At 72.3% G+C, this 226,414-nt stretch carries 200 protein-coding genes and 14 pseudogenes (1 of these 214 only partly in view); 108 read left to right on the top strand and 106 right to left on the bottom strand.

Annotated elements, in window-relative coordinates; translation table 11 throughout:
• Positions 1 to 270: 270 nt before the first annotated feature.
• The 3 genes and pseudogenes from RM609_RS04425 to RM609_RS04435 form a co-directional block, all read right to left on the bottom strand.
• On the bottom strand, positions 271 to 819 hold the full coding sequence (locus RM609_RS04425) for a hypothetical protein (protein ID WP_311608066.1): 549 nt from the start codon (positions 817 to 819) through the stop codon (positions 271 to 273).
• 341 nt (positions 820 to 1,160) lie between these two features.
• Positions 1,161 to 1,265, bottom strand: a pseudogene (locus RM609_RS04430) (DUF4287 domain-containing protein); the annotation flags it as partial.
• A gap of 79 nt (positions 1,266 to 1,344) precedes the next feature.
• Positions 1,345 to 1,881 (bottom strand): hypothetical protein, encoded by a 537-nt coding sequence (locus RM609_RS04435; RefSeq protein WP_311608067.1) that lies wholly within the window; start codon positions 1,879 to 1,881, stop codon positions 1,345 to 1,347.
• Positions 1,882 to 2,033: 152 nt separating this feature from the next.
• Here RM609_RS04435 and RM609_RS04440 point away from each other — a divergent pair.
• A pseudogene (locus RM609_RS04440) lies at positions 2,034 to 2,538 on the top strand (hypothetical protein); the annotation flags it as partial.
• Positions 2,539 to 2,611: 73 nt separating this feature from the next.
• Here the strand turns inward: RM609_RS04440 and RM609_RS34700 are convergent.
• Both RM609_RS34700 and RM609_RS34705 read right to left on the bottom strand, forming a co-directional pair.
• Positions 2,612 to 2,851, bottom strand: a pseudogene (locus RM609_RS34700) (hypothetical protein); the annotation flags it as partial.
• Positions 2,852 to 2,916: 65 nt separating this feature from the next.
• A pseudogene (locus RM609_RS34705) lies at positions 2,917 to 3,063 on the bottom strand (hypothetical protein); the annotation flags it as partial.
• Positions 3,064 to 3,275: 212 nt separating this feature from the next.
• Here RM609_RS34705 and RM609_RS04445 point away from each other — a divergent pair.
• Both RM609_RS04445 and RM609_RS04450 read left to right on the top strand, forming a co-directional pair.
• Positions 3,276 to 3,498: pseudogene (locus RM609_RS04445) on the top strand (SDR family NAD(P)-dependent oxidoreductase); the annotation flags it as partial.
• Between the two features lie 201 nt (positions 3,499 to 3,699).
• Positions 3,700 to 5,385 carry a mycolysin gene (locus tag RM609_RS04450; protein WP_311608069.1) on the top strand — a complete coding sequence of 562 codons (1,686 nt, stop codon included), beginning with the start codon at positions 3,700 to 3,702 and terminating at the stop codon, positions 5,383 to 5,385.
• Between the two features lie 1,326 nt (positions 5,386 to 6,711).
• Here RM609_RS04450 and RM609_RS04460 read toward each other — a convergent pair.
• Positions 6,712 to 7,038, bottom strand: a complete 327-nt coding sequence (locus RM609_RS04460; RefSeq protein ID WP_311608071.1) for a TfoX/Sxy family protein — start codon at positions 7,036 to 7,038, stop codon at positions 6,712 to 6,714.
• Between the two features lie 148 nt (positions 7,039 to 7,186).
• Between RM609_RS04460 and RM609_RS04465 the strand changes: the two genes are divergently transcribed.
• The 3 genes from RM609_RS04465 (at position 7,187) to RM609_RS04475 (ending at position 8,558) form a co-directional block, all read left to right on the top strand.
• Positions 7,187 to 7,588, top strand: coding sequence for a VOC family protein (locus tag RM609_RS04465; protein ID WP_311608072.1), 402 nt, complete (start codon positions 7,187 to 7,189; stop codon positions 7,586 to 7,588).
• A gap of 155 nt (positions 7,589 to 7,743) precedes the next feature.
• On the top strand, positions 7,744 to 8,151 hold the full coding sequence (locus tag RM609_RS04470; RefSeq protein ID WP_311608074.1) for a VOC family protein: 408 nt from the start codon (positions 7,744 to 7,746) through the stop codon (positions 8,149 to 8,151).
• Between the two features lie 32 nt (positions 8,152 to 8,183).
• Positions 8,184 to 8,558 carry an ester cyclase gene (locus tag RM609_RS04475; protein ID WP_311608076.1) on the top strand — a complete coding sequence of 125 codons (375 nt, stop codon included), beginning with the start codon at positions 8,184 to 8,186 and terminating at the stop codon, positions 8,556 to 8,558.
• Between the two features lie 241 nt (positions 8,559 to 8,799).
• Here the strand turns inward: RM609_RS04475 and RM609_RS04480 are convergent, their stop codons facing one another.
• Together RM609_RS04480 and RM609_RS04485 are read right to left on the bottom strand one after the other, a co-directional pair.
• Positions 8,800 to 9,189 (bottom strand): MmcQ/YjbR family DNA-binding protein, encoded by a 390-nt coding sequence (locus tag RM609_RS04480; protein ID WP_311608077.1) that lies wholly within the window; start codon positions 9,187 to 9,189, stop codon positions 8,800 to 8,802.
• 65 nt (positions 9,190 to 9,254) lie between these two features.
• On the bottom strand, positions 9,255 to 10,199 hold the full coding sequence (locus RM609_RS04485) for an SDR family oxidoreductase (protein ID WP_311608078.1): 945 nt from the start codon (positions 10,197 to 10,199) through the stop codon (positions 9,255 to 9,257).
• A gap of 470 nt (positions 10,200 to 10,669) precedes the next feature.
• Between RM609_RS04485 and RM609_RS04490 the strand changes: the two are divergent.
• Positions 10,670 to 11,086: pseudogene (locus RM609_RS04490) on the top strand (helix-turn-helix domain-containing protein); the annotation flags it as partial.
• Here the strand turns inward: RM609_RS04490 and RM609_RS04495 are convergent.
• Positions 11,065 to 11,697 carry a transposase gene (locus tag RM609_RS04495; protein WP_311608504.1) on the bottom strand — a complete coding sequence of 211 codons (633 nt, stop codon included), beginning with the start codon at positions 11,695 to 11,697 and terminating at the stop codon, positions 11,065 to 11,067. The pseudogene RM609_RS04490 and the gene RM609_RS04495 overlap by 22 nt on opposite strands.
• Before the next feature lie 386 nt (positions 11,698 to 12,083).
• Complete coding sequence (locus RM609_RS04500; RefSeq protein WP_311608079.1) at positions 12,084 to 13,100, bottom strand: helix-turn-helix transcriptional regulator; 1,017 nt, start codon at positions 13,098 to 13,100, stop codon at positions 12,084 to 12,086.
• A gap of 221 nt (positions 13,101 to 13,321) precedes the next feature.
• Here RM609_RS04500 and RM609_RS04505 point away from each other — a divergent pair, with 221 nt between their 5' ends.
• Positions 13,322 to 13,756, top strand: a complete 435-nt coding sequence (locus RM609_RS04505; RefSeq protein WP_311608081.1) for a VOC family protein — start codon at positions 13,322 to 13,324, stop codon at positions 13,754 to 13,756.
• Positions 13,757 to 13,897: 141 nt separating this feature from the next.
• Here RM609_RS04505 and RM609_RS04510 read toward each other — a convergent pair.
• A pseudogene (locus RM609_RS04510) lies at positions 13,898 to 15,536 on the bottom strand (alkaline phosphatase D family protein).
• A 310-nt stretch (positions 15,537 to 15,846) separates the two neighbouring features.
• Positions 15,847 to 16,047, bottom strand: a pseudogene (locus RM609_RS04515) (NF041680 family putative transposase); the annotation flags it as partial.
• A 166-nt stretch (positions 16,048 to 16,213) separates the two neighbouring features.
• On the opposite strand from RM609_RS04515, the gene RM609_RS04520 reads away from it, so the two are divergent.
• Positions 16,214 to 16,384 carry a nuclear transport factor 2 family protein gene (locus RM609_RS04520; protein WP_311608083.1) on the top strand — a complete coding sequence of 57 codons (171 nt, stop codon included), beginning with the start codon at positions 16,214 to 16,216 and terminating at the stop codon, positions 16,382 to 16,384.
• Between the two features lie 124 nt (positions 16,385 to 16,508).
• Here RM609_RS04520 and RM609_RS04525 read toward each other — a convergent pair.
• Positions 16,509 to 16,763, bottom strand: a pseudogene (locus RM609_RS04525) (phospholipase A2); the annotation flags it as partial.
• 503 nt (positions 16,764 to 17,266) lie between these two features.
• Between RM609_RS04525 and RM609_RS04530 the strand changes: the two are divergent.
• Both RM609_RS04530 and RM609_RS04535 read left to right on the top strand, forming a co-directional pair.
• Positions 17,267 to 17,398 (top strand): hypothetical protein, encoded by a 132-nt coding sequence (locus RM609_RS04530; protein ID WP_311608084.1) that lies wholly within the window; start codon positions 17,267 to 17,269, stop codon positions 17,396 to 17,398.
• 132 nt (positions 17,399 to 17,530) lie between these two features.
• Positions 17,531 to 18,058 (top strand): ferredoxin, encoded by a 528-nt coding sequence (locus tag RM609_RS04535; protein WP_311608085.1) that lies wholly within the window; start codon positions 17,531 to 17,533, stop codon positions 18,056 to 18,058.
• 155 nt (positions 18,059 to 18,213) lie between these two features.
• Here the strand turns inward: RM609_RS04535 and RM609_RS04540 are convergent, their stop codons facing one another.
• Positions 18,214 to 18,879 (bottom strand): transposase, encoded by a 666-nt coding sequence (locus RM609_RS04540; RefSeq protein ID WP_311608086.1) that lies wholly within the window; start codon positions 18,877 to 18,879, stop codon positions 18,214 to 18,216.
• Between the two features lie 166 nt (positions 18,880 to 19,045).
• On the opposite strand from RM609_RS04540, the gene RM609_RS04545 reads away from it, so the two are divergent.
• Complete coding sequence (locus RM609_RS04545) at positions 19,046 to 19,228, top strand: hypothetical protein (RefSeq protein ID WP_311608088.1); 183 nt, start codon at positions 19,046 to 19,048, stop codon at positions 19,226 to 19,228.
• Between the two features lie 164 nt (positions 19,229 to 19,392).
• Positions 19,393 to 20,979 (top strand): SDR family oxidoreductase, encoded by a 1,587-nt coding sequence (locus RM609_RS04550; protein WP_311608090.1) that lies wholly within the window; start codon positions 19,393 to 19,395, stop codon positions 20,977 to 20,979.
• Positions 20,980 to 21,038: 59 nt separating this feature from the next.
• On the opposite strand, the gene RM609_RS04555 is transcribed toward RM609_RS04550, so the two are convergent.
• A complete protein-coding gene (locus tag RM609_RS04555; protein WP_311608092.1) occupies positions 21,039 to 21,335 on the bottom strand; it encodes a Tn3 family transposase in 297 nt (98 codons plus the stop codon).
• 81 nt (positions 21,336 to 21,416) lie between these two features.
• On the opposite strand from RM609_RS04555, the gene RM609_RS04560 reads away from it, so the two are divergent.
• Positions 21,417 to 21,758 carry a hypothetical protein gene (locus RM609_RS04560; protein WP_311608093.1) on the top strand — a complete coding sequence of 114 codons (342 nt, stop codon included), beginning with the start codon at positions 21,417 to 21,419 and terminating at the stop codon, positions 21,756 to 21,758.
• Between the two features lie 319 nt (positions 21,759 to 22,077).
• On the opposite strand, the gene RM609_RS04565 is transcribed toward RM609_RS04560, so the two are convergent.
• Complete coding sequence (locus RM609_RS04565; protein ID WP_311608095.1) at positions 22,078 to 22,500, bottom strand: hypothetical protein; 423 nt, start codon at positions 22,498 to 22,500, stop codon at positions 22,078 to 22,080.
• A 175-nt stretch (positions 22,501 to 22,675) separates the two neighbouring features.
• Here RM609_RS04565 and RM609_RS04570 point away from each other — a divergent pair, with 175 nt between their 5' ends.
• From RM609_RS04570 to RM609_RS04585, 4 genes are all read left to right on the top strand, one after another.
• Positions 22,676 to 23,242: a TetR/AcrR family transcriptional regulator gene (locus RM609_RS04570; protein WP_311608096.1), complete on the top strand. Its 567-nt coding sequence runs from the start codon at positions 22,676 to 22,678 to the stop codon at positions 23,240 to 23,242.
• Between the two features lie 197 nt (positions 23,243 to 23,439).
• On the top strand, positions 23,440 to 24,189 hold the full coding sequence (locus RM609_RS04575) for a hypothetical protein (RefSeq protein ID WP_311608097.1): 750 nt from the start codon (positions 23,440 to 23,442) through the stop codon (positions 24,187 to 24,189).
• A gap of 100 nt (positions 24,190 to 24,289) precedes the next feature.
• Positions 24,290 to 24,622, top strand: coding sequence for an AMP-binding protein (locus RM609_RS04580; RefSeq protein ID WP_311608099.1), 333 nt, complete (start codon positions 24,290 to 24,292; stop codon positions 24,620 to 24,622).
• Positions 24,622 to 24,936: an endo alpha-1,4 polygalactosaminidase gene (locus RM609_RS04585; protein ID WP_311608100.1), complete on the top strand. Its 315-nt coding sequence runs from the start codon at positions 24,622 to 24,624 to the stop codon at positions 24,934 to 24,936. Before RM609_RS04580 ends, RM609_RS04585 begins: the two co-directional genes overlap by 1 nt.
• Here RM609_RS04585 and RM609_RS04590 read toward each other — a convergent pair.
• Positions 24,921 to 25,358 (bottom strand): tautomerase family protein, encoded by a 438-nt coding sequence (locus tag RM609_RS04590; protein WP_311608102.1) that lies wholly within the window; start codon positions 25,356 to 25,358, stop codon positions 24,921 to 24,923. The genes RM609_RS04585 and RM609_RS04590 overlap by 16 nt on opposite strands.
• A 166-nt stretch (positions 25,359 to 25,524) precedes the next feature.
• A complete protein-coding gene (locus tag RM609_RS04595; RefSeq protein ID WP_311608104.1) occupies positions 25,525 to 25,755 on the bottom strand; it encodes a hypothetical protein in 231 nt (76 codons plus the stop codon).
• Positions 25,756 to 26,119: 364 nt separating this feature from the next.
• Between RM609_RS04595 and RM609_RS04600 the strand changes: the two genes are divergently transcribed.
• Positions 26,120 to 26,806 carry an SMI1/KNR4 family protein gene (locus tag RM609_RS04600; protein ID WP_311608105.1) on the top strand — a complete coding sequence of 229 codons (687 nt, stop codon included), beginning with the start codon at positions 26,120 to 26,122 and terminating at the stop codon, positions 26,804 to 26,806.
• Positions 26,807 to 27,043: 237 nt separating this feature from the next.
• Here RM609_RS04600 and RM609_RS04605 read toward each other — a convergent pair whose 3' ends face one another.
• A complete protein-coding gene (locus tag RM609_RS04605) occupies positions 27,044 to 27,388 on the bottom strand; it encodes a hypothetical protein (protein WP_311608107.1) in 345 nt (114 codons plus the stop codon).
• A gap of 89 nt (positions 27,389 to 27,477) precedes the next feature.
• Here RM609_RS04605 and RM609_RS04610 point away from each other — a divergent pair.
• A pseudogene (locus RM609_RS04610) lies at positions 27,478 to 27,707 on the top strand (transposase); the annotation flags it as partial.
• A gap of 89 nt (positions 27,708 to 27,796) precedes the next feature.
• Here the strand turns inward: RM609_RS04610 and RM609_RS04615 are convergent.
• On the bottom strand, positions 27,797 to 28,603 hold the full coding sequence (locus RM609_RS04615) for a serine protease (RefSeq protein WP_311608506.1): 807 nt from the start codon (positions 28,601 to 28,603) through the stop codon (positions 27,797 to 27,799).
• A 203-nt stretch (positions 28,604 to 28,806) separates the two neighbouring features.
• On the opposite strand from RM609_RS04615, the gene RM609_RS04620 reads away from it, so the two are divergent.
• Positions 28,807 to 29,259: a hypothetical protein gene (locus tag RM609_RS04620; protein WP_311608109.1), complete on the top strand. Its 453-nt coding sequence runs from the start codon at positions 28,807 to 28,809 to the stop codon at positions 29,257 to 29,259.
• Here the strand turns inward: RM609_RS04620 and RM609_RS04625 are convergent.
• Positions 29,256 to 30,155 (bottom strand): helix-turn-helix domain-containing protein, encoded by a 900-nt coding sequence (locus RM609_RS04625; RefSeq protein ID WP_311608111.1) that lies wholly within the window; start codon positions 30,153 to 30,155, stop codon positions 29,256 to 29,258. The two genes, RM609_RS04620 and RM609_RS04625, sit on opposite strands and share 4 nt — an antisense overlap.
• Before the next feature lie 463 nt (positions 30,156 to 30,618).
• Between RM609_RS04625 and RM609_RS04630 the strand changes: the two genes are divergently transcribed.
• Positions 30,619 to 31,029 carry a hypothetical protein gene (locus tag RM609_RS04630; protein ID WP_311608113.1) on the top strand — a complete coding sequence of 137 codons (411 nt, stop codon included), beginning with the start codon at positions 30,619 to 30,621 and terminating at the stop codon, positions 31,027 to 31,029.
• Between the two features lie 118 nt (positions 31,030 to 31,147).
• On the opposite strand, the gene RM609_RS04635 is transcribed toward RM609_RS04630, so the two are convergent.
• The gene (locus RM609_RS04635; RefSeq protein ID WP_311608114.1) at positions 31,148 to 31,381 is read right to left on the bottom strand and encodes a hypothetical protein; all 234 of its coding nucleotides are present in this window, start codon (positions 31,379 to 31,381) and stop codon (positions 31,148 to 31,150) included.
• A 91-nt stretch (positions 31,382 to 31,472) separates the two neighbouring features.
• On the opposite strand from RM609_RS04635, the gene RM609_RS04640 reads away from it, so the two are divergent.
• The 6 genes and pseudogenes from RM609_RS04640 to RM609_RS04665 all read left to right on the top strand — a co-directional run.
• Positions 31,473 to 31,739 (top strand): hypothetical protein, encoded by a 267-nt coding sequence (locus tag RM609_RS04640; protein ID WP_311608115.1) that lies wholly within the window; start codon positions 31,473 to 31,475, stop codon positions 31,737 to 31,739.
• Positions 31,740 to 32,818: 1,079 nt separating this feature from the next.
• The gene (locus RM609_RS04645) at positions 32,819 to 32,968 is read left to right on the top strand and encodes a hypothetical protein (protein WP_311608116.1); all 150 of its coding nucleotides are present in this window, start codon (positions 32,819 to 32,821) and stop codon (positions 32,966 to 32,968) included.
• A gap of 403 nt (positions 32,969 to 33,371) precedes the next feature.
• Positions 33,372 to 33,842 (top strand): NUDIX hydrolase, encoded by a 471-nt coding sequence (locus RM609_RS04650; protein ID WP_311608118.1) that lies wholly within the window; start codon positions 33,372 to 33,374, stop codon positions 33,840 to 33,842.
• Entirely contained in the window at positions 33,839 to 35,857 is a 2,019-nt protein-coding gene (locus RM609_RS04655; RefSeq protein ID WP_311608120.1) for an ABC transporter ATP-binding protein, read from the top strand. Before RM609_RS04650 ends, RM609_RS04655 begins: the two co-directional genes overlap by 4 nt.
• Positions 35,854 to 37,146, top strand: a complete 1,293-nt coding sequence (locus RM609_RS04660) for an MFS transporter (protein WP_311608121.1) — start codon at positions 35,854 to 35,856, stop codon at positions 37,144 to 37,146. The genes RM609_RS04655 and RM609_RS04660 overlap by 4 nt, the downstream gene beginning before the upstream one ends.
• Positions 37,147 to 37,601: 455 nt before the next feature.
• Positions 37,602 to 38,072: pseudogene (locus RM609_RS04665) on the top strand (SAM-dependent methyltransferase); the annotation flags it as partial.
• A 347-nt stretch (positions 38,073 to 38,419) separates the two neighbouring features.
• On the opposite strand, the pseudogene RM609_RS34600 reads toward RM609_RS04665, so the two are convergent.
• The 5 genes and pseudogenes from RM609_RS34600 to RM609_RS04690 form a co-directional block, all read right to left on the bottom strand.
• Positions 38,420 to 38,925, bottom strand: a pseudogene (locus RM609_RS34600) (hypothetical protein).
• A 442-nt stretch (positions 38,926 to 39,367) separates the two neighbouring features.
• Positions 39,368 to 40,090 (bottom strand): toxin-antitoxin system YwqK family antitoxin, encoded by a 723-nt coding sequence (locus RM609_RS04675; RefSeq protein ID WP_311608124.1) that lies wholly within the window; start codon positions 40,088 to 40,090, stop codon positions 39,368 to 39,370.
• A gap of 108 nt (positions 40,091 to 40,198) precedes the next feature.
• On the bottom strand, positions 40,199 to 40,801 hold the full coding sequence (locus RM609_RS04680; RefSeq protein ID WP_311608508.1) for a phosphotransferase: 603 nt from the start codon (positions 40,799 to 40,801) through the stop codon (positions 40,199 to 40,201).
• Positions 40,802 to 41,493: 692 nt separating this feature from the next.
• Positions 41,494 to 42,015, bottom strand: coding sequence for a hypothetical protein (locus RM609_RS04685; RefSeq protein ID WP_311608125.1), 522 nt, complete (start codon positions 42,013 to 42,015; stop codon positions 41,494 to 41,496).
• Between the two features lie 118 nt (positions 42,016 to 42,133).
• On the bottom strand, positions 42,134 to 42,622 hold the full coding sequence (locus RM609_RS04690; protein WP_311608126.1) for a helix-turn-helix domain-containing protein: 489 nt from the start codon (positions 42,620 to 42,622) through the stop codon (positions 42,134 to 42,136).
• Positions 42,623 to 42,840: 218 nt separating this feature from the next.
• On the opposite strand from RM609_RS04690, the gene RM609_RS04695 reads away from it, so the two are divergent.
• Positions 42,841 to 43,623, top strand: a complete 783-nt coding sequence (locus RM609_RS04695; protein ID WP_311608128.1) for an AfsR/SARP family transcriptional regulator — start codon at positions 42,841 to 42,843, stop codon at positions 43,621 to 43,623.
• Between the two features lie 138 nt (positions 43,624 to 43,761).
• Here the strand turns inward: RM609_RS04695 and RM609_RS04700 are convergent.
• Positions 43,762 to 44,232: pseudogene (locus tag RM609_RS04700) on the bottom strand (DedA family protein); the annotation flags it as partial.
• Positions 44,232 to 44,960: a class I SAM-dependent methyltransferase gene (locus tag RM609_RS04705; RefSeq protein WP_311608129.1), complete on the bottom strand. Its 729-nt coding sequence runs from the start codon at positions 44,958 to 44,960 to the stop codon at positions 44,232 to 44,234. The pseudogene RM609_RS04700 and the gene RM609_RS04705, both read right to left, overlap by 1 nt.
• Positions 44,961 to 45,091: 131 nt before the next feature.
• Here RM609_RS04705 and RM609_RS04710 point away from each other — a divergent pair, with 131 nt between their 5' ends.
• From RM609_RS04710 to RM609_RS04750, 9 genes are all read left to right on the top strand, one after another.
• On the top strand, positions 45,092 to 46,231 hold the full coding sequence (locus tag RM609_RS04710) for a sensor histidine kinase (protein WP_311608130.1): 1,140 nt from the start codon (positions 45,092 to 45,094) through the stop codon (positions 46,229 to 46,231).
• Entirely contained in the window at positions 46,228 to 46,917 is a 690-nt protein-coding gene (locus RM609_RS04715) for a response regulator (protein ID WP_311608131.1), read from the top strand. The genes RM609_RS04710 and RM609_RS04715 overlap by 4 nt, the downstream gene beginning before the upstream one ends.
• Before the next feature lie 91 nt (positions 46,918 to 47,008).
• The gene (locus RM609_RS04720; RefSeq protein WP_311608132.1) at positions 47,009 to 47,374 is read left to right on the top strand and encodes a DurN family substrate-assisted peptide maturase; all 366 of its coding nucleotides are present in this window, start codon (positions 47,009 to 47,011) and stop codon (positions 47,372 to 47,374) included.
• Between the two features lie 18 nt (positions 47,375 to 47,392).
• Positions 47,393 to 47,629, top strand: a complete 237-nt coding sequence (locus RM609_RS04725) for a cinnamycin family lantibiotic (protein WP_311608134.1) — start codon at positions 47,393 to 47,395, stop codon at positions 47,627 to 47,629.
• Positions 47,630 to 47,773: 144 nt separating this feature from the next.
• Entirely contained in the window at positions 47,774 to 50,986 is a 3,213-nt protein-coding gene (locus tag RM609_RS04730) for a type 2 lanthipeptide synthetase LanM family protein (protein WP_311608136.1), read from the top strand.
• A gap of 15 nt (positions 50,987 to 51,001) precedes the next feature.
• Positions 51,002 to 51,907 carry a Nif11-like leader peptide family natural product precursor gene (locus RM609_RS04735; protein ID WP_311608138.1) on the top strand — a complete coding sequence of 302 codons (906 nt, stop codon included), beginning with the start codon at positions 51,002 to 51,004 and terminating at the stop codon, positions 51,905 to 51,907.
• Between the two features lie 35 nt (positions 51,908 to 51,942).
• Positions 51,943 to 52,974, top strand: coding sequence for an ABC transporter ATP-binding protein (locus tag RM609_RS04740; RefSeq protein ID WP_311608139.1), 1,032 nt, complete (start codon positions 51,943 to 51,945; stop codon positions 52,972 to 52,974).
• Entirely contained in the window at positions 52,971 to 53,831 is an 861-nt protein-coding gene (locus RM609_RS04745; RefSeq protein ID WP_311608141.1) for an ABC transporter permease, read from the top strand. Before RM609_RS04740 ends, RM609_RS04745 begins: the two co-directional genes overlap by 4 nt.
• A 59-nt stretch (positions 53,832 to 53,890) precedes the next feature.
• A complete protein-coding gene (locus RM609_RS04750) occupies positions 53,891 to 54,904 on the top strand; it encodes a CinY protein (protein ID WP_311608143.1) in 1,014 nt (337 codons plus the stop codon).
• Positions 54,905 to 54,911: 7 nt separating this feature from the next.
• Here the strand turns inward: RM609_RS04750 and RM609_RS04755 are convergent, their stop codons facing one another.
• Complete coding sequence (locus RM609_RS04755) at positions 54,912 to 56,075, bottom strand: MAB_1171c family putative transporter (protein WP_311608144.1); 1,164 nt, start codon at positions 56,073 to 56,075, stop codon at positions 54,912 to 54,914.
• A 141-nt stretch (positions 56,076 to 56,216) separates the two neighbouring features.
• On the opposite strand from RM609_RS04755, the gene RM609_RS04760 reads away from it, so the two are divergent.
• A complete protein-coding gene (locus tag RM609_RS04760; RefSeq protein WP_311608145.1) occupies positions 56,217 to 56,354 on the top strand; it encodes a hypothetical protein in 138 nt (45 codons plus the stop codon).
• Between the two features lie 406 nt (positions 56,355 to 56,760).
• On the opposite strand, the gene RM609_RS04765 is transcribed toward RM609_RS04760, so the two are convergent.
• Positions 56,761 to 57,270, bottom strand: a complete 510-nt coding sequence (locus RM609_RS04765; RefSeq protein WP_311608146.1) for an O-acetyl-ADP-ribose deacetylase — start codon at positions 57,268 to 57,270, stop codon at positions 56,761 to 56,763.
• Between the two features lie 283 nt (positions 57,271 to 57,553).
• Between RM609_RS04765 and RM609_RS04770 the strand changes: the two genes are divergently transcribed.
• Together RM609_RS04770 and RM609_RS04775 are read left to right on the top strand one after the other, a co-directional pair.
• Positions 57,554 to 58,888, top strand: coding sequence for an FtsW/RodA/SpoVE family cell cycle protein (locus RM609_RS04770; RefSeq protein WP_438828389.1), 1,335 nt, complete (start codon positions 57,554 to 57,556; stop codon positions 58,886 to 58,888).
• Positions 58,889 to 59,226: 338 nt separating this feature from the next.
• Entirely contained in the window at positions 59,227 to 59,607 is a 381-nt protein-coding gene (locus RM609_RS04775; protein ID WP_311608147.1) for a hypothetical protein, read from the top strand.
• Between the two features lie 90 nt (positions 59,608 to 59,697).
• On the opposite strand, the gene RM609_RS04780 is transcribed toward RM609_RS04775, so the two are convergent.
• Complete coding sequence (locus RM609_RS04780) at positions 59,698 to 60,096, bottom strand: VOC family protein (RefSeq protein WP_311608148.1); 399 nt, start codon at positions 60,094 to 60,096, stop codon at positions 59,698 to 59,700.
• 93 nt (positions 60,097 to 60,189) lie between these two features.
• Between RM609_RS04780 and RM609_RS04785 the strand changes: the two genes are divergently transcribed.
• Complete coding sequence (locus RM609_RS04785) at positions 60,190 to 61,206, top strand: helix-turn-helix transcriptional regulator (RefSeq protein ID WP_311608149.1); 1,017 nt, start codon at positions 60,190 to 60,192, stop codon at positions 61,204 to 61,206.
• Between the two features lie 42 nt (positions 61,207 to 61,248).
• On the opposite strand, the gene RM609_RS04790 is transcribed toward RM609_RS04785, so the two are convergent.
• The 8 genes from RM609_RS04790 to RM609_RS04825 all read right to left on the bottom strand — a co-directional run bounded on the left by RM609_RS04790 (position 61,249) and on the right by RM609_RS04825 (position 69,838).
• Positions 61,249 to 61,926 carry a GntR family transcriptional regulator gene (locus tag RM609_RS04790; RefSeq protein WP_311608150.1) on the bottom strand — a complete coding sequence of 226 codons (678 nt, stop codon included), beginning with the start codon at positions 61,924 to 61,926 and terminating at the stop codon, positions 61,249 to 61,251.
• A 61-nt stretch (positions 61,927 to 61,987) separates the two neighbouring features.
• Positions 61,988 to 63,346, bottom strand: a complete 1,359-nt coding sequence (locus tag RM609_RS04795) for an aldehyde dehydrogenase family protein (protein WP_311608151.1) — start codon at positions 63,344 to 63,346, stop codon at positions 61,988 to 61,990.
• Complete coding sequence (locus RM609_RS04800) at positions 63,343 to 64,347, bottom strand: proline racemase family protein (RefSeq protein WP_311608152.1); 1,005 nt, start codon at positions 64,345 to 64,347, stop codon at positions 63,343 to 63,345. The genes RM609_RS04795 and RM609_RS04800 overlap by 4 nt, the downstream gene beginning before the upstream one ends.
• A 32-nt stretch (positions 64,348 to 64,379) precedes the next feature.
• Positions 64,380 to 65,288 (bottom strand): dihydrodipicolinate synthase family protein, encoded by a 909-nt coding sequence (locus RM609_RS04805; RefSeq protein WP_311608153.1) that lies wholly within the window; start codon positions 65,286 to 65,288, stop codon positions 64,380 to 64,382.
• Positions 65,285 to 66,805 (bottom strand): FAD/NAD(P)-dependent oxidoreductase, encoded by a 1,521-nt coding sequence (locus RM609_RS04810; protein WP_311608512.1) that lies wholly within the window; start codon positions 66,803 to 66,805, stop codon positions 65,285 to 65,287. Before RM609_RS04810 ends, RM609_RS04805 begins: the two co-directional genes overlap by 4 nt.
• Positions 66,806 to 66,830: 25 nt before the next feature.
• Positions 66,831 to 67,145, bottom strand: a complete 315-nt coding sequence (locus tag RM609_RS04815) for a (2Fe-2S)-binding protein (protein ID WP_311608154.1) — start codon at positions 67,143 to 67,145, stop codon at positions 66,831 to 66,833.
• Positions 67,146 to 67,234: 89 nt separating this feature from the next.
• Positions 67,235 to 68,377, bottom strand: a complete 1,143-nt coding sequence (locus tag RM609_RS04820; RefSeq protein WP_438828377.1) for an NAD(P)/FAD-dependent oxidoreductase — start codon at positions 68,375 to 68,377, stop codon at positions 67,235 to 67,237.
• Positions 68,378 to 68,467: 90 nt separating this feature from the next.
• Positions 68,468 to 69,838, bottom strand: coding sequence for an aminopeptidase P family protein (locus tag RM609_RS04825; protein ID WP_311608157.1), 1,371 nt, complete (start codon positions 69,836 to 69,838; stop codon positions 68,468 to 68,470).
• A 223-nt stretch (positions 69,839 to 70,061) separates the two neighbouring features.
• Between RM609_RS04825 and RM609_RS04830 the strand changes: the two genes are divergently transcribed.
• From RM609_RS04830 to RM609_RS04840, 3 genes are all read left to right on the top strand, one after another.
• Positions 70,062 to 72,440: a collagenase gene (locus RM609_RS04830; protein ID WP_311608158.1), complete on the top strand. Its 2,379-nt coding sequence runs from the start codon at positions 70,062 to 70,064 to the stop codon at positions 72,438 to 72,440.
• Positions 72,441 to 72,596: 156 nt separating this feature from the next.
• Positions 72,597 to 73,043 (top strand): nitroreductase family deazaflavin-dependent oxidoreductase, encoded by a 447-nt coding sequence (locus RM609_RS04835; RefSeq protein ID WP_311608160.1) that lies wholly within the window; start codon positions 72,597 to 72,599, stop codon positions 73,041 to 73,043.
• 109 nt (positions 73,044 to 73,152) lie between these two features.
• Positions 73,153 to 73,368: a DUF5133 domain-containing protein gene (locus RM609_RS04840; protein ID WP_311608162.1), complete on the top strand. Its 216-nt coding sequence runs from the start codon at positions 73,153 to 73,155 to the stop codon at positions 73,366 to 73,368.
• Between the two features lie 23 nt (positions 73,369 to 73,391).
• Here RM609_RS04840 and RM609_RS04845 read toward each other — a convergent pair whose 3' ends face one another.
• The 7 genes from RM609_RS04845 to RM609_RS04875 form a co-directional block, all read right to left on the bottom strand.
• A complete protein-coding gene (locus RM609_RS04845; RefSeq protein WP_311608163.1) occupies positions 73,392 to 73,982 on the bottom strand; it encodes a hypothetical protein in 591 nt (196 codons plus the stop codon).
• Between the two features lie 193 nt (positions 73,983 to 74,175).
• On the bottom strand, positions 74,176 to 75,138 hold the full coding sequence (locus tag RM609_RS04850; RefSeq protein ID WP_311608164.1) for an NAD-dependent epimerase/dehydratase family protein: 963 nt from the start codon (positions 75,136 to 75,138) through the stop codon (positions 74,176 to 74,178).
• On the bottom strand, positions 75,135 to 76,697 hold the full coding sequence (locus tag RM609_RS04855; RefSeq protein ID WP_311608166.1) for a cytochrome P450: 1,563 nt from the start codon (positions 76,695 to 76,697) through the stop codon (positions 75,135 to 75,137). The genes RM609_RS04850 and RM609_RS04855 overlap by 4 nt, the downstream gene beginning before the upstream one ends.
• Before the next feature lie 144 nt (positions 76,698 to 76,841).
• Complete coding sequence (locus RM609_RS04860) at positions 76,842 to 78,332, bottom strand: class I adenylate-forming enzyme family protein (protein ID WP_311608167.1); 1,491 nt, start codon at positions 78,330 to 78,332, stop codon at positions 76,842 to 76,844.
• The gene (locus tag RM609_RS04865) at positions 78,332 to 79,081 is read right to left on the bottom strand and encodes a glycosyltransferase family A protein (RefSeq protein WP_311608168.1); all 750 of its coding nucleotides are present in this window, start codon (positions 79,079 to 79,081) and stop codon (positions 78,332 to 78,334) included. The genes RM609_RS04860 and RM609_RS04865 overlap by 1 nt, the downstream gene beginning before the upstream one ends.
• Positions 79,078 to 80,121: a 3-oxoacyl-ACP synthase III family protein gene (locus RM609_RS04870; protein WP_311608169.1), complete on the bottom strand. Its 1,044-nt coding sequence runs from the start codon at positions 80,119 to 80,121 to the stop codon at positions 79,078 to 79,080. The genes RM609_RS04865 and RM609_RS04870 overlap by 4 nt, the downstream gene beginning before the upstream one ends.
• Positions 80,122 to 80,271: 150 nt before the next feature.
• Entirely contained in the window at positions 80,272 to 81,093 is an 822-nt protein-coding gene (locus tag RM609_RS04875; RefSeq protein WP_311608170.1) for a PLL family lectin, read from the bottom strand.
• 220 nt (positions 81,094 to 81,313) lie between these two features.
• Here RM609_RS04875 and RM609_RS04880 point away from each other — a divergent pair, with 220 nt between their 5' ends.
• The gene (locus tag RM609_RS04880; protein WP_311608171.1) at positions 81,314 to 82,456 is read left to right on the top strand and encodes a ricin-type beta-trefoil lectin domain protein; all 1,143 of its coding nucleotides are present in this window, start codon (positions 81,314 to 81,316) and stop codon (positions 82,454 to 82,456) included.
• A gap of 96 nt (positions 82,457 to 82,552) precedes the next feature.
• On the opposite strand, the gene RM609_RS04885 is transcribed toward RM609_RS04880, so the two are convergent.
• Together RM609_RS04885 and RM609_RS04890 are read right to left on the bottom strand one after the other, a co-directional pair.
• Positions 82,553 to 83,509, bottom strand: a complete 957-nt coding sequence (locus tag RM609_RS04885) for a M48 family metalloprotease (RefSeq protein WP_311608172.1) — start codon at positions 83,507 to 83,509, stop codon at positions 82,553 to 82,555.
• Entirely contained in the window at positions 83,506 to 83,889 is a 384-nt protein-coding gene (locus RM609_RS04890; RefSeq protein ID WP_311608173.1) for a BlaI/MecI/CopY family transcriptional regulator, read from the bottom strand. The genes RM609_RS04885 and RM609_RS04890 overlap by 4 nt, the downstream gene beginning before the upstream one ends.
• Positions 83,890 to 84,007: 118 nt before the next feature.
• On the opposite strand from RM609_RS04890, the gene RM609_RS04895 reads away from it, so the two are divergent.
• Positions 84,008 to 84,676 (top strand): phosphatase PAP2 family protein, encoded by a 669-nt coding sequence (locus tag RM609_RS04895; RefSeq protein WP_311608174.1) that lies wholly within the window; start codon positions 84,008 to 84,010, stop codon positions 84,674 to 84,676.
• A gap of 41 nt (positions 84,677 to 84,717) precedes the next feature.
• Here RM609_RS04895 and RM609_RS04900 read toward each other — a convergent pair whose 3' ends face one another.
• Together RM609_RS04900 and RM609_RS04905 are read right to left on the bottom strand one after the other, a co-directional pair.
• On the bottom strand, positions 84,718 to 85,902 hold the full coding sequence (locus tag RM609_RS04900; protein WP_311608175.1) for a damage-control phosphatase ARMT1 family protein: 1,185 nt from the start codon (positions 85,900 to 85,902) through the stop codon (positions 84,718 to 84,720).
• Between the two features lie 107 nt (positions 85,903 to 86,009).
• A complete protein-coding gene (locus RM609_RS04905; RefSeq protein ID WP_311608176.1) occupies positions 86,010 to 87,188 on the bottom strand; it encodes a L,D-transpeptidase in 1,179 nt (392 codons plus the stop codon).
• Positions 87,189 to 87,511: 323 nt separating this feature from the next.
• Between RM609_RS04905 and RM609_RS04910 the strand changes: the two genes are divergently transcribed.
• Positions 87,512 to 89,344: a hydroxysqualene dehydroxylase gene (locus tag RM609_RS04910; RefSeq protein WP_311608177.1), complete on the top strand. Its 1,833-nt coding sequence runs from the start codon at positions 87,512 to 87,514 to the stop codon at positions 89,342 to 89,344.
• A gap of 48 nt (positions 89,345 to 89,392) precedes the next feature.
• On the opposite strand, the gene RM609_RS04915 is transcribed toward RM609_RS04910, so the two are convergent.
• From RM609_RS04915 to RM609_RS04930, 4 genes are all read right to left on the bottom strand, one after another.
• Positions 89,393 to 90,496: an aminotransferase-like domain-containing protein gene (locus RM609_RS04915; protein WP_311608178.1), complete on the bottom strand. Its 1,104-nt coding sequence runs from the start codon at positions 90,494 to 90,496 to the stop codon at positions 89,393 to 89,395.
• Between the two features lie 106 nt (positions 90,497 to 90,602).
• Entirely contained in the window at positions 90,603 to 91,688 is a 1,086-nt protein-coding gene (locus RM609_RS04920; RefSeq protein ID WP_311608180.1) for an alpha-hydroxy acid oxidase, read from the bottom strand.
• A gap of 34 nt (positions 91,689 to 91,722) precedes the next feature.
• Positions 91,723 to 92,490 (bottom strand): sulfite exporter TauE/SafE family protein, encoded by a 768-nt coding sequence (locus RM609_RS04925; RefSeq protein WP_311608181.1) that lies wholly within the window; start codon positions 92,488 to 92,490, stop codon positions 91,723 to 91,725.
• Between the two features lie 66 nt (positions 92,491 to 92,556).
• The gene (locus RM609_RS04930; protein WP_311608183.1) at positions 92,557 to 93,435 is read right to left on the bottom strand and encodes a TauD/TfdA family dioxygenase; all 879 of its coding nucleotides are present in this window, start codon (positions 93,433 to 93,435) and stop codon (positions 92,557 to 92,559) included.
• Positions 93,436 to 94,059: 624 nt separating this feature from the next.
• Between RM609_RS04930 and RM609_RS04935 the strand changes: the two genes are divergently transcribed.
• On the top strand, positions 94,060 to 95,106 hold the full coding sequence (locus RM609_RS04935; protein ID WP_311608184.1) for a type III polyketide synthase: 1,047 nt from the start codon (positions 94,060 to 94,062) through the stop codon (positions 95,104 to 95,106).
• A 60-nt stretch (positions 95,107 to 95,166) separates the two neighbouring features.
• Here RM609_RS04935 and RM609_RS04940 read toward each other — a convergent pair whose 3' ends face one another.
• From RM609_RS04940 to RM609_RS04950, 3 genes are all read right to left on the bottom strand, one after another.
• Positions 95,167 to 97,224 (bottom strand): phosphocholine-specific phospholipase C, encoded by a 2,058-nt coding sequence (locus RM609_RS04940; protein ID WP_311608185.1) that lies wholly within the window; start codon positions 97,222 to 97,224, stop codon positions 95,167 to 95,169.
• Between the two features lie 201 nt (positions 97,225 to 97,425).
• Positions 97,426 to 98,907 (bottom strand): amino acid permease, encoded by a 1,482-nt coding sequence (locus tag RM609_RS04945; RefSeq protein WP_311608186.1) that lies wholly within the window; start codon positions 98,905 to 98,907, stop codon positions 97,426 to 97,428.
• 513 nt (positions 98,908 to 99,420) lie between these two features.
• Positions 99,421 to 99,825 carry a rodlin gene (locus RM609_RS04950; RefSeq protein ID WP_311608188.1) on the bottom strand — a complete coding sequence of 135 codons (405 nt, stop codon included), beginning with the start codon at positions 99,823 to 99,825 and terminating at the stop codon, positions 99,421 to 99,423.
• Positions 99,826 to 100,081: 256 nt separating this feature from the next.
• On the opposite strand from RM609_RS04950, the gene RM609_RS04955 reads away from it, so the two are divergent.
• From RM609_RS04955 to phsA, 3 genes are all read left to right on the top strand, one after another.
• Entirely contained in the window at positions 100,082 to 102,475 is a 2,394-nt protein-coding gene (locus RM609_RS04955) for an MMPL family transporter (protein ID WP_311608514.1), read from the top strand.
• 112 nt (positions 102,476 to 102,587) lie between these two features.
• Positions 102,588 to 104,024, top strand: a complete 1,437-nt coding sequence (locus RM609_RS04960) for a glycoside hydrolase family 47 protein (protein WP_311608189.1) — start codon at positions 102,588 to 102,590, stop codon at positions 104,022 to 104,024.
• Positions 104,025 to 104,149: 125 nt separating this feature from the next.
• Complete coding sequence (gene phsA / locus RM609_RS04965) at positions 104,150 to 105,997, top strand: O-aminophenol oxidase PhsA (protein ID WP_311608191.1); 1,848 nt, start codon at positions 104,150 to 104,152, stop codon at positions 105,995 to 105,997.
• A 66-nt stretch (positions 105,998 to 106,063) separates the two neighbouring features.
• Here phsA and RM609_RS04970 read toward each other — a convergent pair whose 3' ends face one another.
• From RM609_RS04970 to RM609_RS04980, 3 genes are all read right to left on the bottom strand, one after another.
• Positions 106,064 to 107,053, bottom strand: a complete 990-nt coding sequence (locus RM609_RS04970) for an alpha/beta fold hydrolase (RefSeq protein ID WP_311608193.1) — start codon at positions 107,051 to 107,053, stop codon at positions 106,064 to 106,066.
• A 150-nt stretch (positions 107,054 to 107,203) separates the two neighbouring features.
• The gene (locus tag RM609_RS04975) at positions 107,204 to 107,491 is read right to left on the bottom strand and encodes a hypothetical protein (RefSeq protein ID WP_311608194.1); all 288 of its coding nucleotides are present in this window, start codon (positions 107,489 to 107,491) and stop codon (positions 107,204 to 107,206) included.
• A gap of 168 nt (positions 107,492 to 107,659) precedes the next feature.
• Positions 107,660 to 108,196, bottom strand: coding sequence for a hypothetical protein (locus RM609_RS04980; RefSeq protein ID WP_311608195.1), 537 nt, complete (start codon positions 108,194 to 108,196; stop codon positions 107,660 to 107,662).
• 286 nt (positions 108,197 to 108,482) lie between these two features.
• Here RM609_RS04980 and RM609_RS04985 point away from each other — a divergent pair, with 286 nt between their 5' ends.
• Both RM609_RS04985 and RM609_RS04990 read left to right on the top strand, forming a co-directional pair.
• Positions 108,483 to 114,431, top strand: a complete 5,949-nt coding sequence (locus RM609_RS04985) for an SDR family NAD(P)-dependent oxidoreductase (protein ID WP_311608196.1) — start codon at positions 108,483 to 108,485, stop codon at positions 114,429 to 114,431.
• A 10-nt stretch (positions 114,432 to 114,441) separates the two neighbouring features.
• Positions 114,442 to 116,817 (top strand): 3-hydroxyacyl-ACP dehydratase, encoded by a 2,376-nt coding sequence (locus tag RM609_RS04990; RefSeq protein WP_311608197.1) that lies wholly within the window; start codon positions 114,442 to 114,444, stop codon positions 116,815 to 116,817.
• Between the two features lie 54 nt (positions 116,818 to 116,871).
• Here RM609_RS04990 and RM609_RS04995 read toward each other — a convergent pair whose 3' ends face one another.
• Positions 116,872 to 117,276: a hypothetical protein gene (locus tag RM609_RS04995; RefSeq protein WP_311608199.1), complete on the bottom strand. Its 405-nt coding sequence runs from the start codon at positions 117,274 to 117,276 to the stop codon at positions 116,872 to 116,874.
• 236 nt (positions 117,277 to 117,512) lie between these two features.
• Here RM609_RS04995 and RM609_RS05000 point away from each other — a divergent pair, with 236 nt between their 5' ends.
• Positions 117,513 to 118,724: a DUF5005 domain-containing protein gene (locus tag RM609_RS05000; protein WP_311608200.1), complete on the top strand. Its 1,212-nt coding sequence runs from the start codon at positions 117,513 to 117,515 to the stop codon at positions 118,722 to 118,724.
• A gap of 7 nt (positions 118,725 to 118,731) precedes the next feature.
• On the opposite strand, the gene RM609_RS05005 is transcribed toward RM609_RS05000, so the two are convergent.
• Positions 118,732 to 124,710 (bottom strand): TIR domain-containing protein, encoded by a 5,979-nt coding sequence (locus tag RM609_RS05005; protein ID WP_311608202.1) that lies wholly within the window; start codon positions 124,708 to 124,710, stop codon positions 118,732 to 118,734.
• Between the two features lie 70 nt (positions 124,711 to 124,780).
• On the opposite strand from RM609_RS05005, the gene RM609_RS05010 reads away from it, so the two are divergent.
• Complete coding sequence (locus RM609_RS05010; protein ID WP_311608203.1) at positions 124,781 to 125,983, top strand: SLC13 family permease; 1,203 nt, start codon at positions 124,781 to 124,783, stop codon at positions 125,981 to 125,983.
• Positions 125,984 to 125,996: 13 nt separating this feature from the next.
• Here RM609_RS05010 and RM609_RS05015 read toward each other — a convergent pair whose 3' ends face one another.
• From RM609_RS05015 to RM609_RS05030, 4 genes are all read right to left on the bottom strand, one after another.
• Positions 125,997 to 126,896, bottom strand: coding sequence for an inositol monophosphatase family protein (locus RM609_RS05015; RefSeq protein ID WP_311608205.1), 900 nt, complete (start codon positions 126,894 to 126,896; stop codon positions 125,997 to 125,999).
• Positions 126,880 to 127,608, bottom strand: coding sequence for a hypothetical protein (locus tag RM609_RS05020; RefSeq protein WP_311608206.1), 729 nt, complete (start codon positions 127,606 to 127,608; stop codon positions 126,880 to 126,882). Before RM609_RS05020 ends, RM609_RS05015 begins: the two co-directional genes overlap by 17 nt.
• A gap of 7 nt (positions 127,609 to 127,615) precedes the next feature.
• Complete coding sequence (locus tag RM609_RS05025) at positions 127,616 to 128,578, bottom strand: hypothetical protein (protein ID WP_311608208.1); 963 nt, start codon at positions 128,576 to 128,578, stop codon at positions 127,616 to 127,618.
• 149 nt (positions 128,579 to 128,727) lie between these two features.
• Positions 128,728 to 129,285 carry a L,D-transpeptidase family protein gene (locus tag RM609_RS05030; protein WP_311608209.1) on the bottom strand — a complete coding sequence of 186 codons (558 nt, stop codon included), beginning with the start codon at positions 129,283 to 129,285 and terminating at the stop codon, positions 128,728 to 128,730.
• 255 nt (positions 129,286 to 129,540) lie between these two features.
• On the opposite strand from RM609_RS05030, the gene RM609_RS05035 reads away from it, so the two are divergent.
• The gene (locus tag RM609_RS05035; protein ID WP_311608211.1) at positions 129,541 to 130,281 is read left to right on the top strand and encodes an acyltransferase; all 741 of its coding nucleotides are present in this window, start codon (positions 129,541 to 129,543) and stop codon (positions 130,279 to 130,281) included.
• A 35-nt stretch (positions 130,282 to 130,316) separates the two neighbouring features.
• On the opposite strand, the gene RM609_RS05040 is transcribed toward RM609_RS05035, so the two are convergent.
• On the bottom strand, positions 130,317 to 131,567 hold the full coding sequence (locus RM609_RS05040) for a cytochrome P450 (RefSeq protein ID WP_311608216.1): 1,251 nt from the start codon (positions 131,565 to 131,567) through the stop codon (positions 130,317 to 130,319).
• Positions 131,568 to 131,786: 219 nt separating this feature from the next.
• Between RM609_RS05040 and RM609_RS05045 the strand changes: the two genes are divergently transcribed.
• From RM609_RS05045 to RM609_RS05055, 3 genes are all read left to right on the top strand, one after another.
• Positions 131,787 to 132,836: a questin oxidase family protein gene (locus tag RM609_RS05045; RefSeq protein WP_311608218.1), complete on the top strand. Its 1,050-nt coding sequence runs from the start codon at positions 131,787 to 131,789 to the stop codon at positions 132,834 to 132,836.
• Positions 132,837 to 133,044: 208 nt separating this feature from the next.
• Positions 133,045 to 134,220: an acyl-CoA dehydrogenase family protein gene (locus RM609_RS05050; protein ID WP_311608219.1), complete on the top strand. Its 1,176-nt coding sequence runs from the start codon at positions 133,045 to 133,047 to the stop codon at positions 134,218 to 134,220.
• Positions 134,221 to 134,372: 152 nt separating this feature from the next.
• Positions 134,373 to 135,800, top strand: coding sequence for a flavin monoamine oxidase family protein (locus tag RM609_RS05055; protein WP_311608221.1), 1,428 nt, complete (start codon positions 134,373 to 134,375; stop codon positions 135,798 to 135,800).
• A 73-nt stretch (positions 135,801 to 135,873) separates the two neighbouring features.
• On the opposite strand, the gene RM609_RS05060 is transcribed toward RM609_RS05055, so the two are convergent.
• Positions 135,874 to 136,746, bottom strand: coding sequence for an NAD(P)-dependent oxidoreductase (locus tag RM609_RS05060; protein ID WP_311608222.1), 873 nt, complete (start codon positions 136,744 to 136,746; stop codon positions 135,874 to 135,876).
• 173 nt (positions 136,747 to 136,919) lie between these two features.
• On the opposite strand from RM609_RS05060, the gene RM609_RS05065 reads away from it, so the two are divergent.
• Together RM609_RS05065 and iscX are read left to right on the top strand one after the other, a co-directional pair.
• Positions 136,920 to 137,534 (top strand): TetR/AcrR family transcriptional regulator, encoded by a 615-nt coding sequence (locus tag RM609_RS05065; RefSeq protein ID WP_311608223.1) that lies wholly within the window; start codon positions 136,920 to 136,922, stop codon positions 137,532 to 137,534.
• A gap of 295 nt (positions 137,535 to 137,829) precedes the next feature.
• Complete coding sequence (iscX, locus tag RM609_RS05070; RefSeq protein WP_311608225.1) at positions 137,830 to 138,045, top strand: Fe-S cluster assembly protein IscX; 216 nt, start codon at positions 137,830 to 137,832, stop codon at positions 138,043 to 138,045.
• A gap of 33 nt (positions 138,046 to 138,078) precedes the next feature.
• On the opposite strand, the gene RM609_RS05075 is transcribed toward iscX, so the two are convergent.
• The gene (locus RM609_RS05075) at positions 138,079 to 139,428 is read right to left on the bottom strand and encodes a flavin monoamine oxidase family protein (RefSeq protein ID WP_311608227.1); all 1,350 of its coding nucleotides are present in this window, start codon (positions 139,426 to 139,428) and stop codon (positions 138,079 to 138,081) included.
• A 259-nt stretch (positions 139,429 to 139,687) separates the two neighbouring features.
• Here RM609_RS05075 and RM609_RS05080 point away from each other — a divergent pair, with 259 nt between their 5' ends.
• A complete protein-coding gene (locus tag RM609_RS05080) occupies positions 139,688 to 140,710 on the top strand; it encodes a trypsin-like serine peptidase (protein WP_311608229.1) in 1,023 nt (340 codons plus the stop codon).
• 62 nt (positions 140,711 to 140,772) lie between these two features.
• Here the strand turns inward: RM609_RS05080 and RM609_RS05085 are convergent, their stop codons facing one another.
• Both RM609_RS05085 and RM609_RS05090 read right to left on the bottom strand, forming a co-directional pair.
• A complete protein-coding gene (locus RM609_RS05085) occupies positions 140,773 to 141,918 on the bottom strand; it encodes a methyltransferase (RefSeq protein ID WP_311608230.1) in 1,146 nt (381 codons plus the stop codon).
• Positions 141,919 to 142,021: 103 nt separating this feature from the next.
• On the bottom strand, positions 142,022 to 143,170 hold the full coding sequence (locus tag RM609_RS05090; RefSeq protein ID WP_438828378.1) for a hypothetical protein: 1,149 nt from the start codon (positions 143,168 to 143,170) through the stop codon (positions 142,022 to 142,024).
• A 326-nt stretch (positions 143,171 to 143,496) separates the two neighbouring features.
• Here RM609_RS05090 and RM609_RS05095 point away from each other — a divergent pair, with 326 nt between their 5' ends.
• Positions 143,497 to 144,018 (top strand): TerD family protein, encoded by a 522-nt coding sequence (locus RM609_RS05095; protein WP_311608232.1) that lies wholly within the window; start codon positions 143,497 to 143,499, stop codon positions 144,016 to 144,018.
• A gap of 233 nt (positions 144,019 to 144,251) precedes the next feature.
• Positions 144,252 to 145,778, top strand: coding sequence for an AMP-binding protein (locus tag RM609_RS05100; protein WP_311608234.1), 1,527 nt, complete (start codon positions 144,252 to 144,254; stop codon positions 145,776 to 145,778).
• A 90-nt stretch (positions 145,779 to 145,868) separates the two neighbouring features.
• Here the strand turns inward: RM609_RS05100 and RM609_RS05105 are convergent, their stop codons facing one another.
• From RM609_RS05105 to RM609_RS05125, 5 genes are all read right to left on the bottom strand, one after another.
• Entirely contained in the window at positions 145,869 to 146,639 is a 771-nt protein-coding gene (locus RM609_RS05105; protein ID WP_311608236.1) for an alpha-ketoglutarate-dependent dioxygenase AlkB, read from the bottom strand.
• Positions 146,623 to 147,852, bottom strand: coding sequence for a hypothetical protein (locus RM609_RS05110; RefSeq protein WP_311608238.1), 1,230 nt, complete (start codon positions 147,850 to 147,852; stop codon positions 146,623 to 146,625). Before RM609_RS05110 ends, RM609_RS05105 begins: the two co-directional genes overlap by 17 nt.
• Before the next feature lie 131 nt (positions 147,853 to 147,983).
• Entirely contained in the window at positions 147,984 to 149,660 is a 1,677-nt protein-coding gene (locus tag RM609_RS05115; protein WP_311608240.1) for a bifunctional 3'-5' exonuclease/DNA polymerase, read from the bottom strand.
• Positions 149,661 to 149,756: 96 nt separating this feature from the next.
• Positions 149,757 to 150,128, bottom strand: coding sequence for a VOC family protein (locus RM609_RS05120; protein WP_311608242.1), 372 nt, complete (start codon positions 150,126 to 150,128; stop codon positions 149,757 to 149,759).
• Between the two features lie 71 nt (positions 150,129 to 150,199).
• On the bottom strand, positions 150,200 to 151,126 hold the full coding sequence (locus tag RM609_RS05125) for a DMT family transporter (protein ID WP_311608244.1): 927 nt from the start codon (positions 151,124 to 151,126) through the stop codon (positions 150,200 to 150,202).
• A 288-nt stretch (positions 151,127 to 151,414) separates the two neighbouring features.
• Here RM609_RS05125 and RM609_RS05130 point away from each other — a divergent pair, with 288 nt between their 5' ends.
• Both RM609_RS05130 and RM609_RS05135 read left to right on the top strand, forming a co-directional pair.
• Positions 151,415 to 151,798: a hypothetical protein gene (locus tag RM609_RS05130; protein WP_311608246.1), complete on the top strand. Its 384-nt coding sequence runs from the start codon at positions 151,415 to 151,417 to the stop codon at positions 151,796 to 151,798.
• A 90-nt stretch (positions 151,799 to 151,888) separates the two neighbouring features.
• Positions 151,889 to 153,736, top strand: a complete 1,848-nt coding sequence (locus tag RM609_RS05135; protein ID WP_311608248.1) for a glycoside hydrolase family 15 protein — start codon at positions 151,889 to 151,891, stop codon at positions 153,734 to 153,736.
• 30 nt (positions 153,737 to 153,766) lie between these two features.
• Here RM609_RS05135 and RM609_RS05140 read toward each other — a convergent pair whose 3' ends face one another.
• The gene (locus RM609_RS05140) at positions 153,767 to 154,423 is read right to left on the bottom strand and encodes a PhzF family phenazine biosynthesis protein (RefSeq protein WP_311608250.1); all 657 of its coding nucleotides are present in this window, start codon (positions 154,421 to 154,423) and stop codon (positions 153,767 to 153,769) included.
• Positions 154,424 to 154,461: 38 nt separating this feature from the next.
• On the opposite strand from RM609_RS05140, the gene RM609_RS05145 reads away from it, so the two are divergent.
• The 3 genes from RM609_RS05145 (at position 154,462) to RM609_RS05155 (ending at position 157,777) form a co-directional block, all read left to right on the top strand.
• Positions 154,462 to 155,022, top strand: a complete 561-nt coding sequence (locus tag RM609_RS05145) for a sugar O-acetyltransferase (RefSeq protein WP_311608252.1) — start codon at positions 154,462 to 154,464, stop codon at positions 155,020 to 155,022.
• Between the two features lie 75 nt (positions 155,023 to 155,097).
• Complete coding sequence (locus tag RM609_RS05150; protein WP_311608518.1) at positions 155,098 to 156,342, top strand: FUSC family protein; 1,245 nt, start codon at positions 155,098 to 155,100, stop codon at positions 156,340 to 156,342.
• A 103-nt stretch (positions 156,343 to 156,445) separates the two neighbouring features.
• Positions 156,446 to 157,777 (top strand): ricin-type beta-trefoil lectin domain protein, encoded by a 1,332-nt coding sequence (locus RM609_RS05155; protein ID WP_311608254.1) that lies wholly within the window; start codon positions 156,446 to 156,448, stop codon positions 157,775 to 157,777.
• A 23-nt stretch (positions 157,778 to 157,800) separates the two neighbouring features.
• On the opposite strand, the gene RM609_RS05160 is transcribed toward RM609_RS05155, so the two are convergent.
• The 6 genes from RM609_RS05160 to RM609_RS05185 all read right to left on the bottom strand — a co-directional run bounded on the left by RM609_RS05160 (position 157,801) and on the right by RM609_RS05185 (position 166,346).
• Positions 157,801 to 160,179: a glycoside hydrolase family 65 protein gene (locus tag RM609_RS05160; RefSeq protein WP_311608256.1), complete on the bottom strand. Its 2,379-nt coding sequence runs from the start codon at positions 160,177 to 160,179 to the stop codon at positions 157,801 to 157,803.
• Positions 160,176 to 160,916, bottom strand: a complete 741-nt coding sequence (locus RM609_RS05165) for an HAD family hydrolase (RefSeq protein ID WP_311608258.1) — start codon at positions 160,914 to 160,916, stop codon at positions 160,176 to 160,178. The genes RM609_RS05160 and RM609_RS05165 overlap by 4 nt, the downstream gene beginning before the upstream one ends.
• Positions 160,913 to 162,418, bottom strand: coding sequence for a glucose-6-phosphate dehydrogenase (zwf, locus tag RM609_RS05170; protein WP_438828379.1), 1,506 nt, complete (start codon positions 162,416 to 162,418; stop codon positions 160,913 to 160,915). Before zwf ends, RM609_RS05165 begins: the two co-directional genes overlap by 4 nt.
• Before the next feature lie 81 nt (positions 162,419 to 162,499).
• Entirely contained in the window at positions 162,500 to 163,966 is a 1,467-nt protein-coding gene (locus tag RM609_RS05175; protein WP_311608261.1) for a CocE/NonD family hydrolase, read from the bottom strand.
• A gap of 213 nt (positions 163,967 to 164,179) precedes the next feature.
• Complete coding sequence (locus RM609_RS05180) at positions 164,180 to 165,475, bottom strand: cytochrome P450 family protein (protein WP_311608263.1); 1,296 nt, start codon at positions 165,473 to 165,475, stop codon at positions 164,180 to 164,182.
• A gap of 106 nt (positions 165,476 to 165,581) precedes the next feature.
• Positions 165,582 to 166,346 carry a DUF72 domain-containing protein gene (locus RM609_RS05185; RefSeq protein WP_311608265.1) on the bottom strand — a complete coding sequence of 255 codons (765 nt, stop codon included), beginning with the start codon at positions 166,344 to 166,346 and terminating at the stop codon, positions 165,582 to 165,584.
• A gap of 45 nt (positions 166,347 to 166,391) precedes the next feature.
• Between RM609_RS05185 and RM609_RS05190 the strand changes: the two genes are divergently transcribed.
• From RM609_RS05190 to RM609_RS05205, 4 genes are all read left to right on the top strand, one after another.
• Complete coding sequence (locus tag RM609_RS05190) at positions 166,392 to 166,805, top strand: HIT family protein (protein ID WP_311608267.1); 414 nt, start codon at positions 166,392 to 166,394, stop codon at positions 166,803 to 166,805.
• Between the two features lie 129 nt (positions 166,806 to 166,934).
• The gene (locus RM609_RS05195; RefSeq protein WP_311608269.1) at positions 166,935 to 168,302 is read left to right on the top strand and encodes an alpha/beta family hydrolase; all 1,368 of its coding nucleotides are present in this window, start codon (positions 166,935 to 166,937) and stop codon (positions 168,300 to 168,302) included.
• A 40-nt stretch (positions 168,303 to 168,342) separates the two neighbouring features.
• Complete coding sequence (locus RM609_RS05200; protein WP_311608522.1) at positions 168,343 to 168,612, top strand: dsRBD fold-containing protein; 270 nt, start codon at positions 168,343 to 168,345, stop codon at positions 168,610 to 168,612.
• A gap of 15 nt (positions 168,613 to 168,627) precedes the next feature.
• A complete protein-coding gene (locus tag RM609_RS05205) occupies positions 168,628 to 168,915 on the top strand; it encodes a DUF1876 domain-containing protein (RefSeq protein ID WP_311608271.1) in 288 nt (95 codons plus the stop codon).
• A gap of 138 nt (positions 168,916 to 169,053) precedes the next feature.
• Here the strand turns inward: RM609_RS05205 and RM609_RS05210 are convergent, their stop codons facing one another.
• Both RM609_RS05210 and RM609_RS05215 read right to left on the bottom strand, forming a co-directional pair.
• On the bottom strand, positions 169,054 to 171,612 hold the full coding sequence (locus tag RM609_RS05210; RefSeq protein ID WP_311608273.1) for a DUF6185 family protein: 2,559 nt from the start codon (positions 171,610 to 171,612) through the stop codon (positions 169,054 to 169,056).
• A 67-nt stretch (positions 171,613 to 171,679) separates the two neighbouring features.
• Positions 171,680 to 172,069: a hypothetical protein gene (locus RM609_RS05215; protein ID WP_311608274.1), complete on the bottom strand. Its 390-nt coding sequence runs from the start codon at positions 172,067 to 172,069 to the stop codon at positions 171,680 to 171,682.
• A 220-nt stretch (positions 172,070 to 172,289) separates the two neighbouring features.
• Between RM609_RS05215 and RM609_RS05220 the strand changes: the two genes are divergently transcribed.
• From RM609_RS05220 to RM609_RS05230, 3 genes are all read left to right on the top strand, one after another.
• Positions 172,290 to 172,838 (top strand): hypothetical protein, encoded by a 549-nt coding sequence (locus tag RM609_RS05220; protein ID WP_311608276.1) that lies wholly within the window; start codon positions 172,290 to 172,292, stop codon positions 172,836 to 172,838.
• 179 nt (positions 172,839 to 173,017) lie between these two features.
• Complete coding sequence (gene glsA / locus RM609_RS05225; RefSeq protein WP_311608278.1) at positions 173,018 to 174,658, top strand: glutaminase A; 1,641 nt, start codon at positions 173,018 to 173,020, stop codon at positions 174,656 to 174,658.
• Positions 174,659 to 174,764: 106 nt separating this feature from the next.
• Positions 174,765 to 175,100, top strand: coding sequence for a thioredoxin family protein (locus RM609_RS05230; protein WP_311608280.1), 336 nt, complete (start codon positions 174,765 to 174,767; stop codon positions 175,098 to 175,100).
• Between the two features lie 23 nt (positions 175,101 to 175,123).
• Here the strand turns inward: RM609_RS05230 and RM609_RS05235 are convergent, their stop codons facing one another.
• Positions 175,124 to 175,660, bottom strand: coding sequence for a hydrogenase maturation protease (locus RM609_RS05235; protein ID WP_311608282.1), 537 nt, complete (start codon positions 175,658 to 175,660; stop codon positions 175,124 to 175,126).
• Positions 175,657 to 177,390, bottom strand: a complete 1,734-nt coding sequence (locus RM609_RS05240) for an enoyl-CoA hydratase-related protein (RefSeq protein ID WP_311608285.1) — start codon at positions 177,388 to 177,390, stop codon at positions 175,657 to 175,659. The genes RM609_RS05235 and RM609_RS05240 overlap by 4 nt, the downstream gene beginning before the upstream one ends.
• A 259-nt stretch (positions 177,391 to 177,649) precedes the next feature.
• Here RM609_RS05240 and hypA point away from each other — a divergent pair, with 259 nt between their 5' ends.
• From hypA to RM609_RS05305, 13 genes are all read left to right on the top strand, one after another.
• Entirely contained in the window at positions 177,650 to 178,006 is a 357-nt protein-coding gene (gene hypA, locus RM609_RS05245; RefSeq protein WP_311608287.1) for a hydrogenase maturation nickel metallochaperone HypA, read from the top strand.
• Positions 178,006 to 178,791 (top strand): hydrogenase nickel incorporation protein HypB, encoded by a 786-nt coding sequence (hypB, locus tag RM609_RS05250; RefSeq protein WP_311608289.1) that lies wholly within the window; start codon positions 178,006 to 178,008, stop codon positions 178,789 to 178,791. Before hypA ends, hypB begins: the two co-directional genes overlap by 1 nt.
• A complete protein-coding gene (hypF, locus tag RM609_RS05255) occupies positions 178,788 to 181,193 on the top strand; it encodes a carbamoyltransferase HypF (RefSeq protein ID WP_438828380.1) in 2,406 nt (801 codons plus the stop codon). Before hypB ends, hypF begins: the two co-directional genes overlap by 4 nt.
• Positions 181,156 to 181,449 (top strand): HypC/HybG/HupF family hydrogenase formation chaperone, encoded by a 294-nt coding sequence (locus RM609_RS05260; protein WP_311608293.1) that lies wholly within the window; start codon positions 181,156 to 181,158, stop codon positions 181,447 to 181,449. The genes hypF and RM609_RS05260 overlap by 38 nt, the downstream gene beginning before the upstream one ends.
• The gene (gene hypD, locus RM609_RS05265; protein ID WP_311608295.1) at positions 181,446 to 182,579 is read left to right on the top strand and encodes a hydrogenase formation protein HypD; all 1,134 of its coding nucleotides are present in this window, start codon (positions 181,446 to 181,448) and stop codon (positions 182,577 to 182,579) included. Before RM609_RS05260 ends, hypD begins: the two co-directional genes overlap by 4 nt.
• The gene (gene hypE, locus RM609_RS05270; protein ID WP_311608297.1) at positions 182,572 to 183,663 is read left to right on the top strand and encodes a hydrogenase expression/formation protein HypE; all 1,092 of its coding nucleotides are present in this window, start codon (positions 182,572 to 182,574) and stop codon (positions 183,661 to 183,663) included. The genes hypD and hypE overlap by 8 nt, the downstream gene beginning before the upstream one ends.
• A gap of 120 nt (positions 183,664 to 183,783) precedes the next feature.
• Complete coding sequence (locus tag RM609_RS05275) at positions 183,784 to 185,271, top strand: hypothetical protein (protein WP_311608299.1); 1,488 nt, start codon at positions 183,784 to 183,786, stop codon at positions 185,269 to 185,271.
• A complete protein-coding gene (locus tag RM609_RS05280; RefSeq protein WP_311608300.1) occupies positions 185,268 to 186,389 on the top strand; it encodes an NADH-quinone oxidoreductase subunit B family protein in 1,122 nt (373 codons plus the stop codon). The genes RM609_RS05275 and RM609_RS05280 overlap by 4 nt, the downstream gene beginning before the upstream one ends.
• Positions 186,386 to 188,182 carry a nickel-dependent hydrogenase large subunit gene (locus tag RM609_RS05285; protein WP_311608301.1) on the top strand — a complete coding sequence of 599 codons (1,797 nt, stop codon included), beginning with the start codon at positions 186,386 to 186,388 and terminating at the stop codon, positions 188,180 to 188,182. The genes RM609_RS05280 and RM609_RS05285 overlap by 4 nt, the downstream gene beginning before the upstream one ends.
• Positions 188,175 to 188,729 carry a NifU-related iron-sulfur-binding protein gene (locus tag RM609_RS05290; protein WP_311608303.1) on the top strand — a complete coding sequence of 185 codons (555 nt, stop codon included), beginning with the start codon at positions 188,175 to 188,177 and terminating at the stop codon, positions 188,727 to 188,729. Before RM609_RS05285 ends, RM609_RS05290 begins: the two co-directional genes overlap by 8 nt.
• A complete protein-coding gene (locus RM609_RS05295) occupies positions 188,726 to 189,331 on the top strand; it encodes a DUF5947 family protein (RefSeq protein ID WP_311608305.1) in 606 nt (201 codons plus the stop codon). Before RM609_RS05290 ends, RM609_RS05295 begins: the two co-directional genes overlap by 4 nt.
• A gap of 11 nt (positions 189,332 to 189,342) precedes the next feature.
• Positions 189,343 to 189,549, top strand: a complete 207-nt coding sequence (locus RM609_RS05300; protein WP_311608307.1) for a hypothetical protein — start codon at positions 189,343 to 189,345, stop codon at positions 189,547 to 189,549.
• Between the two features lie 32 nt (positions 189,550 to 189,581).
• Positions 189,582 to 189,725: a hypothetical protein gene (locus tag RM609_RS05305; RefSeq protein WP_311608308.1), complete on the top strand. Its 144-nt coding sequence runs from the start codon at positions 189,582 to 189,584 to the stop codon at positions 189,723 to 189,725.
• Positions 189,726 to 189,776: 51 nt separating this feature from the next.
• Here RM609_RS05305 and RM609_RS05310 read toward each other — a convergent pair whose 3' ends face one another.
• The gene (locus RM609_RS05310) at positions 189,777 to 190,355 is read right to left on the bottom strand and encodes a hemerythrin domain-containing protein (protein WP_311608309.1); all 579 of its coding nucleotides are present in this window, start codon (positions 190,353 to 190,355) and stop codon (positions 189,777 to 189,779) included.
• Positions 190,356 to 190,576: 221 nt separating this feature from the next.
• Here RM609_RS05310 and qcrB point away from each other — a divergent pair, with 221 nt between their 5' ends.
• Positions 190,577 to 192,211 carry a cytochrome bc1 complex cytochrome b subunit gene (gene qcrB / locus RM609_RS05315; RefSeq protein WP_311608523.1) on the top strand — a complete coding sequence of 545 codons (1,635 nt, stop codon included), beginning with the start codon at positions 190,577 to 190,579 and terminating at the stop codon, positions 192,209 to 192,211.
• Positions 192,212 to 192,248: 37 nt separating this feature from the next.
• Here qcrB and ctaF read toward each other — a convergent pair whose 3' ends face one another.
• Together ctaF and ctaD are read right to left on the bottom strand one after the other, a co-directional pair.
• Entirely contained in the window at positions 192,249 to 192,638 is a 390-nt protein-coding gene (gene ctaF / locus RM609_RS05320; protein WP_311608311.1) for an aa3-type cytochrome oxidase subunit IV, read from the bottom strand.
• On the bottom strand, positions 192,635 to 194,317 hold the full coding sequence (ctaD, locus tag RM609_RS05325) for an aa3-type cytochrome oxidase subunit I (protein ID WP_438828381.1): 1,683 nt from the start codon (positions 194,315 to 194,317) through the stop codon (positions 192,635 to 192,637). The genes ctaF and ctaD overlap by 4 nt, the downstream gene beginning before the upstream one ends.
• A gap of 153 nt (positions 194,318 to 194,470) precedes the next feature.
• Here ctaD and RM609_RS05330 point away from each other — a divergent pair, with 153 nt between their 5' ends.
• The 3 genes from RM609_RS05330 to RM609_RS05340 all read left to right on the top strand — a co-directional run bounded on the left by RM609_RS05330 (position 194,471) and on the right by RM609_RS05340 (position 195,252).
• A complete protein-coding gene (locus RM609_RS05330; RefSeq protein ID WP_311608314.1) occupies positions 194,471 to 194,632 on the top strand; it encodes a CsbD family protein in 162 nt (53 codons plus the stop codon).
• 135 nt (positions 194,633 to 194,767) lie between these two features.
• On the top strand, positions 194,768 to 194,923 hold the full coding sequence (locus RM609_RS05335) for a DUF6131 family protein (protein WP_311608316.1): 156 nt from the start codon (positions 194,768 to 194,770) through the stop codon (positions 194,921 to 194,923).
• A 104-nt stretch (positions 194,924 to 195,027) separates the two neighbouring features.
• Complete coding sequence (locus tag RM609_RS05340; RefSeq protein ID WP_311608317.1) at positions 195,028 to 195,252, top strand: DUF6458 family protein; 225 nt, start codon at positions 195,028 to 195,030, stop codon at positions 195,250 to 195,252.
• Here RM609_RS05340 and RM609_RS05345 read toward each other — a convergent pair.
• From RM609_RS05345 to RM609_RS05360, 4 genes are all read right to left on the bottom strand, one after another.
• Complete coding sequence (locus tag RM609_RS05345) at positions 195,234 to 195,776, bottom strand: type 1 glutamine amidotransferase domain-containing protein (protein ID WP_311608318.1); 543 nt, start codon at positions 195,774 to 195,776, stop codon at positions 195,234 to 195,236. The genes RM609_RS05340 and RM609_RS05345 overlap by 19 nt on opposite strands.
• A 54-nt stretch (positions 195,777 to 195,830) precedes the next feature.
• Positions 195,831 to 196,361: a DUF6328 family protein gene (locus RM609_RS05350; protein WP_311608320.1), complete on the bottom strand. Its 531-nt coding sequence runs from the start codon at positions 196,359 to 196,361 to the stop codon at positions 195,831 to 195,833.
• 19 nt (positions 196,362 to 196,380) lie between these two features.
• Positions 196,381 to 196,707 carry a plasmid stabilization protein gene (locus RM609_RS05355; protein WP_311608322.1) on the bottom strand — a complete coding sequence of 109 codons (327 nt, stop codon included), beginning with the start codon at positions 196,705 to 196,707 and terminating at the stop codon, positions 196,381 to 196,383.
• 180 nt (positions 196,708 to 196,887) lie between these two features.
• Positions 196,888 to 197,640 (bottom strand): TIGR03557 family F420-dependent LLM class oxidoreductase, encoded by a 753-nt coding sequence (locus RM609_RS05360; protein WP_311608323.1) that lies wholly within the window; start codon positions 197,638 to 197,640, stop codon positions 196,888 to 196,890.
• A gap of 146 nt (positions 197,641 to 197,786) precedes the next feature.
• Between RM609_RS05360 and RM609_RS05365 the strand changes: the two genes are divergently transcribed.
• The 3 genes from RM609_RS05365 to RM609_RS05375 all read left to right on the top strand — a co-directional run bounded on the left by RM609_RS05365 (position 197,787) and on the right by RM609_RS05375 (position 199,106).
• Positions 197,787 to 197,999, top strand: a complete 213-nt coding sequence (locus tag RM609_RS05365) for a DUF6480 family protein (protein WP_311608324.1) — start codon at positions 197,787 to 197,789, stop codon at positions 197,997 to 197,999.
• A 132-nt stretch (positions 198,000 to 198,131) separates the two neighbouring features.
• On the top strand, positions 198,132 to 198,323 hold the full coding sequence (locus tag RM609_RS05370; RefSeq protein ID WP_311608326.1) for a hypothetical protein: 192 nt from the start codon (positions 198,132 to 198,134) through the stop codon (positions 198,321 to 198,323).
• Between the two features lie 276 nt (positions 198,324 to 198,599).
• Positions 198,600 to 199,106: a CAP domain-containing protein gene (locus tag RM609_RS05375; RefSeq protein WP_311608328.1), complete on the top strand. Its 507-nt coding sequence runs from the start codon at positions 198,600 to 198,602 to the stop codon at positions 199,104 to 199,106.
• Between the two features lie 4 nt (positions 199,107 to 199,110).
• Here the strand turns inward: RM609_RS05375 and RM609_RS05380 are convergent, their stop codons facing one another.
• The 7 genes from RM609_RS05380 to RM609_RS05410 form a co-directional block, all read right to left on the bottom strand.
• Entirely contained in the window at positions 199,111 to 201,741 is a 2,631-nt protein-coding gene (locus RM609_RS05380; RefSeq protein WP_311608330.1) for an amino acid permease, read from the bottom strand.
• A 64-nt stretch (positions 201,742 to 201,805) separates the two neighbouring features.
• Entirely contained in the window at positions 201,806 to 202,924 is a 1,119-nt protein-coding gene (locus RM609_RS05385) for an enolase C-terminal domain-like protein (protein WP_311608332.1), read from the bottom strand.
• Positions 202,921 to 205,341 (bottom strand): GMC family oxidoreductase, encoded by a 2,421-nt coding sequence (locus tag RM609_RS05390; protein WP_311608334.1) that lies wholly within the window; start codon positions 205,339 to 205,341, stop codon positions 202,921 to 202,923. Before RM609_RS05390 ends, RM609_RS05385 begins: the two co-directional genes overlap by 4 nt.
• 3 nt (positions 205,342 to 205,344) lie before the next feature.
• Positions 205,345 to 205,800 (bottom strand): hypothetical protein, encoded by a 456-nt coding sequence (locus RM609_RS05395; RefSeq protein WP_311608336.1) that lies wholly within the window; start codon positions 205,798 to 205,800, stop codon positions 205,345 to 205,347.
• Positions 205,800 to 207,614 (bottom strand): thiamine pyrophosphate-requiring protein, encoded by a 1,815-nt coding sequence (locus RM609_RS05400; protein WP_311608338.1) that lies wholly within the window; start codon positions 207,612 to 207,614, stop codon positions 205,800 to 205,802. The genes RM609_RS05395 and RM609_RS05400 overlap by 1 nt, the downstream gene beginning before the upstream one ends.
• Before the next feature lie 199 nt (positions 207,615 to 207,813).
• Positions 207,814 to 209,229 carry a condensation domain-containing protein gene (locus RM609_RS05405; RefSeq protein ID WP_311608525.1) on the bottom strand — a complete coding sequence of 472 codons (1,416 nt, stop codon included), beginning with the start codon at positions 209,227 to 209,229 and terminating at the stop codon, positions 207,814 to 207,816.
• Between the two features lie 37 nt (positions 209,230 to 209,266).
• Positions 209,267 to 210,628 (bottom strand): condensation domain-containing protein, encoded by a 1,362-nt coding sequence (locus tag RM609_RS05410; protein ID WP_311608339.1) that lies wholly within the window; start codon positions 210,626 to 210,628, stop codon positions 209,267 to 209,269.
• Between the two features lie 217 nt (positions 210,629 to 210,845).
• Between RM609_RS05410 and RM609_RS05415 the strand changes: the two genes are divergently transcribed.
• From RM609_RS05415 to RM609_RS05425, 3 genes are read left to right on the top strand one after another with little or no spacing between them, the layout of a single operon-like run.
• Positions 210,846 to 211,685: a class I SAM-dependent methyltransferase gene (locus RM609_RS05415; protein WP_311608340.1), complete on the top strand. Its 840-nt coding sequence runs from the start codon at positions 210,846 to 210,848 to the stop codon at positions 211,683 to 211,685.
• A 24-nt stretch (positions 211,686 to 211,709) separates the two neighbouring features.
• Positions 211,710 to 211,979, top strand: coding sequence for an acyl carrier protein (locus tag RM609_RS05420; RefSeq protein ID WP_311608342.1), 270 nt, complete (start codon positions 211,710 to 211,712; stop codon positions 211,977 to 211,979).
• 32 nt (positions 211,980 to 212,011) lie between these two features.
• Positions 212,012 to 213,211: a beta-ketoacyl-[acyl-carrier-protein] synthase family protein gene (locus RM609_RS05425; RefSeq protein WP_311608527.1), complete on the top strand. Its 1,200-nt coding sequence runs from the start codon at positions 212,012 to 212,014 to the stop codon at positions 213,209 to 213,211.
• 27 nt (positions 213,212 to 213,238) lie between these two features.
• On the opposite strand, the gene RM609_RS05430 is transcribed toward RM609_RS05425, so the two are convergent.
• Positions 213,239 to 215,443 carry an NACHT domain-containing protein gene (locus RM609_RS05430; protein WP_311608530.1) on the bottom strand — a complete coding sequence of 735 codons (2,205 nt, stop codon included), beginning with the start codon at positions 215,441 to 215,443 and terminating at the stop codon, positions 213,239 to 213,241.
• Between the two features lie 588 nt (positions 215,444 to 216,031).
• A pseudogene (locus RM609_RS05435) lies at positions 216,032 to 216,220 on the bottom strand (helix-turn-helix transcriptional regulator); the annotation flags it as partial.
• 180 nt (positions 216,221 to 216,400) lie between these two features.
• Between RM609_RS05435 and RM609_RS05440 the strand changes: the two are divergent.
• From RM609_RS05440 to RM609_RS05450, 3 genes are all read left to right on the top strand, one after another.
• Positions 216,401 to 217,474: an AfsR/SARP family transcriptional regulator gene (locus tag RM609_RS05440; RefSeq protein WP_311608344.1), complete on the top strand. Its 1,074-nt coding sequence runs from the start codon at positions 216,401 to 216,403 to the stop codon at positions 217,472 to 217,474.
• Positions 217,471 to 218,205 (top strand): hypothetical protein, encoded by a 735-nt coding sequence (locus RM609_RS05445; RefSeq protein WP_311608345.1) that lies wholly within the window; start codon positions 217,471 to 217,473, stop codon positions 218,203 to 218,205. Before RM609_RS05440 ends, RM609_RS05445 begins: the two co-directional genes overlap by 4 nt.
• 128 nt (positions 218,206 to 218,333) lie before the next feature.
• Positions 218,334 to 219,089: a cutinase family protein gene (locus tag RM609_RS05450; protein WP_311608347.1), complete on the top strand. Its 756-nt coding sequence runs from the start codon at positions 218,334 to 218,336 to the stop codon at positions 219,087 to 219,089.
• A 52-nt stretch (positions 219,090 to 219,141) separates the two neighbouring features.
• On the opposite strand, the gene RM609_RS05455 is transcribed toward RM609_RS05450, so the two are convergent.
• Entirely contained in the window at positions 219,142 to 220,503 is a 1,362-nt protein-coding gene (locus RM609_RS05455; RefSeq protein WP_311608349.1) for an MFS transporter, read from the bottom strand.
• A 216-nt stretch (positions 220,504 to 220,719) separates the two neighbouring features.
• Between RM609_RS05455 and RM609_RS05460 the strand changes: the two genes are divergently transcribed.
• The 5 genes from RM609_RS05460 (at position 220,720) to RM609_RS05480 (ending at position 225,869) form a co-directional block, all read left to right on the top strand.
• Positions 220,720 to 221,523, top strand: coding sequence for a DeoR/GlpR family DNA-binding transcription regulator (locus RM609_RS05460; protein WP_311608350.1), 804 nt, complete (start codon positions 220,720 to 220,722; stop codon positions 221,521 to 221,523).
• A 66-nt stretch (positions 221,524 to 221,589) separates the two neighbouring features.
• Positions 221,590 to 222,588, top strand: a complete 999-nt coding sequence (locus tag RM609_RS05465) for a zinc-dependent alcohol dehydrogenase family protein (protein ID WP_311608352.1) — start codon at positions 221,590 to 221,592, stop codon at positions 222,586 to 222,588.
• A gap of 32 nt (positions 222,589 to 222,620) precedes the next feature.
• On the top strand, positions 222,621 to 224,051 hold the full coding sequence (gene xylB, locus RM609_RS05470; RefSeq protein ID WP_311608354.1) for a xylulokinase: 1,431 nt from the start codon (positions 222,621 to 222,623) through the stop codon (positions 224,049 to 224,051).
• A 119-nt stretch (positions 224,052 to 224,170) separates the two neighbouring features.
• Positions 224,171 to 224,869 (top strand): hypothetical protein, encoded by a 699-nt coding sequence (locus RM609_RS05475; protein WP_311608356.1) that lies wholly within the window; start codon positions 224,171 to 224,173, stop codon positions 224,867 to 224,869.
• Between the two features lie 34 nt (positions 224,870 to 224,903).
• On the top strand, positions 224,904 to 225,869 hold the full coding sequence (locus RM609_RS05480) for a hypothetical protein (protein WP_311608358.1): 966 nt from the start codon (positions 224,904 to 224,906) through the stop codon (positions 225,867 to 225,869).
• 108 nt (positions 225,870 to 225,977) lie between these two features.
• On the opposite strand, the gene RM609_RS05485 is transcribed toward RM609_RS05480, so the two are convergent.
• Positions 225,978 to 226,414 carry the 3' end of a VOC family protein gene (locus tag RM609_RS05485; protein ID WP_311608360.1) on the bottom strand. 589 nt of this gene lie beyond the right edge of the window, so the window shows 437 of its 1,026 coding nt (coding positions 590-1,026); the start codon falls outside the window, past its right edge — the gene reads right to left on this strand; its stop codon occupies positions 225,978 to 225,980.

The raw sequence follows: 226,414 nt of genomic DNA on the forward strand, positions 1-226,414 counted from the left end.
CGAGCAGGCCGACGACGACATCGATGCCACCTGCCGCATGCTGCGGCTGTGCGCCGAATCGAGCCCAGGCCGGGGAGCATCGACGAGTACTTCGCCGTCGAACAGCCGCTGTTCCGGGTGTTCACCCCCAGGGTCGACCGCTACAGCGGTCTCGATGATCGTGCCGTTGAAGGTCAGACGGTCGACGATCGCCGCGCAGAGTCAAGGATCGGGAAAGGTCTTCGTCCAGCCGCCGAACCACATGCGGCGGGTCGCACGGCTCAACCGGAGTCAGCGGTCGAGGGCACGCAGGTCGTCATCGCACAGGCCGGTCCGGCAGCACGCGGGCAGCCAGTCGGCTGCGATCTCCCGGACTCGTTGCAGGCGAGCCCTGTCGGGCTCCACCACCGTGAGGATCTCGAAGGCGATGCCGGCCCCACCGGACCGATTCGACATCACCTCCTCATAGAGCAGCCACAGACCTTGCACAGCAATGTCCCGGCACAACTCCGGAAGATCGAGTCCTCGTCGAGCGGAGTCCCTGTCCGTGCCCCCACCTGCCACCATGCACTGCAGGAGGTCGAGGAACCACTCGCGCCCCGCCGGTGCGACGTCGTCCGCGAGAGCCGCCAGAACAACCGATGTCACCGCAGGGGCCGGCTCCCACAGGACCGCCGAAGACCAGACATGCTCCTCAAGGCTGACATGGCTCGGTTCCCTCAAGGCTCCCCTGCCCGCAAGCGACAGCAGATCCCGGCCCAGATGCTCTGCCGAGTCGCCGCACCCGCACAGCATGCCCTTCCAGTTCCACTGGGCTATCTCCGTCTCGACCAGTCGCATGGCCACACCCTAAACAGCGCTCGCGAAGCCCAACGACACGTCCATTGCCGTCAAAACTTACGTACGACTCGGAGCTGGTGGCTCGGCGACTGCCATCCGAACTCGCTGACCCTCGCTGTCCCTAGAAGTGAACGGAGCCCCTCGCCCCGCGAACGCGGAGTGGAGCGTCCGTCGGAGTGGTGGGGTTCCCCTGGCCCAGGGGTTGGTAGTGCTGGATACTGTTGAGCCGACCGGTGAGTCCGGCAGTCGGCGGCGAAGAGCGCGTAGCCGCCACCAGCCCACCGCCGACTCCGGCGTAGCGGCTGTTCGCGAGGGGCTGGGACGGCTGCCGGGCAGTCAGGTTACTTACCGCTGTCTTCGGCGAGGGTGTGGGCGACCAGTGCGTTGGCGTGGCCGTGCTCGGTCTTGAGCCAGGAGACGAGCTCCATGTGCTTGGTCAGGGGCGAGCGGGCTCGCGGCCGGTGGCGATGGCTTCGCCATACGCGGCAAGGGTGCGGTATGGGTGGATCGGCCGTCGTCGAGGTGTCATGGGGACTCGTCGGCTTTTGCGTCCCAGCACTCGCCGGCGTGGTGGATGAGTGCGTTGGTGAGATCGAAGCGCTGCTGCTCTGTCATCGGGCCCAGGACGCACAGGGGGACGTTTCCTTTTTTCCCGCGGGGAGCTGGCTCGAGGTCGTACCATCCCGCCGGGCGGGCCATGGGGACCACGGTGTCGGCCGTGAAGCGGACGTGGAGTCCGGTATAGCGGTGCCGCGTCCGGGCCTGGATATTCGTGAGTGATACTTCCCCGACCTGTTCCCAGGCGACGGTGCGGCGGAACGCGTCGGTGGTGGTGATCCCGTCGGGGCCGACGCTCAGCGACCAGCCGGACCGCTTGCGATGGACGCGAAAGTCCTTCACCGCATGCCACGTGTGGACCAGCACGAAGGGGAAGCACAGCAGCGCGCAGATACCCGCAACGACTCCCAGGACTAATGCCAGAACCCAGGGGCTGTTGCTTTTGTCGACCCCTTCCGACACCAGCGGCGCGCTTGTCCTGCGGCAGGCCCGCCCGAGGCGCACACCGTCACCCCGCGCCTCGACGTCCTCGCCTCGCGCCAGGGTCGACGCCGTCCCCCGCCGCTCGTGAGCGGCTTGCCGAGAACGGCTTGGTCCCGGGTAGTACGGCTCAAGAGCCGCCCGTGAGCCGTCGCCCATGGCCACGGTGATTCGCCGTGGAACCGGAGCCCTCGGGTCCGCCGTGGCGGAGGTGGGAGGAGATCGATCCGGACGAGGCAGCGGCCCGCGGCATCTACGCGCCGGTCCCTGGCCTGTCCGACGGCGCGCCCGGTGCGGTCGTCATCGCGCCCGGGGACACCCGCAGCATGCTGCTGATCCCGGAGAAAGGCGGCGGCTACTACTGCGGCCTCAACGGGGCGGACTGCCCCAACATGGCCTGCGAGGCATGCGGCCTCCCCGTGGCGAGCAGGATCGACGGCTGCTCGCTCTGGCAGGCGGTGCGGCTCGCCCCGACCGCCGTGCGCTGCCTCCCCGCCGACGACACCGGTCCCCCACCGCTGTCCTGGGCGGAACTGATGGCGCAGGGGAAGGGCACGCCCCCGTTCGAGCCGATCGCCACCTGGGGATCGCGGCTGGGGTCGAGCCACTGGTGGTCCTGGAGCCCCCCGGTGGGAGGCGGCGGCCGGACGGGCGCTTGCCCACCTGCCAGCGGCATCCGAGGTGGACGCCGCGGCTGGCGGCGGACTTCGTCGGTGCGGAAACGGGCCGGGCACAGCGGGGCGACGTCGTCGCGGAGGTAGGTGACCAGGGCGCTGCGGCCGTGCTGTCCGCCGTGGCGTTCGTCCATCTCGGAGAACGCGGTGATCATGTCGCGGACGGCGGCGACTTCGGCCATGCCGACGGTGTGGCCGGTGCGGACGGCGGCGGTGCGGGCGGCGATGTCCTGGACGTGCGTCAGGGGCAGGGCTGCGGCGGCCAAGGAACAGGCCGAGGCCGTCAGGAAGCGGCGGCGGTCCAACTCGTACCTGCACATCAGCAGCAGTGCGTCCAGGGGGCAGCCCCGATGGACAGCCCGATGGTGTCACTTTCAGCCCCGGCTCAGGAGAGGAACCCGAGATCGGCAGGGGTCAGGAGCCGGCTCAGGAGCCGGGAGAGCGCGACGGCGGGGTAGCGGGAGGTGTCCCCACGGGGCACGGAGCCGGAGATCCAATGCTCCACGTTGGACTTGTTCGTGCGTAAGCGCGTGCCGCATTCGGCGACGACGCCTCAGACGGCCTTCGTCAGGGCCTCATAGGTAAGGCCGGACTCAGCGACAAGGGCGCTGAGCCGGGGGTTTGGCGTGCGCGTGGTCATGAGCACCTACCCGGATATACACGATATGCCGCTTGGCCCGCCCGCCACCGTACCGCTGTGCGCGGCCTCCCGGTTGACTGTTTATCAGGCCCGATAGCCCGGTCGGTCGGCGTTTGGGCGCCCAGACAGCACTGGGCAAGGACGCCGGAGCATGGCTCGTCGTCCGTGCCGTCCTCGACCCGGAGGTGCGGGGAGGGCAGCTATGGGGCCCGGGTCTTCGGCCTACGTGGCATGCCGCGGCGCGAGCCCATCCCCTCTCGCATGGCCGATCCCGCAGTCTGGCCAACAGCAGCCTTGTTGAGCCAGGCCCTGGGTGCCGGGGAGTGACGAGCGCCCACTGGTTCGCGCCTTCCCCGGAAAGCGGTGACATGTTCAAGCCATAGGTATATGGTTTCGCCCGTTGTTACTCGCGGTCAACCCATGGCCAGCGATTGTTTGTTGCTCTACTCATCGGCGAAGCACTCAACCCCCCTCAGCCCTGCCGACGTGCGCCGAACCCGGTTGTGCACGTCGCAGAAAGGCATGCCCATGTCCCGAATACGGTTCCGGAGACCCACCGTTCTGGCCGCGCTGGCAGGTATCGGCACCTGTCTGGCGACGATCGCCGCGCCGTCCGCCTCCGCCGGCACGCCACCTCAGGCCGGCGCCTGCACGATCGCCTCTGCGGACAAGGAGTCCGAGGCACCGCTCAGTTGTCTCGGCGTCACCGCTTCCCTCGACCGCCTGCCCGCCGTCGGCGAGCAGGCCACCCTCACTGTGGACGTCGCAGCGCGGACCAGCGTCAAGCACGCCGGTCTCTCGGTCCAGCTGCCGCCCGCGCTCCGGATGAACGGCAACGACTCCGGCCTGGCCGCGGGCACGACGGACACCTTCGGCCAGCGCACCAGCCGGGTGCTCGACCTCACCCCCGGCACCCGCACCATCAAGCTCAAGGTGAAGGCCGTCGCCGCCGGACCGGCCCAGATCCAGGCGGACGTCAGCGACATCGACCGGCCCGACCCGCGCCGCGCGGGGCACGACTCGGTGGAGCTCACCATCGGCAGGGCCAACGGTTCCTCCACCAAGGGCATGTCGGTCACCAAGGCCGACACGGCCCCGGTCCAAGGCCCCGGGCCCGGCACCCGGCCGCCGCGCCTCGCCGCCCCCAAGACTCCCGCCCCGGGGCCGGCCGCCACCGCCCCGGCAGCCCCCTCCGCGCAGGTCTGCGTCAGTGGCTCCTACCGCAACCGCTTCCAGTCCGCCGAAGGCGGCAGCTGGAACGGCAAGGCCAACCGGGACGAGCCAGTCAGCAACGCCAACATCACCCTGTGGGGCCAGCCGACCGCTAACAGCGGTACACAGAAGCTCGCCACGGGAATGACCGGCAACGGCGACGGTAGGTTCAACCTCTGCTACACCCCGAGCACCTCCGTCACCTCCAAGCTCTGGGTGGAGTTCCAGACCCAGGCCGGCGGGATGTGGTCGGTGGTCGACGGCAACGGCCGCCTCTACTCCACCGCCACGTACTCGCAGGACAACGTCTCGCGCAGCATCAGTCTGGGCGATGTGTACGCCAACGGCGGCCAGAGCCGTGCGTGGCACGCATTCGACACCCTCAACAAGCTGTGGTGGAACCGTGGTTCCACGACCGGCTGCTGGGCCGGCAGCCAGAGCGACGGCCGCTGCACCCCGATCACGGTGCAGTGGTACCCCGGCTCCACCGACGGCACGTACTGGACCACCAGCGAGGACAAGATCCACCTCGCGGACAATGACCCCGACTCCGAGCACACCACCGTCCACGAAGCCGGCCACGCCCTCATGGGCAAGCTTTACAAAGGCTGGTGGCCGAACGTGACCAACTGCTCGCCCCACTACGTCAACCGCGCTTCCTCCACCAGCTGCGGCTGGACCGAGGGCTTCGCCAACGCGGTGTCGTTCCACACCTTCAACGACACCACCTACTACTGGGGCAACGGCAGTTCCCTGAACCTCGCCAATGACCGCACCACCACCGGCATCGACCAGGGCGACGCCTGCGAGGCCCGCGTCGCCACCGCGCTGCTCGACCTGTGGTCCCAGGTCGACGGCGGCTGGACCAGGAGCAACACCATGATGTCCAAGACCTGGCAGTCCAGCTTCCGCGAGTACTTCCTCACCGACCGGCCCGCTTACGGCCTGGACACCGGCGCCAAGGCCCGGAACATCCTCTACAACCACACCATCCAGTACTGATCCGCGCCGTCGTCCGACACATGGCCCGGGCCGCTCGACGGCCCGGGCCATGGATGCTTGTGCCGCATACCGACGGCGACGGCAAGGAGCCGTGGCTCGGACCGTGCGGGAGGTGCTGGTGGCAGCCCTGGACGGGCCTCCCACAGCCTGTGCCGCGGCCTCAACCCCGTCCTCCAAGACGGCGAAAAGGGCCTTGACGGCTCGAAGGGTACGGAGCCTACGGGGAAGAAAGGGCAGCGCACACCTGGCCAGGGCGGCCAGGGTGGTGGTCGTGGTATCGGCTCATCGCCTTGCGCCTGGCCGCCTGGTTCAGGTGCAGATCCTGGCAGTGGCGGCGTAGGTGGGAAGGGCGGCACCGGTGTTCCTGGCGATTCTAACGACGGGCTACCTGGGGAAGAGGGGTACGCCGGTTGCATTCTCCTGACCTACACCGCCGGCAGCGCCTGACGCCCGCTGGTCGTAGCCGCCGCACAGACGCTGCCGGACAGAGCTGATTCAAAGCCTGAAGGCTGCACCAGCGTGCCGGTCACCACAGCGCGAAGCGTTCTCTACGGGGCCATTGGGCCGGACCGGGGGCGGAATCGGCCGAGCAGCCCCGGCCGCCCACAGGGATCTCTAGCCGACCAGTTGAGCCATGAGATCTCTCGCGGGCCTTGTCGTCGTCGGACAGGCCGACGAGACCGAAGTCGCCGATGCAGAGCGCGGCCCAGCCCTAGCCTGGACACGTCCACGGACAGTCCAGTGGGTCACGAGCGAAGCCAGAAGCGGACGACAGCGAGGGTCACGGTGTCGTTGCGACGCTTGTAGGTCTCCTTGTCGGGCCGGTGGGCCGGCCCGACTGCGCTGCCGCAGCGCGTGCGGTCGGCCCGCTGGTTCTCACGCTCGCCACTGATGCGCTTGATCTGCCGACGCCGCAGGTATCGGCAGTTCCGGTGGGACGAGTACGCGTTGCCGCCGCCCAGGTGATCGGGGCGAGTGCGCGGATGCCCGCCGACCGGGCGCGGGGCACAGAGGCATTCCAGGACCGGAGATCAGGTGTGGGGCATCGCCCCACGGGCCCGGTGTGATGAACACGAGCGGACGCCTATCGCCCTCCCCGCCAGGTGAATCCTGCAGGCAAGACCGCCACGGGAACGTCCCAGGGCCTCATCCGAACGATACTGAGCGGGCCGGCTGCGTCATCCAGAGATACGCGGCGTGTCAGTGCACGCGCCGGCGTCGTGTCCACACTGACTATGCACCAGTCGGTCCGGCCTTCCGTATCGACATCGGCCTGGATACCCCACGTCCGCTACCTCCGCCCTGGTGCGGCGGTCACGCAGGGGGTTACTTCGGCGGAAGCGCGGCAGCGGCTTCCCGGCCCAGGTGCAGCCAGTCGTCCAGGACGTCGTCGTCGAGGACCTCCCCCGCCACCAGCACCCATCCTTTCGAGACCCGGCCGCGGAACTCGTACGGCCGCGCGCCGGGCTGGGCGAGGGCCTGCGGAGTGTCCTCCGGGGCGACGCGCACCAGCAGGTCGTCGCCGACCACACCGACCGCCGTGTTCCCCCGCACCATGAAGACGAGCCCACCGAACATCTTCTTCGCGACAACCGCGTCGGTCTCCTCCAGCAGTTCCCGCACCCGTTCCGCGAGCACCTCGTCATAGGCCATGGCCCTCACGTTACCCACGCGTCACGGCACCCGCTCGTGCAACCCCCACCACAAGCCATATAGGACATTCCTCGCCCTACATCCTCGTTACGGTCGTCTCCAGAAGGCGGAACCCCGCCCAGCCGACCCGCAGCAAGAGGAGAAGACCATGGCCGACACACACGCCGGCAACAGTGCCCTGACCGGCAAGGTCCTGTCGCACGCGATCTGGGCCGAGGACGGAGGCAAGCTCGCGGAGTTCTACGCCGCCGCCCTCGGTGCGCAGGTCTCCGAGCCGTACCGGGACGAGGACGGCAACCCGGCGGCCTTCCCCGTGTGGGTCGGCGACATGATGTACGTCTTCTGGTCCGCGACGTCGTTCAAGGCCCCCACCTGGCCCCAGGACGAACTTCCCTTCCACATGGACATCAGGTTCGACGACGTCGAGGCGGCGGAGAAGCGGCTCCTGGAACTGGGTGCCACCAAGCCCGCCCACCAGCCGGGCGGGGACCACTGGACCGTTCTGCTCGACCCCTCCGGCCAGCCCTTCTGCATCAGCAGCACCCACTGACGACCTCAGCCCCGGCCCCAGCCGCTCACAGCGGCTGCTCTCACCAGGACGGCCGCCCCCGGAGTGCACCCCCGCCCCCACCGGCGGAGAAAGGAACCGCGAGGTGCCCCCGCTCGCACCCTGGTGAAGGCCACACCCCCGGCCATGGAGGATTCATGCCGTTCGCTCCCTGCCTGAGTGTCAAGGACACCGCGGCCAGCATCGCGTTCTACAAACAGCTCGGTTTCGACGCCGATTCCAGCACCGCCCGCCCCGGCGACGACATCCACATGCTGCTCTACCAGGGCGGATTCTGCGCCATGCTCTACAGCAACGCCGACCTGAAGAACTGGCTGCCCGTCCTGGCCGACACCCCCATCGGATTCGCCGGCATGTTCTACCTCGGCGTGGACGACTTCGACGGCGCCCACGACCGCATCTCCCGGCACGCCGAGATCGTCAAGGACATCGACACCGACCACACCGGCCAGCGCATGTTCTACTTCCGCGACCCGGACGGCTACGTCGTCGGCATCAACGACCAGGCCGCCTTCCAGGCCAGCGACCTCGGCAAATACGCCTGAGCCGGGTTCCGGACAACCGAGAGACAACAACCATGAACAGCGACACGTTCGTCCACGCGTGGGCGAACGCCTATAACGACCAGGACTTCCACCGGTTCGGCGAGCTGTACACCGACGACACCACCTACGAGTGCGGGCCCTTCGGGCTCGCCTTCACCGGCCGGGACGCCTTCGTGCGCCACCTACGGGAGTACGCCGGCGCCGTTCCCGACCGCAAGTTCACCATCCGGCGCATCATCGCCGACGGGGACGCCATCGCCGTCGAGTACGGCTTCGCGGGAACCAGCTCCGGGGCACACCCGGGCCTACCTCCGGCGGGAGAGCCGGTCACCGCCGGCTTCTGCTCGGTCCTGCGACTGCGCGGGGACCGGATCGCCTCACAGACCGACTACCTCGGCGGACAATGACCTCCCCCTGAAAGTGCAGACGGAGCTTCGGGTGCCCGCCGGCCCGCAGCCCGGTCGTCCATCACCGCGGCCGCTGGCCGGAAAACCGGCCATGACCAGGCATCTTCAACCACACACACGCTGTCACCAGGACGATGACCGGGCAGCTCGCCCCCGCGGGAGCGCCCCGCGGTCAGCTACGTGACGTAAGGACGCAGGCCAGTCCCCATTCGGTCATATCGATGCTGATGAGACTCGACGATTACCCAGCCTTTCGAGACCGGGCTGCGGAATTCCGGTGCAGCCGGTCGCGCGTGGCGGGCGGCAGCCCGGCCACCACGCACTCCCAGGCGTGAGCGACCATGTCGGTGAGCTCCTCGGCGGGCACCGTGCCGTCGAGGGGGACGGTGATCCAGTGCCAGCGGCGTCCCTCGTACCAGGAGCGGACCCCCTCGTACTGCTCGCGCAGGTGCAGGGCGAGACCGGGTTCGCACTTGAGGGTCACCTGCTCGGGGTGGTCCTTGGTCGCCTCCGCGAGCATGGCGAAGATACTGCCGCCGACTTTGAACACCGGCCGACGAGGGCCGTACGGCTCCTCCTCCACCGCCTCCGGCAACGCGAGCGCGAGCACCGCGACTTCTTCAAGGGGCATGGTTCCGTCCTTCGTGCAGGTGGTGACCGGGGGGGCGGCTCATAGCGGGGGTGTGCGGCTTGCGTTCAGCGGTAGTCGTCGGCGTTCGGGGCGTGCCCGGTGCGCATGAATTCCTGGAAGTAGCGGACGGAGTCGGGGGCCGAGCCGTCGGCGTCGGCGAAGCCGTACTCCTTGGCGAGGGTGCCGACGGACAGTGAGGCGCCGTTGTGGCGGGCGACGTCCGGGTCGGTGGCGAGCGCGGTGACGGCACGGGCGGTGAAGACGGGGGTCTCGGAGATCGCGAACGTAGGGTCCATCTTGCGGCCCTCGCGCCAGTTCTCCTCGGTGATGCGGAACGCGTCGAGCATCGCCTCGGTGCGCATCCAGCCCGGGGCGAGGTTGAGTGCTGTACAGCCGTACTCCTTCATTTCCTCGGCCAGTGCCCACGTCATCCGGAAGGGCGCGAACTTGGCGAGATCGAAGAAGAAGGGGGCACGATAGTTGGCGCGGTTGAACTCCTCGGTCCCGTCCGTGAGCTCCACGACCAGCCCGCCCGGGCGGCGGATCAGCAGGGGCAGGAGGCAGTGACTGGTGACGTAGTACGTCTCGATACCGAGCCGCAGCATGCGCCGACCCTGGTCCAGGTCGCATTCCCACATCTTCTTGCCGCGCTCGACGAGGTGCTCCCCGCCCCAGATGGCGTTCACGAGAATGTCCAGCCGCCCCTGCTCCCGGTCGATGCGCTCGGCCAGCGCCCGCACCTGTTCGGCCTCAAGGTGATCGACCACCGCGGCGATCCCCTCGCCGCCGGCAGCGGTCACCAGCTCGGCGGTCTGCTCCACGGTCTCCGCCGGCCGGCCCGTCTCACTGGCCTTACCCCGACCGGTACGGCCGGTCACGTAGACGGTGGCACCGGCCCGGCCGAGCTCGACCGCGATCGCCCGCGCCCCGCCCCGGCTCGCTCCCGTGACCAGCGCCACCTTCCCGGCCAGCGCCTTCTCCCCACCCACGGCGCTTCCAGTCCTGTTCATGGCGATAACTCCTTTTCATGCAGAAAAGCTGCACGGAAAGCATGGAGGGGATATAGGACGGTAGATGTCCTATATCCCCTCTAGTCTTCGCGTCGGCGACCGGACGACGGAGGTGCGCCTGATATCGCAGTAGTACGCACGTACTGATGTTTCGGAGCAGAGAAAGCCGCATCCGCGCAGTGGCTCTCCCCGCCTACGCCACCCCTCCGGCCCGCCTGGCCCCGGTCAGGGTGTGGTTTCGCTCGCCTGCTGTGGACGGTCGCCGTCCGGCCCAGCCTTCGCAGCTGGCCCACATGGACACAAGCGTAAAGCCCCCTTCGGTCCACCACGACCGGGCCGGCCAGGGGGCGAGCGCCATCAGGACGCCCGGGACGTGCCCGGGACGCGCGGCTGCGCACCCTGCGCCATCACCGAATGAGGAGAACGTCCCGTTCTAGTGGTCGTCGCAACACCCCAGCTCAAGGGGTGCGATGGACTTCAAAATTCGGGAGATCCGGACGGCTCAGGGTCGGAAGACGCTCTCTGCTGAGCGAGCTGAATACTTCCAGCTCGTGAAGCAGGGGTTCAGCAATAGTGCGGCGTGCCGGATCGTCGGTATCAATCCGAAGGCTGGGCGCCGATGGCGTAACGGTCGTAGTGGCGATCGACGACAGAACGCGGCACCACGGGTTCGAACAGCTCGAGCGGTGGTGCCGCCTTCTGGCCCGTCCCGGTACCTGTGTCAGAGCGATCGGATCCACATCGCCGACCGCCTGCTGGAGCGAGCCACCGTCCGTGCGATAGCTGCTGAGCTGAGACGCAGCCCGTCCGCCATCAGCCGGGAGATACGCCGCAACGGCAGGGTCGACCCTCGCGGTGGCCGGCACTACTGCCCCCACTCCGCCCAGGGCGCCAGCTGGTTCTTGGCGTAGGCGGAGTCGGCCCAGACGATGGAGATCTCCGGGCGCAGGAGTGCGAGGCGGAACAGGAGCTCCCGTGCCACGAGTGAGTCCTGGGCTCCGGCATCGGTGACCATGACCAGCAGTACGAGGCTGCGGTGGTCGCAGATGAGGTGCCGCTTCCGGACGTTATCTTGAGCCCGCGCGACGGGCGACCTCCTGACCTGGTGCGATGTGTGGTGGATGGTGTCCTCGACGCTCGCGTCAGCACGGCCCGATGACGGCGGAAGATTTCCTCTTCGGCGTGTCGCCTGGATGTCCTGGCAGGTCGGCGGTGCGTCGTTCCCCGAGCGCCAGAGCGAGGGCTTCGCGCAACTCCCTGTTCTCGGTCTCCAGTTGTTGGTTGCGCCTGGTGGCTGCCTCCGGACGCCGCAGCAGTGAGGTCTCGGACGCCCGTTGCCGGTCGGGAACGGGTCGGGGCGCCGGGATGTGAGGCCGGGCCCGGAGGCGCCCAGGGCGCCCAGGTCGGCATCCGCGCGGGCTGCCTGCCGGTACGCGACACAGGACAGCTCCCCGCTGCTTGCAGGAGGGCCAGCGGCGACGGGCCGCTGGCCCCGGATTCTCGGGTCGGATGGGCCCTCTTGTCCTGGCCGCGCGGCGGGAGGGCCGGATCGTCGGCGGCCGGGCCCAGCTCACGTACTGCACTCTGGACCTCGCGACTCCCCGCCGATCCCGGCCGACAAGCCCGTGCGGCCGCCAGGACCGGGGCGTAGGGGACGATGGCTGTCCCCGGGAGCGCGTTTCACTCTTGCCTCCCCCACCCCACGGGAGCGTGAACTCTCCCCTCAGAGGCGGTGGATGTGCGGCCGGAAAGAGGCCCCTAACCGTCGACTTCAGTGTTCTGGAAGACGACCAGCCCACGAGAGGCTCGCACGGGCTGCAGGTGGCCTTGGACGCGACGGCCGAGCTGCCGCCCAAGTGAGCCGGGCGGTTGGAGGCGGGGCCCTCAGCGATCCTTTGTGGTGGGGGCGTGGGTCTCGTCGGGCTCGCCGGCGGTGAGCGCGCGGGCCACTTCCTGCAGGAGCTGCGCGAACCCCTCCAGGTGCTGGGCGAGTTCGGGGCTTCCTTGGAAGGTGCTGCCGGGTCCGGGGGCGAGGTCGAAGAGCTGGAGGGCGATGCGGCGGGGGGTGTCGGCGGCCAGCTCGATGGTGCTGGTGTGCGCGTCGGCGCTCCGTACGCGCTCGGGCAGGACCTGGGTGCGCTCGAGGACGGTGGCTGCGTCGGTGGGGACGGTGACGCTCAGGGTGTAGCGGGTGGGGGCGGCGGCGACGCGTGCGGCGAGGAAGGCGAGGGGGTCGGTGGCGGGCAACTCGCGGGGGGTGACGCGGTGGCCGGTGGGGGCGGGTTCGGTGAGCCGGTCCACGCGGAAGGTGCGCCAGCCGGTGTGGGTGGTGTCGTAGGCGATCAGGTACCAGCGGTGGCCCGCGACGACCAGGCTGTGCGGCTCGACGCGTCGCGGTGTCGTACCGCCGCTTTTGGACGCGTAGGTGAAGGTGACGATCTCCTGGTCGCGGCAGGCCGCGGCCAGGACGGCCAGCGCGGAGGGGTCGGCCCCGGGTCCTGTGTCCCAGGGGACGGTGGTGGTGGCGGCATGGATCGCGGCGACCTGGTGGCGCAGCCGGACCGGAAGCACCTGCTCCAGCTTGGCCAGGGCGCACACCGCGCTTTCGGCGGCGCCGCTCACGCCACTGGTGGCGGTGCGCAGGGCGGTGGCGATGGCGACGGCTTCCTCGTCGTCCAGGAGCAGCGGCGGCAGGTCGGCCCCGGCGGCCAGGCGGTAGCCGCCGGCGGTGCCGGTGGTGCCCTCGACCGGGTAGCCCAGCGTGCGCAGCCGGTCGATGTCACGCCGGACGGTGCGCAGGGTGACGTCCAGGCGGTCGGCGAGCTCGGCGCCGGTCCAGGTGCGGCGCATCTGGAGCAGGGAGAGCAGGCGAAGCATGCGGGCGGGCAGGTCCTGGGTCATGCCGTCCAGGTTCCCAGGGATTGGTGACGCCAGCTGTCCTAAAGCCGCTCTACGGTCGAAGACGTCCGAGCGGCAAGGAGCCACCTCGGCGGGCGGCAACAGTCCTCTCCCCACGGGAGAAGGCAGCGGCTCTGCCCGGGCAGCCTGTGGCCTCGCCGACGAAGTAAGCCCGTCCGCACCCCGTGGGTGATCGGATGTGCCTCAGATAAGCAGGAGAAGTCATGATTACCGCAGTGAACACGGTTGTGGTCTGGGTGCTGGACCAGGACGCGGCCAAGGCCTTCTTCACCGAGAAGCTCGGCCTGCAAGTGCGCATGGATGTGCCGTCCGGCGATGACCCGCGCTGGCTCACCGTGGGCCCCGAGGACCAGCCAGAGTTGCAGCTCAGCCTCATGGTCCCGGGAGCACCGCGGCAGGATGCCCGGTCCGCCGAGCAGCTGAAGGCGCTGCTTGCCGAGGGTGCGCTCTTCGGCTGCACGTTCACCGTCGAGGACTGCCACGCGGCCGTCAAGGAACTGTCGGCGCGAGGGGTGACCGTTCTCCAGGAGCCGCAACAGAAGCCGTGGGGCATCTCCGCGATCTTCCGCGACGACTTTGGGACCTGCCACGAACTCCTGCAGCCCCAGCACGGCATGCCGGCAGACAGCAGCTCCTGACCATCCCCCCCCCCGGGGGGTACCCTCCAGTCGCAGACGGTCGGCAGGCCCGTGGTCTGTGGGTGCCGTCCGGCCACCTCTGTTCGCCAGGCCGTCCCCCGGTACTTGTCTGTACTGGCGGTACCGGTCAGTGCCGGGCACTCAGGCAGGGTGGAGGCCGGGGTGTCCGGCTTGGGTGATGAGGCTGGCTCCGGTGGCCAGGGGGGGCGCCGGGGCGGGTGACGTAGGCCAGGGTGCGGTAGTCGGCGCGGGCGTAGTCGGGTGTGAGGGTCAGGACGACGTATCCGCGGCGTTTGGCGTAGTAGGACATGTGGGGGTTGGCGGCCAGGAGTTGTGTCAAGTCTTCGGGCTGTTCCATGCCGTCGCCGCCGCTGGAGATGGAGGTGCCCAGGATTTCGACGCCCAGGGTGGGGGATCGGGGGTCGTCGAAGTCTTTTTTGATGTCCATGGCGAGGTGGATGTGGGAGTCGCCGGAGAGGACGATCAGGTTGCTGATGCCCGCGGCCTGGGCGCCGTCGAGGATGCGGGTGCGGGAGGCGGGGTAGCCGTCCCAGGCGTCCATGGACAGGGGCGAGGGGCCGGTGGGGGTGAGTCTGCGCTGGCAGAAGGCCACCTGCTGCGGTACGACGTTCCACACGTTGCCCATGGCCGTCGAGGTGCGGAAGCCGTCCAGCAGCCAGTGTTCCTGCCCCTTGCCGGTCATCGTGCGCGAGGGGTCCTGTGAGGCGGGCCCGGGGTACTGCCAGCCGTCGCCGTAGGCCTGGTCCGAGCGGTACTGGCGGGTGTCCAGCACGTCGAACTGTGCCAGGCGCCCGAAGTGCAGGCGCCGGTAGAGGCGCATGGACGCCTGGTGCGGCCGCTGGGCCTGGCGCAGTGGCATGTTCTCCCAGTACGCCTGGTAGGCGGCTGCTCTGCGTTGCAGGAACCGGCCGCTGTCGTCGCCGTCCTGGGGGATGTCGGCCGCGTAGTTGTTGGAGACTTCGTGATCGTCCCAGGTGACGCACCAGGGGTGGGCGGCATGGGCGGCCTGTAGGTCGGGGTCGGTCTTGGCCAGGGCGTACCGCAGCCGGTAGTCGTCCAGGGATTGCAGCTCGTGGCCGAACACCTCGGGCAGCCGGCTGCCGATGGGGAGCCGGCGCTCTCCGGCCTGCGGGTCGATGGCGTTTTCGTAGATGTAGTCGCCGACGAAGAACACGGCGTCGAGTTCTTCCCGGGCGAGGTGGGCATGGGCGGTGTAATAGCCGCCGTCGTACTGCTGGCACGAGGCCAGCCCCAGCCTCAGCCGGGGAACCTCCGCGCCCGGGGGCGGTGCGGTGCGGGTGCGCCCAACGGGGCTGGACCACGCGCCGGTGTGGAACCGGTACCAGTACTCCCGCCTGGGCTGCAGGCCGCGGACGTCCACATGCACGCTGTGTCCCCACCCGGCCTCGGCCACCGTCACACCGCTGCGCTCGACGTGCCGGAACTGCTCGTCGCGGCCGATCTCCCAGGACACTTCCGTCCTCTGGCCCGGCGGGAGCCCGCCACCGGCTTCGTAGGGACGGGGAGCCAGCCGCGTCCACAGCACCACGGAGTCCGGCAGCGGATCACCCGACGCCACCCCCAGCGTGAAGGGATAGTCGCCCACCTCTCCCCCGCGCCGGCGTGCAGCGCGAGCATGCGGCATCCCGGCGAAAGCCGCTGCCGAGGCTCCCGCCGCCAGCGTCAGGAACCGCCGCCGTGCATGCACCCCGCCCCCGCCCGCCTCACCACGTCCTTGTTCTCGCACCAACGCGCTCATCCCCTCCAGGCTCCGTTCCGACACTGGCCGGGAACTACCCATCTCCGTACTACACGCCCCGGCTGCACATGAGCGCATCAGTGCGCACCCCGGCGCACAGCTGTGGCGGTGCTCCCAGGTCACCCGGCTGTGGGGGCGCCACTGTCATCACCCGCACCAGCCACAGGCCACTAACTGCACCGAATCCCCTGACCTGTGACAGTCGGTGGTGGTTGACAGAACCGTTCAGGAGAGCGCCGGGACTGGACTCGTGTGGGGACGGGGCAGAACCTTCTCGCCGAAGCAGCGTGCCGTCTCCTGAGCTTGGCATTTATGGTCTGAGTAGGTTTCGTTCGGTGATGCTTTCTGGTCGTTTTACGGTCTTGCCCACGTCGTAGCGGATGGCGCGCCGGTTCCCCGAGCCGGGTGGCCGTCCTGGCCCGGGTTTTGAGGGTTTGGGTGCGCGGGCCGGACAGACGAGGTGCGGGCGGAGGTTCCTGAACCCCCGGCGGACCCGGGCCAGGGTGAGCCGGCCCGAGCCCGGCCGAGACCGACCACACGGGCCAGCGCATGTTCTACTTCCGCGACCCGGACGGCTACGTCGTCGGCATCAACGACCAGGCCGCCTTCCAGGCCAGCGACCTCGGCAAATACGCCTGAGCCGGGTTCCGGACAACCGAAAGACAAAGACAACAGCCGTGAACAGCGACACGTTCGTCCACGAGTGGGCGAACGCCTACAACGACCAGGACTTCCACCGGTTCGGTGAGCTGTACACCGACGACACCACCTACGAGTGCGGGCCCTTCGGGCTCGCCTTCATCGGCCGGGCCCCCTTCGCTCGGCAGACAATGATCTCCACCAAGTGAGAGGCTTACGGCCCGGGGCATTTTCCCGCTCCTGCGCAAGCGCGTGCTCCGCACCTGAGGCAGGCATACGGCGTCTCTGCCCATACGACGCGGACCGGCTCCTGATCCCGTCACCGTCCTGGCACTACTGCATATTGCCCAAGGCAGGCCCGTGGAAGGCAGGGCCGCCGAACAGGCGCACCGCTTGATACATGGTCTGTGCGGCTCCCTGGCAGTCGGGCAGTGGCCCCGGCTGGTCGTCGCAGATGCGCTCCATCTCTTCGAGGAAGCGGTTGTCGATGGCCAGACGGCGGTTCTCGGTGGGGTCCAGGGGGCGCAGGCCTTTCGGGCCGGGGCTGCCGTAGTTGTGGTAGCCGAAGTCGTGCATGACGCAGGCGCCCCGGAAGAACGCGGCCCAGGCGGTGGGGGTGGGGGGGAGAGCAGCCGTCGGTGGACCAGTCGAAGGGGGCCTCGTGTTTCCGGGCGGAGACGGCGAATTCCCGGTAGGTCTGGGACATCAAGGCGTCCGCCCGCTCGAGGACCGTGTAGTCGGGTGCCTGTGCCGGTGAGGGCACCAAGTAGGACGCCGGCACGGCCGGCGCTGCCGCCGCCTGGGCCAGTGACGCTCCGGTCAGCAGAGTTGCGGTCAGAGCGAGAGTGGCTGCGAGGCGCGAGGCTGCGGTCCGGTGGGCACGGTGCATGGACTTCCGTTCCACGGGGCTGCGCGGGGCCGGTGCGTGGACGGCGCGCCGTGTGAACGCGGAGCCCCCGCAGGCCGGAGTGACACACGCTTCACCCTGCCCGCCGGCCTCTCATCGGAACCGGCGCGTGGAAGCAAGCACAGGAGTCCGCTGTGGTACAGCCGCCCCTCCTGAGCACGAGGGCCCCCGGTACTGGCTCACCGTGCACAGGAACGGCACGGCCCGGGACGAGGGCCTCACCGGATTGATCAGCTACTCCTGGCAGGGCGTGGTGGACGGCCTGCCGCGCAGCACCCCGACCGGCTGCACAGGCTCCACCGCGGTCTCAAGCTGAACACATAGACTTGACAGACATCCCATGAGCTGGAGAGTCAAACGGCGAGCGCTTGAGCCCAGGAGGACCACGCAGTCCCCTTCCCAGCGGCAGCCCGTCGTTCAGCTCGAACGGATGCCCTAGTCTCGACGGATGACGCTCTACTTCGACCCGGTGGCCATCCTCGGCAACGACCGCGATGCATTTCGGGGCCGTTGGGAAGACCGGCTGTGGCTCAATGTCCCCGGGCCCTTCTACGGCGGGGAGACCGACACCTGCTGGACGGGACGGCTCTCGGCGCCCGCCCATGTCCTCTATGGAGGCAAGTACCTCAGCGAGTACGTCTATCGCCAGCCCAGTACGCCTGCGGACACGGCTCTGCTGGTCGAGGCGGCAGACAATGACCCGTTCCTCGGGTACGGCTGTGATGGCGACTCGCGATGGACACCGGAAGCGGTCCGGGAGTGGTGGCGTAACCGCAGCCAGGTCGTGCAGTACCTCTCCGAGCAGCAGAGCAAATGGGATGAGAGCGATGCGCGGGCAGGCCAGGGCATCGCCGCTGCCGTCCGCGACTTCGAGCTCTACATCGCCGGTGACCTGGCAACTGACCTGCGGATCTACCTCTACTGGCTGGAAGAGCGGCGGTCCCCCACACCCGTTGACCGGTTGCCCGAGCTGTAGCGTCAGGCGGCGAGTGTGTGGGCTCGCTGGGACCAAGCTGTCGTCTCGTCGTACGGTGTACCGGTTTTGAGACAGCCGTGCAGGATACCGACGAGCCGGTTGGCGAGTTGGCGCAGAGCGGCATTGAATTCGATGCCGCGAGCTCGTTGCTTCTCCTAGTAGGCCCTGGCTCCGGCGGAGACCCGCAGCGCGGAGAATGCCTGGGCGATCAGGGCGTCGATGAGCCGGTCGTTGCGAACGTACCGCGCGGTCACGACCTTCATTCTGCCGGAGGCTCGCGTGATCGGGCTGGTACCTGCATAGTTCTTACGGGCCTTCGCACTGGCGTAGCGGTGCGGGTCGTCACCGAATTCTGCGAGGACCCGGGCGCTGAGTATCGGGCCCAGTCCGGGCTGGGAGCGGATGATCTCAGCGTCGGAGTGTCGGCCGAAGTAGTCCTCGACCTGCCCGTACAGAAAGCTGACCTGCTCGTTCAAGGTGACCAGCAGCGCGACAAGAGCGCGCACCGAGTCGGCGTAGGCCGCGGTCACAGCGGCGGGCTGTCCCAGATGTTCGGCACGCAGTACGGCCTGGATCTTGGTGGCCTTGTCGGCGATGTTGCGCCGGCGGGCGCGCTTGAGGGCCGCACTGATCTGCGTGGTCGTCAGCTTCGCCGCGGCAACGGGATCAGGCGCCTTGGCCAGCAGTTCCAAGACGTCGGGGGCGTCCAGACCCTCGAACGCCTCCAGGGCGGCGGGGAAGTAGTCGAGCAGGGCGTGCCGAAGCCGCTGCATGGTGCGGGTCCGCTCCCAGATCAGGGTCTTGTGGATGCGCGTCACCACCTTGACCGCTTCCGCGTCGGCAGTGTCCCCGGAAACCGGGCGCGAGGAAGACCTGGCCAACCGGGACTCCGCCACCAACGCGTTCGAGACGTGGTGTGCGGCGCAGAAACCGCACCGCCCGCCACGGCGTCCGCACGGCCTGCGGCACAGGAGCCCTCCGCGGCCATTGGTATCCGCAGCTTCCCCCGTCAAGTGCGGCCGGGTCGTCTTCGACCTGGGAGGGGATTCGGCCACCCTCGTCTCGGCGACACCCGACGGGGGCCGGCGGATGCGGGTGTGGTCGCAGGACGTCTGGATCCGCGTCGACTTCGTCGTGGGCACGGCGACGACATCGGTGTTCGTCACCTGAAACGGACACCCCCGCAGGTGCAGACCGCGCAGAACCGACACGGCCGGCCCCCCGCCGCGACACGATCGCGCCTGCCCCGCCGCGCCCCGCGCCTGCGGGATGCTGGAAGCCCGCCGCCGGAAAGCCCCGGCAGGCGGCCCGGCACCAGGAAGGCACGCACTGCCATGAACAACGGCCCCAGCGAACCGGCGGCCACCGGCGCACGGGGCGTGGCCCCCGGCTCTGGGCGGCTGTGCCTGGTCACCGGCGCGACCGGGTACATCGGCGGCCGCCTCGTCCCCGAACTCCTCGCCGCCGGATACCGCGTGCGCTGCCTGGCCCGCACGCCCGACAAGCTCCGCGACCATCCCTGGGTCGGCGAGGCCGAGGTGGTGCAGGGAGACGTCACCGACCCCGGATCGGTCGCCGCCGCCCTGGAGGGGGTCGACATCGCCTACTACCTCGTCCACGCCCTCGGCACCGGCCGCCACTTCGAGGCCACCGACCGCCGAGCCGCCCAGAACTTCGCCGAGCGCGCCGAGACCGCCGGGGTACGCCGCCTGGTCTACCTCGGCGGCCTGCTCCCGGCCGGGGTGCCCGAGCGGGAACTGTCGCCCCACCTGCGCTCGCGAGCGGAGGTCGGCCGCATCCTGCTGGCCAGTCGCGTGCCTACCGCCGTCCTGCGCGCCGCGGTCGTCATCGGCTCCGGCTCGGCCTCCTTCGAGATGCTGCGCTACTTGACCGAACGCCTGCCGGTCATGGTCACCCCCAGCTGGATCCGCACCCGCATCCAGCCGATCGCCGTCCGCGACGTGCTGCGCTACCTCGTGGGCGCCGCCGGGCTGCCACCCGCCATCGACCGCGCCTTCGACATCGGCGGCCCCGACGTCGTCACCTACCGCGACATGATGCGCACGTACGCGCAGGTGGCCGGGCTGCCCCGGCGCCTGATCCTCACACTGCCCGTGCTCACCCCGCGGCTGTCCAGCTACTGGGTCGGTCTGGTCACCCCTGTCCCCGCCGGCATCGCCCGGCCGCTGACGGAGTCCCTGCGCCACGAGGTGGTCTGCCGCGACCACGACATCGCCCGGTACGTCCCCGATCCGCCCGGCCATCCCTACGGTCTGGCCAAGGCGATCGAACTGGCCCTGCGCCGGGTCCAGCAGGCCCAGGTCACCACGCGCTGGTCGTCCGCCGCCGTACCCGGCGCCCCCAGCGATCCGCTGCCCACCGACCCGAGGTGGGCGGGCGGCAGCCTCTACACGGACGAGCGGCAAATCGCCGTCCCGGCCTCGCGCGCGGCGCTGTGGCAGGTCATCGAGGGCATCGGCGGCGTCAACGGCTGGTACTCCATGCCGCTCGCCTGGGCAGCGCGCGGCTGGCTGGACCGCTTCGCCGGCGGCGTCGGGCTCGGCCGCGGCCGCCGCGACAACCGCTACCTGCGGATCGGCGACTCCCTCGACTTCTGGCGCGTCGAGGCCCTGGACCGCGGCAGCCTGCTGCGGCTTCGCGCGGAGATGCGCATGCCCGGCCTGGGCTGGCTGGAAATGTACGCCGAGGACGCCCCGGACAGTGCGGAAGGTGAACCCGGGGCCCGCTCCCGCTACCGCCAGCGTGCCGTGTACCACCCCCACGGCCTGCTCGGTCACCTCTACTGGTGGGCCGTGAGCCCCTTCCACGCCGCCGTCTTCGGCGGCATGGCCCGCAACATCGCCCGCGCCGCCGCCCGACAGCCCGATCCCGGCCCCGGCGCCGGGTCCCGTCCGCGGTGACCAGGACCGGGTGGATGACGGGCCCTGGCCGGCCCGCGCACCCTCGCGGGGTAGCCGGATCATCGGCCGCAAAAAAGCAACGGATATCGCTGGCCTGCACCGATTCCGGGGGCCCGGGCAGTGGTCGACTTGCCCTTGACCGGGAACCGCTGCCCGTCGGAGGAGGACAGCGTGCCGCCGCCGAAGGCGCGGGTGAGCGGGAGGCGGTGGTGGTAGTTGACCACCGCGACGTTCGCTGCAGCCAGGGTCTCCTCGCGCAGGTACCACTCCTGGGTCCAGGCCAGGATGTCGTAGGAGATCGAGCACGCCTCCGCCATCCGCACCAGGCCCAGGTTCGTCGCGTTCGCGATCAGCACGGCTGTGCTGGGTGCCCAGCGCGGCCTCGGCAGTAGCGAGCCGATCGTACGCGGCGGCCTGGGACCAGCGGAAACTGTGGTGTGTCAACCGGCAGTAGCCTGTTCGCCCAGTCCCCGGACCGTTCCAGCGTCTTCCAATGGACCGGCAACGGCAGCAGCTGGATCAAGGTCGGTGGACCGGCAGGCAGGCTGTACGCGGGCGGCGCCGGTGTATTCGTCACCAACCCCGACAACGGGGACCTGTTCAAAATGAACGGGCCCAACAACTGGAGCAAGGTCGGTGGCGCGGGCCGGGACTTCGCCGTCGCCGGAGACGCACTGTACGGCCTGTCGCCCAACAGCGACGCGGTGTTCCGGTGGACCGGTAACGGGACGGTGTGGCACAAGGTCGGCGGACCCGCGTACTCCATCGCGGGCCGGTAGCTGACGTCACCCCAAGCGGCCCACCGGAGTCTCCTCTGACACGAGGGTTTCGGTGGGCCGCTCCGGGACTGCGTCAGCGACGTCCAAGCCCCGGTCAAGGAGTTCGCTCTGATCGAGGACGCCGGTGGACGAGGGAGGCGAGGCCGCCGATGACGATCAGTCCGGGCTGGATCAGGAGCAGCATGACGAGCAGAGCGAGCGTGGACAACGAGAAGTCCCCTTCGGGACGGGCATTCGCCAGATTCCAGGGACTTGCCGGTCGTCGGCCCCTGCGCGCACCAGTCCGGCCGTGGCCGTGGCTGGTGCGCTGCCGGTCACGTCACCAGCGGTCGATGCCCATGGTCCGTGCCGCGTCGTGAACGGCCACGTAGTGATAGGGCGTCATACCCGACCTCTTGATCGGGGCGTTCTTGTCCTTGGCCCGGAACTCGTCACGCGAACAGGCGAGCAGGTTGGTGCCATAGCCGGCCGGCACGTCGCCCGTGCCGTGTATGGGGTGCGACTTCGCGGCAGTGTCGCTGCCGGCCTTGGCGAGGATGCTTCGGGCCTGATTGTACGCGGCGGCCTTGATCCTGGTCGGGTTCGCCAGAGTGCTGGTATCCGTCGCGACGGAGCGCACCCTGCAATGCACGGTGGCGGCCTGGTCGCTCCGGTCGCCGGTCGCGCCGGCGGTCGGTGAGGCAGTGGCGAGGGTCGCGGCCGCTGCTGCCACGGCCAGTCCGGTGCGCATGGCCAACTTCATGACTGGAGGTCCTTTCCGGTCGATCGAGGGGGCACGAGTTCCTGACGATCGCGCGTTGGTCCCGTCACGGGGACGCCCGAGAGGAACTCCCGCATCTCTGAGGCAAGTTGATGCCAGTTACTGCCATCGAAGCTACACCTGATGTCATTCACTGTCATCACGTAGAATTCCAGACATGGGGAGATGGGAGCCGAACGCGCGCGGGCGCCTGGCCAATGCCGCGCTGGAGCTCTACCACGAGCACGGCTTCGAGCAGACCACCGTGATGGAGATCGCCAAACGGGCCGGCCTGACGGAGCGGACCTTCTTCCGGCACTACGCCGACAAGCGCGAAGTGCTGTTCGCCGGCGCCCCCGCGATGAGAGAACTGTTCGTGGCGGCGGTCACCGACGCGCCGCCGTCCGCGCCACCGGTCGACGCGCTGGCGGCGGGGCTCGACGCGGTCTGCGAAATGTTCGTCGGCCGCCGGGAGTACGCGCGGAAGCGACAAGCCGTGATCATGGCGAACGCGGAACTCCACGAGCGGGAGCTGGTCAAGCTCGCCACGCTGTCGGCCGCGGTCGCCGAGGCCCTGCGTCGGCGCGGCGTCACGGAGCCGACCGCGAGCCTTACCGCCGAAGCGGGGATCGCCGTCTTCAAGATCGGCTTCGAACGCTGGGTCGCGGAAGCAGAGGAACGCGAGATGACGCAAGTGATGCGGGAAACGCTGGACCAGCTCAAAAATCTCACCACAAGTGACTAGATTCCGCCCCTGGGACACCGACGGCCCGGGCGCCCCGGCCGCCGAGAACCGACGGGCGGACCGGACCCCGCGGAGCAGGTGGATCCGTCAGGGACGGAGCCGCGTTCGCGAGATGTGCTCGCTTCATTGCCCGGTGGCTCACGAACCGGCACGCTGAGGACACACCGCCGCTTGCCATGTCGAGGGAGCCGATCCCGGTGGACCCGTATGTCCGGACGGCCGGTCTCGACGAAGCCGATCTCGCCCTGATCAACGATGCCCTGTCCCTCGTCCGGTCGGCCGACGTACGTGCGGTCGTACGGGACTTGCTGCCCCGGGTCACGAAGGAGGAACAGGAATCCGTGGCCACGCGCTGCGACGTGGCCCACGCCGCCGCGCTGGTCTTTCCGCCGTCGCTAGACGGGCTGATAGCGAGGCTTCGGGCCGACGGCTTCACGGTGGGCGAAGTCGTCCCCAGCGTGGTGGTACGGGAACGGCTGAGCCGGCGATACGGCATGCCGGCCGTCGCCTTGGAGGTCACGATCCTGCACGTACGGGTGCCTGCCGGCGGTCAAGGCCCATGTGAGATCGAGCTCTTCGTCCTGGAGGCGCCGCCGGGCACGGAGCTGCGCGGGATAGCCGTCAGGGAACGGAAGGAACGCAACGAGTCCCATCTCGCACTGGAGGTGAGGGCGGCGCCCGACGACGTAATCATGGCGCGGTTGCACACGCTCCTGACCGGTCACGGCGGACTGGCCGCTGACGGCGGCGGGTACAACTCACAGGAGGCCTGCACCGTGTTGTACTTCCTCAGCACCGCAATCGACGGCCGTGACGTGCGCTCCACGAGCGGCCGGGGGCATCCTGGGCGTCTGGAGCTACGGGCCCTCGGCCACCATCCCGCGATCCTGGCCGCTCATCGGGGCGACGGCCGGACGAATCGGCGAAACGCCGACCGGAGCCGATGACTGGGACCCACCGCCCGACGGCAATCCGCCCAACGCCCTGCGACGGGGCTGACGAGCAGTACCGGCAGAGGGCAGGATCCCCACATGGCGGTCACGGTCCATGACTATCTCGTCGCCCCCTCGTGCCCCACCACGGGGGGGACGCGTCCGTACGACACTGCCGGAGGTCTTCGCCGCGGCCGTCGCCGCGCGCGGTGACGCTCCGGCCGTCGTGGGCCACGGCACACCCCGGTCCTGGGCGCGGGGGCAGTCCGAATCGCGAGCCCTGACCGCGGGTTTGCAGGCCCGTGGCATCGGGGTGGGCGACGTCGTCGCCGTTCACCCGCTGAACGGCTGGGAATTCCTGGTCGCCCACACCGCGGTGGCCGAGGCCGGTGCGGTGCTGCTGCCGCTCCATCTCGCCTACGGCGAGGCGGGACCTGCTGACGACTGATGCGCCGGGCATCGGCCCGCGCACTCGTCCTGCCCGCCGGATACCGGCAGGTGGACGGTAGGGAACTGGGCGAGCGGCTGCTGCCCCAGCACGCCCTCATCAGTTTCGACTTCGCCGTCGTCGAAGAATGCGGCCGCTACAAGGAGTGCCCCGAATTCAGCCGCGCCTACAACGCCCGGGTCTTCGACATCGAGTACGAAAAGAAGGACTTCACCGCTGCCTGCCAGGCATGGGGAAAGGAGCTGTCCATCACCCTCCATGACCGGGAGGTCAGCCCCGCCGGTAAGCGCGGCTACGTCTACGAGTCCTGCTGAGAACCCGCTCCTGCCGCGGAAGCGCGGGGTGCGCCGCCTCCGGCCATGTACTGAGCCGCCCCATGTCCAAACGACCAGTCGGCCGAGGTGTTCTCGGCCAGGGTGATCAGTACGTTCCGGGGCTCGGTCCCCGCGTACTCGTGGGCGAGCTCGGCGATGCGCCGGTACAGCGCTTGCTTCCGCGCCGCCGTGCGTCCGGAGCGCAGCGTGATCGCGACGTACACGATTCCGTCGTCGCGGTCGGCGCCGAGGTAATGGCCGTAGCGCAGGACGCTGGTGGTGCCGTCGTGCCCGGTCAGGATCTGGAACAGGTCCTCCGGCGGGATGCCCAGCGTCTCCTGGAGGGCTTGGTGCACGGCGCGGCCGAGTGCGTCGAGGCGGGGACGGTCGGCGCCTATCGCGTCGATGCGAACGAAGGGCATGTCGGCTGTCTCCTCCGGATCGGTGAGGGAATGTCGGATCGGCGGCGGCAGGGCGGGGGCCCCGTTGCGATCACTGCGCAGTGTACATACCAGTAGGTACAGGAGCGCGCCCGCACCCGCTTCTCCCGGGCAGCCCGCTGATCCCGACGGGCAGCGGCTCCCGGACTCAGGCGGACAGCGCGGCGGCCGCCGCCGACAGGTCATCGTTGTGGCCGGTGACGTCCCGCTCGGTCAACAGGCGCAACCGGTCCGCCTGCACGCCGAGGTCGTCCAGAGGGGCGTCCACATTGCCCCGTGCCCGTGTGGCGCGCCACAGCGCCACCCGGAAGCCGACGCCGCGCGGCAGCTCGCCGAACAGCTCCGGCAGCCAAACGCGCAGCAGGCCGTGAGTCCACACGTTGTCGCCCCCGGCGCCGGTCCGCCACGCGGTCCCGAGGACGGGCCCGAGGCCGTTGTCCTGGATGCCGACGGCGAAGATGTCGGCGGCCGATTAGGACAGCTCATCGGGATCAGGACCTTCGAGCCCGTATAGCGCGGCAGTCCGGTGGTGATCGCTTCGGGGTCGGTGAGCGGGAATCCCTGCGAGTAAGTACACCTCGCCGGTCTCCACCGCGGCGCGGATCGAGCTCGCCCGGCGGCACCTCGCTGGTTCGAGTGGTCAGGTTCGTTCCCGGTCCGGGAACGGAGGAGTCGCCCACGCCGTGACGGCGGCGTTGAGGAAGAGCCCGGTCGGTGTCAGTGGCAGCACGTACGGTCTGTGCATGGTTGATCAATGGGCAGGGATCCGCGAACGCGTCGCGGCGTTGAGCGTTCAGTCGGCCGGTAATGAAGTGTTCGGGGCGCTCGGGCACGGCTGGGTCCTGGAGGAGCCGCTCGCTGAGGATGGTCTCGCTGAGCTGGAAGAGCAGATAGGCGTGAGGCTGCCGGAGGAGTACCGCACCTTCCTTCTCCACGTAGCCGCCGGCGGCGCCGGCCCCGCTTACGGCCTGTTTCCCGTGCGGCGTACGCAAGGCCGGTGGCGATGGGAAGGCGACGGCGTCGACCTGGCCGATCTCTCCCTGCTCGCCGAGCCATTCCCTGAACAGGGCCCGGACCCCAAAGCCCTCGAAGAACTCCTCGCCCAGCGCCCGGAGGAAGAGGACTTCGACGAGATCGAGGACTTCGACGACGCCGTCGAAGCCTGGGATGAGCAGTGGGACGCCGTCATGTTCGCGCCCGAACGCACCGCCGGCGCCATCGTGATCTGCCACCTCGGCTGCGCCCTGCGAGAGTGGCTGATCATCAGCGGCAGCCACCGAGGGACGGTCTGGGCCGACAGCCGGGTGGATGACGTCGACCTCAAGCCGCTCCTTGACGATGATGGCAAGCCGGTCACCTTCGCCCGCTGGTACACCGACTGGCTGGAGCGGGCCGAACGCACGGTAATGGCGACATCGCCGGACGTGTAACGCAGTCCCCGGCCCCACAGTGCTGCACGGGGCCCCGCCCTGAGCGCGCTCCTTGGCCACTGAGTGCCGGACCTGGACATGTGAGCGCCTGGCACCGATGGGCCGGAAGGCGACTCCGTTGGCAGTGCGCCACCTGCCAAGCCCCGGCCCGTCACGCTCGGCGAATGACCCTGCCCGGTATCAGGCCGTTCCGTCCGAGTGCTGCTGGCGATCACCCGAGCACCCGGCTCGGCACGCTCAGGCCGGCCAGCTCAAACGCCCAGTGACACGGGCGCGGGCGTGTAGCTGCTTGGCCCATGCGTGCAAGGGCTCGGCCAGCTCTGCGTTGTCGCCGCGGGCGACGGTCTGGAGGAGCTCGGCGGCGATCGTGGCCTCGCCCGTCCAAGTGGCCGGTGTGCCGAGTTCGGGGAAGGCGGTGCGGACGCGGCGGGCGAGGTCGGGCTGGTGGAGGCCGTAGGCGTAGAGGGTGGCCTGGTCGTAGCCGTAGGGGGCGCGGCCCCAGCTTTCCCTGCCCTCACCGGGGGGAGAGGGCGGCGGCCACGACGGCCCGATGCCCTCCAGATCGGTGAGGTCGTCGAGCACGACCAGCCACGAGTGGGAGGTGACCGCCAGCTGTCTGGCTCTCCTTCTCGGCCGAGAAGCGGGGGCCTTTTGGCGTCGTCCGGTAGTAGGTGGTCGAGTATCTCGGTGACCCGGAGGCGGTGCTGATCGTGGACGACACCGGCTTCCTGAAGAAAGGCAGTGCCTCGGCCGGGGTACAGCGGCAGTAGTCCGGCGCCGCAGGCCAGACGGAGAACTGCCAGGTCGGGAGGTTTCTCGCCTATGCCGCCCATCGTGGCGGGACATCGACCGGCGCCAGTGTCTACCCGCTGCCTGGACCGACGACCGCGACAGCTGCCGCCTCTTGAGGATCTCGGGAGTGCGAGATCCTCAAGAGGGAGGGATCTTACGTCGGCCCGCTGACACCCCGGCGCCGACTGCCGGAGGTGCTCACCGCGACGGCTGAGGCGCAGCGGTGATAGCCGTCGCCTCGTGCTGTGGAAGGCCGGTGATCTGCCGGATCCAGTCGACCAGGCCGGACACGCGGGCGAAGTAGTCCTCGTGTCCTTCTGTATCGCACTCGGACGTGCCGACGCTTCCGCTGGTGAGTCCGACGAGTTCAAGTCGGCCGTGGTTCTTGTGCATCAGAGGGCCGCCGGAGTCTCCATAGCAGGTGGCCTTGTGGTTCCGTATCAGGGTGCAGACATGAATGCCGCGATTGATACCGGGGCTTCGGTAGCAGTGGGTGCCCTCCCGCTGCGTGATCTGTTGCAGCGTCTCGGGGAGGGTTTTTCCCTGTTCGTTCGTGAGGCCCCATCCGGTGGTGATCAGGCGTCCGGGGTAGCGCACCAGCCGGTTGCTCGGCAGGGCGATGGGCCGGATGGCCCGGGTGAGGGTGACGGGCTGTTCGAGTCGCAACAGCGCCGCGTCGTACTGAATGGGGTCCGACTCGCGGAAGTCGGGGTGGCGGATGGTCTGGGCGACGCCGATGCTGCCCGAGGTGCTGGTCTTGCGAGTGATGGTGCCCAGCTGGACGCGGATGGTGGTCTTCTTTCCGATGCAGTGCCCGGCGGTGATCACCCATTGTCGGTCCAGCAAGGATCCCGCGCACGCCCCTCTGAACCGTCCGTCGGGCCCGACGAGTTGGACCTGGGCCATCCACGGGTAAGCGGCGGCATCCGTCACCGGGGAGCCCCCGATGATCGGGTTGGGCGCCGTGGCGGCCGCCGACGCGGTCGACACCGTGCCGGACATCATTGCCAACACCGCTCCGAGCAGGGCGAGAACCTCTGTCCACCGCCCGTGCGCGGTGCCCGGCCACAATCGGTTCAACTGTTACCCCCGGTTGGTCGACGAGCTGTGAGGTGATCTTCCCCCACGTCAACGGTGATCCTTCCCCCACGGCAGGGGCGTCGAACAAAAATCGCGCAATCGACCAGCGGGCGTGACACCATGCGCCGATGCCCTTCCCGCACCCCGACGGCGTCTACGCGATCGCCACCATGTACTCCGTGCCCGATGACGCCTGGCACCTGGAACTGGACCGCGTCGCCGAGCAGCGAAACCTCCTGACCGCGATCGTGCCCGCCGAGGACCCGGCCCGGGAACCCATCGTGTGTTTCAACCCCCACGCGCGGCACTTGGACGTCCCGAACGAGGTCATGCGCTGGTTCATGGACCAGGTCGAGGAGGAGATCCGCGCGTCCCGCGACTGGATGCGGCTGCGGCCCGAGCTCGTCGAGGTCATATACCGGCTCCGCCAGGAGTACCTGGGCGTCATTGATGACGACTCCTTCTCCCACGTCCTGGCGAAGGCGCGCGCCACAGTTCCCGAGGCGGACCTTCCCGCCGTTCTCAAGGCCGCCTTCGGTCGGAGGCCGCACGGTACGACCGTCCAAGGGGATAGAACCTAGAGATAGCCGCCTCGCTCGCCAGGACACGACTCGGCAGGAGTCGGGTCCTGGCTGGGGAAGAAGCCCGCTGGGTCGCGGTCTTCCGCTGGCGCAAGGAACTCGGCTTCTGGCCAAGAGTGCCCTTCCGGCTGGAACAGCCATACGTGCAGGAGCGCGCCCGAGGTGTCTCGCAGTTCACTGACAAGTTCAGTAAGTGTGCCCGCACCACGCACAGAGTGACGGACCGGCATCCCCTCGACTGCTGGTGTGGCATAGGGGGCGACGCCCTCTTCGTAAATTCCTCTGAGAAACGGATCTGCTTGGCAGAGTTCAGCCATCGAGACGAGTGTGCGGTTTTCCCTGTGCAGGGAAAGGGCTACGCGTAGACCCCCGACCAGGAAGGGCGCCCACCGATCCTCCCAGTTGACGAGCGTTTCACTCCTCGCTTCCTCATTGAAGAGCATCCATTGCGGAGTGTTGTGCGGCATTTGCCCACGCGGGAAAAATTGGGCCATATTCCAATTGTAGGCCAGGACATTATAGGCCACATCCGTGATGCATGCCATGAGAGGCAAGGCGTCGAGAACCTGTTTCCAGCTTCCCGCCACCGAAGGCAACTGAAGCATCTCGGGCGGTTGCTCGCTTCGCGCGAAGGCGTAGAATATCTTCCATTCGCGCGCCGTCAATCCCAGAATTTTGGCGACTTCCCTCAGGTATTCATGTGATGGGTTAACCAAAACCCCACGCTCCAGCTTCCCATACGTTCCGGCGGTCCGCATGAGAAGTTTATCCATGTGCTCCTGGGAAATCCCGGGCGTTTTCCTTCCTCTCGGATCTCTCCGCTTGAACCCCAGACTCTCCGGGTTGATCATTTCCCGCCGGGAGATCAGGAGTCGGCGCAGGGCCTCGGCATCCATCGAACCAGCACCCTTCTTCTAGTGGCCGGACTTTTTCAGGTTCAGGAATTACCCGAAAAAGCCTAACCCTGGAAAACCGTCGAAGGACAGACCAGGATCGGGCATCGAAGCCACTCCTCGAGCACAGAAGTGGCGCACAGCAGACGTTGTGGCAGGCGCGGGGGACCTGCCCTAGCGCCGCACAGAGACCCTCCGACCCTCCCGAACGGCTCACGTACGACTGCCCAGATTCGGTCACGCCTGCCCCGAACGCTCTGGCCACCCAGAGTCCGTCGGCTTGAAACCGGAGCTGCGGGAACGGAAGAAGCAGCACCACAACTCAAAGACATCGCGGAAGGAAACCTCCAAGACATTCCGGCTCCTCGGCGACCCCCTTGAGCCGCCGCACTCGAAACGATCGAGCCGGATCATCGCACGGAATCGACGAACACCTACCGCGCCAAAAACTGGATGGGAGATCCCGATGCTGAAGAACTCCAGGTTCCTTTCGGGAATCAGTGGACTGGCACTGGCGGCCGCAAGCCTGATGGGGAGCGCCTCCGTCGCCAGCGCCGCCGACGCAAGTCCACAGAAGTCAGAACAGATCAAGTCCTGCTTCGACCATTCGCACACCTACTACAAGGAAACCGGCGAGTACCTCTCCGGAATGGGCACGACCACAAGCAATTGCGCGAACATAAACATCAAGCCCAAGACCACCCGCGACGTGATGGTCTGCTTCTACCCGAAGAACAGGGATCCTTTTTGCCAGGATCACTACACGACCGCTAAAGCGAATGAGTGGACTTCGATCGCCTTCGATGTCCTGGATGGCAGTGACTTCAGATTTCTGTTCAACTCCTCCGCTCAATCCGATGGATGGTGGGCCGCGTGATGCCCACCCGCTGCGCGTCTGACAGCCAGAGAGCCTGAAGTCCAGTCGCCGGCAGGAAAAGCGAATGCGGCCCGCGCGATCCGCGCGGGCCCTTTCTCTTGCCTTCACCGCCGGCGCTTCACGAGGCGCCGGGCCGACGCCGGCCGCGCGCCGCGACGGCCAGGAGCCGACCGGGTTCGCCGCCGTGTTCGAGAGCCTGATGTCCGGCCGCGCCCAGAACCTCCCGGCCGCTGACGGCGACGTCCTGGACCAGTGGCCGGGCCATCGCGACCACCGTCTCCCCGAACCTGCCCGCACCCGTCCAGGCGGGGACTGTGCCGCGCCGCGCGGCCATCACCCACCGCTTCCGCACGCGCGCTTACGATTCCGCTCCCCGTGGGCATTCGATCGGACGGATACGCAATACCCGTGACCAGCCTGCTCGGTGCCGCGTTTACCCGAGCATGGGCACCCTCCACCGCCGGGCCGTCACCGGCGTCGTCCTCGCCGCAGTCCTTGGCGCGCCGCTCGCCTTCGCCGCCCCCGCTGCCGCGCTCCCCACCCCGCACTTTCGGTGCCCGAACGGCACTGTCCTCGGTGAGGCGAACCGCGGCACATGGACCGCGCACGCCTGCCACGACCGGCACGGCCACGAGGTCGCCCCGATCCCCATCAGCGCCGAGGAGTACAAGGCCGCGATCGCGGCCGGCAACCGCAACGTCTTCATCTGACCCGTCCCGCGCCGAGGACGCCCCGCCCGGATTGGATCACTGGGAGCGCGTGGCCCTGGGCCCGGAGCCCTTCCCTGAGCATCCCGCCAGGACGCCCCTGGAAGGGTGGTCTAGCCGCAGGAATGGGGGCTGCGGTCAGCTACACACGCTGTAGAGCATGGGCTCTTACACGTCCTCGGTATTGAACACGAAGATTGCGCCCGAGGTGGGGACACGGATCGCGCACGGGCCATCATCAGTCAGTGGCTCGTAGCTCTCCCACGGGCATCCGGCTTCGCTCAGCGCCCGTAGGACCTCGCTGTACGTGGGACGACCGGGAAACGTCTCTGCCCGGCCCGGCTCCCGCGACGGCCATTCCATCGTGGGTCAGTCCGTCTGGACGACGACCGAATAGATCAACTGGCAGTGGGCTTGACAGGTGCCGAGCTCCAGGCAGCCGTACGCATACAGGTATGGCAGCCGTCGGGTCCGGTCGAGGAGCCCCGCGCCCAGGGAGGGCCCAACACCTCGGTGACTTCCTTGAGGTGGGCGCCTACGCGCGCCGCGCCAATGCGGCCGGTCTGGGCGAAGGGCATAAGAATGTCCAGAACATGCACACGGTGCAGACTTTCATGACGATATCCGCCTGGTCCAATTGCAGTGATGACACGGCGCCGAACCGTCGGAGGCTCTGGGCGCGCACCGGCAGCTCATCCCGGGCCGCGTCGCCGGCCGCGGTCGGCAAGTCCTCGATGTCCTCGTCGCCGAGCCGAGTGCCCAGGATGGTGTGCCAGGCCTGGAGGGTACCCCCCCACCGTGCTCGCCAGCGGGCTCCTCTACCTGGGCTCGGATTACGGCGGCCGCTGCGTCACCTACGGCGAGCGCTGCTCGCAGGTGCCCGACGAATGGACGTACGCGACCCGACCGTCGCCGTGTCGGCCGGCTGCGGGCCCCTGGCCGCCGGCGCGCCGGGACACCGGCGATGGATACGTAGACCTTCCCGCGCCCCGCGACCGGCACCGGAATCCCGAACAGAAAATCAGCTGTCTTCCCCGGCCTGTGGTTCGCGAGGAACTCGTAGAAGCCGCGAGCCTCACCCAATGAGCCCGGAGAAGTCGAAGCTCAGGACTGGCAGGTCCGTTTCGGGCAGGGCCGCACTGGCCCCGATGGACCTTGGCACGGCCGTCGCCTTCGAGCTGCTCTCCAGCAGACTCCACCACCTCATCGCCGCCCGCGAAGCCCAGCCCTGACCACCCCCTTGCTCGTCTGCAAACCCCGGCCGTCGGCCCGGCCGGAGATACCGCAGAACCGGCTACCGCTTGATCGTTTCCGGCCGCAACGCAAGCTCTCGATCGGGTGACGGGACACGACAGGGTGAATCGCACAGCGACCCACAGGCGCCCATCCCAGCAACGCCGGGCCCGTTGACCCGTCATCGAATTTCCGCACGACAAAGCGCCCTCGGAAGGCCGTGACCACACCCGTCCGAGGGCCGTTTTCCCGATCACTCGTCCGACCCGCTCGTCAACGAGGAGGCGAAGTGCATCACCACCAGAACCGGTCCACAAATGCCACGGGGGTGCGGTTGCGAATCGAACATGACCAGACAGGACCCGCCTGCCGCCACGCCGGGACGGCCCCGGGGAGGCGAGCGTGAGGAAGTCGCCCCGCTACCGGCTCGTGGTCGACGTGATGGTGCTCATGGTCCGCGATGACGGACGGGTCCTGCTGCTCCGCCGGGCCGGGAACGTCTACGCCTCCGGGCTGCTCTGCCCGCCCAGCGGCCACCTGGAACACGGCGAACCAATCACCGCCGGCGCCCTGCGCGAGGTCGCCGAGGAGGTCGGGGTCACGATCGCGCCCCGGGATCTGGAGTTCTGTCACGCCATCCACCACCGCAGCCCCGAAGGCGAGGGCCGCATGGGGATGGTGTTCACCGCGCAGCGGTGGACGGGCGAGCCGACCAACCGAGAACCGGAGAAGTGCTCCGGCCTGGTGTGGGCGGACCCCGCACGACCACCCGCGGACTGCGTGCCCTACACCGCCGCCGTCCTGACGCGCTTCTGCGCCGGGGACCTGCTGTCCGAGCACGGCTGGCACACCACGGCAGGAGGCACGGCATGAAGCTGAGGACGACAACAGCTCCCGCCGAGCCGGCAGGCTCGGAGTCGGAGGAACTGCTGTTCGGCGGCCCCCTTCTCTACAACGCCCGGTGGGCCGACCACGACAAGGCGTTCTTCGAGATGTCGCTGTGGACCATGGCGGTGCAGATGCCCCGCCTGGTCGCCTTCACCGTCCGCCTGGCCTGGCGCGCAGACCGCCGCTCCCTGTGGACCGTCGGCACCGGAGAACTCGCCCGCGGGGTCAGCCAGGCCATCAGCCTCATCGCCGTCAACGCCGTCCTGGCCACCGTCCTCGCAGCCGGCACCATCGGCCACCGCGTCCAGGCCGCGATCCCCGCCATGATCGGCGTCGCGATCACCGGAATCCTCGGCGCCCTCGCCACCGCCGCCTCCACCACCGGCACCGGCCGCCTGGAGCCCAAGGTCGAACGCGTCGCCACCGAGATGTACCTCGCCCACGTCGCCCGAGTCGAACTCGCCGCCATCGAGGACGCCGACTTCAACCGGCTCATGGACTCCGCCCAGTACGGAGCCGGAGCGGCCCGCCGCATGGTCAACGTCTGCACCGGCGTCGTCGGCAGCCTCGTGAGCTTCGTCGCCGCCGCCGGCGTCCTCACCATCCTGCACCCCGCCCTGCTGCCCCTGCTGATCCTCATGACGGTGCCGCGCTCGTGGGCCTCCCTGCGCAACGCCCGGGCCCGCTACGCCAGCTACCTCAAGTGGATGCAGCACTCCCGCGCCGGACGCCTGCTGAGCCAGACCCTCACGCGCACCGGCCCAGCGCCGGAAATCCGCGTCCACGACGTCGGCCCGTTCCTGCTGCACCACTTCCGCGGCATGTCCGAGGCATCCGAAGCCGAACAGTCCCGCCTCTCCGCCGACCGCGCCCGCATCCGCCTGATCGCCTCCGCGATGACCGGCATCGCCGCCGCCCTCACCTACGCCGCCCTCGGCGGGCTGCTCGCCACCGGCGTGATGTCCCTGTCCGTCGCCGGCACCGCCGTCCTGGCCATCCGCAGCGGCGGACAGAGCCTGACCACCCTCGTCCTCCAGGTCAACAACCTCTACGAAGAGGCCTGCTACGTCCAGGACCTCGAACGGCTCTTCGCCGAGGCGACGAAATACGCCATCCCGACCGGCGGCACCCCCGTACCGGACGACCTGTCGCTGATCCGCTTCGAGAACGTCACCTTCCACTACCCCGAAGACGCCGACGACCCGAAGGAAGCGGATCCCAGGGAGCGGCGGCCGGCACTGAGCGAGGTCACCCTCGACATCCCCATCGGCAAGATCGTCGCCCTGGTCGGGGAGAACGGCTCCGGGAAGACGACCGTGTCCAAACTGCTGGCGGGCCTGTACCAGCCGGATGACGGCAGCATCCAGTGGGACGGCGTCGACGCCCGCGCCCTGGACCGCAAGCAATTGTGGTCCAGGATCGGCATGGTCAGCCAGGACTTCCACCGCTGGCCCTTCACCTGCCGCATGAACATCGCCATCGGACGTCCCGGACGTCCCATCGGCCAGCCGGCTGTGGAAGAAGCCGCCGCATACGCGGGCGCCGACAAGGTCGTAGAGGACCTGCCGCGGGGCTGGGACACACTGCTGTCCAAGGGCTACAAGGGCGGGCACCAGATCTCCGGCGGGCAATGGCAGCGCCTGGGGATCGCACGAGCACGCTACCGCGATGCGCAGATCCTGATCGTCGACGAGCCGACCTCGGCGCTCGACGCGAAGGCGGAGCTGGAGGTCTTCGAGCAGATCCGCAAACTCGCCGACGGCGGACAGACCGTCATCCTGATCACCCACCGCCTCGCCTCCGTCCGCCACGCCGACCTCATCCACGTCCTCGATCAAGGCGAACTGGCCGAGTCCGGCACCTTCGAGGAGCTCCTGCACAAGCCGGCCGCCGGCGTCTTCCGCGAGCTGTACGAAATGCAGCGCGCCCAGTTCCAGGACACCGCGCTGCCAGGCCAGCGCCAGCCGGCCGACGCTGCGGAAAGGAGCGATGCCCGGTGAGCAACGCCCCGGCGGAGAAGAGCCTGTGGCGGCACCCGGATTTCGTGCGCTACTGGTCGGCGTGCGCGGTCGACATCGCGGGCAGCGGCGTCACGGCGGTGGCGCTCCCGCTGATCGCCGTCGTCTCCCTGCACGCCACCGTGTGGCAGGTGTCGCTGCTGTCGTTCGCCGAGCGGCTGCCGCCGCTGCTCGTGGCCCTTCCCGCCGGGGCCCTTGCCGACCGGCACCGCAAACGGCCCCTGATGATTGGCGCGGTACTCGCGTGCGGCACCGCATTCGCCGCCGTCCCGATCGCCGACGCCGCCGACTGCCTGACGCTTGAGCTGCTGTACGCGGTGGCGCTGGTGACCTCGGCCGCCAGCCTCATCGGATCCACACCACGCATCAGCTACCTGCCCTCCCTACTCCCTCGCGAGCAGCTGCTGGAGGCGAACGCGAAGGTCGGCGCCGTCGCCTCCCTCGCCGACAGTGCCGGAGCCCAGCTCGGCGGAGCGATCGTCGCCGCCCTCGGAGCCGCCCGCGCCGTCTATGCCGACGTCGCCTCCTACCTGGCCTGCGCGCTCCTCCTCGGCAGCATCCGCACCCCCGAACCGGCACCCGACCCGTCCACGCGGAAGGGCTCGTTGCGCGCCGAGATCGTGGAGGGAGTCCGGTACGTGGTACGCCATCCGACGATCAGGCCGCTGCTGCTGACCGGCACCGCCTTCACCGCGGTCTTCGCCTTCCTCACCACCTTGTGGACCGTATACCTGCTGCGCGAACTCCACTACGCCGCCACCACCTTGGGCACCCTGCTCAGCGTGGCCGCCCTCGGCGGAGTCGTCGGCGCCCTCGCCGTCCGCCGACTCGTCGAGCGGTACGGACCCATCCGCGTCATGCTCACTGCCCTCGCCATCATCCCGTTCACCGAATTACCCCTGCTGCTCGCCACCCCAGGCCTCACCGGCCAGGCCACCATCGCCGCGGGCATGTTCGTCCAGCTGGCGTGCTCCACCGTGCAGGGCTCCACCCAGCGCAGCATCCGCCAAACCGTGTGCGCCCCCGGTATGCAGGGACGCATGCTCGCCACCGGCCAGTGGATCACCTACGGCACCCGCCCCCTCGCCGCCCTCCTCGCCGGGGCCACCGGCACCTGGCTCGGACTGTGGAACACCCTCGCCCTCGGCACCGCCGCCCTGACCCTCCCCTTCCTGGTGCTCCACACCTCCTCGACCCGCACCCTGCACCACGCTCCCGCCACCCCGACGTCCACCCCCGGACCACCGCACGCTGAAGGAGAACCGGCTTGATAATCGAAGATCCAGACGCCGCCTCCAGCGGACGAGCGCCTGCTCAGCGCGACGGCGACTTCCTCGCGCACCGCCGTACCTGTTGTGTACGCCGGGGTGGTACGTTCCGCACCCGACGCGTCGGTGCAGGAAGTCCGTTTCCCTTGCGCAGTACGACGCTCCCGTCGGGAAAATCACGCGCCTGCCGCGCGACAGTCAGTGCCACGCGTCGCATCTTCCGCGACGGATTGCTCTCCTGGCCTGTGGCGAAATCGTGTGCACCACCTCGGCCAGGCTCAATCGGATCCCCCGGCCGGATCTCCGCACGCCGACGTCGTGCCGGTGCGACGAACGGTGTGCGGAGAGGATTATTTCGCGTCCTGTGGCAGTCAGCCTTGACAGATTGTCGCCGAAGTTTGACCGTCTTCTAGGCTGGCGCAGTGACTGATGAGCAGGAGCGGGTGCTGCCGTCGGGAGTGTGGGCCACGGCGGTGGGGGTGGCCAGGGTGCGGGCGCTGGAGACCGAGCGTGGGAACGCGCTGTTCCGTGACCCACTGGCACAGGCCTTCGCCACCGCCGGCGGCCTGTGGCCCTCCTCGCCGCCGCCCGATGACGAGGCCGCGCGACGCCGTCGACTGGCCGTGTCGTTCTCCATCGTCATCAGGACGAAGTTCCTCGACGACCTCTTGCGGCAGGCCTCCGCGTCCGGGGTCCGGCAGGTCGTGCTGCTCGGCGCCGGCATGGACAGCCGGGCCTTCCGGATGGACTGGCCCGAGGGCACCCGGCTGTTCGAGGTCGACACCGCCGCGCCACTGGACTTCAAGGCTTCGGTGCTGCGCCAGGAGCGGGCGGTCGCACGCTGCGAGCGGATTCCCGTCGCGGTGAATCTGCTGGAGGACCGGCCAGGCGCCCTGGCCGCCGCTGGGCACGACCCGGCCGTGCCCACCGTGTTGAGCGTTTACCCACTGTTCACGCAGCGAGCGTCAGCGCCCGAGCCCCCAACGGGAGAGGGAGTGCGGTCACCTGTCCGTCGTCGAGCATGAGCTCGGCGGTGTTCGTTGCCGGGTCCACGACCACCGACACTGTGCCGTGGCCCGGACGTGAGTGAGAGCCGTCGAAGTGCAGCTCGGCCAAGCGGACCCGGGCGGGAAAGCCCTTTCCGTACTCGAACCGCACGCCCCTCTTGCCGACGAACACCCTGACACCCCAGGTGATCAGCTTCTCGCGGCGCTCCACCGGGGACACCGAGTCCCCCACGGGGCTGGGCTTGCGAGGGTCAGTGCCCCAGCGCCGCCTAGGCCGCCACGATGACGAGGCCGAGCAACAGGTTGACGACCCCCTCCGCGACTGCCATCCGCCGGGACGCGCCCGCCCGGATCGCGCCGAGAGTCGCCCAGACGACCTGCTGGGCCACCGCCACGGCCAGAGCCAGCCAGGCCGTGCCGGACCGGTCCACCCCGAGCAGCGGGCCGATCGCCACCGCCACCGCGGGCAGCACCGCGGCCTCCACGATCGACCACTCGTGTCCCGCGACCCGCCGCGCCTCCCGGTGGTCAAGGGGTCTGCCGATGACCGCTCGCCGGCGACCTGCGCGTACACGTGCGCCGCCCAGAACACCACGCCCGTGACCAGCAGCAGCACGATCAGCTGAAGCCGCGGGAAACCACCGACGCTACCGGCCGTGGCCACCACGGACGCCGCGAGCAACGAGCCGTACACCGCGCCCGTGTAGTCCGTCCGAGCGGAAGGGCGCCGCTCCTCGTGCGAGGGTTGCCCGCTCGGGGCCGAAGAACTGCTCACCGACCCACCATGATGGACCGAATCGCAATGTGCCGGTCAGCGGCGCCGGGCGTACAGGTGACCCCGGGCCGGCATGGCATACAAAGGGTTCGCTCGACGACGGACGCGGCACGCCGTCACCAGTCGATGTGCGCTTCCATCCAGTCGGCCAGCCGTCCTCGTCGTACGCGGAGGGCAATTCGGGGCCGCAGGAGAGGGGGTGGGGATCTCTGCAGGTGGGTGAGGTATCCGTAGGGGCCGTTGTCGGCTGCCGGGGCGAGGGTCGGGGTGATTTTGTCGGGTCATGTGAGGGTCTGGCCCAGGTTGTGTGACGTGGTCACGGAGCGTCAGGCCAGAAGGACTCGGAGACGGCCAACTGGCCCGCGCCCCGGCAGATGGGAGATACACCGCCGGCCTGCCCCTCCTGGTGGGGCGCGAGCGCTTCGGTGCTCCTGTTTCAGGATCAGGCCCGGCGAGTCACATGATCCATGATCACCTCGCCCGCGGCATTCCAGCGCTTTCTCGTCATCTCCCGGCCGTTCTCGTCGAGAACGACCAACTCCGACAGCCGGCCGTTGGCGTGCCAGTACCGCCACTCACCTACCGCGGCACCCATGGCGGTCACGCCCTCGGCCCGCTTGGTCCCGTCCGGCCACCACTCCTGCTGCCGCCCGTGCTCGATGCCCAAGAAGTAGGTGCCGAGCAGCAAGGTGTGCCCGTTGTCCACGAGTTCCTCGACTTCGCCGGTGAAGAGTTCCCCTTCGTAGCAGGTGCGCCCGTACTCGTCCAAGTAGGTCTGATCGCATTTGATGCGTACCGCCCGCACTGAGGTCGACGTCGCCCTGAGCGGTTTCACCGGCGGCTCGGCACCACCGCGAGCCTCGGTGGCCCTGGGCCCTGACTCGCGCGCGGCGGCGCGCTGCTGGCGGGCTTCGATCTTGCGCGTGAGCTCTGCGTGCCAGCGCGCGGCGTTGCTCCCGTCCAGTTGTCCGGCGAAGGCGGCACGGGCGGCGTCAACGAGTTCGGGAGGGGCCCCCGGACCATACTTGGCGATCTCCCACAGTGCGTCATCCGTTTCCATGTCGAGCCCGGTGTGGGTCCGCAAACCCTGGCCGCTCAGCACCTCTTCCAGCACAGTGACGAAAATCCTCGTCAACTGGTCGTCGGTCGGCCGATCACGGCGCATGGATCCACCCCTCCCTGGGGCGAACGAACCGCCCCATCCCTGTACGACGCCCGGCGCGATCCGGCGGGTTCCCGCCGCCGGGCAACCGCAGCGCAGCGCCTGATGGGTTCACCAGCCGGTGGTTGGGTCCAGCCATTCGATTGCTTTGCCGACTTGGTATGCCAGGTGCTCTTCAGGCTTGTGGTCGAGGATCGCGCGAGCCAGCGGCTCCAGACCCAGGGTACGCGGCCAGATCCGGGTCCGACGCATCTGCTCCCGGTCGGCGCCGGCCCGCCTCGGGTCCCACTGCTGCGCGAACAGCCATGCCGTGTCGAGCGCGGGGTCGAAGATCGGGGCCCGGTCCCAGCCCAGCACACTGACCAGCCCCCTCCGCCCGTCCCACAGGAGGTTGTCGGCGTCGAGCCTGCCGTGCACCAGGCAGGGCTCCGGCACGAGCAGGCGCGCCACGCGAACCGCGGCGGTCCCGGGCAACAGCAGCACGTCGTGCGAGGGGCGACGCCGGACACGCGCCCCGTGCCACCGCGCAGGGTGACGCGCGCTGGACGTTGGCGGGGTTTGGAGAGCGTCTGAAACTGGTCGGTCGGGCCACCCGGGCGGCTGACAGTCGGCGGCCGTGTCGCAATCGTGGTCGTGGCTCGGCGAGTTGCTGTTCCCGTCGCTGCCCCAGGTGGAGGTCCTCGGTGTCGAAGCGTCCGATGCGGTGGTGCGGATCGCGGCGCGCGTGGCTGCTCCGGGCGCGTCCTGCCCGACTGCGGGGCGTGGTCAGAGCGGGTCCAGAGCTCCTACCTGTGCTATCCGTCGGACCTGCCCAGCTGCGGGCGGCCGGTGACCGTTGTCTTGCGGGTGCGCCGCTTCGTTTGCCCGGCCGCCGAGTGCCGGCGGCGGACGTTCGTCGAACAGGCCGACGGCCTGACGCGCCGCCACCGGCAGGTCACCGAGCGGCAGCGTTCATCGGTCGCCGGACTGGGTCTGGCACTGGCCGGGCGAGCCGGTGCTCGGATGGCCGCGCTGCTGGGCATCCGGGACAGCCGGAGCACGCTGCTGCGGCGGGTGATGGAGCTGCCCGATCCGCCTGTCGGGGCCCCGGTGGCGGTCGGGGTCGACGACTTCGCGCTGCGCAAGGGCCAGACCTACGGCACGGTGATCACGAACGCGGTCGCCCACGAGATCCTGGTCGCCCGGGACCGCGCCAGCACCGCGCCTGCCTGCGCGTTCCCGAGTCCGGGTCAGAGCCCGAACCCCAGTGGGAGACCCCTGCCCGCCGAGCGGTCCAACCACGCCCTCGCCCACGAGCTCCTGAACGGTGGCATGAGCCAACGGGCCGTCGCGAAGCACCTGGGCTGGAGTCGCAAAGCCGGGAACGCGGGCCCCGCTGAGCCAGGCCCCACTCAGCCGGGTCCCGCTCAGCCGGACGCCGCGGCCAGTCCGAGGGCGGCCTGGAGCCGTCCCAGCATCCCGGGCGCGGGCGGGCGGTCCGCCTCCTTGGTGTGTTCGCGGGTGCGCATCAGGCTGGCCAGCATCTCCGCCACCTGCTCCTCGTGGGTGGAGTAGTTCGCGCGGGCGAGCAGGCGGTGGATGAGTTGTGGGTCCAAGTCGCTCAGGAGCCGATGGAGCTGGCCGTCGTGCTCGGTCACCGAGTGGTGGTTGAAGAGGATGTGGCTGATCTCGTGGAGCACGATGTGCTCTTGGTGCAGGCGGGTGGTGTGCTCCTCGTAGAAGATGTGGTCGTCGGTCGCGGTGGCGAGCCACAGACCGAAAGCACCCGCGCGGACGGCCTGCATCGGCATCGGGTGGAGGTGCAAGGGGCGTCCACGCAGGGCGCGGACATGACGGCAGAGGGCTTCGACGGAGAACGGGCGGGGCGGGCCGACCCGGTCCAGTACGTCCTGACAACATCGGCGCAGATCGACGATGGGCTGAGACATGGCTGCTTCCCGTCCCCCGAGTCCTGGGCAGCGGTGGTAGAGGGCGTGCGCGCGCGGAGGCATCGGTTCTCCCGGCCTGTGGGAGCGAACGCGGTGCGCGGGACGGAGCCGACTGGGCTCACCTGCCGCCCGGCGGTGCCTTCGTCCCGGTGTCGTCGTCATCGATGGGCGAGAGATTCTGGACCTTGCGCGCCTCGTTGACCATGACGATGAGCGCGTCGAGGCTCGCCGGGGAGAGCCCCTCGGCGCGCAGCGCGAGGTTGCGCACCTTGGCGTCGCGCAGCGCGACGGCCAGGGCCAGCTGGGCGTCGATCCGTTCGGCCGCCTCGTCGTTGAGGAAGTACTCCGGGGGCACCCCGAAGAACTCGGCCAGGACGTCCAGTTGTTCCAGGGTGACGTTGCGCTTCTTCCCGGTGGCCAGTTCCCACAGGTACGTGCCGGAGATGGTGCCGCCGGTCTTCTCGGATATCTCCTTGGCGAGCCGGCTGTACCCGGGGCGTCGGCGCTCGTCCGGGTAGATCGTGGCGATCAGCTTGTTGAGCCGCTGGTCGAACTTGCGCACAAGGGGCCGTCCGGGCCGGTCCGGTGCCGTTTCGCTGCCGCCCATGCTCTGTTCTCCGTCTTCGCTGGTGGCCGGCCGACCGCTCCGGCCCGCTGCCGCAGGTGTCCGTTGTCCGGAAAACCATCCACCCATCCGCCACTGTTGACAATCGCGTCTTTGGACAGCGTACGCTCAAGCTCCGCATCATCCGCTGAAGTGGACAGTGAACGTGGAGGCTTCCGGCCGTGCCCAGTGGGCCGCGGGTGGGACGAAGGGGAGTGTTCATGGGCCGCGATATGTCCTTCCGTGTACTCGGGCCACTCGAAGTGGCGGTCGGCGGCAGAAAGGTCCCGATACCCGGCGGCAGGCCGCGCAGCCTGCTCGCCGCTCTCCTGGTGAACGCGGGGGACACTCTCACCCCCGAGGACCTCGTCCACTCGGTGTGGGGCGACTCCCTTCCCCGGCAGCCGCGTCCGGCGCTGCACACGGCGATGACCCGGTTGCGGCAGGGGCTGGACGGCGGTGGCGCGGACCTGTCACGGCTGCTGCACACCTCGGCCGGCGGATACCGCCTCGACGTGCCGCCGGATTCCCTCGACCTCCACCGCTTCCGGCGGTTGACACGGCGGGCGCGCGCCGCCGGCCGCGTCGGGGACCTGGAGAGCGAGCGGACCCTGCTGGCCGACGCCCTGCCGCTGTGGCGCGGACGGCCCCTCGCCGACGTGCGGTCCGAGGAGTTGTACCGCGACGTGGTGCAGGGGCTCACGGAGGAATGGATCAGGGCGCGGGAGCGGTACCACGACGTGTGCCTGGCGCTGGGCCGCCATGACGAGATCGTCGCCGACCTGCGCACGCTCACCGCCAAGTACCCCTTCCACGAACGGCTCTGGCACCAGCTGATGCTCGCCCTCTACCGCTGCGGGCGCCGGGGCGAGGCCCTGGAGGTGTACGCCCAGGTGCGGGGCTTCTTCCGGGACGAGCTCGGCGTCGACCCCGGCGCGGAGCTCCACCGGCTCCACCTCGCCATGCTCCGCACCGACGGCAGCCTCCTGGCGTGCGGCGCCTGACCGCCGCCTCCGCCGGCGCACCACCAGGACGGTGACCGTGCCGAGCAGCAGCACACCGGCGGTCACGCCGAGTGCCCCGGCCCCGCCGAGCCGGGCCGCGAGGCGCCCGTACGACGCCCCGGCCGCGTACCCCGCGCCCGCCTCGGCGCTCGCCCAGAGAGTCGCCGCCACCAGGCTGTACGGGGCGAGCCGCCGGTAGCGCAGCCCGGCCGCGCCGGCCAGGTACGGCGCGAACGTGCGCACCACCGGTACGAACCGGCAGACGAGCAGAGCCGGTCCGCCGCGGCGCCGGATCAGGCCGGTCACCCGTTCCCGGGCCGCGGCCGGCGCCCGGCGCCCCAGCCGGCCGTGCAGCAGCCCGTCCGAGAGCCGCCGCCCCGTGCGCTGGGCCGCCAGGTCGCCGGTCACCACGCCGGCGACGGCCGTCGCGATCACCAGGGGCAGGTGCAGCACCCCCGCTCGGGCCAGCGCGCCCGCGCACACCAGCAGGCTGAGCGTGGGCACGAACGAGCCGAGGAACAGGACCGATTCGAGGAGCACCAGGCCGGCCAGGGTGGCGTACGCCGCCGACGGCGGTACGCCCGTGAGGAGTTCGGTGGGCAGCCGCATCAGACCGCGTCCGCGGGCCGGCCCGGCCGCTCGGGGGTCCGCAGGTGCCACACCCGGGCCGGCGGCAGGTTGCGCCACACCACGCTCTGCCGCCCGCCGTGCTGCCGGGCGAACGCGTCGAGGACGGCGCCCACCTCACGGTGCCGGGCGGACTCGGCGCGACTGCTGAAGGCGGAGCGCAGGGCGTGGGTGCCGAGGTAGGCGAAGAAGGTGAGGTGCCCCCCGGGGACCAGCACGGACAGGTAGCGGTCCAGGATCGAACACACGACGGCCGGGTCGAAGTTGGTGAACGGCAGGCACGAGACGATGACGTCGTAGTCGCGGTCCAGCGGCATCTCGGTGATCGATCCGGGCAGGATCCTGATCCGGTCCGCCGCCGGCGCGAGCACCGGATCGGTACGCAGCGATCCGGACAGGATCTCCACGAAGCGCGGGTTGATCTCGACGGCGTCCAGCCGGTCGGCCGGGCCGGTGAGCGCGGCCAGCGCCCGTGTCACCGGGCCCGTCCCGGCGCCCACCTCCAGCACCGCCGCGGGGCGCCGCACCATCGACGAGGGCCACATGGGGGCGGCCAGCCGGTCGGCGAGGTGCCTGCTGCTGGGCGCGACGGCTCCGGTGGTGCGGAAGGTGCGGGCGGCCTCGCGCAGGAAGAGGGGCCTCGGGACGGCCGGGGCGAAGAGGGTGGAAGGGGCGGCAGGGGGCTGCGGGCTCACGTGCTTCAGATCCATGCCCCCGACGCTAGGGAGCGGCGCGAACCGTGCCATCGGCTGTCGGTCGGCGTGCACACCGTACGAAAGTAGGGGGTCGTGATCGCCCGTTGACGGATAGGGGAACACCCGTGGACGCCTACGCTTTACCCGTGCTGAGCGCGGACGTTCGGAGATGGCCCTGGTGGGCCGAGGCCCTGTTGGTCGCCCTGGTGGGCGAGTTGTCGGTGCAGACGGCGGTGGTCGGGGCCGACGGCGATCCGCTCGATCCGCGGGTCGCGGTCGCGGCCGTCGCCAGCCTGTCGCTGCTCCTTCGGTACCGGTTGCCCGTCGTCACGGCGGTCGTCGCCACCGCCGCGGCCGCCTGGCTGGGCGACCCGATGCCGCTGCTGATCGCCGTCTTCTACTTCGCCTCCCGTGGCTGGATCGCGGCCGGCGCGCTGTGCGCGGTGGCGGCGCTGGTCGGCAACCACTTCCTCCAGTCCGACGAACTCCTGTGGAGCGTGCGCTCCTACGGCCCGGTCATGCCGTTCGGTCTCGCCCTGGTCCTCGGGATGTGGGCCAGCAGCAGGCGCCGGCTCGTCGCGAGTCTCACCGCGCAGGTGGAGCAGCTCCGCGTGGAGCGCGAACTGCGCGCGGAACAGGCCAGACTGAACGAAAGGGCCCGCATCGCGGCCGAGATGCACGACATCCTCGCCCACCGCCTGAGCCTGATCGCCCTCTACACGGGTGCGCTGCGCCGGCGCGCCCACGAGCTCCCCGAGCCGGTCGCCGAACGCATCGCCCAGTTGCGCACCACCTCCACGGAGGCGCTCGGCGATCTGCGCGACGTCCTGGGGGCGCTCCGCGACCACGAGGGCGAGGGCCCGCGGACGCCGGGCCTGCAGAAGCTGACCGAGCTGATCGACGAGGCCCGGGCGGCGGGCCAGCGGATCGAGGCCGACGTCCGCGGCAGCGCCGACGGCCTTCCGGCCAGCCACCGGCTCGCCGTGCACCGGCTCGTCCAGGAATCCCTCACCAATGCCCGCAAGCACGCGCCGGGGGCCCCCGTGCGGGTCAGTGTGCGGTACGGCCCGCCCCTGTCCACCGTCGAGGTCGGCAACGGCCCGGGGACGGTCCCCCAGGAGACCGTCGTCACCAGCGGATACGGTCTGATCGGACTGGCCGAGCGGGTCGCCGCCCTGAACGGCGGCCTGCGCTACGGGCCGTCCGGCTCCGGCGGCTGGAGCGTCGCCGCGGAGCTCCCCGTGGAACAGGGCGCCGACGCCCGTCCCGCGCGGGGGACGGCATGATACGTACCCTGATCGTCGACGACGACCGTCTGGTCCGCGTCGCCCTCACCGACATCCTCGACGACGACCCGGGCATCACGGTCGTCGCCCAGGCCGGCGACGGGCTGGAAGCCCTGGAGGTGGCCGCCGCGCAGGGCGTCGACGTGGCGCTGATGGACGTGCGGATGCCCCGCCTGGACGGCATCGCCGCCACGCAGCGGCTGCGGGCACTGCCCCGGCCGCCGCAGGTCGTCCTTCTCACCACCTTCGACCTGGACCAGTACGTGTACGACGGGCTCGCCGCGGGCGCCTCGGGTTTCCTCCTCAAGGACGCCGACCCGTCCGACATCGTCCGGGCCGTCCACGTCGTCGCCGAGGGCCAGGCCATGCTCCACCCGGTGGCCGCCCGCCGTCTCGTCGACCGCTACCACCGCTCGGCCGGCGGCCGGACGCAGGCCGCCAGGGCCCGGATCGAGCGGCTGACCCCGCGCGAGCGGGATGTGCTGGAGCTGCTGGCCGACGGGGCGTCGAATGCGGAGATCGCCGCCGTCCTGGGCATGCGGGAGAGCACGGTGAAGGCCCATGTGAGCCGCATCCTGGCCGCACTCGAAGTGGGCAACCGGGTGCAGGCCGCGCTGTGCGTGCGGGACGCGGGAATGCACGGGGGCGACGGCCGGGAATACGGGGGCAACTCCCGGGAATATTGATCGGATCGCCGTGAAAGCGGTCTGAAACCGATGTGTAAGAGGCCGTCCCTAGGGTGGGTTCCACCGGGATCCGAATGGATGGGGATGGTCCATGAAAAGCGCGAAGGAACCGACGGTCTACCAGGACGTGGACGTTATTCGCCGCATTCAGGAGCTCATGGTTCTGTGTTCCTTGCTGCCGCCCGACGGCAAGCTGCGTGAGGTGCTGGAGATGGCTCTGGCAGTTCACGAGGAGCCGCTGCTCGCCCGGATCACCCCCGTCACCAACCTCCACCCCTTCGCCACCAAGTCGTGGCTCGAGAACCTGTGGGACCCGGCCTCGACGACCGAGGCGGAGAAGGAGCTGGTGTCCTGGCAGAACACGAGCGAGAACATGGGGCCGGCCATTCAAGAGCTCAAGAATGCCGAGCAGCAGATGGGCATTCGGCTGGCCGCCGAGAAAGTGTCGTCACAGTAATCCCTATCGGAGGAAATCGTGACCACCAGCCTTCTTCAGCAGGCCGTCGTGGACGCCGAGTTCCGTGCGGCGCTCCGTGCGAACCCGGCCGAGTTCGGTCTGACCGAGGCCGTCCTGCCCGCCTCGGTGGAGCAGCACGACCAGGCGTCCCTGGACTTCTGGACCAAGGACATCGCCGCCACGGAGGCCTACGCCTGCGCCAACAGCTGCAGCTACGGCCCCCTGACCTGGTCGTGCGACGGCAACACCAAGTAAGTGAACGCCGCCGCTAGGCGGCAGTGATCACCTGCTCGACGAACACCGGCTCGATGACGCGGTGGGCCGCCCTCCGGCCGCCCACCGCGTCGTGGTGCCCCGGCCCGGCCACGACGGCTCCTTCCAGATCAGGAGAGAATGAGCATGGGACGCACGGATCCGCTGGACCTCGCGGCACGGGCGAGCAACCTGGCCGAACGGCGGCACGCCGTGGCCGCGCTCGGCGGGCCCGGGGCCGTCCCGGGGGCCGGGGGCACCCTGGACGCGTTCGACCGCTGGAAGATCCGGAACCTGGCGGGCAAGCTCGCCGACAAGTTCCACCAGGAGTCCCTCCACCGGGCGGAACCTCCCCAGCACACCCAGGACGAACTGGTCACCTTGCTCACCGCGTTCCGCCTGCTCGAACGGAACCTGGACAAGGCCGACGACGCCGCGCGCGAGACGCTCCTCGGCCTCCACGAGGCCTGGCTGCCCACCTACGAGGCGGCGCTCGACCACTTCGCGCGGCACCCGGAGGAGACGGCCCTGCGCGGCTCCGACGAGCACTACGGCCGGCTCGCCAAGGCCTGCGAGCCCTTCCTGCTCCACCTGGAGCACACTCTGCGCACGGTGTGCGCCGGCCACCCGGTGCTCCGGACACGGCTGGTGGAGGACCTGCGGGCCTACTTCCTCGACCGGTTCGAGCTCGCCCTGGCCTGGGCCGTGGAGGCGGACGCCAAGGCGCACTGCGCCGAGGCGGGCATCGACGCGGACAGCGCCACCACCGAGGACTACCTGCGCTACCTGGACGAGACGTTCGCCGACCGCGCCGCCTACCACCGCTTCTATCTGAAGTTCCCCGTGCTGGGCCGCTGGCTCGCGCACTCCACCGCACTGCTCGTCGCCCACGGCCGTGAGCTGTTCCAGAGCCTCGCCGAGGACGCCGACGCGATCGCGGACGAGTTCTTCGGGCAGAGGATCGTCGCGTTCACCTCGCTGCGGCTCGGCGACTCGGATCCGCACGCGGGCGGACGCACCGTGGCCCGCGTCACGGCCGAGCTGGCCGACGGCAGCGCACGGGAGTTCTTCCACAAGCCCCGCTCCGTGCGGTCCGAAGCCGCGCTCCAGGACCTGCTCGGCCGCCTGGCCGACGACGGTGTGCTCGGCTTCGCGACCCGCCCGGTGCTGCTGAGGGACGGCTACGGGTACGAGGCGCTGATACCCCCCGGGCGCAACCACGTCGACACACCGGAGGAGGCCGCGCGGATCTACGAGGAACTGGGCGGCTACCTCGCCGTGTTCTACGTCCTGGGCGGCAGCGACCTCCACTTCGAGAACGTCATCATCGCCGACGGGCACGCGTACGTGTGCGACGCCGAGACCCTCCTCGGGGTCCGGCCGCGGGGCCGGGCGCACTCCGAGGGCACCTTGCTGGACTCGGTGTTCAAGACCGGGCTGCTGGAGTGGCCGCGCGCCGACAGGCCGGCCGGGGAAGCCGCCGGCGAGATGAGGATCAGCGGCTACACCGGCGGCGAGGGATACGACATCCCCATGCCGGTGCCCCGCATCAACGAACACCGGCTGACCTTCCGGGCGGCGGTGGAACACCGCACCGGCATCCGCGTCGAGGCCACCGCCTCCAACCGGGTCTTCCTCGACGGCGAGCTCGTCCGGCCCGAGGACCACAGCGAATCGATCAAGAGCGGCTTCAACCGGGTGTACGAGTGGTTCCGGCGCGACCCGGACGCCGCCACCGGCTTCCTCATGACGGTCTTCAGCGCCGTAACGGCCCGCTTCGTCAACTGGGGCACCCAGATCTACGTCCAGCTCCTGAGCGCCGCCCGGCACCCGCGCTGCCTGGCCGAGCCCCTCGAAGTGGACCTCCTGGCCAACACCGTACGGACCTTCCCGCGCACCTGGGATGCCCAAGGGGTGCTCGCCGAACGCGAGGTCGCCTCCCTGTGGCAGCTGGACGTGCCGATCTTCACCGCGACCGCCCACGCCCGGCGGCTGGTGCACGCCCATCGCGAACAGCTCGCCTCGCCCCTGGAGACCTCGCCGATCGAGCTCGCCGCCGACCGCATCGCCAAGCTGTCCGAGCGCAACCGCGAGCAGCAGAACCAGTACATCTCCGCCGGGCTCTCCTCGGCGGAGATCAACAGCCCCTCCTTCGTCGCCACCTCCCTGGAGTACGCGGAACGGATCGGCCGCCGCCTGTGCCGCGAGCTCAAGGACACCGGCGCGCCGTGGACCTCGTACGAACTGTCGGGCGGCCGGCTGGTGGAGGCCGACATCGAGGCCGACCTGTACCAGGGGTCGGCCGGCATCGCCTTCTTCCTGGCCCACCTGGACCGGCTCGCGCCATGCCCCGAGTACCGGACCGCCGCCCGCAGGGCACTCGACCACGCCCTCGCCCACTTGGACACCAAACGCATCGGCGCGTACACCGGGGCCGGCGGCATCGTCTACCTCCTCACCCACCTCGCCGGACTGTGGCAGGAGCCGGCACTCCTCGACCGGGCCGTCCAGCTGAGCGATGAGATCGCCGAGCGCGTCGAGGAGGACCGGCACTTCGATGTCCTCCACGGCGCGGCCGGGCTCATCCCCGTCCTGCTCGGCCTCGCCCGGCAGACCGACGGCCACGGCATCGCGCACGCCCACCGGTGCGCCGAACACCTCCTGCGCCACGCCGTCGACGACGGGACGACGCTGAGCTGGCCGCCCTTCTCGCCCGACGAGGCGTACGCCAACCTCACCGGCTTCTCGCACGGCTCCGGCGGCATCGGCTGGGCCCTCGTCCAGCTGGGCGTGGAGACCGGGCACCCGGAGTACGTGGCCGCCGCCCGCAAGGCCTTCGCCTACGAGAACCGGCACTTCGACACCGCCGAACACGACTGGTACGACCTGCGCACCGACAACGGCGCGGCCGTCAAGGGAGCCCGGCACTTCTCCAACGCCTGGTGCAACGGCGCCGCCGGCATCGGCCTCGCCCGCGTCACCAGCTGGGCCGCGCTCGGGAAGTCCGACGACGAGCTGCTGCTCGACGCCCATCGCGCGCTCAGCGCGACGCTGCGCAACTTCCCCCGGCTGAAGAACCACACCCTGTGCCACGGCACCTCCGGCAACGCGGAACTCCTCCTCCGCTTCGCCGCGCTGCGTGCGGAGCCCGCCTTCCAGCTGGAGGCGAACGTCCAGGTCCAGGCGCTCTGGAGGAGCTTCGAGGACGCCGAGAGCGGCACCGCGGAGCACAGCGCCGACTTCTTCCCCGGGCTGATGCTCGGCATCTCCGGATTCGGCACGCACTTCCTGCGCCTCGCCGCACCCGATCGGATGCCCTCCGCCCTGCTCCTCGAACCGCTGCCGCACCCCGAACCGTGAAGGAGCCGAACCGGCATGCCGCTCAAGTCCTGTGAGGAATTCCTGCACGACGTCCACGACCCCGGCCTGTTCCGGGACGAGTTCAAGGCCGTCACAGCGATCGAGGAAGTCGTCGTCCTCGGACGCCGGCACGGCTACGGCTTCACCGTCGCCGAGTTCCTGGAGAAGGCCCGGGCCTTCGGCGCCCCCGGCGGCGCCCGGCCCCCGGCCGCCCCGGCCGGGACGGGGCCGACGACCGTCGCCCACTACGAGTACGAGCTCGCCAACCTGCCCGGCTTCGCACCCGTGCTGGCCGAGCTGCCCCGTCTGAAGACCATGCCGCCCACCGTCGACCCGGCCCGGTTCGCCGGTGACTTCCGCGCCGAGGACCTGGACTCCACCTCCCGCAACCCCACTGACCCCGGCTACCGAGCCTGGCACCGCAGGCTCGCCGCGGACGGCTGGCGCGACCCCGGCACGCCCGATGCGCCCCGCCGCGACTTCCATCTGGTCAACCTCGACGAGCACGTCGAACACGACGGCTACGAGGAGTACTTCGCGGCCAAGGGCCGGGTGGTGTCCGCCCTGGAGAACGTCTTCGACGGCGAGGTCCGCTGCTCCGGATCCCTGTGGTACCCGCCGAACAGCTACCGGCTGTGGCACACCAACGAGGACGACCCGGGCTGGCGCATGTACGTGGTCGACTTCGACCGACCCTTCGACGACGGCGGGCGGACGTCCTTCTTCCGCTACCTCCACCCGCGTACCCAGGAGCTCGTCACCCTGACCGAACGCCCCAGGACCGTGCGGTTCTTCAAGGTCTCCCAGGACCCGGAACAACTGCTCTGGCACTGCATCGTCAACCCGACCGACCGGCACCGCTGGAGCTTCGGCTTCGTCGTCCCGGAGAACTGGATGGACGGAGTCCGCCGCAGCGGCTGACCGGCACCGGGAACGGCGCCGGGAACGGAGGAACGATGTTCGGAGCAGGACAGCGGGCGGTGCGCCGGCCCCAACCGGCCGGCGCACCGCCGGACGCGCCGGTGGTCCCCCCGGCCGTGCGCGCGCGGGGCGTGGTCAAGTCGTACGGCGGGCGGGAGGCCGTGCGAGGCATCGACCTGACCGTGGCCCAGGGGGAGACCTTCGCCTTCCTCGGACCGAACGGGGCGGGCAAGACCACCACCATCCGGATGCTGTGCACCCTCGCGGCACCGTCCGCGGGCAGCATCGAGATCGCCGGCCACGACACCCGCACCGCGCCCCGCCAGGTGCGGCGCAGCCTCGGCCTGGTCTTCCAGGAGACCACCCTGGACCCGGAGCTGACGGCCGAGGAGAACCTGCGCTTCCACGCCGACCTGTACGCCCTGCCGGCGGCCGGTCTCGGCGAGCGGATCGACGCCATGCTGGGCCTGCTAGGGCTGCGCGAACGCCGCAGTTCCCTGGTGCGCACGTTCTCCGGCGGCATGCAGCGCCGCCTGGAGATAGCCCGCGGCCTCATGCACCGGCCCCGTCTGCTCTTCCTCGACGAGCCGACCATCGGTCTCGACCCGCAGACCCGGGCCCAGGTGTGGACGCACCTGGCCGAGGTCCGCCGCCGCGAGGGCACCACGGTCTTCCTCACCACGCACTACCTGGACGAGGCCGAACAGTGCGACCGGATAGCCATCATCGACGAGGGCCGGATCGTCGCCGAGGGCAGTCCGGACGCCCTGAAGGCCGTCATCGGCTCCGACCGGGTGCTGCTGCGCACGGACGACGACGAGGCCGCGGCCGCGCTGCTGCGCGGACGGTTCGGGCTGGAACCGGCGGTGGCTGACGACGGGATCACCGTACGGGTCCCCGACGGCGCCCGGCTCGTACCGATGGTGTGCGCCGGACTCGACGTCGCCGTCTACGAGGTCGTGGTCAGCCGGCCCAGCCTCGACGACGTCTTCCTCCACTTCACGGGGCGGGGCATCCGTGACGACCGGCCGGCGGGCGGCACCAGCGAGGCGGGAGGCGGATCGTGACGGCGACGTCGGCGGGCGCGGCACCGGGCGCGGGGCGGGAACCTGGCCGGTTCGCCGCCGAATGGCGCGCGGGCGTCATGGTGTGGCGCCGCGAGATGATCCACTTCCTGCGGAACCGGACGGGGATGGCCGTCTCCCTCCTCCAGCCTCTGCTCTTCCTCTACATCCTCGGCATCGGCCTGTCCCGGATGTTCTCCGGGCCCGGCTCGTCCTCCGACTACATGGTGTTCCTCTTCCCCGGCGTGCTGGTGATGGCGGCCCAGGCGCCCGCGATCTCCGTCGGCGCCTCGATCGTGTGGGACCGGGAGAGCGGATTCCTGCGGGAGATGCTGGTGGCGCCGGTCCACCGGAGCACCCTGCTCGTCGGCAAGTGCCTGGGCGGCGCCACCGTGGCGGCCTGCCAAGGAGGGGTGGTGCTGGCCAGCGCGGGGCTGACGGGGATCCCCTACCGGCTCGGGATGTTCGCGGAGCTGCTCGCCGAACTCGTCCTCGCGTCCCTGGCGATGACGGTGATGGGCGCGGTGGTCGCGGTGCGGACTCGCCGGGTACGGACCTTCCACACCGTGCTCACGGTGCTGACGGCGCCCCTGGTCTTCCTCTCCGGGCTGATGTTCCCGGTGAGCGCGATGCCCGGGTGGATGGCGGCCGTCACCGTCTTCAACCCGCTGACGTACGCCGTCGACGCGATGCGCCGCACGGTGCTCTCCCACTACGACGCGCCCGCGGACAGCCGCCTGTTCGACCCGGTCACCTGGGGCGGCCACGCGGTCCCGCCCTTGCTGTCCGTGGCGCTGGTGGCGGCGTTCTGCGCGGTCATGCTGGCGGCGGCCAGCCGCGCCTTCTCACGGACGGAATAGCGGCCTCCGCACACGACCGGACCACAAGGACCACGAGGACCCACGAGAGGAGTCGGAGCATGCGGAAGAACGGAAGAGGTGTCCGCCGGGGCATGCTGTCGCTGGGGGCGGTTCCCCTGGCGGCGGCCATGCTGCTCGGCGGGCAGGCACACCCCGCGGCGGCCTTCGGCACGATCAATGCACTGGGGCAGCACGCCGAACACGAGCGCATCACCCGCGCCGCCTTGGCCTGCCAGTCGGGACAGGGATCCGACGGGTCCTGTTTCGAGCCGCGGTCCCTGGACCAGGTCGCGGGCCACACCGGCACGTTCGGGGCGGTGGGTTCCCCCGACTCTGACGAGATCACCGTCACCGCCGCGCACTGCGACAACGCCGACCACCTGGCCCGGCCCGGCTATCCCATCAGCCGGGAGCAGGCGTCGAGCCAGCTCATATCCTGCGTGACACACCTTCAGTGGCGCTTCGGGAAGGGGACGGACGCCGCCTCCGGCGTGCTCGGCGGCGACGGCGCCGTGGCACCCGCCGAGGTCGACCTCGGCAAGGACTGCGTCTTCATGCTCGGCATCCCCGGGCGCGGCAAGTGCAACGCCATCGAGGGCTTCGGCCGCGCGCTGCACGGGGTGCAGGACTTCTACTCGCACAGCAACTGGACCGACCGGGCCGACCCGGCCCGACCCATCGGCAAGGACAACCCGCCAGGACTGCAACTGGCGGCCCCCTCACCGCTGTTGCAGCTCTCGCGGGGGAAGGCACCGTCACCCGGCGCGATCCCCGAGGAACTCACCACCGGCTGCTTCTCCCTCCTGGGCGGCTGCTCCAGCCGGGTCGACCACGCCGACGTGAACAAGGACACCGGGCTGATCGACCCGGTGACCGGCGCCACCAGCGGCCCGACCACGCCCCGCGGCAAGACGGCCGGCAACTTCGACCGGGCCGTCCAGGGTGCCATCGCGGACACCCGGCGCCAGTGGGCGGACTTCCGCGCCCTCCTGCGGGAGCGCTACGGCAAGGAGCGGGGCGACCGGATCGGCTGCGCCCTGACCCACGACAGCCCGGTCCGCGACTGCCGCTGACGCCCCATCACTTCACTGTCGGTGACGGGCTCGCGGTCCGCTCGGCGAAGGTCCGGGCGATGCCCGGCCAGGCGGCGGCCATGTCGATGAGGAAGACCTTCTCGGCGTCGAGCCCGCCGCCCGCCAGCCCGTGGTGACCGAAACCCGCCTCCTGCTCCGGGCGGCCGGCGAGCCTGGCCGCCCGGGCCGCGGCGATCACACAGGCGAGCTCGGCGGCCGCCGCCCGGGCCCTCGGCACACCCCGGACGGCGACGTACCGCCGGGCGAGCCCGAGGGACCCGGGCGGCACATGCCCCTGGAGGGCGATGATGGCGTCCCGGGTCTCGATGACCTTCCGGTACACGAGCAGGTCCCGGGGCACGAGCGGCCGCAGGAGCTCGGCGACCCTGCCCCGCGGCTCGGTCAGGGCCACTTGCGGCACGGCCACCATCAGGTCGTACCACAGCGGCCACAGCCTCCAGGCCGTACGGGCGTCGGACGCCAGGCGGCGGGCGGCCTCGAAGACCGGCACCAGGATCGCCGCGGCCCGCAGCAACGCGTGCAGCGTCAAGGCGACCGAAAGGTGCGGCAGGGCCGTGTCGTCGCCGACGGCGAGACGGACGCACTGCCCCGCCCAGTACACCCACGCGAACGCGGTCCCGAGCCCGAAGAGCCGGAGCCCGGCGGCGAGGGAGCGGCTCTCCGTACGCCGTCCGTAGTGCCAGCACACGAGCACGCACAGCGTGTTCACCACGAGGTGCACGCCGATGACGATCAGCCAGTAGGCGACGGAGGGCGACGGCCCGCCGGCGACGCGATGTTCGTCATGCGGTCCGGGGTGGCGGTCGAGGAACAGCAGCAGGGCGATGGTGAGGCAGCCGGCCGGGACGAGCACGCGCGGCACGCGGCGGACTCCCGCCGTGGCCAGGAGGAAGTGCAGCACGGCACCGGCCGAGGCGACACCGGTCAGATTCCTGACCTCGGCCAACTCGGCGCTCCGCCCGAACGTCCCGGCCGCCGACCGGGTCACGACGGGCAGATTCAGCGTCATGGCGAGCGCCGCCGTCGCGACCGCGAGCCACAGCGCCCGCTGCGCCGGACACCGCACGGCCCCGCGGGCCCGCAGCAGAACGGCGACCCATAACAGGATCACGCCGGCGGTCTGTGCGTGAGCCTCGATGTCAGCGGACATACAAGGCAGTCCGGTCGAGGAAGCCATGGGCACACATATGACCACACCCTGGCAAACGAACACCCGCACGACAAGGGGTTGCGTGAACGAACAGGCGGAACCTGACACTTGGGCGGGAGCGGGGACCGTCAGGGAGTCGTCATGGAGATCACGTACGCACGGGGGCGGTTGGGTTTGCCCGAGTTGACGACGATCTCGAAGTTCGGCTTGGGCTTGTCGATGGTGACCTTGCCGGGCCGGAGTTCGGCGGAGGAGGTGCCGAGTTGCTCCAGCCAGTGACTGCCATCCTTTCCACCTGCAGATCACCAGTACACCGCTGCCCCGCGCCGAGGGGTTCCCTGCTGAAGCCCAGCAGCGTTCACGCGTCGCCTCGGCCGCCGCCTCGCCCCTCCCGTCGCGTAGAGAACGGTAAGTCGGAGCACAACAAGATCACGTCGAGCACCGCGAAGCAGACAGTCCCCGAACGCAAGCCCCCGGCCGGAACCTGCCCGGCGGGGTCTCAGTGACCATCACCTGTCACATCGATGTCACCAACACCGTTGACGCACCTCGACCCCAAAGGCCCCACCTGCGTGAACGGAAGCGATGTAGACCACGTGGACGTCAGAAGACGGTTTCACCTACCTGTGCCAGGTGGGCTGTAGGGGCTCGGGCCGACAAACACTCTCGGCGGACAAGCGGTCAGTCACGTCACCTGGCGGGCGAACGCCTCGTACGCACGCTCGTCGAAGAGGACGAAGCGGACCTCCTCCACCGACGTCTCCGCCTGCCGCACCGTCCCCACCGCGATGCGCGCCGCGTCCTCCATGGGCCAGCGGTAGACGCCCGTGGAGATGGCCGGGAAGGCGACCGAGCGAGCGCCCAGCTCGTCCGCGACCCGCAGGGACTCCCGGTAACAGGAGGCGAGCAGCGACTCGTCGCCGCCGGAAACCTGGAACACCGGGCCCACCGTGTGGATCACCCACCGCGCGGGCAGCCGGCCCGCCGGGGTGGCCACCGCCTGGCCCGTGGGGAGGCCCTTGCCGTAGTGGGCGGCGCGCAGGGCGCGGCAGGCGGCGAGGATGTCGGGGCCGCCCGCTCGGTGGATGGCGCCGTCGACGCCGCCGCCTCCGAGCAGGGAGGAGTTCGCCGCGTTGACGATGGCGTCGACGTGCTGCACGGTGATGTCGCCCTGGACACAGGTGATGGTGGTCATGGCACCGTATTCAGCCACATTCCACCGGTAAGGGGTACTCCTGCCTGCGGTTTCCCCGGGAGATCGCCGAGATCCGCCCGTTCGAGAAGCGGAAACCGGGCAACCTGTCAGCGGGCCCGTGCCTCCTTCTGTTGTGTGCGGCCGCACCGCCACGCACGACGAGGCGGCGGGCCTCATCGACTTCATCGCGTACGGCACGCGGGAAAACGAGGGATACATGGGCGTGGGAGGAAGGGCGGCACTCCGGGCGGGGGTGGGGCGGGGGCGTGGTGCCGAGCTGATGATGCTGGGCTTCGCGGTGCTGCTCACCGTGTTCGGTTATGCCTCCGTGGGGCTGGCCGTCGACGGCCATGTGCCCGAGGCGCTGCCGGGGTACGCTCTCGGGCTGTCGGCGGCCGCCGCGGTCGCGCACGCCGTGGTGCGGGTGTTCGCGCCGTACGCGGACCCGCTGATCCTGCCGATCGCGATCGGGCTGAGCGGGCTGGGGCTGGTGCTGATCCACCGGCTGGACATCTCGTACGCCCTGCGCTGGCACTCCGAGCCGTTCGAGGGGAACCAGCTGCTGTGGAGCGGCGTCGGTCTCGCCGTCTGCCTGGGCGTCGTGGCGCTGCTGAAGGACCACCGGCTGCTCCAGCGGTACACCTACATCATGGTGTTCGCGGCGCTGGTGCTGCTGATGGCGCCGGCGTTCTTCGGCGCGGACGCCTACGGCGCCAAGCGGTGGATCAAGCTGGGCGCGCTGTCGTTCCAGCCGGGCGAGTTCGTCAAGATCGCCATCGCGGTGTTCTTCGCGGGGTACCTGACCGTGCACAAGGACGCGCTGGCGCTGGCGGGCCGACGGGTGATGGGGTTCCAGCTGCCGAGCGGGCGGCAGTTCGGGCCGATCGCCGGGGTATGGGTGCTGAGCCTGCTGGTCCTGATCTTCGAGCGGGACCTCGGTACGTCGCTCATCTTCTTCGGGCTCTTCGTGATCATGCTCTATGTGGCCACCGAACGCACCAGCTGGGTGCTGACGGGGCTGCTGATGTTCGCTGTCGGAGCGGTCGTGGTGGCGTCCTTCGAGCCGCATGTGCACGGCCGTGTCGCCGCCTGGCTCCATCCGATGGACTACTACAAGGTGCCCCGGCCGCCCGGGATCGTCTCGGACCAGGCCGCACAGGCCCTGTTCAGCTTCGGCAGTGGCGGCGTCCTGGGCACCGGGCTGGGGCGGGGGCACTCCGACCTCATCAAGTTCGCCGGGCGCAGCGACTTCATCCTCACCACGGTCGGCGAGGAGCTCGGGCTCGTCGGCATGATGGCCCTGTTCCTGCTGTTCGCGCTGCTGATCGAGCGGGGTCTGCGGACCGCGCTCGACTCCCGCGACCCGTTCGGGAAGCTGCTGGCCACGGGGCTTTCGGGGGCGCTGGCCCTTCAGGTGTTCGTGGTCTCCGGAGGCGTGATGGGCCTCATTCCGCTGACCGGCAAGGCGCTGCCCTTCCTCGCCTCCGGCGGTTCCTCGCAGGTGGCCACGTGGATACTCATCGCGCTGCTGCTCAGGATCAGCGATTCCGCGCGCAGGCCCGACCCCGGAGCTGCGGCCGGGGCGGACGATCAGGCCACCCAGTTGATCCGGCGTTAGCAGGGCTTGGTCAGGTTCGGTTGCCGGTGGCGGGTCCTGATGATCGGTTGTTCCGTTGATCGGTTGTGACACCTGAGGAGCCGGCCCTTGCGCTCGAAGTGCCTATTCGCTGATCGAATGGCCGGGAACGGCTCTGGGTCGGACGCAAGCCCGGTGGGACCATGAGCATGCCAATGAGTGGGCATCGATCACCTCGATGACTTACAGGGGGAACTATGCGGATACGTACCCGTATACGCACGACCTCGGCTGCGCTCGCCGTTGCCGCAGCCGGCCTCACGTTCACCACAGTCGGAACCGGATCCGCCAATGCGGCAAGCTGCCCCTCAGGTGGCCAGGTGCTCGGGGATATTCAGAGCATCAAGGTGGGCACACAGACCATCGGCCAGTTCTACCTCGGGTGGAACTGCAGCGGTGCCTACACCGAGGTCAACCTGTGGAACACCAACTACGTCAACAACTGGAAGTTCGGCCAGGTCGACGTGAAGTCCAGCTCGAACAGCTCCACGAACCAGAACAGGCCGGTGCTGAACAACGGCACGTACTGGTTTGACGCCGGGTACATTCCTGTGACTGGCGTGACGAACAACCGCGAGTACACCGGCAACTGGAACTTCACCGCCAATGGGCACTCATGCTCCGGCCAGACCTCGACGTGGAACTTCTCCTACGGCGGCATAAGCACCACCAACAACCACGAGTCCTCGAACTGCAACTGACGCTCCCAGCATGTTGCCGCCGGATGTCCGCGAGTGGTTCACCGGGGCCCTGGGATCTCAGGGCCCCGGTGTGAACGGCTGCGTGTGGCGTCAGCGTGCGAACTTTTCGATGGCCGCTGGGGTGACGGGGGTGAAGAAGTTGACAAGGTTACCGTCGGGGTCGCGGAACAGCAGCGACCGGTTGCCCCAGGGCATCGTGGTGGGCTCGGTGACGAAGTCGGTGACGAAGCCGGTCAGGTTCCGGTGAACGCGGTCCACGTCGTCGACGAGGAACTCGGTGATCACGCTGTGGTTGTCCGCCGGGCGGGCAGAGCCCGGGGCGAACAGCGGGACGGTGCGGACGCTCGCGATCGCGAGGGTGGCGCCCGCGCTCTTGAGTTCGGCGAAGTCCTCGGTGGCCCACGTCGCCCGCGCCCCTGTGGCTCGCTCATAGAACTCGACGAGGCGCGCCACGTCGCCGGTGATGATGCGGATCGAGACGAAGTCCATGGGAATCTCCTTGGCTGTGCTGGAGGCGTGCACCGCGCAGGCTAGGAGAAATAGTGGACAGAATCGGTCCTCTATTCGCCTTAGGGTGCGAACATGCCTCGACCAACCGCCCGCGTGCTGACACTTCTGGAGCTGCTGCAGTCGGGCGGCACCCGGACCGTGGCCGAACTCGCCGACCGGCTCGGCGTCGAAGGGCGCACCGTGCGACGGTATGTGGATCAGCTGATCGACCTGGACGTGCCCGTGGAATCGGTGCGCGGCCGCTACGGCGGGTACCGGCTCGCCCCCGGGTACCGTTTGCCTCCGCTCATGCTCAGCGACGACGAGGCGCTGGCCGTGCTGCTCGGCCTGGTCGCCGGCCGCCGGGCAGGGCTGACGACGACGCAGCACACGGCAAGCGAGACGGCATCGGCCAAGATCCGGCGGGTGCTGCCCAAGCACATCGCCCGCCGGCTCGACACACTCCTGGAAGCTCTCGCCTTCACGGATCGGCCCGGCGATTACGACACCCCGGACAGTGGGATCCTGCTCACCATCGCCGATGCGGTGCGCCACCGCCGGCCGGTCTCGATCCGCTACACCGACCGCGACGGACGGCGCAGCGAACGCACGCTGCACACGTACGGGATCGTCGCCCATGCGGGCCGGTGGTACGTCACGGGCAAGGACGCCCAAATCGGCGAGGACCGAACCTTCCGGCTCGATCGCATCGCAGACGCGCGGCCCCTGCCCGGATCGTTCGAAGCGCCCGTGGCTCCGGATCCGGCACAGCGCGTGTTGTCAGGGTTCGCCACGGCTGAGTACCGGCATGAGGTGATCTTGCGGATCCACGGGACAGTTGAGCAGATCCGCGCCCACCTTCCCGCCAGTGTTGCGAGCCTGGAGGAGTACGCGCCCGTGGCAGGCGAGGACCGGGCGACCGAGCGCTGGCTGCGCGTCGAACTGCGGGCCGAGCGGCTTGAGTGGTTGCCTCCGGTACTCGCCTCACTCGACCGGCCGTTCGTCATCGAGCGCCCCGATGAACTGCGCGACCTCGTCACCGCGCTCGCCGATCGCCTCGCGTCCTACGCCCATCAAGCCCGTCAAACCCATCAAACCCGTCAAGCCTGACAGCGAGAAACCGATGTCATGAGACGGCACAGCCGGCCCGGATCAGGCCTCCTCGCCGCCGTCCTTCGCCCACAGGGAACGGACGTGCCCGAGGTGACGCGTCATGCACGCCTCGGCGCCCTCGGCGTCCCCGGCCAGCATCACGTCGAGGAGCTCCAGGTGCTCCTCGGCCGAGTGGATGAGCTCGCCGCGCTCGTCCAGTGCGTCCAGGCCGTACAGGCGCGAGCGCTTGCGGAGGTCGCCGACGGTCTCGACGAGGCGCTCGTTGCCGGACAGGGTCAGCAGCGCGAGGTGGAACTGCCGGTCGGCCTCCAGATAGCCGATGAGGTCGTGGTCGCGCGCGGCGCGCACGATCTCCTCGGCGACCGGGCGAAGCGCCTCCAGGTCCTCGCGGGCGGCGGTGCGGGTGACCCGGCCGACCGTGGGGACCTCGATCAGCGTGCGGATCTCGGTGTACTGGTCCAGGTCCCGCTCGTTGACCTCGGTCACCCGGAAGCCCTTGTTGCGGACCGGCTCGACGAGGCCCTCGCGGGCCAGGTCGAGCATGGCCTCCCGCACGGGCGTGGCGGAGACGCCGAAGTCCTCCGCGAGCCCCGGCGCCGAGTAGACCTGGCCGGGGCGGAGTTCGCCGGAGATCAGCGCGGCCCGCAGGGCGTGGGCCACCTGGTCGCGCAGCCGCTCGGTCGCGGTGATGAGGTTGCGCTGTTTCAGGTGTCCCATGGTGTCCCGACTCCTTTTCACCCTGCGGTCCGGACCATCCAGCGTACAATGTCACATTGCGTTACGGCGTCAGGGTGTACGTCCGGCTCGACGTGTAGAACTCCAGAGCCGCGCGGCCCTGTTCGCGCGGGCCGTGACCGGACGCCTTCGCGCCGCCGAAGGGCAGGTGGAAGTCGACTCCGGTGGACGGGGCGTTGACGCGGATCATGCCCGTGTCCAGGCGGTCCAGGGCGTCGAGCGTCACGGCGAGGTCCCCGGTGTGGACCGAGGTGACCAGCCCGTGGGGGACGGAGTTCGCGATCCGCACCGCCTCCGCCACGTCGTCCGCCGGCAGGAGAACGGCGATCGGGCCGAAGACCTCCTCGCTCAGCAGCCGGTGACCCTCCGGCACCTTCTCGGCGAGGGTGGGGGCCACGTACCAGCCCGGGCCGTCGGGAGCACTCCCCGCCGCGACGGCACAGAGGCCTTCCCGGGCCCGCTCGAAGCGGGTGCGCGCCTGCTCCGAGACGAGCGGCCCGCACACCGTCGCCGGGTCCGCCGGATCGCCCACCGGCAGCGCGTGCAGCGCCTCGGCCAAGGCCTCGCGCAGCGGCTCCCGGGCGGCGCCGACGGCGATCACCCTGCTGGTGGCGGTGCACTTCTGGCCCGCGTACCCGGCGATCGCGGCGGCGATGTGGCCGGCGGCCCGTTCGATGTCGGCGCCGGGCAGGACGAGGGCCGCGTTGAGGCCGCCCATCTCGGCCTGGACGGGGACGCCGCGGGCGGTGGCCGCGCGGACGACCGCGGTGCCGACGGCCGTGGAGCCGGTGAAGGAGACGGCGTCGGCGGTGGTGACGAGGGCCTCGCCCTCCTCGGCGCCGCCGGGGACGAGCGTGAACACCCCGTCCGGCAGCGCCTCCTGGACGATGCCGGCCAGGCGCCGGGCGCACGCCGTGGCCTCGGGGGCGGGCTTGAGGACGACGGCGTTGCCCGTGGCCAGCGCCGGGGCGGCCTTCCAGGACGGAATGGCGAGGGGGAAGTTCCAGGGGGTGATCAGACCGGCGACGCCGTGCGGGCGGCGGCGGGTGAGCAGCAGCCCGGGGCCGGCGGCCGTCTCGTGGACGGCTCCCGTGGGCTCGTAGGGGGCCTGGGCGTAGTACCGCCAGATCGCGGCGGTACGGGCCACTTCGGCGCGCGCTTCGGCGACCGGCTTGCCCACCTCCCGTACGGCGAGCGCGGCCAGTTCCCCGGCGGCGGCCTCGACGGCGGCGGCAACGGCCGTGAGCGCCGACGAACGGGCGGCCGCGCCGCCGAGCAGCCATTCCGGCTGGGCGGCGCGCGCCCGTTCGACGGCCGCCACGATGCCGGACGCTCCGGACGCCGGGAACTCGGCGACGACGTCGGAGGGGTCGGCCGGGTTGCGGGAGACGAGGGACGTCATAGCAGGAAGCCTCCGGGGAACGGGTCGTCCGGGTCGAGGAAGTACTGGGCCGTGCCGGTGATCCAGGCCCGGCCGGTGATGGTGGGGACGACCGCGGGCACCCCGCCCACCTCCGTCTCCCCCACCAGACGGCCGGTGAAGCGCGTACCGATGAAGGACTCGTTGACGAAGTCGCGGCCGAGCGGCAGCAGCCCCCGGGCGTGCAGCTGCGCCATCCGGGCGGAGGTTCCGGTGCCGCAGGGGGAACGGTCGAACCACCCCGGGTGGATGGCCATCGCGTGCCGCGAGTGATGGGCGTCGGAGCCGGGCGCGGCGAGGTAGACGTGTTTGAGGCCGCTGATGCCGGGGTCCTCGGGGTGGACGGGCCGGTCCGGCGAGGCGTTGACGGCGGCCATGACGGCGAGTCCGGCGGCGAGCAGGTCGTCCTTGCGGGACCGGTCGAAGGGCAGGCCCAGCGCGTCCAGCTCGACGAAGGCGTAGAAGTTGCCGCCGAAGGCGAGGTCGTATGTCACCGTGCCGTACCCGGGCACGTCCACCTTGCGGTCCAGACCGAGGCAGAAGGCGGGCACGTTGGTGATCGTCGCGGACCGCGCGGCGCCGTCCTCGACCCGTACGTCGACGGTGACGAGGCCGGCCGGGGCGTCGAGGCGCACGGTGGTGACGGGCTCGGTGACGGGCACCATGCCGGTCTCGACGAGGACGGTGGCGACGCCGATGGTGCCGTGCCCGCACATGGGCAGCACGCCGGACACCTCGATGAACAGGACGCCGTAGTCGGCGTCGGGGCGGGTGGGGGGCTGGAGGATCGCGCCGCTCATGGAGGCGTGGCCGCGCGGCTCGGTCATCAGGAGCGTCCGGAGGTGGTCCAGGTGCTCGATGAAGTGGAGCCGGCGTTCGGCCATGGTGGCACCGGGAATCACCCCGACGCCGCCGGTGATGACGCGGGTGGGCATGCCCTCGGTGTGCGAGTCGACGGCGTGGAAGACGTGACGGGTGCGCACGGACGTCCTTTCTGCGGTGGGGGCCTCAGGGGTCAGCGGTGTCCGTCGGCGAGGGCCTTCTCGGTGGCGGCGCGCACGGCCGCCTCGACCGCGCCGGTCAGCGGCAGGCGGGGGTGGCGGGTGGGGCCGCCGTGGCGTCCGGCGATGTCCATGGACAGCTTGATCGCCTGGACGAACTCGGTCCGGGAGTCCCAGCGCAGCAGCGGGTGCAGGGCCCGGTACAGCGGCAGGGCCGTGGTCAGGTCCCCGGCGACGGCGGCGCGGTAGAGCTCGGCGCAGGCGGCGGGGAGGGCGTTGGGGTAGCCGGCGACCCAGCCGACGGCCCCCGCGACGGCGAGTTCGAGGAGGACGTCGTCGGCGCCGATGAGCAGGTCGAGTCCGGGGGCGAGCTCGGCGAGCTCGTAGGCGCGCCGGACGTCGCCGGAGAACTCCTTGACGGCCACGATGTGACCGTCCGCGTGCAGCCGGGCGAGCAGGGCGGGGGTGAGGTCGACCTTGGTGTCGATGGGGTTGTTGTAGGCGACGACGGGTATGCCGGCCCCGGCGACCTCGGCGTAGTGGGCGCGTACGGCGTCCTCGTCGGCCCGGTAGGCGTTCGGGGGCAGCAGCAGGACGGATCCGCAGCCCGCCTCGGCGGCCTGGTCGGCCCAGCGGCGTGCCTCGGCGCCGCCGTAGGCGGCGACGCCGGGCATCACCCGGGCGCCGTCGCCGGCCGCCTCGACGGCGGTGCGGACGACGCGGGCGCGCTCGTCGGGGGTGAGGGTCTGGTACTCGCCGAGGGAGCCGTTGGGCACGACGCCGTCGCAGCCGTTGTCGAGGAGCCAGCGCACGTGTTCGGCGTAGGCGTCGTGGTCGACGGACAAGTCGTCGCGCAGCGGGAGTGCGGTGGCGACCATGATGCCGCGCCAGGGGTGGGTGGAGGTCCAGGAGTTGACGGTCATGGTGCGGTGGGCCTTTCTGTGTTCGACTCTATGTTCGGCTGATCGACGGATGTATCGGTGGGTAGGGAGCCGAGGGCCCCGAGTGGTACGGGTACGGCCAGTGGCCTGCGCTCGGCGGACGGCGGCACGGTCCCCTCCGCCGTGCCCTCCGTCGCCAGGCAGGCCACGGCCGCCCCGCACATCCGCCCCTGGCACCAGCCCATACCGGCGCGGGTGAGGAGCTTGACGGTGCGGGCATCGTGGGCGCCGAGGTCGCACACCGCCTCGCGGACGCGGCCGGCGGTGACCTCCTCGCAGCGGCAGACTTCGGTGTTGTCGGTGAGCCACCGCGTCCAGCCCCGGCCGGGGGCGTGGGCGGCGGCCATGGCCTCGGCGAAGACGCGCAGCCGGGCCCGCTCGCGGCGCAGCCGCCGCAGCCGGGTGCCGCCCGTGAGCGGGGGGCGGCCGCCGAGGCGGGCGGCGACGGCGAGGCTGGCCAGCTCGCCCTCGGTGCGGGCCAGTTCCCAGCCGCCGACGCCGCCGGTCTCGCCCGCGGCCCACAGGCCGGGGACGGAGGTGCGCTGGAAGCCGTCCAGGACGAGCGCGGTGGTGCCGTCGGGGGTGCGGCGGGTGGCGCAGCCGAGGGTGGTGGCCAGTTCGATCCGGGGTACGAGCCCGTGGCCGACGGCCAGCGCGTCGCAGGCGACGCGGCGGCCGGTGCCGGGCAGCGGCCGCCAGTGGCGGTCGACGCGGGCGATGGTGACGGCCTCCACACGGTCGGTGCCGTGCACCTGGGTGACGGTGCTGCGGGTGTGCACGGGGACGCGGTGGCGCAGCAGCGCCGTGCCGTGGGTGGCCGCTTCGAGGAGCTTGTGGGGGTTGGTGGCGAGGGCGCGGGGGTGGCGGGCGTAGCCGACGTAGCCGGAGGCTTCGACGACGGCGGGGACGTCCGCCCCGGCGGCGGCGAGCGAGGTGGCGACGGCGAGCAGCAGCGGCCCGCTGCCGGCGACGACGACGCGTCTGCCGGGCAGGACGAGCCCGGATTTGAGCATCGCCTGGGCTCCGCCCGCGCCCACGACGCCGGGCAGGGTCCAGCCGGGGAAGGGGAGTTGCCGTTCGTAGGCGCCGGTGGCGAGCAGCACGGCGCGGGCCCGTACGGTCACCGGTTCGTCGGCTTCGCCGTCGGCGCCGGTGAGGGCGTGCACGGTCCAGCGGTTCTCGGCCTCGCGGGTGACGGTCCACACGTGGTGTCCGGCGAGGTGGGTGACGCCGCCGTCGGCGAGGCGGTCGCGGAGCCGGGCGAAGGCGGGCCAGTCGTGGTGGAGGGCCTGCGGGCGGGTAGCGCCGAGGGCGGGGTCGGGGTGGCGGAAGTACTGGCCGCCGGTGTGCGCGGCGGAGTCCAGCAGGGCGACGGACAGGCCCGCTTCGTCGGCGGCGACGGCTCCGGCGAGGCCGGCGGGCCCGGCACCGATGACGGCGAGGTCGTACGCCTCGGACGGCGCGGACCGCCCGGACGGAGAGGGCTTCCCGGACGGCACGGCCTTCCCGGACGGCGAGGTCGGCTCAGACGGCGAGGTCGGCACGGCCGTGTCCCTCCTGGGTGGTGACGCGGTCGCCGGGGCGGGCGGGCACGAGGCAGGCGCGGCGGTTGGGGCGGCCGTTGACGGTGGCGAGGCAGTCGTAGCACTGCCCGATGCCGCAGAACGCGCCGCGCGGGCGCCCGCCTTCGCGGGTGGTGCGCCAGGCGAGGATGCCCGCCGCCCAGAGTGCGGCGGCGACGGTCTGGCCGGGCAGGGCGGGAACGGCGCGACCGTCGAAGGTGATGGCGAACGACGGACCGAGGTCCGCCCCGACCAGGTCGGCGGGGGTACGGGCCACTGCGGGCCTCCTCTCGGGGGTGGGTGGGGCGGGTGGGAGCCGAGCCCTGTATGGCCGGACGGCGGTCGACGAGGGTCGGCCACCACACTTCAAACGGCGGGAGCGAAGCGGCCGGGCCGGAACGGCCCGGCATCGAGCGGCGGCTCGGCGCCCGTCAGGAGGCGGGCGATGATCAGGCCGGTGGCCGGGGCGAGGCCGATGCCGGCGCCTTCGTGGCCGCAGGCGTGCAGCAACCCGGGGACGCGTGGGTCGGCCCCGATGGCGGGCAGGTGGTCGGGCAGGTACGGGCGGAATCCCGCGTACGTCCGCATCGCCCGCACCCCGGCCAGGACCGGGAACAGGGCGGTGGCCCGGGCCGCGAGGAAGCGGAGCGCCTCGACGGACAGAGTGCGGTCGAAGCCGACTCGTTCGCGGCTGGCGCCGATGAGGACCGGGCCCGCCGGCGTGCCTTCGACGACCGCCGAGGTCTGGAGCGCCGCCGAGTCGCTGGCGACGTCGGCGACGTAGTCCGCCGCGTACACCTTGTGCCGCACCAGGCGCGGCAGCGGTTCGGTGACGAGCACGAAGCCGCGGCGGGGCAGGAGGGGCAGGTCGGTGCCGGCGAGGCGGGCGAGTTCGCCGCCCCACGCGCCGGCCGCGTTCACGACGAGCGGGGCGCGCACGGTGCCGGCCGGGGTGCGGACGCCGCACACCCCGCCGTCCGGGCCGGTGAGGATCTCGGTGACCTCCTCGCCGGTGCGCACCCGGGCGCCCGAGGCGCGCAGCAGGTGGGCGGCGGCGAGGGCGGGCTGGACCTGGGCGTCCTGGGGGTAGTGGAAGCCGCCGGCGAGGCCCGGGGCCAGGTGCGGCTCCAGGTAGGCCAGGCGGTCCGCGGGTATCTCGTGGGCGGTGACGCCCGCCGTCGTCTGCGCCGCGGCGAAGTCCCGCAGCGCCTTCATTCCGGCGTCGGCGGAGGCGACGACCAGGCCGCCCTTGGGCTCGTACTCGACGCGTTCCGGGAGCCGTTGCGACAGGTCGTGCCACAATCGGGCGGACAGCAGGGCGAGTTCGAGTTCGGGGCCGGGTTCCTTGTCGGAGACCAGCAGATTGCCCTCGCCCGCCCCCGTGGTCCCGCCCGCGACGGGACCACGGTCGAGCACGGTGACGGAGAGGCCGTGGCGGGCGGCGTAGTAGGCACAGGCCGCGCCGACCACGCCCGCTCCGACGACGATGAGGTCCGGGGAGTCGCTCATGAACACGGCAGTAATATTTCACATTGCACTGCCGGTGCCAAGGCCTTGCCCAGGCATTTCCGCCAAGGCCTCACCCGCGCCATCCCGGGATCATCCCTGGGTCAACTCCCCCATCCACGCCTCGATTCCGTCCGGTGTGCGCGGCAGCGCCCCCGACATCAGCCGCGCCCCCTCGGCCGTGATCACCAGGTCGTCCTCGATCCGCACCCCGATGCCGCGCAGTTCGGGCGGCAGTGTCTCGTCGTCGGGCTGGAGGTAGAGCCCGGGTTCGACGGTGAGCACCTGCCCCTCCTCCAGAACGCCGTCGAGGTAGGCGTCGGCCCGGGCCTGGGCGCAGTCGTGGACGTCCAGGCCGAGCATGTGGCCGCTGCTGCAGAGGGTGTAACGGCGATGGAGGTCGCTCTCGGCCCCGGTCAGTACGCCCCACTCCACGAGGCCTTCCGAGATGACCCGCATGGCGGCCCGGTGGAAGTCGCGGAAGCTCGCGCCCGGTTTGAGGGCGGCGATGCCCGCCTCCTGTGCGGCGAGGACCAGCTCGTACACCTGGCGCTGGACAGGCGAGAAGCGGCCGGAGAGCGGCAGGGTGCGGGTGATGTCGGCGGTGTAGAGGGTGTCCGTCTCCACGCCGGCGTCCAGCAGGAGCAGTTCACGGGGGTCGAGGGGGCCGTCGTTGCGTATCCAGTGCAGGACGCACGCGTGGGCTCCGGAAGCGGCGATGGTCTCGTAGCCGGTGCCGTTGCCCTCGGCGCGGGCGCGCAGGCCGAAGACGCCCTCGATCCACCGCTCGCCGCGGGGGTGGGACAGCGCGCGCGGCAACGCCCGGACGACGTCCTCGAATCCGGCGGTGGTGTGGTCCACGGCCAGTTGGAGCTGTTCGACCTCCCAGGCGTCCTTGACCAGGCGCAGCTCGCTGAGGACGGAGGCGAGTCCGGCGTCGGTGGACGCGTCGCGGCCGGGCGGCAGCCGGCCGGGCTCGTCGAGGTGGACACAGCGGATGCCGGTCATGCGCTCGGCCTCGGCCAGGTCGGGGCGCCGGCCGACCCAGAACTCGCCGTAGCGGCGGTCCCGGTAGAACTCATCGCCCGTGCGCGGCGAGCGGGGCCGCACATGGAGGACGGCTTCGTGGCCGTGCGGGCCGGTGGGCTCCATGACCAGTACGTGGCCCGCCTGTTCCTCGCCTGTCAGCCCGGTGAGCCAGACGTACGCGCTGTGCGGCCGGAAGCGGTGGTCGCAGTCGTTGGACCGGACCTTCAGCCGTCCGGCGGGGACGATCAGCCGCTCGCCGGGGAAGCGCGCGGACAACCGGGCGCGGCGGGCGGCGGCGAGGTCCGCGACGGGCAGCCGGATGTCGCCCGGCAGCGGGGTGGCCGCCCAGCCGCCCGCCATGAAGCGCTCCAGCTCAGGCGATACGGGAAGGTCGTGACTGACGGTCCGGAGCGCGGTGGGCGCGGGTTCGTGCATGAACTCCTCCTCGGACACGGATATGTAACGGAGTAGCTGACATCTTGTCAGTGCAATTTCACATTACTACGTTACGCATCACATGGCGCCTCACCGGTCCCCCACGTACCGCCTGTCACAAGGCGGTTGATGCCCGGTGGGTCGTCGACCTCCGGCGTGCGCGCCGTCTTCCACCGCGCGCCGTCGCTCCACACCTCCCACACCTCCCACACAGGAGTCATCGGTGTTCCATTCCGCCACCGTGCGCAGATCCCTGCTCACCACCGCGATAGCGCTGACCCTCACCGCCACGGCCGTCCAGACGGGCTACGCGGTCTCCTCACCCACCCCCGCGCGGGCCGCCGCCACCTCCGGCGCCCCCGCCTCGGCCGTACGGTCCGACGCCCGTACGCCCAACCCCTTCGACGAGGTCACCCACCTCGCCAAGGCCCCCCGCCCCACCACGCCTTCGGCCACCGCGCCGGGCGGCCTGACCGACGGGCGCGTGCCCGGCCCGCAGCCGGGCGGGAAGGCCGAGAAGGGCAAGGACGGCAAGAGCCCGGCACCGTCCGTCGCCCCGCGCGTCACCCTCGGCGGCACGAGCGTTCCCTGCACCCTCGACGGCGTCAGCCGGCTCGACCCCGAGCGGTTCGCCGACTTCCTCATGGACCCGGCCGTCACCTCCGACGGCTGTCTGCGCCAGATCCTGTGGACATGGGACCAGCGGCTGGTCCCCGTCTTCTCACGGGAGAACGTCCGCGCCGTCGCCCAGCGCGCGGAGCGCTACGGCTACTGGCACGACGGGAAGAACACCTCCCACCTGCTGGAGATGTTCACCTACCTCCACGCGGCGGCCTACCACGACTTCTCGCACGACGAGATCGACCTCTCGGACGCGCCGACCGTGGAGGCCGTCCGCCGCGCCATCTACTACTACGGCAGCGGCTCCCACACCTTCGACGCCACCCGCACCAACGGCGAGACCCTGCGCGAGGCCCTCTACGCCGCCAGCACGCCGCAGCTGCGCCAGTACCAGCTGCCGCTGATGAAGCGGGTGCTGGCCATGATGGACGCCTCCCACCCCGACACCGCGAAGGACCCGGGCTGGGGCGGTGCCGCGCTCGGCGCGCTGTCCGTGGGCTACCTGGGCGTGTACAACGACGACCCAGCCTTCGACGCGGCCGTCGCCGCCGACCCCGCCTACCGGTCCGCCCTCAAGGCCTTCGCCGGATACACCCACCTGAAGGGCACGGACAACGCCTGGGTCGTGCGCGACGCGCTCAACGAATACGGCCGGCTCAGCCAGGTCGACGCGGTGAAGAGCGAGATCACAGCCTCCCTGGGCGGGGTCCTGGACACCGTCGTCCGCAACTTCGGCCAGGGCAGCGAGCCGTGGGGCAAGACGGTCGGCTGGCTCAACACCCTGGGCCTGTGCAAGCAGTACGGGGTCTGCAAGGAGGACATCGAGCGCCGCCTCTTCCCGTCCGCCTACACCTACGACAACGGCGGCATCAAGGTCCGCACCGCGCTCGACCGGGCCACCGTCGACCGGCTGTACTACGCGAGCAAGCAGGTCAAGTCACAGTTCCACCGCGTGCTGGGCACCGAGCGGCCGCTGGCCGGCGACACCAACTCCACGCTGAACATCGTGCTGTACGCCTCCCGCGCGGACTACGAGATCTACCACCCGCTCCTGACGGGCATGAGCACCAACAACGGCGGCATCTACATCGAGAACGGCGCCACCTTCTACACCTACGAGCGCCGTGTGCCGCAGGACTCCACGCTCACCCTCGAAGAGCTCTTCCGTCACGAGTACACCCACTACCTCAACGGCCGCTGGGCCGTGCCCGGCAGCTTCGGCGAGGGCCCCTGGTACCAGAACGACCGCACCACCGCCATGGACGAGGGCACCGCCGAGTTCTTCGCCGGCTCGACCCGCGACGGCGGCATCAAGGTCCGCAAGTCGCTGGTGCAGGGCATCATCAACGACACGGCCGGCGGCAAGCCCCGCATGACCGTCGACCAGCTGCTGCACGCCCAGTACGACCGCGACGGCTTCCGCTTCTACAACTACGCGGGCACGTTCTTCGAGTACCTGTGGACCGAGCGGCCCTCGCTGCTGCGCGAGATGTACGACCACCTGCGGGCGAACGACGTGGCGGGCTACGACGCCTGGCGCGACCGCATGAGCCGCGACGGGTCCGTGCAGCGCGGCTACGACACCTTCCTCGACCGGCAGATCGGCAAGGTCAAGGACCTGTACGTGCCGTCCACCACGTTCACCCCCGTGAACCGGCTGCGCGACGCCTCGGCCACGGCCGTCCGCTCGTCCTTCGCCGCCGCGACGGGCCAGGCACCCGACTGCCGGGCCGCGGGCTCCCCCGACCGGCCGCGGTTCGTCTGCACCGGCCGGATCACCGCGAACCTGAACAGCCCGGGCGACGCCGACGCCGTCTTCAAGGACATGTCCGGGACGGTCGACTACTTCGTCCTCGAGCGCGCCAAGGCGGCATCCACCAACCTCGCCGACATGAACTGCTCCTTCGGCACGGTCGACCTGTGGCCGGGCCGCCCCGCGGGCACGGCGGACTACAGCTGTGAGGGACCGCTGCGCGGCTGACCCACCCGGGTGACGTCGCCCCCTGCCGGGCCGGGGGCGACGTCCGGACGTCTTCCTCCGGAACGGGAATAGCCGCATGCTTTTCGGTATTTCATGGGACGGTACGCGCGGTACGGATCCGCGCGGGGGTTCCCGGACGGAGAAAGGGACGATGACATGCCGCTGAAGGGTGAGTACGAGCCGAGCCCGGCCAAGTGGGTGCGGGACCAGGTCGAACTGATCGAGAGCTCCGGGGGCGCCGAGGGAACGACCCTGCGGGGTATCCCGGTCATCCTCCTGACGACCCTGGGCGCGAAGAGCGGCAAGCTCCGCAAGACGCCGCTGATGCGGGTGGAGCACGAGGGCGTGTACGCCGCCGTCGCCTCGAAGGGCGGCTCCCCCAAGCACCCGGTCTGGTACCACAACCTCGTCGCCGACCCCCGGGTGGAGTTGCGGGACGGCACGCTGCACCAGGACATGACGGCCCGTGAGGTCACCGGCGAGGAGCGGGCCCTGTGGCGGGCGCGGGCGGTCGAGGTGTGGCCGGACTACGCCGACTATCAGGAGAAGACCTCCCGGGAGATCCCCGTCTTCGTCCTGGAGCCCTCCCTCATCGCGCACTGACGCTCCTCCCGGCGGCGGGAGCGGTACCCGGCTCGGGTGTGGCATGGGACCGGGGTGTCCGGGCAGACGCACGACGAACTGTCGTCCAGGCTCACCCGGAGGAGATTCCATGCTGCTCGCCCACCCTGCTGTGCTCGACGAGCTCGTCCGGCGGTACTCAGCGCTCGAGCGCGCACTGGCATCGGGTGCCGAGGACCCCGCGACCCGGCGGCGGCTGGAGGACGTCGTCTACACCCTGTGCGTGTCGACGGGCACCCGTGACGTCGACGCGGCCCTGGCCGCCGCGCGACGCCGGGTGCCCGGAGCGGGCCGGGCGGCGGACTGACCCCCGCCGCCGTCGGCGCCGTGCTAGCAGGCCTGGACGTACCAGACCGGCGCCCAGTCCCCGTTGACCGGGCCGTAGGGGGCCGGCGGAGTGGTGTAGACCAGATTGCGGCTCTTGCCGTACATCCGGGCGCGGGTGCCGCTGGACTGGTTGTTCTGCCAGGAACCGCCGCTGTTCCAGCCGTCCGGGATCTCCTGCTGGACACCGCACTTGGAGATGTTCCACTGGTCCCCGGTGCGGTTGGCGCCCTTCCAGCCGCAGAAGTACAGATACGGGCAGTCCGCCCAGAAGGCCGCCAGGGCGCTCGCGGGGGCGGAGCGGTCCAGCACGCCGTTCAGCTCCCGCGCGTACGTCTCGCCGGGCACCGTGACGAGGATGGTGCCGCCCTTCACGGCGATCTTGTTGAGCGCGATCCGGTGGCCGCCCGTCGCGTCGAGGTACGCGGCGACGCGCTGCTGGAGCCCGGCCGTCTGGGCGGCCGTCAGGCCGGCGCGGACGGCCTGGTCCGCGAAGGCGGACCGCGTGTCGGCGGCGCTGTTCGTCGGCACGATGGCGGCGGACAGTCCGGCGAAGGCCACGGCCGCGGCGAGCGCGGCTCTGTGGGATGTGCGCATGGGTCCTCCAACCGAGGGACGGGTGTGCGCGTGCGGGGCGGGTGCCCCTTGCTGCCTACCGCAGCGGACGCGCGCGTGGCCAGGGCGGGGACCGGCCGGGGCGGGCAAACACGCCAGGTGTCCACCAGGGTTCATGCGGCGCACCCCGGGTGACGGCGGCGGCAAGTCGGCCGGATCGCCGCGCGGGAGGCGGTCACGGGCGGTCGTGATCGCGGTCGCCCGTCCTCCCGGCCGTCCCGGCCACGTCCGCCAGGTGGTCGTCGAGGGTCCGGCGGGGCAGCCAGCCCTGGGCGCGTGCCTTACCGGTGTCCAGGACGACCGGGTGGGCGAGCTGGTCCACGGCGTAGCGCGAGAGTGCGGCCTCGGCGTCCGGGCGCAGCCGCGCGGCCGCCTCGGCGGCGCGGGCGGCGGACCGGGCCAGGCCCAGCGGCAGATGACGGATCCGGGCCCGGACGCCATGGGCCCGCAGCACCCGGCGCAGGGCCGCGTCGCGGCCGTGGGCGACGGCGTCGGCGATGTTGTAGGCGCCCGGCGGCCAGCCGGGGGCGGCGAGCGCGGCGTCGGCGAGGTTCTCCACCGCCGTCAGGCTCAGCGGTACGTCCGGGCCGGGCAGCAGGAGCGTGCCGGCGCGGACGCGGGAGCGCAGCCGGGGCAACAGGTGGGGGTCCCCCGGTCCGTAGACGGCCCGGGGGCGCAGGACGACCGCGCCGGCGTCCAGGGCGAGGCGCTCGCCGGCGGCCTTGGTGCGGCCGTAGGCGTTGAGCTGGCCGGAGACCGGGTGGTCCTCGCGGACCAGGGAGCGGTCGGCGCGGGGGTCGTAGACGCTGGCGCTGCTGATCCAGACGACAGGGCGCCCGGCGGCGGCGTCCATCAGGCGGGCGGTGCCGTCGACGTTGACGGCGCGCATCAGGGCCTCGGCGCGGGAGCCGGGGGCGGGGTCGCCGACGGCGGCCGCGCAGTGGACGATCACGTCGGCGCCCGCGAGGCCGGGCGCCTCGCGCGCGGCGTCCCAGGGGACGTGCCGGCCGACGGGGCCGGGGCGGCGCCCCACGCACACCACGTCCGCGAACCGGGCCGCGGCGAGGGCGATGTGGGAGCCGCAGAAGCCGCTCGCCCCGGTGACGGCGATACGGAGCGGCGGCGGTGCCGGGCTCATGCCGGCTCCGGCGCGGGGGTCGCGCCCGGCCGGACGACCAGCGAGCGCCAGCCGGGCAGTGCGGCCCGGCGGTCGGCGCGGGCGCGGACGACGACGGGGCGGTAGGGGGCGAGGGCGTTCAGGAAGTCCTCCAGCTGGGCGGTGGCGAGCCGGGCCCCGGGGCAGGCGTGCGGTCCTGCGCCGAAGACGAGTTGGGACAGGGCGGGTTCGGCCGGGTGGCGGCAGTCGGGGTCGTCGGTGTGCGCGCGGACGGCGTGACGGGCGACGAGCAGCAGCCGGTCGCCCGCCCGTACGGGCCGGCCGCCCAGGGTGCCCGGCTCGGCGGCGACGCGGGGCAGCAGCGGGGACGGCGCGGTGACGCGCAGCAGCTCCCGGGCCAGGGCGGGGCGCGACGTGTCGTCGGCGGCCCGGTCCCACCAGCCGGCGTCCGCGCACCAGGCGGCGGCGCGGGGCAGCGCGGCGACGACGGTGGTGACGGAGGCGACGGCGAGCATCGCCCGCGCGGCGGCGTCCTCGGCCCGGTCGCGGCCGGGTTCGTGGAGCACGTCGCGCAGCCGCCGCGCGGCGTCCACGGCGGCGGTCCGGGAACGGGCCCAGGGCCGGGGCAGGGATGGGAGGTGTTCCCGTACGGCCGCCGCGGCGGCATCGGCGGCGGCGTCGGCGAGCCGCAGCGGGTCGGCGTCCACTCCCAGCAGGGCACAGGCCGTGATTCCGGCGGCTTCCCGGGCCAGGGCCACGAGGTCGACGTCCCGCCCCTCGGCCAGCGGGGCGAGGCCACGCGCGAGCGTGTCCTGCCACAGCGGCCGTAGGCGGGCCACGCCCGCGGCGGACAGGCCGTCGGCGAGCCCTCGCCGCGCGGCGCGGTGGGCCGCGCCCTGCTGGTCGAACAGGACGCCGCCGGTGGGGGCCGCATCGCCCGGGTCCAGGGCGGACCGCGCGGCCCGCCCGGTCGTCCCGGCGGCCGTCCGGTCCAGCGGCAGGCGGGTCAGCGCGTGCCGCAGGGCGTCGGCGTCGTGGACGAGCACGGTCCGGCCGATACGGAGGACCGGCTTGTGGCGCGCCACGGCGAGCAGGGCGAAGAGGACGGGGTGCGCGGCTGTGTAAACCCGCCGGTCCCGCCTGCGTGCGGCGGCGGTGCGCGCTGAGCGCGCCGGAGGCGCCGAACGGGCGGGCGGGGGCGGGGTGGCGGGCACGGCGGGCCGCGCGGGCGTGCCGGGGCCCGTCGGCGGGCCAGGTGCCGCAGGCGCGCCGAGGGCCGTGGACCCGTCGAGCCCCATGGGTACGCCCGGCTCCACGGGCGTGGCGGAAGCCATGGCCTCGCCAGGGGCCCGAGGCGGTACGGCCGTGGTCGCGGACGGGCTTCCGGCAGCGCCGGGGACCCCGGCGGGCCCCGCCGTCGCCGCAGCGGCGAAGGGGCAGCCTTCCGGCAGCGTCTGTCGTGGCTCCTCGGCCGCGTGGGGCGTGGTGTGCGCTGTCGTCATGTCACGTCTCTCGTCCAGCTTCGGGCTGATGAAGTGGGCCACGAGTCGCACGGCCGCGGGCCGGCTTCCGAGCGCCACGCGCGGGCTCCGCGCCCTGCGCGGCGCGCGGCGCGGACACCGTCGGCGGCATCGCGACACCCCTCGCTCGGCTCCGGCCGACGGCGCCGGCACCGCCCGCCCCGGCCGGGGTGCAACCCCCGACCCTCCCCCAAGGCGGCGCCGTCACCGCACCCCGCCCGTTCCCCGCCCCGCGAGCAACGCCGCCGCCTTCCGTGCGGCGGCCGCGCGGTCCGGTTTGCGGGAGCGGCCCGCGAGCGGGATGTCCGTGAACAGGACCGCGTCGGGGTGGGCCGTGCCCATGCGGGACAGGGGGGCCGCCAGTGCGCCGCGCAGCGCGCTGGGGTCCGTACCCGGCCGGGGCTGGACGAGGGCGGCGAGCCGTTCGTCGCCGTCGGGCGCGGGGACGCCGACGAGCAGGGCGAGTTCGACGCCGGGGATGTGCAGGGCCGGTTCGTAGAGGCCGGGGTAGATGTTCTCGGCGCCGCGCAGGACCATGTCCTTGCTCCTGCCTTCCAGCACGATCCGGCCCGCGTCGATGCGCGCCCGGTCGCCGGTGCGGACCCAGGGGTCGGGGTCCTCGCCGAGGTAGCGGTGGCGGGCGGCGGCGCCGGACAGGAGCAGCTCGCCACCGGTGTCGCAGCGAGCCTCGACGCCGGGCAGCGGGGTGCCCACGATGTCGCCGACGCCCGTGAACGCGGCCTTCTCGGCCTGTTCCACGGCGGCGGCCGGGAAGAGTTCCGTCAGAGCGTAGACGCCCCACGCCTCGGCCGCCCCGGCGCGTTTGACGCGCGTGAGCAGTTCGGCGCTCGCGGGCGCCGAGCCCGTCCAGACGCCGCCCGTGAAGAAGGCGCCGGCGCCGAGCGCGGCGCGCAGTTGCGGGGGCGTCAGATACGTGGCCTGGGGGCGGAGCCGGGCCAGTTGGCGGGCCAGGGTGCGGGGCCGGCGGGCGGGTAGCGCGACCGGGGCGCCCTGGGCCAGGGACGGTACGAGGACGAAGAAGGTACCGCCGAGCACGGGCCGGCCGGGGCGGGGCGCGACGAGTTCGGTGACGGCGCGCATGCCCGCCGCGAGGGAGGAGCGGGTGTGCACCACGGCGCGCGGTCGGGCGGTCGTCCCGGAGGTGAAGACGACGACCGCGTCGCCGTCGTCGTCCGGCCGCGCGGGCAGGGCTGTGCGCGGTGCCGTGAGGTCCAGGGGTGCGGCGCAGCCGGGGAGCCGGGGGCCGAGGGTGGCTACGGGGCCGAGCTCGTCGAGGTCGGGCAGGGCGAGGCGGACGCGGCGTGCCAGGGGACGGGCCCAGCCGGCGACGGCCTGGGCGGTGGCGTCGGCGAGTACGAGGTCGGGCCGGGCCAGGGCGAGGCGGGCGCGCAGTACGTCGGGGCCCGCGCCGGGGTCGAGGACGGCGGCGCGCAGGCCCAGCCGGTCGGCGGCGAGGAGGACGGCGAGGGCGCGGGGGCCGGGGCGTACGGCGACGCCGATGGTGTCGCCGGTGGCGAGGCCCCGGGCGTGCAGGGCGGCGGCGTAGGCGTCGGCGAGTTCGGCGAGGTCGCCCCGGGTGGCGCGGACGCGGATCGCCCCGGTGCGGGTGGTGGTGGTGAGGACGGCGGGGTGGTGGGGGTGGCGGCGCAGGGCGTGGTCGAGGCGGTCGAGCATCAGCGCGGGTCCTCCCCGAGCGGGCCGCAGCCCTTGTCGAGGTACCAGCGGGCGGTGCCGGCGAGGCCGTAGGCGCGCAGGCGCCGGGTGGAGTTCTCCACGACCATGTCCTTGGCGTGGGTGATGGCCGTGGTGTGGCGGCGGACGCGGTTGAGGAAGGCCCGGTCGGTGGGCGAGGGGCGCCGGGGCATGCCGCCGACGGTCAGATAGAGGCCGGCGGTGATGGCCATGTTGTTGCCGGCGTGCATCCGGTAGGGGGCGAGGTAGCCGTGCCGGCGGGCGTGGGCGGGGCGTAGCCGGCCGAAGGCGGCGGCGAGCGCGACGGCGGCGCGGAAGGCGGCGCGGCCGAGGGGGCCGTGTTCGTCGCGGCGGGCGTCGATGCGGCCGCAGACGAGCCCGGGGCCGGGGCGCCGGGTGAGGGCGGCGCGCGCGGCGGCGGTCCAGCCGGGCCGGGGCAGGCAGTCGGCGTCGGTGCGGGCGAGGTAGGCGGCGCCGTGGTCGATGGCGTGGCGGAAGGCGGTGTCGACGGCGCAGCCCACGCCCTTCTCGGGCTCGTCCAGGACGTGGACGGGGAAGGGTGCGCGGGCGGCGAAGTCCCGGGCGATCCGGCCGGTGCCGTCGGTGGAGGCGTTGTCGACGACGACGAGTGTGAAGTCGCGGTCGTGCTGGGCGGCGAGGGCGCGCAGGGTGTCGCCGATGCGGGCCTCTTCCTGGTGGGCGGGGACGACGACCCACAGTTCGGTGGTCACGCGGCCGCCTCCGACTTCTCCCAGACCATGGTCATGACGCTGATGCCGCCGCCGAGGCCGACGAACAGGACGCGGTCGCCGGGGGCCAGCGCGCCGTGGATCCGGTCGAGCTGGACGCCGAGGGTGGCGCTGGCGATGTTGCCGAGTTCGGGCACGGTGAGGACGAGCTTGTCCCGGGGGACGCCGCTGAGCTCGACGAAGCGTTCCAGGTAGGGCAGGGTCACCTGGTGGACGAGGACGTGCCGGTAGTCGTCCCAGTCCAGGCCGGTGCGGTGGCGCACGCGGTCGAGTACGGCGGTGCCGCTCTTCTCGAACACCTCGCGCAGTTCTCGGCCGTCACCGTGGAAGTAGGTGTGCTCCTCCGAGCGCGGGTGGCGGGAGCCGCCGCCGAAGATGCCGCCGACGGACCAGTGTTCGGAGTGGGTCTCGGTGCCGACGTCGAGGATGCCGCCCCGGTCGACCGGCTCGATGACGACGGCGGCGCCGGCGTCCCCGAAGGTGTAGCCGGCGAAGCCGTCGCGGAACTGCTCGGGGCCGGCGGGGGCGCGGCGTATCGCGCGGCTGGGGGTCTCCCCGGTGACCACCAGGGCGCGCCGGGCGCGGCCGGCCAGGATCATGGCGCGGGCCGTGTCGATGCCGTTGAGGAAGCTGTTGCAGGCGTTGCTGACGTCGAGGGCGTGCGCGGTGGAGCCCAGGGCGGCCTGGACGATGTGCGCGGTGGCCGGTTCGGCGACGTCGCGCGTCGCGGAGGCGTATATCAGCAGGTCGATGTCGAGCGGGTGGAGGCCGGCGGAGCGCAGGGCGCGGCGGGCCGCGCCGAGGGCGAGCGTCGAGGAGTACTCGCCGTCGGCCGCGACGCGGCGGGTGACGATGCCGGTGGTCCGCCGGAAGAGCCCCCGGGGCAGCGGGAGCCCGGCGGCACGGGCCACCTCCTCCTGCAACCGCTCGGAGGTCAGGGTCCGTTCGGGCAGGTACGACCCGGTGGCGGTGATGCCGGCCCCGCCCCGGGGCCGGCACACGGTCTTGCTGTTCTCGCACATGCCGTCAAGCTTCCGGCCCCTTCCGGGTGACGGCGTGAGTACGCGTACTCAAGTGCGGCTGAGGAGATCAGGCAGAACGGTGGGCTCCGCTCTGAGCTGCGGATACAGGCGGATACGGGCGGATGCGGACGGGTACAGGACGCGCGCGGGTCAGTCGCAGCGGGACGTGGCGCACAGCTGCCAGCGGTCCGGCCAGTGGGGGGCTCCGCCGCCGGGGGCGTTCTCGGTGATCTGCCAGTAGCGGTCGCGGTTCCATTCGCGGGCGGTCACCTTGAGCCGCTTGTCGGGCAGTTCGGTGACGGTGCTCGGCTGGCTCAGACCGACGTCGGTCTCGGGGACCTTGCCCATGGGGGCCGGCGGCTGCCAGATCCCGTCGTCGGGCGACTGGGTGCGCGACTCCATGCTGCTCTGCGTGGAGCGGGAGGAGGCCATGGCAACGAGTGTGCCGTCGGCGCGGGTGAAGAGCACGAGGAAGCCGTGGTACGGGAACGGGGCCAGGCCGAAGCCCTCGGGGGCGGACCAGGCGCCGCCGTCCGGGCCCTGGACGGAGTGGCAGAACCCGCCGTGGTCGAGCCAGAACAGCTCCAGGCCGCCCGCGGCGTTCTCGGTGGCGGTGAGGAAGGACGCCTTGGGGCCGACGGTGCCGGCGCTGACGCGCTCCCAGGCTCCGTAGGCGCCGCCGGGCTCGCTCTGCGCGCGGTGCCAGACGAAGGGCAGGCCCTGGGTGGCCGTGCTGTCGTAGAACGCCTGGAACTGGTCGACGCGGCCGTCGGACCGGGTCACGGAGACCGGGTCGCCCGACGCGCCTGCGGCCACGCCCCGCGCTCCGTTGTCCATGGCGCAGCCGCTCGTGGCGGCGGCTCGTGGGCCGGGCGGCGCCGCGGGAGCCGGTGGCGCGACCGTCAGGGCTCCGGCGCAGGCGAGGGCCAGGGCGACTACGGCACGTAAGGAACCCGTCAATGATCTCCCCATGGTCAACTCCTACCCCACCAGGGCCACTTCACACGCCAGTTCGCGAAAGACGGGCCGTGGAGCACCCCCGGAACCGCCGTACGGCGCCGGGCGGCAGTTCTGCGGAATGTCCAATTCCTTTGGGAGTCGCTATTTTGACCCCACATCAGGTCCCCTACGGGAACTTTTTATTTTTTACACGTTTTTATTTAGCCTTTTCCCAAAGCGTTAAGGAAGACATATGTCTGGCAGGGTTTCACGCTCGGTGTGGTCGGCCGGTCTCGTCACCGCCACGGTGGCCGCGGGGCTGTTCGCCGCGGCGCCCGCAGGTGCGGTCACGGGCCCTGAGGCCAAGGACGGGGCCTACGCCTACACCGCCAAGCTCGACATCGGCGAGGGCAAGCGGTCCTGTTCGGCCGCGCTGGTCGACGCGCAGTGGGTCGTGACCGCGGCGAGCTGCTTCACCGACACCGCCCAGCAGGCCACCTCCCTGGCGCACGGCAAGCCGTCCGGCAAGACGACCGCCACCGTCGGCCGCGCCGACCTCGGCACCGACGCCGGTCTCGTCACCGAGGTCGTGGAGCTGGTGCCCCAGGCCGGCCGTGACCTGGTCCTGGCCCGGCTGGCCCAGCCGGTGAACAGTGTCGCCCCCGTGGCCCTGGCCGCCACCGCGCCCGCCAAGGGCGAGGTCCTCAAGGCCGTCGGATTCGGCCGGACGAAGACCGAGTGGGTGCCGAACAAGGCGCACACCGCCACGGCCACCGTGGACGGCCTCGCCGCCACCACCGTGAACATCACCGGCAAGAGCCTCGACGACTCGCTGTGCAAGGGCGACATGGGCGCCCCGCTGCTGCGCGAGAAGGACGGCAAGGCCGAGCTGGTCGGTGTCAACGTCGGCTCCTGGCAGGGCGGCTGCCTGGGCGCCGCTCCGGGCGAGACCCGCACCGGCGCGGTCGCCACCCGTACCGACGACCTCGGCGACTGGATCCGCACCACCGTCAAGAGCACCACCAGCCTGGTGGGCGTCGGCTCGGGCCGCTGCCTGGACATGCCCAGCGACAAGGGCACCACCACGCCGCAGCTGTGGAACTGCTGGGGCGGCAACAACCAGAAGTGGACCTACACCGCCGACAAGGAGCTGCGCGTCTTCGGTGACATGTGCCTGGACGCGGCCGGCGGCGGCACGACCGGCGGCACCCCGCTGATCATCTGGTCGTGCAACGGCGGCGCCAACCAGAAGTGGAACCTCAACGACGACGGCAGCATCACCGGCGTCCCCTCCGGCCTCTGCGTGGACGTCTCCCACGAGGCGACCGAGAACGACTCCCCGGTCGGCCTCTGGTACTGCAACGGCGGCAACCACCAGAAGTGGAAGCGCGCCTGACCCGGACCGCGCCGCGGAAACCGCGCCCCCTGTCCGTCCAGTGCACGCCGGACGGACAGGGGGCGCACCCCTTTACGGGCCGGGCCCCTTCACCCACTAGCGCACGGCGGGCGCCGCGCTCCCGGCCTGGGCCGTCTCGATGTCCTCGTGGAGATCGGTGGTCGCCTCGGCGGCGGCCGCCCCGGAGAGCAGCAGGCACACCAGCAGCCCGGCCGCCACGCTCCGCGCCCGGGCGAAGGAGCCCCGCGTGACCGGCGGCGCGGACAGCAGCGCCGCCACCCGGCGGGGCACCGGCCCCGCGGCCGCCGCCAGCGCGCCGGCCGGACGGGCCCGGCCGGTGGGCGCGGCCGAGGCGGCCAGCGCCGCGCGCGCCACGGCCCGGGCCGCCAGCCTGCGGTCGCCGACCGCGGCGGCGGCCGCCTCGTCGGCCCACCGCTCCACCTGGAAGGCCAGCGGTTCGCGCAGGCCGCGCAGCGCGGGGTGCGCGCAGGCGGCGAGCCGCGCGAGCAGCAGCAGAAGGTGGTGCCGGCCCGTCAGATGGGCGCGCTCGTGGGCCAGCAGCACGGCGCGTTCGTCCGCGTCGAGGCCGCGCAGCATGCCGGCGGTGACGACCACGCCGCCCGGCCGGCCGGGCAGGGCGTAGGCGTCGGCCCCCTCGACGGGCAGCACAGTGAGGTCGCCCGCGCGGGAGTGCCCGGCGAGCTCCCGGGCGACCCGGGCCCGCGCGGCACGGTGGCCGTGCAGCACCCGGACGACACCGGCGGCCACCGCCCCGGCGGCCAGGGCCGCCACGACGCCGACGGGCACGGCCGCGGGCGCGAGGCGCTCCAGCAGCGGCACGGACAGATGGCTGAACGACGCCACCACGGGCAGCCGCAGCACCGCCGCGCCCGACAGCAGCGCCAGAGCCGCCCCGGACAGGCAGGCGAGGGTGACGGCGGTGGCGACGAGGAGCAGCGCGGCCGGGCGCGGCGGCAGTGCGGCGGCCAGCCGGCGGGCGGTCGGCACGGCGAGGAAGGGGATGATCAGCGGCGCCCAGACGGCCCAGGTCACGGCAGGTTCCCCGGCTCGGCGGCCTGCTCCAGCAGCTCCCTCAGCACAACCTCGTCGGCGGAGGAGAGCCGGGAGACGAAGCGGGCGAGCACGCCCTGCCGGTCGTCGCCCTTGTCGAGCTCGGTGTGCATACGCTGGGCGGCGAGGGCGGCCCGGTCCTCGACGGCCGGGCTGTAGGCGTACGCGCGACCGGCCCGGACCCGGTCGAGGGTGCCCTTGGCGTGGAGGCGGGCCAGGGTGGTGGCGACCGTGGTGCGCGCGAGCGGCTCGGTGAGCGCGGCCTGGACCTCCGGCGGCGTGAGCGGGCGGTCGGCCGCCCAGAGGACGACCAGTACGGCGGCTTCCAGCTCACCGGCCTGTCGGCGTATGTCCTCGGTCACCGGAACCGTCCTCTCCTCGCGATCGTCTACCGTCGTGTAGACCGTCTATCGGAATGTAGACGATGGCGTGCCCGCAGGCACGCCCGCCCGTCCTCGATTATGGGAGGCCCCGCGCCCCATGCTCGCACCACCCTCCGCCCTTCCGGCCACCCCCGCCCCGGTCGCGTCCGCACCATCGGGCACCTCGCTCGCCTTCGACGGCTCGACGATCGACGGCGGCTGGTACACGGACGTCACCCAGCTGGCACGGCACTCCGGCCACCTGCTCAATGACGTCATGTCCGCGTGGTCCTCCTACGGGCTCGCCCTGTTCGCGCTGCTGATGCTGGTGGTGTGGTGGCGGGCGCGACGCGCGGACGCCGCGACGATGGCCCGCGCCCTGGCCGTGCCCCTCGTGGTCGTCCTCGTCTACGGCGTGGACATGATCCTGAAGTCGGTGGTGCGCGAGGTGCGGCCCTGCCGGTCGATCCCGCACAGCTTCACGCTGGAGTCCTGCCCGGCGCCGTCCGACTGGGCCTTCCCCAGTAATCACACGGTCATCGCTTTCTCCGCCGCCACGGCGCTGCTGCTGCTGGACCGGAAGCTGGGGGTGCTCGCCTTCCTGGCGGCCGTGGCGATGGGCTTCTCCCGGATCTGGGTCGGCGCCCACTATCCGCACGACGTCGCCGCAGGAGCGCTGGTGGGCGTGCTGGTCGCCCTGCCCCTGGCGGCGGCCTCCGGCCGGGCGGCGCCCTGGGTGGAACGCGCCCGCGGCGGCAGGCTGCGCCCGCTGCTGACCGCCGACTGAAGCGGCCGGAAGCAGCCGGAAGCAGCCACCGGCGGCCGTGGTCAGCGATCCCGGGCGTCGACCTGGACGAGGGCGTGGGTGCCGCTGGTCCGCCAGGGCGCCCCGCCGCTCTCCAGCGCGGTCACCGTCGCCCCGTCCAGGCCCGTGATCACATCTGACTTGAGGGTGCGCAGCGCGGCGACCGGCCCCGGGAAATGGGCGGTCCGCCCGGTGAAGGGCGTCGTGGCAGGCCAGTGCCGGTCGCCGACAAGCCTGCGGTAGTTCAGATCGCCCTTCATGACGGTCACCGTCGCCGCCGCGAGCTCGGCGCGCAGATCCCCGGGCATCTCCTCGTACGGCAGGGGGGCGCAGAAGAACGCGTGGGCACGCACTTCGAGTTTCCCGGTGGCCATCGCGCGCCACAGCCGCCCGCCTGCCTGCGCGGCGCTCTTCCCCGGTGCCCGGCGGAGCCGGCGCAGGGCGTCGGCGACGTCGGCCATGGTGGCGTCGGAGACGTAGTACGGGTACGGCTTGACGTGCAGGACGGCACGGTGGGCCCGGCCGCTGCGCAGGAGGTGGTCGAGGAGGACCAGGTCGGGGATGAGCTCCGGGCCGGCGTTGTCCGCGACGAGGTGGACCTCGGCCGGGCGGCCCTCGGGCAGCAGGGACCACAGCAGGGCGCTGTCGTCCGCGACGAGGGCCGGGTCGCTGCCGGTGGCGGCCATGTCGCCGGCGGTGATGCGGAAGCCCAGGTCGGCGCGGTTGCCCCAGAGCGCGGCCCGCAGCAGGGCCGCGTCGCGCGCGGCGGGGTCCGCCTCCTCCAGCTCGTCGAGGACGGCCAGCGCGTCGTCGACCGCCGGGCCGGCGAGCTCCGCGTGCTTGAACGGGGCGAAGGGGTCCACGCCCTGCCAGGGGCCGGGCGCGAAGTAGCCGACGGCGTCGAGGAGCCTGCGGTAGAAGTAGCTCTCGGCCCACAGGAACGGCGCGGCGAACCACGAGGTGCCGAGGTGGCCCCGGTCCCAGTCCCGCCACCGGTCGTGGTCGTGGGCGCCGGCGGGCAGCGGCTCGATCACTCCGTCGGCGAGCCCGGTGAGCAGGGCGTCGAGGGCCCGGTGCTGGTCCGGCCCGTAGGGGGAGGCGTCGCGCAGCCGCTGGACGAGCGCGGGGTGGCGCTTGGCCCACACCTCCCACGCGAACGAGCCGGGCTCGTCGCTGCGGATCACGGGGGCGTCGTCGGGTGCGGGCATGGCCTTCACTTCTCCTCCACGGTGCGGCTGCTCCGCACCGTACCCGGCGGCGGGTCCGCCGGGCCCGGCGCGTCAGGCCCTACGAGGCGTCAGGAGAGGACGCCGCGTCACTTGAGGGCGCTGCGCTTCTTCCACTGGTCCCAGTTCTCCTGCCAGACCTCAAGACCGTTGCCGACGTCCGTGATCTTGGTGCTGTCGGTGTTCTTGACCTCGACGGTGGAGCCGATCAGCAGGAAGTCGTAGATCTTCTTGGCGTCGCTCGTGGTCATGCCGAAGCAGCCGTGGCTGTTGTTCTCCACGCCGATGGAGTTGTTCCAGGGCGCGGAGTGGAGGAAGGTGCCGGAGGCGGTCAGGTGGGTGACCCACTTGGAGTCGAGCATCCACTGATTGCCGTAGCCGATGGTGGCGGAGTCCATGGTCTCCGCGGCGTTCTTGCTGCGCACGGTGTGGATGCCGCCCCGGGTGGGGTCCGTCGGGGAGCCGGCGGAGCCCATGATGTGGCCGACCTCGTTGCCGTTCTCGTACATCGTCAGCTTGTGGGCGGCGACGTCGATGACGGCCTTGTGGTCGGCGCCTATGGTGAAGCCGAAGTCGTAGTTCCGGGCGAACCAGCCGCCCTCGCCGGAGTCGACGCCGGAGAGGTTGCCCTTCACGGAGACCTTGGTGCCGGTGGGCCAGTAGTCCTTGGGCCGCCAGTCGATGCGGTCCTGGCCCGACCAGTCCTTGACCCAGCCCCAGGCGCCCTCCACCTTCGGCTGGGTGGTGACGGTCAGGGACTTCTCTATCGCGGCCCGCTTGTCCTTGTCGACGGGGTGGTCGAAGAGGATGGAGACCGGCATGCCCGTGCCGACGGTCGCGCCGTTGCCCGGGGTGTTGGTGAGCTTGTTGACCTTCTCCGCCTGCTCGGTGGTGAAGGTCGCGGAGGCGGTGGACTCCTTGCCCTTGCCGCTCTTGCCGCCCTTGGCCTTGGTGTGCACGGTGTAGGTGGCGCCGGGGGCGGCGTTGCCGGCCGAGGTCCAGGAGGCGCCGTCACCGGAGAGGCTGCCCTCGACCTTGTTGCCCTTGGCGTCCTTCACCTCCACCTCGGTGAGCCGCCCGCTGTCGGCCTTCACCGAGATCGGCGAGCCGAGCTTGACGGCCGTCCCGCTGCCGGGGGTGATGGTCACCTTGGCCTCCGCCCCGGCGTCGGCCCCGGAACCGGAGCCGCCCGAGCAGGCGGTGAGGACGAGGGAGCCCATGAGGGCGGAGGCCCACAGGGTGGAGCGACGGCCCGTTCCGACGTGCACGTGAATCAACCTTTCTCGCACTTTCTCGCAGTGACAGACACCTCTACAGATGATCTGCACGCTTGTACGGTTGCACGGAGAAACGAAACATTTGCGCGATACAGCCAGTAGGCGGCCGGACGCCCTGTTCGTACGTCACCTCACGGGACGTCACGACCCCCGGGCGCCCCGGAATCCCCGCGCCGAAACCTCCGCCCGGCGCCCACAACCCGATCGACGGATCCCGCGCCGAACCGCTCCCCGGCCGCTGACCGGACGCGTACCGTCCGGTCGTGAACGGTGTGTGCGGAGGACGCCCGGAGCTCACCGAGGGGGACGGGGACATGACCACTGAACACGAGGGGGCCACCGGAGCCGGGCCGGGCGGCGGGCGGTTGCCCCGCCGTGACGTCCTGCGGTACGGGGCGGCGGGCGCGGCCGGGGTCGGCGCCGCCGGTCTCGCCGGGCCCGCCGGCGCTTCCGCCGTCCCGCGCGGCGGCGGGAGCGCACGACGCGGCGGCCGCCGGGTGGCCGTGCTGGGCGCGGGAGTCGGCGGGCTGACCGCCGCGCACGAGCTCGCCGAGCGCGGCTTCGAGGTGACCGTGGTCGAGCGCCGCGCCGTCGCCGGCGGCAAGGCCCGTTCCCTGTACGTCCCGCACACCGGCACCGGAGGCCGCCGCGACCTGCCCGGCGAGCACGGCCATCGCGGGGTCTTCGGCTTCTACCACAACCTCCCCGACACCCTCCGGCGGATCCCGCTGCCCGGCGGCGGCACCGTCTTCGGCCGGCTCACACCGGTGACCTGGATCGAGCTCGCCCGCACCGGGAACCGCCCGGACATCCCCCTCCCCGTCAGACCCGGCTCGCTCTCCCTGTCCGGCGCGCCGCTGCTCGTCGCCACGCTCGGCGGGCTGCTCGCGGAGGGCCTGCGGCTGCCGCCGTGGGAGGCGGCCCACTTCGCCCGGCTGGCCGTGACGCTGTTCACCAGCTGCGACGAGCGCCGCTTCGGCCAGTGGGAACACCTGGCCTGGTGGGACTACATCCAGGCTGACCGCATGTCCGAGGACTATCAACGGCTGCTCGGCGGCGGGGTACAGCTGCTCCAGGCCCTGCGGCCCCCGACCGCCAGCGCCCGCACCTGCGGCCAGGGCCTGGAGGCCATCTTCTACGACGTGCTCGGGCTCGGCAGCGACGGGCCCGCCGACCGTATCTTCGCCGGTCCCACCAGCGAGGAGTGGATCGACCCCTGGGTCGCGCACCTGCGCTCCCTCGGCGTCCGGTTCGCCTTCGGCCGGACGGTGGAGCATCTGGAGTGCCGCGCCGGACGCGTCGTCTCCGCCACCGCCCACGACCACCGGGGGACGACGGAACGCATCGACGCGGACTGGTTCGTGGCGGCGGTCCCCGCCGACCGGGCCGTACGACTGTGGGACGCCGCCCTGCGCGCCGCAGACCCCCGGCTCGCGGCCATGGACGGGCTGCGGCACACCTGGTGCAACGGCATCCAGTACTTCCTACGGGAGCCGGCGCCGGTCATCGCCGGGCACATCGTGCACGTCGACTCCCCGTGGAAGCTGGTGTCGATCAGCCAGTCGAAGCTCTGGCGCGCGCCGTACGCGCGGACATGGGGCGACGGCCAGGTGCGGGAGTCGCTGTCCGTGGAGGTCTCCGACTGGGAGACGCCGGGCATCCTCTACGGCAGGCCCGCCCGGCACTGCACCCGCGAGGAGGTCGCCCGGGAGGTGTGGGCGCAGATGCGGGCCCACCTCGGCCGGGCCGGCCGGTCCGTCCTGGACGGCTCCCTGCTGCACTCGTGGTACCTGGACGAGGCGATCACCGAGGGCCCGGACGGGCTGCGCGAGGACGACCCGTACCTCCTCAACAGCACCGGTTCCTGGGAGCTGCGCCCGGAGGCCGTGACCGCCGTCGGGAATCTGTTCCTCGCCGCGGACTACGTCCGGACGTACGCCAATGTCGACTTCACCTCGATGGAGACGGCCAACGAGGCGGGCCGGCGGGCGGCTTCCGGGGTGCTGGCCGCCGCCGGGGCCTCGGAGGCGCCCGAGGTGCGGACGTTCCGGGGCTACGAGGCGCCGGAGTTCGCCGTGCTCAAGCACGAGGACCGGGAGCGCTGGCGGCGCGGGCTGCCGCACGTCCTGGACACCGGGCGCCGGTGACGGCCGGGCCGTGCTCCCCGCGGGCCGGGGCGGGGAGCACGGGCGGTGTCAGCCGAGGCGCGCGGTGACGGCGGCCAGCTTCTCGACGCCGGCGGCGAACTCGTCGGGTGTCAGGGCCTGGAAGGGCAGACGCAGGAAGACCGTGCCGGCGGGCGGGGCGGCGGATCCCGGATAGAACGCCGAGCCCCGGGTCAGGAGCACGCCGTCCGCCTTCGCGGCCGCCAGGAAGGTCGTCTCGTCCGTGGGGACGGGCAGGTGCACGCTGACGTAGTAGCCGCCCTCGGGGACGGCGATCAGCGCGTCGTCCCCGAGGTGCCGGCGGACGGCGGCCACGGCCGCGTCATGACGGGGCTTCAGGAAGCGGCGGGCCCGCTCGATGTTGCCCGTGGCCAGCCCGGCGGCCAGGCTCCGGGCGGCGACGGCCTGGAGCAGGGGCGCGGGCGAGAGGTAGGTGCCCTCGGCGAGGGCGGCGAGCGCGGTCACCGTGGCGGGCTCGGCGATGACGTAGCCGACGCGCAGCCCGGGGCTGAGGATCTTGCTCAGGGAGCCCACGGTCAGTACGCGCCCGCCGGGCGAGAGCTCGGCCAGCGAGGCGGGGGCGGTCCCCTCGAAGCGCAGTTCCCGGTAGGGGATGTCCTCGACGATGACGAAGCCGTGCTCCTCGGCGAGGCTCACCAGTTCGCGGCGCTTGTCCTCGCTGGTGGTGACGCCGCTGGGGTTCTGGAAGTCGGGGATGACGTAGACGAAGGCGGGCGTCCGCTCGGCGAGGCGCTCGCGCAGGACGTCGAGGTCGAGGCCGTCGTGGCGGAGGGGGATGCCCGTCACCCGGGCGCCGTGGCGCTCGAATATCTGCACGGCGCGGTCGTAGGTGGGGGCCTCGACGTGGACGTCCGGCCCGGTGTCGCGCAGGAGGTGGGCGGCGAGCAGGTCGAGGGCCTGGAGGGAGCCGTTGGTGACGAAGATCCGCTCGGGGTCGGCGGCGTGGAACTTCGCGAGCTCCTCGCGCAGGGCGAGGTCGCCGGTGTGGTTGCCGATGGGCGCGTACTGGAAGACGTCGTCCCGCTGATCGGCGAGGACGGCCGCGGCCTGGGCGGCGAGTTCCTGGGCCGGGATGGCCTCACGCGGGGGAATGCCACGGGAGAAGGGGAACATGGGTGCCTCCGTTGTCGGTAGGCGCCCCGAAGGGGCGCGGGACAGCATCGATATGCGGCTACCGCCGCGTGGGCGCGACCGGCCACCACCGGCCCGCAGATGACGCTCAGCGGTGACCGGCCGGTACGACGAGGTCGGGGCCGATGTCCGCGACGCTCTCGACGCCGAGCTGGAGCAGGGTGTCCTCGATCTCGTGGCGCAGCAGCTCCAGCACCGCGCGGACGCCGGCGCGCCCGGCGAGGGCGAGGCCCCAGAGGTAGGGGCGGCCCAGGCACACGGCGTCGGCGCCCAGGGCGAGGGCCTTGACGACGTGGACGCCGGAGCGGATGCCGCCGTCGACGAGGACGACGCCCCGGTCGCCCACGGCGGAGGCGACCTGGTCCAGCGCGACCAGGCTGGGGATCTCGCCGTCGAGCTGGCGGCCGCCGTGGTTGGAGACGATGACGCCCTGGGCGCCGAGGTCGAAGCAGCGGCGGGCGTCCTCGGGGCCGAGGATGCCCTTCACCAGCAGCGGCAGCGTGGTCCGCTCCCGGATCCGGCGCAGGTCGTCCCAGGTGAGGGGGAGCCGGTCGATGCGGGCGTTGGCGGGGATGTCGCCTTCGAGGATGCCCAGGGCCCGCAGGGTGCCGAAGTCGACGAAGGGCGGGGTGCGGAAGCCGGAGCGCAGCGTGGAGACGCGGCGGGCCGCGTGGCTCGCGTCCACGGTGACGACGAGGGCGGACGCCCCGGCCTTCTCCGCGAGGGCGACGGTGGCGGCGATGTCGTCGTCGGAGCGGTAGGCGTAGAGCTGGAACCAGCTTCCGCCGGGCGCGGATTCGGCGATCTCGGGGTAGGCGTAGTGGCTGTCGGTGCTGACTACGGAGATCGTGCCGGCGTCCTCGGCGGCCAGTGCCGTGGCGATCTCGGCGTGTTCGTGGAGCAGCCGCTGGGGGCTGGTGGGGGCGAGCAGTACGGGCAGGGAGAGCTGTTGGCCGAGGACGCCGGTGCGGGTGTCGGGTGCGGTGCCGGCGGTCGCGAGGGCGCGGGGGCGCAGCCATACCCGGTCGAAGGCGGCGGTGTTGGCGCGTACGGTCTCCTGGGTGCCGGCGCCTCCGGCCACATAGGCCCGGATGTCGGCGGAGAGCGTGGCCTCCGCGGCGCGTTCGAAGTCCGGCAGCGTCAGGAGTCCGGCGAGTTCCGTGTGTGCAGCCACTGAATGTCCTCCGGGGAGAAGGGACTTTCTCTGGTCAGCCGAATTGGTCGAAGGCCATCTTCACCACCATGCCCGTCACCACGAGGACGAGGACGGTGCGGACGAATCCGGAGCCCTTCTTGAGCGCCATGCGGGAGCCCAGCAGGGCGCCGGTTATATTGCCGAGCGCCATGCCGAGTCCCAGGGTCCACAGGACGTTTCCCTGGACCGCGAAGACGGCCAGGGCGCCGAGGTTGGAACCGGCGTTGACGACTTTGGCCATGGCGGCGCTCTCGAGGAACTGCTTGGCCAGCAGGGAGGTGAAGAGAATGATGAGGAAGGTGCCCACGCCGGGCCCGAAGAGGCCGTCGTAGAAGCCGATGCCGCAGCCCGCGACGGCGATGACGCCCATGCGGCGGCGGGTGCTCGTGGCCGACTCCAGGCTCTGTACGCCGAAGTTCGGGCGGAAGGCGACGAAGAGGGCGACGGACACCAGCAGCACCATGATGACGGGGCGGAACCAGTCGGTGGGGACGCTGGCGGCGGAGAGCGCGCCGAGCGCCGCCGACGGGACGGCCAGTCCGGCCGCCGGCAGTACGACGGAGCGGTCCAGCGTGGTGCGGCGGGCGTACATGACGGCCGCGGTGGACGTGCCCATGATCGCGGCTATCTTGTTGGTGCCCAGCGCGGTGGCGGGCGGGAACTGCGGGAACGTCAGCAGCAGTACGGGGATGAGCAGCACTCCCCCGCCGCCCACGACGGCGTCCACCCAGCCCGCGGCGCCCGCGGCCAGGAGCAGCCCGGCCACGTCGAACCAGTCCATGTCGTCCTCGATTTCACGTGCCGGAACGATGCCGGGTGCCCGCCGCCGGCCCGGCGGGCGCCTTGATCACACCACGCCCCGGATCTCGGCCATCCTGGGGATCACCCGCGGCCGTCGCATCATGCGCCGGGCCCACAGGGGGGTGGAGCGCAGCGAGTAGAAGCGGCGCAGCCAGCGGTCCGCGCCGTCATAGCGCGGCGCGAACGCCGAACGGCCGTGCGCGGCGACGTGGTTGTCGACGATGACGAGGTCGCCGGGTTCGAGGACGATGTCCTGGCACACGGTCTCCAGCGCCCGCGCGAGGGCCTCCAGGGCGTGGGCGCCCCGGGCGTCGGCGGCGTGGGTGTGGTGGGAGTTGAAGCGCAGGAAGGCCCGGCCGGGGTCGCCGAAGATCACGGGGTGGGGGCCGGCGGCGGGTGGTGGCGCGGTGGCGGCGTCGCGGGTGAAGGACGACGGATAGGCGCTGTGGTAGACGGGCTGTCGCAGCGCCTCGACGTCCTCGGGCGTCAGGTGGGCGATCGCCTCGCGGACGGAGGCGACCCGGGTGGCGGCGACGCCGTCGTGGTCGCGGCGCAGGCAGAGCAGGCCGAGGAAGTCCGGGCGCAGCGGGTGGTGGACGTTCTCGGTGTGGAAGTCGAAGGCCACGGAGCCGCTGTTCTCGATGCGGCTCTCCTCGCCGGGTACGGGGTGGACGTCGTGGATGAGGGCGCCGGATTTCTCGTCCTGGTATCCGACGAGCGAGCCGAGGAGGTCGGCGACGAGGGTGAGGGTCCCGTCGGTCGGGTGGCCGTCGAGGGCGGCGGTGCCGTGGCCGGCGGGGGTGGTGGGTACGTCGCCGACCTCGATGCCGCGCAGCAGGACGTGGCCGTGGGGGGAGGTGCCCTCGGCGAAGTCGAGGAGGGTCTCGCGCAGGGCCGGCGGCAGGTCCAGTTGGAGGAAGGACATGGCGTTGGCGCCGGCGTCGGGGAAGCGGGCGGCTATTTCGGAGAGTGCCCATAACTTCTCCCGGTCCGGCGGGTTCAGCCGGTGGGTCCGTTTTATTTCCGCTACGAGGGCCACGGTGTTTCCTCCAGGCAAGTGCGAACACGGGCGCAGGCGCTTTTCCGGAACACGCCGGGCACAAGGAATGGCGGCGTGGAAAAGGGGAGGAGAAGTGCGGAGAAGATGTGGGGGGATCGGGAATCCGATGGCGGGAAACGTGCGATCACGCTATCCGGGCGGGTCAAATCATGTCAACGAGGGTTTTCGGACAGGGAACGACGGTATTTCCCGAAGCCGCATTTCCCTCACCGCCTCCTCCCCCGCTTCTGGATCATGGCCCTGAGCTGCGGCGTTGACGGAGCGCAACGCGGCGCTCGACCAGGATCCCGGGGCCCGCGGCCGAAGCGTTTCGGCCAGCCACATTTATGGAACGCAAAGTTCCGGCAATGCATTGGTGTTATCACACAAGGTGTGAGGGGTGGGTGTAAGGAACTTGTAACACGGGGTCCCCTGACGTGCCGTCGCACGCGTGGTTGGCTTTCCAAGGTCATCCGCGTTTCCCTTCCCGCCCTTTCTCCAGGGAGTTCCGTGTCCACCGTCTGCCGCCCCGTGCTCTGTCTTCCCGAACACACCGTGACCCTCGACGAGACCGTCTCCCATATGGGCGCACTGCACTCCGGTCATCCGAGGATCGGCACGGCCCTGCGGCTGATGCGCAACACCTCGGTGCGCACCCGGCATCTCATCGACCCTTTCGCGGACGTCATACGCTCCCGGACGTTCGGCGAACGCATGCGGCGCTATGCGGAGGCCGGCACGGATCTGGGCGTAGGGGCCGCCCTGGGCGCGCTCGACGGGGCCGGCACCGTGCCGGAAGAGGTGGACCACCTCGTGCTCGTCTCGTGCACCGGGTATCTGCTGCCGGGGCTCGACGCGCACATCGCGGGCCGGCTGGGGCTGCGCAGGGACGTCCGCCGGCTGGCCTTCACCCAGGTCGGCTGCGCGGGCGGCGCGTACGCGCTGGCGCGGGCCCGGGAGCTGGCGGCCGTCCGCCCGGGGTCCGTCACCCTGGTCGTCGCGGTCGAGCTGTGCTCGCTGTCTTACCAGGCGGGGGACGACAGGATCGCCTCCTTCGTCTCGACCGCGCTCTTCGGCGACGCGGCGGCGGCCTGCGTCGTCCGGGAGGACCGTCCCGGGCTGCGGCTCGACGCCTCCTACGAGGACCTGGCGCCGGACACCCTGGGCCACATCTCCTACGAGGTCGACGAGCTCGGCTTCCACTTCGACACCAACCCGCGGATATCGCGGGTGGTCGCGGAGGCGATGCCCGGCCTCAGACGCTGGCTGGAGGACGAGACGCCCGTGCTCGCGCCGCAGCCCGACTTCCTGATCGGCCACACCGGCGGGCCGCGCATCATGTACGAGGTCAGCAAGGGGCTGGGCCTCCCGCCGGCCATGTTCGAGCTCAGCGAGAACTCCCTCACCCGGCGTGGCAACACCGCGAGCGTCGTCGTCCTCGACGTGCTGGAGCAGACCTTCGACGACCCGCCGCGCGCCGGGGCCCAGGGGCTGGTCGTCGCGTTCGGGCCCGGGGTCACCACGGTGGCCGTGACCGGCACGTGGGTGGCGGCGTAGCAAGAGGGGGCCGCCCTCGCACAGACGCGAGTGCGGCCCCGTTCCGTCCGGTGGCGGGGCTCAGTCCGTGAGGAGCGCCGGGTCGCTGACGCCGGGCTCGCCGTTCTCGACGTGTCCGGCGAACCGGCGCAGGAAGCCGGGGTCCGTCTCGGAGACCACCGTCAGGTCGTACCAGCGCTTGCCGTGGCGCAGGTCCACGGTGTGCGTGACGGTCCGGCCCGCCCGCACGGTGATCGTCTCGGGCTTGCGGCCGTAGGCGTCGGTGACGGTCAGCCGCCGGTCCTTTCCGCCCGGGTTGGTCAGGGTCAGCTCCAGGCGGCCGTGGCGGCCTTCGTGGCGGGCGGTGACCTCGGGGGCGGCGGTGGTGCCGGGGCCCTTGAAGACGCGCAGGAAGCCGTTGGGGCCGTGCACCGACAGGTCGTAGGCGCCCTTGGAGTACGCCGTGTTCCAGGTGTCGGAGATCTTCTTGCCGGCCTCGGCGGTGTACGTCCACGGGCCGTCCGTACGGTTCCCGGAGGTGACCGTGAAGGCGGCCCCGGCGTGCTCGCCCCCGCTGAAGGTGAGGGTGAAGCGCCCTGTCGAGGGGGTCGCGGCGCCGTCCGTCAGGGGCGCGTAGGGCAGCGGCCGGGTGCGCTTGGTGCCCCGCTCCTGCCGGGGCATGGCGGGGCTGGCGGGCGGCTTGGGCACGTAGTCGGGGTGACGCTCGCGGTCCTTGGGGGCATAGCCGTCGGTGTCCGGCAGGTCGGCGGGCTCCGTGTCCTTCAGCCGGAAGTCGAACGCCGAGGTGAGGTCGCCGCAGATGGCGCGGCGCCAGGGCGAGACATTGGGCTCGGCCACCCCGAAGCGGCGCTCCATGAACCGGATGATCGAGGTGTGGTCGAAGGTCTCGGAGCAGACGAAGCCGCCGGTGCTCCACGGGGAGACGACGATCATCGGGACGCGCTGGCCGAGGCCGTAGGGGCCGGCGGCGTAGTGGCCGTTGCCCTTGAAGACGTCGAGGGCGGTGTCGACGGTGGAGAGGCCCTGCGCGGCGGAGGCGGGCGGGAAGGGCGGGGCGACGTGGTCGAAGTAGCCGTCGTTCTCGTCGTAGGTGATGAACAACGCCGTCCTGCTCCACACCTCGGGGTTGGAGGTGAGGGCGTCGAGGACCTGGGAGATGTACCAGGCGCCGTAGTTGACGGGCCAGTTGGGGTGCTCGGAGAAGGCCTCGGGGGCGGCGATCCAGGAGATCTGCGGGAGCCGGCCGGCCTGAACATCGGCCCGGAGGATGTCGAAGTAGCCGTCGCCGTTCTTGACGTCCGTGCCGGTGCGGGCCTTCTCGTGGAGCGGGTCGCCGGGCTTGGCATTGCGGTAGGCGTCGAAGTAGAGGAGGGAGTTGTCGCCGTAGTTGCCGCGGTAGGCGTCGTTGATCCAGCCCCACGATCCGGCCTTGTCCAGGCCGTCGCCCCGGTCCTGGTAGATCTTCCAGGAGATCCCGGCCTTCTCCAGCCGCTCGGGGTAGGTCGTCCAGCCGTAGCCGGCCTCCTCGTTGCCGAGGACCGGGCCGGCGCCCTTGCCGTCGTTGCCGGTGTGGCCCGTCCACATGTAGTAGCGATTGGGGTCGGTGGCTCCGATGAAGGAGCAGTGGTAGGCGTCGCAGACGGTGAAGGCGTCGGCGAGCGCGTAGTGGAAGGGGATGTCCTCGCGCGTCAGGTGCGCCATCGTGCCCGCGGACTTCGCGGGGATCCACCGGTCGTACTTGCCGTTGTTCCAGGCCTTGTGCCCGCCGGCCCAGTCGTGGTTGAGGCCCGCGATGAACTGCATGCCCAGGTCCTCGGCGTCCGGGTGGTAGGGCAGGACGTCCTTGGCGCCGTCGGGCTGGTGGAAGACCGTCTTGCCGTTCTCCAGGAGCATCGGGCGGGGGTCGCCGAAGCCGCGGACGCCCTTGAGGGAGCCGAAGTAGTGATCGAAGGACCGGTTCTCCTGCATCAGGACGACGATGTGCTCGATGTCCTGGATGGTGCCGGAGCGGCGGCGGGCGGGGATGGCGGCGGCCCGGTCGATGCTGCTCGACAGGGCCGCGAAGCCCGCGGTGGCGCCGGCGATCTGGAGGAAGCGCCGTCGATTGAGTTCAGCCATGGGTGAGGGACCTCTTGGGGTGTGAGGACTGGTGGCAGCAGAGTGGTCCAAGAGCATCCAGCGCCGGGGAAGCGGTGGTGTCGCCAGTGTGACGGCGGGTGGTACATGGAGGGAACAGGCGTGCGGGGCCGGAAAACGGCGAGGGGCCGGACACCCGATGGGTGTCCGGCCCCTTGAGCCGTCAGAGGCGGCGGTGGCGGATCAGGCGTCGTCGCCGGTGGCGACGGCCTTCTCGGCCGCGGCCTCCTGCTGGGCGCGGGCCACCCGGCCGCGGACCAGGTACCAGCCGCCGACCAGGGCCGCCACGATGAGCGGCAGGCAGAACACCGTGTCGCGCCCGGCGCCCGGCTCGGCCGCCATCAGGCCCAGCACGACGGCCAGGAAGACCAGCGTGATGATCTGGGTGTACGGGGCCCAGGGGAGCTTGTAGCCGGGGCGGGTGACCCGGCCGTCCTTGGACCGGCGCCAGAAGAGCAGGGAGCAGACCATGATCATGCCCCAGGTGCCGATGATGCCGATGGCGGCGAAGTTCAGCACGATCTCGAAGGCGTCCGCCGGGACGACGAAGTTCAGGCCGACACCCAGGACACAGAAGAACGCGGTGAGCAGGATGCCGCCGTAGGGCACCTGGCCCTTGTTCATCAGGCCCGTGAACTTCGGCGCGGAGCCGGACATCGCCATCGAGCGGAGGATGCGGCCGGTGGAGTACAGGCCGGAGTTCAGGCTGGAGAGCGCCGCGGTGAGGACGACGAGGTTCATCACGCCCGCCGCGCCCGGAATGCCGACCTTCGACAGGACGGTGACGAACGGGCTCTCGCCGGCGTGGTAGGCGGTGTACGGCAGCAGCACCGCGAGCAGGATGACCGAGCCGACGTAGAAGAGGCCGACACGCCACATGATCGAGTTGATCGCCTTCGGCATGATCTTCTCGGGGTTCTTGGTCTCACCCGCGGCGACACCGCACAGCTCGACGGAGGCGTAGGCGAAGACGACACCCTGGATGACGAGCAGCATCGGCATCACACCGGTCGGGAAGACACCGCCGTGGTCGAGGATGTTCGAGATGCCCGGGGTGCTGTTGCCGACCTTGTGGCTGCTGGCCAGCAGGAAGATACCGACGACCATGAAGATCGTGATCGCGGCGACCTTGATGATCGCGAACCAGAACTCCATCTCACCGAAGTACTTCACGGAGATCAGGTTCACCGTGAGGACGACCGCGAGGGCGATCAGCGCGAGCACCCACTGCGGGATGTCGCTGAACATTTTCCAGTAATGGGTATAGGTCGCGACGGCGGTGATATCGGCGATACCGGTCGTGGCCCAGTTCAGGAAGTAGAGCCAGCCCGCGGTGAAGGCGCCCTTCTCCCCCATGAACTCACGCGCGTAGCTGACGAACGCGCCGGAGGACGGGCGGTAGAGGACGAGCTCGCCCAGGGCCCGGACGACGAAGAAGGCGAAGAGGCCACACACCGCGTAGGCGATGAAAAGGGAGGGGCCCGCGCTGTGGAGGCGGCCACCGGCGCCGAGGAAGAGGCCGGTACCGATCGCTCCACCGATCGCGATCATGTTGACGTGGCGGGACTTGAGGTCCTTGCTGTAGCCCGCGTCGCCCGCGTCGACGTGCGTGGACGTCGCGGCGGGAGCCGGGGTGTCGGCCGCAGTGAGGGTGCGGTCACTCATGTATTTCTTCGCCTTCGTTCCGTGGGGGAGGCAGGACCGGGCCGCACGCTGATGTGGGGGTGACCTCCATGCCCGGGGAAAGGCCGCGCACGGCCCTCTCCCCTGCATCGCCGGGGCTTCCCGGCGATGGCCCGGTGTTTCTTCCGGTAACCGGCTGGCGACGCCGGTCCTCGGGGGTGTTTCACGAGGTCATGCGCTGAATGGTGAGAGGCGCGCAAGGATTCCGTCAAGGGTTAACGGAAAGTTGACATTTTCGAAAGCCCGGACTAGGCGGGGCCCAGCCGGGCCCTGTTTTGACTTTCCGCTACGGACCATGGACGGCGAGTGGATATCGCTGCCTATTCCATCCATCCCGCGCGCCACCCGGGCGGGTCGCCCATTCCCCGTCCCCCACGGCGGGTTTAGCGGCCGGCGGCACCCCGGGGGTCCCCTCCGGGGCACCGAAAAGGGGCCCCGGCGATGCCGGGGCCCCTTGTGTCCTTCCACACCCTGGTGACCAGGGTCACATATCACTCAGTGTTCCTCTTCGTTCCCGGATCCATTGCCGCTGATCACGGGGATGTCGTTCACGAGGTGCGAGAGCGGGTCGTCGCCGTCCTGAATGGTGGAGTTGTCCGTGCACTGCTGCTGTTGCTGCGAGGTGAGGACCGGCACGTCCTCGATACCCACGTTGATCAGGAGCAGGAGCGACTGAAGGCCGAGCTTGCCCACGCCGATGCACAGCTTGTCGAGGCTGCCCTGGACGGCGGTCATCTGCGGGCTCTCGTGGCCGCCGGTCACCGTGGCCCCGTGCTCGGTCTCCGACCCGTTGCCGTTCAGCGTGGTCCTGACGTCACGATCGAGCGCCGCGGCCGGGGCGGCGGCGATCCCGACCGCCGTGGCCGTGAGGGCGACCGTCGCGAGTACCTTGTGGAGCACGTCCCTGCCTTTCGGTCGAGTGTTCCTCCCGAGCGGGAGGCGATCTGAGTAACTCCGGCATTTCGGAGAGGTTCCGAGCACTCACTCATTCGCCCCAGTGCCACCCGGGGCGGGGCCCCACTCCTCCTACTAGTGGGCCCGGCGCGCCCCGGGTGCACCTCCCCGCCGCGCCCAAAAATGCCATATATTCGCATATTGACTCTTTGTCATTAGGCTACGAACGCGCGCTTGCCGACCCGCGAAGGACGCCCCCGTGATGCTCCTCCACCGGCCCCGTAAGTCGTTCCTCGTGCGATGTGCCTACGGCACCCCGCGCCGTGCCCTGGGCACGCTCCTCCTGCTGGGGCTGGTCGCCCTGGTCGCGGCGGTGGGGGGCCACGGGGTCGGGGAGCGCCTGGCCCCGGGCGGCTGGACACCGGCCCGGGCGCAGTCCACCCGGGCCGACGCCTTTCTCGCGGAGCGCTTCGGGGCCGGGCAGCCCCATCTCGTCCTGGTCGTCACGGCACCGGGGCCGGTCGACGATCCCGCGGCCGCCCGGGCGGGCCGGGCGCTGACCGAGCGGCTCACCGCCGACCCCCACACCGCCTGGGTGCGCGGCTACTGGCCGCGGGCCCGGCCCGAGCTGCGCAGCCGGGACGGGCGCGCCGCCGTCGTCGGGGTGCGGTTCCACGGGGACGAGCGCGCCGTGCGGTCGGCCGCCAAGGCCGTCACGGCCCGTGAGTCCGGGCGGGCGGGGCCGCTGGAGATCACGGTCGCCGGTGAGGCGGCGCTGTTCGCCGAGATGGAGCGGCTGAGCACCGAGGGCGCCACGGTCGCCGAGATGATCATCGCCCCGCTGGTGCTGCTGATCATGCTGTGGATCTTCGGGAGCCTGGTGGCCGCGCTCCTGCCGGTCGTCGTCGGGGCCTTCGCCGTCGTCACCACCACCGCGCTGCTGCGACTGCTGAGCGAGGTGATGACGGTCTCGGTCTTCGTCCTGAACATCGCCACCGCCCTCGGCTTCGGGCTGGCCGTCGACTACTGCCTGCTGATGGTCAGCCGCTACCGCGAGGAGCTCGCGGCGGGGGCGACGCCCGTACGGGCCGCCGAGCGGGTCCTCGCGACCGCGGGCCGGGCCGTCGCCTTCTCGGCGACCACCGTGGCGGCGGCGCTGGGCGCCCTGCTGGTCTTCCCCCTGCCGCTGACGCGCTCGCTGGCCCTGGGAGGCGCGGCCGTCGCGGTGTGCTCGGCGGCCGGGGCGCTGCTGGTGCTGCCCGCGCTGCTGGTGCTGCTCGGCCCCCGGGTCAACCGCTACGACGTCTTCGCCCGCTGGCGCCGGGGCGGCCGCCGGGCCTTCGCCGAGGGCCGCTGGTACCGGCTGGCCATGTGGGTGACCCGGCGGCCCGCGGCGGTCGCCCTCGGCACGCTGCTGCTGCTCGGGCTGCTGGCGGCGCCCGGGGCGGACGTGCGGTTCGGCATGTACGACGACCGCATTCTCCCGGCGTCCTCACCGGTCGCCCGGGCCTCGCAGCGGCTGCGCGCGGACTTCGACGGCGAGAGCGGCAACGCGGCGAGCGTCGTCCTCCCGGACGTCCGCGTGACGCCCCCGCCGGCCGCCGCCCCGGCCGTGGCGGCCGGAGCGGAAGGCGCGACGGCACCGGAGGGCCCGGCGGCCCCCGAGGACACCGCCCCGGACGCGCCGGCGGGCGCGGCGGGCACCGGCGGCTCGTCCGGGGCGCCCGACGCCTCCACCGCCGCCGTGGACGCCTACGCCGCACGGCTCTCCCGCCTCCCCGGCGTACGGCAGGTGCGGACGGCCACGGGCGTCTACGCCCACGGCCGCCGCTCGGCGGAGCCCGGGCCCTGGGCGGCGGGGTTCACCGGGCCCGCAGGCACCTGGCTGAGCGTGACGCCCGGCGCCTCCTCCGTCCTCTCCCCCGACGGCCGGCTGCTCACGGAGCGGCTGCGCCGGGAGCCCGCGCCCACGGCGGCCCTGGTGGGCGGGCCGGGCGCCCGGCTGACCGACACCGAGGACGCGCTCGGCGACCGGCTGCCCGCGGCCGTCCTGATCACCGTGGCCGCCACCCTGGTGCTGCTGTTCGCCTACACGCGCAGCCTGCTCGTGCCCGTCAAGGCCGTGCTGCTCAACGCGCTGAGCCTGGCGGCGACGTTCGGGATCATTGTCGCCGTCTTCCAGCAGGGCCGGCTCGACGCGCTGCTGGGGCCGTTCGACGGTCCCAGCACCACCGATGTGGTCATCCCCGTGGTGATGTTCTGCACCGCGTTCGGCCTCTCCATGGACTACGAGGTCTTCCTCCTCTCCCGCATCCTCGAGGAGCACCGCCGGGGCAGCCCCACCGACCTCGCGGTCGCCGTCGGGCTCCAGCGCACCGCGCGGCTGTTCACCTCGGCCGCGCTGGTCTTCGCCGTCGTCATGGGCTCCCTCGCCGCCTGCGGCCTCGTCATGCTCCAGCTGATCGGCTTCGGGCTGGCCGTCGCCGTGCTCCTCGACTGCACGCTCGTCCGCGCCCTGCTCGTCCCCGCGATCATGTCGCTGGCCGGCCGTGCCAACTGGTGGCCCGCCACCCGCCACCGCGCCCGCGACCGCTCAGGCCCCGACACGGCGGGCCCGTCCGGCCGCCCGGCGCCGACGCCCGTCGGAGAGGTGTGAACCCGCCCCTCGGCGGCGCGTCACGCCCGCCTGCCGCCCGGAGCGGCCCGGCGGCCGCATACTGCGATCACGGCGCCGGACCGGAACCGGGGCGTCAGGAGGGCCGCGTGTCATGATCAGCACATCGCTCGCCGTGAGCACGACCCGCCGCAGGCTGCTGTACGCGCTGGCGGCCGCCGGCGGCGTCGCCGTGGGGGGAGGGCCGAGGGCTGCGGCGCGGGAGCGGGAGGCCGGAGCCGACGCGGGGAAGGCGCGGGAGATCCGGGCCGAGTTCCTCCACGCCTGGGACGGCTACAAGCGGTTCGCGTGGGGGCACGACGAGGTGCTGCCGGTCTCCGGCGGGCACCGGGAGTTCTTCGCCGCCGGGCACCCGGTCGGGCTGTCGATCGTCGAGGCGCTCGACACCCACTTCCTGATGGGGCTCGACGACGAGGTCGGCCTGTGCCTCGACTGGATCGACGACCGGCTGGACCTCGACATCGACGCCCCCTTCCAGGTCTTCGAGACGACCATCCGGCTGGTCGGCGGGCTGCTCGCGGGGTATCTGGTCACCGGCCGGAGGGCGCTGCTGGAGCTGTGCGCCGATCTGGCGGACCGGCTGCTGCCCGCCTTCACCCGCTCCCCCACCGGCATGCCCTACCGCTTCGTCAACCTCCGTACGGGCGCGGTCTCGGGCCGTACGACGCCGCTGGCCGAGATCGGCACCCACATCCTCGAATTCGGTCTGCTGTCCGAACTCACCGGTGACCCGCGTTATCTGCGGGCCGCCAAGGGGGCGCTGGGCGCGGTGGTACGGCGGCGGTCCTCGCTCGACCTGCTCGCCACCACCATGAACGTGGAGACGGGCGAGTGGGCCGACCGGGCGGCGATCGCCGTCAATCCCCCGGTGGACTCCTTCTACGAGTATCTATGGGGCGCCTGGACGATGTTCCGGGACGAGGACTGCCGGGAGTGGTTCCGGACGCTCACGGCGGCGATCAAAAAGCACCAGTCGGAGCGGTCGGACGGGCTGCTGTGGTTCCGGCAGGTGGACTTCCGCACCGGCGCCCCGCTGGGGCGGCGCCAGTCCTCGCTGGCCGTCGCGGTCCTCCCGGTGGGCGGCGACAACGCCCTGGCAGCGGACTACTACCGCTCCTGGACCGCCGTCCTCGACAAGTACGCCGTCATCCCCGAGGAGATCGACTATCCGGGGCTCAAGGCCACCGACCCCCGCAACGAGCTGCGCCCCGAGTACGCCAACTGCGCCTTCGAGCTGTACTGGCAGACCGGGGACCCCTTCTACCGCACCACGGCGTGGCGCTACTTCCAGAACCTCAGGGCCCACCACCGCGTCCCCGGCGGCTACACCGTCGTCTCCGACGTCACCCGCCGGCCCATGGCCAAGGGCGACCACTGCCCGGCGTACGTCTTCGCCGAGAACTTCAAATGGCTCTACCTCACCTTCTCCGACACCTCCCGCTTCGACTACGCGCGCGGGTACCTGAGCACGGAGGGCAAGCTGCTGCGCGGCGCCCGGCCGCCCGCCCGCTCCCGGCTCGGCTGGCTCTGACGCGAACTTCCGGCTCGAACTCCCGTTTACACGCAACCCTGTTGTGCGCCAAAGCGTCTTGAGTGGTGACAGCTGCCGCCGGGCTCCGGCCGGTGGCACGGGGGAAGCGTGTACGGGGGTACCGCATGACCGAGACAGTGATCGACCCTGCCGGAAAGCAGGAAGCCGCAGCGGAAATCACGCCCTTCCTGGACGCGTTGCGCGTCCCGCCGGTGCTGCGGCCCGGCCGGGCCGAGGCGCTGAGGGGCATCGAGATCGACCAGACCGCCACCTGGGTGCACCTGCACTCGCAGCTGCCGCCCACCCTGGTGTGGACGTACGGGGGCCACTTCCCGGGGCCGACCATCGAGGTCCGGCGGGGCCGCCGGCTCCGCGTCACCTGGAGCAACCGGCTGACGGGCGCGCACCCGGTGACGGCCGTCGAGGCCGTCCCCGTACAGGGCGGGCCCGACCCGGCGGACGAGCCGGGGCGCGGCGGAGCGCTGCCGCTGGCCGAGGTGGCCGCGTTGCCCGCGTGGACGGTCACGCATGTGCACGGCGCGAACTCCGGGGGCGGCAACGACGGCTGGACGGAGAACGCCGTCTCGCCCGGCGACAGCCAGCTCTCCGAATACCCCAACGACCACCGGGCCGTGGCCTGGTGGTACCACGACCACGCGATGGACATCACCCGCTGGAACGTCTTCGCGGGCCTGGCCGGGATGTATCTGGTGCGGGACGACGAGGAGGACGCCCTGCGGCTGCCGCGCGGCGCGTACGAGATCCCGCTGATCGTCCAGGACCGCAACCTCGACCAGGACGACGAGGGCCGGCTGACGGGCGGGCTGCTGCACAAGACCGTCGTCGTGGGCCAGGACGCCGGGGGCAGGAATCTCACCCGGGCGTTCACCGGCCCGTACACGCTGGTCAACGGCGTCATCTGGCCGCATCTGGACGTCGCGGCCCGGTGGTACCGGTTCCGGGTCCTCAACGCCGCCAACGCCCGGACGTATCTGCTCCGGCTGGTCGACGACGAGACCGGCGAGCCGGTGCGCGGCGCGATGTGGCAGATCGGCACGGACGGCGGGCTGCTGCCCCGGCCCGTGGCGCTGGACGAGCCGCTGCCCGTCGCGCCCGCCGAGCGCCTCGACGTACTGATCGACTTCGGCGCGCTGCGCGGCCGCCGGGTCAGGCTGGTCAACGCGGCCGCGGGGGTGCGTTATCCGCAGATCATGCAGTTCCGCGTGGACGAGGAGGAGGTACGGGACCCGTTCACGCTGCCGGAGGTCGTCTCCGCCTCGTTCCGGCGTCTCACTCATGAGACCGTGCCGGAGCACGGCCACCGGCTGCTCGTCCTCACTCCGCCCGGCACGGCCGGCAGCGGCCACCCGGGGCTGTGGGAGATGCATCCGGTGGAGCCCGGGGCGGTGACCGTGCCGGGCGAGGGGGTGATCCAGCTCAAGGGCCCGGACGGCACGGTGCGCACCTACCGGCGGGGCGCCACGGCCTTCGACGACGCGCTGGGCTTCATGGTCGAGCACGGCGCGTGGGAGCAGTGGAGCTTCGTCAACCTGGGCGGCCCGATGCACCCGATGCACATCCATCTGATCGACTTCCAGGTGCTGGGCCGGGAGCTGTATCCGACGGGCGCGGGGAGCGGCTTCGACCAGGCGCTGGGCGGTACGCGCACCCCGCTGGAGTACGGCGGGGCGGCGCCGGTGTCGGACAGCGACGCGGGCTGGAAGGACGTGATCCAGGTGCCGCCGGGTCAGCTGGTGAAGGTCATCGGCCGGTTCGAGGGCGCGAAGGGCCGGTTCATGTACCACTGCCATCTGCTGGAGCACGAGGACATGGGGATGATGCGGCCGTACGTCGTCATGCCGCGCGAGGTGATGGTCTTCCACCACGGCATGGGCGGGGGCCACAACGGGGGCCACGACGGCGGTCATGACGGCGGCGGTGGCCATGACGGCCACGGTGGTCACGGCGGCTGACCGGTGTCGTCCGGCCGGCACCCGTCCCGTGGTGGAAGGCCATCACGGGACGGGTGCCGGCGGCGGTCACTTCGCGGCGGGCAGCGTACCGAGGAAGTCCAGGAGAGCGGCGTTGACCTCGTCGGGGCGCTCCTGCTGCGTCCAGTGGCCGCAGCCCGGCAGGGTCACGCTGCGGTGCAGCTTCGGCACCAGGTGCCCCAGGTTGGCGAGGACCTGGTCCATGCCGGGGAAGGACCGCACCACGTCGCGGTCGCCCGTCACGTACAGCGCGGGCACGTCGACGGCCCGGTTCTGGAAGGGGGCGGTGAGCTCCCAGTTGCGGTCGATGTTGCGGTACCAGTTGAGGCCGCCGGTGAAGGCGTGGTCGCCGTGGTTGGCGTACTCCCGGGCGAAGGTGGCGATGTCGTCCTCGGTGAGCCAGCCGGGGAGCCCGTCGGGCTCGGGCATCGTGTCCAGCAGGGTCTCGCCCTTGGGGACGACCCACGGGCGGGGCGGGTCGGTGACGGGGCTGTCGCCGGAGGCGCCGACGAGCAGCCGGCGGAAGACCGCCGTGGGGTCCGCCGCGAGTTCGGCGTCGGCGCGGCCGGGCTCCTGGAAGTAGATCTGGTAAAAGCCGTCGCCGAGCACCGAGCCGAGGGCGGTCAGCGGCGGCACGGGGCCGCGCGGGACCGGCGGGACGCTCAGGCCCACGACGCCGCGTACGACGTCGGGGCGGAACAGGGCGGTGTGCCAGGCGACGGGGGCACCCCAGTCGTGCCCGACGACCACCGCGCTCTCCTCGCCGAGCGCGTGGATCAGGCCGATGACGTCACCGGTGAGATGGAAGATGCTGTAGGCGTCGATGGCCTCGGGCTGTTCGCTGCGGCCGTAGCCGCGCTGGTCGGGCGCGACCACGCGATAGCCGGCCTCGGCCAGCGGCCCGAACTGGTGGCGCCAGGAGTACCAGCTCTCCGGGAAGCCGTGCAGCAGCAGGACCAGAGGCCCCCGCCCCTGTTCTGCGATGTGCAGCCTGACGCCGTTGACTTCGACAGTGCTGTGCTCGACCGCGCTGGTCACATGCCCTCCTGCGATTCACCTGCGAAACGTGCCGTCTCGGGTCAACGGTAGAGGGAATCCGTCCGTTCCGCCCCGGTGTTCGGGCCCGGGCCGGCCGGTGGGCCCGGGAACTCCCGGGCCCACCGGCCGGAATCGGGCGGGGCTCCGGGCTCAGGACGGGGTGCCTCGGGCGACGAGGGCGCGCACCAGCCGGCAGGTGGTCGCGGAGGGCTCGTGCACCCCGATCTGGGCCGCCGCCGTCCGTATCCTGCCGTCCGTCGCCCGGTCGGGGGTGTAGACGCCGGAGTGCAGCAGGGCGATGGCCAGGCGCATCGCCTTCAGCTGGCGGTTGTACGTCTCGTACCAGTCGCGCGGCTGCCCGGCGGGCAGGCGCTTCTTGGGCAGGGTGGGAAGGCTCGGCAGATTCGGATGCGGATGCGGTGTTGCGACAGCGGCCATGGGCGTCCTCCTCTAGGGGTCGTGGACCCTTTCTCCACACCCCCGATTCTACTGCCGGGCACTGACAATCGCCCCAGCTCAGAAGGGGTTTGCCGGGAGCGGTCCGGCCGCCGCCGGAACCGCTCCCACCGTTTGTCGCCCCCGGCCCGGAGGCCGGGTGCCACCGGCCTACTTGTGCGCTGCCGCCGGGGCGGGCGTGGCGCAGGCGACGTCGGTGCTCGTCTGGTAGACGCCGTCCTTCTTCGCCTGGCCGCCCTGGTACTCGAAGTAGAGGTACGAGTAGAACTCGATCTTCCGGCTGGGGCCGCAGGCCGAGTCGGCAGCGATCTGGTAGGTCAGCTTGGCGGTGCGGGTGGCTCCCGGGAGGATCGGCACGTGGTAGCGCAGGGTGCCGCTCTGGTTGGCCACGTCGCACTGCACGGTGTCGCCGGCGCAGGTCTTGAACGCGTACTTCAGGGCGGGGTCCTGCGTGGTGTTCCAGGTGGGCTGGATCGACTGGTACACGAACTGGGCGTTCGTGGTCTGGTCGTTGGTGAAGGTGAGGGTCACGGTGACCGTGTCCCCGGGCTTGGCGGTCGCCTTGTCGACGGTGACCGTCATGGGCGCGGCGGGGGCCGCGGAGGCCGGCTGGGCCATGCAGGTCAGGCCGGCGGCGAGGGCGAGAGTGGCGGACAGACCGAGGCGTCTGAATCTCTGTGAGCGCATGGCCGAGGACAGTAGACACGCGACCCCGGCCTGACAGCACCCCCGGATGAGGATCAGCCAAGGTTTAGCCCGGCGATGTGACGTACGGTGCTGGTGCGTGGCCCGATGACACATGGGGACAGGTGTGCGAAGTTGGCCGGGATGTGTTGACGGTGCGCGATAACAGGGGCCGGAGCGCGCCAACAATACTTCCGCAACATGCCCCTTTATGTGTTTATGCGCGGAAGTCGTGAATGTTACCGACCGCCCTATTGGGGCGGGCCGCCGGGCGCTGAACACTCGACTCATGCGTCCGCTCGCCGCCGCCCCCGTCGCGATCGTGGGCATCGCCGGAATGTTCCCAGAGGCAAACGATGTCCGGGAGTTCTGGGACAACGTCGTCTCGGGCCGGGACTGTACGGCCGAGGTGCCGCCCGCCTGGTGGAGCCTCGACGACCACTACGACCCGGACCCCTTCGCCCCGGACCGCACCTACGCCCGCCGCGGCGCGTTCCTGACGCCCCCGCTGTTCGACCCGCGCGCGTTCGGGATGACCCCGCGGGCCGTGGACTCCACCGGCCTGGTCCAGCTGCTCGGCATGATGGTGGCCGAGGACGTGCTGAGCGACGCCGGCTGCCCGGGCGCCGCCTGGTACGACCCCGCCCGCACCGGTGTGGTACTCGGCGTGTGCGGCACCAACTCCACCCTGATACCGCTGGCCGCACGGCTGCTGGGCCCCGCCCTCGCCCGGGCCGTCGCGGCGCACGGGGCGCCGGAGGAGGAGGCCCGGCGGATCGTCCGGGCGTATCTGGAGCGCCTGCCCACGTGGACCGAGGACTCCTTCCCGGGGGTGCTGGGGAACGTCGTGGCCGGCCGGATCGCCAACCGCTTCGACCTGGGGGCGGCCAATCACACCGTGGACGCGGCCTGCGCCAGCTCGCTGGCGGCGCTGCGGGCCGCCGTCGACGAGCTGGTCTCCCACCGGGCCGACCTGATGATCACCGGGGGCTGCGACGCCGACAACTCCATCGTCTCGTTCATGTGCTTCAGCAAAACACCCGCGCTCTCCCCGAGCGGCCGGGTGCGTCCCTTCGACGCCGGGGCGGACGGCACCCTGATCGGCGAGGGCGTCGGCATGCTGGCGCTGCGGCGCCTCGCCGACGCCGAACGGGACGGCCAGCGGATCTACGCCGTCCTGCGAGGGCTGGGCGGCTCCAGCGACGGCCGGGGCACCAGCATCTACGCGCCCTGCGGCGACGGACAGCTCGCGGCGCTGCGCCGCGCCTACCGCGACGCGGACTGCCCGCCCCGCTCGGTGGGGCTGATCGAGGCGCACGGCACGGGCACCCCGGCCGGGGACGAGGTGGAACTGGCCGCCCTCAACCGGCTCATGGCCCCCGGCCCGGCGGACGAGGGAACGGCCGGTGAGGAAGCGGGCGGCGACCGGTTCGTCGCCGTCGGCAGCGTCAAGTCGCAGATCGGGCACACCAAGGCGGCGGCCGGGGCCGCCGGGCTCATCAAGGCGGCCCTGGCCCTCCACCACAAGGTGCTGCCGCCCACCCTCCACGTGGAGCGGCCCGGCCCGGAGGCGGCCCGCGCCGACAGCGTCCTGTACCTCAACACCGCCGCGCGCCCCTGGATCCACGACCCGGGGCGGCCGGTCCGCCGGGCGGGGGTGTCCGCCTTCGGGTTCGGCGGGGTCAACTACCACGCCGTACTGGAGGAGCACCGGCCCTCGTCCGGCGCGGAGCCCCCGGCCGGGCACCGCGTCCCCCGGGCCCTGCTGTGGCACGCGCCCGGCCCCGCCGAGCTCCTCGCCCGGCTGGAGCGCGGCGAGGACCCCGACGAGGGGCCCGTCCCGCCCGGGCACGCCCGCCTCGGGTTCGTCGCCGCGGACGCCGCGCACCGGGCCGCGCTCCTGGCCACCGCCGTCGAACAGCTGCGGAACAGCCCCGGCCGCGACGCGTGGCGGCACAAGCGTGGCGTCCACTACCGGCGGACGGCGCTCCCCGAGGGCACCCGCGTGGGCGCGTTGTTCGCCGGGCAGGGCAGCCAGTACGTGGGGATGGGGCTGGGCGCGCTGCTCGCCGTGCCCCCGGTGCGCGCGGCCTTCGACGCGGCGGGCGCGCTCTTCCCGCCCTCGGACACCCTGGCGCGCACGGTGTTCCCGCCGCCGTGCCCGGCCGGTGACGCCCGGCGGGCCGAGGAGCGGCTGCGCCGCACCGCCTACGCCCAGCCCGCCGTCGGCGCGCTGGCGATGGGCCAGTACCGCTTCCTGACGGAGCTGGGCCTCGCCCCGCACGCGGTCCTCGGCCACAGCTTCGGCGAGCTGACGGCGCTGTGGGCGGCCGGCGTCCTGGACGACGCCGCCCTCCCGGCCCTCGCTCGGGCCCGGGGACTGGCGATGGAGGAGGTGACCGAGGGAACGGACCCGGGGTCGCTGGTGGCGGTGCGCGCCCCGGAGGAAAGGGTGCGGGAACTCCTCGCCGCGCACCCGGGGCTGGCGGTGTCCTGCCGCAACGCCCCGGACGAACAGGTCCTCGGCGGCCCCACGCCCCTGCTGGAACGTTTCATGACGCACTGCGCCGAGCTCTCGGTGCCCGTACGGCGGCTGCCGGTCGCCGCCGCCTTCCACACCCCGCTCGTCGCACGGGCCCACGACGCCTTCGCCGCCGCGTGCGCCGCCACGGACTTCGCCGCGCCGCGCCTACGGGTGTACGCGAACACGGCGGGCGCCGCGTACGGGCACGGCCCGGACGCCGACCGCCGGACGCTGGCCGAGCAGCTACGGAATCCGGTGGACTTCGCGGCCCGGGTACGGGAGATGCACGAGGACGGTGTCGGGGTGTTCGTCGAGTTCGGCCCCCGGCGTGTGCTGACCGCGCTCGTGGAGCGCACGCTCGCCGGGCGGCGGGTGGAGACGGTCGCCTGCGACACCGGGCCGGACGCCGACGGCGCGGCCGCCCTCAAGGAGGCGGCGCTCCGGCTCGCCGTGCTCGGCCTCCCGCTTGTCGGGCTCAACCGCTACGACGCGCCGACCACGCCCGGGCGGCCGGCGCCCTCCAAGGTCGCCCGGCGGCTGGAGGGCCCGAACTTCGCCGCCGTGGCATCGCAGCGGGCGGCGGATCGGCGGGCGGGGGAGCCAAAGGCGTCCTGGGGGGCCATGCCCGGGATCACCTCCGGCGCGGCGGTTCCCCCGGCGGACGCGGCGGCCCTGACGCGTGCCGCCGCCGAGCACCTGGCCGCCCACACCCGGTTCCTGGACGGCCAGCTGGCCACCTCCGAGGAGCTGAGCCGGCTGCTGCGCGCGGGCGCGGCGAACGGCGGGGTCGACGGCTCCCTCGCCGCGGCCGTCCGGGCCATCGCGGACCACAACGTGGCAGTGGGGCAGGCGCATACGCACGCGAGCGAGGTCGTCGCCCGGCTGCTCGGCCCCGACACCCCGGACCTCCCCCAGGTCACCGCGCCCGTCACACCGCCCGTCACCGCCCCGGACGCACCGGCTCCGGCACCGGCACCGGACCGCTCCGCCCTCGCCGAACTCGTCGCCGCCCACCGGGACGGCGAGCCCGACCGCCCGGCGACCGGTCGACCGCCGGCCGTCGACCGGGAGGAACTGGACCGGGTCTTCCGCCAGGTGGTCGCCGAGAAGACCGGCTACGACGTCGACATGATCGAGCCGCACCTCTCCGTCCAGGAGGACCTGGGCATCGACTCGCTCAAGCAGGTGGAGATCGCGGCGGAGGTCTGGCGCCGCTACCCGGCGATCACCAGGGAGGAACTCTTCCGGTTCAGCGAGGCCCGGACCGTGGCCGAGCTCAGCGAGATGCTGGAACGTATCCTCGCCGCCCCGGACCGAGCGCTCCGCCACGCCGAGGACGTCCCGCTCGGGCGCGCCTTCCCCGTCCTCCGTCCCTTGCCCGCCGTGGACGTACGGACGGACGCCTACCCGGACCGGCCGTGCGCCGTCCTCCTGGACGACGGCGGCGCGCTCTGCGCGGCGGCGGCCGGGGCGCTCCGGCCGGCGGGCTGGCGCGTCCTCCGGCTGCTGCTACCTGGCGTCAGGACCGGGGCCGGTACGTCGGCGGAGGACGTCCAGGTCCTGGCGGACCTGTCCGAGGAGGCGCTCGTGCGCGGTGTGGACTCGCTGCTGACGGCTGCGGAACGCGTCGACCTGTGCGCGATCGCGATGAGCCGCCCGGCCGGCACGGGGGCCGACGAGGTCATCGCCCGGCTGCGGCACGCCGTCCTCGTCGCCAAGCACCTGTGCCCTCCCCTGAAGGAGTCCGCCGCGCGCGGCACCCGGGCCGCTTTCGTCGCGCTCACCGGGCTGGACGGCCGTCTCGGGTACGCGGGCGCGGGCGGCGACCCGGTGGCGGCGCTGGCCGGGGGCCTCGGCGGCCTCGTCAAGTCCGTGGCGCTGGAGGCCTCCCCGCTCTTCTGCCGCGCGCTGGACGTCGCCCCGGAGCTGTCCGCCGACGCGATCGGCGCGGCGTTCCTGGCTGAGGTCTCCGACTGCGCCACCGACGTCCGCGAGGTCGGCTGGGACGGCACCCTGCGCCGCACCCCTGTGCTGGCCGCCGCCCCGGAGCCGGTCGTGCCCGCGCGACCGGCTCCGGCGGACCTCTCCGCCGACGACCTGCTGCTGGTCACCGGCGGGGCCTCGGGCATCACCGCCTGGTGCGTGGCCGCCCTGGCCGCCGAACGGCCCTGCGGCTTCGTCCTGCTGGGCCGCACCGGGCTCGCCGCCGACCAGGCCGACGAGCCGCCGCGGCAGCGCCGGATCCGGTCCCTGGTCGAGGAGTTGCGCTCCCTGGGCGCCGAGGCCCACTACGTCGCGGCGGACGTCCGCGACGCCACCGCGCTGGCCACGGCCCTGGCCCCGTACGCCGGCCGCGTCACGGGAGTGGTGCACGGGGCCGGGGTGCTCGGGGACTCGACGCTCGGGGAGCTGGCTGCCGAGTCCGTCGCCCGGGTCGTCGACACCAAACTCGCCGGACTGCACAACGTGCTCTCCTGCCTCGACCCGGACCGGCTGCGGCGGCTGGTCCTCTTCGCCTCCGTGTCGGGCTACTGGGGCAATGTGCGGCAGACGGACTACGCCCTGGCCAACGAGGCGCTCACCCGCTACGGCCTGGCCTTCGCGGCGGCGCGCCCCCGCTGCCGGGTGACCCCTGTCGTCTGGGGGCCGTGGGAGGGCGGCATGGCCGCGCGTCTGCGCGAGTTCTTCGTCCAGCAGGGCTTCCCCGTGCTGACGCGGAGCACCGGCTGCGAGCACTTCACCGGCCTGATGGGCCGGGCCCACGTCGACGGGACCGTCGTCATCGGGCCGCTGCGCGCGCCGTTCACGCTCGTCACCGAGCCGCCCGGGGCGGGCCTGGCCGCCCGGCGCGCCCTGGCCGGCCTGGAGACGGAGCGGGCGCTGCGCGACCACCTCTGGTCGGGGGCTCCGCTGCTGCCGCTGACCGCCGCCGTCGGCTGGGGCCTGCACGTCCTGGAACGGTGCCGGGGCGAGGCCGGGCCGGTGACGGAGTGCCGGGACTTCCGCGTCCGGCGGGGCCTGTACCTCGACGGCTCCCAGCCGGGGCACGCCCTGGCCCGGCTGGTGCCGGACCCGGCGGAGCCGGGCGCCGCCGCGGTCACGGTGTGCGCCCTGGACGACGGCAGGGAGACCCAGGTGCTCTACGAGGGCCGCTACCGGGGGTCCGGGCGGGCGCCCGAACCACCCCGCCGGGACGACCTGCCGCCGCGTCCGTATCCGTTCCGGGACGAGCCGCACCCCGTCTACGCGGCGGGCGGCCTCTTCCACGGGCCGTCCCTGCGGGGGCTCGGGGCCGTGCTGGAGGAAGGCCCTGACCGGCTGGTCGTGGGGGCGGCGCTACGGGACCCGGGCCTCGCGCACGGCGCGTACGGGGGGCTGCTGTACAGCCCCTGCCTCGCCGATCTGCTGGTCCAGGCGGGGGCGCTGCTGGGGCTGGCGCGCTTCGGGCACACCCCGGGGCCCGTCGGCGTCGAGCGCGTGGAGTTGTTCGCCCCGCTGCCCGACGGGCGGCCGTTCGTCGTCGTGGCCGAGCTCGGGTCCGTGTCGGCCGTCGACCTGCGGTGCGACGTCACCGCGTGCGACCCGGACGGCCGGGTGCTCCAGCGCTGGACGGGGCTGACGCTGGTCCCCTTCACCGAAGAGGAGCTCCGGGTCCGCCTCACCGCGCCCCGGTCCGCCCCGGGCGCCGGGGCGGCGACGGACGTGACGGACTGACAGGCCGACGGTGAGGACGACGATGGACGGGCTCGGCTTCGACGGCATCCCCCTGGAGCCACCCCACCGGCCGCTCCCGGTCCCCACGGCCCAGGACACCGGCCCGGCGGCCGACACCACCCCGGCCGAGGAGCCGCCCCGCGGGGGCCCGGTGCCACCCCCGGTGCCACCGCCCCCGGCGGCACCGGCACCGGACGGCACGACGGCCCGCGCGGAGGTAGTCCGGCGGCCGGAACCCGACGTCACGACGACCCCCGCGGACGTGGCCCAAACGCTCGCACACACCGTGCAGCAGGCCCACGCCGCGGCGCTCGTCGCCCACCGGGCCATCAGCGCCTGGCAGACCGGCCTCGTCCCGCAGACTCCCGGGGCGCCCGTACCGGCCCCTCACCCGAACAGCGCACCCGACCCGTGGAAGCGATGGGGCGGCCCCGCGCTGGTGCTCCTCGCCGGGGCCCGTGGGCTGGCCGACGCCACGGCACCCCGCCCGTGCCCCGACGCGTTCACCGCGACCTGGCACGATCCGGTGCCGTACGCGCCCACCCCGCTCCGCGCCCACTCGGCACCGGACGGGAGCTGCGAGGTCCTCGACGGCGCGCGCCGCGTCCTCACGCTCCGCGCGACCGACGAGGAGCCGCCACGGCGTCACGTCCCACGGTTCCCGGAGGAGTTCCACCCGCACGCGGTGACGGACGTCCACCGGCTGGCCCGCGCGGAGCTCGACGCGCTCGCCGCCGGGGACGTCGCGGGCGTGTTCGGCCCGGCCCACGACCAGCGCGGCCTGGAGCCGGACGAGCTGCCCGCGCCCTGGCCGGCCCCGCTGCTGGAGGAGATCACGGTCGGTCCGCGCGCGGGCCGGTACGGCCAGGGCCTGCTGACCGCCACGGCGCGGCCGGCCGCCGGGGACGGCGGCCCGAAGTGGCCGTACCCGGTCGCGGCGGCCCTGGAGGCGCTGCGCGTGTACGCCTTCCACCAGGGGCTGCACCTGTGCCTGCCCGGGGCCCGGGTGCTCCCGCTGCCCGGCCGTCCCGTACGCGTCGAGTGGCTGGGCGGCCCGGCCGAGCCGGAAACGGGCGGCGAGCCGTGGCGGCTGACCGTGGAGGTGGCCGAACTCGGGCTGCTGCCGCGCCCGTACGCGGTCGCCGACTGCGAGATCACCTCCGGCGGTCGGGTCGTGGCACGACTGCACGACCTCGGCGCGACGGTACGGGAGCGGCCCGGCGCCGGCCTGATGCCGCACCCGGACCGGGCCGGCTGCCGGAAGACGTCCTCCGGTGCCCGGGCCCGCCTCCACGAGCTGCACATCGCCCAGGGCTCCGAGGGCCACCCGTCGGTGCTCGACGTCCGCTGCGCGGGGATCACCACACCCGTCCGGCCCCGTCTGCCGCGCGCGGGGCTGCGCGCGGTCGACCGGGGCGTCGCCTTCCGCGAGAGCGACGGGCCGGACCGGGCGGGCGCCCGGCTGGTCACCGAGCACGACGTCCCGGCGGACCCCTGGTACTGCCGGGAACACGGCGGCGGCATACCGGCCTTCGCCCTGATGGAGATGGCCCTTCAGCCCCTCGGGCTGCTCGGGGGGCTATCCGGCCTCCTGTGGACGTACCCCGACCAGGCGTTCGTCTGCCGCAATCTGGAGGGCCGGGCACGGCTCACCCGGGCGTGCGACCCGCGCTCGTCGACGGTCGTCCAGGAGTCCGTGCTGCTGTCCGCGGCCGTCCTGCCGGGGGCGGTGATCGACCGGTACCGCTTCTCGCTGAGCACCGGCGGCGAGGTCTTCTTCGAGGGCGAGGCGACGCACGGCTATCTCACGTCCGAGGTCCTCGCCCTGCAACAAGGCCTGGACGGCGGCCGGGAGACACCCCCGTGGCTGGAGCGGCGGCCCGTCGCCCCGGCGGGGACGCGGCGGCTGGACGTACGGCACGACGCCCGGCTCGGGCGGGGCCGGCTGGCGCTGCTGGAGGACGTGGTGCTGGTCCCCGGGGGCGGGGAGCACGGCGCCGGCTATGTGCTGTGCGCCAAGGCGGTGGACCCCGGCGACTGGTTCTTCGGCCGGCACTTCCCCCACGACCCGGTGCTGCCCGGGTCGGTCGGGGTGCAGATGCTCTTCCAGGCCGTGCGGGCCTTCGCGCTGTACACGGGGCTCGCCGGCCGGCCGGGGCCGGGCCCCGACGCCGTACCGGGCGAGGAGCTGCGCTGGGCCTACCGGGGTCAGGTCCTGCGCGGGCACCGGCGGGTGCGCGGCGAGGTCCACATCCGCGAGGTCCGCGCGGCCGGCGGCACGGTGCTGGTGCGCGCCGACGGCAGTGTGTGGCGCGACGGCCTGCGGATCTACCGGGCCGACAACATCGCCGTGGCCCTGCCGGACACCCGCCGGGGCACGCCGTGAGGGGGCGCCGGCCCCGTGGCCGGAGCGCCCCGCCGCCCGCCGGCGGGGCCGTCCTCACTCCACGGCCGGGTGCTCCGCCTCTGTGTGCTCCTCCTCCACCGCCCGGCGCAGCTGGGCGTCCTGGATGAGGCTCGTGGGGTAGAGGGCGCGGCCGAGCGCGCAGTGCTGGGCGTACACGGCGATCAGCTGACGGATCTTCGCGCCGTCGGCCTGGGACGGCACATGGACGGCCTGGACGGGGACGGCCTCGTCGTCGTCCGCACCGGGGAGACCGGCCCACATCTCCTCGGCGGCGCTCATCAGCTCGTCCGCCTCGTCGCGCAGACGGTGCCAGGCGCCGTCCCGCACTGCCTGCTCCATGGCGGAGAGCGAGCCGAGGATGGTGACGTAGTCCTCGGCCAGGCGCTCCTCCTCGGGGGTCGGTTCCAGCGCCTTGACGGCCAACTCGGTTGCGTACACGGACACCTCCACGAAGGGACGGGGGGATCCGGGACCACACGTACGGTCCCGGCCCACGGCATCGTCGCGCCCCGGGTGCGCGGCCGTCACTGTGCACTCTGACCGTGCTGCCATTTATCACCCGCTCGGCCGAGCGCCGGGACGGGAAGGGACGCCGGGGTCCGGCGCGTGACCGGGCGTCGCCCCCGGCGGTATTCCCGCGACAGGGGCGGCGTCCCGCCGGTTGACTGTGCGCCATGCGGATTCCATGGATGCCGAACCGGGCGCCGGTGCCGGTGCGCCCCCGTCGGCGGGCCGTGCCCCGGCTGCTGCTCGTGGCCACCGCCGCGGTCTGCGCCTTCCTGCCGCCGGGGGCGGCGCCGGGCGCCGGGGGGCCGCCCGGGGTCGTCTCGGCGCGGCCGCTGACGGCGCTCGACGAGGCGTTCGGGGCGTACGCCGACCGGGTGCGCGATCCGGGCCACTGGACCGGTGGGGACAGTACGTACTCGGTGCCGACGCCCGCCGGTGAACTGTGGGTCTTCTCGGACACGTTCCTCGGCACGGTGCGGCCCGACGGCTCCCGCTCCCCCGTCGCCGGGGCGGGCGGTACGACGCCGTTCGTCCACAACAGCTTCGTGCTGTGGCCCGCCTCCGGCGCCCCGCGCACGGTGACCGGCCGGGACCGTGCCGGGCGGCCCGACTCCCTGGTGTCGCCGCCGGCCGCGGGCGAGTGGTACTGGGCGCGGGCCGGGATCCCCGACGGCCGGGGCGTCGCGGTCGTCTACGCCCGGTACGCGCGGACCGGCACCGGGCCGCTGGACCTGGCCTGGCGCGGCTCCGTGGTGGCGAGGTTCGGCGAGGGGCAGCTCTCGCGGCCGGAGTCCGTCACACCGCTGCCGTCGTCGGCCGGGATCTCCTGGGGCGCGTGGCTGGCCCGGGAGGGGGACCACACCTATGTCTACGGCACCGAGGCGGCCCCCTCGGGCGGGAGCCACCTCCACCTGGCCCGCGTGGACGGTCCGGGCCTGCGCGGGCCCTGGCGGTACCGGGCCGCCGACGGCTCCTGGTCCCGCGAGGAGTCCCGGGCCGCCCGGCTCACCGGCCCCGGCGGGGCGGCGCTGCGGGTCTCGGACGAACTCAGCGTGGTCCGGCATGGGGCCTGGTACGCCCTGGTCAGCCAGCGGGCGGACGTGCCGTTCAGCGCGGAGCTGCGGCTGGCCTGGGCGCGCTCCCCCGGCGGGCCGTTCACGGCGCCGCGCACGGTGTACACGGCGCCGGAGGCGGGGCCGGGCGGCAGCTACCGGAACCCGAACGTCCTGGCGTACAACCCGCACGAGCACCCGGAGCTGGAGCGCGGCACGGACGAACTGGTCGTCTCCTACAACGTCAACAGCCTCGTCCTCCGGGACGTGATCGACCGGGCGAGCGTCTACCGCCCCCGTTTCCTGCGCATCCGGACCGCCCGTTGACCGGCCGTCAGAGCTCGGCGTCCATGGCCAGCCGCCGTACCCCGGGCAGGTGGTCGTCGAGCTCGCCGGGCTCGAACCGGCACATGCCCACGACGTGCCAGAACTCGCCCGCGATGTCGCCGTCGAACTTGTAGCCCCCCGAGGGGTTCAGCGCGGCCCAGCCGCCCGGGACGGCGATGAGCGTGGCCCGCGCGGCCGGGGCGCCGTCCTCCGGCAGCGACCACAGCCGTACGGTGCCGTCCTCGGCGCCGCTGGCCAGCAGGGAGCCGTCGGGGCTGAAGGCGAGGGTGAGGATCCGGCCCGTGTGCCCGGTCAGCCGGCCGGTCTCGGTTCCCGTCAGGGGGTCCCACAGCAGGATGGTCCGGTCGTCGCCGGCGGTGGCCAGCAGGGAGCGGCTCGGGTGGGCGGCGGCCGTCCACAGCCGTCCCGTGTGGCCCCGCAGCCGGTGCCGGACGGCGCCGTCCTGCCAGACGATGGCCTGCCCGTCCCAGGAGGCGCTGGCCAGCCAGGCGTCGCCGGGGCCGTGGACGACCGCGTACACCCGGTCGGTGTGGCCGGCGAGTTCGGCGACGAGACGGCTCTCGGTGAGGTCCCACAGGCGGACGAACGAGTCGTCGCAGCCGGTGGCCAGCCCCGTGCCGTCCGCGGTGAAGGACAGGGATCGCACCCGGCCCCGGTGCTGGCCGAGAGTGGTCACATGGGCGCCGGTGCCGCGGTACCACAGCCGGACGGTGTCGTCGTCGTTGGCGGTGGCGAGGAACTCGCCGTCGGCGCTGAAGGTCTCGGCCCAGACGTGGTCGGTCTCGGCGTCGATCTCGCGCTGGTACTCGCCGTTCTCGGCGTTCCACACATAGACGTCGCCGTCGCTGCTGGAGGTGGCGAGCAGCGGGCCGCGCGGGCTGAACACGGCGGAGACCAGCCGGTCGTTGTCGCCCGCGAGCTCGCGTACCCGGCGTCCGGTGGCGGGCTCCCAGATCCGGACGACGCCGTCGTTGCCGCAGGCCGCGAGCTGGCCGCCCGAGGCGCTGAAGGCCAGACTGACGACCTTGCGGCCGTGGCCGCGCAGGACGTTGCGGCCCCGGCCGGTGGTGGTGTCCCACAGCCGTACCGAGCCGTCGTTGCCGGCGGACACCAGCAGCGGTCCCGACTCCGGGGCCGCCGGGCCGCCGTGGGGCCGGAAGCGGCAGGCCCACACCGATCCCTGGTGGTCGGCGGGCTGCCGGCGCAGGGGCGCGGCCGTCCAGCCGGCCGCGGGCGGGGCGGCCTGGGTGATCCGCCAGAGCCGGACGGAGCCGTCGCTGCCGCCGGCCGCCAGCATGCCGCCCTCGGGGCCGAAGACCACCTGGTACACGGCCCCGCCGCCGAGCAGCGGGGCACCTGCGGCCTCGCCCGTGCGCGGGTCCCACAGCATGACGTGGCCCTCGGTGTCGCCGCTGGCCAGCAGGGTGCCGGAGGGGTGGAAGTCCAGGGTGTAGACGCGGCCCGGGTGGCCGGTGCAGGTGTGTCGTAGGCGCAGGGTGGCGACGTCCCAGACCCGGACCGTGCCTCCGTCGCCCTCGCCCATGTCGCCGGTGGCGAGCAGGGTGCCGTCGGGGCTGAAGCGGGCGCGGTAGACGGCTCCCCGGTGGCCGTCGAGCTCGCCGAGGAGCCGGCCGGTGCGGGTGTCCCACAGCCGTACGCACGCGGCGGCGTCGCCGGTGGCCAGGACGGTTCCGTCGGGGCTGAACACGGCGGTGTAGACGGGCGCCTTGTGGCCGGGGAGGCGGTGTGTGACGGTCCCGGTGGCGACGTCCCAGAGGGTGACGGTGCCGTCGGCGTCACCGGTGGCCAGCCGCTCCCCGGTGAGGTCCAGGGAGACGGGCCAGACGCCGCCCGCGTGGACCGCGAGCCGGTGGAGGCTCCGGCCGGAGACGGGGTCCCACAGCCGTACGGTGCCGTCCGAGCCGCCCGTGGCGAGCACCCCGCCGCGGAACTTGACGGCGTAGACGCGGCCCGTGTGGCCGTGGAGGGTGCGCAGGGCGGTGCCCGTGGCGGCGTCGCAGACCAGGACGCCGCCGTCCTCGCCGCCGAGGGCGAGGAGTTCGCCGCCGGGGCTGAAGGAGACGGGTTCGGGCAGTCGGCTGGTGCGCGTGTCGAAGCCGTAGGGCACGCCGACCGCCGCGGGCCGGAACCCGGCCTCGGCGGTCAGGCCGGGGGCGACGGCGGCCGCGCGGAGTTCGGGGGTGTCCAGGACGGCCGGTTCGGTGACCGCGTTGATCAGGGCGGCGCGGTGCCAGCTGCCGCCGCCGACCCGGACGCCGCGCAGATCGGTGCCGATGAGCCGGGCCCGGCGCAGGTCGGCGCCGCGGAGGTCGGCGCCGCGCAGGTCGGCGCCGTCGAGGCGGGCGCCGGCGAGGCGGGTGTCGCGCAGGATCGCGCCGGAGAAGTCGGCGCCGGTCAGGCTCGCGTCGGTGAGGTCGGCGCGGGTGAGGTCGACGCCGGAGAAGTCGCGGTAGGACAGGTCCTCCCCGGCGAGGACGGCGCCGCGCAGATCGGTGTGGGCGGGGATCCGCAGCCTGCTGAGGATCTTCATGGCGTTGGCCCTGGCCGTCTCGCCGGCCGCGCCCTCCGCCGCGCCGTCCTCGCCGCCGAGGGCCCGTTCGGCCCACTGCTGGCAGGTGCGGTGGTCGGCGAGGTCGCAGAGGAACTCCACGGCCAGCCGGCTGAAGGGGCGGCGGGCCAGGAGGTCGGCCTCGCCCGTCTCGCCCCGCCCGAGCCGGACCGCGGCCTCGCGGGCCACCAGCCACTCGGCCACGGACCCGTGGATGAACCGGAAGAGTCCGTCGTCGGTGCGGACGAGGAGACTGCCGGATCCGACGGAGTGGGCGGCCTGGGGCACCGACAGCCGGGAGTCGGCGAGTTCGGTGAGGGTCTCGGCCACGTCGTTGAGCTCGTCCAGGCGCAGGGCGCTCTCGCCGCTCTCCCACAGCCGCAGGGCGAGGGTGGTGACGGCCTGCCACAGCTGCGTCAGGTCCAGGCCGGGGGCGCCACCGGGGCCGCCCTGGCCGCGCCGGGCCTCGAAGCGCAGCCAGGAGGTGAAGACCTCCTCGTAGAGCCCGGCGGGGCTCAGCGCCCGGCCGGCGCCCGCGACGGCGCGCAGCCGGTCGTGGTCGAGGTCGGCGACGAAGCTGAGCAGCCGGGGGTTGCGGCACAGGGCCAGCAGGTCGGGGATGCCCTCCAGCAGCCGGAGCCGGCGGTCGGCGGCCTGTGCGTCGCCGTAGCGGTTCACCAGGTAGGAGCGGATCTGCTGGGGGGTGAACTCCTGGACGGCGAGCACCCGGCGCTGTGGGAGCAGCCCGACGCGCTCGCCGAGCGCGGTGAGCACCTGGGCCTGGGAGCGGAAGTGCTGGGTGCGGCTGCTGACGACGATCTTGGCGCTGTCCACGGCGGCGTCGAGGAGTACCTGGAGGTGGTCGGCGGCCCGGTCGTAGGTGACCTGGTTGACGAGTTCGTCGAAGCCGTCGAAGAGCAGGACGATCCGGCCCTGTCCGAGCATGTAGCGGAAGGCGCGCAGGTCGATGGTGTCGACGCCCTGGCCGGCGAGGTGGGCGGCGACGAGCCCGTCGAGGGTGTGGGCCCGGTCGAGCCCGCTGAGCTGGATGAGCACCGGGACCAGGTGGGGCAGTTCGGCGGGGACGCGGCGGGCGATCTCGTGCAGGGCGAAGGTCTTGCCGTGGCCGAAGTCGCCGAGGATCAGCAGGAAGCGGCCGTGGTCGGCGTCGAGGAGGCGCAGCACGTCGTCGACGAGCCCGTCGCGTTCCGTGCCGCCGGGGCGTTCCAGTTCGCGGTAGCGCTGGGGGAGGTAGAGGGAGGGCTGGTACTGGGGGTCGGCGCTCAGTCGATCGGTCTGGGCGGCGACGTAGCCGCGCAGGTCCAGCAGGCCCTGGAACTCGGTGAAGCTGCGGACGAGGACGCCGCGGCGGCGGGCGTGTTCGCGGAGCTCCCGTGGGGGCGGCGGGCCGTCGTGGACGAGTTCGGCGTCGGGGTCGGTGCCGGAGGCGTGGACGTGGTCGATGAAGCTGTCGACGTCCTCGGCGCGTGGGGTGCCGACGAGGGCGCCGACGCGCTGCTGCCGGACGAAGCCGGACTCGGTCCAGGTGACGAGGAGGCCGGGCGGGTCGCCGGGGAGGCGGCGGAGCTGGACGTGTCGGTGGCGGATGCGGCAGACCTCGGCGACGCGGGAGAGCAGGGCCTCCTGGGGGCCTTCGACGGCGCGGGCCTCGTCGGTCGCGCCGGCCGGTGTGTCGGGGGTGGTGGTGGCGGGGTCCTCGGGGGCGGGTGTGACGGGCTGTTCGGGTCCGAAGACGTGATGGGCGCCGCGCCAGCCGATGGTGTAGCGGCGGGGGGCCTCGCCGGGGCTCTCGGGCCAGCGGGTGAGCCCGTCGCGGGTGATCTCCAGGAGGCGGTAGCGGCCGGGGGCGGCGGCGCCGAGGACGGGCAGGTCGCGGCCGGTCAGGGGCAGGACGGCGGCGGTGGCCGCGGCCGTGCCGGTGCCGGTGGGGCGGGCGGTGGTGGCCGGGCCGTGGAGCAGCAGGTGCAGCCGGGGGGCGGTGAGCCGGGTGAGGACGTCGGTGTCGCGCAGGGTCGCGGCGGCGGGGCGCCGGCCGGCCGCCGGGCCGCCGGCGCGGCTGGGGTCGTAGCCCAGGGCGCGGCCGGGCGCGGGGGCCGTGGGGGCGGGGTCCGGGGCGGTGCCGGAGGCGGGTGCGAGGGTGCCGCGGGTCTCCGGGGCGTGGCGGAGGGCGCCGAGGCGCAGCCAGCCCTCGCGTTCGTAGGAGCGCAGGGCCTGGGCGAACCAGGCGGCCTGTTCGGGGCCGAGCAGTCCGTACTGGTCCTCGGGGCGGTGGCTGTGGGCCATGGAGGAGTTGAGGCCGGCGACGACGGTGCGCAGGGCCGGGACGGGGAAGAGGGTCCAGGGCTGGTCGCCGTCGAAGACGGCGTCGAGTCCCTGGTAGAGCTCGCGGAAGAGGCGTGCGTAGTGGCGCCACTTGGGCCAGTAGGGCGGCCGGGGGCGCATCTCGTCGGCCTCGCAGGTGGCGAAGTAGGCGCGGCAGGCGGCCTGGCTGACGTCCTGTCCGCCGGGGACGATCGCGAGCCGGTCGGCCGCGAGGCCGAGGCGGGCGCGCAGGCCGGTGAGGAAGGTCAGGGCCTGGTCGCACTCGCGAGGGCTGCCGGAGGCGGTGAGGTCGCCGGTGACGACGAGGAGGTCGGGGGCGGGGGCTCCGGCGTCGGTGAGTTCCACGAGGTCGCCCCAGACGGCGGCCTGGAGCTCGGCGGGGTCGGCGCCGCGCCCGAAGGAGGGGCCGGCGAGGTGGAGCACGGAGACGGTGTCCCGGGCGCGTTGGCCGGTGGCGCCCTGGGGGTAGCCGGGGGCGGTCGCGGGGCGGCGGCGGCCGGCCCAGCCGGGGCTGCCGGGGCCGGGCCCGGCGGGCGGGACGCTCGGGGCGGGGACGGGGGCGGGGCTCCGGGGGTGGCCGGGAAAACCGGGGTGGCGGTCGGGGCGGGCCCGGCCGTCGAGGGCGTGGCCGACGCGGGTGAGGAGGAGTTCACGGGCGGCGGCGGTGTCGTGGACGCTGACGAGGTCGACGTAGGTGATGGTGGCGAGGAGTCCCTCGACGGGGATGTCCTCCACGCGCACGGTGATCAGTCTGCGCTCGGGGGCGTCGGGGTCGGCGCGCAGCGCGGCCTGCCACTCCATGCGCCCGTAGCGGGAGCGTTCGTAGTTGCGGGAGAGGACGGCGATGACGGCGACGGACTCGCTGACGCCGCGGTCCATGAAGTCGACGAAGTTGGTGCCCGGTACGAAGTCCCAGGCCTGGAGGACGGTCCGGTAGCCGGCCTCCTCCAGGGTCCAGGCTATCCAGGCCGCCCAGCGCTCGTCCGCCGGGGAGTAGCTGATGAAGAAGTCCAACGGCCTTTGTCGTCCGTCGCTTTCCTGGCGTGCCACCATGGGTCCATCCTAGGAACGGACTTCCCCGGGGTCACTGTGTTCGCCATGAACGCTGTGCCATCCTCGGGGCGTGCGTGTCTTACGACGACTGTCCTCGTGGCTGCATCCCCTGGACTGGCTCGCGGGCGGGATCCTGGTCTGTGGTCTGCTGTTCCTGGCGACGGGGCTGCTTCCGGCGGGGTCGGCCGGGGACGCGATGCGGCGGATCGCGCCGTTGCTGGCGTTCCTGGGCACGGTGATCGTGCTGGCCGAACTGACCAGCCGGGCCGAGGTGTTCGACGTGGTCGCCTCGGGGGTGGCGCGGATCGGGCGGGGCAGTTACGCGAGGCTGTTCGTGTTGTGCGTGGTTTTCGCCTCGGTCACTACGATCACGCTCAATCTCGATACGACGGCCGTGCTGCTGACTCCGGTGATGCTGGCGCTGGCGGGCCGGGTGGGGATCGCGGCGGTGCCGCTGGCGATGACGACGGTGTGGCTGGCCAATACGGCGAGTCTGCTGCTGCCGGTGTCGAATCTGACGAATCTGCTGGCGGCGGACCGGGTGGCGCTCTCCCCCATGGGGCTGGCGGAGCGGATGTGGGCGCCCCAACTGGCGTCGGTCGCGGTGACGATGGGGTGTCTGTGGCTGTTCTACTGGCGCCGTGACCGCCGGGGTGCGGAGCGGTACGTTCCGCCGGAGGTCCACCGGCCCGCCGACCGGGTGCTGTTCCGGGTGTGCGCGGTGGCCTGCGCGGGCTTCCTGCTGGCGATCCTGATCGACGCGGTGCCGCTGTGGACGGCGTCGGCGGTGGCGGCCGCGCTCGCCGTGGCGGCCTTCGCGGTACGGCGACGCGCGGCGCTGCGACTGTCGCTGGTGCCGTGGCGGCTGTTGGTCCTGGTGCCGGGGTTGTTCCTGGTGGTGGAGACGGTCAATGTCAACGGGCTGCATGAGCTGCTGGCGCGGGCGGTGGGCACGGACGGCGGTCTGCCGGGGATGCTGCGGGCGGCGGGGGTGGGCGGGGGGCTGGCCAACGCGCTCAACAACCTGCCGGTCTATCTGGCGGGCGAGTCGGCCGTGCCCGTGGGCAATCACGACCAGTTGCTGGCCCTGCTGATCGGCACCAACGTCGGCCCGGTGATCACCCCTTGGGCCTCCCTGGCGACGCTGCTGTGGTTCGAACGCTGCCACGCGCAGGGCGTGCGGGTGTCCCCGGGCCGGTTCATGGGGACGGGCGCGGTGCTGGCCGTGGGTGCGCTGCTGGCGTCCGTCTGTGCGCTGGCCCTGACGGGGTGACCGTCTCGCACCCCTACGGCGTGGGCGCCGTCGTGGGCCGGACCTCCGCGACCAGTTCCAGGAGGTGGGGGAGGACCTCCGGTCGTCCGGCGACGAAGCTGCGGTCGGTGTCGGGGCCGCCGACGCCGCCGTGGAAGGCGCCGCCGTCCAGGGCCCGGATGGCCAGGCCCGCCTCGGCGGCCAGCAGTGCCCCGGCGGGCAGGTCGATGGCCTCGGCGCGGTAGCCGACGAAGCCGTCGATGTCGCCGCGGGCCAGCATCGCCCAGGCCAGCAGGGGCGCCCACAGCTGGAGCACCCGCCGGGAGCGTGCCTCCAGGGCGTCCTTGAGGGCGCGCGCCACCGGGTCCCGGCGGGCGACCGCGTGGCCCTGGGTCCAGGCCAGCAGGGGCCCGGCGGCGGACGGGCGACCCGCGGGCCCGGTCAGCCGGCCGCGCGGCCCGTACGCGCCGAGGCCCGCCGAGGCCGTCCACGTGCGGTCGGTCACCGGGTCGTGCACGACGCCGAGCACCGCCGCCTCGCCGACGCACAGGGCGATGCCGACGGCGTAGGCGGGCAGGCCGATGACGACGTTGTTGCTGCCGTCGAGGGGGTCCACCAGCCAGGTGCGGCCGGTCCGCGCGCCGGGCGCGGCGGGGACGGGGCCCGCCTCCTCGGAGAGGATCCGGTCGCCGGGGAAGCTCTCCCTGAGCCGCCGGACCACCAGGCGCTCGGCCAGCAGGTCGAGTTCGGTGACCACGTCGCCCCGGTCGTCCTTGGCCCGCACGTCGTAGTCGTCGTGGAAGCGCGAGCGCAGCAGCGCGCCCGCCTCCTGGGCGGCGTCCACGGCCACCCGGCGCTCCGCCGCCAGGGACCCCGCCGGCCCGTCAGGGCCCGGGGACCCGGCGCGGCCGTCGTCATCAGCAGTGGTGTCCATCGATCCTCCTCAGGACAGTGCGGGCCGTCCGGGCGGTCTGCGCGGCGTCGCATGTCTGTCGTACCACCCGGTGCGCGGGGCCATGCACCGGTCCGAGGGTGAGGTCGCTGCGCCCGGGCAGGGAGCGGCCGAGCAGCAGGGTGGCCGCGGCGGTGCCCGGGGGGACGACGGTGGCGTGGAACTCCCCCGCGGGGAGCCGGTAGATCCCGCCGGCGACGCCGGTCTCCTCGGGGCCGGGCGTACAGCTCACCAGGCGTGGAGTCGGCCGGATCTCGTCCACCGGCAGGGCGTCGTCCGCCCCGCCGGCCGGGTGGGCGACGGAGGCGGTGCTGTGCACCTCGAAGAGCCGGTGTGTGGGCCGTTCGGGGTCGTCGCGCACCCGGACCCGCAGATTGCCGACCTGCCCGTACAGCACACAGCTGGCCAGGTCCCAGCTGTGCGCGTGCACGGGCGAGGTGGTCAGCCGGGCGTGCGGCGGCTCCGCCATCGCGTCGTCGAAGACGTGGACGCACACCCCCCGGTCGCCCTCGCGCCGCACCGGGAGGCAGAGGAACCCCAGCGGATGGCGGACGGCGCGCAGGGCGCGCCGTCCGGAGGCGATCTCCTCCAGGAGCGTCGCGGCCGCCGCGAACAGCTCGCCGGGCGCCGACCCGTCTCTCGTCCCCCTCGCCATGGCCTGTTCGATGCGGCGGTAGTCCACGGGGCTGCGCACTGGGAGCTCACCTCCGGTACGGGTTCTCCGCGTGCAGGGCCTTGTCGATGATGTCGCCGATGTCACGGTCGGTGTAGGTGGCCGGGAGGTGCAGGCCGAGCCCTTCCAGGAGCCGTTCGACCTCGTCGACCGTGGGCTCGTCGCCGAGCGGGACGGTGCGGGTGAGGTCCAGGGTGTGGGCCTGTTCCCGGCTCTGGTGGAGCTCGGTGACGTAGTAGTCGTAGAGCGGACGGTCTCGCTCCACCAGCAGGTTGACGCGCTGGGGGTCGTCCTGAGTGATGATCAGGCAGGAGCTGGAGAGGTCGAAGCGGAGCGTGGGGACGACGGAGGAGAGATGGACGTCGATCTCCAGGGTGTCGAGGCGCTGCCGGTACCAGCAGGCGGCGAGCACGGTGGCGAGGGACTCCTTGCGGGTCCGGTCGGCGGTCCAGGCCTCCGCGGGCACCGAGTGCAGCCGGTGGGCGAAGGTCTGGCGGAAGCGCGCGTACGCCGCGCAGGCCTGCTCGTCGGCCGGGCTGACGATGTCGATCTTCATCGTGAGGGAGCGGCGCTGCCGCTGGGCCTCGCGGACGCAGACGGGGAGGGTCACGGCGCGCAGATAGGTGCCGGTGCCGCCCTTGAAGATCCAGCGGTCGGTGGTCAGCCGGGCCCGGTCCAGGGCCGTCTCCAGCTCGGCGGCGGACAGCGAGCGCACCATGGTGAGGTCCTCCAGCGCGTGCCGGGTGCCGCTCATGGCCGCGCGGATGTCGGCCGTACGCCGCCGCCGCTCGGTGAGCGTCCCGAGGACCAGCGCGGCCAGGACCAGCAGGACCACCCCGGAGGTGATGTTGTCCTTGACCGGCATGTCGAGGACGTCGAGGGTGCCGATGGCGAGGGCCGCGCCCAGGGCGATGACACCGTCGAGGTTCCTGATGGTCCATGCGACGGCGTTCTCCACGCCCCGCCCCAGCCGTGCCGCAGTGCCCGCCATGGCCCCAGCCTCTCCCCCGGTTACGTCAATCGTAGGAGCCGGGTGCGGCGGGCGGCCAGGCATATACCCGGTGACAGGTACGTTCCGCGCCAGGGCGGCTCCGGTGCGGCGCCGGTGGCGAACCGGCCGGGGACGGGGGCGCGTTGGGCTCAGCCGCCGGTCACCCGCAGGGTCGCGGGCCAGCCGTGGCGGTCGAGGATCCGGTAGAGCTCCTTGATGTCGGTGGGGCGCAGTTTGACGCAGCCGTGGGAGGTGTAGTCGCCGGGACCGTCCCAGCGCTGGTAACCGCCCCGGCCCTGGCCTCCGGAGCGGGTCATCTGGCTGTGGATGAACAGCTCGGTGCGGTCGGTGCCGTCGTGGCAGCGCTTGGTGCCGAGCTCGACGGCGTAGCCCTTGATGAGGTTGCCGTCGTACGCGGTGTGGTGACGGCCCAGGGTGTAGGTGCCGTCGGGCAGCCAGCCCCGGCCGCGCAGGCACTCGTCGGGCACCCTGCCCGAGCCGGCGCGGTAGGTGACGACCGGTCGGCCGTGCCGGACGTAGGTCAGCCGGGAGTCGTCCGGGGTGTGCTTGGTGAACCTCAGGTAGGTGCCGCCCCCGTCGGCCGTCGCCCGGTCCGCCGGGGCGAGCAGGGCCGTGGTGGCGAGCGCGGCGGCCAGCGCGCCGCGCAGGAGGGCGACGCGGAGCGGGGAGGTGGGACGACGTGGCATGAGGAGGTCTCCTTGGAGGTCGGCCGGTGTCACGGGGACGGAAGTGCCCGGTGGGCGCGGAGCGAAGGGGCCGGGGGCGGGGCCCGGGGTTCCCGTCGCGGCCACCCTTACCGCACGGCGCGGGCGCCGGCGGCCTGCTCGTCCCGCTTCACCCGGTCGTGCGAGCCCGTCGGCGGACACCGGACGGACAGGGTGGGGCGAAGATCACAGGCCGGGGCGGGATTCGGCCGGTGGCGCGCTGAGTACGGTGAGCGGGTGCCGAAGCAGAACGTGTTCCCGACCCTGGCGCGCTGGCGGCGCCGGGCCGCCTCCGCGGCCGTCCACCGCGGCGCCCGCTGGGTGCGGGAGGCCGGGGCCGTGACCGCCGAGCGCCCGGGCCCGTACCGCTTCCGGCGGCTCGGCCGGCACTCCCGGCTCGCCTTTCCGCAGGGCACCATCTTCGGGGAGCCGTGGATCGAGATCGGCGAGCATTGCGTCATCGCCCAGGACGTGACGCTCACCGCCGGGATGCTGCCCGGGCTCGACCTGGGGCGGGAGACGATCGTGCGGCTGGGCGACGGCGTGGTGCTGGGGCGCGGCAGCCATGTGATCGCCGACGCGCCGCTGACCATCGGGGACGACTGCTTCTTCGGCCCGGGCGTGTACATCACCACGACCAACCACAGCTACGACGACCCCGATGTGCCCGTCGGCAAGCAGTGGCCGCGCAGCGAGGCCGTGGAGATCGGCTCCGGCAGCTGGCTGGGCACCGGGGTGGTGGTCCTGCCCGGCGCGCGGCTCGGCCGGAACGTGGTCGCCGCGGCGGGCGCCGTCGTGCGGGGCGAGGTGCCCGACCACGCGGTGGTCGCGGGGGCGCCCGCCCGGATCGTACGCACCTGGGACCGGGAGGCGGGCTGGCAGCCGCCGCTGCGCACGCCGGCTCCGGTGCCGGTCCCGGAGGGTGTCACGGCCGAGCAGCTGAAGCGGCTGGCGCCGGACCCGGCGGACGGCGGCTGAGACCGGCGCGCTCACCGGCCCCCGGCCGCCCGCGCTCACCAGGCCACGGGCAGGGTCTCGGGGCCCCTGTTGATGGAACCCCGCCGCCAGCGCATGTCCTTCGGCTCGACGGCCAGGCGCAGCCGGGGGAAGCGGTCCAGCAGGGTGGAGAGCATGACTTCGGCCTCCATCCGCGTCAGCAGCGCGCCCACGCAGTAGTGCGCGCCGTGGCCGAAGGACAGGTTGGGGGCCTCGTCCCGGCCGAGGTCGAGCCGGTCGGGTTCGGTGAAGACCGAGGAGTCCCGGTTGGCGGCCAGGTAGGAGACGTAGACGACATCGCCGTCGCGGATGGTGGTGTCCGAGACGGTCAGGTCGGCGGTGGCGATCCGGGGCAGGCCGACGCCGTTGCGGTGGGGGATGTAGCGCAGCAGCTCCTCCACGGCGCCGGGCAGCAGCTCCGGCTCGGCGCGCAGCCGCTCCAGCTGTTCGGGGTGGGTGAGCAGCGCGTAGACCATGTTGGAGACCTGATTGCGCACCGCGTCCATGCCGTTGAGGACGAGCATGACGGCGAGCGAGACCAGCTCGGCGCGGCTGAGCTCCTCCTGCGCGTGGGCGGCGACCAGGGCACTGAAGAGGTCGTCGCCGGGGTCGGTGAGACGGCGGTCGGCCAGGGCGCGGAAGTAGCCGGCGATCTCGCGTTTGACCGCCTCGCTCTCCGCCTGGGTGTGGTCGCTGGAGAGGATGACGGCGCGCCAGGTCTGGAGCAGATCGATGTCGCGGGTGGGCACGCCGAGCAGATCGCCGATCAGCTGGGCGGGCAGCGGCCCGGTCAGGCACTCCGTCAGATCGGCGGGCGGTCCCAGCCGGGCCATGCGCTCGGTCATCCGGTCCGCGAGCTCCTGGGCCCGGGGGCGCAGGGCGGCCACCCGCTTGCGCCCGAAGGTCTGGGCGACCAGGCGGCGCAGCCGGGTGTGGTCGGGCGCGTCGGTGCGGCCGATGCCGCCGGCGGGGGCCACCACGTGCGGGGTCATGCTGGTGACGGGCCGGTCGACGGTCAGGGCGCGGCTCAGCGTGGGGTCGGAGGCGACGGTCTTGACGTCCTCGTACCGGGTCACCAGCCAGGCGTCCCCCTCGCCGAAGCGCATCCGGACGCGGGCGATGGGCTCCTCCCGCAGCAACCGGTGGAGCAGGGGGTCGAATTCGAGGGCGGGCAGCGGGTCCACGGACCAGTCGTGCACCGCGCCGCCGGTGCGGGGGGCGGGAGCGGCCCCCTCTGCCGGGGACGGCTCCGGGAAGGAAACGGTCATGCTCGTTCACGTCCTCATCTCATGCCGGAGGCCGGCCGGGTCGCCCGACGGAACAGTCCCGGACATACTGGCTATTCCCACCCCGGAAAGGGGCATTCGCCGGGACGGGGAATACACCCACAGGTGTGAGGGGGCGGGCCCGCGCGGGGCCGCCGTAGGACCTCCGGTGTAGGGCTCAGGACCGTTACCCCGGGCGCGGCGGCGATCTAGCCTCGGCTCATGGAATCGACGAACGGCACGTTGAACGAGGCCCTGCGGCGACTGCACCGTTCCGGACCCGAATTCCGGGGTTTTCTGGCCAATCACGGCCCCATGGCCGTCGAGGCGCTGGTCCGGCACGGCCGGGAGAACACCGTCCACCGCTGGCTCGACGGATATACGACCCGGCTGGAGGAGGTGCCCCGGCGGCTGGCCCCCATCATCGACGCGGAATGGCGCGAGGCGCTCGGCGACACCGGCCGGGCGGCCGACTGGACCGATTATTTCATCCGTCATATCGCCGAGCGCCCCTGGCGCGAGGTCCTGACCGAATGGTGGCCCCGGCTGCTGCCCGGCATCGCCGGCGCCGCCGCGCACCCGGTCATCCGCGTCGGCCACGCCGTGCGGGCACTGGACGAAGGGGGCGAGGACGAGGCGGTCCTGGCGGAACTCGCCCACGCCCTGGGCTACTGGGCGGCCCGGCACACTCCCCTGCCGGCCGAGGTCGCTCCCGCCGGGGACTCGACACCCGCGCGGGCCCTGCCGGCCCTGCCGCGCGTCGCCGAGCCCGGCGGCCTGCCACTGCGCGGGTACGCCCAGCTGCCCGGCACACCCGGCTGGCGGGAGACCGTCGAGTCGGTGCGCGTCCCCGGCACCCCGGAGGAGATCCGGGAGCAGCTGACCGCGCTGGTCCGGGCCGCCACCCTCCACTACGGCGAATTCGGGCACGGCAACGGCGTGATGCTGGTGCACGCCGCGACCGCGCCGAACGCGGTGCTGCGCACGCTGCCGGCGCTGCCCGAGGAGCTGTGGGCGCCGTCGTTCACCACGGCCTGGGCGGTGACGGCGGCGATCACCTCCATCTACGCGGCGGACACTCCCCGGACCGCGCCGGACGCCTCCTCGCTCGCCCCGGAGGAGGTTTTCGAACGCGCCGTCGAGCACGGCGACGAACACGTCATCAAATTCGCGGACACGGCGCTGGATGTGGCGGCCGCGGCGGATGAAGGGGACGAACGGGCCCTTGCGGCGGCGCTGAACGCCATTCGGCTCATTGACCGCGACGACTAGTCGGCATACGCCTCGACCGGACCGGCCGGAATTCCCCACCGGGGGCTCACCGGCCGGTCATCGCGCATTCATCGTCCCCTCCTGCGATGACCGTCGCGTTACCGTCCGCGCCCGCCTTCGCCGCACGGCGCAGGTACAGTCGCCGCTGGACTGACCGGTACGCCCGTGAGGGCGGACCATGTATCAATTACCAATGCCAGGAGGCAGGATGAGCGCGTCAGAAATCGGTACCGCCGAAGTACTGGCAGCGGTCCGGGACATTGTTCCGACGCTCCGGGAAAACGGCCGGAAGACCGAGGACCAGCGCTGGCTGTTGGCCGACAACATCGAATTGCTGGAAAAGGCGGGCGTGTTCCGCGTCGCCGTGCCCAAGAAATTCGGCGGCCTGGACCTCCCGGTGGCCGACCAGGCCGAGATCATCTCCGAGATCTCCCGCGGCTGCGGCTCGACCGGCTGGGTCTCCATGGTGTGGATCTCCACCGCCTGGATCGCCAGCCTCTACCCGGACAAGGCCCAGGAGGAGATCTTCGCCGAGGGTTCGGTGCGCATCTCCGGCGGCTTCACCCCGGGCGGCACCCTCAAGCCCGTGGACGGCGGCTACATCCTCAACGGCACCTGGCGCTTCAACACCGGTGTCCCCGGCGCCCAGTGGAATGTCCACGCGGCTCTGGTGGAGCACGAGAACGGTGAGCACGAGGAGCTCTTCGCGATCGTGCCGACCTCGGAGATCGAGATAGCCGACGACTGGGACGTCTTCGGCGCCTCCGGCACCGGCAGCGCCACCTCCACGGCCAAGGACGTCTTCGTCCCGGCGCACCGGATCGTCGGTGTCGACGTGTACGACGCCTCGACCCGTGACCGTTGGAACGCCGACCTCAAGGGCCGCAACTACAACCTCACCAGCTACATCCTGGCCACCTGCGCCCCGGTGTACCTCGGTCTGGCGAAGGGCGCCCTGGAGCTGTTCCTGGAGCGCACCCCGGGCAAGTCCATCGCCTACAGCAACTGGACCGACCAGGCCGAGCACCCCCACACCCAGATCCAGGTGGGCCACGCCGCCAACAAGATCGCGGCGTGCGAGGCGCTCCAGAGCGTCTGGCTGGAGAACATGCAGCGGCCCACCGACGCCGGCGAGAAGATGACCACGGCGGAGAAGGCCGCCATCCGTGGTCAGGTCGGCTATGTCGTCCAGGCGACCAAGGAGGCCGTCGAGACGCTGTACAACATCAGCTCGGCCTCGGCCATCCTGCGGAGCGCGCCGTTCCAGCGGAGCTACCGTGACATCGCCGCGCTGTCCCTGCACGGCCTGCTGACGCCCGTCAGCTCCCTGGAGGCGCACGGCCGCGTCCTCCTCGGCCTCGAGCCGGGCACCGACTACCTCTGATCCACCGCCGCGCGACCCGTGGCGTGTACGGGCAAGGACCGGCGGGGATTTCCGCCGGTCCTTGCCCGTACCCCTCTCCCCATCTTCTGTCGTGCCGTCGGCGTGCGCCGTCGGCACGGCCATTCGACACTGCACCGCATCGAAGGATTGCCATGAACGCTCATGACGCAGGCTCCGTGAAGATCACCGACCGCCGGCTGGGCCGCCGGACGCTGCTCAAAGCCGTCGGCGCCACCTCACTGGCCGCCTCCCTCAGCCCGGTCCTGGCCGGCACCGCGCGGGCCACCGAGGAGACCCGGCTCGACGCGATCGTCATCGGCGCGGGCTACGCCGGCGGCACCGTGGCGCGGGAGCTGGGGGCCAAGGGCCTGAAGACCGTGGTCCTGGAGGCCCGCGACCGGATCGGCGGCCGGATATGGACCGGCAGCTTCGCCGGCCAGACCGTCGACTTCGGCGGCGGCTGGCTCGGCCCGCAGCAGGTGCTGGCCCAGAAGGAGGTGACGCGCTACGGGATCAAGACCTTCTACGAGACCCCCGGTGACCGCGCCATGATGCCGGGCGCCGACGGCCTGGTCGGCGTGGACCTCTCCACGGTCTCCAGCAAGCTGAGCGGGCTGTTCAAGGAGCTGTTCAAGGGCTCCGAGTCCTACTTCGAGCACCCCGGCGACCCGCTGTTCCGCAAGGACCTGCTGGCCGCGGTGGACCCGCTCTCGCTCGAGGACCGGCTGCGGCAGCTGTCGCTCTCCCCCGTCGACCTGAAGTGGCTCAATGGCGGCTCCGCCGTCTACGCCGGCGGCTCGAGCTCCTGGGCCGGGCTGACCAGCATGGCCCAGTGGTACCAGCTCGCGGGCGGCACCTACGAGGGCTTCGAGTCCACGATGGGCATCAAGCCCGTCGGCGGTATGAGCGCGCTGCTCAAGGCGATGCTCGCCGACTCCAAGGCCACGGTGCGCCTCAGCTCCCCGGTCAGCTCCATCACCGAGGCGAACGGCAGGGTCACCGTCCAGGTCCAGGGCGGCGGCGCCTACTCCGCTCCGGTGGCGGTGGTCGCGACCCCGGCCAACGTCTGGAAGTCCATCACCTTCAACCCCGGGCTGCCCAAGGCGCACACCCAGGCGACCACCCAGGGCATGGGCGTGCCGCACGCGACCAAGATCTGGGTGCTGGTCAAGGGCAAGGTCGACGCGGTCTACGGCCAGGCCCCCGAGGGCTCGCCGATCCTGATGCTGGTGCCGCAGCAGCAGCTTCCCGAGGGCCGTCTCTTCGTCGCCTTCGGCGGTCCGTCGCTGGACACCAACGACAAGGCGAAGGTGCAGACGGCGGTCCAGGCGTTCCTGCCCGGGGCCGAGGTGTCCGACTACCGGGCCACGGCGTGGCACGCCGACAAGTACGCGATGGGCGGCTGGGGCATGCGCCGTCCCAACCAGCTCCTCCAGCTGTTCCCGCAGATCGAGCAGCCGCACGGCCGGATCGTGTTCGCCGGCGCGGACATCGCCAAGGGCTGGCACGGCGCGTTCATCGAGGGCGCGATCGAGTCGGGCCTGCGCGCCGCGCAGCAGGCGGCGGCCCTCGCGGGCTGACCTTCCTCACCGCTGACACGGAACGCCCCCCGCCGAAGGCTTCGGCGGGGGGCGTTCCGCGGTTTCACCCGGATCAGGCGGAGGGCTTCTTCAGGACCTCGATGAGGCTGGAGAAGCTGTTGGCCTCGAAGCCCTTGCCCATGCCGCGCTGGAAGATGTCCTGGACGGCCTTGAGCAGGGTGGTGTCGACGCCCGCGTCCTCGCTGGTGTGGAGGATGTGGTCGACGCTGGCCGCGCCCATCGCCAGCCGGTCCACGTCGCCCGGGTATTCGGCGTTGTCGACGTGCTGGGCGTAGAGCTCCAGGAAGTGCGGCATCATCGTCATCATGTTGGAGGCGTAGGGGAGCAGCTCCTTGGCGGAGACCCCGTTGGCCTTGCCCAGCGCCAGCGCCTGGTAGTAGCTGAGCATGCTGGTCCAGAAGATGATCATCTGGGCCTGGTAGTACATGGCCGCGAGGCCCGGGTCCTCACCGCGGTAGTCGGCGGCGGTGATGACCTCGAGGGTCTCCTTGTAGGTGTCGAAGACGTCGCGCGGGCCGCTGTAGTAGGTGGAGGAGCCCTCCTTGCCGATCAGGGGCGGGGGCACCTGGACACCACCGGTGACGTGCTTGGCGCCGTGGCCGGCGGCCCACTCGAAGGCCGCGCGGGCCTTGTCCGGGGTGTCGGAGCTGAGGTTGATCAGCACCCGGCCGTCGAGGGCGGCCGTGGCCGGCTCGAGGATGGCGTACATGGCGTCGTAGTCCGTGAGGCTCAGCACCACGAGCTCGTTGGCCTTGAGGGCGTCCTCGACCGAGGGGGCCAGGACGGCGCCCTTGGCGACGAGCTCGTCGGCCTTGCTCGCGGTCCGGTTCCACACGGTCACAGGGTGGCCGTTCTCCAGGAACGCGGTCACCATCGCCTGGCCCATCGGGCCCAGCCCGATGACGGTCACTGCCTGCTTGCTCACTGGTTCTCCTTGATTGTTACCGCGATTGATACCGCTGGGTGTCCGCTCCGCCGTCCTGACGGGGGTACAGCAGGACGGAGGGGCGGCGATTCGCTCCCTCTAGAACGAACGCTCTACCCAGAATCAACATAGCACAGCACTAGAGCGAACGCTCTATCCGTTAAACTCATGGAATGCAGACCACCAAGCCGCGACACGACGCCACCGAAGGAACGGACGCCGCCGTCGGCACCCGCGACCGGATCGTCCGGGCGGCAGCCCGGCTGCTTCAACGCCAGGGCTACGAAGGGACGGGCATCAAACAGATCGCCCGCGACGCCGAAGCCACCCTCGGCTCCGTCTACCACTTCTTCCCCGGCGGCAAGCAGGAGCTCGCCGTGGCCGCGATCCAGCACGGCGAGCAGGAGTTCGCCGACATCCTGCGCGCCGGCCTGGCCGCCGACGACGACCCGGCCGAGGCGATGAGCTCCTGCACCCGGCTGCTCGCCGGCTCCCTGCGGGAGTCCGACTGGATGGACGGCTGCCCCGTGGCGGCCACCGCTCTCGAAACCGTCGGGCGCGCCCCCGCCATCCAGCAGGCCTGCGCCGAGGCCATCGGCCACTGGACCGACCTGGTCGCGGAGAAGCTGCGCGGCGGCGGTCTCGACGAGGACACCGCCCGTGATCTGGCCTGCGCGGCGATCAGCACCCTGGAGGGAGCCGAGCTGACCGCGCAGGTGCTGCGGAGCGAGGAGCCGCTGCTGACGGCCGGCCGGCACCTGGCCCGGCTGATCCGCACCTATCGGTAAACAGGCCTCCGGCCCACTGACGGAGGAGGCGAAGCGGCCTCGTTCTCCGGTGGGCCGTGCCAGGACGATGGTGCTCATGCTCTCTTTCGGGACGGGTGCTCGCCGACGCACTTGACCGTGCGTCAACCCCGTGCCGACCGTAACGCGGAGTCACCCAACCCGTGCCCACCGTGCGGTCATCGCCCGGTCATCGCCGCAGGACAACCACGATGACCGGACGGTGACCGGCGTTTCCCGCCCGCCCGGCCGGAGGGCTCCCTGGACCTGGCGGGCACCCTCCGCCACACTCTGGCCCATGCGATGGACGGACATCGAAGAGATCGCGGCGGGCCTCGCCGAACAGCACCCCACCACCAGGCCGGTGACGACCGATCTGGCCCAGATCCAGAACTGGGCCGCCGGGCTGACCGGCTTCAGCGACGACCCCACCCGGTGCAACGCCCGGCTCCTGGAGTCGATCCAGCTCGCGTGGAGCGACAGGACCGTCACCCGGGAGGACAGAGCCAGCTGACCGCCCGGGCCCACGACGGTCCCCCGGAGTCGCTCAGCCCGCCAGGACGCTCCGGGCCGCGCGGCGGCCGGAGAGCAGCGCGCCGTGGACCGTGCTGCTGTGGTCGGAGCTCGTCGCCTCGCCCGCGAAGTACAGGCGGTCCCCGACGGGTTCGGCCAGGACGTCGTGGTCACCGGGCTCGAAGGCGGCGGCCGGGAAGGAGTACGAGCCCCGGGCGAAGGGGTCGGCCGCCCAGCGGGTGAGCCGGTACGCCAGGGGGTCGGGCACCCCGTCGCCGTAGACGCCGCGCAGGGCGGCCAGGGCGTCGCCCACCACGGTGGCGTCGTCCAGCCCTTCGAGGCGGCGGGCCACGGGCCCGCCGTGCAGGACGGCCAGCACCGGGGCACCGGTGACGCGCCGGAGGTCGAACCAGTTGGCGAAGGCGCCGTGCGGGGTGTCCTCCAGGCGGATCACGTCGCTGTCGTCCCAGAACACCTCCGCGAAGCGCAGGTAGAGCTTGTCGTAGAGACCCATGCCCATGCGTTCGATGACGCGCGCCTTGGCCTCGGGCAGCTCCGGGACGAAGGTGACGGCGCCGGCCTTCAGCACGCCCAGCGGCAGGGTGACCACGACCCGGTCGGCGGTGAAGACGCCATGGCCGTCGGTGTGCACCTCGACCCGGTCGCCACCGTGTTCGACACGGGTGACGCGGTGGCCCATCCGTACGTCCAGCCCCCTGGCCAGATGATCCGTCAGCTGTCCGTAGCCGCCGGGGAAGACGGCCTCGACGCCCTCGTAGTCCTTGCCCCAGATCACGGCCACGAGGGCCAGCTCCCCGATGCCCGCGCCCCAGTCGTCCTCCGCCATGCGGCCGCACGCCTCGACGACCCGCCTGGCCCGTTCCGGCTCCAGCCCCGCGACGCCCAGCACGGCACGCAGCCCCTCCGCGAGGGACAGCCCCGGCTCCGCCCGCGCGGCGAGGTCCTCCAGCGCGCCGCCGACGGCCTCCAGGTCCTTCTCCAGGGTCTCCGCCTCGGCGCGGGCGATGCGCCGGCCGCCGGGGGCGTACGAGACGGTGCCGTCCTGGCTGCCGTAGTCGAGGGTGCCGACGTCGTAGACGACCGTGACGGCGCCGGCCTCCTCGGCGAGCTCCGCGACGGGATTGCCCTCGACGCCATGGATCCAGGAGGCACCCAGGTCGACGCGGAGGCCCTCCCACTCCTCGGTCCACAACCGCCCGCCGACGCGCTCCCGGGCCTCCAGGACCGTCACAAAGTGGCCGGCGCGGCGCAGTTCCCGGGCGGCGTACAGCCCGGCCATGCCCGCGCCGACGACCAGGGTCCTGCGGCCGTCGCCCCCGGTGGGAGCGGCCGGAACGTCAGGGTGCGACTCCGAGATCTTCATACCGGAACCGTAAGCGATGGGCCGCGACCGCCGGTGGAGCGCTGCGGCCGCCGGCCCGTGGAGGGATCACACGGCGGAAAAACGACGGGACCGGCCGCACGCCATTGACGCGCCCCTGTCAATCCCATGCCCTGCGTGGCACGCTTCCTGACGCACCGTCGAATCCGCACCACTCGTCTGCCCGGACCCCGGCAGCCGGTCCGGTCCCCCACACGGCCCCGCGCCCGTAACGCGCCCGGCCTCGGCAGAAGGAGTACGCGTGAGACGTCCCCACCGCAGCACCTCCGGCATCCTGCTGGCCGTCGGCGCCCTGGTCGCCCTGGGCGCTCCGGCCACCGCGTCCGGCGCCGAGCCGGCCGGGGCCGGGCGGGCCCCGGCGGCCACGCACACGACACACACGATCACGGCCCAGCGCGACGCCGTCGCCTTCTGGACCCCCGAGCGGATGCGCTCGGCCACCCCGCTCGACCTGCCCGCCGACGCCCCGGACGGCCTCGCCGCCCCGGCGGCCCGCCCCGCCCCGGAACCGCGCGGCACGGTGTCCACCGTCGCGCCCACAGCCCCGTCGACGCCGACGGGCCCGTCCGCCCGGGTGAAGTCCTTCCCGCAGGCCGGCGGGCCGTGGACCGGGGGCGGAGCCGTCGTCCACACGATCGGCCGGGTGTTCTTCACCTTCCAGAACCGCACCGCCGCCTGCTCGGGCGACGCCGTGACCAGCAAGAACGGCAGCGTCGTCCTCACCGCCGGGCACTGTGTGAAGTACCAGGGGAGCTGGCACACCAACTGGGTCTTCGTCCCCGGCTACCACGACGGGCAGTCGCCGTACGGCACCTGGGCGGCGGCCAAGACGCTCTCCACCCCCCAGTGGACCGCCAGCGAGGACATGAACAACGACATCGGAGCCGCCGTCGTCGGCCCCGTGGACGGCAAGCGGCTCACGGACGTCGTCGGCGGCCAGGGCCTTGAGTTCAACGGCGGCTACAACAAGGACATGTACGCCTTCGGGTTCCCGGCGGCGTCCCCGTACGACGGCAGCAAGCTCATCCACTGCAGCGGGGCGTCCTCCAAGGACTTCCTCCTCACCCAGGACCACGGCCTGGGCTGCAATATGACCGGCGGGTCCAGCGGCGGCCCGTGGTTCACGTCCTTCGACGAGTCCACCGGCGCCGGGCTCCAGTCCTCGGTCAACAGCTTCGGCTACACGTTCCTGCCGAACACGATGTTCGGCCCCTACTTCGGCGACGAGGCCAAGAACCTCTACGACACGGCGCAGAACACCTGACGCCGGCGCGCGATGTCCCGTCCCCGCGAGGCGGGGACGGGACGGCCGCGTACGGGCGCGGGTCAGCCCTTGACGGCCCGCAGGATCACGAACTTCGGGTCGCTCGCGACGACCTCGCAGTTGCCGAAGAGCCTCCGCAGCCGGACGTGGTAGCCCAGGTGCCGGTTGCCGATGACCCACAGCTCCCCGCCGGGCCGCAGCGCCGCGCGGGCCCCGGCGAACATCCGCCGGGCCGTGGTGTCGGTGGTGGCCTGGTGGCTGTGGAAGGGCGGGTTGTTCAGGACGAGGTCCACCGACCCGGCCGGTACGCCCTCCAGGCCGTCGCCGACGCGGAAGGTGGCGACGGCGTCCGGTCCGGCGTTCTCCCGGAAGGTGGCCTCGGCGGAGGCCACGGCCTGGTGGGACTCGTCGGTGAACAGCAGCTCCGCCTCGGGGTTGGCCAGCGCCGCGGCGGTGCCGACCACGCCGTTGCCGCAGCCCAGGTCGACGACGCGCTCGGGGCCCCGGCGGTCCGGCAGGTGCGCGAGGAGGAAGCGGGTGCCGATGTCGAGGCGGTCGGGGCAGAAGATGCCCGCGTGGTTGGTGACGGTCGCCCCCGAGACCGGGCCGATGTCGTCGGGCAGGGCGTAGCGGTGCGGCCAGGGGTTGGCGGGGCGGACGGTGCCCGGGTCCGGCGTGCAGAAGATCAGCCGGGACTTCTTCACCGCCAGGGACGTACGGGTGGGGCCGAGGATCGTCTCGAACAGCCGGAGCGTCGAGGTGTGGATCTCGGTGACCCGGCCGGCGCCGATGACGACGGTGTTCTCGTGGAGGGCGGGCGCGAGGCGGTGGAGCTGGTCCTCCAGGAGCGCGAGGCTCTTGGGCACGCGGACGAGCAGGACGTCGATCCGGTCGGGCGGGGTGTCGCGGGTGGACAGCAGCCGTATGTCGCCGGCGGGGACGCCGCTTCGCGCGAGGTTGGCCCGGGTCGCCTCCTGGCCGAGGTGGGAGTCGGAGATCTGGATGGGCCGGTGCCCGGCGAGCGCGGTGACCAGGGCTCCCCACCGGTCGCCCACCACGACCACGGTGCCCGAGAGGTCCGTGCCGGCCTCCGCGAGGTGCTCCAGCAGATACTCGTCGGCGGAGTCCCAGGCGCGCAGGGTGTCGCGGGGGTCCTCGGGGAAGCGGGTGAGTTCGTACTCACCCCGTGACGTCGTGAAACGGTTCATTGTGCTTTCAGGCTAGCCGAGTGGCCGCCGGGCCCGGTCCGGGTGGCGTCCCGGGCCGGGCTGGGTCGGCGGCGTCGTGCGGGGTCGTGCGGGGTCGTGCGGGTCAGCAGTCGGGTATGTCGGGGAGCTTGTCGCCGGGCGAGGAGACGTAGATGTTGGTGATGTAGCCGCCGTACTTGGGCAGATAGGCCCACCAGTCGTTGGTGTACGGGGGGACCGTGACCGTCTGTCCCCGCTTCTGGCAGCCGGCCAGGACGTCGACGCCCGCGGGCAGCGTGGTGAGCACGGCGGAGTCGGTGGTGGCCCGGGCCCTCACCCGCACCCCGGAGCCCCAGGTGCCGAACCAGCCGCCGGGGGTGTGGGTGCCGCCGGGGACGTTCAGCCGGCGCACCACCTCGCCGAGGTCGGAGTACGCCTTGCCGTAGGGGGTGCCTTCGGCGTGGAGGGTGAACACGGCGACGATGGTGCGGTCGGCGGCGCCGACGGTGCCGGTGGTGTGGAGGGCGGGGCGGCGCAGGTCCACGCCGTCGGCGGGGGCGGGACGTGGCGCCGACTCCTGTTTCCTGGGCGCGGGCGTATCGGTCGTGCAGCCGTTGGAGTCGAAGCCGGACCAGCCCTGTTTGACGGCCCAGGGCCGGTCGAAGACGGCCGCGATGCCGAAGCTCTGGTCATAGCCGTCCGTGCCGCAGCGGGTCGAGGCGCGCAGGTTGCCCATGATGTAGTCGCGGACGGGCGCGGGCGCCTCGTCGAGGAGGTACCGGTAGACGCGGACGGTGTCCGCCGCCGAGAGGGCGGTGTAACCCCAGAATCCGGGCCGGTCGGCCGGTGGCGGCGCGGTGTCGGCCAGTTTCAGCCGCGCCACCATCCGCTCGACGATCGCGCCACCCCCGTTCCGGTCCCAGAACGCGCTGGCCGCGCCGTCGTCGCTGCTGCGCAGCATGACGTCCAGCCGTGCCCGGTCGGCGTCGGGTATGGGGTACGAGGGGCCGCGGTCCCAGAGGTGGTCGAGGGCGATCAGCAGTTTGACCACCGAGGCGGACCGGAACCGGGCCCGGGCGTTGAACTGCTCGGTGAACGTGCCCGTCTGCCGGTCGAACACCGCGATGCCCGCGCTGACTCCGGCGGGCAGGCCGATGGCCGCCTGGCGCGCGGAAGGTGCCACGCCGAGGGCGGGTGTCGTGCACAGGGCGGCCAGGGCCAGGACGGTGAGGACCACCGCCGGCCTCAGGACACCGATGAAGCGGATCTGCAACGCGCTCTCCTCCCGGACGGCGATCCCCGCGATGCGACCGGCTCCGCGGGGTGCCGCGGTGGTGGGGGATCCTCTCCGGATGGTGGGGTGCGGCGGGCGCGCGGTCACCGGTATTCGGTCAGCGTCGAAGAGGGCCGGGGGATTTCCGGTGTTGAAACCCCGTCCGTCCCCTTCCCCCCAGGTGTTCGCCCCGGGCCGATTTCCCGTCAACCCTGCCCGGGCGGTGGGCCTTCGGCCGTCTGCGCGCGGGTCCGTCGTGGCACCATGGAGGGTCGGCGCGCCGAGGAAAATGGGGAGATCCTGTGAGCGGTCTGAACAAGAGTCCTATGCCTGGTCTCAACAAGGGGCTGGAGCGGGTCGTCGTGGCCCTCAGATGGGATCCGAGCCCTCCGGGCGCGGCTCCCCACGATCTGGACCTGATCGCGGCGACGTACGGCGCCGGCGCCCCGCACGGCGACCCCGCCTACCTCGTGCACTTCGACAGCCGCTCCCCCGACGGCACGATCACGCTCAACCGGGACAGCCCCGACGGCAAGGGCTTCGGCGACGACGAGGTCATGACGCTGGAGCTCGACCGGCTGAGCCCCGACTACGTCCGGGTCGTCGTGGGCGTCGCCATACAGCAGGGCGACGGGCGGCTGACGTTCGCGGGCGTGGCCGGGCCGGGTGTGCGGGTCCGGGCCGACCGTGAGCAGCTGGCGGACGAGGACTTCTCCGGGGTCGGCGGGGCGACGGCGGCGGCGGTCGCGGAGTTCGTCCGCGACGCCTCGGGGGCCTGGACCTTCCGGGGCGGCGTCCGCGGCTTCGACGCGGATCCGGCGACCTTCGCGAGGATCATGGGGCAGTGAGCCCGCGCCTGTGCCCGGCGCCGCCATCCCTGGCGGCGCCGGGCACAGGTGTGTCATGGGGTGGAGGGTGGAGGTAGAGCCTCGGGCAGGACCTCGGGCAGGACCTCGGCGGGTTCAGGAAACCGGACCTCCGGTTGGAATTGATCGACAGGGCGGATCGTTCATATGATTGCCCCAGGAAACCATATGGAGCGGCGGCCCGGATCGCCTGCCGCCGCCAGGAGGAAACCCCGATGACCGCCACCCCCATCGCCTTCCGCAGCTACGTGGAGGACATCCTCGATGCGCTGAACACCGCCCCGGACCGGCAGGCCTTAAACCACGAGGGCCGGTCCATCACGGCCGGCGAACTCCGCTCCCTGGTCCACCGCATGGCGCGCGCCCTGCGGCAGCGCGGCATAGGCCGCGGCCAGACCGTCACCCTGCTCAGCGGCAACCTCCCCGAGGTCATAGCCGCCCGGTACGCGGCCAACCTCCTCGGCTGCGCCGTCAACCACCTCTACAACAAGCTGTCGGCGGAATCGCAGGCCGCCATCGTCCAGGACGTCGAGACCCGCGCCCTGATCGTCGACCCCCGCTGGGCCGAGCGGGCCGCCGAGCTGACCGCGCAGGCCGCGGTGGAGGACGTCCTCACCCTCGGGCCCGCGCCCCTCGGCACGGACCTCCTGGAGCTCGCCGCCGCCGAGTCCGCCGAGCCCCTGCCCAGCGAGGCACGGCCGGACGACATCTGCACCATCCGCCACACCGGCGGAACCACCGGCCACCCCAAGGGGATCTGCACCACCTTCGAGCAGCTGGCCGGCTACCGGACCTCGCCCCAGGACTACCCGCGCCGGCAGCTGGTCTGCACCACGGTCGCGCACATAGGCGGCCTGTTCACCGACATCACCCTGAGCACGGGCGGCTTCGTGGTGCTCCAGGAGGACTTCGACCCCGCGCGAGTGCTCGCCGCCGTCGAGCGCGAGCGGATCACCGACCTCTTCCTCCTGCCGCCGCTGCTCTACCGGCTGATGGACCACCCGGACGCGGACACCACCGACACCTCCAGCTTCCGCGCCCTGGTCTACGGCGGCTGCCAGGCCTCCCCCGCGCGGCTCGCCGACGCGATGCGGCGCTTCGGCCCCGTGCTCGTCCAGTTCTACGGCCAGAGCGAGGTCGGCGGCATCAGCATGCTGATGCCCGACCAGCACGACCTGGCGCGACCGGAGTTGCTGCGCTCGGCGGGCCAGGTCCTGCCCGGCGTCGAGGTCGAGATCCGCGACGAGTCGGGACGGGTGCTGCCGAACGGCGAGCTCGGCGAGATCTGCGTCCGTTCCCCGCACATCATGCGCGGCTACTGGAAGCAGCCCGAGCTGACCGCCGAGGTCCTGCGCGACGGCTGGCTGCACACCGGCGACGTGGGCCGGCTGGACGACGAGGGCTTCCTGACGGTCGTGGACCGCCTCAAGGACATGATCATCGTGGTGGGCGGCCACGTCTACACCACCGAGCTGGAGGACCTCCTCAACTCCCACCCGGACGTCGCCCAGAGCGCGGTATTCGGCGTCCGCGACGCCGACAACATGGAGCAGGTGCACGCCGTCGTCGTCCGCCGCCCGGGCGCCGACGTCGAAGAGGAGGAACTGCGCACCCTGGTCCGCGAGAGCCGCGGCGCCATGTACGAGCCCGCGCGCATCTCCTTCACCGAGACCCTGCCCCTGACCGAGGCCGGCAAGCCCGACAAGAACCGCCTCCGCCGCGAGGCGAAGCCGAAGGCGTGACGGCACCACCACGCTGGTGAGCGGGAACCGCACGGGCGCGTCACCGAAGACGACGCGACGCGCCCGGCGCGGCCGGCTGGTCCCCCAAGGTCAGACGGGCAGCATCAGATCGCTCTCGCTGACGGTGTACGCCAGCAGGGGATAGACGAAGTCCGTTTCATTGTTCTCACGGCGGCGCAGTCGGTAGAACTCGCGTCTCTGCTCATCGTCGGCCAACATGAGGCGCGCACCCTGCGGGAGGTACGCATGTCCGTCGCGAAACCGAACGCAGGTCTTTGACGTTCGAAACGTTACGCCCAACCATTGGTTGTCCGCCGCCCGGACGGACATGTCCAATACGATTTTGTGCCTGAGTCGACGATTCGAGTCGGCGGAAAACGCGACGACACTGTTGTGGGCGAGGGGGATCTCGAACTTCTCACCACCGGCCCCCTTTGATTCGAAGATCAGCTTTCTCGGCGGGCTCGCTTCGGGGTGTTGGTAACAGGAGAAGACGGCAATGAACGACTCGTCGGCCAGATCGAGGGCTTGGTCGGAATGACTGCCCATGGTTGTGTAAGCGTTCGTGTAGCTCTCGATGAGAGCGTTGTTGAAGCCGACCGGGAGCGCCGCACGTTCTTGAATCTGTTGCGCCAGCCGTTCGTGCACCGCACGGAAACGCTGCGCCGGGCTGCTGTATTGAGTGGTAGTGCGTACGAGAGGCACACCACCCGCCTCGTCGGTCCTGGTGAGCGTGGCGCCTCGCTGGCCTTTACCTACGTCTTCCCAACGAACCGACGCGGACAGCTCCGCAAAGAGATTCTCATCGGTTGGCAAGTCGCACGAGAGGATCTCATCCAAGATCCTAGACTCGGGGGGCACTGTAGTCTCCCGTGTTCATACTGAAGAGAAATTTGTCGCCGTAATCAATGAAGGACGAAGTCCTGTTCTCCTCGGCGTACAGCCTGCGCAGCTCGTTCATGCCGGCCGGTGTGGGTGGCCCCAGCTGCGCCAACTCTCCGGCCGCTTTGAGGAATGTGCGGCCGTTCTTGTGAACGGCCTCGGCGCTCGAACAGCGCACCACGTATCCCAGGCGGGTCGGGAGCAACTCGGCATCCAACGGTGAGGGCCGGATTTCGTGCGTATACAGGCGGTTGGTGGACAGCGGCATGAAGAACACGGAGCCGGGGTGGAGAGTCAGGGTGAACTGCGAGGGGAGCCCGGCCCCGTCACGTTTTTCGGCCGACTCCTTGAGGCGGAAGTGGAGTTTGGTCAGCGCGCTGACACCCTTCACGCCATAGTCGAAGGCGTCTTCGGCCAGGGGCCGCAGCTTGTCGAGCCGGTCATAGAAGGTGCAGAAGGCCATGATGCCGTTGACGGGCATGTCCTTGGTCTTGTCGGCATGGGCCGAGATCTTGGCCTTGGACTGCTTGCGCTCGGCCGTAGCAAGGGTGTTCCGGTAGATCTGAGCGAGGACGTGATTCAGCGGCGCCTGGTTCCGGAAGACGGCGGCGGCCTCGCGGTTCAGGGCCTCGACGATGCGTGTGTCAGTCGGGCCAAAGTTCTCGGTCGGTCCCGAGAGATTTGTGGAGCACCGGAGCAGACGGAAATGCAGTTCGTCACCGTTTCGTGTGACGGGCGTCAGATAGATTCCGCTGCGATGGGCTGTTCCGGGCTTGGTGGACTCCGTCAGGGACTGGAACGCGTGCTCCGCACGGATCCGTCCGAAGTGATCGGCGCCGAGTCCGAAAAAGCGGTGGTAGTACACGCCGACGCCGTGTACGCGGACGGGAACTCGGCCGAGGTCGACGAGGGTCCAAGGTTCGTCGCCGTCCTCGTGGTAGCCGTGCGACAGCTCCCGGATAACGAACACCCGGTCAGCCGCACGCAGTTGGCGTCTACTGATCCCGGATATATCGCCACACAGGTAGACGGTCTTCTGCGCGAGGCCGGGCGCACCAGAAGCAAGGTCCTCCGGCGTGATCACGGACCCGAAGAAGTCCCTGACCAAGTCATTGTCCTGCAACATCGAAGGCGCGACCAAGGTGTTGCTCGCGTCCTCGATGCGGGCTTCTGCCGGCTCTGTTGTGCACATCAAACGGTACCTGCCATTTGCAGATCTTGGGTGGATTGCTCCGCTCTCACGGGGCTCGACAACGGGCAACGGGGTTCCACTGTACGGGCGGTGTGCGCAACTGCTCGGCGAGGTGGTGGGGCCATGGACGGCTAGTCCTTGGCGTCCGCGTAGCACCGCACCACCGCCGTGGTGAGCGGGAACCGCACGGGCGTCTCGCCGAAGGCGACGCGCCCGGCGCGGTCGCCCGCGGCTCGGATGGCCTCCACGACGGCGGGGGCCTCCTCCTCGGGGCAGTGCACGATCACTTCGTCGTGCTGGAAGAAGACCAGCTCCGCGTTCATGTCCGCGATGGACTGGCGCAGCAGGGCGAGGACCATCACCGCCCAGTCGGCCGCGCTGCCCTGGACGACGAAGTTGCGGGTGAACCGGCCCCGGGCACGGGCGCCGGCCGTGCCGCCGGGGGCGGCGGGCTCGTCGTCCTGGGGGAGGCCCGCCTCGTCGGGGACGCCGGCGGTGGTGGAGGGCGGGCAGGTGCGGCCGAGCCAGGTGCGCACCAGGCGGCCCTCCTCCCCCGCGCGGGCCGCGTCGTCCACGAAGGCCACGGCCGCCGGGAAGCGACGGCGCAGGTCGGCCAGGTGCTTGAGGCCGTCGCCGGAGGTCTGCCCGTAGATGGCGCCCAGCATGGCGAGCTTGGCCCGCTCCCGGTCGCCCGCGAAGAGCCGCTCGGCCAGATCGGCGTAGAGGTCGCGGCCGCTGCCCGCGACGTCCATCAGCCCGGGGTCGCGGGAGACGGCGGCCAGTACGCGGGGCTCGATCTGGTCGGCGTCGGCGACGACCAGGCACCAGCCCGGGTCGGCGACGACAGCCCGCCGCACCACCTTGGGGATCTGGAGCGCCCCGCCCCCGTTGGTGGTCCACCGGCCCGTGACCGTGCCGGCGGGCAGATACTCCGGCCGGAAGCGGCCGTCGCGCACCCAGGACTGGAGCCAGGCCCAGCCGTGGGCCGTGTGCAGCCGGTAGAGCTTCTTGTACTCCAGCAGGGCCGGGACGGCGGGGTGGTCGATCTCCTTCAGCTCCCAGGCCCGGGTGGAGGACAGGGCGATGCCCTCGCGGGCGAAGGCCCGCACGATGTCGGCCGGCAGGTCGGGCCGTACGCGCACGCCGTCCCCGAAGGCGCGGGACGCCTCGTCGGCCAGCTCGGCCAGCCGCCGGGTCTCCTGGCCGCCCGGATAGCGCTCGCCCAGCAGTTCCAGCAGCAGCTCCCGGTGGGCGTCGGCCCGCCAGGGCACCCCGGCCCGGCCCATCTCGGCGGCCACCAGGGTGCCCGCGGACTCGGCGGCGGTCAGCAGGCGCATCCGCCCGGGGTGTGCGGTCCGCTCCGTCCGGGCCAGCTGCTCCGCGTACACCTCCAGCAGGGCCGTCAAATCGTCCGTGCCCGGCGGCAGGGGCACGGGGCCGGGGGCGAACAGGGACGGCTGGGTCTCCGCCGCCCGCGCGGGCGGGTCGGCCGGCACGGGCAGCCCGCGCAGCCGCGCCCAGGCGGCGGGCAGCGACCGGGGCTGGCCGGACTGGCCCTCCTCGTGCCCGATCAGCAGCGCCTCGGCGGCCTCGACGTCGTAGCAGCGGTCGACCCGGACGCCTGCCGCGAGCAGCCGACCGTAGGTCTCCGCCGTGGACCGCCACACCCAGCGGTCCACCTCGGGCCGCGACCGGACCGCCTCGGCCAGGCTCTTCTCCGTCTCGACGGGCCCGGCGGCCCGCCCCTCCCCGTCGACCGGGCAGAGGCGCGCGCTCCCGTCCGCCGTCTCGGCCACTGCCCATCTCATGACGGAGAGTGTCGCACCGGGGTCCGACAATCACGGTCCGCACGGGTCCGCGGCCGCCCACCCCACGGTCATCGGGGGCCGGGGGCGGTGAGGGGGTCAGGGCTCCTGGAGGACCGACAGAACGTTCCCGGCGGGGTCCGTGAACCAGGCGATGAGGGGTCCGCCGCCGCGGAAGATGCCCTTCTCGTCCGTTTCCAGTCCGGGGTAGCGCTCGAACTCGACGCCGCGCCGGGACAGCTCGGCGACGGCCGCCTCGATGTCGTCGACGGGGAAGTTGAGGATCGTGAACGAGGCGGGCGTGTGGTCGGCCTTGGGGTAGACGAGGACCGTGGCGCCACCGCCGAGGCGCAGACGGAGCATGCCGTGCTCCTCGGCGACGGCCAGCCCCAGGGTCCGCTCGTAGAAGGCCCTGGCCGCGGGGATGTCGTCCACGGAGAAGCCGCTGAACGCCTCGGTGTCCCGGAACATGGCCGCCTCCTTCGCGCGGGCGGCGCGCCTTCGCGTCGCCGGACACGAATGTAGTGTCCGGCGACGCCGGTTCAGCGGGTGGCGGGGGCCTTCGGCGCGTCGGGCGTGCCCGCCGCGCCGGCCTTCTCGCGTGGGGCCGAACCGGCCACCACGCGGCTGCGCCCGGACGGCCGGCGGATGGCGGCGACGCCGACGCCGGCCAGGACGATCAGGCCGCCCAGGGCCGCCAGGGGGCTCGGCAGGACGCCCATGAGCGCCGCGTCCAGCGCCAGCGCGGCGACGGGCACCGCGTAGAGCACGAGGGAGCTCGTCGAGGCCGTGGCCGCCTCCAGCACCCGCGACCAGGTGCAGAAGGCCAGCACCGTGCAGCCGAGGCCCAGCCACGCCACCGCGGCGCTCTGCTGCCAGCCGGCCGCCGCCACCTGGCTCGCCGCCTCCGGGGCGAAGAACAGCAGGGGCACCAGGCCGAAGAGGCTGCCGTAGAAGATGCAGTCCATGCCGGAGTAGCGACGCAGCAGGGGCTTCTGGAGGATGAAGGACGTCGCCTGGGCGGCCGCCGCGAGGACGACCATCGCCATGCCGGAGTGCGAACCGCCCCCGCCGCCGCCCGACATGGCGACCACCAGGGCACCGGTGAGGGCGACGAGGAGTCCGCCGACGCCCCAGGCGCCGGGCCGCTCGCGCAGCACGAGCATGCCCAGGACGGTGGCGAACACTGGGGACGTGGCGACGAGCATGGCGGCCGTGCCGCCCTCGACGTGCCGTTCACCGGCGTAGAGCAGCAGCTGATAGGCGGTCATTCCGGTGAGCCCGAAGCCCGCCATCCGCAGCATGTCGCCGCGGCGCAGCCTGCTGATACGGCCCGTGAACAGGAACGGCAGCAGCAGGACGACGGCGACGGCCAGCCGCAGCACGGCCATGGCGGTCGGCTGGTAGCCGTCGAGCGCGACACGGATCGCCGGGAAGGCCGAGCCCCACAGAATCGCGGTCACGGCCATGAACTTCCAAGGAGTCGCCACTCGGCGCTCGCCCACCAACGGAAACACCGCCTCTGACGGTCGGGAAAGCCAACATCAACGACGCTACCGAGCTTCGCTCCATAAGTCGAATAAAGAATTCCGCCATTGGATCAAAGAAATCCTTTGGGTTTGATGGCGGGAGCCGTCCGTCCGGATGGCCCCCGCCGCCGGGCGGCGCGGCCCGCCCTCTCGTACGGTCGGACCACGGACGGACACCGGATACCGGACCGGACAGCGGACGAGCGGACGGCAGAGGAGCACCGGGTGATGAGCGGCCTCGAGACGGCGGACCATGTCAGCGTTCATCTCACCGGCTGTGGCCAGGAGGACGCGGGCACCGTGTTCGGTGCCCTGGAAGCGGCGTTCCCCGAGGTCAGCGGTCCGGAGGCAAAGGCGCCGACCACAGCGGGGGCCAAGGGCGCCACGGTGTGGTGCATGGTCGTCGACGCGCGGACCCGGGCCACCCCGCGCGCCGTCGCACCGGCCCGGCTGGCCTCGCCGGTCACCGTCGACCTCTACGGCGCCGCCGACCCGGTGCGCCAGGTCAAGGAGGAGCTCGGCGTGGTCTTCGGGGTGGAGGACCACGGCACGGTACCGGGCGAGCACGAGCTGGAAGTACGACTCCAGCTGGGCTCGCACCCCGACGCCTAGCCAGGCCCGACCCCGCTGTCGCGCCCGCGCACCCGGAGGGATCCGGAGGTATAACGGGTGGTGTCGCGCCTCCGCCGAGGAGGGTCGGTCATGAAACACGACATCGGGCCACGTCAGACCATCGCGCCGCCCATCGAGGACCACGGCGTCATCGGCGATCTCCACACCGTCGCGCTGGTGGGCGTCGACGGCACCATCGACTGGTGCTGTCTGCCCCGCTTCGACGCGCCCTCCGTCTTCGGCACGCTCCTCGACACCGAGCGCGGGGGCTCGTTCTCCGTCCGGGTGCGCGACGTGGAGCGCACCAAGCAGATGTACCTGCCGGACTCCAATGTGCTGCTGACCCGGTTCCTCGCCGAGGCCGCGGTCGCGGAGCTGTACGACTTCATGGTGCCGGACCACCCGTCCTGCCCGGCGAGCAGCGTCCGGCAGATCGTCCGCCAGGTGCGGATGGTGCGCGGGAGCGCCACGGTCGAGGTGGAGTGCCGGCCGGCGTTCGACTACGCCCGCGCCCCGCACACGGTCGAGGTGGTCGAGGGCGTCGGCGCCGTCTTCACCGGTCCGGCCGGCACGCTGGTGCTGCGCTCGTCCGTGCCGCTGCGCGCCGAGGGGGACGCCGCCGTGGCCACCGTCGTGCTGGAGCGGGGCCGGACGCTGGAGCTCGCGGCCCAGTGGGGCGGCGACATCCGCCCGTTCGCCCCCGGCGAGGCGTCCCGGCTGCTCGACGACACCCTGCGCTACTGGGACGGCTGGCTGCGCCGCTCCACCTACCAGGGCCGCTACCGGGAGGCGGTCGAGCGCTCCGCGCTCGTGCTCAAGCTCCTCGTCCACCAGCCCACCGGCGCCCTCGTCGCCGCGCCCACCACCTCGCTGCCCGAGTTCCTGGGCGGGGGCCGCAACTGGGACTACCGCTACACCTGGGTCCGGGACGCCGCGTTCACGCTCTACGCGCTGATGCGGCTGGGGTTCACGGAGGAGGCGGCGGCGTTCATCGACTGGCTCCACCACCGCTGCATGGAGGCGCCACCGGGCACCGGCCTCCAGGTGCTCTACGGCATCGACGGCCGCTCCGAGCTGCCCGAGACCGTCCTCGACCACCTCGCCGGCTACCGCGGCTCCCGCCCGGTGCGCATCGGCAACGCCGCGGCGAACCAGCTCCAGCTCGACATCCACGGCGAGCTGATGGACTCGGTCTACCTCTACAACAAATACGGCGAGCCCATCTCCTACGAGCTGTGGGAGGCGCTGAGCCGCCAGCTCGAATGGCTGGAGAAGCACTGGGAGGATCCGGACGACGGGATCTGGGAGACGCGCGGCGGCCGCCGACGCTTCACCTACTCGGCGCTGATGACCTGGGTCGCCTTCGAACGGGCCATGCGCATCGCCCGCCACCGCGGTATGCCCGCCCCCGTGGAGCGCTGGCGCGACGCCGCCGCCACGGCCTACCGCTACGTCCAGGAGGAGTGCTGGTCGCCGGAGCTCGGCGCGTACGTCCAGTACGCCGAGAGCCGCACGCTGGACGCGTCCCTGCTGGTCATGCCGCTGGTGAAGTTCGCCGGCCCGTCCGACCCGCGCTTCCTGTCCACGGTCCGGCGGCTGGAGGACGAGCTGGTCAGCGACAGCCTCGTCCACCGCTACCGGACCGACGGCACCGACGGATTCGGCGACCGGGAGGGCACGTTCAACCTCTGCTCCTTCTGGTACGTCGAGGCGCTGGCCCGGGCCGGGCGGGTCGGCGAGGCGCGGTACATCTTCGAGAAGATGATCACCCACGCCAACCACCTGGGCCTGTACGCGGAGGAGATCGGCGCGGCGGGCGAGGCCCTCGGCAACTTCCCCCAGGCCTTCACCCACCTCGCGCTCATCAGCGCCGCGACCAACCTCGACCGCGCCGTCACCGCCAACCGCGCGCCGGCGTCCCGGCACTGCCGGCTCTGACCCCCATCGGGGCTCAGGCCCTGCCGGCCGTCAGAGGACGCCCACCCGGCCGCCGAGGTCCACGGTGCCGTCCCCGTGACAGCGCGTCAGGATCACGGAGCCCGCGCCCTGCCGGACGACGAGGTCCCGCCCGAGCTCGGCGGTGAGGGTCAGGGCGGCGGCACCGGTGGCCTCGTCCTCGACGATCCCGTCGCCACGCCGGGGGAAGCCCCGGGCCCGCACCCGCCCCGCCGCCTCGTCCTCCCAGGCCCAGGCGTACAGCCAGCCCTCCCCCGGCGGCGGCGCGGGCAGCGCGTCCACCTCGGCGACCGAGGCGAACCGCTGGGTGCGCCGCCCGGCCGCCCATCCGGCCCGCGCCCGGATCCAGGTGATCTCCCCCTCCTGCCACGTGGGCACTTCGCCCGCCGGTGGGCGCAGCACGTCCGCCGCCCGTCCCCGCCGTCGCAGCCACCACGCGAGACCGACCAGCGGATGCCCCGCGAACGGCAGCACGGCGCCGGGCGTCCGGATGTCGACACGGCCGGTGGCGGGGTCGTCGACGAATACCGTCTCGCTGAAGCCCAGTTCCGCAGCGATCCCCTGGCGGGACTCCGGGGGAACCCCGGGGCCGTCCTCGACGATCGCGAGCGGATTGCCGCCTTCGCCTTCCGGCCCCATGAACACCCGTACCACTATGTGATCAGCCATGCGGGTGATTGAAGCAGCTCCCGAGGAGGGTGACGGCCGTGGGCCTGAACAAGCGGCGGATGCTGGCCGGCGAGTGGTACCTGCCCGACGACCCCGAGCTGGCGGCCGACACCCGGCGCCGCGCCGGGCTCTGCGCGGCGTACGACGCGGCCGAGCTCGCTCACCCCGCCGAGCGCCTCGCGCTGCTGCGCAGACTGCTGGGCTCCGTGGGCGACGACGTACGCGTCCGCGCGCCCTTCCGCTGCGACTTCGGGTACGGGATCAGCATCGGCAGGGGGACGTTCGTCAACTTCGGCGCGGTCTTCCTGGACGCCGCCCCCATCACGGTGGGAGAGGACGTACAGATCGGCCCGAACGTCCAGTTGCTCACCCCGACGCACGAACTGGACGCCGAGCGGCGACGGGCCGGGTGGGAGCGGGCGCTGCCGGTGACGGTCGGGGACAACGTATGGCTCGGCGGCGGGGTGATCGTCTGCCCCGGGGTGACCATCGGCGAGAACACCGTGGTGGGCGCGGGGTCCGTGGTCGTCCGGGATCTGCCGGCCGGGGTGCTGGCGGTGGGAAATCCGGCCCGGGTGGTGCGCTCCCTGACCACCTGACCGACGCACCCATTTGCTCCACATCGGTGACGGCTTAGTGTCCGGGAGGCCCGGGCGAGGAAGAGGCACAGCGTGCTGCCCGACTTGTCCGACCCCCTGACGACCCTGGTGCGGCGTCACCGGGAGCCCGCCGTGGTCCAGGCGGTCCGCTCCACGCTGGCGGCGGTGATCTCCTATGTGGTGGCCCTCCAGCTGAGCAGCGAGCCGGCGCCGCTCACCGCTCCGCTCACCGCGATCCTCGTGGTGCAGGTCACCCTCTACTCCACCCTCACCACCGGCATCCGCAGGGTGAACTCCGTGGTGGCGGGGGTGCTGATCGCCATCGGCTTCAGCGTCGTCGTGGGCCTGACCTGGTGGAGCCTGGGGCTGATCATCCTGGCCTCGCTGATCATCGGCCGGTTCGTCCGCGCGGGTGAATTCGTGCCGGAGGTGGCGATCAGCGCCATGCTGGTCCTCGGGGTGACCCGGGTGGGCTACACCGCCTGGGACCGGGTCCTGGAGACGCTCATCGGCGCCGTCGTCGGCCTGCTGTTCGACATCCTGTTCGTCCCCCCGGTGTGGGTGCAGCCCGCCAGCAAGGCCATCGAGCACCTCTCCCGCCGGATGGGACGGCTCCTCCAGCGGGTCGGCGAGGAACTCGACGGCCCCACCCCGGTCGCGGAGGCGGCGGCCCGGCTCCACGAGGCGCGCCGCCTGGACCACGAGATCGTGCAGGTGGACGCCGCACTGCGGCAGGCCGAGGACAGCCTGCGCTTCAACCCCCGGGTCAGGGAGGGGCTGCTCCACCGGGTCGTGCTGCGAACCGGCCTCGACGCCCTGGAGATCGCCGCCGTCGTCCTGCGCGTCATCTGCCGCACCCTCACCGACCTCGCCAAGGAGCGCACCGGGGCGCCCCTGTTCGCCCCCGATGTGGCGGAGGCGATGCGGGAGGTGTTCCTTCACCTCGCCCGCGCGGTGGAGAGCTTCGCCGTGCTGATCACCACTCAGGTGAGCGCCAACGCCGAGGAGGCCGAGTCCCGGCTCGTCGCCGAACTGGCCGCCGGCCGTACGAGCCGCGACCGCGCCGCGGAACTGCTCCTCCAGGGCGTCCGGCGGCACCCGGGCCAGTGGCAGCTCCACGGGGCACTGCTGGCGGAGGTGGACCGGATCCTGGACGAGCTCGACGTGGAGAAACGCACCGAGCGACTGGCCGAGGAACTGGACCGCGCCGCCCGCGAGCAACGCGACCGCCACCCCACACTCCACCGCGTCCAGCGGCGCCTCCGCAGCACGGGCTACGGCTGGCGCAGCGCCACGGGCGGGGAGAGGGGACGTGGCTGACGGCGGCCTCGGCCGACGGCCTAGGATCACACCCGCCCGGGCGGCCGGAACGGCGCGGACCCGGGGTAACGAGTGAGAACAACGGGGAAAGGCCGATCAGGACATGCGACTTACCGGCAAGCGCCGAATAGCGATCGCCGCCACGGGTGCCGTGGCGGCGATCGCGGTGACGGCGCAGGTCATGCCCAGCGCGTTCGGCACCGAGGACACCACGGCGGGGGCCACGACCGGGACCATGGCGGGAGCCACGGCGAAGACCGCCGCCGCACCGGTGGACGACCCGTCCGGCGAGGCGGACTCCGGTGCCGTCTCCGCGGCCGACGGGACGGTCTTCCGGGACGGCGTCATGTCGCTGGGCGCGGCACCCGCGCACACGAAGGCGGCGGCGGTGGCCGCCGCGGCGTCCCAGGGCGAGGGGTGGAAGCTGGCGACCGGCATGACCGCATCGCTGGCGGCCGGCTACACGATCAAGTTCTACGACCAGAAGTCCGTGGACTGGCTGGGCCGCTATGTGAAGGCGTCCGCCGCCGACCTCCAGCGCGTCACCAGTCTGCCCATCAGCGTCGACACCACCCCCGTGGGCTGGGACTACTCCCGGCCCAAGGGCGAGATCGTCATCGGGGTGCTCAAGCGCCCGTGCGTACCGCCCGCGGACAAGGGGCAGACCGGCTGGAAGATCGTCCGTGATGGCTCGGGCGCCCCCAATCTGAGCTGTGGTCTCATCTCCTCGTCCGTCCCCGGCACGGTGACCAGCGGGCACGCCTATATCGACACCGAGTTCTTCACGGCGGACGGCAAGCCCGCGCCCTCCTGGGGCGAGACGTTCATGCGGAACCACATCAGCCACGAACTCGGCCACACCATGGGGCTGACGCACGCGGACCGCAGCGCGACGCGCGGTGACTGCGCCGTGGGCAAGGACTCCGGCGAGAAGCCGGTGATGTGCACCGCGAACCACGGCTACGCGGACGCCCGCGCGGGCACCTACGTCCAGCAGTTCGACGCGCAGGGCCTGCGCACCCTCGCCGCCGGTGCCGGCGTGGCCGTGCCGCCGCAGGGCAAGGTGACCGGGCTCGGCGGCAAGTGCCTCGACGTCAAGGGCGGGAAGGCGGACAACGGCACCCAGGTCCAGCTCTACACCTGCAACGGCTCGGTGGCGCAGTCCTGGATCGTGGGGAAGGACGGTACGTTCCGCGCGCTGGGCAAGTGCCTGGACGACGCGCGGAACGCCACCGCCGACGGCAACAGGATCGAGCTCTTCGACTGCAACGGCGGTGCCTCGCAGCGCTGGTCGGTGAACGCCAAGGGCCAGATCGTCCACGTCGCGTCGGGCAAGGTCCTCGACGTGACCGACGGCGCCACCGCCAACGGCACCAAGGTCCAGCTGCACACGGCGAACACCGACAAGCGCCAGCTCTGGTCCGTCCCGAAGTAGCGCCCGCCCGAAGCGGCGCCCGTCTAGTGCGCCCCCTCCCCCTCCGGGCGGCCGGTCGCGCGGCCCCGGCGGGCCGGGGCGCGGCCGGCCGGCTGCTCGGGGGCGGGGCCGGTGGGGATGGGCGGGATCTGGCGGGACTCCGGGGAGGCGGAGACCAGAGCCATGCGCTCGCCGCAGTGGCGGATGTCGAGGCTGTCGCCGTCCAGCAGGGTGTACGTGGCGGTTGTCCCGGTGATCTCCACGCGCACCCGGCGCTGCCGGAACTGGACGGTGAAGGCGAGGCGGCCCAGTTGTTCCGGCAGCCGGGGGTTGAAGGCGATGAGCCCGTCGTCCTCGCGCATCCCGCCGAAGCCGATGACGAGGGCGAACCAGGTGCCCGCGAGGGAGGCGATGTGGATGCCGTCGCGGGTGTTGCCCTCCAGGTCGGAGAGGTCCATCATCGCGGCCTCGCCCACGTAGTCGTAGGCGAGCCGCATATGGCCGACCTCGGCGGCCATCACGGCCTGCCCGCAGGCGGACAGTGAGGAGTCGCGCACGGTCAGCTGCTCATAGTAGGCGAAGTTGCGGGCCTTCTCCTCCGGGGTGAAGGCGTCCCCGCGCAGGCACATGGCGAGGACGAGGTCGGCCTGTTTGACGACCTGTTTGCGGTAGAGGTCGAAGTAGGGGAAGTTCAGCAGCAGCGGGTACCGCTCGGCGTGGGTGCGGGCGAAGTCCCAGAGCTGGTGGCGGGTGAAGCCCTCGGACTGTTCGTGGACCTCCAGCTCCGCGTTGTAGGGCAGGGTCATCCGGGAGGCCGCGTCCCGCCAGGCGGCCGTCTCCTCGTCGTCCACGCCCAGGGCCGAGGCGAGGTCGGGGTGGCGTTCGGCGGCGGCCGCGGCCTCCCGCAGATTGTGCTGGGCCATCAGGTTCGTATAGACGTTGTCGTCGGCGATGGCGCTGTACTCGTCCGGCCCGGTCACCCCGTCGATGTGGAAGTCGCCGTGGTGGTCGTGGTGGCCCAGGGAGCGCCACAGCCGGGCGGTCTCCACCAGCAGGGGCAGCCCCACCTCGCGTTCGAAGGCGTCGTCGCAGGTGGCGCGGATGTAGCGGACGACGGCGTCGGCGATGTCGGCGTTGATGTGGAAGGCGGCGGTGCCGGCCGGCCAGTAGCCGGAGCACTCGCTGCCGTTGATGGTCCGCCAGGGGAACGCCGAGCCCGCCAGGCCGAGCTGCCGGGCCCGTTCCTGGGCCTCGGGCATGGTGTTGTACCGCCAGCGCAGGGCCTGTTCCACGGCCTGGGGCGCGGTGTAGGTGAGCGCGGGCAGGACGAAGGTCTCGGTGTCCCAGAAGCAGTGGCCGTCGTAGCCGGGGCCGGTGAGTCCCTTGGCGGGCAGGGCGCGGGCCTCGCCGCGGGCGCCGGCCTGGAGGACGTGGAAGAGGGCGAAGCGGACGGCCTGCTGGATCTCGGCGTCACCGTCCACCTCGACGTCGGAGCCCGCCCAGAACTCCGCCAGATAGGCGCGCTGTTCGTCGACCAGGCCCGCCCAGCCGGTGCTGGTGGCGGCGGCGAGGGCGGCGTCGACCTGGTCGCGCACGGCGGGCGCCGAGCGCACCGCGGACCAGCCGTGCGCGACGATCTTCTCCACGCACAGCTTCTGCCCCGGTCGCAGCCGTGAGGTGACGGTGAAGCGGCCGAGGTCGTCGCTGCTCTCCGACGCGGTCTCGGCCTTGGCGCCGTTGACGAAGTGCGCGGCGGCCACGCCGACCCGCAAGCCGCTGCGGGCGGTGCGGTGCAGCAGCCGGATGCGTGATTCGTGGGCGGCGTGCTCCTCGGAGACCAGCGGGGTCTCCAGGACGGCGGCGGCGCGCGGATCGCCCTCGGCATTGGGCAGTTGTTCGTTGGCGACGAGCTCCGACTGGACGACGATCCGCATCTCGTCGTCGAGGGGCTCGATCTCGTAGGAGACGGCCCCCACCGCGCGCTGGGTGAAGGACACCAGCCGGGTGGAACGGACGCGTACGCTGCGGCCGCTGGGCGAGGTCCACTCGGCGGTGCGGTGGAGCAGCCCGGTCCGGAAGTCGAGCAGCCGCTCGTGCTTGTGGCACTTCCCGTAGCGCAGGTCGAAGGGCTCGTCGTCGACGAGGAGCCGGACGAGCTTGCCGTTGGTGACGTTGATGATGGTCTGGCCGGACTCCGGATAGCCGTAGCCCGCCTCGGCGTACGGCAGCGGCCGGAACTCGAAGACGCCGTTGAGATAAGAGCCCGGCAGGCCGTGCGGCTCGCCCTCGTCGAGATTGCCCCGCCAGCCGACGTGGCCGTTGGAGAGGGCGAAGACCGATTCGCTCTGGGAGAGCACGTCCATGGAGAGCTCGGTCTCGCGCAGGCACCAGGGTTCGACCATGTAGGACGGATGGGTGATCACGGGGCCTCCCCCAGCAGTTCCGCGAGGTCGTCGACGACGACGTCGGCGCCGTGCCGGCGCAGTTCCCCGGCCTGGTCGGCCCGGTTCACGCCGACGACGAAGCCGAAGCCGCCGGCCCGGCCGGCCTCCATGCCCGCCAGGGCGTCCTCGAAGACGGCGGCCGCCTCGGGGGGTGTGCCGAGGTCGTGGGCGGCGGCGAGGAAGGTGTCGGGGTGGGGTTTGCCCGGCAGGTGCCGGTCGGCGGCGACGAGCCCGTCGATCCGCACCTCGAAGAGGTCCTCGATGCCCGCGGCGGCCAGTACGGCTCGGCAGTTGGCGCTGGAGGAGACCACGGCGCGGCGCAGCCCGGCGTCCCGGGCGGCCTGGGCGTAGCGGACCGATCCGGGGAAGGCCTCGACGCCCAGCTCCTTGATCTTCTCAAGGACGAGGCCGTTCTTGCGGTTGCCGAGGCCGTGGACGGTGTCATGGTCGGGTGGGTCGTCGTCGGCGCCCTCGGGGAGGTGGATGCCGCGTGAGGCGAGGAAGGAGCGGACGCCGTCGGCGCGGGGCATGCCGTCGACGTAGCGGTCGTAGTCGGTGTGGTCGAAGGGGCGGAAGGCCGCTCCGTCGCGGCGGCGCAGGAAGGCGTCGAAGGTCTCCTTCCAGGCCGCCTCGTGGACGGTGGCGGTGCGGGTGAGGACGCCGTCCATGTCGAACAGGCAGGCGCGGACGGTGTCGGGCAGGCCGAGACGGGTCATGGTGTGGTGCCTTCCCCGCCGTCGTCGGTGTCATCCGGGAGGTACCAGTGGTGCGGCGCGATCAGGTCGTGGACGGCCTCGGGTCCCCAGGAGCCGGGCGGGTACGGGAGCACTTCGCCGGGCGCCTCCAGCAGGGGGGCGGAGACCTCCCAGAGCCGTTCGATGCCGTCGGAGCGGGTGAAGAGGGCCTGGTCGCCGAGCATGGCGTCCAGGATGAGCCGTTCGTAGCCCTCCAGGCCGTTCTGCCGGCGGACGGAGTCGGCGTAGCGGAACGTCATCCGGGCCGGGCCGAGCCGCATGCTGGGGCCGGGCTGTTTGACGAGGAAGCGGGCGGCGATCCAGCCGGGGTCGTCGAAGTCGACGACCATGGTGTTGGCACGGTGTTCGGCCCGGGGCGACGCCTCGGGGAACATCCGCAGCGGGGGCTCCTTGAAGTGGAGGGTGACGACCTGTCGCCGGCGGGCGAGCGACTTGCCGGAGCGCAGATAGAAGGGGACGCCGGCCCAGCGCCAGTTGTCGATCTCGGCGCGCAGGGCGATGAAGGTCTCGGTGCCGGAGTCCGGGTCGACGCCGGGCTCGGCGCGGTAGCCGTCGTACTGGCCGCGCACGGCCCGGCGGGGGTCGAGCGGCCGCATCGCCTGGAACACCTTGTTCTTCTCGTCCCGCAGGGCCTTCGCGCCGAGGTCGACGGGCGGTTCCATGGCGACGAAGCCGAGCACCTGGAAGAGGTGGGTGACGACCATGTCGCGGAAGGTGCCGGTCTGTTCGAAGAACGCGGAGCGGCCCTCGATGCCGATCGCCTCGGGTACGTCGATCTGGACATGGCTGATGTGGTCGCGGTTCCAGATGGGCTCGAAGAGACCGTTGGCGAAGCGGAGGGCGAGGATGTTGTCGACGGACTCCTTGCCGAGGAAGTGGTCGATGCGGAAGACCCGCTCCTCGTCGAAGACGGTGTGGAGGGTGTCGTTGAGGGCGCGCGCGGAGGCGAGGTCGGTGCCGAAGGGTTTCTCGACGATGACCCGGGCGCCGTTGGCGAGTCCGGTGCGGCCGAGTTCCTCGACGACGGAGGCGAAGGCGACGGGCGGTACGGCCAGGTGGTGGAGGCGGCGGGGGCTGCCGCCGAGGTCGCGTTCGGCCGCGCGGACGGCGTCGAGCAGCGGCCGGGTGTTCCCGGGGTCCGCGGCGCCGAAGCTCAGGGTGCGTTCGAAGGCCTCCCACTCTGCGCCGGCGGGCTCGGCGGAGCAGAACTCGGCGACGGCGTCCCGGGCACGCGCCCGGAAGTCCTCGTCGGTGAGCGCGTCCGAGCCGGGCGCGGAGCCCACGATGCGGTAGGCGTGGGGCATGAGGCCGGCCAGGGCGAGCCGGAAGAGGCCGGGGAGGAGCTTGCGCCGGGCGAGGTCGCCGGTGGCGCCGAAGAGCACGATGACGTGGTCGTCGGGGGTGACGATCCCGGTCCCGGCGGCCGGCGGCGCGGGCTCCGCTCGCGTGGGGGTGGCCTTCACATCCCCTACCTTCCGGCAGCCCCCGCCCGCGCGCGATTCGCATCACCCGTTCGGACGGCGCGCGGGGTGGGGGCGGGGTGGTCAGCGGACGGGCAGGGCCAGGCCGGTCGCGGCGGAGTGGAGGGTGAGGGTGGCCCCGGGCGGGTTGCGCGCCACGTACAGCGGGTCGGTGCCGGTGACGACGAGGGCGAGCCGGTGGCCGGCGGGCAGGTCGTAGACGGTGGCGAAGAGGTCGAAGGACGCGTCGAAGGGGGTCCCGGGGGTGCGGTGGGAGAAGGAGTACGGGGCGTGGGTGACGAGCGTGCCGGTGCCGGTGGGGCCGATGTCGTAGAGGGTCGCTACGAGGGTTCCCTCCGCCGCCGAGGGGGTCACCCGGGTGCGCAGGGCGGGGATGCCCCGCAGTCGCCGGGGGCGGCGGCCGGGGGACGTCCACCAGACGGCGGCGGTGCGGTGGCCCGCCGGCGTGGCGTCGGCGGGCGGGCCGGGGGCCGGGCCGGTGGCGATCACGGGGTCGGGGCCCGTCCTCGGCTCCAGGCGGGGGACGTGGGTGCCGGAGGCGGTCGCCCACAGGTCGTCGTACTGCTCCCCGGAGTGGCCGGGCGGCCGCCCCCGGGCCTCCAGGAAGACGGGCGGCTCGGTGCCGGCGCCGCCGGGCCCGCCCCGCAGGTGGTGGTCGAACCAGCGCTCCGCGCTCGCCGCAGGCGCCTCCGTGGCGTGGTCGTCCCGCCGGTACTCCAGGCGCTTGGCCGTGCGGAGGCGGCTGAAGTACCGCCCGTTCTGGTTGGGGGACTCCACGGCCCCGGACCAGGTGTGGGCCAGCAGGACGGCGGGGGCGTGGGCGTTGAGCCGGTCCAGGTGGGTCATCGGCGAACGGGCGGCGGCGAAGGAGCGGAAGGCGGGCGTGGGGTCGGGGTGCTCCGCGTACTCCCGCAGGGCGCGGCGTACTTCCGGGCCCGGCCGGACCGCCCCGGGCCGGGCCGCGGCGTGGAAGAGGGGGTGGGCCCGCCGCCTGGTGCCGCCGCCGTAGAGCCCGTCGAGGAGGTCCACCCAGCCCCCGAGGGCGGCCACCGCCCGTATCCGCCGGTCCTCGGAGGCCGCCAGCAGTCCGATGCCGGCTCCGTACGCCGTGCCGTACAGGCCCACCCGCCGTGCGTCGGCCGGGGTGCGGGCGAGCGCCCAGGAGATCACCGCGGAGGTGTCGGCGACGTCCTCGGGCCCGGCCATGCCGAACGTGCCGCCCGAGCCGGGCAGGCCGCGCGGCCGGTAGCCGACGACGACGTACCCGGCGGCGGCCAGGCGCCGGGCCGCCGGGCCCTGGTGGGCGGCGGGGTCCGGGAAGAAGGAGGCCGGCATCACGACCAGCGGGTGGGGTCCGCGGCCGGCGGGCTCGTAGACCTCCGCCCGGAGCCGCACCCCGGGCGCGACCTCGATCGAGGTTCCGTGCGGGCCGCCGGTGGCGGTCCGGACGGCGGCGGGCGCGGCCACGGCGGACACCGTGACGAGGAGGACCGCCACCAGGGCGGCCAGGGCGGACCGGACGGCTCGCATGGGTCACCTGCCGACGGGCTCGAAACGGGCGCGGGTCACCGGAGCGCGTCGGTCCGGCGCCCCGTGGAAGCCCGCGACACGACGGGCATACTTACTGACCGGAGCCTCTCGGACACGGAGGGTAATCAGCAAGACATCCCGGCGCCGGGCCACCCGTCCTGATGAACAACACCCGCCCGGGGATTGGGCGTTGGCGCATAGGGGCAGGGGGCCTCAGCGCCGGGCGGCGGGGATGACAGGGGTGACGGGGAGTTCGCGCGGGCCACGCACCAGGAGCCCCGGGCGGTACGGCAGCCGTTCCGGCTCGGTGGCCAGGGCCAGGCCGGGGAGCGCGCCGAAGAGACGCGGCAGGGCGATCGCCGCCTCCATCCGGGCCAGGCGGGAGCCGAGGCAGAAGTGCGGTCCGTGGCCGAAGGCGAGGTGCGGGGCGGTCCGTTCGGCGCCGCGAGTCCGTTCAGCGCCGCCGTCCGCCGCCGGGCCCGCGTCCGCGAGATAGCGGGCGGGCCGGAAGTCATCCGGGTCGGGGAAGCGCTCAGGGTCGCGGCCCGCCGCCGCGAGTACGACGAGGACGGACTCCTCCGCCGGTATCACCGCTCCCCCGCCGAGGTCGACGGGCTCCGTCGTACGCCGCCAGGTCGTGCCCTCCAGGGGGCTGGCGTGCCGCAGGGTCTCCTCGACCACGGCGGCCCAGCGCGCCTCGCCGCCCTCCCGGGCGGCGGCGAGCTCTCCGGGGTGGGTGAGCAGCAGCAGCGACGCGGAGGCCAGCAGGTTCATGGTCGTCTCGTAGCCCGCGAAGAGCAGCAGGAACGCCATGGCGAGCAGCTCGCCGTCGTCGAGGCCGCCCTCGCTCGCGTCGTGCACCAGCGCGCTGAAGAGGTCGTCGCCCGGGGAGCGGCGCTTGTGCGCGATCAGCGCGGTGAAGTACGCGTGGAGCGCGGCCCACGCCTCGTCGGTCGCCCCCCGCTCCAGGGCATCGGAGGGCGAGCCGACCCGGTAGGTCCACTCCCGCAGGTCCGCCCGGTCGGCCTCGGGCACGCCCAGCACCTCGCCGATCACCAGCACGGGCAGCGGGAAGGCGAAGGAGTCCACCAGATCGGCGGTCCCCTCGCGCGCCAGCAGCCCGGACACCTCGGCGACCAGGCCGTCGGTCAGCCGCTCGATCCTCGGGCGCAGCGCGTCCACGCGGCGCGGGGTGAACGCGGCCGTGGTCAGCCGGCGCAGCCGGAGGTGGTCGGGGGCGTCGGAGTTGAGCATGTGGCGGGCGAGGCAGGCCCGGGCCCGCTGGGCCTGCGAGTCCGGCTTGGGGCGGCCCGCGCGGGGCGGCGGCACATTGGAGAAACGGGGGTCGGCGAGGACCTCCCGCGCCCGGTCGTAGCCGGTGACGAGCCAGGCGTGCGTGCCGTTGGCGAGGGCCACCCGCGCCACGGGTCCCCGGGCGCGCAGCCGCGCGTAGTACGGGTACGGGTCGTGTGCGAAGCCGGGGTCCGCGGGGTTCAGGGTTTCGGGCACCCGCTCATCCTCACCGATCACGGTGCGTTCCCGGCCCCGGGGCCTTGTCAGCGCTGTGGGGGCCGGCCTGTGCGGTTCCTACAAAGCGCTCAGAGGATCAAAGCGCTCAGGCGGACATGGCCGGGGTGCGGCTCACCGTGCGGCCCAGCCGGGCGACGGCCCGGGCGAAGGCGGCCGCGTCGTGGACGGCGGCCCCGCCGGGGTCGTTGTTGAAGTACGAGTAGACGTGGGCCCGGTCGGGCCAGGTGTCGGCGATCCGCCCGGCCCAGCTCGCCAGCGCCTGCCGGCCGTAGCGGGGCCACGGCTCGGCCGCGCCGACGTGGAACCGGACGTACCCCCAGTCCGCCGTGCGCCACAGTGGGGTCACCGGCCGTGAGTCGTGGTCCGCCCAGCACAGGGCCGCGCCGTGGTCCGTGAGGACGGAGCGGACCTCCTCCGTCCACCAGCTGTCGTGCCGGGGCTCGACGGCCACGCGGGTGCCCGCCGGGAAGCAGCCGAGGACGGTGTCCAGGGCGGCGGCGTCGCCCCGGAGCGTGGGCGGGAGCTGGAGCAGTACGGGCCCCAGCCGGTCCCCCAGCCCGGCGGCGTGCCGCATCAGCCGGTCCACGGGCTCCTCCGGGTCGCGCAGCCGCTTGATGTGGGTGAGGTAGCGGCTGGCCTTGACGGCCATGACGAATCCCTCGGGGACGCGGTCGCGCCAGGCCGCGAAGGTCTCCGGCGTGGGCAGCCGGTAGAAGGCGTTGTTGTTCTCGACGGTGGCGAAATGCCCCGCGTACTCCTCCAGCCACAGCCGTTGCGGTACATCGGCGGGGTAGAGGTCGCCGCGCCAGTCCTTGTACTGCCATCCCGAGGTTCCGACGAGGAGGGGCATGGCTGATCCCTGCCCCGGGGCCGCGCGCGTAGTTCACTGGTCCGCGTGGAATGCCTCTTCTGCGCGATCGCGGCCGGCGAGGCCGACGGACACCGGGTCCTCGCGGACGGGACGGCGGTGGCGTTCCTCGACGCGCGTCCGCTCTTCCCCGGCCATGTGCTCGTCGTGCCCCGGCGGCACATCGAGACGCTCACCGATCTGCCGCCGGAGGAGATCGGTCCGTTCTTCGGCCGGGTCCAGCGGATCGCGGGCGCGGTGGAGCGCGGCATGGGCGCGGCCGGGTCGTTCGTGGCCGCGAACAACCGGGTCAGCCAGTCCGTGCCGCACTTCCATGTACATGTGGTGCCGCGCAACCGCAAGGACGGTCTGCGCGGCTTCTTCTGGCCGCGCGGGCGCTACGCGTCGCAGGACGAGGCGGCGGAGGTGGCGGCCCGGATCCGGGCCGCCCTGGAGGACTAGACGAGGACCGGACGAGGACTAGACCAGGGGCGGCGCCGCGTGGACTATCACTCCCGATCCGGTCATATTGGAAATACGTTGAGGTTTACGGGATGACGGAGCCCGGCCCGGGGGGCCGGAGGTGTACCCATGCGATTCGACGACCGAGTGGACGCGGGCCGGCGCCTCGCCGCCCGGCTGGAGGACCTCCGCGACACCGGCCCGGTGGTGCTGGGCCTGCCGCGCGGCGGGGTCCCGGTCGCCTTCGAGGTCGCGCACGCGCTCGGCGCCCCGCTGGACGTCATCCTCGTCCGGAAGCTCGGCGTCCCCTACCACCGGGAGCTGGGGTTCGGCGCGATCGGCGAGGGCGGGATACGCGTCATCTCCGAGGACATCATGCGGATGAGCCGGGTCGACGAGGACGATCTCGCCGAGGTGCAGCGCGCCGAGGAGGCGGAGCTGGTCCGGCAGGCGCAGCGCTTCCGGGGCGGACGGCCGCGGATCCCGCTGACGGGCCGGACCGTGATCGTGGTCGACGACGGCATCGCCACCGGCGCCTCCGCGTCGGCCGCCTGCCGGGTGGCCAGGGCCGAGGGGGCGGCCCGGGTCGTGCTCGCCGTGCCCGTCGCACCCCCGGACGCGGCCGAGCGGATCGGCCCGGAGGTGGACGAGCTGATCTGTCTGAGCACGCCGCCCCTCTTCTCCGCCGTGGGCGAGTGGTACCGCGACTTCTCCCAGACCGCCGACGAGGAGGTCGTCGACCTGCTGCACAGGAGCGCCCGTGAGACCGGCGGGAACGATGACGAGGGCGCGGAGGGCGACGGGGACTGCCCGGGCCCGGCCCGCAGCGGCCCCGTCGAGCTGCCGGTGGAGGGCGGGCGCGTCCGCCTGCCCGGTGATCTGGACGTGCCCGCCGGAGCCCCCGGCGTCGTCGTTTTCGCCCACGGCAGCGGCAGCAGCCGCTTCAGCCCCCGCAACCGCGCGGTGGCCGCGGCGCTGGGTGAGGCGGGGCTGGGCACGCTCCTGTTCGACCTCCTCACCCCGGAGGAGGAGGCCGACCGGGCGAACGTCTTCGCCGTCGGGCCGCTGGCGCGCCGGCTGACCGAGGTGACCCACTGGCTGCGGCGCCGGACCGCCCTGCCCGTCTGCTACTTCGGCGCGAGCACGGGCGCGGCGGCCGCCCTGCTGGCCGCCGCCGACGCGGCGGAGGAGCACGCGCGGGGCGAGGGCGAGGACATCACCGCCGTGGTGTCCCGGGGCGGCCGCCCCGACCTGGCCGGGAACGACCGGCTGGCCCGGGTCACCGCGCCGACCCTGCTCGTCGTCGGCGGCCGGGACGAGACGGTCCTCGATCTCAACCGGCAGGCGGCGGCCGCGCTCCGCTGCGAGAACCGCCTGGCCGTCGTGCCGGGCGCCACCCATCTCTTCGAGGAGCCCGGGGCCCTGGACGCCGTGGCGGACCTCGCCCGCGAGTGGTTCACCGGGCATCTGGCGGCACCGCCCGCCCCGGCGGGCTGAATCGGCGGGCTGAATCTTCGTCATATGGCAGGTGAGCACCATGGAGAAGATCGTCGACTGCGCCATCGACATGCAGTTCCGGGAGATCGACGCCACCACCCAGGCGGCCGTCCGGCTCCGGATGCACGACGGCGCCGGGCTGAGCGCCCAGGGCATCGCCAACCGCAATCCGGACGACCGCCGCCAGCAGCGCGTCGGCGAGGAGATCGCGGCCGCCCGTGCCCTCAACAACCTCGCCGAGCAGTTGCTGAGCAAGGCCGGTGACGACATCAGGGAGGTCATGCACGAGGACACGCAGCTGACGCACTGAGCACGAGGAGCGACCATGCCGCACACAGCCGACTGGGAGGTCAGCCTCCACCTCTTCGAGGACAACGGAAGGACGACGGCGCGAGCGGTCCTGGAGACGGGCACGTCCTCCCTGACCGGCACGGGCACCGCCCAGTGCGCACCCGGCGACCGGGACGTGCCGGACATCGGCGACGAGTTCGCCGCGGCCCGCGCCCTGCGCGACCTCGGCGGCAAGCTCCTGCGGACGGCGGAGCGGGACGTGGAGGCCAGGGGCGCCGCTCCCTCCCCCAGGGAGTCGACGCCCTACGGCTGGACCATGTGAGCATGTGAGCATGTGAGCACGCGAGGAGGGCGGTCACCCCCGCTGCGGGGCGACCGTGAGCGACCGGACGCGGCCCGCTTCCTTCTGCCGGCCGAGCCGGTCCTGGAGGGTGCAACCGCGATCCGAACAGAGGGGCGGTTATTTGAAGGCGCTCTCGCCCCCGGCGAAGAACCTGAGGATGGTCAGGACGGCGACCACCTGCATCAGGATATAGGCGACCTGCGCGGAGAAGCCGCGGATCTGGTAGATGGACAGCAACAGCCCCATGCGGTTGGGCCAGAAGCGCCGTTCGGAACGGAAGGTGTCGGCGTCCATGGCCAGGCTGGTGAGCGTGAGCACGAGGAGCATGAGGGAGACGGCGACGGCGACGTTGCCGAAGTCCTGGTCGGTGATCAGGCTGCCGAGCACGCCCAGGCCGACGAGGAGGGTATAGGCGAGGGTCAGGCTCAGGGCCCGGGCGGGACCCCGGCGGCCCGGCAGCAGGCGCCAGAGCGCTCCGAGGACGAGGCCCGCGCCGGCCCAGACGATCTCCCAGTAGACGAACCGCCAGAACACGTCGGGAACGCCGAAGAAGTACATCCCCCAGCGCATCCACTGGTCCTCGGGCCCGTAGAACAGCCAGACGAGAAGAGCGCTGCCGGGGAGGCCGAAGGCGGCCGCCAGGACGGCGGCGTGGCGGGCGTTGTCCCACCACTCGGCGTGCGGCCCCCAGCTCAGGGCGACGTCGACGACGGTGATGTGGGACGGCAGCAATTGCCGTGCGACACCGCCGCCGACGTCGCGATCCGGCCGCCAGCGGTGGAGCCCGCTGAGCTCCTTCTCGATCGCGTGCCGGCGGAGGGCCGCGTCGGCTCCGCCCTGGTCCCCGGCGCGCAGGGCGACGGTCAATTCGCGGAACCGCCGGGCGCGGGCGATGAGGTGGCTGCGTTCGGCCTCGGTGATGGTCTCGCACAGTTGCGGAGAGCCGTCGCCGCATCCCTCGAAGTGCTGGGCGAGCACCGAGCGGCGCCGGCCGACGGCGAGCAGTCCGTAGAGCGCGGCGATCCCGAGCACGAACCAGAGGGGGGTGAAGGCCTGGAGTCCGGCGTAGGAGCCCTGGCGCCAGACGACCACGATGGCGAAGAACACCGCGAGCAGAAGACGGTCGAGGGGGCCGGGGCTGGCGTAGGGGACGGCGGGGGCGAGGTCCCTGGCCCGGAGCAGGGCGACGATCGCGAGACCGCCCAGGACCCAGACGTGGGTGTAGTACCAGAGCGGGACCTGAGCCGCGTAGTGGACCGAGTCTTTGACGAGTGCGGTGACATGGTGCGAGTGGTAGTTGCCGGCACCGTGGTCCATCAGCCAAGTGGTCCGTTGCCACTTGTGCTCGTCGAACCAGGCCGCCCACATGACGAACAGGGCGACGACCGCGACGAGTGCGGGGCCGAGCCGGCGCAGCCGCCAGGGGACCGTCTCCGGGCGGAGCAGCCCGCCTTTGTGGGCGAGCGTCCAGCCCCACAGTACGAAACCCGCCAGCCACAGCCACTGTACGGCCGCCGCCAGCGCCACCAGCACGGCGAAGCCGGCGGAGTCGGTCCGTCCTTTGACATCGGCCAGTTGCGCGGGGAGCCCGAAGAGGGACGGCGCCATGGCCACCAGTCCCGCTGCCGACGCGATGGCCGACGAGGCCACCAGGAAGGACCTCCTCGGCCGGGCGGTGACGACGAACAGCCAGCCGGCCAGCAGGCCGATGAGCACGCTGTCGCCGATCCAGTTGGGGCGCTTGTCGGCGGGAATGTCGAGGACGGCGAGGATCGTCTTGTACAGCAGCAGGACCATGACGCCCAGGACGGCCTTGAGCACGCCCCATTGCCACAGGGCGGTGCCGCTGTTGCGTTCCAGGTTGGTGAGCTCGGGTCCGGCGGGCTGACGACGGGCGCGCAGGGCCGCCAGGACGATGACGACCGATGTGCCCAGCCACCATGCGGTCACACCGGCGGCGTTGGCCACCAGCAACGTCGCGGCCTGATCGCTGGCCGCCCAGCCCCGCTGCCAGGGCGGCACCATCCGGACCGACACCATCGGGCGCGGCCCGGCGGTAACGCCGAGCCCGGTCCACACCATGCGCCCACCGCTCTCGCTCGACGGCATGGGAGCGACCTTGGAGGCGCCGAGCCCGCCCGGGTCGATCTGTACGCGGTCCCAGTGGGCGCCCTTGAGTGCCGGTGGGGCGACGAGATCCAGGTCCCATTCCTTGCTGTGGACGCCCACACCCCACGGCCCGACGTGAAAGGGCGGCCCGCCGTGACTGAAGAAGAAGAGCGTCTCGTAGCGGACCTCGACCCGGGACGCCCCGGCCTTGACCTGCGGGCTGTGCGGGCGCCACTCCTCGGGGCGATCCATCGACTGCGGATCCCGCAGGAGACAGCGCATCGCACGCTGATAGTGGGCGGAATCCTCGCTCAGCAACAGGTCGTCGGCATACGGCCAGCTCGCCGGCACCTGCACCGTCATCAGGCCCTTGGCCTCCGGGACGGAATGGGCGTGGTTCGCCAGCCGCAGATCGACCTGCGTGTGGGCACCGGCCAGTTGTCCCGTATGACAGTCGTCGGCCCGCGGGGCCCCGGCGGCGTACGCCCATGCGGGCCACCCGACCGCCCAGCAGACGAGGCAGGCGAGCAGCACCACGGCACAGCGCCGCCACGGGCCCCCCGTCACGACGGCATGCGCCACCCTCCGGGGCCGCCCTCACACCGTCCGCCGCCGTGCTGCGCCCGGCACGTTCTCACGACGGCATGCTCCTGTCGGCCGGGCAGCCGCTGACGGGGGTGCACTGGAGAATCACCTGGCACACCTCCCCCTCGGTCTCTTCGCCGCCATCGCCGCCCCTCTTGACGAACCGCCATTGGGAGGGCCGGGTGTGGCCGGTGGTCGCGGCCTTCTCGACCTGGATGCGCAGCGTGCGCGCCGCGATGTCGTGGCTCTCGACCAGGACCTCGTCGGCGGAGACGGGGAAGTGGTCGTGCAACAGGCACAGGCCGAAGCGGTCGAGGTTCCCGTGTTTCTCCAGCACGGCCACCAGGTCGCGTACGAACTGGCTGTCCTCGGGCCCCAGGCCCTCGGCCTCCCCGAAGGAGGGAAGCATCCGGTCAGGAGAGGTCGTCCGGTTACCCATGGCTCGCTCCTTGCTGAGACGTTCAGTTGGCAGACAAAACCTTAGGTACATACATTACTCACCGCAATCCAGACATGCCGGTGAGTCGCCGGCCGCTTCGTGGCCCCGGCCGCCGCCGGGGCGCGGGCGGAACCGAACAGGGGGCCGATGCCGTGGGCCGGTTTCCGCCCGTTTCCCCCGGCGAAGTATCGAAAGGGGAGTCACTGAGAAGGGGGAGGCCATGACCGTGATCGTCGGGCTCGCGCACAACGGGCGGGTGCATCTGGGTGGGGACTCGGCCGGTGTCGCCGGTCTCAGAATCACCGTGCGCCGGGATCCCAAGGTGTTCCGCAACGGCCCCTACGCCATGGGCTTCACCACCAGCTTCCGCATGGGACAACTGCTGCACCACGCGTTCAGGGCGCCCAGGCCCAAGGGCGACCTGGACCGGTTCATGACCACCGTCTTCGTCGACAAGCTGCGCGCCTGCCTCAAGGACGGCGGCTGGGCGCGCAAGGACTCCGAGCAGGAGCAGGCGGGAACGTTCCTCGTCGGCATATACGGCCGCCTGTTCACCGTCTACGACGACTACCAGATAGCCGAACCCGCCGACGGCTACGCGGCCGTGGGGTGCGGCGGCGAGTTCGCGCTCGGCGCGCTGCACGCCACCGCCGGTCTCGGCCTCAAGCCCCGGGCGCGCCTGTCCCTGGCGCTGACGGCCGCCGGGTATCACAGCGCCGGGGTCTCCGCGCCGTTCAGCTACGTCACCGCGCGAAAGCGCCCGTCCTGAGCGAGGACCCCGGCGGCGCCGTAGTGTTCCGGGGGCGTGCGGCGCGTGCGGATCGGCGCGCACCGGTGTTCACCACCGCACCACCGGCCCGGATGAACGGGCCGCGGTCCGGCTGGTTTTCGCCTCCGGTGGCCGGGAATCGTCGGCGCGATGGAGATTCCCGGGGCCGGAGGGGTTCTATGCCTGCTGCGAAGAGCGGGAAGCGGACCACGCCCGTCTCCTCCGCGCCCAGGGCCGCCGACCGGAGCGGGGAGACGGAAACCGACGTCCTCGGCTGTTTCGCCCTGGACGCGTCCGGCCGGCTCTCCCCCGGCCGGCTGCTGGAGGTGCTGGGCGAGGCGGGCATCCTGCGCGACGACCCCAGGATCGCCGAGACCGTCGCCCATCTGGACCGCGTCCGGCCCGCGCCATCGGCGACCGAGCCGCTGCTGCTGACCCCCGAGGAGTTCACCGCCGCGACCCGGCACAACCGGGGCATCATCGAACGGGCCGCCTGCGGGGAACTCGTGGTTCCCGACTTCCCCGCGCTGGTGGCCGACCTGCGGCGCATCCACGAGGAGGTCCGCGCCGACCGGAGCGGCTCCGTCGCCGCGTACATCCCCCAGCTCGCGCGGGTGGACCCGGAGCAGTTCGCGATCTCGGTGTGCACGGTGGACGGGCAGCGGTTCTCCATCGGCGACGCGGACGTCAACTTCTGCCTGCAGTCGGTGTCCAAGACCGTCGGCTACTGCCTCACCCTTGAGGAGCACGGGCCCGACACCGTCCACCGCCACATGGGAAGGGAGCCCAGCGGCCAGGGCTTCAACGAGCTGACCTTCAACAAGGCCGGGCTGCCGCACAACCCGATGATAAACGCCGGTGCGATCATGAGCTGCGCGCTCATCCAGCGCGCTCTGGACGCCGCGGACCGCTTCGACTTCGTCGCCGAGACCTGGAAACGGCTCGCCGGCGGGCGGAGCGTCGGATTCAACAACTCCGTCTACCTGTCCGAGCGCAGCACCGCCGACCGTAACTTCGCCCTCGGCTACTCGATGCGCGAACGCGGCGCCTTCCCTCCCGGCACCGATCTGCTGGCCACCCTCGAGTTCTATATCCAGTGCTGCTCCATCGAGGTCGACGCCCGCCAACTGGCCATCGCGGCGGCCTCCCTGGCCAACGCCGGGGTCTGCCCGCTGACGGAGGACCCGGTGTTCTCCGCACAGACCGTGCGCCACTGCCTGTCGCTGATGTCCTCGTGCGGGATGTACGACTTCTCCGGCGAGTTCGCCTTCACCATCGGCCTGCCCGCCAAGAGCGGCGTATCGGGCGCACTGATGCTGGTGGTCCCCCAGCTGATGGGCATCGCCATCTGGTCGCCCCGGCTGGACGGCCACGGGAACTCGGTCCGGGGTATCGAGGTCTGCCGACGGCTGGTCGACTGCTACAACGTCCACACTTACGACCTGCTCACCGGCACCGGCGCGGAGTCCGGGAAACGCGACCCCCGTCTCAAGCGCCACCAGAGCGCCACCGAAGGCATCGTAGGCCTGTGCTTCGCCGCCAGCCGGGGCGACGTCAACGAGATCCGTCGGCTGGCCGCCTGCAATGTCCCCCTCGACGCCGCCGACTACGACGGACGCACCGCCCTGCACCTGGCCGCGGCCGAAGGACACCGGAACGTGGTGGAGTTCCTGCTGTCCAGAGGGGTCGACCCCCGGCCGGTGGACCGCTGGGGCGGAACCCCCCTGGACGACGCCGACCGGTCCGGACACCAGGAACTGGCCCGGCTGCTGGCCGGGGCCGCGGACGCCACGCGGCCCCCGCGCCCGGGCGGCGCGTGACCGCCGCGCTCCTGTCGGGGTGCGGCGCGGCCGGAGTCGTGGAACGGTTTTGCATGGCCCCGCGGGCCATCACGAGAGCCGATCCGTCGCCAAGGGGTGCAGGAGTATGCCGGTCACACCGTTGACGAGCCTGGACGAGTTCGAGAGGGCCATCGCCCTGGAGCGGCCCGTGGTCGTGTGCTTCTGCGCGACCTGGGCCAATCTCTGCCGGACGATCGTCCCGGTCTTCGAGAAGCTCTCCGGGCTCCCCGAATTCACCCGCACGGTGGGCTTCTACAGCGTCGACGTGGACGAGGCGTACGACGTCGTCCAGAAGGCGGGCGTCGGCCCCATACCAACCTTCGTCGCCTTCCGGGGCGGCAGCAGGCTCGCCGAGGTCGTGGCGCCGGCCCCGGACGCGCTGCGGGAGCTGATCGGCGGAGTCGCCGCCGGGTCCGACTGAGCGACGAGCAGGCCTCGGCTTTCTCAGCCCGGCAACCGCTCGGTCGCGTGCCCGAGCAGGTCCGCGACCACCGTCTCCAGCAGCCGTACCGCCTCGCCGACCGACGCGCGGACCGGGTCGCTGAGGCCGTGGACGACGTCGGGTTCGTCGCCGCGCATGCGTACGAGCGGCTCGCAGCCCACGAGCACCACGCGAGGGAAGGCCAGGCTCTCCCATCCGGCCAGTTCGCGCGCGGTGGCCAGGACCTTCACCGGGTCCATGCCGTGTGCCTCGGGGGCGGCCGGGGCGAAGCCCGGGTCGGAGCCGTCGATGTCCAGGACGTACAGGGTGCCCGGTGGGCCGCCGCGCGGTACGGCGTCGACGAGGACGGCGGCGTCGTAGCCGTCCAGCAGCCGGTAGACCAGGTCCATGCCCCGGATGCCGAAGTCGGCGGCGTCCACGCCGTCCGGCAGCCGGTGGTCGCGCAGGGCGGCGATCACCTCGGGGCCGAAGGCGTCGTCCGCGAGGAAGATGTTGCCGATGCCCGCGACGAGGACGCGCGGGGCGGCCGGGGCGGTCACGGCCGTCGTTCCGGGGAGAGGCGGACGGGGCGCGGGCGCGGCCGTGAGAGTTGGTCCAGGTGTTCCCCGGCGTCCGGTGCCGGCCGTTTGTGGACGAACGCCGAGCGCAGGGCGTGGTACGGGGCGTCGGGGGTGAAGAACGCGGCGCGCATGCGGCGCAGTTCGTCGGTGCGGTGGGCGGCGAGCGGCCTGATCCGCTCGTCGCGGTCGCGGGCCGCCTTCTTCGCGGCGATCCGGGCGGCCGTGTCGGTGTGGCGGGTGAGGTCGGCGACCAGGCGGGCGACGGCGCCGGCGAATTCCCCGGGCGAGGCGGGCACGACGCGGTCGGCGAGCCCGAGGGCGAGGGCGCGGGCGGCGCCGACCGGTGCGGCCTGTTCCGTCAGCGCCGCGGCCTGTTCGGCGCCGACGCGCCGGGGCAGGGTGTAGGTCCAGTACTCGGAGCCGTACAGGCCCATCAGCCGGTAGTGCGGGTTGAGGACGGCGCCGTCCCTGCACCACACCTCGTCGGCGGCGAGCGCCAGCATGGCCCCGCCCGCGCCGGCGCCGCCGGCGACGGCCGCGACGACGAGCCGGTCGGTGGTGGTCAGTACGGCCTCGACCAGGTCGTCCATGGCGTTGATGTTGGCCCATGACTCGGCGGCGGGGTCGGCCGCGGCCTCGATGACGTTGAGGTGGATGCCATGGGAGAAGATGTCGCGTTCGCCGCCGAGCACCAGCAGCGCGGTGGGGCGCCGGCAGGCCTGGCGGTAGGCGTTCAGCAGGCGCCGGCAGTGGGCCGTGCTCATCGCGCCGCCGGGGAAGCGGAACCGGAGGAAGCCCACCGGTCCGGTCTCCGTGTAGCGGATGTCGCTCCAGGTGTCGCGGCCGGGCGGCGGCTGGAGGGGGGCCGGGATCTCGGGGACGGGTGGCAGGCGGTCGCCCAGGGCGAGGGCGGCGGGCAGTTTGAGGCCGGGCGGGTGGCTGTCCGTGCGGCAGCGGCGCAGTTCGGGGATCCACACCGCGCCGTCGACGGTCGCGCGGCAGATGGCGCCCGCCCGGGTGGCCAGCACCCGCCCGGGCCGGCCGCGCAGCCGGTCCTCGGCGTGGCCGCCGTGGAGGAACCACTCGGCGCCCAGGAGTTCGTCCCGTACCCCCGGCCGCGAGTCGGCGGCCCGCAGGGCGCGCAGCACGGACTCGGTCGGCTGCTCCCGCCAGTCGATCCGGCGCTCCTCCTGCCGCAGGTACGGGCGGGCCCGTACGGGCAGGCCGTCCTGGGGCCGGGGCGTCCAGTCGCGTGACGCGTGGCGCTCGACCGCGAGGAGCACGGCCCGCACGGCGGCGTCGGCGACCTCGCCTCGGTACAGGTCGCTCTTGGCCACCCCGTCGGGCACGGCGAAGCCGGTGTCCGCCCAGACGGCCCCGGCGTCCATCTCCTCCTCGGCCTGAAGGACCGTCACCCCCCAGTGCCGTTCGCCGTCGCGCAGGGCGTGGTCGAGGGAGGACGGGCCCCGGTCCCCCGGCGGGCCCGGGTGGACCACCAGGCAGGTGTGCCGGGACCAGACGTCGCGCGGGATCGCCGTGCGGAGCATCGGCGCGACGATCAGGTCGGCCGGGTGGCGGGCGACAGCGGCGCGCACGGCGTCCTCGCCGTCCACCACGGCGACGGCCGGGGTGTGGCCGCGGTCGCCGAGTTCGGCGAAAACCCGCTGGGTGAGGCTGTTGAACGCGCTGGCGACGAGCAGGATGCGCACGGCGACCGTCCTCCCGATAGGGGTCGGGGCGGGCGTGGCCCGCCGTTCCTCGCCCGATCGTCACCGAGCGGCGGCGGGCCGCCGCCGCGCGCGGCCGCGGGGGTGTGCGGGATTGCGCCGCGCGGGCGAATACGTGCGGCCGCATGGACCGCTCCGGCCCCGCCGCACGGCCCGGTGGCGCCGGACGGCGGTCACCGTGGGGGCGTACGTGCTCCGGCGGGGCACTTGGCGGCCATGGGCGACGGGAGCGGCGAGGCGGATGCACGAGCTGTCCATCGCCACGGCGATCGTCGAACGGGCGGAGGAGACCGCCCGGCTCCACGGCGGCGGACGCGTCACGGCGGTACGGGTGAGGGTGGGCGAGCTGGCGGGGGTCGTGCCCGACGCGCTGCGCTTCTCCTTCGACGTGGCCAGGGCGGGCACCGCGCTGGAGACGGCACGGCTGGTGGTGCAGGACGTCCCGGCCCGGGCCCGCTGCGCGCCGTGCGGCACCGATTTCGCGGTCGGGACGCCCCCGTTGATGTGGTGTCCGCGCTGCGACGAGCTGTCGCGGGAGCTGCTGGGGGGCCGGGAGCTGGAGGTCACCGCCATCGAACTCGAGGAGGCGAGCGGGTGATGTGCCGCGTGGTGGATGTACGACGGGCGGTCCTGGCGAAGAACGACACCCTGGCCGGCGCTCTGCGCGAGGAACTCGCCGGCCGGGGCACCATCGTGGTGAGCCTGCTGTCCAGCCCGGGCAGCGGCAAGACCGCCCTGCTGGAGCGGGTCCTGGCCCATACGAGCGCGCGGGGCGTGCCGACGGCGGCGCTGACGGCGGACCTGGCCACCGAGAACGACGCGCTCCGCCTGGCCCGTTCCGGCGTGCCCGTCCGGCAGGTGCTGACCGGTGGGCTGTGTCATCTGGAGGCCGCGCAGCTCCGCGACCGGCTGGAGGGCTGGCTGCCGGCCGGCACCCGGGTGCTGTACGTGGAGAACGTCGGCAATCTCGTCTGCCCGGCCTCCTACGACCTGGGCGAGACGCTGCGGATCACGCTGATGTCGGTGACGGAAGGCGAGGACAAGCCGCTGAAGTACCCCGCGGCCTTCGGTCTGGCGCAGCTGGTCGTGCTCACCAAGACCGATATCGCGCGGGCGGTGGGCTTCGACCGGGCGGCGTTCGTGCGGAACGTCACCGGGGTCAATCCCGGGGTGGAGATCGCGGAGACGTCGGCCCGGACCGGGGAAGGCGTGGAGTCGCTGGTGGACCGGGTGCTGGCGGTGGTGCGGGGAGCGGCCGTCCACCGGCCGGCGATGGCGGCGGCCGCCTCCGTCGGCGAGTACCCCCACTCCCACGGCCCGGAGGGCGGGCACGAGCACCCGCCTCCCGTCGTCCTCGGGGATCCGGCGGGCCGCCGGCCGTGACGACGGCCCGTGAGGCGTCCCCCGTCCGGTGCCGTCTCGTCGTGCGCGGCACGGTGCAGGGCGTCGGCTTCCGTCCGTTCGTGCACGGCCTGGCCCGGGAACTCGGCCTCTCCGGCTATGTCGTCAACGACCCGGAGGGCGTCGTCACCGAGGTGGAAGGAGCGCCGGAGCCGGTGCGGGCCTTCTGCGAACGGCTCACGGCGACGCCGCCTCCGCTGGCCGTGGTCGTCTCCGTCTCGCAGCGGGCCCTGCCCGCCCGGGGCGGCGGGGCGGGGTTCGCGATCCTCCCGTCCGGGACGGGCCCCGGGCGCGCCCATGTGCCGCCCGACGCGGCCCTGTGCGCCGACTGCCTCGCGGAGCTCACCGATCCGGCCGACCGCCGCCACCGGCACCCCTTCATCACCTGTACCCACTGCGGGCCGCGGTTCACCCTGGTCACCGGCCTGCCCTACGACCGGCCGCGCACCACGATGGCCGCCTTCCCGCTGTGCGAGCGGTGCGCCGGGGAGTACGCCGACCCCGCCGACCGGCGTTTCCACGCGCAGCCGGTGTGCTGCCCCGGGTGCGGGCCCCGGCTGCGGCTGGAGCACGGCTCCGGCACCCGGTACGGCTCCGGCATCCGGTACGGCGCCGACGCCATGGCGGAGGCCCGGGCGCTGCTGGCGCGGGGCGCGGTGCTGGCCGTCAAGGGGGTGGGCGGCTACCACCTGGCCTGTGACGCGGGCGACGAGGACGCCGTCGGCCGGCTGCGGGCGGCCAAGGAGCGCGGTGGCAAGCCCTTCGCCGTCATGGCCGCCGACCTGCCGACCGCCCGGGCCCTCGCCCCGGTGGGCGAGGCCGAGGAGCGGCTGCTGACCGGGCCCCGGGCCCCCGTCGTCCTGCTGCGGCGTGCCGGCCCGCCCGCCGTGCCGCTCGCCCCCTCCGTCTGCCCCGGCGCCCCCGACATCGGGGTGATGCTGCCCTACACCCCCGTGCACCGGCTGCTGTTCGGGCTGCCCGGCGACCCGCCGGGCCCGAGGGCGCTGGTGATGACCAGCGGCAACCGGTCCGGCGAGCCGATCGTGACGGACGACGGGGAGGCCGGCGAACGGCTGTCGGGGCTGGCCGACGCGCGCCTGGCACACGACCGGCCGATCCATGTGCCGTGCGACGACTCGGTGGTCCGCGTGCGCGCCGACGGCAGCGCCCTGCCGTTGCGCCGCTCGCGCGGCTACGTCCCCGAACCGCTCGACCTGCCCTTCGCGGTGCCCCCCGTCCTGGCCGTGGGCGGCGATGTGAAGAACGCCTTCTGCCTGGGGCGCGGTCGTTCGGCCTGGATGTCCCAGCACATCGGCGACCTCGGCGAACTGTCCTCGATCGCGGCCCTGGACCGGGCCGTCGAGCACCTCGCCGGCCTCACGGGCGTCCGGCCCGAGGCACTGGCGGCCGACCGCCACCCGCGCTACCGGTCGGCAGCCTGGGCCCGCGAGCACGCCCGGGGCCGCCCATTGCGGCTGGTGCAGCACCACCACGCCCACATCGCCTCCGCCATGGCCGACGCGGGCCTGGACGGCACCGCGCCCGTCATCGGCGTCGCCTTCGACGGCACCGGCTACGGGGACGACGGCGCGGTGTGGGGCGGCGAGGTCATGCTCGCCGACTACACCGGGCACCGGCGCGCGGCCCATCTCGCCTATGTGCCCCTGCCGGGCGGCGACGCGGCCGTCCGCAACCCCTGCCGTATGGCCCTGGCCCATCTGCGCAGCGCCCGGCTCCCCTGGGACGCCGCCCTCCCGGCGGTGGCCGCCTGCACGGAGGACGAACTCAGGCTACTGGCACGGCAGTTGGAGCGGCGAGTGGCGTGCGTGCCGACGTCCAGCATGGGGCGGCTCTTCGATGCCGTCGCCTCGCTCACCGGCGTCCGCCACCGGGCCGGGTACGAGGCGCAGGCGGCGGTGGAGCTGGAGGCGTACGCGGTCCGGGGCCTGGCCGGCTGCGGCCGCCCGTACGCGTTCGCGCTGCGCGGCGGGCGGGCGGCGGACGACGGGCCGCGCCTGATCGACCCGGCGCCGGTGCTGCGCGCGGTCGTGGCGGACATCCGCGCCGGGACGCCCGTGGAGGTGATCGCCGCCCGCTTCCACCTCGCCGTCGCCGACGTGGTGCCGGCCGTGTGCGCGGCCGTCCGCCGCCGGTCCGGCGTGGGCACGGTGGCGCTGACCGGCGGGGTGTTCGCCAACGCCGTGCTGGAGGAGGAGTGCGCCCGGCGGCTGGCCGGGGCCGGGTTCGCGGTGGTGCGGCACCGGCGGGTGCCCTGCGGTGACGGAGGGCTGGCACTGGGTCAGTTGCTCGTGGCCGCGCGGGCGGGCGAACGGAGAGGAGAGGACCGTGTGTCTGGCGGTGCCCGGCAAAGTCGTCGGGGTTGAGGAGCGGGACGGCACCCGCATGGCCAAGGTGGATTTCGGCGGCGTCGTGAAGGACGTGTGCCTGGCCTATCTGCCGGAGATCGAGGTCGGCGACTACGCCATCGTGCACGTCGGCTTCGCCCTGCAGCGTCTGGACGAGGAGGCGGCGTTGGCGACGCTGGAGCTGTTCGCCCGGATGGGCGCGCTGGAGGAGGAGTTCGGCGACGCGTGGGGGCTCGCGGCCGCCGAGGCCGGGGAGCCGGAGGTGCCGCGGTGAGGTATCTGGAGGAGTTCCAGGACCCTGCCCTGGCCCGGCGGCTGCTGGACGAGATCCACGCGACCGTCACCCGGCCCTGGGCGCTGATGGAGGTGTGCGGCGGCCAGACCCACTCGATCATCCGGCACGGCATCGACCAGTTGCTCCCCGCCGAGGTGGAGCTCATCCACGGCCCCGGCTGCCCGGTGTGCGTCACGCCGCTGGAGGTCATCGACAAGGCGCTCGCCATCGCCTCCCGCCCGGACGTGGTCTTCTGCTCGTTCGGGGACATGCTGCGGGTGCCCGGCACCGGCCGCGACCTGTTCCGGGTCAAGAGCGCCGGGGGCGATGTGCGGGTGGTGTACTCGCCGCTGGACGCGCTGGAGATCGCACGCCGCACGCCGGAGAAGCAGGTGGTGTTCTTCGGTATCGGCTTCGAGACGACCGCGCCCGCCAACGCCATGGCCGTGCACCAGGCGCGCCGGCTGGGTGTCCGCAACTTCAGCCTGCTGGTCTCCCACGTCCGCGTGCCGCCGGCGATCGAGGCCATCATGCGCTCGCCCCGCTGCCGGGTGCAGGGCTTCCTGGCCGCCGGGCACGTGTGCAGCGTGATGGGGGTGGGCGAATACCCGGAGCTGGCCGAGCGGTTCCGGGTGCCGATCGTCGCGACCGGCTTCGAACCGCTCGACATCCTCGAAGGCGTCCGCCGCACGGTCCGCCAGCTCGAACGCGGTGAGCACCGGGTGGAGAACGCCTACCCGCGCGCCGTCCGGGACGAGGGCAACACCGCCGCGCTGCGCATGCTCGCCGAGGTCTTCGAGGTGACCGACCGTGCCTGGCGCGGCATCGGCACCATCCCGGGAAGCGGCTGGCGGCTTTCGGACGCCTACCGGGAGTTCGACGCCGAGCACCGCTTCGCCGTGACGGACGTCCAAACGCGCGAGCCCGCGGCGTGCCGCAGCGGCGAGGTGCTCCAGGGCCTGCTCAAGCCGTACGAGTGCGAGGCCTTCGGCACGGCCTGCACCCCGCGTACGCCCCTGGGGGCGACCATGGTCTCCAGCGAGGGGGCGTGCGCGGCCTACTACCTCTACCGCCGCCTGGCCCACGGCCCGGCGGCCGCGACCGGCAAGGAGGCGACCTCCGTTGGCTGACGGCATCGTGGAGACGACCGGCGCGTCCGGCGGGCTGCCGGACCCGGCGGAGTGGAGCTGCCCCGCCCCGCTGCCGGACCGGCCCGTCGTCCTCCTGGGCCACGGCGGTGGCGGGGCGCTGTCGGCGGAGCTCATGACGGAGGTGTTCGCCCCCGCCTACGGCAACGACATCCTGTCCGTCCTCGGCGACTCGGCGGTACTGCCCCTGGGCGGGGCCCGGGTGGCGTTCTCGACCGACTCCTATGTGGTGCGGCCGCTGTTCTTCCCCGGTGGCTGCATCGGCGACCTGGCCGTCAACGGCACCGTCAACGACCTGGCCATGAGCGGGGCGCGGGCCGCCTATCTCTCCTGTGCCCTCGTCCTGGAGGAGGGCACAGAGCTGGCCGTGGTCGAACGCGTCGCGCGGGCGATCGGCACCGCCGCCGACGCGGCCGGGGCCCTCGTCGCCACCGGGGACACCAAGGTCGTCGACGCCGGGCACGGCGACGGAATCTATGTCACCACCTCGGGCGTGGGACTCGTCCCGGAGGGGGTGGACATCCGTCCGCAACGGGCCCGGCCGGGCGACGTGGTCCTGGTCAGCGGGCCCGTCGGGCTGCACGGGGTGGCCGTGCTCAGCGTGCGCGAGGGCCTGGAGTTCGGTGTCGACGTCGTCAGCGACACCGCGCCGCTGGGCGGCCTGGTCGCCGCGATGCTCGCTGTCACCCGCGATCTCCACGTGCTGCGCGACCCCACGAGGGGCGGTGTGGCGGCGGCCCTCAACGAGATCGCCGCCGCCTCCGGGACGGGTGTCGTGCTCACCGAGGAGGCGGTGCCGGTGCCGGAGGCGGTCGCGAACGCCTGCGGTTTCCTCGGCCTCGATCCGCTCTACGTGGCGAACGAGGGGCGGCTGGTCGCCTTCGTCCCCCGGGAGCACGCCGACGCGGTGCTCGCCGCGATGCGCGCCCACCCGCAGGGCGCCGGGGCCGCCGTCATCGGGGAATGCGTGGCCGAACACCCGGGCACGGTGGTGGCCCGCACCCGGCTGGGCGGCACGAGGGTGGTGGACCTGCCGATGGGTGAGCAGTTGCCCCGGATCTGCTGAGGGCGCCGGACCGCCGTCCCCATGTCACACACCTATGTCACACCCGTGCGCGTCAGGGCGGGCATATCTGGACAGATCATGTGAAAGTGGGGTGACGCCGAGCGCACGAGGGAGACCGCATTGGCACCGAACCCGGTGGGCACCGCGGACCGTCCCACCCCGTCGGCGGAGTCCCCCTTCGAGCGGGTACGCGCCGTCGCCGACGCCGTCCTCTACGAGGGCTACCTGCTCTACCCCTACCGCCGTTCGTCGGGGAAGAACCGGGTGCGGTGGCAGTTCGGCGTGCTCGCCCCGCGCGACTGGACCGAGGCCCAGGGGCCGGAGACGCCCGGCGTCGCCGGATCCGCCGACTCGTGGCGGCAGCGCACCGAGTGCCTCGTACGGGCGACGGGCCCCGACCCCATGGTGCGGGTACGGGTGCGGTTCCTCCAGGTGCGGCGGAAGCGGGTGGAACGGCGCACGGACCCCGGCCGCCACGCCCCGGTCGACGCCCTCGAAGTGGCCGGGACCGTCCACCTCCCCTTCGACGAGGCCGTCCCCCGGGAGTGCGACATCGCCGTCCCGCTCACCGACCTCCTGGCCCACGAGCGGGAGTTCGCCGTCGGGGCGCCCGGCGGGACGGAGACCGAGGAACTGGGCGAGGGCGCCGGGCGGGTGCTGCGGCAGTGGCTGCCGCTGCGGGCCCGGACGCTGCTGCGCGCCGAGCGCCTCGATACCGGGAAGGGGCTGTTCCGGCTGCGGGTGCGCACGGAGAACACCGGGGCGGCCGGTCCGCGGAGCACGCGCGAGGAAGCGCTGCGCCACGCGCTGATCGCCACCCACACCGTCATCGGCGGCGACGGCCTGTGCTTCCTCTCCCTGCTCGACCCGCCCCCGTGGGCACGGCCGTACGCCGAGGGCTGCCGGAACCTCCACACCTTCCCCGTGCTGGCGGGCGAGCCCGGCGCGTGCGATCTCGTCCTGTCCTCGCCCATCATCCTGCCCGACCATCCGCAGGTGGCCCCGGAGAGCCCGGGCGATCTGCACGACGCCGCCGAGATCGACGAGATCCTCACCCTGCGCACGCTGCTCCTGACCGACGAGGAAAAACGCGAGGCACGGGCCACCGACCGGCGGGCCGCGGAGATCCTCGACCGGGTGGACACCATGCCGCCGGAGGTGTTCGGCCGGCTGCACGGCGCGATCCGCTCGCTCACCCCGCGCCCGGACCGCCCGGACGCCACGACCGAGTCGGTCCGGGCCATGACGCGGGCCGCCGTGCCGTGGTGGCGGGAGGGCGGGGACGAGGGGCTGTCCCCGGCCACGGACAGCGTGCTCGTCGACGGTGTCGCGGTGGCGGCCGGCGGCAGGGTGCTGCTGTGCCCGCGCGGCCGGGGCGCCGACGCGCAGGACATGTTCCTCGCCGGGCGCGCGGCCCGGGTGGCGGGGGTCTTCCACGACGTGGACGGGAGCGTGCGGCTGGCGGTGACGATCGAGGACGACCCGGCGGCCGAACTGCACGACTGGTACGGCCGGTTCCACTACTTCCGGCCGGACGAGGTCCGCCCGCTGGCCACGACCGCCGGTGACCGCGTCCATGACCGAGCACGAGGGAGGACGGGAACATGAGCGGCGACGAGCAGCAGGCCGGTACCGACGAGGCGCGGGGCTTCGACGAGATCGACATCCTGTGGATCTCCGAGGGGATGAGCTGCGACGGCGACACGGTCTCCCTGACCGCGGCCGACCATCCCGCCCTCGAGGACGTGCTGCTGGGGCTCGTCCCCGGCCTGCCGAAGGTGAACCTCCACAACAAGGTCCTCTCCCCCACCCTGGGCGGCGAGGAGTTCCTGGCCCCCTTCCGGGCCGCCGCCCGGGGCGAACTGACCCCCTTCGTCCTGGTCATCGAGGGGTCGGTGCCCAACCAGAACGTCATCGAGGGCGACGGCTACTGGACGTCCTTCGGCAATGACCCCGAGACCGGCCAGCCGCTCACCCTCAACTGGTGGATCGACCAACTGGCGCCGAAGGCCTGGGCCGTCATGACCGCCGGGACGTGCGCGGCCTACGGCGGCATCCACGCCATGGCGGGCAACCCCACCGGCTGCATGGGCCTGGCCGACTACCTGGGCTGGGACTTCAAGTCGCGGGCGGGGCTGCCCGTGGTGAACGTACCGGGCTGCCCGATCCAGCCCGAGAACTTCATGGAGACCCTCGCCTGGGTGCTCCAGCACGCCGCCGGCTCGGCCCCCGCGCCACCGCTGGACCACATGCTGCGCCCGCAGTGGCTGTTCGGCAGGACCGTGCACGAGGGCTGCGACCGGGCGGCCTACTACGAGCAGGGCGACTTCGCCATGGACTACAACTCGCCCAAGTGCCAGGTGAAGGTGGGCTGCTGGGGCCCGGTGGTCAACTGCGACGTGCCCAAGCGCGGCTGGATGGCGGGCGTCGGCGGCTGCCCGAACGTCGGCGGCATCTGCATCGGCTGCACCATGCCCGGCTTCCCCGACGCCTTTATGCCGTTCATGGACGAGCCCACCGGCGGCGCCTTCTCCGCCGCGCTCGTCAAACCGTACGGCGCGCTGGTCCGGCGCCTGCGCGGCATCACCAACACGGCCGTCAACCGTGAGCCCAAGTGGCACCACAACGGCCCCGCCCTGACCACCGGCTACGACCCCACCTGGCGGTCCCACGCCCCACGGACGACCCGGACGACGGCACGAACGAAAAGGCGAGAACTCACATGACGGCAACCGCCGACCCCTCCATGGGGGCGCGCAAGCCCGCCCAGGTCGTGGAGATGTCCTGGGACCCGATCACCCGGATCATCGGCAACCTCGGCATCTACACGAAGATCGACTTCGCCAACCGCGAAGTGACCGAATGCCACAGCACCTCGTCGCTGTTCCGGGGCTACTCCGTCTTCCTCAAGGGCAAGGACCCCCGGGACGCCGGCTTCATCACCTCGCGCATCTGCGGCATCTGCGGCGACAACCACACCACGTGCTCCGACTACGCCCAGCAGATGGCCTACGGCATCAAACCGCCGCCGCTCGCCGAGAGCATCGTCAACCTCGGCGAGGCGGCGGAGTACATGTTCGACCACACCATCTTCCAGGACAACCTGGTGTTCGTGGACTTCTGCGAGGCGATGGTCAAGAGCACCAACCCGAGTGTCCTCGCCCGCGCGGAACGCACCCAGGCACCCCGCGGGGAGATCCACGGCTACCGCACCATCGCGGACATCATGCGCGCCTTCAACCCCTTCGAGGGCGAGGTGTACAAGGAGGCCCTCAAGGTCAGCCGGATCACCCGCGAGATGTTCTGCCAGATGGAGGGCCGGCACGTCCACCCCTCCACCCTCTACCCCGGCGGCGTCGGCACCCAGCCCACCCCCAGCACCTTCACCGAGTACCTCTCCCGCCTGATGCGCGTCCTGGACTTCATCAAGCAGTCCGTGGCGATGAACGACGACGTCTTCGACTTCTTCTACGACGCCCTCCCCGGCTACGAGGAGGTCGGGCGCCGCCGGATCCTCCTCGGCTGCTGGGGCGCCTGGCAGAACCCCGAGGTCTGCGACTACCGCTACGAGACGATGAACGACTGGGGCAAGGCCATGTACGTCACCCCCGGCGTCATCGTGGACGGAAAGCTCCTCACCAACAATCTCGTCGACATCAACCTCGGCCTGCGCGTGCTGCTCGGCAGTTCCTTCTACGGGGACTGGACGGCCGAGGAGCCGTTCGTCACCCACGACCCGCTCGGCAACCCCGTCGACATCCGTCACCCGTGGAACCAGACCACCCTGCCCCAGCCGCAGAAGCGCGACTTCGACGGCAACTACAGCTGGGTGATGAGCCCCCGCTGGTACGACCAGGGCACCGACCGGCATCTGGCCCTCGACACCGGCGGCGGCCCCCTGGCCCGGCTGTGGTCCACCGCCCTCAACGGGATCGTCGACACCCCCTACGTCAAGGCCACCGGCCACAGCGTGCGCATCACCCTCCCCAAGAGCGAGAAGCTGCCCGAGACCACGCTGGAGTGGAAGATTCCCAAGTGGAGCAACACCCTCGAACGCGACCGGGCCCGCCCCTACTTCGTCGCCTACGCCGCCGCCATGGCCTTCACCTTCCTTGAGGGCGCCATGGACATGGTCCGCTCCGGCGAGACCCGCACCTTCACCGACTTCGAGGTGCCGGACGAGGCCATCGGCTGCGGCTTCCACGAAGCCGTGCGCGGCGTCCTCTCCCACCACCTGGTGATCAAGGACAGGAAGATCGCCAACTATCACCCCTATCCGCCCACCCCCTGGAACGCCAGCCCGCGCGACAGCTACGGCACCCCCGGACCATACGAGGACGCCGTCCAGGGCCAGCCGGTCTTCGAGGAGAACGGCCCCGACGACTTCAAGGGCGTCGACATCATGCGCACCGTCCGCAGCTTCGACCCCTGTCTGCCCTGCGGCGTGCACATGTACCTCGGCCGCGGACAGGTACGGAAGACCGTCCACTCCCCGACCTTCGGCGCCGGCCATGGCTGACCCCCAGCGGCCCGAAGACCGGGCGGAGCTGGACCCCCTGCCCCTGCTGACCCGCGCCGACGACCTGCTGGGGCAGCTGGAGGCCGCCCCCGGGCCCACCGCGCGCACCGCCCTGGAGGCCGTACGGGTCCTCACCGAGCTCTACGGCGAGGCGCTGGCCCGGACGCTGGAGGCGACCGGGCCCGCCGTCGCGGAGCGCCTGGCCGACGACGAGCTCGTCGGGCATCTGCTGGCACTCCACGGCATCCACCCGGAGCCGGTCGAACGCCGGGTGGCCCGGGCCGTCGACGCGATCCGCCCCGCCGTACGGGAACGGGGCGGCGAGCTGCGCCTGGCCGGGATCGCCGACGGCGTGGCCACCGTCCGGCTCAAGACGTCCGGCTGCCGTTCCTCCGCGACCGGTCTGGCGGACGCCGTCCGGGAGGCGGTGCTCGCGCTCGCCCCCGAACTGTCGGACGTCCGCCAGGCGGACGAGGAGCGGCCCGGCGCCTTCGTCCCCCTCGACGCCGTACGCACCCGGCCGGCGACGGCCGGGAGGCCCCTGTGACCGGCGGGGCCCTGGCCCGGGTCATCGCCCGGCCCGCCGCCGGGCCCGCCGACGACGCGGACCGCTGCGACCTGTGCGGCGCCCCCGCCGAAGCCGGCCACCGGCACCTCCACGACGCCGGACGCGCCGAGGTGCTGTGCGCCTGCCGGGCCTGCGCCCTGCTCTTCACCCCCGGGGAGGCCGGTCAGGGCCACTATCTGCTGATTCCGCGGCGCCGGGTCCGGCTCGCGCCCGTGCCCACGGACGCGCTCGGCGTGCCGGTCGGGCTCGCCTTCTTCGTCCCGCGCGCCGACGGCGAGGTGACGGCGCGCTACCCGAGCCCGGCCGGAGCGACACGCTGGGAGGTCGCCCCCGAGCACTGGGCCGAGGTCGTGGGCCGCTGCCCGCCGCTGCGCACCCTCGTCCCCGAGGTGGAGGCCCTGCTCGTCAACACCGCTCGCGGTCGGCAGGACCACTGGATCACCCCCGTCGACGACTGCCACCGGCTCGTCGCCCTGGTACGGCGGGAGTGGCGCGGCCTGTCCGGCGGCGACCGGATCCGGCCGGCCGTCGAACGCTTCTTCACGGACCTCGCCGAACGCGGCGAGGACGCCCGGAATTGAGGAGAGAGAGCATGGGCCGCATCCGGGTCGGCAAGGCCGACGTCAAACCCGACACCCCGACCCACGTCCGGGGCGTCCACGAGGGCAACAAGGGCCCGCACACCGGTCAGGCCGGTCACCACGAGGACGGCACGTCCGACGCCCGGCGGTCGACGGGCGTCCACGCGAAGGGGCACGACGCCGTCTCGGACGCCATGCCGAACATCCCGCCCGGCTGAGCCGGTCCCCGTCGATCGAAGGAGTGCGACTGATGGCCAGACGACTGCTGATCGCGCAGGCCCTGGTGGCCGGAGCGGTGACGCTCGGCATCCTGGTGAAGGAGTTCCCCGGGCTCGTCCGGGAGGTCCGCATCTGGCGGATGGTGGGCTTCCGCTCCAGGGCGGCACGTCCCTGACGTCCCGCCCGTCCGGCTGTACCGAAGGCCCTCGGCGGGCCGCCGGACGGTTCACCCGGAGGCCCGCCGCCCCCGCCCGGTGAGGAAGTCCCGGACCCGGTCGAGCAGCCCCGTACCGGGCGCCGGCGGCCTGACGGCCGGCGCGGTCCGCGGGGCGGGCGGCCGGGGCCGGGTCGGGGCCGCGGCCCTGCCCGCGCGGACCTTCCCGCCCAGCTCCCGCAGCAGCCCGGCCGGGCAGACGGCCTGCATCCGGGGGAAGAGCCGCTGTTCCTCCTCCAGCAGATGCGCGGTCACCCGGTCCACGAGCACGAGGAGCAGGCGGTCGAACTCCTCCTCGGCGGGCCCCCGGCGCTCCAGCTCCGCGAGGACCCGCTCGATGCCGGCGTGTTCGGCGAGTTCCCGCCCCTCCCACTCCGCTCCCCCGGGCAGATGCTCGCGGACGGCGGGATACAGGTGCTCCTTTTCCAGGGCCCCGTGGCGCACCAGCTCGATGGTGACCCGTTCGGTCAGCTCCTTGCGCTCCGCGCTGCCCGGACCGGCGGCGCGGACGCGCTCGAAGAGACGCTGCACCTTCAGGTGATCGGCGGTGAGTTCGCCGATGAGGTCCGCGTCCGCGGGGTCCCTTGGCACCGTGCTCCTTCCGGCGGCGGTGGATGCCTGCCTATGCCTTCGTGTGCCTCACCCCTTCCCCTCGCCGCCCGGAACCGCGCGCCCGTTGGGCCGATCGGCAGCACCCGTTGGAAGGAACGCCCGGCCCGTCGGGCCGGGGCTCTCCGGCACACGGCACGGTCCGTGCCGTGATCTATCTGTCGAAAGCGGTACCGGTCCCGAGGGAGCGTGGTGAACGCATGCTGCTGCTGCGGAAGCGGAGGGCGATGGTCAAGGCCCGGGCGCGGCAGGCCGCCTTCACCGGGTATACCGGGCTCGACCGCCGGGCCCCGGTCTCCGAAGCGGCCAGGGCTCTGTTCAGGAAGGCCTTTCCCGACCACTGGTCGTTCCTGCTGGGCGAGATCGCTCTCTACAGCCTCCTGGTGCTGCTCATCACCGGCACCTATCTGACGCTGTTCTTCGACCCGGACATGAACGAGCAGGTCTACCAGGGCTCGTACGGCCCGCTGCGCGGGCTCCTCACCACCAGCGCCTACGCCTCGACGCTCTACATCAGCTTCGATGTGCGCGGCGGGCTGCTCATCCGGCAGATGCACCACTGGGCGGCCCTGGTCTTCGTGGCGGCCCTGGGGGTGCACATGCTGCGCGTCTTCTTCACCGGCGCGTTCCGCCGGCCGCGTGAGCTCAACTGGATGATCGGCGTGACGCTCTTCATGCTCGCGCTGCTGGAGGGCTTCTGCGGCTATTCGCTGCCGGACGACCTGCTGTCGGGCACGGGGCTGCGGACGGCCCATACGATCGTGCTGTCGATCCCGGTGGTCGGCACGTATCTGAGTTTCCTCGTGTGGGGCGGGCCGTTCCCGGGACACATCGTGATGCGCCGGATGTACATCGCGCATGTGTTGCTCGTGCCGGGCCTGCTGATCGCGTTGCTCGGGGCGCACCTGGTGCTGATCGTGTATCTGAAGCACACCCAGTGGCCGGAGCGGGGACGGACGAACCGCAATGTGGTCGGCATGCCGATGTTCCCGCAGTTCGCCACGCGGTCGATGGGGCTGAACCTGGCGGTCTTCGGTGTGCTCGCGCTGCTCGGCGGCATCGCTCAGATCAACCCGATCTGGCTGTACGGGCCCTACCGGCCCGACCAGGTGTCGACGGGCGCCCAGCCGGACTGGTACGTGGGCTTCCTGGAGGGCGCCCTGCGGCTCATGCCGCCGTGGGAGAACGTGGTGGGCGGTCACACGCTGATGTGGAACGTCCTCCTGCCCGCGGTGGTGCTGCCCGGTGTGCTCTTCCTGGTGCTCTATCTCTACCCCTTCTTCGAGAGGTGGGTCACCGGGGACCTCATGGAGCACCACCTGTGCGACCGTCCCCGGGACCGTCCCGTGCGCACAGCGCTGGGTGTGGCGGCCGTGGTGTTCTACGCGGTGCTGCTGGCGGCCGCCGGCAACGATGTGACGGCGATGACTTTCCGGGTCTCGCTGGAGGCGCTGATCTGGATCTACCGTGTGGCGGTGATCGCCGGGCCGCTGATCGCCTTCTTCGTCACCAAGCGGGTCTGTCTGGCGCTCCAGGCCCACGACCGGCGGCTGCTGAGGGAGGGCGTGGAGACGGGGGCGGTCAGCCAGTCGCCGGAGGGCCGTATGCGCGAAGGGACCCGGCCGCTGGAGGCCGCGTACCGCTACCGGCTGCTGGTGCGCGACGTCCCGGCGCCCCTGCCCCGCCCGGCGGTGGGGGCACCGCGCCGGCACCGGATCCGGGCGGCGCTGAGCTCCTGGTACTACCGGGACCGGGTGGAGATGCCGGCCACCACCGAGCAGCGGCTTCAGGTGTCGGGCCGGACGATGGGGCCGCTGGCCCAGGTGGACGAGGAATAGCCGACGAGGAATGGGCGCGCCCCGCCGGCACCCGGCATCAGTCGTCCACGTCGACGAACTGGAACACCATCCCGAGGATTCCGGCCGCGGTGACGGCGGCTCCCATGATGAACAGCCACAGCCCGTAGACGATGCCGAGCAGCAGCAGGGCGGCGCCCAGGGCGGTGAGGGGCGGGTAGCCGCTGTGCGGCGGGAAGAAGTCCAGCGCTCCGGCCCGTTCGTGGATCCGCCCGTCGCGGCGGTCCTCCGGTCTGCCGCCTTTCCGGCGGTGGTTCACGGCGCAGAAGAAGGCGATGACCGACGCCATGAGGAAGCAGACGGTCAGTGCCGCGCTGCCGGCCGGTTCCCGGGAGAGCCACATATAGACCGCGTCGGTGAGGAGGAAGAACACCGCGACACCGGCGAAGAGGCAGGCCTCCGTCTTCATCGGCTCTGCCCTTCCCTTGCCGGCAGGGCGAGGACCTCCGGGTGGTGGAGGTCGAAGGCGGGCGAGTCGGAACGGATCCGTGGGATCGCCTCGAAGTTGTGACGGGGTGGTGGGCAGCCGGTGGCCCACTCCAGCGAGCGCCCGTACCCCCAGGGGTCGTCGACCTCGACCTTCTTGCCGAATCGCGCCGTCCTCCAGACGTTGTAGAGGAACGGCAGGGTGGACAGGCCGAGCAGGAACGCGCCGATGGAGGAGACGGTGTTCAGGACGGTGAACCCGTCGGCCGCGAGGTAGTCGGCGTAGCGGCGGGGCATGCCCATCTCGCCGAGCCAGTGCTGGACGAGGAAGGTCGTCTGGAAGCCGGTGAACAGCGTCCAGAAGTGGATTTTGCCGATGCGTTCGTCCAGCATTTTCCCGGTCAGTTTGGGCCACCAGAAGTAGAAGCCGCCGAACATGGCGAAGACGATGGTGCCGAAGAGGACGTAGTGCAGGTGGGCGACGATGAAGTAGCTGTCGGTCAGATGGAAGTCCAGGGGCGGGGACGCGATGACGACTCCGCTGAGCCCGCCCAGCAGGAAGGTGACCATGAAGCCGACCGCCCACAGCATGGGCGTCTCGAAGGAGACGCTGCCCCGCCACATGGTGCCGATCCAGTTGAAGAACTTCACGCCGGTCGGGACGGCGATGAGGAAGGACATGAGCGAGAAGAACGGCAGCAGCACCGCGCCGGTGGCGAACATGTGGTGCGCCCAGACCGTGGCCGAGAGCATGGTGATGGCGATGGTCGCGCCCACCATCCCGGCGTAGCCGAAGACGGGTTTGCGGCTGAAGACCGGCACGATCTCGGTCACCACCCCGAAGAACGGCAGGGCGACGATATAGACCTCGGGGTGGCCGAAGAACCAGAACAAGTGCTGCCAGAGCAGGGCCCCGCCGTTCGCGGCGTCGAATACGTGCGCACCGAATTTCCGGTCCGCCTCCAGCGCGAACAGGGCCGCCGTCAGCACGGGGAAGGCGGGTAGCACCAGAACCGCCGTGAGCAGGACGTTCCAGGTGAACAGCGGCATCCGGAACATGGTCATTCCGGGGGCCCGGAGGCACAGGATCGTGGCGATGAAATTGACCGAGCCCAGCGTCGTGCTCACTCCCGTCAGCACCAGCCCCATGGCCCACAGATCGGGTCCCGCGCCCGGCGAGTAGACGCCTCCGTTCAGCGGGGCGTAGGCGAACCAGCCGAAGGACGCCGCCCCTCCGGGCACGACCAGCCCGGAGACGACCATCAGCCCTCCGAAGAGGAACAGCCAGTACGTCAGCGCGTTCAGGCGGGGGAAGGCGACGTCGGGGGCGCCGATCTGGAGCGGCATGACGGCGTTGGCGAACCCCGTGAACGTCGGGGTCGCGAAGAGCAGCATCATGATGGTGCCGTGAATGGTGAAAAGCTGGTTGTACTGGGTGGTACTGAAGAGCTGAAGTCCCGGCTGGGCGAGCTCCGCCCGCATCAGCATCGCCAGTACTCCTCCGAGCAGGAAGAACCCGAAGGACGTCACCAGATACATGTTCCCGATCGTCTTGTGATCGGTCGTGGTGAGGTATTCCCTGATCCTGCCGCCCAGGCCGCCGCCCAGGTCGGAGGGGCCTTCCGGGGGCTCCAGGATGCGGTCGATCTCCAGCTGCGGCATCGCCTCTCCGAGACGCTCGGTATCGGTGACCGGGTAAACGGGGCACTGGGCCGTCGGGCACGGGCGTGTCACCCGTTCGCCCCCGGTTGCATCCACGGAGGGCGAGGAGTGAGCTGGTTACACAGGCAATTTCCGTCCTTTGGAGTGGCGATCATGGGAAAGGCGAAGGCAAAGGCCAAGCAGGTCAAGGGGTCCCTGAAGGAAACCACCGGGCGCCTCACCGGTGACCGGAAGCAGGAGGCCAAGGGGCATATCGAGAAGCTGGAGGGCAAGGCCCAGGAGGCGGCCGCCAAGATCAGGAAGCCCGGGAAATAGCAACGCGCCGGCGCCGCCCCCTGGCGGCGCTTCCGGGCCTTCCGGCGCACCCCGCCGGAGATATCCTGAAAATCGAGGCCTTTGTCGGCCACCGGGCCGACACGGGCACGGCAACAGAAATCTCAGGAGATCGCCGTGATCATCCTAGGTGTCATCCTTCTCATCGTCGGATTCCTGCTGGGCCTCCATATCCTGTGGACGATCGGCATCATCCTGCTGGTCATAGGACTCATCCTGTGGGTCCTGGGGGCCGCGGGTCACGCCGTCGCCGGCCGACGTCACTATTGGTAGGAACTATCGATAGGAGGCGACAGCGGTCATACGCACAAGTCCCGATGGTTGACCCTCCCGGCCGGGGGTACGCGCTCCTGAGCCGAACCGAGGAGGTATCAACCATGGGCATGGGATGGTGCATCGGCCTCATTGCTGTGGGCGCGATCCTCAGCTTCGCCGTGGACTGGCACGTACAGGGCATGAACCTCACGCTTGTCGGCCTGATCCTGATGGCGGTCGGCTTCATCGGCACTTCCGCATACGTGAGTGTGTTCAAGCGCCGACATACCCAGCCACCGCCTCCCGCCGCCCCGGTCATCGAGGAGGATCACCGCTTCACCCGCTGAAGTTCTTCGGTCAGCGCGGTGTCGAAGGCCTTGAGGTCCTTGGGCTTACGGCTGGTGATCAGGGTGTTGGGACCGTTCCGGCAGACGACGACCTGTTCGTCGACCCAGTTCCCGCCCGCGTTGCGGATGTCGGTGCGGAGGCTGGGCCAGGAAGTGAGGGTGCGACCGTCGACGACATCTGCCTCGACCAGGGTCCAAGCGGCGTGGCAGATGGCGGCGACGGGTTTCCCGGCGGTGAAGAACGCCTGGACGAACGCCACGGCCCGTTCGTCCAGGCGCAGCGCGTCCGGGTTGGCGACTCCGCCCGGCAGGACCAGCAGGGCGTAGTCGTCGGGCCGGGCGTGGTCCAGATCGGCGTCGACGGCGAAGGTGTCCGCCTTGTCCAGGTGGTTGAACGCCTGGACGCGGCCCGGCTTGGTGGAGACGAGCTCGGGAGTGCCTCCGGCGTCCCGTACGGCCTGCCAGGGGTCGGTGAGTTCGATCTGTTCGACACCTTCGGGTGCCACGAGGAACGCGATACGCATCGAGGGTGACGCTCCTTTCCGGCTGATCCGGGGTCCGTCCTACTGCTCCGACGGTCATTTCCTGCGCTCGTACCGGTGCAGCGCCCACCCGGGCAGCCCGAACCAGCAGAGCACGAGCCAGGCGACCAACCCGGCGACCACCCAGGGCACCGCCGCGTTGTGGAGGGCGATCCGCAGGATCAGCAGCAGCGCCGAGGTGACGGTGGCCAGCAGCAGGACCACGCCGACCAGGGTGAGCCGCGCGGCCCAGGCCACGGTCTCGGCCTTGAGCCGGTGTCCGCTGACGATCCGGTGGAAGGCGACCGGCCCCACCAGGGCGCCGGTCGTGGCCGCGCCCAGCACCACCGTGACGACGTAGATGACGCGGTCGGTCTCGCCGAGGGTGGCGAAGCGCGGGGTGAAGGCGACGGTGAGCAGGAAGCCGAAGAGGATCTGTACGCCCGTCTGGGTGACGCGTACTTCCTGGAGCAGCTCGGTCCAGCGGCGGTCCGCCCGTTGGGCGGGGGACTCGTGGCGGCCGTCCCACCTCGGCTCCCCGGTTTCCGGCGGGTCCGGTTCCGTTCCATCTGCTCCGTTCGCGGGCATGCGGTCCGCCGCGGCCGGGTCAGCCCCGGCCCAGGGCCCGCTTCAGCTCGGCCTTGTTCATGTTCGAGCGGCCTTCGATGTTTTTCTGCTTCGCCTCGTTGTAGAGCTGTTCCTTGGTCGGGCCCTGGGAGCCGGAGTGAGAGCGTTGCCCGCCGCGCTTGGAGGACGACATGTCCTGGATCGAGGAACGGCTGGCCGTCCTCGACTCCCCCGAGCGGGCCCGCTCCTTGTTGACGGTGCGCGCCGCGATCTCCTCCGCCCGTTTCCTGCTCTCTCCCCGGTCGAGCGCGCTGTCCTTGATGTGCTCGTACTGCCGCTCACGCTTGGCGCTGGAACCCCTGGGCATCCCGCTCTCCTCTCGCTCGTCCGTGCACATGCCCACCGTGGCACCCGCGACACCACGGCGCAGGGCGGGAGCCGCCGACCGGACGGTACGGGGGGGCGACACTGTGACCGCGCGGCGAGGAAGGCGAACCGCCAGGGAGGACGGCATGTCACGAGGACCCGAGGGGTACGACGCGGGGCCCTACGTGCCCGAAGGCGCCGACCTGCGCGCGCTACGGGACGCGGCGACCGGCTGCCAAGGCTGTCCCCTGTACCGGGAGGCGACCCAGACGGTCTTCGGCGCCGGTGGCAGTTCGGAGAGCACCGGCCAGCCCAGGGAGAACCAGCGGAACTGGTCGTGGGCCCGGGCGACGGCCGCGTCGCGGTCCCGGTCGTAGCAGACGGCCAGCTGGCCGATGCGGGGCTTGCCGGCCCCGCCGTGGGCGTCGAAGCACTCGAGGAGCTCCGCGCGCGGTTCGGTGGCGATGACCAGGTCGGCGAGTTCCCCGGCGAGGCGGCAGGAGCGCTCGCCGGAGACGGCGATGCCGATGGGCGGAACGGGGTCGGGCAGGTCCCACAGCTTCGCGTGGGCGACGACGTAGTGGCGGCCGTGGTGGGTGAGCGTCCGGCCCTCGAACAGCGCCCGGATGATCGTCACCGCCTCCGCCAGCTTCTCCTGCCGCACGTCGACGGCGGGCCAGCCCTCACCGACCACGTGCTCGTTGAGGTTCTCCCCGGAGCCGAGCCCCAGCCGGAAGCGCCCCTGGGAGAGCGCCTGGACGGTGGCCGCCTGCTGGGCGACCACGACGGGGTGGTAGCGCGTGGTCGGGCAGGTCACGAAGGTCATCAGCGGGATGCGGGAGGTGGCCTGCGCGGCGGCTCCGAGGACGGCCCACGCGTTGGGGCTGTGCCCCTGGGAGGCGAGCCAGGGAAGTAGTGGTCCCGCGCCCACCACGCCTGCTCCGTCCGGACGACGGGGCTTCACACCCCCGCGCGACCCGGCGCGCGACCCGGGCCGCTTCATGTGAAGGTGGGCCGAACGGGACGCCCACAGGATCCGGACCCGCACGGGCCCGCGCACCGAGGAAACGGGGCACCATCATGACCAACGATCCCGAACCCGAGCGCACCCCCGGCCTGGAGCCGGGCGGCGGGGTACCGCCCGGTGAGACCCCGCCCGGCGAGGACAGCACCGGCGGTACCGGCCCGCGCGGCGACATCTCGCGGGGCTGGGCCAAGGGGCCGGTGTTCGTCATCGGCGCCCTGGTGGTGCTATTCGCCATCACCGTGCTCATCTGGGCCGCGATCGTGTGACCACGGCCGAAACCGTGTGACGCGGGGATTCCGCCCACCGCACGAGGTCCGATGTGTGCGTTGGCGAGGTGGGACGGACCGTGCGATGTTGGCTGGAGGGGTACCGAGCCCCCGGTCGATGGAGTGATGGTCATGGCGGAGCGCAAGAAGCCCGACAAGGACGAGAAGGCGGCGCCGTCCGATGCCGCCCACAGGTCCGAGGAGATCACGGAGCTGGAGGAGCTGGCGATGCGCGAGGCGAGGCGGGGCACCGCCGAGTCCCTGGACCGGGCTCTGAAGGCCGTCGAGCGGGCGGCGAAGCTGAGGCGCGACAGCCAGGGCTGAGCCCCCTCGGGCAGCTGACGCACGACAGGCCGGAGGTCGCCGACGGGGCCTGACGCGCCTGTCCGCCCCGGAACCCCATGTATCGCAGCCGTCCCACCGGGCGGCCTCATCGCACGCAGCCTCGCACGGGCCCCGTCTCGCGCCCCCGTCAGCGGCGGAACGCCGGTTCACCGGACCCGGAGCGCCGGGAATCCTGGAACCGCCCTCACGCCGCTCCGGCCGCTTCGCCCGTCCCGTCCTCCCGCGAAGCGCCGGCTTCGACCTCCGGGAGTCCTCGTGCGTCCTCGTCCGGCGATCCACGTCCTCGGGCTGGCCTCGCTCGTCCTCGCCACCGTCACCGCCGGCGGCCTCGCCCGGCCGCCCGCCGCCCAGGCGGCACCGGCCCAGGCCGGCCCCAGGGCGGCCCTCCGGCAGCAGGTCGTCACCCTCGTCAACGCTCGTCGCCACGCCGCCGGCTGTGCTCCGCTGCGCATCAGTCCCCAGCTGACCGCCGCCGCGCAGAAGCACTCCGACGACATGGCCGAGGAGCACTTCTTCAGCCACACCGACCCCGACGGCACGGGCCCCGGGAACCGGATATCCGCCGCCGGCTATCGCTGGGACGCCTACGGGGAGAACATCGCCCGCGGCCAGGCGACCCCGGCCGCGGTGATGGACGCCTGGATGCGCAGCGCGGGCCACCGGGAGAACATCCTCGACTGCTCCTTCGAGGAGATGGGCGTCGGTGTCGCCACGACATCCGAAGGGCCCTTCTGGACCCAGGACTTCGGCAGCCGGGGGTAGCCCCTCACTCCGCCGTCGGCAGGGGCTGGTCGGTCCAGATGGTCTTGCCGGTGGGGGTGTAGCGCGTGCCCCAGCGCTGGGTGATCTGGGCGATGATGTACAGGCCCCGGCCGCCCTCGTCGTCGACGGCGGCGTGGCGCAGGTGGGGCGAGGTGTGGCCGGTGTCGGAGACCTCGCAGACGAGGCTGCGGTCACGGATCAGGCGGACGTGGACCGGTCCGCCGGCGGCATAGCGGACGGCGTTGGTGACGAGTTCGCTGACGATCAGTTCGGTGGTGAACGACAGGTCGTCGAGCCCCCATTCGCGCAGCCGGCGGGTCGTGGCGTCGCGGGCGTCCGCGACGGACGCGGGCTCGGCGTCCAGCTCCCAGACGGCCACCTGGTGTTCGCCGAGCGTCCGGGTGCGGACGAGGAGCAGGGCGGCGTCGTCGTCGACCGGGCCGGGCAGCAGGGCCGCGACGGTGCGGTCGCAGAGCTCCTCCAGGGGGCGCCGGCAGTGGGCGAGGACGCCGCTCAGCAGGCCGAGTCCGGTCTCGGTGTCGTGGTCCGGGGTGTGGACGAGCCCGTCGGTGAACAGGGCGAGCAGGCTGCCGGCGGGCAGTTGGAGGTCGGTGCTCCGGAAGGGCTCGCCGCCCAGGCCCAGGGGCGGGCCCGCCGGGAGGTCGGGGTAGCTGACGGCGCCGCAGGCCGGGTCGACGACGGCGGGCGGTGAGTGTCCCGCGCGCGCCATGCTGCACCGCCCGGACACGGGGTCGTACACCGCGTACAGGCAGGTGACCCCGAGGGCCTCGTCTCGGCCGGTCCCCGGCCCGTCCCGGCCGTGGCCGCGCGCCCGTTCCTCGGCGGCCCGTTCCTCGGCGGTCTGGCCGACGACGTCGTCCAGGCGGGCGAGCAGTTCGTCCGGCGGTAGGTCGAGCCGGGCCAGGACGCGCACGCTCGTGCGCAGCCGGCCCATGGTGGCGGCGGCGCTCAGTCCGTGGCCGATCACGTCCCCGACGACCAGGCCGACCCGGGTGCTCGACAGCGGGATGACGTCGAACCAGTCGCCGCCCACCCCGGAGCGGCTGTCGGCGGGTACGTAGCGGCTGGCCGTCTCGACGCCGGTCAGCGCGGGCAGGTGCTGGGGCAGCAGGTCGCGCTGGAGGCTGAGGGCGGCGGTGTGCTCCCGGGTGATGACCAGCATCAGGACGACGCCGATCAGCAGGGCGCCGAGGCCGATGACGCTCACCCCGCCGGTCCGTCCGAAGACCGGCAGGTCGAAGGAGGTCGCGCCGTAGCCCGGGTCGGCGTAGACGACGAAGGCGGCGTAGCAGAACAGGCAGAGCATCATGAGCCCGCCGAGGCCGGGCAGCAGCCCTTTGTAGAGCAGGTCCCGGGGGCTGCGGGTGAGCAGTGCGCGGTAGTGCCAGACGCAGGCGAAGCCGGTGAGGCCGTAGTAGAACGCGATCGCGAGGCCGACGGCCTTGATGGAGTCGGCGAGGACGTCGCCGCTGATCGCGGTCAGCAGGGCGAAGAAGCCGATGGAGACGAGGCCCACGCCGACGGTGGACCAGGTCGGGGTGAGGAATCTGTGGTGGATCCGGGCGAAGCGTGAGGGGACGGCCTTGTGGGCGGCCATGGAGAAGACGGTGCGGGCCAGGGGCAGGATCGTGGTCTGGGTGGAGGCGACCGCCGAGGTCAGCACGGTGAAGATGAGCAGTTTGGTGAGGAACCAGCCGGTCCCCCGGGTGCCGAAGACGGCGCCGCCCAGGCCGGAGAGCACGTCCCCGGAGTTGGCCGCGTTGCCCAGGCCGGTGCCGTCGGCGCCGATCCCGGCGAAGGCCTGCGCCGAGGTCGCCACCAGGGCGTAGACGACGAGGAGGAGCACGGTGGAGACGACCGCCGCCCGCCCGGGGGTGTGTCTGCTGTCGGCGGTCTCCTCGTTGACCGCGACGGCGGTGTCCCAGCCCCAGTAGATGAAGACGGCGGCGACGATGCCCTCGGTCAGGGCCTTGGCGGAGGGGATGTGGAAGGGGTTGAACCAGGAGGCGGAGACGGGGAGCGACGTCGGCGGGGCGCCGGTGCCGTAGACCCTGACCAGAGCGGTGACCGCGAACAGGGCCAGCACCAGGACCTCGACGCACACCATCCAGCACTGGAGGACGGCCGACACCTGGATGCCCACGTAGCAGACGGCGGTCGTCACGGCGATCCAGGCGACCCCGGCGACGGTGGTCCACAGCCGGCTGCCGGCGAGCGAGTCGTACCCGAGCAGCCGGAAGCCGTAGATGCCGGCGATCTCCGCGAGGTTCGCCATGGCGATGATGTCGGCGACGATGATGCCCCAGCCGCCCATCCAGCCGACGCGCGGGCCGAAGGCGCGGGAGGCCCAGGTGAAGGTGGTCCCGCAGTCGGCGTCGGTCGCGTTGAGCTCCCGGAAGGCGTAGGCGATCAGCAGCATCGGGACGAAGGCCAGCATCGTGATGACCGGGGCCTGGAGGCCGACGCCGATCACGATCAGGCCGAGGGTGGCCGCCAGGCTGTACGCCGGGGCGGTGGAGGCCATGCCCATGGCGACCGAGGAGAACAGCCCCAGGGCGCCGGCCCTGAGCCCCTTCGTGCCGGCCCCGGGGCCGGGCGCGAGTGGCTCGTGCATGTGTCCGCCCTTTTCTCGCGAGATGCGTCGGGGTCCGTCGGGATACGCGCGGTCGCGCGGTGGGTCAGCGGACGCGGTACGGGCCGGCCCGGTCGTTCCGCAGCGTCAGCCCGTGCCCGGGGGCGCCGTCCCCGCCGGGGTGGATGACGCCTCCGGCCGGGTCGAGGGTCCCGTCGAAGAGGAGGTTCTCGATCCGGACGTGGTCGTGGAACCACTCCACGTGCCGCAGGTTGGGCACGGCGGCCGCCATGTGGGCGTGGACGTGGGGGGCGCAGTGCGCCGACAGGTGGAGTCCGCGGGCCTCCGCCAGGGCGGCGGCGCGCAGCCAGACCGTGAGGCCGCCGCAGCGGGTCGCGTCGGCCTGGAGGCAGTCCACGGCTCCGGTGGCCAGCATCGCGCCGAAGTACGGCAGGGTGTAGCCGTATTCGCCGGCCGCCACGTCGAGGGCGGTCGCGGCGCGGACGAGGGCCAGGCCGGACAGGTCGTCGGAGGAGACCGGTTCCTCGAACCAGGTGACGCCGTGGTCGTCGAGGTAGCGGGCGACGCGGACGGCCTGTTTGCGGGTGTAGGCGCCGTTGGCGTCGACGTAGAGCTCGACCGCGTCCCCGACGCTCCCGCGTGCGCGGGCGACGCGGTGCCGGTCACGGTCCTCGCCGCGGCCCCGGTCCTCACCGATCTTGATCTTGACGCGTGGGATGCCCGATTCCGAGGTCCACTGCCGGAGCCGGCGGTCCTGCCGCTCGTCGTCGTACGTGGTGAAGCCGCCGCTGCCGTAGACGGGCACCTCCGCCCGGTGGGCGCCGAGGAGCCGTACGAGGGGCAGGTCCAGCAGCCGGGCCTTGAGGTCCCACAGAGCGATGTCCACGGCCGAGATCGCGCCCGCGACCAGCCCCGGCCGGCCCGTGTTGCGCACCGCCCGGCTCATCGCCTCCTGCGCGGCGGGGACGTCCCAGGCACTGTGGCCGACGAGGAGCGGGGCGAGCTCGGAGGCGATCACGTCGGCCGTGGCGGGCGCGCCGTAGGTGTAGCCGAGGCCGGTGGTGCCGCCGGAGCGGACGGTGGCCAGGACGAGGGTCGTCGAGTTCCAGGCCAGGGTTCCGTCGGCTTCCGGCCCGTCCGTGGGGACGGTGTAGACGGCGGTCTCGATTCCGCCCACCACCGGGCCGCCCGTCACCGGGGTCACGACCCGTCCCCGGCCGGGGAGCGGAGGCCCGCGCGCGACCCGGCAGCCAGCCGTGCGGCAGCGCGGTCCACGAGCGCCATGATGGTCAGCGCGGGATTGGCGCTGCCCTGGGTGGGCAGCACGCTGCCGTCCGTGACGAGCAGATTGGGCACCGCGAAGGTGCGCAGGTCCGCGTCCACGACGCCGTGTTCCGCGTCGCGCGCCATGCGGCAGCCCCCGACGAGGTGGGCGTAGCGGTTGATCGTCATCACCTCGCTCGCCCCGGCGGCCCGCAGGATGTCCTCCATCACGGACTCCGCCGCCCGGATCACCTGCCGGTCGTTCTCGCACTGGCTGTAGCTGAAGTGGGCCACCGGCAGCCCGTAACGGTCCTTCTCCCCGGCGAGGGTGACGCGGTTGCCGGGCTGCGGCAGCAGCTCGCACAGGGCGCCGAGGGTGGCCCAGTGGACGTAGTCGCGCATATGGCGGCGCAGGTCCTCGCCCCAGTGGCCCTGGGCCGCCACGTGCTCGGCCCAGACGATGGGCAGGGGCGATACGTTCTGGATGGAGAAGCCCCGCCGGTAGGGCCGGTCCGGGCGGGTCTCGTAGAACTCCTCGCTGGTGACCTCCGGCGGTGGCGCCTTGTAGGGCCGCACCTCCTCCGTGAACCGGCCCGAGGTCTGGGGCGCGCCCTGCACCATCACATAGCGGCCGACCAGGTCGTGGTCGTTGCACAGGCCGTCGGGGAAGCGGCGGCCGGCGGAGTTCAGCAGCAGGCGTGGTGTCTCGATCGAGTATCCGGCGACGGCGACCGTACGGGCGCGCTGGAACCGCTCGCGGCCGGCGCGGACGTACCGGACGCCGGTGGCCAGGCGTCCTTGGTCGTCCAGTTCGATGCCCGTGACCATGGAATGGGTCCGGATCTCCGCGCCGTGGGCGAGGGCGTCGGGCACATGGGTGATCAGGGTGGAGGCCTTGGCGTTGACCTTGCACCCCTGGAGGCAGAAGCCGCGGTAGACGCAGTGCGGGCGGTTGCCGAAGCGGCCGTTGGTGATGGCGACCGGCCCAACGCGGGCCTCGATGCCCAGGGCGGCGGCGCCGCGCAGGAACACCTCGCCATTGCCGCCGACGGGGTGCGGCGCGTGCGGATAGGGGTGGGGGTCGCCCCACGGCCAGTACTGTCCGGCCACCGGGAGCTCCTGCTCGATCCGCTCGTAGGAGGCCCGTAGATCGGTGCAGTCCAGCGGCCAGTCGGCGCCCACGCCGTCCTCGGTGTACGTGCGGAAGTCGGAGGGATGGAACCTGGGGACGTAGCCGGCGAAGTGAACGGTCGATCCGCCCACGCCCCGTCCGGAGTTGTTCGCGCCCAGGGGGACGGGGTCGTCGCCCGCGATCACCCGGGGGTCGGTCCAGTACAGGTGGTGGGAGGCGGCCTCGTCGCTGACCCAGTCGGTGTCGGGGTCCCAGAAGGGGCCCGCCTCCAGGCAGACGACCGACCAGCCGTGCCGGCTCATGCGCTGGGCCAGGGTCGCTCCGCCCGCGCCGCAGCCGACGACGACGAGGTCCACCTCGTCGCGGTCGTCGAAGCGCCGCATGCCCCTCATGAGTTCGCGGTCGAAGCGGGCGTCGCCTCGGGGGAGCAGCCAGGCGGAGGCGTTGCGGTCGCGCACCCGGCCCAGGGGGGAGGTGGTCTGCCGGAGGGTTTCGGCCGCGCTCCTGACGAGGCCGGCGAGTCCCGGGCGGGACCGTCGGGGCCGGGCGTCGTCCGTCTTCCCCTCGCTCGGTTCGCCCTCGGGCGGCGCCTCGTCGGGCTCGCTGTCCGGTACTTCCCAGGGTTCGCGGAGGCCCAGCCCCAGGCGTAGATAGCCGCGGGGGTAGGCGGGTCCGCCGAAGCCGATCTCGTTCCAGGCCCAGGGGTGGGAGTAGAAGGCGGTGGCCGTGTAGCGCGTCCACAGCCCCCAGACGTGGCCGGCCGTCAGATCACGCCAGCGGTCCGGGCCCTGTTTGCGTACGGCTTCGATCAGACGGGCCTGTCGCTCCCGTGACAGCTCGGCGAAGGGGGCGTCGTACCAGTCGCGCGCGTCGTCGTCGAGGGCACGCAACGAGAGCCGCCACGCCGTGTCGTCCTCGGGCATGTCCTCGAACCGCCACCCGTCGGTCTGCCGCTCGGCGAGCCGTGCGTCGATCATCTCCAGCACCGGCACCTTGGGGTCGTCCCACTGGGCCAGCAGATGGTCGAACAGGACGGTGGCCACGGCTTCCTCGGCGAGGGTGAAGAACCGCAGCTCGGGCTGGCGGGCCGTGCGGGCGTACACCACGGCCGAGGTCGTGGCGTCCCAGGTGCCGGCCTGCGCGAGGACGTCGTAGCCGGCGAATCGGGAGGGGCGCCGGCCCGGAGTCGTCGCCGGCAGGCCCCCGCGCCCTCCCTCGCGCGCCACGGGTCATCGCTCCCTGCGCAGCAGCGCGGCCAGCAGCCCCATGCCGCCGACCATGGTCACCAGCAGCGGGGCGAACAGCGGCGGGCCCGTCTCGATGTTGTGGCGGGCCAGCGACCAGCCGCCGGGCTTCTGGGCGATGCCCCGTACGTGGAGGTATGTGCCCTGGAGGCCGTTGGCGGCGATGGCCGCCGAGGCGAGCGGCAGCGCGGTGCGCGCCATCCGTTCGCTGAGGAACCCGGCGACGCCGGCGGCCGCCCCGACCGGGCCCAGCACCACCGGCCACCACATCATCCTGTTGCCGAAGCTCGCCCGGTCGTGCTCCAGGTAGATCTCGGCGGCGGTGACGACCGAGCCCGCCGCCGTCATCAGGGACAGGGAGCGTTCGAAGCGGCCGTGGCGGACGTTGCGCACCATCCGGGCCGGCTCGAACGGCTTCCGGGAGCCCCGCGCACGCGGCATCACGCCCCCTCCCCGGGCCCGCGGTGCTTGTGGCCGCCGGGCAGCATCTCCTGGATCTTGGCCTTGAAGCCCTGCCGGACCATGGAGACGCGGTCGCTGTCGCCCTTGACGATCGAGGCCGCCGCGGCCTCGATCTGGTCGAGGGTGGCGTGCGGCGGGATGGGTGGTACGGCCGGGTCGGTGCGGAAGTCGATGACGAAGGGCGTCTCGGCGGCGAGGGCCCGCTCCCACGCGGCGATGACCCCGTCCGGCTTCTCGACGCGCACGCCGTCGAGCCCGAAGGAGCGGGCCACGTCCGCGTACGGCACGTCCGGGAGGGCCTGCGAGGGCAGGAACTGAGGGGCGCCGGACATGGCCCGCATCTCCCAGGTGACCTGGTTGAGGTCGTGGTTGTTCAGGACGGCGACGACCAGCCGGGGGTCCTGCCACTCGCCGTAGTACTTGCCGACCGTGATCAGTTCGGCCAGGCCGTTCATCTGCATGGCGCCGTCGCCCACGAGCGCGATGACGGGCCGGTCGGGGTGGGCGAACTTGGCGCCGATCGCGTAGGGCACCCCCGGGCCCATCGTCGCCAGCGTGCCGGAGAGCGAGCCGCGCATGGTCCCGCGCATCCGCAGGTGCCGGGCGTACCAGTTCGCCGCCGACCCCGAGTCCGCCGTGATGATCGCGTCGTGCGGCAGCAGGCCGTCCAGGGCGTGGACGACGTACTCGGGGTTGACGGGATCCGCGTCGACGGCGGCGCGCCGTTCCATCACCTCCCACCAGCGGGCGGTGTTCTTCTCGATGCCGTGCCGCCAGCCGCCGTGCTTCTTCGGCTTCAGTCGGGGCAGCAGGCGGGTGAGCGTCTCACGGGCGTCGCCGACGAGGTTGACCTCGAAGGGGTAGCGCAGCCCCACCATGAACGGGTCGATGTCGATCTGCACCGCCCTTGCCTGCTCGAACTCCGGCAGGAACTGGGTGTAGGGGAAGTTCGAGCCGACGACGACGAGCGTGTCGCAGTCGCGCATCATCTCGTACGAGGGCCGGGTGCCCAGCAGCCCGATCGCGCCGGTCACATACGGCAGGTCGTCGGGCAGTACGTCCTTGCCCAGCAGCGCCTTGGCCACACCCGCGCCGAGGACGTCGGCAAGCTGCTCCACCTCCGCCCGCGCGGCCCGGGCCCCCTGGCCGACGAGGATCGCCACCTTCTCGCCGTCGTTCATCAGTCCGGCGGCCCGGGTGATCTCCTCGTCCGCCGGCACCGGCGCGTACGCGGGAGCCCCCAGGCTGGAGGGCACCATCTTGAACGCGTGCGTCGGCGGGGAGTAGTCCAGCTCCTGGACGTCCGCCGGGATGATCAGGGCGGTCACGGTCCGTTTGGCCCGCGCGGTGCGCAGGGCGCGGTCCAGGACGTTGGGCAGCTGTTCCGGGACCGTCACCACTTCGCAGAAGTCCGAGGCGACGTCCTTGAAGAGCGTGTGGAGGTCGACTTCCTGCTGGTAGGAGCCGCCCATGGCGCTGCGGTTGGTCTGTCCGACGATCGCGACCACGGGCACGTGGTCGAGTTTGGCGTCGTAGAGCCCGTTGAGCAGGTGGATGGCGCCCGGCCCCGAGGTGGCCGCGCACACTCCCACCTCGCCGGAGAACTTGGCGTAGCCGACGGCCTCGAAGGCCGCCATCTCCTCGTGGCGTGCCTGGATGAAGCGGGGTTCGTCGTCGGCTCGGCCCCACGCGGCCAGCAGCCCGTTGATCCCGTCACCCGGATAGGCGAACACCCGCTTGACGCCCCATTCGCGGAGGCGTTGCAGGAGATGGTCGGACACCTTGGCGGACATGGTTCTCCCTTCGGGCGTGCTCGTGCGGGCATCGCTCCCACCTCCGCCTTCAGGACTCACCGTGGCACCGGGCGTACGCGCGCGCAGGGAGAGCGCCGCCGATCGGGTCAGCCGCCGGGCCGGCTCCTCGGTACGGCGGGAGCCCGCCCTCGCTTCTCCGCTCTCCGCGGGAACGGGCTCCTGCCCGGCGGGACCGGATTCACACCCCTTCCGCGACCCGTCGTCCGGTGACGAGGCCCACCGGGCCGGGCCCGCGCGGCGAGCCGGCCGCCGCGGTGAGCATGATCTCCCTGACCCGGTCCAGGTACTTCGGCACGCCCGCGGCGGCCTGCGGGGTGTCCGGCATGCTGACCACCAGGTCGGCCCGGTCGGGGAACCAGTTCAGCCACAGCGACACCCCGCCGGCGTTGTCGGGACCGGTCAGGACCGTCGCGTCGGCGTCCAGGTAGTCACGGGCGCCCGGCGCGGACCGTCCGTCCAGATAGGACGCCATGGGCGGGATGTCGGGGACGTCACCGTCCTCGAGAAGCAGTTCGAGTGCCCGGTGCAGCGGGACGTCGTATCCTTCGCGGGCCCGCTGGAAGCCCTGCTGCGCGACGGCGATCGCGTCGGCGAGGGTCGGCGAGGCGGGCAACCGGAACAGCAGGGGCACGAGGTTGACGAGCCAGCCGTGCGCGCGGAGCAGCCGGGGGTAGGCCCTGGTGGAGACGGCGGTGAGCACGCGGTAGACGTCGTTGCCGGTGAACTCCCACTGCGCGAGGGCCAGCGCGGCGAAGAAGCCCGCGCCCAGTCCGCCGCCGTGCCGGGCGCAATAGGCGCGGAACGCGCGTGCCTCGTCGCCGGTGAACACCGGGTACTCGAGCCGGGTGCCGGCCAGCAGTTCCCCGGTGTCGTTGCCCAGTTCGACGGGGAAGGCGGGGAAGCCGCCGTCCTTCACGGCCAGGAACTCCGACCACGCGGCGAGCTCCGGCGAGGTTTTCGTGAGCGACTCGGAGCGCCGCCGCTCACGGCGGTTGAGGTCCAGATATCCGGGTGCGGGCGGCAGGTCGACCGGGGCGCCGGCACGGGCGGCGTGGTAGCGGGCGCGGAGCTCGTGGAAGAGCAGCGCCACGGAGTGGCCGTCGGTGTAGGCGTGGTCGATCGCGAAGTACACCGTGGACGCCGTGTCCCGGCGGACCACTCCCGCCAGCATCCCCAGCCCGCTCGCCGAGGTCCGCTCGTCGATCCGCCGGTGGAGGTGGTCGCGGAGCTCGTCCCTGCCGGCGAAGTCGCCCACGCGCACGGGGCGCACCGTGAGGGACTCGGGTGGTATCCGGAACCCGGTCAGGTCCTCGGGGCCGGGCTCGTACCAGGTGTGGAACGCCTCGTGCCGGCGTACGAGCCCTTGCCACGCCTCGGTGAGCGCGTCGAGATCGGCCCGGCCCTCCAGGTCGAACGCCATGGCCACCCAGGGCGACTGGCGGCGTCCGGCAGCACGGTTGGCGGCCGCCAGCCGCAGGTGCGCCCGCTGGAAGTGCGACGCGGGAACGTCGTGCGGTACGGGCGCCCGGTCGGTGGTGAGCTCGAACTCCACCACTTCGCCCGGCCGGGGCCGCCAGTCGAGGATCTCGGTCATACGCACAGGGGGTCTCCTTCTCGATGGGGACGGCCGGTCAGGCGGGCGTGGGTACGGCCTCGGCCGCCCGGCGGCCTTCGGCGGCGCGGGTGGCGGCGTGCGCGGCGGCCCGTACGAAGCGTCCGACGTTCGCGCGTGCCACGGCCGTGTCGGGGAAGCGCGTCGACAAGTGCACGCCGCGGTCGCTCCGGGTCAGCCACACGTACACCTCGGCCGGGCTGTGGATCCGGCTGCGCAGCATCATGTCTTCCGGCAGGGGCGGATTGCCCGTCACGCGGCGCACGTCGAGATAGGACACGACGAAGCGGGGGTGGATCTCCCGGCGCAGTATCCGGCTGAGGTGGGGCAGCGAACTGCCCGGTCCCGGTCCTCGGCGGCGCAGTTCGGCCGCGGCGTGGGCGACCGTGTCGGCGAAGGCCGCGCCGGGAGCCGCCGGGATCCGTACCGGGTGGAGGCCGACGAACCAGCCCGGCGCCGTACGCCACCGGTCGGGCCGGGCGTTGGCGAGGCTGACCACGGACAGGTGCCGTTCACCCGCGACCCGCGCGGCGGCGAGCGCGAGGCAGGCGAGCAGCCCCGCGGCGGTCGTGCCTCCGCCCTCGCGGGACGCGGCGGCGAACCTGGTGGCCGCCGGAGCGTCGAGCAGCCAGCGGTAGGCACTGCGCTGTGTGTCCGGCGCCTCGGACGCGCCGAGGGGCAGGGGGAAGGCGGGCGTCCCGCCTCGGGCGTCGCCGAGCATGGTCCGCCAGGGGGCCGTGTGTTCGGGCCCGGTCGGCAGCCGGCCGACCAGGTTCCGTTCCTCGGCACCGAAGTCCAGGAAGGTCGGCCCGGGCACGTCCCCGGCGCGGCCGGCCAGGGCGTCGCGGATCTGTCCCGGGACCATGGCGAGCGTGTAGCCGTCCATGACGCCGTGATCCGCCCCGGCGAACACCGTCGTCCCGCCCGTGCCCTCGACCGTCGCGAAGACCACCTGCGGCCAGCCCAGCGGGGTGGCCCTCCGGTCGAAGAAGGCCTCGATCTGCCGCCGGACCGAGGCGCCGTCGGCGAAGACGCCGACGTCCTCCTGTCGTAGCGTGACGGCGCTCGCCGGGAGCGTACGGCGCACACAGCGTCCGGGGGTCGGCACCAGCGTGCTGCGCAGGTGCTCGTGTCCGCGCAGCCAGGCCGAGAGCGCGGCACCGAGCCGGTGCCGGCCGGCCCGGCCCACGCCGAACGACACCCCGATCCACGCCGGATCCATATGCCCCGGTCCTCTGGCGGCCGCCGTGCGGACGTGGTGCTCGTGGACGAGCGCGGGCGCCCGGGGATCGTCGGCCCAGGCCGAGGCCGGCGCGGTCGGCGTCCAGAACACCAGCCGGCCGGCGGGAACCGCACTGTCGCCCAATTCTGTGAATTCCAAATTCAACTCCTCAATAAATCCCCGGTGCGGCCTGCGGAAGCTATCCGGGAGCGATGAAACAAAAATGAAGAAGCGATGTTTTCGCTGATCACGAAGGCCGGGAGGTCATCAGCGGGAAGACTTCCCTTGTTGCCCGTCAAACGCGCTGCTAGCGTCTGCCCCCGTCATTCGATCCGCACCGCGGCATTTCCCGGCCGCACCGACGGAGGGTCAATTCATGAATGCACGAGCGGACACCGGGTCCGCCCCGTTCACGGGCGACACGCAACCGCCTTCGGATTACGCGGTGCTGCGTCGCGACCCGGAATACGCCGGACTGAACCGCGCGCTGCTCGACCTGGTCCCGGCCGGCCAGGCGCCGGCCGTCCTCGACGTGGGATGCGGGGACGGGGCCGTCAGCGAGGAACTGCTGCTTCGCGACCCGGCCATGTCCCTGGTCGGCGTCGACCCCGACCCGGCGCTGCTGGAGGCGGCGCGGGCCCGGCTGGGCGACCGGGCCCGTTTCGTCGTGGGTGACGCGTCCTCCGTCTCCCGGCTGTTCCCGCCGGACGTCTTCGACGTCGTCGTACTGGCCAACTGCGTCCATCTCGTCCCGGACCTCGCCGAGGCGCTCGACGCGATCGGGCGGGTCCTCGCCGGCGGCGGGCGCCTGGTGTTCAACTCGGCGTTCTACTCGGGCGCGGAGTCCCCGGCCGATCTGCCGCGGTACGCCGAGCTGGTCGGCACGGCCCGCGCCACCGCCCGCAAGCGCGGGCTCCCTCCGGCCCGGTCGGCCGCCGGCCGGCCCTCGGGGCTGCGCAGGACCGTCGAGGACTACCAGGCCGCTCTCGCGGCGGCCGGATTCACCGATGTCGTCACCGATGAGCGGGCGTTCACCTTCGGCCCGCGCTTTCTCACCGCGCTGTGCTCGACCCCGATGTTCGCCACCGCCGCGTTACCCGGGGTAGCGCGGCACATCGCCGCGGAACTGCTCACCGAAACGCTGGAAGAGCTGCACGAGCGCGCCCCGTTCACCATCATGCGGCGCTGCGTCTACTTCTCCGCCACCCGGCCGTGAAACACCCCACGAAAGGAATTCGTCATGACCGAGGTATGGAACGTGGTCACCCGGGCCATCACCGGCATCCGGCCGGAACTGGGGGAATCCGGAACGGTCATCACCCGCGATGCCGCCCTGTTCTACTCGGCTGATCCCGGCAGGCCGGTGCTCGGCCTCGACTCGATGGAGGCGCTGGAACTGCTCACCGTGCTGGAGCAGGAATTCGGGGTCGAGCTGGCGGACACCGGCATCCGGATCGCCGACCTCCACACGGTCGGGGACGTGGCCGACGCGATGGCGGGCGCGCTGTGACACCCCGGGCGGCGGCGCGTCATCGCGTGCTGGTGACCGGCATGGGCGTCGAGTCGTGTGCGGGCGGCACACCTGACGAGCTATGGGACGCCCTGGCCGCGGGGCGGCCCGCGATCTCGCCCCTGGAGCTCGAAGGGCCCCTGCCCTGCCAGGTCGGTGGTGTGATCCGCGGGTTCGACCCCCGCGAGCACATGTCCGCCCAGCAGGTCCGCCGTACCTCGCGCTTCCAGCAACTGCTGTTCGCCGCGGCGATGAAGGCACGGGACGACGCGCGGCTGCGCACGGCACCGGAGGCCCTGTACGTCGGCACCGGAGGCGGCGGGCTCGACGAGACGGCGCGGCTCGTGACCGTGCTGAACCGCAGCGGGTGGCAGCGGATGGACCGGCTCGGGATGCTCCGGCTGCTGCCCAACCAGGCCGCCGGGCTCGTCGCCCAGGAACTGGGCATCACCGGCCCGGTGCTCACCCTCTCCACCGCCTGCGCGGCATCGACGGACGCCATCGGAGCGGGCCTGCGCGCGGTGCGGGACGGCACCGCCGACGTGGTCCTCGTCGGCGGTGTGGAGAGCTGGCTGGACATACCCGCCCTGGCGTCGTTCCGCCTGCTGGACGCGCTCTCCCAGCGGCCCGCAGCGGAGGCGGCGGTCGCGTCCCGGCCGTTCGACCGCGACCGCGACGGCATGGTGCCGGCCGAGGGCGCCGCCGTACTCGTACTGGAGTCCGAAAGGTCCGCGCTGCGCCGCGGCGCGACCGTGCACGGCGAGGTGCTCGGCGCCGCGTCCACCTGCGACGCCCACCACCCCGTCGCGCCGCGCGCGGACGGCGCGGTGGCGGCCAGGACGATCGAGCTGGCCTGCGCCGACGCCGGCCTCGACACCGGAGCCGTGGACCTGGTCAGCGCGCACGGCACCTCGACGCCGCTCAACGACCGGGCCGAGACCGCGGCCATCAAGCGGGCGTTCGGCGCGCACGCGCGGCGCCTGGCGATCACCGCGCCCAAGTCGGTCATCGGCCACGCGTGCGGCGCCTGCGGGATCCTGGAGAGCGTCGGCGTGCTGCGCGCCATCCGGGAGAAGTACGTGCCGCCCACCGCGAACCTGGACAACCCCGATCCCGGCTGCGACCTGGACTACACCCCGCTCGAGGGCCGCCCCGCCCCGATCGGTGTGGCCGTCAAGCAGAACTTCGGCTTCGGCGGCCACAACTCGGCGGTGGTGTTCGGCGCCGCGTGACGGCGCCGAACACCAGGGACGACACCGTCATCGAGTGGACGCGGCACCGCGCGCCCGGTAGGTGCGGGCGAGGTGGTCCTGGAGGCGGGCGTGGCGGAACTGGTAGACCGCGCCTGCCTGCCGGAGCACGCCCCGCTGGTAGGCGTCCTCCAGGAAGGCGACGACGGCCCAGGGCAGCCGGCCCGTCAGCGGCAGCCAGATCCGGGAGAACACGACCCACTGACCCCAGGCGGTCAGGGCGAGGGCATAGCCGAGGGCGCCGCCGAGGGCACTGATGACACCGAGCTTGACCGAGGAGTCGAGACCCCAAGTGAGCGGGCCCAGGACCATCGACAGGAGCGGGACCGCCAGCGCGGACCCGACGCCGGCCAGGAGCCCGAAGGCTGGCACCCAGACGAGGCACTGGGCGATGACCGTACGACGGTTCGTCCGCAGCAGGCCGACCGGGTTGACGGCGGACCTGATGTCGAGAGGGCTTTCGAGGGAGGCCAGGAGACCCAGGGTGGCGCCGCCTCCCAGCGTGAACACGAACCCGAAGAACACGGCGTCGTACAGGCCGAACCACAGCATGGACAGGGGGCCGGTGCCCCAGAAGAGGCCCTTGAGTACTCCGTGCTCGAAGCCGTAGCCGAGGCCGAAGACGAGCCCGCACAGCAGTCCCAGCGCCGTGCGGGCTCCCACCCTACGGACGGGCGTGCCGGTCCTCCCGAACACCTTCATGCGCACGCCGGACGGCGCCACCGTCGTGTTCCTGCCCGCGACCAGGAGCCAGTAGGCGATCACGCAGATGAGCCCGGAGAGGAACCCCGTCGTCAGCCCTTCCGCGATCTGGAAGCGGAGGGGGTCGAAGAGGGTGCCGACGACACAGTCGACGACGCCGACGACCAGACAGGTCACCAGCGCGGTCACCAGGGTGCGCGCCGGGCCGCGCAGTCCCGAGCCGAGCCGCCACCACTCCAGGTCGGGGGTGTCGAGCCGGGTCAGGTGGTGGGCGAGGTAACCGAGCCAGTACTGGGCGCGTTCCGGGTCGAAGTCGCGGCGCGCGGCGCTGTCCGGGCGGTGTTCCGGCCGGAGGCGGTAGGCGGTGGCGGTGAAGTTGTCCAGTAGGTGGTCCTCCAGTTCCCCCGGTCCGCCGAACCGGTGGGTGTCGAGGAGCGAGGCCGGGTCGCGGCCGGGGGTGTCGCTGTAGACGGCGCGGGCGAGCGTGACCATCAGCGGGGTGGTCAGCACCGCGGCGAGCTGCTCGGCGCCCCGGCCGCGCGGCCGCTCGCGCAGCGCGCTCAGCACGGGGTGCCACGCGGTCGTCGCGGCGTCCCCGCCGCGGGCCTTGCGCGTGGTGCGCGGCAGATAGTCGGCCAGGTCGTCCAGGGTGAGGTCCGTCAGCTCCACCGCGGCGGCGGACGTGAGCACGTCGGTCTCCGACACCGCCGTGGCGTACTCGGCCGGACGGCTCGTCAGCAGCAGGGGAAGCGTGGTGGCGTTGAGCGCCTCCAGCGCGGGGCGGTGCAGTCCCCCGGCGATCTCGTCGAAGCCGTCGAGCACGGGGAGCACCCGGCCGTCCTCGACCAGCGCGGCGGCCAGACTCGGCCCGCCGGGCGCCGGGGCGGCGAGCCCGGGGTGGTCGCGGACCAGTTGCGCGGCCAGCCAGTCCCGGAACGTGATGGCGGTGGGGTCCCAGCCGCCGATGCTGAAGATCACCGGCACGGGGTCGGTGCGGGTCCTGGACACGATGTGGTCCAGGACGAACCGCGTGGTGAGGATCGACTTCCCGGAACCGGGCCGCCCCAGCACGACCAGCCGCCCCGAGGGGATCCGCCGGTACACGTCCACGACGTCGCCCAGCCGCCCGCCCAGATCCAACGGCCCGTGCGTGCCGCGCGCCTCTCCGGCGGGCAGCCGCCGGATGTTGGCCCAGTGATCGGTCAGCTCCTCGGCCCCCGCCCGCCACCGCACCGGCAACGGATACGGATCGTGCACCTGCCGCTGCTCCTCCTCCCGCTGCCACCGCGCGGCCACCGCGTGCGCGAGCTGCTCGGCGACGTCGGCGAGGGTGTCACGCAGTGGGGAGGGAGGTTGGGTGGCCGGTTCGGCGAGGGCCGACAGCCCGGTGGCCCGTCCGGCCGGAGCCGGGCGGCCGGTGGCCGGTTCGACGGTCGGCTGCCCGGCAGGCCATTCGGCCGAAACCGGCTGCCCGGTGCCCGGTCCGGCAGGAGCCGGCTGCCCGGTGCCCAATTCCGCCGAAACCGGGCGCTCGGTGGCCGGTTCGGCGGGAGCCGCCTGCCCGGCGACGGGTTCGGTGGAAGCCGAGGGCCCTGCGGCCCGTTCGGCCGGACCCGGCTGACCGGCGGCCGGTTCAACGAAACCTGGCTGTCTGGTGATCGGTTCGGCGGAAGCCGACGCCCCGGCGGGCCATTCGGCCGAAACGGGCTGTCCAATGGCCGGTTCGGCGGCAGCCGACGGCCCGGTGGTCCGTTCGCCCGAAACCGGTCTGCTGGTGGCCGGTGCGCCCGGAGCTGACGACTCGGCGGGCCGTTCGGCCGAAACCGGTCGCCCCGTGGCCGGTCCGGCGTGGCCGGGCCGACCGTCGGGCCGTCCGTCGAACCGGTCGCCGGATCGGTCATCCGGCCGTTCGCCGGGCCGGTCGCCGGACCGACTGCCGGATCGGTCACCGGTCCGGCCGTCGGACCGGCCGCCGAGCTGATCGCCAGACCGGCCGTCAGGCCCCCCGTCAGACTGGCCGTCGGACCGGTCGTCAGACCCCCCGTCCGGCCGGGCCGAAGGCCCGGTCCGGCTGACGGCGGCAGCCAGTAGCTCCTCGCTCTCCGCCGGCGCCAGCCCGAGCGCGTCGGCCAGCCGCCGCACCGTGGTCACCCTGGGGTCCGCGCGTTCGCCGGTCTCCAGGCCGCGGATGGTGCGCACGCCCACCCCCGCCCGTTCCGCCAAGGCCTCCTGAGTCATTCCCGCGTCGCGCCGCAGCCGCCGTAACAGCGCGCTGAACTCACTGGCCACAGATCACGGCCTCCCCCTCGGACCTCTCGAACCTCTCGGACATGTGTTTTCCCAGCTGACGGACTCTAGCGCGGCCACCGGCCGCATACGGCCGGTCCTTTGGCCTGTCCGTTCTCCCGCCCCGGGGCCACCTTCGACGTGATCCGCCGCGGAAAGCGGCCCGCCGTACGGGGAGCCACGATGCCGATCACCACGACCACCGGCCGACCGGCCGTCACCACACTCGGACGCCAGGAACGGGACGTTCTCTACGCGGTCGGCTGCGGCCTGCGGGACGACGAGATCGCCACCGCCCTCGCCATCCCCGAAGAGGCCGTGGCCGGGCACCTCGCGCGGATCCTCACCGCGCTCGGGCTGCGCGACCGGGCCGCCGCCATCGTCCACGCCTTCGACTGCGGCCTCGTCGCCCCCGGCCGCGGCCCCCGCAGGCAGGCGACGAGCCCCCTGCCACCGGCCGCCGCCGTCCGCCACGTCCCCGGGCCGCGGTTACGGATCTCGGTCCTCGGCCCCCTGCGGGCATGGCGCGACGGGCAGCACCTGGACCTGGGGCATCTGCGCCAGCAAGCCGTCCTGGCGGCGCTGGCCCTGTGCCTGGGCCGGTCGGTCAGCCGGCAGGAACTGACCGACGGGGTGTGGGGCGAGGAGCCCCCGAACACCAACGTGGTGCCGGTGTACATCTACCGGCTGCGCAAGGTCCTGCGCACGGGAGGCGACCTGGACTCGGTCATCGAGCGCGACCGGAGCGGCTACCGGCTGCTCCCCGGCGTGGCCACCGTGGACGTGGCCCAGGTGGAGGAGCTCGTCACCGCGGCCGGCGCGGCCGAGCGGGCGGGCGATCTGGCCGAGGCGGTCCGCGCCTGCTCCCAGGCGCTGGACCTGTTCCGCGGCGAGCCCCTGGCCGGCCAGCCGGGGCCGTTGGCCGAGCTGGAGCGGCTGCGGCTCACCGAGCGCAGGATCGTCATCGTGCAGCGGAAGCTCGACTGGCAGTTGCGGCTGGGCCAGCACTCCGAGGCGATCGCCGAGCTGTCGGCCCTGACCGTGGCCCAGCCCCTGAACGAGCCCGTGGCCGCGATGCTGATGCGCGCGCTGTACCTCAGCGGCCGGCAGGCCGACGCGCTGACCGTGTACGACCGCACCCGCCGCCGGCTGGCGGGCGAGCTGGGGGTCTCTCCGGGCCATTCGCTGCGGCAGACGCACCGGACGATCCTGCGCGGGGACGACATCCGCCTCGGCCTCACCGGAACCACGCGGTGAGCGACCCGATGCGGCGTACGCGCGGCGAGGAGCTGCTGCTGGCGAGGATCTCGGCGGCGGCCGGCCGCCAGCGGCTCGGCAGGCGGCGTGCCACCTACACGGCGGCCGCGCGCACGGCACGCACGGCGCACGCGAAGGCCCTGCTGGCCCCGGGGATCCGCGGTCTGCTGGCCCTCGTCCGGCACGGCGGGTCCGCCGGGGCCGGGGCGGCGAACGCGCGCGACGCCGCGCGACTGGACCTGTACGAGAACGGGCTGACGGTCGCCGTCAAGGGCCGGATCCACGTCGTCCGCTACGACACGACGGCCGTGTTCCGGACGGAACCCGCGCGGGCGGGCGATACCGGCCACGCGAGCGCGGCCTGCGCGCTCACCGACGTGGACGGGGAGCGGGTCGTGCTGCGCTACGGGCCGGAGCGGGGCGAGGCGCCGGAATGGTGGTCCGGGATCGAGCAGGGCGTCATCCTCGCCCAGTTACCCCGGGCGCTGGCCGCGCTCGCCAGGGGCGAGCGCCTGGCCTTCGGCGCCGTCCGGCTCACCGGGGAGGAGATCGGGTGGGGAGAGGTCCGCGCGCGGTGGCCCCGGGTCCGGCGGCTGTGGACCGGGCCGGGAGCCGTCCGGCTCGACGTCGACGGAACGTGGCACGAACTGGGCCTCACAGGCCCCGACATCCCCAACCTCTTCGTCCTGCGCGCGCTCGTGGAGCGTCTCGGCGGGGACGGCGCACGCTGACTTCCCGCGCCCCGTGGCGCCCTGGTGAGCGGTTTCATCACGATGTCAACGCCAACACCTAACGTCCATACGCAACAAGGCAGTTGCACGTCAATACGCGTCGTCTCGACACAAGGAGAACCACAGCGATGACCCTGGCCCGCAGGTGGAGAAAGGCGATCGTCGCCGGGGCGGCAGCGGCCATGGCGGCCATGACGGTCGCCGTGCCCGGCGTCGCCCACGCGGATCCGGCGCACCACTACTACCTGGAGTTGGGCGGCACCGGCGCGGCGGCGCCCGCGCCCGGCTGCACCGGCAGCTACGCGTTCGCCGACAAGCACCTCGACGGGGGCATTCCGGTGCCGGTGTGCTACCCGGCGAGCGCCGGCCCCTGGCTCAACGGCCGCAATCAGTACCCGGACCCGACCGCGCCGAGCTACGACGACAGCGTCCGCGAGGGCTACCGCAATCTGCTGGCCGCCGCCGAGGACACCCACCGCCGCGACCCCGGCGCCCGCCTCACGATCGTCGGCTACTCGCAGGGCGCCCAGGCGGCCGACCAGGTCCTCCAGACGATAGCGAAGGGCGGGACCGGCATACCCCGCTCGCTGGTGAGCGGCAAGCTCTACTCCGACCCGATGCAGCCGGGCACCGGCATCTGGGCCAAGCTGCCCAAGGGCTGGAGCGCCTTCGGGTTCACCTCTCCCGGCCCCGGCCCGGAGAAGTTCGACGGCATCCCGGTGCAGCGCTTCTGCATCCGCACCGACGGAGTGTGCGACGCGACGGCGCTGACGTCCATCGGCGGCTTCCTGGAACAGCACCCGAGGTACCAGCAGGACGGCAACATCATGACGAAGACCATCGCCCAGGACGGCGGCGAGGGAGTCGTCTGGTACGAACCCTGACCGACGGCCCCTCACCAATAGCCACGGGGGTGTGCCCGGGGGCGGTGGACCTTCACCGCCCCCGGGCGCCGGCACGTGCGAGTTCGGGCTCGGGTTCGGGTTCGGGCTTGGGTTCGGGCTCGGGCTCGGGCAGGAAGCGGACCAGCAGGCCGCTGAGCACATGCAGGCCGGCATAGATCCACATCACGCCCTCGACCCCGAGCGGGCCGACGAACAGCGTGCCGAGGAGCGGCCCGAGTGCCACGCTGGCGCCCGCCCCGAGGCTGTACGCGGACATCACCTGGCCCTTGCGCCCGGGCGCCTGGGCCGTCATGAGCGGGGGCAGGGGCACGTACCCGGCGAGCCCGGCGCCGAACAGGGCGGCGGCCAGGGAGGCGACGAGGAAGTTCCGGTCCGTGGCGGCGGGGAGGTAGTAGAGGGCGAGGCAGCCGGCCGCACTGAGCACGCCGCCGCACCATATGACGGTCCCGCGCTTGCTCCAGCGGTCGCCGAGGGCGCCGAAGAGCAGGACGAAGACGAGGTTGGCGCCCATCATGACGGTCAGCAGCCGCAGCCACTGGGAGAGCGCGAAGCCGAGCGTGCCGGTGAAGTAGAACGGCATGAAGACCCAGATGCCGAACTGCGACGTGGTGTTGATCAGCCGGACCACGGCACCGGCGCCGATCCGGGGGCGGCTGAAGAGGATCGTCACACTCCCCCGTAGCGCCGCGCGCACATCGCGCCGGTCGGCGGGCAGCAGCGGGCTGCGGCCGGTGGGCTCCGTCAGCAGGACGAGCGCGAGGACGCTCCCGGTGAGGACGAGGACGAGGGAGATCCACAGCGTCCCGTAGCCACCGACGGCCGGTACGAGCGCGGAGGCGAGCAGCGAGCCGAGCGTGGGCAGGCCGAGGGTGAAGGAGAACCAGAACCAGCCCAGTGCCCTGCCGATCCCCCGCTGCGACGCCGCCGCCATGATCCACACCAGGAAGCCATAGGCGAAGAGTGGATACCCCAGCCCTCGGACGCCGTAGGAGGCCATGATCAGCGGATAGCTGCCGAGAGGGATCGCGGCCGTGAGCAGCAGGATGTGGCAGCCCGCCCAGAAGGCCGCGCCGATGGCCATCACGCGCCGCGGCCCCCAGGCGTCGGCGAGGGCCCCGGCGAGGAAGGCGCCCAGCGCGGCGGCGGCCCCGTACACCGTGAAGATCGCGCCGACGTCGCCCTGGGAGAAGCCGAGGCCTGCGAGGTAGGGCGAGAGGTAGCCGGTCTCGATGCCGTCGCCGGTCATGAACAGGACCAGTCCGGCGTAGCCCCAGAAGAGCGGCCGGGGCAGCCCCGCCCGGTCGAGGCGGGAGCGGCGCGGTGGGCCGGCGGCTTCCGTTGGGAGCGGGTCGGCGGTGGGGGGCCGGGGAGCAGTGGCAGGGGCCTGGGACACGGGGCCTCCGTCCGGAGATGTACGAGAAACGCGCTGGATGCCGGGAAAATCCGTCCGGCTTGGCGTGAGGCTTGATACAAGCCCCAGTAAACGCATTCTGTCAATGGAATTGACAGAACTTCTCAGAAAGTGTGTGATCTGAGCGGTGTCCGCACTGTCGCGGGCACCCTGTTCCGGACGCTGTCGCATCCAGGACAGCCGGAGCGAGGAGGCACCATGGCAGCCGGCCGGGGCACCGAAGCCGACGTCGAGCAGCGCAGACAGCTGTTGCTGCGGCGCGTCATCGAGCGGGGAGAGGCGCGGATCGACGCGCTGGCCGACGAGCTCGGCGTCAGCGCGATGACCGTCCACCGGGATCTGGACAACCTCCAGTCCCGGCAGCTGCTGCACAAGCGGCGCGGCACCGCCGTGGCGCTGGCCGGTCTCACGATGGAGACCGCCACCCGCTTCCGGGAGAACCGGCAGATACAGATCAAGGAAGCCCTCGCCGAGGCGCTGATGGCGCGGGTCCGTCCGGGCCAGATGGTGCTGATGGACTGCGGGAGCACGCTCTTCCCGCTCGCGCGCCGCCTCGCCCGCGTCGAGCGCCTGACCGTGGTCACCAACTCGCTGCGCGTCGCGGGCATCATCGGCAAGGACGCGGCCGACGGCACCCGGGTGACCCTCCTCGGCGGAGGCTTCAACGCCGACTTCGAGTCCTGCGCGGGCACGGAGACCCTGCGCCAGCTGGCCAGGATCCGGGCGGACGTGATGTTCTCCTCCGTCACCTCGGTGCACCGGGGACGGCTGTACCACCCCGTCCGGGAGTGGGCCGACCTCAAGGAAGCGATGCAGGACGCCGCCGAACTGCGCGTCCTGCCCGTCGACCACAGCAAGTTCGGGCGCACGGCGACCCACGGCTACGGCGACGCCACCGGCTACGACCTGGTGGTGACGGACGAGGCCGCCCCCGCCGAGGAGATCCGGGCGATCGAGGGGCTCGGCGTGCCCGTCGAGCGCGTACCGCTGCCCCGGGACTGACCACGACGGCCGCCGCCGTCACCCACCCCCTTTCCATCGCTCCCCCACCAGAAAGGAAGCCCGCCCATGCGCGCTCTCGTCGTCGAGACCCCGGGGAAGTTCTCCGTCCAGACGGTGCCCGACCCCACCCCGGGCCCGGGCGAGGTGGTGGTCGCCGTCGCCGCGGTCGGCATCTGCGGCACCGACGTCCATATCGTCGACGGCGAGTTCGCCCCCACGCCGTACCCGATCATCCCCGGCCACGAGTTCACCGGTGAGGTCGTCGCGCTCGGCGCGGGGGTGAGCGCGGTGCACGAGGGCGACAAGGTCGCCGTCGACCCCTCGCTGTTCTGCGGCGCCTGCCACTACTGCGCCATCGGCCGGGGCAACCTGTGCGAGAACTGGGGCGCGATCGGGGACACGGTCGACGGCGCGATGGCCCAGTATGTGAAGGTGCCCGCCGCCAACTGCCACCGGCTGCCCGAGTCCGTCTCCCTCGCCCAGGGGACGCTGGTGGAGCCGCTGTCCTGCGCCGTGCACGGCTTCGACAAGCTCCCCCGCCACCTCGGCGCCCACTACCTGATCTACGGTGCGGGCACCATGGGCCTGATGATGCTTCAGCTCGCCGCCCACGCGGGCGCGGCCTCCGTCTCCGTCGTCGACCTCAACGCCGGCCGGCTGGAGGTGGCGCAGCGGCTGGGCGCCGACGCGGTCGCGGCGAGCGCCGACGCCTTCGGCCGGCCGCAGGGCTGGGAGGTCGTCATCGACTGCACGGGCGTCGTCCCGGCCATCGAGGACGCGCTGACCCGGGTGCGGCGCGGCGGTACGTTCCAGCAGTTCGGCGTCGCGCCGTCCGGGGCGACCGCGCGGATCTCCCCGTTCCGGGTCTACAACGACGAGATCACCATCGTGGGGTCCATGGCCGTGGTGCACAGCTTCGGCCGGGCCGTGGAACTCATGGGCAAGGGCGTCGTCGACGCCGACACCATGATCACGCACAGTTTCGGGCTGGACGAGTTCCCCGAGGCCCTGCGGGCGTTCCGCGAGGGCGTCGGCCGCAAGATCCAGATCCGTCCGGCGGCCTGACGCCGCATCGGCAGCGAGGAGACACGCCCATCATGGCGACCGTCGTCGGAGTCGATTCCTCCACCCAGTCCTGCAAGGTCGTCGTCTGCGACGCGGAGAGGGGAGAAGTCCTGCGGCGGGGCCGGGCCCCGCACCCCGAGGGCACCGAAGCCGACCCCGAGGCCTGGTGGCAGGCGCTGTGTCAGGCCCTCGGGGACGCCGGGGCGGCGGGGCCGGCGGACGTCGACGCCATCGCCGTCGCCGGCCAGCAGCACGGCCTCGTCGCGCTCGGCGCCGACGGCGTGCCCGTGCGACGGGCCCTGCTGTGGAACGACACGCGGTCGGCCCCACAGGCCGCCGATCTCGTCCGTGAACTCGGCGGCACCCGGGCCTGGGCGGACGCCGTCGGGACCGTCCCCGTCGCCGCCCTCACCGCCGCCAAGCTGCGCTGGCTCGCCGACCGGGAACCGGACGCGGCGGACCGTACGGAGACGGGCATGCTGCCCCACGACTGGCTGACCTGGCGGCTGTGCGGAGGTGCCGCCTCGGGGGCGGAGCCCGTCACCGACCGCGGCGACGCCTCCGGTACGGGGTACTGGTCACCGGCCGAGGGCCGTTACCGCCCGGACCTGTTGCGGCTCGCCTTCCGTGGCCGTAGCCCGCGGCTGCCGCGCGTCCTCGACCCGGCCGGGGCCGCCGGGCGCACCCCCGGCGGAACCCTCGTGGCGGCGGGCACCGGCGACAACATGGGTGCCGCGCTGGGGCTCGGTCTGGCCCCCGGCGAGGCGGTGGTCTCCCTCGGCACGAGCGGCACCGTCTTCGCCCGCTCGCCGCACCCCACCGCCGACCCCGGCGGCGCGGTGGCCGGGTTCGCCGACGCCTCCGGGGAGTTCCTGCCGCTGGTGTGCACGCTCAACGCCGCCCGCGTGCTCAGCTCCGCCGCCCGCATGCTGGAAGTCGACCTCGACGCGCTCGACGCCCTAGCCCGCCGGGCCGCCCCCGGCGCCGACGGCCTCGTCCTGCTGCCCTACCTCGGCGGCGAGCGCACTCCCAACCTGCCCGACGCCTCCGGCAGCCTCCTGGGCATGCGGGTGGGGAACATGTACCCGCACAACCTCGCCCGCGCCGCCGTCGAGGGCATGTTGTGCGGCATGGCCGACGCCCTGGACGAACTGCGCGGGCAGGGCGTGCCGGTGGAACGTCTGCTGCTGATCGGCGGCGCCGCCAAGGCGCCGGTGGTCGCCGAGGCGGCCGCGCAGGTCTTCGGCATGCCGGTGACCGTGCCGCGCCCCGACGAGTACGTGGCCCTGGGCGCCGCCCGCCAGGCGGCCTGGGCCCTCGCCGGTACCCCCGAACCGCCCGCGTGGCCCCGCCCCGGCGGCACGGACGTCCCGGCCCCGGCCGACGGCGGCGCGGCCGGGCGGGAGATCCGGCGCGCGTATGCCGACGCACGGGCGCGGGTGCACGGCGCGGAAGTGCCGTAGGTCACGTTACCGCCGGGTTGCCGACGGTAGATCCGGACGAATAGCTTCCAGATAACTATTGCGACTACTTCGCAATTGCAGAGTAGTCGCCCCGCTCACAGCCCCCCTCGGAGCGCCTCATGCACGGTCTGAAGTTCCCCCTGAGAGCCGGTGTCGTCCTGGGTACGGCGATGGCCGTCGTCCTGCCGGCGACCGCGCTGCCCGCCGCGGCCGCGAGCGCGCCGGCGCCCGCGCCGCAGGCCGTGACGTCCGCGCCGAGCGCCGGAAGCGGCACCGCGAGCGTCGGCTGGCTGAGCGCGGACGAGCGCAAGGCCCTGGACCCGTTCGTCCACCACGACGGCGACGGCTACCGGCTGGACGTCGCGGGCGCCCGGGCCGCGGGCGTGGACCAGCGGGCCGTCGACGCGACCAGGACGGCCGTCGACCGCCTGGACACGCTGGTGGACAAGAAGCTCGCCGTGAGCCAGGACGGCGAGGGCGTGGTCGTCGACCCGGCGGCGGCCGGCGTGGGCGACGGCTCGACGCGGATCGCGGAGGGCATCAGCGTCAAGGTCACCTGGTTCGGGCTGCTGATCCACCTCGACCCGTTCGTCACGAGCAAGGTCCAGGCCGGGGTGGACATCACCAAGGACCTCGTCCGGATCGCGACGGGCGTCGTCTCGATCGCCTCCCTGGGGAGCCTGCTGCCCGTCGCCCTGCTCGCCTCCGCCATGGCGGACCTGGGCTCCAAGGTGGTCTCCTTCTGCACCACGCGGAAGGGCGAGCTGTATGTCTACGTGACATGGGCGGGCGTCCCGGTCTGCAACCCCTTCGCCTGACCCACGGCAGTCGTCGACGAAAGGAACAGCCCCCATGACCCCGCCGAACCCACCGAACCCGCCGAACCCTCCGTTGGACATCCACGTCGAGGACGACCGCGCACCGGACACGGACGCGCGTCTGCTCCGGGAGCTGTTCGCCGGCCTGCCGGTGACCGTGCCCGACCCGGGGCGGGAGCCCGGCGAGGCCCCCGCGCGCACCGTGGTCGCCCGGCGGCCGGACGGCGGCCTGCTGGGCTGGGCCGAGGTGTACGACCTGCGGGGCGACGGACAGCCGGTGGCGGCCGTCCAGTGGGTGGTCGTCTCCCGTGAGCGGGAACGTATCGTCCAGGGCCACAACGTCGCCCGCGAAGCGACTCCGGAGGAGAAGGCGGTCGCGGCGCGCCTCGTGCACGGCGTGGCCACCGGCGCCGGGGCCGCCGGATACGCCGCGCTGGAATGGGACGACCCGGAACGCCTCCTCGACGTCCAGGACGCGGCGGAGCTCGGGGCGTCGCCGACCGAGGAGCTGAACCGCCGCTGGGCGCTGTCCACCCCGCCGGCCGGGTGGACGGCCCCGGCAGGACTTCCGGCGGTCTCCACCCGCCCGGTGCCGCCGGCCCCCGGTCCCGTACAGCTCTCGGCCTACGCCGACTTCTTCGCGGAGTTCACCGGGCAGCCGTACACGGCCGAGGACGCCTCCGAACTGCTCGCGGACGTGCACCCGTTCCCGCATACGGCACTCGACCTCCTCGACCCGGACGGCCGGGTGTCCGCCCAGGTCGTCGCGGTGGTCGAGGGCGGGGTGGCGCAGGTGGACGCGGTCTTCCACCGCAAGGGGACCTCCGCCGGGGAACTGGCCGCGCTGCTGGCCGCGCTCATCGCCCCGCTGTGCCGGGAGCACCCCGGCGTCACGGCGCTGGAGGTCCAGGACCTCGGCGACCCCGTCGTCGCCGAGGCACTCGCCGCCACCGGCCTCCATGTCGTCGACCGCTGGTACCGCTACCGGCTCCCCCTGTGAGCGACGGGGTCAGTCCCGCTCGGTGTCCAGCAGGTCGGTGACGAACTTCCGTACACGTCCCGCGCGTACGGAAGTATCGCCGATGCGGGAGCGTGCGCGGATCGAGAGTTACCGCCGTCCACCATGCCGGGAGCCGCGCGGACGGTCCGGACTCCGCGGGCGGAAGACCACAGCGGCACCCAGCGCGGCATCAGCCGGTACGAACATGTCGCCGGACGGTGTCTCACGCAGGGGAAGCCCGTTACGGCGCAGCAGGTCGCGGGTGAGGGCGAGGTCGCGTACGACGACGGTGCAGCTCACAAGTGCCGGGAGCGCGGCAGGCTTCCGCTCGCCCGGCAGGAGGGCCGCGAGGCCGGAGTGGGGCACGAGTCTCAGGGCGGCCCCGTCGAGATCGAAGACCAGAGCCGGTCCCGCCCGCCTCGCCGGCCGACCGAGGTACGTCTCGTACCGCCGCCGGACCTCGGCCAGTTCCGGGTCGGCGACGCAGAGCATCGCCTCGACGAGTTCGAGGGCGCCATTGGGGTGGTCGAGGGCGCGGGCGCCCT

It is taken from the genome of Streptomyces hesseae (assembly GCF_031845785.1).
GTDB lineage: Bacteria > Actinomycetota > Actinomycetes > Streptomycetales > Streptomycetaceae > Streptomyces > Streptomyces hesseae.

What these genes read in the sequence shown, in the direction of transcription:
- RM609_RS05120 (WP_311608242.1), bottom strand. Translation starts at nt 150,128, where the DNA reads ATGTTCCGGGACACCGAGGCGTTCAGCGGCTTCTCCGTGGACGACATC.
- RM609_RS04630 (WP_311608113.1), top strand. Translation starts at nt 30,619, where the DNA reads ATGCTGAAGAACTCCAGGTTCCTTTCGGGAATCAGTGGACTGGCACTG.
- RM609_RS05370 (WP_311608326.1), top strand. Translation starts at nt 198,132, where the DNA reads ATGGCGGAGCGCAAGAAGCCCGACAAGGACGAGAAGGCGGCGCCGTCC.
- RM609_RS04470 (WP_311608074.1), top strand. Translation starts at nt 7,744, where the DNA reads ATGCCGTTCGCTCCCTGCCTGAGTGTCAAGGACACCGCGGCCAGCATC.
- RM609_RS04825 (WP_311608157.1), bottom strand. Translation starts at nt 69,838, where the DNA reads ATGCACGAACCCGCGCCCACCGCGCTCCGGACCGTCAGTCACGACCTT.
- RM609_RS04780 (WP_311608148.1), bottom strand. Translation starts at nt 60,096, where the DNA reads ATGGACTTCGTCTCGATCCGCATCATCACCGGCGACGTGGCGCGCCTC.
- RM609_RS05110 (WP_311608238.1), bottom strand. Translation starts at nt 147,852, where the DNA reads ATGTGCACAACAGAGCCGGCAGAAGCCCGCATCGAGGACGCGAGCAAC.
- RM609_RS04480 (WP_311608077.1), bottom strand. Translation starts at nt 9,189, where the DNA reads ATGCCCCTTGAAGAAGTCGCGGTGCTCGCGCTCGCGTTGCCGGAGGCG.
- RM609_RS05220 (WP_311608276.1), top strand. Translation starts at nt 172,290, where the DNA reads ATGACCGTGATCGTCGGGCTCGCGCACAACGGGCGGGTGCATCTGGGT.
- RM609_RS05345 (WP_311608318.1), bottom strand. Translation starts at nt 195,776, where the DNA reads ATGCGTATCGCGTTCCTCGTGGCACCCGAAGGTGTCGAACAGATCGAA.
- RM609_RS05350 (WP_311608320.1), bottom strand. Translation starts at nt 196,361, where the DNA reads ATGCCCGCGAACGGAGCAGATGGAACGGAACCGGACCCGCCGGAAACC.
- RM609_RS04655 (WP_311608120.1), top strand. Translation starts at nt 33,839, where the DNA reads ATGAAGCTGAGGACGACAACAGCTCCCGCCGAGCCGGCAGGCTCGGAG.
- RM609_RS04590 (WP_311608102.1), bottom strand. Translation starts at nt 25,358, where the DNA reads ATGCCCTTCGTTCGCATCGACGCGATAGGCGCCGACCGTCCCCGCCTC.
- RM609_RS05330 (WP_311608314.1), top strand. Translation starts at nt 194,471, where the DNA reads ATGGGAAAGGCGAAGGCAAAGGCCAAGCAGGTCAAGGGGTCCCTGAAG.
- RM609_RS04615 (WP_311608506.1), bottom strand. Translation starts at nt 28,603, where the DNA reads ATGATGTCCGGCACGGTGTCGACCGCGTCGGCGGCCGCCACGGCGCCC.
- RM609_RS04705 (WP_311608129.1), bottom strand. Translation starts at nt 44,960, where the DNA reads ATGGATCTGAAGCACGTGAGCCCGCAGCCCCCTGCCGCCCCTTCCACC.
- RM609_RS05305 (WP_311608308.1), top strand. Translation starts at nt 189,582, where the DNA reads ATGGCCAGACGACTGCTGATCGCGCAGGCCCTGGTGGCCGGAGCGGTG.
- RM609_RS05340 (WP_311608317.1), top strand. Translation starts at nt 195,028, where the DNA reads ATGGGCATGGGATGGTGCATCGGCCTCATTGCTGTGGGCGCGATCCTC.
- glsA (WP_311608278.1), top strand. Translation starts at nt 173,018, where the DNA reads ATGCCTGCTGCGAAGAGCGGGAAGCGGACCACGCCCGTCTCCTCCGCG.
- RM609_RS04790 (WP_311608150.1), bottom strand. Translation starts at nt 61,926, where the DNA reads ATGGGACACCTGAAACAGCGCAACCTCATCACCGCGACCGAGCGGCTG.
- RM609_RS04945 (WP_311608186.1), bottom strand. Translation starts at nt 98,907, where the DNA reads ATGAGTGACCGCACCCTCACTGCGGCCGACACCCCGGCTCCCGCCGCG.
- RM609_RS05040 (WP_311608216.1), bottom strand. Translation starts at nt 131,567, where the DNA reads ATGACCGTTTCCTTCCCGGAGCCGTCCCCGGCAGAGGGGGCCGCTCCC.
- RM609_RS04550 (WP_311608090.1), top strand. Translation starts at nt 19,393, where the DNA reads ATGAACAACGGCCCCAGCGAACCGGCGGCCACCGGCGCACGGGGCGTG.
- RM609_RS04505 (WP_311608081.1), top strand. Translation starts at nt 13,322, where the DNA reads ATGATTACCGCAGTGAACACGGTTGTGGTCTGGGTGCTGGACCAGGAC.
- RM609_RS04715 (WP_311608131.1), top strand. Translation starts at nt 46,228, where the DNA reads ATGATACGTACCCTGATCGTCGACGACGACCGTCTGGTCCGCGTCGCC.
- RM609_RS04675 (WP_311608124.1), bottom strand. Translation starts at nt 40,090, where the DNA reads ATGCGCCGTGATCGGCCGACCGACGACCAGTTGACGAGGATTTTCGTC.
- RM609_RS05005 (WP_311608202.1), bottom strand. Translation starts at nt 124,710, where the DNA reads ATGGTGGCACGCCAGGAAAGCGACGGACGACAAAGGCCGTTGGACTTC.
- RM609_RS04485 (WP_311608078.1), bottom strand. Translation starts at nt 10,199, where the DNA reads ATGAACAGGACTGGAAGCGCCGTGGGTGGGGAGAAGGCGCTGGCCGGG.
- RM609_RS04805 (WP_311608153.1), bottom strand. Translation starts at nt 65,288, where the DNA reads ATGACCGTCAACTCCTGGACCTCCACCCACCCCTGGCGCGGCATCATG.
- RM609_RS04975 (WP_311608194.1), bottom strand. Translation starts at nt 107,491, where the DNA reads ATGGCCGCTGTCGCAACACCGCATCCGCATCCGAATCTGCCGAGCCTT.
- RM609_RS04690 (WP_311608126.1), bottom strand. Translation starts at nt 42,622, where the DNA reads ATGGGCGGCAGCGAAACGGCACCGGACCGGCCCGGACGGCCCCTTGTG.
- RM609_RS05100 (WP_311608234.1), top strand. Translation starts at nt 144,252, where the DNA reads ATGACCGCCACCCCCATCGCCTTCCGCAGCTACGTGGAGGACATCCTC.
- RM609_RS05420 (WP_311608342.1), top strand. Translation starts at nt 211,710, where the DNA reads ATGACCGAGGTATGGAACGTGGTCACCCGGGCCATCACCGGCATCCGG.
- RM609_RS05355 (WP_311608322.1), bottom strand. Translation starts at nt 196,707, where the DNA reads ATGCCCAGGGGTTCCAGCGCCAAGCGTGAGCGGCAGTACGAGCACATC.
- RM609_RS04620 (WP_311608109.1), top strand. Translation starts at nt 28,807, where the DNA reads ATGCCCTTCCCGCACCCCGACGGCGTCTACGCGATCGCCACCATGTAC.
- RM609_RS04580 (WP_311608099.1), top strand. Translation starts at nt 24,290, where the DNA reads ATGACTATCTCGTCGCCCCCTCGTGCCCCACCACGGGGGGGACGCGTC.
- RM609_RS05285 (WP_311608301.1), top strand. Translation starts at nt 186,386, where the DNA reads ATGACGGCAACCGCCGACCCCTCCATGGGGGCGCGCAAGCCCGCCCAG.
- RM609_RS05365 (WP_311608324.1), top strand. Translation starts at nt 197,787, where the DNA reads ATGACCAACGATCCCGAACCCGAGCGCACCCCCGGCCTGGAGCCGGGC.
- RM609_RS05195 (WP_311608269.1), top strand. Translation starts at nt 166,935, where the DNA reads ATGCGATTCGACGACCGAGTGGACGCGGGCCGGCGCCTCGCCGCCCGG.
- RM609_RS05015 (WP_311608205.1), bottom strand. Translation starts at nt 126,896, where the DNA reads ATGGACACCACTGCTGATGACGACGGCCGCGCCGGGTCCCCGGGCCCT.
- RM609_RS04500 (WP_311608079.1), bottom strand. Translation starts at nt 13,100, where the DNA reads ATGACCCAGGACCTGCCCGCCCGCATGCTTCGCCTGCTCTCCCTGCTC.
- ctaF (WP_311608311.1), bottom strand. Translation starts at nt 192,638, where the DNA reads ATGAAGACGGAGGCCTGCCTCTTCGCCGGTGTCGCGGTGTTCTTCCTC.
- RM609_RS05215 (WP_311608274.1), bottom strand. Translation starts at nt 172,069, where the DNA reads ATGGGTAACCGGACGACCTCTCCTGACCGGATGCTTCCCTCCTTCGGG.
- RM609_RS05025 (WP_311608208.1), bottom strand. Translation starts at nt 128,578, where the DNA reads ATGGCGGGCACTGCGGCACGGCTGGGGCGGGGCGTGGAGAACGCCGTC.
- RM609_RS05065 (WP_311608223.1), top strand. Translation starts at nt 136,920, where the DNA reads ATGCAGACCACCAAGCCGCGACACGACGCCACCGAAGGAACGGACGCC.
- RM609_RS04755 (WP_311608144.1), bottom strand. Translation starts at nt 56,075, where the DNA reads ATGTCCGCTGACATCGAGGCTCACGCACAGACCGCCGGCGTGATCCTG.
- RM609_RS04835 (WP_311608160.1), top strand. Translation starts at nt 72,597, where the DNA reads ATGCCGCTGAAGGGTGAGTACGAGCCGAGCCCGGCCAAGTGGGTGCGG.
- RM609_RS04625 (WP_311608111.1), bottom strand. Translation starts at nt 30,155, where the DNA reads ATGGATGCCGAGGCCCTGCGCCGACTCCTGATCTCCCGGCGGGAAATG.
- RM609_RS05185 (WP_311608265.1), bottom strand. Translation starts at nt 166,346, where the DNA reads ATGCCCCTCCTCGTCGGAACCTCGGGATGGCAGTACAAGGACTGGCGC.
- RM609_RS05290 (WP_311608303.1), top strand. Translation starts at nt 188,175, where the DNA reads ATGGCTGACCCCCAGCGGCCCGAAGACCGGGCGGAGCTGGACCCCCTG.
- RM609_RS04460 (WP_311608071.1), bottom strand. Translation starts at nt 7,038, where the DNA reads ATGGCCTATGACGAGGTGCTCGCGGAACGGGTGCGGGAACTGCTGGAG.
- RM609_RS05085 (WP_311608230.1), bottom strand. Translation starts at nt 141,918, where the DNA reads ATGAACCGTTTCACGACGTCACGGGGTGAGTACGAACTCACCCGCTTC.
- RM609_RS05030 (WP_311608209.1), bottom strand. Translation starts at nt 129,285, where the DNA reads ATGCCACGTCGTCCCACCTCCCCGCTCCGCGTCGCCCTCCTGCGCGGC.
- RM609_RS04850 (WP_311608164.1), bottom strand. Translation starts at nt 75,138, where the DNA reads ATGAGCCCGGCACCGCCGCCGCTCCGTATCGCCGTCACCGGGGCGAGC.
- RM609_RS04860 (WP_311608167.1), bottom strand. Translation starts at nt 78,332, where the DNA reads ATGCTCGACCGCCTCGACCACGCCCTGCGCCGCCACCCCCACCACCCC.
- RM609_RS05140 (WP_311608250.1), bottom strand. Translation starts at nt 154,423, where the DNA reads ATGGCTGATCACATAGTGGTACGGGTGTTCATGGGGCCGGAAGGCGAA.
- RM609_RS05095 (WP_311608232.1), top strand. Translation starts at nt 143,497, where the DNA reads ATGCCTGGTCTCAACAAGGGGCTGGAGCGGGTCGTCGTGGCCCTCAGA.
- RM609_RS05165 (WP_311608258.1), bottom strand. Translation starts at nt 160,916, where the DNA reads ATGACCCGTCTCGGCCTGCCCGACACCGTCCGCGCCTGCCTGTTCGAC.
- RM609_RS05400 (WP_311608338.1), bottom strand. Translation starts at nt 207,614, where the DNA reads ATGTCCGCCAAGGTGTCCGACCATCTCCTGCAACGCCTCCGCGAATGG.
- RM609_RS04880 (WP_311608171.1), top strand. Translation starts at nt 81,314, where the DNA reads ATGTCTGGCAGGGTTTCACGCTCGGTGTGGTCGGCCGGTCTCGTCACC.
- RM609_RS05050 (WP_311608219.1), top strand. Translation starts at nt 133,045, where the DNA reads ATGAGCGCGTCAGAAATCGGTACCGCCGAAGTACTGGCAGCGGTCCGG.
- RM609_RS05115 (WP_311608240.1), bottom strand. Translation starts at nt 149,660, where the DNA reads ATGAGATGGGCAGTGGCCGAGACGGCGGACGGGAGCGCGCGCCTCTGC.
- RM609_RS04645 (WP_311608116.1), top strand. Translation starts at nt 32,819, where the DNA reads ATGAGCCCGGAGAAGTCGAAGCTCAGGACTGGCAGGTCCGTTTCGGGC.
- RM609_RS04735 (WP_311608138.1), top strand. Translation starts at nt 51,002, where the DNA reads ATGCCGCTCAAGTCCTGTGAGGAATTCCTGCACGACGTCCACGACCCC.
- RM609_RS05055 (WP_311608221.1), top strand. Translation starts at nt 134,373, where the DNA reads ATGAACGCTCATGACGCAGGCTCCGTGAAGATCACCGACCGCCGGCTG.
- RM609_RS04985 (WP_311608196.1), top strand. Translation starts at nt 108,483, where the DNA reads ATGCGTCCGCTCGCCGCCGCCCCCGTCGCGATCGTGGGCATCGCCGGA.
- RM609_RS04770 (WP_438828389.1), top strand. Translation starts at nt 57,554, where the DNA reads ATGCTGGGCTTCGCGGTGCTGCTCACCGTGTTCGGTTATGCCTCCGTG.
- RM609_RS05045 (WP_311608218.1), top strand. Translation starts at nt 131,787, where the DNA reads ATGGAATCGACGAACGGCACGTTGAACGAGGCCCTGCGGCGACTGCAC.
- RM609_RS04565 (WP_311608095.1), bottom strand. Translation starts at nt 22,500, where the DNA reads ATGAAGTTGGCCATGCGCACCGGACTGGCCGTGGCAGCAGCGGCCGCG.
- RM609_RS05465 (WP_311608352.1), top strand. Translation starts at nt 221,590, where the DNA reads ATGCGCGCTCTCGTCGTCGAGACCCCGGGGAAGTTCTCCGTCCAGACG.
- RM609_RS04930 (WP_311608183.1), bottom strand. Translation starts at nt 93,435, where the DNA reads ATGTCCTTCCTCCAACTGGACCTGCCGCCGGCCCTGCGCGAGACCCTC.
- RM609_RS04925 (WP_311608181.1), bottom strand. Translation starts at nt 92,490, where the DNA reads ATGGACTGGTTCGACGTGGCCGGGCTGCTCCTGGCCGCGGGCGCCGCG.
- RM609_RS05300 (WP_311608307.1), top strand. Translation starts at nt 189,343, where the DNA reads ATGGGCCGCATCCGGGTCGGCAAGGCCGACGTCAAACCCGACACCCCG.
- RM609_RS04960 (WP_311608189.1), top strand. Translation starts at nt 102,588, where the DNA reads ATGATCAGCACATCGCTCGCCGTGAGCACGACCCGCCGCAGGCTGCTG.
- RM609_RS05200 (WP_311608522.1), top strand. Translation starts at nt 168,343, where the DNA reads ATGGAGAAGATCGTCGACTGCGCCATCGACATGCAGTTCCGGGAGATC.
- RM609_RS05450 (WP_311608347.1), top strand. Translation starts at nt 218,334, where the DNA reads ATGACCCTGGCCCGCAGGTGGAGAAAGGCGATCGTCGCCGGGGCGGCA.
- RM609_RS04820 (WP_438828377.1), bottom strand. Translation starts at nt 68,377, where the DNA reads ATGAGCGACTCCCCGGACCTCATCGTCGTCGGAGCGGGCGTGGTCGGC.
- ctaD (WP_438828381.1), bottom strand. Translation starts at nt 194,317, where the DNA reads ATGCCGCAGCTGGAGATCGACCGCATCCTGGAGCCCCCGGAAGGCCCC.
- RM609_RS04475 (WP_311608076.1), top strand. Translation starts at nt 8,184, where the DNA reads ATGAACAGCGACACGTTCGTCCACGCGTGGGCGAACGCCTATAACGAC.
- RM609_RS05280 (WP_311608300.1), top strand. Translation starts at nt 185,268, where the DNA reads ATGAGCGGCGACGAGCAGCAGGCCGGTACCGACGAGGCGCGGGGCTTC.
- RM609_RS04840 (WP_311608162.1), top strand. Translation starts at nt 73,153, where the DNA reads ATGCTGCTCGCCCACCCTGCTGTGCTCGACGAGCTCGTCCGGCGGTAC.
- RM609_RS04535 (WP_311608085.1), top strand. Translation starts at nt 17,531, where the DNA reads ATGACGCTCTACTTCGACCCGGTGGCCATCCTCGGCAACGACCGCGAT.
- RM609_RS04740 (WP_311608139.1), top strand. Translation starts at nt 51,943, where the DNA reads ATGTTCGGAGCAGGACAGCGGGCGGTGCGCCGGCCCCAACCGGCCGGC.
- RM609_RS04795 (WP_311608151.1), bottom strand. Translation starts at nt 63,346, where the DNA reads ATGACGTCCCTCGTCTCCCGCAACCCGGCCGACCCCTCCGACGTCGTC.
- RM609_RS05155 (WP_311608254.1), top strand. Translation starts at nt 156,446, where the DNA reads ATGCGACTTACCGGCAAGCGCCGAATAGCGATCGCCGCCACGGGTGCC.
- RM609_RS04685 (WP_311608125.1), bottom strand. Translation starts at nt 42,015, where the DNA reads ATGTCTCAGCCCATCGTCGATCTGCGCCGATGTTGTCAGGACGTACTG.
- phsA (WP_311608191.1), top strand. Translation starts at nt 104,150, where the DNA reads ATGACCGAGACAGTGATCGACCCTGCCGGAAAGCAGGAAGCCGCAGCG.
- RM609_RS05175 (WP_311608261.1), bottom strand. Translation starts at nt 163,966, where the DNA reads ATGCGAGCCGTCCGGTCCGCCCTGGCCGCCCTGGTGGCGGTCCTCCTC.
- RM609_RS04910 (WP_311608177.1), top strand. Translation starts at nt 87,512, where the DNA reads ATGACCACTGAACACGAGGGGGCCACCGGAGCCGGGCCGGGCGGCGGG.
- RM609_RS04785 (WP_311608149.1), top strand. Translation starts at nt 60,190, where the DNA reads ATGCCTCGACCAACCGCCCGCGTGCTGACACTTCTGGAGCTGCTGCAG.
- RM609_RS05405 (WP_311608525.1), bottom strand. Translation starts at nt 209,229, where the DNA reads ATGACCGAGATCCTCGACTGGCGGCCCCGGCCGGGCGAAGTGGTGGAG.
- RM609_RS05475 (WP_311608356.1), top strand. Translation starts at nt 224,171, where the DNA reads ATGCACGGTCTGAAGTTCCCCCTGAGAGCCGGTGTCGTCCTGGGTACG.
- RM609_RS05460 (WP_311608350.1), top strand. Translation starts at nt 220,720, where the DNA reads ATGGCAGCCGGCCGGGGCACCGAAGCCGACGTCGAGCAGCGCAGACAG.
- RM609_RS04980 (WP_311608195.1), bottom strand. Translation starts at nt 108,196, where the DNA reads ATGCGCTCACAGAGATTCAGACGCCTCGGTCTGTCCGCCACTCTCGCC.
- RM609_RS04765 (WP_311608146.1), bottom strand. Translation starts at nt 57,270, where the DNA reads ATGACCACCATCACCTGTGTCCAGGGCGACATCACCGTGCAGCACGTC.
- RM609_RS04640 (WP_311608115.1), top strand. Translation starts at nt 31,473, where the DNA reads ATGGGCACCCTCCACCGCCGGGCCGTCACCGGCGTCGTCCTCGCCGCA.
- RM609_RS04600 (WP_311608105.1), top strand. Translation starts at nt 26,120, where the DNA reads ATGGTTGATCAATGGGCAGGGATCCGCGAACGCGTCGCGGCGTTGAGC.
- RM609_RS04450 (WP_311608069.1), top strand. Translation starts at nt 3,700, where the DNA reads ATGTCCCGAATACGGTTCCGGAGACCCACCGTTCTGGCCGCGCTGGCA.
- RM609_RS04940 (WP_311608185.1), bottom strand. Translation starts at nt 97,224, where the DNA reads ATGGCTGAACTCAATCGACGGCGCTTCCTCCAGATCGCCGGCGCCACC.
- RM609_RS04895 (WP_311608174.1), top strand. Translation starts at nt 84,008, where the DNA reads ATGCTCGCACCACCCTCCGCCCTTCCGGCCACCCCCGCCCCGGTCGCG.
- hypA (WP_311608287.1), top strand. Translation starts at nt 177,650, where the DNA reads ATGCACGAGCTGTCCATCGCCACGGCGATCGTCGAACGGGCGGAGGAG.
- RM609_RS04425 (WP_311608066.1), bottom strand. Translation starts at nt 819, where the DNA reads ATGCGACTGGTCGAGACGGAGATAGCCCAGTGGAACTGGAAGGGCATG.
- RM609_RS04845 (WP_311608163.1), bottom strand. Translation starts at nt 73,982, where the DNA reads ATGCGCACATCCCACAGAGCCGCGCTCGCCGCGGCCGTGGCCTTCGCC.
- RM609_RS05125 (WP_311608244.1), bottom strand. Translation starts at nt 151,126, where the DNA reads ATGGCCGTGACCGCGATTCTGTGGGGCTCGGCCTTCCCGGCGATCCGT.
- RM609_RS05000 (WP_311608200.1), top strand. Translation starts at nt 117,513, where the DNA reads ATGCGGATTCCATGGATGCCGAACCGGGCGCCGGTGCCGGTGCGCCCC.
- iscX (WP_311608225.1), top strand. Translation starts at nt 137,830, where the DNA reads ATGCGATGGACGGACATCGAAGAGATCGCGGCGGGCCTCGCCGAACAG.
- RM609_RS04955 (WP_311608514.1), top strand. Translation starts at nt 100,082, where the DNA reads ATGCTCCTCCACCGGCCCCGTAAGTCGTTCCTCGTGCGATGTGCCTAC.
- RM609_RS04695 (WP_311608128.1), top strand. Translation starts at nt 42,841, where the DNA reads ATGGGCCGCGATATGTCCTTCCGTGTACTCGGGCCACTCGAAGTGGCG.
- RM609_RS04570 (WP_311608096.1), top strand. Translation starts at nt 22,676, where the DNA reads ATGGGGAGATGGGAGCCGAACGCGCGCGGGCGCCTGGCCAATGCCGCG.
- RM609_RS05135 (WP_311608248.1), top strand. Translation starts at nt 151,889, where the DNA reads ATGAAACACGACATCGGGCCACGTCAGACCATCGCGCCGCCCATCGAG.
- RM609_RS04720 (WP_311608132.1), top strand. Translation starts at nt 47,009, where the DNA reads ATGAAAAGCGCGAAGGAACCGACGGTCTACCAGGACGTGGACGTTATT.
- RM609_RS05480 (WP_311608358.1), top strand. Translation starts at nt 224,904, where the DNA reads ATGACCCCGCCGAACCCACCGAACCCGCCGAACCCTCCGTTGGACATC.
- RM609_RS04915 (WP_311608178.1), bottom strand. Translation starts at nt 90,496, where the DNA reads ATGTTCCCCTTCTCCCGTGGCATTCCCCCGCGTGAGGCCATCCCGGCC.
- RM609_RS05075 (WP_311608227.1), bottom strand. Translation starts at nt 139,428, where the DNA reads ATGAAGATCTCGGAGTCGCACCCTGACGTTCCGGCCGCTCCCACCGGG.
- RM609_RS05230 (WP_311608280.1), top strand. Translation starts at nt 174,765, where the DNA reads ATGCCGGTCACACCGTTGACGAGCCTGGACGAGTTCGAGAGGGCCATC.
- RM609_RS04750 (WP_311608143.1), top strand. Translation starts at nt 53,891, where the DNA reads ATGCGGAAGAACGGAAGAGGTGTCCGCCGGGGCATGCTGTCGCTGGGG.
- RM609_RS04730 (WP_311608136.1), top strand. Translation starts at nt 47,774, where the DNA reads ATGGGACGCACGGATCCGCTGGACCTCGCGGCACGGGCGAGCAACCTG.
- RM609_RS05205 (WP_311608271.1), top strand. Translation starts at nt 168,628, where the DNA reads ATGCCGCACACAGCCGACTGGGAGGTCAGCCTCCACCTCTTCGAGGAC.
- RM609_RS04900 (WP_311608175.1), bottom strand. Translation starts at nt 85,902, where the DNA reads ATGCCCGCACCCGACGACGCCCCCGTGATCCGCAGCGACGAGCCCGGC.
- RM609_RS04870 (WP_311608169.1), bottom strand. Translation starts at nt 80,121, where the DNA reads ATGTGCGAGAACAGCAAGACCGTGTGCCGGCCCCGGGGCGGGGCCGGC.
- hypB (WP_311608289.1), top strand. Translation starts at nt 178,006, where the DNA reads ATGTGCCGCGTGGTGGATGTACGACGGGCGGTCCTGGCGAAGAACGAC.
- RM609_RS04760 (WP_311608145.1), top strand. Translation starts at nt 56,217, where the DNA reads ATGGAGATCACGTACGCACGGGGGCGGTTGGGTTTGCCCGAGTTGACG.
- RM609_RS05440 (WP_311608344.1), top strand. Translation starts at nt 216,401, where the DNA reads ATGCCGATCACCACGACCACCGGCCGACCGGCCGTCACCACACTCGGA.
- RM609_RS04465 (WP_311608072.1), top strand. Translation starts at nt 7,187, where the DNA reads ATGGCCGACACACACGCCGGCAACAGTGCCCTGACCGGCAAGGTCCTG.
- RM609_RS05415 (WP_311608340.1), top strand. Translation starts at nt 210,846, where the DNA reads ATGAATGCACGAGCGGACACCGGGTCCGCCCCGTTCACGGGCGACACG.
- xylB (WP_311608354.1), top strand. Translation starts at nt 222,621, where the DNA reads ATGGCGACCGTCGTCGGAGTCGATTCCTCCACCCAGTCCTGCAAGGTC.
- RM609_RS05395 (WP_311608336.1), bottom strand. Translation starts at nt 205,800, where the DNA reads ATGCCGCGTGCGCGGGGCTCCCGGAAGCCGTTCGAGCCGGCCCGGATG.
- RM609_RS04585 (WP_311608100.1), top strand. Translation starts at nt 24,622, where the DNA reads ATGCGCCGGGCATCGGCCCGCGCACTCGTCCTGCCCGCCGGATACCGG.
- RM609_RS04875 (WP_311608170.1), bottom strand. Translation starts at nt 81,093, where the DNA reads ATGGGGAGATCATTGACGGGTTCCTTACGTGCCGTAGTCGCCCTGGCC.
- RM609_RS05130 (WP_311608246.1), top strand. Translation starts at nt 151,415, where the DNA reads ATGAGCGGCCTCGAGACGGCGGACCATGTCAGCGTTCATCTCACCGGC.
- RM609_RS05380 (WP_311608330.1), bottom strand. Translation starts at nt 201,741, where the DNA reads ATGCACGAGCCACTCGCGCCCGGCCCCGGGGCCGGCACGAAGGGGCTC.